The 190,148-nt window shown below is 44.9% G+C and carries 142 protein-coding genes, 1 tRNA gene and 2 rRNA genes (1 of these 145 cut by a window edge); 78 read left to right on the top strand and 67 right to left on the bottom strand.

Going from position 1 to position 190,148, the window contains the following annotated elements:
- A 23S ribosomal RNA gene (locus CS948_RS21415) occupies window positions 1-2,746 on the top strand; the annotation flags it as partial.
- Window positions 2,747-3,009: 263 nt separating this feature from the next.
- Window positions 3,010-3,120, top strand: a 5S ribosomal RNA gene (rrf, locus tag CS948_RS21410).
- Between the two features lie 236 nt (window positions 3,121-3,356).
- On the opposite strand, the gene CS948_RS21405 is transcribed toward rrf, so the two are convergent.
- From CS948_RS21405 to CS948_RS21380, 6 genes are all read right to left on the bottom strand, one after another.
- Window positions 3,357-4,526, bottom strand: a complete 1,170-nt coding sequence (locus CS948_RS21405) for a TlpA disulfide reductase family protein (protein WP_099294435.1) — start codon at window positions 4,524-4,526, stop codon at window positions 3,357-3,359.
- 19 nt (window positions 4,527-4,545) lie between these two features.
- Entirely contained in the window at window positions 4,546-5,982 is a 1,437-nt protein-coding gene (locus CS948_RS21400; protein WP_099294433.1) for a RagB/SusD family nutrient uptake outer membrane protein, read from the bottom strand.
- A gap of 18 nt (window positions 5,983-6,000) precedes the next feature.
- On the bottom strand, window positions 6,001-9,498 hold the full coding sequence (locus CS948_RS21395) for a SusC/RagA family TonB-linked outer membrane protein (protein ID WP_099294431.1): 3,498 nt from the start codon (window positions 9,496-9,498) through the stop codon (window positions 6,001-6,003).
- A gap of 41 nt (window positions 9,499-9,539) precedes the next feature.
- Window positions 9,540-10,742: a FecR domain-containing protein gene (locus tag CS948_RS21390; RefSeq protein ID WP_099294429.1), complete on the bottom strand. Its 1,203-nt coding sequence runs from the start codon at window positions 10,740-10,742 to the stop codon at window positions 9,540-9,542.
- A gap of 69 nt (window positions 10,743-10,811) precedes the next feature.
- Window positions 10,812-11,396, bottom strand: a complete 585-nt coding sequence (locus CS948_RS21385; RefSeq protein ID WP_141561007.1) for an RNA polymerase sigma factor — start codon at window positions 11,394-11,396, stop codon at window positions 10,812-10,814.
- Between the two features lie 114 nt (window positions 11,397-11,510).
- Window positions 11,511-11,583: transfer RNA gene (locus CS948_RS21380), tRNA-Arg, on the bottom strand.
- A gap of 164 nt (window positions 11,584-11,747) precedes the next feature.
- Between CS948_RS21380 and CS948_RS21375 the strand changes: the two genes are divergently transcribed.
- Together CS948_RS21375 and dapA are read left to right on the top strand one after the other, a co-directional pair.
- A complete protein-coding gene (locus tag CS948_RS21375) occupies window positions 11,748-12,266 on the top strand; it encodes a hypothetical protein (RefSeq protein ID WP_099294425.1) in 519 nt (172 codons plus the stop codon).
- A gap of 1 nt (window position 12,267) precedes the next feature.
- The gene (gene dapA / locus CS948_RS21370; protein ID WP_099294423.1) at window positions 12,268-13,140 is read left to right on the top strand and encodes a 4-hydroxy-tetrahydrodipicolinate synthase; all 873 of its coding nucleotides are present in this window, start codon (window positions 12,268-12,270) and stop codon (window positions 13,138-13,140) included.
- 15 nt (window positions 13,141-13,155) lie between these two features.
- Here the strand turns inward: dapA and CS948_RS21365 are convergent, their stop codons facing one another.
- The 7 genes from CS948_RS21365 to folE form a co-directional block, all read right to left on the bottom strand.
- On the bottom strand, window positions 13,156-14,652 hold the full coding sequence (locus CS948_RS21365; protein WP_099294421.1) for a GldG family protein: 1,497 nt from the start codon (window positions 14,650-14,652) through the stop codon (window positions 13,156-13,158).
- 13 nt (window positions 14,653-14,665) lie between these two features.
- Window positions 14,666-15,388 carry an ABC transporter permease gene (locus tag CS948_RS21360; RefSeq protein ID WP_099294419.1) on the bottom strand — a complete coding sequence of 241 codons (723 nt, stop codon included), beginning with the start codon at window positions 15,386-15,388 and terminating at the stop codon, window positions 14,666-14,668.
- Window positions 15,389-15,391: 3 nt separating this feature from the next.
- Entirely contained in the window at window positions 15,392-16,318 is a 927-nt protein-coding gene (locus CS948_RS21355; protein ID WP_099294417.1) for an ATP-binding cassette domain-containing protein, read from the bottom strand.
- 133 nt (window positions 16,319-16,451) lie between these two features.
- Complete coding sequence (locus CS948_RS21350) at window positions 16,452-17,483, bottom strand: LacI family DNA-binding transcriptional regulator (protein ID WP_099294415.1); 1,032 nt, start codon at window positions 17,481-17,483, stop codon at window positions 16,452-16,454.
- Window positions 17,484-17,501: 18 nt separating this feature from the next.
- Entirely contained in the window at window positions 17,502-19,562 is a 2,061-nt protein-coding gene (locus CS948_RS21345) for an HD family phosphohydrolase (RefSeq protein WP_255302104.1), read from the bottom strand.
- A gap of 203 nt (window positions 19,563-19,765) precedes the next feature.
- A complete protein-coding gene (gene fabD, locus CS948_RS21340; protein WP_099294411.1) occupies window positions 19,766-20,641 on the bottom strand; it encodes an ACP S-malonyltransferase in 876 nt (291 codons plus the stop codon).
- Between the two features lie 18 nt (window positions 20,642-20,659).
- Window positions 20,660-21,286, bottom strand: a complete 627-nt coding sequence (folE, locus tag CS948_RS21335) for a GTP cyclohydrolase I FolE (RefSeq protein ID WP_099294409.1) — start codon at window positions 21,284-21,286, stop codon at window positions 20,660-20,662.
- A gap of 492 nt (window positions 21,287-21,778) precedes the next feature.
- On the opposite strand from folE, the gene CS948_RS21330 reads away from it, so the two are divergent.
- The 4 genes from CS948_RS21330 (at window position 21,779) to CS948_RS21315 (ending at window position 27,337) form a co-directional block, all read left to right on the top strand.
- Window positions 21,779-22,246: an NfeD family protein gene (locus CS948_RS21330; protein ID WP_099294407.1), complete on the top strand. Its 468-nt coding sequence runs from the start codon at window positions 21,779-21,781 to the stop codon at window positions 22,244-22,246.
- Window positions 22,247-22,249: 3 nt separating this feature from the next.
- Window positions 22,250-23,239, top strand: a complete 990-nt coding sequence (floA, locus tag CS948_RS21325) for a flotillin-like protein FloA (protein ID WP_099294405.1) — start codon at window positions 22,250-22,252, stop codon at window positions 23,237-23,239.
- Between the two features lie 214 nt (window positions 23,240-23,453).
- On the top strand, window positions 23,454-23,870 hold the full coding sequence (locus tag CS948_RS21320) for a hypothetical protein (protein WP_099294403.1): 417 nt from the start codon (window positions 23,454-23,456) through the stop codon (window positions 23,868-23,870).
- Window positions 23,871-24,007: 137 nt separating this feature from the next.
- Complete coding sequence (locus CS948_RS21315; RefSeq protein ID WP_099294401.1) at window positions 24,008-27,337, top strand: hypothetical protein; 3,330 nt, start codon at window positions 24,008-24,010, stop codon at window positions 27,335-27,337.
- A 114-nt stretch (window positions 27,338-27,451) separates the two neighbouring features.
- On the opposite strand, the gene lysA is transcribed toward CS948_RS21315, so the two are convergent.
- From lysA to CS948_RS21295, 4 genes are all read right to left on the bottom strand, one after another.
- A complete protein-coding gene (gene lysA / locus CS948_RS21310) occupies window positions 27,452-28,597 on the bottom strand; it encodes a diaminopimelate decarboxylase (RefSeq protein WP_099294399.1) in 1,146 nt (381 codons plus the stop codon).
- Window positions 28,598-28,714: 117 nt separating this feature from the next.
- Window positions 28,715-30,028, bottom strand: coding sequence for an aspartate kinase (locus tag CS948_RS21305; protein ID WP_099294397.1), 1,314 nt, complete (start codon window positions 30,026-30,028; stop codon window positions 28,715-28,717).
- A gap of 304 nt (window positions 30,029-30,332) precedes the next feature.
- Window positions 30,333-31,184, bottom strand: coding sequence for a 50S ribosomal protein L11 methyltransferase (gene prmA, locus CS948_RS21300; RefSeq protein ID WP_099294395.1), 852 nt, complete (start codon window positions 31,182-31,184; stop codon window positions 30,333-30,335).
- Between the two features lie 196 nt (window positions 31,185-31,380).
- Window positions 31,381-32,742: a TrpB-like pyridoxal phosphate-dependent enzyme gene (locus CS948_RS21295; RefSeq protein WP_099294393.1), complete on the bottom strand. Its 1,362-nt coding sequence runs from the start codon at window positions 32,740-32,742 to the stop codon at window positions 31,381-31,383.
- A gap of 618 nt (window positions 32,743-33,360) precedes the next feature.
- Here CS948_RS21295 and CS948_RS21290 point away from each other — a divergent pair.
- Complete coding sequence (locus tag CS948_RS21290; protein ID WP_141561006.1) at window positions 33,361-33,573, top strand: hypothetical protein; 213 nt, start codon at window positions 33,361-33,363, stop codon at window positions 33,571-33,573.
- 186 nt (window positions 33,574-33,759) lie between these two features.
- Here the strand turns inward: CS948_RS21290 and CS948_RS21285 are convergent, their stop codons facing one another.
- Entirely contained in the window at window positions 33,760-34,950 is a 1,191-nt protein-coding gene (locus CS948_RS21285) for a 6-phosphofructokinase (RefSeq protein ID WP_099294389.1), read from the bottom strand.
- A gap of 130 nt (window positions 34,951-35,080) precedes the next feature.
- On the opposite strand from CS948_RS21285, the gene CS948_RS21280 reads away from it, so the two are divergent.
- The 8 genes from CS948_RS21280 (at window position 35,081) to CS948_RS21245 (ending at window position 41,390) form a co-directional block, all read left to right on the top strand.
- A complete protein-coding gene (locus CS948_RS21280; RefSeq protein ID WP_099294387.1) occupies window positions 35,081-36,211 on the top strand; it encodes a glycosyltransferase in 1,131 nt (376 codons plus the stop codon).
- Window positions 36,202-36,822, top strand: coding sequence for an RNA polymerase sigma factor (locus tag CS948_RS21275; protein ID WP_099294385.1), 621 nt, complete (start codon window positions 36,202-36,204; stop codon window positions 36,820-36,822). The genes CS948_RS21280 and CS948_RS21275 overlap by 10 nt, the downstream gene beginning before the upstream one ends.
- Complete coding sequence (locus CS948_RS21270) at window positions 36,809-37,483, top strand: hypothetical protein (protein WP_099294383.1); 675 nt, start codon at window positions 36,809-36,811, stop codon at window positions 37,481-37,483. The genes CS948_RS21275 and CS948_RS21270 overlap by 14 nt, the downstream gene beginning before the upstream one ends.
- Window positions 37,484-37,573: 90 nt before the next feature.
- Window positions 37,574-38,167: an OmpH family outer membrane protein gene (locus tag CS948_RS21265; protein ID WP_099294381.1), complete on the top strand. Its 594-nt coding sequence runs from the start codon at window positions 37,574-37,576 to the stop codon at window positions 38,165-38,167.
- 64 nt (window positions 38,168-38,231) lie between these two features.
- The gene (locus CS948_RS21260) at window positions 38,232-38,612 is read left to right on the top strand and encodes an SRPBCC domain-containing protein (RefSeq protein ID WP_099294379.1); all 381 of its coding nucleotides are present in this window, start codon (window positions 38,232-38,234) and stop codon (window positions 38,610-38,612) included.
- Between the two features lie 90 nt (window positions 38,613-38,702).
- Window positions 38,703-39,950, top strand: a complete 1,248-nt coding sequence (locus tag CS948_RS21255) for a YeiH family protein (protein WP_099294378.1) — start codon at window positions 38,703-38,705, stop codon at window positions 39,948-39,950.
- 164 nt (window positions 39,951-40,114) lie between these two features.
- Window positions 40,115-40,771 (top strand): fructose-6-phosphate aldolase, encoded by a 657-nt coding sequence (gene fsa, locus CS948_RS21250; RefSeq protein ID WP_027201604.1) that lies wholly within the window; start codon window positions 40,115-40,117, stop codon window positions 40,769-40,771.
- 10 nt (window positions 40,772-40,781) lie between these two features.
- Window positions 40,782-41,390: an L-threonylcarbamoyladenylate synthase gene (locus CS948_RS21245; RefSeq protein ID WP_099294377.1), complete on the top strand. Its 609-nt coding sequence runs from the start codon at window positions 40,782-40,784 to the stop codon at window positions 41,388-41,390.
- Between the two features lie 36 nt (window positions 41,391-41,426).
- Here CS948_RS21245 and CS948_RS21240 read toward each other — a convergent pair whose 3' ends face one another.
- The 6 genes from CS948_RS21240 to CS948_RS21215 form a co-directional block, all read right to left on the bottom strand.
- Window positions 41,427-42,875, bottom strand: coding sequence for a TrkH family potassium uptake protein (locus tag CS948_RS21240; RefSeq protein WP_099294375.1), 1,449 nt, complete (start codon window positions 42,873-42,875; stop codon window positions 41,427-41,429).
- Complete coding sequence (gene trkA / locus CS948_RS21235) at window positions 42,872-44,215, bottom strand: Trk system potassium transporter TrkA (RefSeq protein ID WP_099294373.1); 1,344 nt, start codon at window positions 44,213-44,215, stop codon at window positions 42,872-42,874. Before trkA ends, CS948_RS21240 begins: the two co-directional genes overlap by 4 nt.
- 72 nt (window positions 44,216-44,287) lie before the next feature.
- Window positions 44,288-46,231: a ComEC/Rec2 family competence protein gene (locus CS948_RS21230; RefSeq protein ID WP_099294371.1), complete on the bottom strand. Its 1,944-nt coding sequence runs from the start codon at window positions 46,229-46,231 to the stop codon at window positions 44,288-44,290.
- Window positions 46,232-46,245: 14 nt separating this feature from the next.
- A complete protein-coding gene (gene def, locus CS948_RS21225; protein ID WP_099294369.1) occupies window positions 46,246-46,800 on the bottom strand; it encodes a peptide deformylase in 555 nt (184 codons plus the stop codon).
- 1 nt (window position 46,801) lies between these two features.
- Window positions 46,802-47,227: a Holliday junction resolvase RuvX gene (gene ruvX, locus CS948_RS21220; protein WP_099294367.1), complete on the bottom strand. Its 426-nt coding sequence runs from the start codon at window positions 47,225-47,227 to the stop codon at window positions 46,802-46,804.
- Between the two features lie 4 nt (window positions 47,228-47,231).
- Complete coding sequence (locus tag CS948_RS21215; protein WP_227216794.1) at window positions 47,232-47,543, bottom strand: septum formation initiator family protein; 312 nt, start codon at window positions 47,541-47,543, stop codon at window positions 47,232-47,234.
- Between the two features lie 252 nt (window positions 47,544-47,795).
- Here CS948_RS21215 and CS948_RS21210 point away from each other — a divergent pair, with 252 nt between their 5' ends.
- The 13 genes from CS948_RS21210 to CS948_RS21150 all read left to right on the top strand — a co-directional run bounded on the left by CS948_RS21210 (window position 47,796) and on the right by CS948_RS21150 (window position 69,471).
- Complete coding sequence (locus CS948_RS21210) at window positions 47,796-48,764, top strand: carbamate kinase (RefSeq protein ID WP_099294363.1); 969 nt, start codon at window positions 47,796-47,798, stop codon at window positions 48,762-48,764.
- Between the two features lie 118 nt (window positions 48,765-48,882).
- Window positions 48,883-49,884, top strand: coding sequence for an ornithine carbamoyltransferase (locus CS948_RS21205; protein WP_099294361.1), 1,002 nt, complete (start codon window positions 48,883-48,885; stop codon window positions 49,882-49,884).
- Window positions 49,885-50,321: 437 nt separating this feature from the next.
- Entirely contained in the window at window positions 50,322-50,867 is a 546-nt protein-coding gene (locus CS948_RS21200) for an RNA polymerase sigma factor (RefSeq protein WP_099294359.1), read from the top strand.
- A gap of 58 nt (window positions 50,868-50,925) precedes the next feature.
- Complete coding sequence (locus CS948_RS21195) at window positions 50,926-52,113, top strand: FecR family protein (RefSeq protein ID WP_099294357.1); 1,188 nt, start codon at window positions 50,926-50,928, stop codon at window positions 52,111-52,113.
- A gap of 87 nt (window positions 52,114-52,200) precedes the next feature.
- Window positions 52,201-55,626, top strand: a complete 3,426-nt coding sequence (locus CS948_RS21190) for a SusC/RagA family TonB-linked outer membrane protein (protein ID WP_099294356.1) — start codon at window positions 52,201-52,203, stop codon at window positions 55,624-55,626.
- Between the two features lie 39 nt (window positions 55,627-55,665).
- Entirely contained in the window at window positions 55,666-57,141 is a 1,476-nt protein-coding gene (locus CS948_RS21185) for a RagB/SusD family nutrient uptake outer membrane protein (protein WP_099294354.1), read from the top strand.
- An 18-nt stretch (window positions 57,142-57,159) separates the two neighbouring features.
- Window positions 57,160-57,834, top strand: coding sequence for a DUF4843 domain-containing protein (locus tag CS948_RS21180; RefSeq protein ID WP_176555163.1), 675 nt, complete (start codon window positions 57,160-57,162; stop codon window positions 57,832-57,834).
- 19 nt (window positions 57,835-57,853) lie between these two features.
- Window positions 57,854-59,437, top strand: coding sequence for a PKD-like family lipoprotein (locus CS948_RS21175; protein WP_176555162.1), 1,584 nt, complete (start codon window positions 57,854-57,856; stop codon window positions 59,435-59,437).
- A gap of 169 nt (window positions 59,438-59,606) precedes the next feature.
- Complete coding sequence (locus tag CS948_RS21170) at window positions 59,607-62,294, top strand: zinc-dependent metalloprotease (RefSeq protein WP_255302103.1); 2,688 nt, start codon at window positions 59,607-59,609, stop codon at window positions 62,292-62,294.
- A gap of 20 nt (window positions 62,295-62,314) precedes the next feature.
- Complete coding sequence (locus CS948_RS21165) at window positions 62,315-64,888, top strand: zinc-dependent metalloprotease (protein ID WP_099294348.1); 2,574 nt, start codon at window positions 62,315-62,317, stop codon at window positions 64,886-64,888.
- 39 nt (window positions 64,889-64,927) lie between these two features.
- Window positions 64,928-67,543, top strand: a complete 2,616-nt coding sequence (locus tag CS948_RS21160) for a zinc-dependent metalloprotease (RefSeq protein WP_099294346.1) — start codon at window positions 64,928-64,930, stop codon at window positions 67,541-67,543.
- 490 nt (window positions 67,544-68,033) lie between these two features.
- Window positions 68,034-68,357 carry a helix-turn-helix domain-containing protein gene (locus CS948_RS21155; protein WP_099294344.1) on the top strand — a complete coding sequence of 108 codons (324 nt, stop codon included), beginning with the start codon at window positions 68,034-68,036 and terminating at the stop codon, window positions 68,355-68,357.
- Entirely contained in the window at window positions 68,344-69,471 is a 1,128-nt protein-coding gene (locus CS948_RS21150) for a type II toxin-antitoxin system HipA family toxin (RefSeq protein WP_099294342.1), read from the top strand. The genes CS948_RS21155 and CS948_RS21150 overlap by 14 nt, the downstream gene beginning before the upstream one ends.
- Window positions 69,472-69,533: 62 nt before the next feature.
- Here the strand turns inward: CS948_RS21150 and CS948_RS21145 are convergent, their stop codons facing one another.
- Window positions 69,534-69,881, bottom strand: coding sequence for an STAS domain-containing protein (locus CS948_RS21145; protein ID WP_099294340.1), 348 nt, complete (start codon window positions 69,879-69,881; stop codon window positions 69,534-69,536).
- 322 nt (window positions 69,882-70,203) lie between these two features.
- On the opposite strand from CS948_RS21145, the gene gcvT reads away from it, so the two are divergent.
- From gcvT to CS948_RS21125, 4 genes are all read left to right on the top strand, one after another.
- Window positions 70,204-71,301, top strand: a complete 1,098-nt coding sequence (gene gcvT / locus CS948_RS21140) for a glycine cleavage system aminomethyltransferase GcvT (protein ID WP_099294778.1) — start codon at window positions 70,204-70,206, stop codon at window positions 71,299-71,301.
- 225 nt (window positions 71,302-71,526) lie between these two features.
- Window positions 71,527-72,606, top strand: coding sequence for a 3-phosphoserine/phosphohydroxythreonine transaminase (serC, locus tag CS948_RS21135; RefSeq protein WP_099294338.1), 1,080 nt, complete (start codon window positions 71,527-71,529; stop codon window positions 72,604-72,606).
- Window positions 72,607-72,703: 97 nt separating this feature from the next.
- Window positions 72,704-73,621: an NAD(P)-dependent oxidoreductase gene (locus tag CS948_RS21130; protein ID WP_099294337.1), complete on the top strand. Its 918-nt coding sequence runs from the start codon at window positions 72,704-72,706 to the stop codon at window positions 73,619-73,621.
- A 91-nt stretch (window positions 73,622-73,712) separates the two neighbouring features.
- A complete protein-coding gene (locus tag CS948_RS21125; protein WP_099294335.1) occupies window positions 73,713-74,963 on the top strand; it encodes a DUF1015 domain-containing protein in 1,251 nt (416 codons plus the stop codon).
- Window positions 74,964-74,996: 33 nt separating this feature from the next.
- On the opposite strand, the gene CS948_RS21120 is transcribed toward CS948_RS21125, so the two are convergent.
- The 4 genes from CS948_RS21120 to CS948_RS21105 all read right to left on the bottom strand — a co-directional run bounded on the left by CS948_RS21120 (window position 74,997) and on the right by CS948_RS21105 (window position 79,259).
- Complete coding sequence (locus CS948_RS21120) at window positions 74,997-76,337, bottom strand: ABC transporter permease (protein ID WP_099294334.1); 1,341 nt, start codon at window positions 76,335-76,337, stop codon at window positions 74,997-74,999.
- Window positions 76,338-76,418: 81 nt separating this feature from the next.
- A complete protein-coding gene (locus tag CS948_RS21115; protein WP_099294332.1) occupies window positions 76,419-77,336 on the bottom strand; it encodes an ABC transporter ATP-binding protein in 918 nt (305 codons plus the stop codon).
- Between the two features lie 45 nt (window positions 77,337-77,381).
- Window positions 77,382-77,696: a biotin/lipoyl-containing protein gene (locus CS948_RS21110; RefSeq protein WP_099294330.1), complete on the bottom strand. Its 315-nt coding sequence runs from the start codon at window positions 77,694-77,696 to the stop codon at window positions 77,382-77,384.
- An 18-nt stretch (window positions 77,697-77,714) separates the two neighbouring features.
- Complete coding sequence (locus CS948_RS21105; RefSeq protein WP_099294328.1) at window positions 77,715-79,259, bottom strand: acyl-CoA carboxylase subunit beta; 1,545 nt, start codon at window positions 79,257-79,259, stop codon at window positions 77,715-77,717.
- A gap of 343 nt (window positions 79,260-79,602) precedes the next feature.
- On the opposite strand from CS948_RS21105, the gene CS948_RS21100 reads away from it, so the two are divergent.
- The gene (locus tag CS948_RS21100) at window positions 79,603-84,348 is read left to right on the top strand and encodes a translocation/assembly module TamB domain-containing protein (protein WP_176555161.1); all 4,746 of its coding nucleotides are present in this window, start codon (window positions 79,603-79,605) and stop codon (window positions 84,346-84,348) included.
- Complete coding sequence (locus tag CS948_RS21095; RefSeq protein WP_099294325.1) at window positions 84,329-86,656, top strand: BamA/TamA family outer membrane protein; 2,328 nt, start codon at window positions 84,329-84,331, stop codon at window positions 86,654-86,656. Before CS948_RS21100 ends, CS948_RS21095 begins: the two co-directional genes overlap by 20 nt.
- A gap of 436 nt (window positions 86,657-87,092) precedes the next feature.
- Here the strand turns inward: CS948_RS21095 and CS948_RS21090 are convergent, their stop codons facing one another.
- From CS948_RS21090 to glpA, 7 genes are all read right to left on the bottom strand, one after another.
- Window positions 87,093-88,061, bottom strand: a complete 969-nt coding sequence (locus tag CS948_RS21090) for a hypothetical protein (RefSeq protein WP_099294324.1) — start codon at window positions 88,059-88,061, stop codon at window positions 87,093-87,095.
- Between the two features lie 41 nt (window positions 88,062-88,102).
- Window positions 88,103-89,254, bottom strand: a complete 1,152-nt coding sequence (locus CS948_RS21085; RefSeq protein ID WP_099294322.1) for a porin — start codon at window positions 89,252-89,254, stop codon at window positions 88,103-88,105.
- A 44-nt stretch (window positions 89,255-89,298) separates the two neighbouring features.
- A complete protein-coding gene (locus tag CS948_RS21080; protein ID WP_099294320.1) occupies window positions 89,299-90,240 on the bottom strand; it encodes an HAD family phosphatase in 942 nt (313 codons plus the stop codon).
- An 8-nt stretch (window positions 90,241-90,248) separates the two neighbouring features.
- The gene (pgtP, locus tag CS948_RS21075; RefSeq protein WP_099294319.1) at window positions 90,249-91,649 is read right to left on the bottom strand and encodes a phosphoglycerate transporter protein PgtP; all 1,401 of its coding nucleotides are present in this window, start codon (window positions 91,647-91,649) and stop codon (window positions 90,249-90,251) included.
- A 333-nt stretch (window positions 91,650-91,982) separates the two neighbouring features.
- Entirely contained in the window at window positions 91,983-93,200 is a 1,218-nt protein-coding gene (gene glpC, locus CS948_RS21070; protein ID WP_099294317.1) for an anaerobic glycerol-3-phosphate dehydrogenase subunit GlpC, read from the bottom strand.
- The gene (gene glpB / locus CS948_RS21065; RefSeq protein ID WP_099294316.1) at window positions 93,197-94,465 is read right to left on the bottom strand and encodes a glycerol-3-phosphate dehydrogenase subunit GlpB; all 1,269 of its coding nucleotides are present in this window, start codon (window positions 94,463-94,465) and stop codon (window positions 93,197-93,199) included. The genes glpC and glpB overlap by 4 nt, the downstream gene beginning before the upstream one ends.
- Before the next feature lie 2 nt (window positions 94,466-94,467).
- Window positions 94,468-96,093, bottom strand: a complete 1,626-nt coding sequence (gene glpA / locus CS948_RS21060; RefSeq protein ID WP_099294315.1) for an anaerobic glycerol-3-phosphate dehydrogenase subunit A — start codon at window positions 96,091-96,093, stop codon at window positions 94,468-94,470.
- Window positions 96,094-96,827: 734 nt separating this feature from the next.
- Between glpA and CS948_RS21055 the strand changes: the two genes are divergently transcribed.
- Entirely contained in the window at window positions 96,828-97,247 is a 420-nt protein-coding gene (locus tag CS948_RS21055) for a helix-turn-helix domain-containing protein (RefSeq protein WP_099294313.1), read from the top strand.
- A gap of 156 nt (window positions 97,248-97,403) precedes the next feature.
- Here CS948_RS21055 and CS948_RS21050 read toward each other — a convergent pair whose 3' ends face one another.
- Window positions 97,404-98,372: a glycosyl transferase family 90 gene (locus tag CS948_RS21050; RefSeq protein WP_099294312.1), complete on the bottom strand. Its 969-nt coding sequence runs from the start codon at window positions 98,370-98,372 to the stop codon at window positions 97,404-97,406.
- A gap of 402 nt (window positions 98,373-98,774) precedes the next feature.
- Entirely contained in the window at window positions 98,775-100,628 is a 1,854-nt protein-coding gene (locus tag CS948_RS21045) for a hypothetical protein (RefSeq protein ID WP_099294310.1), read from the bottom strand.
- A gap of 237 nt (window positions 100,629-100,865) precedes the next feature.
- Here CS948_RS21045 and CS948_RS21040 point away from each other — a divergent pair, with 237 nt between their 5' ends.
- The 7 genes from CS948_RS21040 to CS948_RS21010 all read left to right on the top strand — a co-directional run bounded on the left by CS948_RS21040 (window position 100,866) and on the right by CS948_RS21010 (window position 112,318).
- Window positions 100,866-102,254 carry a Gfo/Idh/MocA family protein gene (locus CS948_RS21040; RefSeq protein WP_255302111.1) on the top strand — a complete coding sequence of 463 codons (1,389 nt, stop codon included), beginning with the start codon at window positions 100,866-100,868 and terminating at the stop codon, window positions 102,252-102,254.
- 210 nt (window positions 102,255-102,464) lie between these two features.
- Window positions 102,465-102,968 (top strand): RNA polymerase sigma factor, encoded by a 504-nt coding sequence (locus CS948_RS21035; RefSeq protein ID WP_176555160.1) that lies wholly within the window; start codon window positions 102,465-102,467, stop codon window positions 102,966-102,968.
- A 71-nt stretch (window positions 102,969-103,039) separates the two neighbouring features.
- Window positions 103,040-104,227 (top strand): FecR domain-containing protein, encoded by a 1,188-nt coding sequence (locus tag CS948_RS21030; protein ID WP_099294305.1) that lies wholly within the window; start codon window positions 103,040-103,042, stop codon window positions 104,225-104,227.
- Between the two features lie 48 nt (window positions 104,228-104,275).
- Window positions 104,276-107,854 (top strand): SusC/RagA family TonB-linked outer membrane protein, encoded by a 3,579-nt coding sequence (locus tag CS948_RS21025; protein WP_099294304.1) that lies wholly within the window; start codon window positions 104,276-104,278, stop codon window positions 107,852-107,854.
- Between the two features lie 13 nt (window positions 107,855-107,867).
- Complete coding sequence (locus tag CS948_RS21020) at window positions 107,868-109,400, top strand: RagB/SusD family nutrient uptake outer membrane protein (protein WP_099294302.1); 1,533 nt, start codon at window positions 107,868-107,870, stop codon at window positions 109,398-109,400.
- 29 nt (window positions 109,401-109,429) lie between these two features.
- A complete protein-coding gene (locus CS948_RS21015; RefSeq protein WP_141561003.1) occupies window positions 109,430-110,353 on the top strand; it encodes a hypothetical protein in 924 nt (307 codons plus the stop codon).
- A 39-nt stretch (window positions 110,354-110,392) separates the two neighbouring features.
- Entirely contained in the window at window positions 110,393-112,318 is a 1,926-nt protein-coding gene (locus CS948_RS21010) for a M64 family metallopeptidase (protein ID WP_176555159.1), read from the top strand.
- A 79-nt stretch (window positions 112,319-112,397) separates the two neighbouring features.
- Here the strand turns inward: CS948_RS21010 and CS948_RS21005 are convergent, their stop codons facing one another.
- The 10 genes from CS948_RS21005 to CS948_RS20955 form a co-directional block, all read right to left on the bottom strand.
- A complete protein-coding gene (locus tag CS948_RS21005; protein ID WP_099294297.1) occupies window positions 112,398-113,819 on the bottom strand; it encodes a monomeric [FeFe] hydrogenase in 1,422 nt (473 codons plus the stop codon).
- Entirely contained in the window at window positions 113,809-114,063 is a 255-nt protein-coding gene (locus CS948_RS21000) for a hypothetical protein (protein ID WP_099294295.1), read from the bottom strand. Before CS948_RS21000 ends, CS948_RS21005 begins: the two co-directional genes overlap by 11 nt.
- A gap of 28 nt (window positions 114,064-114,091) precedes the next feature.
- Window positions 114,092-115,276: a SpoIIE family protein phosphatase gene (locus tag CS948_RS20995; protein ID WP_099294293.1), complete on the bottom strand. Its 1,185-nt coding sequence runs from the start codon at window positions 115,274-115,276 to the stop codon at window positions 114,092-114,094.
- Window positions 115,277-115,287: 11 nt separating this feature from the next.
- A complete protein-coding gene (locus tag CS948_RS20990; protein WP_099294292.1) occupies window positions 115,288-117,003 on the bottom strand; it encodes a [Fe-Fe] hydrogenase large subunit C-terminal domain-containing protein in 1,716 nt (571 codons plus the stop codon).
- Window positions 116,994-117,242, bottom strand: coding sequence for a (2Fe-2S) ferredoxin domain-containing protein (locus CS948_RS20985; protein ID WP_018338306.1), 249 nt, complete (start codon window positions 117,240-117,242; stop codon window positions 116,994-116,996). Before CS948_RS20985 ends, CS948_RS20990 begins: the two co-directional genes overlap by 10 nt.
- A 194-nt stretch (window positions 117,243-117,436) precedes the next feature.
- Window positions 117,437-120,436 carry a protein translocase subunit SecDF gene (gene secDF, locus CS948_RS20980; RefSeq protein WP_099294291.1) on the bottom strand — a complete coding sequence of 1,000 codons (3,000 nt, stop codon included), beginning with the start codon at window positions 120,434-120,436 and terminating at the stop codon, window positions 117,437-117,439.
- 98 nt (window positions 120,437-120,534) lie between these two features.
- Window positions 120,535-120,960 (bottom strand): retropepsin-like aspartic protease, encoded by a 426-nt coding sequence (locus tag CS948_RS20975; RefSeq protein WP_099294289.1) that lies wholly within the window; start codon window positions 120,958-120,960, stop codon window positions 120,535-120,537.
- A gap of 588 nt (window positions 120,961-121,548) precedes the next feature.
- A complete protein-coding gene (creD, locus tag CS948_RS20965) occupies window positions 121,549-122,919 on the bottom strand; it encodes a cell envelope integrity protein CreD (RefSeq protein WP_099294285.1) in 1,371 nt (456 codons plus the stop codon).
- Between the two features lie 66 nt (window positions 122,920-122,985).
- Window positions 122,986-123,288 (bottom strand): transcriptional regulator, encoded by a 303-nt coding sequence (locus CS948_RS20960; protein WP_099294283.1) that lies wholly within the window; start codon window positions 123,286-123,288, stop codon window positions 122,986-122,988.
- Entirely contained in the window at window positions 123,285-123,923 is a 639-nt protein-coding gene (locus CS948_RS20955) for a hypothetical protein (protein WP_099294281.1), read from the bottom strand. The genes CS948_RS20960 and CS948_RS20955 overlap by 4 nt, the downstream gene beginning before the upstream one ends.
- A gap of 109 nt (window positions 123,924-124,032) precedes the next feature.
- On the opposite strand from CS948_RS20955, the gene CS948_RS20950 reads away from it, so the two are divergent.
- Window positions 124,033-124,623 (top strand): dual specificity protein phosphatase family protein, encoded by a 591-nt coding sequence (locus CS948_RS20950; protein WP_099294279.1) that lies wholly within the window; start codon window positions 124,033-124,035, stop codon window positions 124,621-124,623.
- Window positions 124,624-124,639: 16 nt separating this feature from the next.
- Here the strand turns inward: CS948_RS20950 and mdh are convergent, their stop codons facing one another.
- The gene (gene mdh, locus CS948_RS20945; protein ID WP_099294277.1) at window positions 124,640-125,578 is read right to left on the bottom strand and encodes a malate dehydrogenase; all 939 of its coding nucleotides are present in this window, start codon (window positions 125,576-125,578) and stop codon (window positions 124,640-124,642) included.
- A 249-nt stretch (window positions 125,579-125,827) separates the two neighbouring features.
- A complete protein-coding gene (locus tag CS948_RS20940) occupies window positions 125,828-127,243 on the bottom strand; it encodes an MATE family efflux transporter (protein ID WP_099294275.1) in 1,416 nt (471 codons plus the stop codon).
- Window positions 127,244-127,335: 92 nt separating this feature from the next.
- Here CS948_RS20940 and CS948_RS20935 point away from each other — a divergent pair, with 92 nt between their 5' ends.
- Window positions 127,336-128,310: a D-alanine--D-alanine ligase gene (locus CS948_RS20935; protein ID WP_099294273.1), complete on the top strand. Its 975-nt coding sequence runs from the start codon at window positions 127,336-127,338 to the stop codon at window positions 128,308-128,310.
- Between the two features lie 9 nt (window positions 128,311-128,319).
- On the opposite strand, the gene mnmA is transcribed toward CS948_RS20935, so the two are convergent.
- The 6 genes from mnmA to CS948_RS20905 form a co-directional block, all read right to left on the bottom strand.
- Window positions 128,320-129,393 carry a tRNA 2-thiouridine(34) synthase MnmA gene (gene mnmA, locus CS948_RS20930; protein WP_255302102.1) on the bottom strand — a complete coding sequence of 358 codons (1,074 nt, stop codon included), beginning with the start codon at window positions 129,391-129,393 and terminating at the stop codon, window positions 128,320-128,322.
- A gap of 109 nt (window positions 129,394-129,502) precedes the next feature.
- On the bottom strand, window positions 129,503-130,243 hold the full coding sequence (gene trmB / locus CS948_RS20925) for a tRNA (guanosine(46)-N7)-methyltransferase TrmB (RefSeq protein ID WP_099294269.1): 741 nt from the start codon (window positions 130,241-130,243) through the stop codon (window positions 129,503-129,505).
- 11 nt (window positions 130,244-130,254) lie between these two features.
- Window positions 130,255-130,722, bottom strand: coding sequence for a gliding motility lipoprotein GldH (locus CS948_RS20920; RefSeq protein ID WP_099294267.1), 468 nt, complete (start codon window positions 130,720-130,722; stop codon window positions 130,255-130,257).
- Window positions 130,722-131,354 (bottom strand): CoA pyrophosphatase, encoded by a 633-nt coding sequence (locus CS948_RS20915; RefSeq protein ID WP_099294265.1) that lies wholly within the window; start codon window positions 131,352-131,354, stop codon window positions 130,722-130,724. Before CS948_RS20915 ends, CS948_RS20920 begins: the two co-directional genes overlap by 1 nt.
- Window positions 131,355-131,381: 27 nt before the next feature.
- The gene (locus tag CS948_RS20910; RefSeq protein WP_099294263.1) at window positions 131,382-133,148 is read right to left on the bottom strand and encodes a gamma-glutamyl-gamma-aminobutyrate hydrolase family protein; all 1,767 of its coding nucleotides are present in this window, start codon (window positions 133,146-133,148) and stop codon (window positions 131,382-131,384) included.
- Between the two features lie 99 nt (window positions 133,149-133,247).
- Entirely contained in the window at window positions 133,248-134,138 is an 891-nt protein-coding gene (locus CS948_RS20905) for an LD-carboxypeptidase (protein WP_099294261.1), read from the bottom strand.
- A 390-nt stretch (window positions 134,139-134,528) separates the two neighbouring features.
- Between CS948_RS20905 and metG the strand changes: the two genes are divergently transcribed.
- The 12 genes from metG to CS948_RS20845 all read left to right on the top strand — a co-directional run bounded on the left by metG (window position 134,529) and on the right by CS948_RS20845 (window position 153,893).
- Window positions 134,529-136,559 (top strand): methionine--tRNA ligase, encoded by a 2,031-nt coding sequence (metG, locus tag CS948_RS20900; protein WP_099294259.1) that lies wholly within the window; start codon window positions 134,529-134,531, stop codon window positions 136,557-136,559.
- A 375-nt stretch (window positions 136,560-136,934) separates the two neighbouring features.
- The gene (locus CS948_RS20895; RefSeq protein ID WP_099294257.1) at window positions 136,935-137,159 is read left to right on the top strand and encodes a hypothetical protein; all 225 of its coding nucleotides are present in this window, start codon (window positions 136,935-136,937) and stop codon (window positions 137,157-137,159) included.
- A gap of 149 nt (window positions 137,160-137,308) precedes the next feature.
- The gene (locus tag CS948_RS20890; protein WP_176555158.1) at window positions 137,309-137,890 is read left to right on the top strand and encodes an RNA polymerase sigma-70 factor; all 582 of its coding nucleotides are present in this window, start codon (window positions 137,309-137,311) and stop codon (window positions 137,888-137,890) included.
- A gap of 68 nt (window positions 137,891-137,958) precedes the next feature.
- Window positions 137,959-139,119: a FecR domain-containing protein gene (locus CS948_RS20885; RefSeq protein WP_099294253.1), complete on the top strand. Its 1,161-nt coding sequence runs from the start codon at window positions 137,959-137,961 to the stop codon at window positions 139,117-139,119.
- A gap of 141 nt (window positions 139,120-139,260) precedes the next feature.
- Window positions 139,261-142,497 (top strand): SusC/RagA family TonB-linked outer membrane protein, encoded by a 3,237-nt coding sequence (locus CS948_RS20880; protein ID WP_099294252.1) that lies wholly within the window; start codon window positions 139,261-139,263, stop codon window positions 142,495-142,497.
- A 23-nt stretch (window positions 142,498-142,520) separates the two neighbouring features.
- Window positions 142,521-143,999: a RagB/SusD family nutrient uptake outer membrane protein gene (locus CS948_RS20875; RefSeq protein ID WP_099294251.1), complete on the top strand. Its 1,479-nt coding sequence runs from the start codon at window positions 142,521-142,523 to the stop codon at window positions 143,997-143,999.
- 11 nt (window positions 144,000-144,010) lie between these two features.
- Window positions 144,011-144,703 (top strand): DUF4843 domain-containing protein, encoded by a 693-nt coding sequence (locus tag CS948_RS20870; protein WP_099294250.1) that lies wholly within the window; start codon window positions 144,011-144,013, stop codon window positions 144,701-144,703.
- 31 nt (window positions 144,704-144,734) lie between these two features.
- A complete protein-coding gene (locus CS948_RS20865) occupies window positions 144,735-146,156 on the top strand; it encodes a hypothetical protein (RefSeq protein WP_099294249.1) in 1,422 nt (473 codons plus the stop codon).
- A 76-nt stretch (window positions 146,157-146,232) separates the two neighbouring features.
- The gene (locus CS948_RS20860) at window positions 146,233-147,162 is read left to right on the top strand and encodes an ABC transporter ATP-binding protein (protein ID WP_099294776.1); all 930 of its coding nucleotides are present in this window, start codon (window positions 146,233-146,235) and stop codon (window positions 147,160-147,162) included.
- 12 nt (window positions 147,163-147,174) lie between these two features.
- Window positions 147,175-149,475, top strand: coding sequence for a Gldg family protein (locus CS948_RS20855; protein ID WP_099294248.1), 2,301 nt, complete (start codon window positions 147,175-147,177; stop codon window positions 149,473-149,475).
- A gap of 253 nt (window positions 149,476-149,728) precedes the next feature.
- Complete coding sequence (locus CS948_RS20850) at window positions 149,729-152,404, top strand: TonB-dependent receptor (RefSeq protein WP_099294247.1); 2,676 nt, start codon at window positions 149,729-149,731, stop codon at window positions 152,402-152,404.
- A gap of 127 nt (window positions 152,405-152,531) precedes the next feature.
- The gene (locus CS948_RS20845) at window positions 152,532-153,893 is read left to right on the top strand and encodes a TIGR00341 family protein (protein ID WP_099294246.1); all 1,362 of its coding nucleotides are present in this window, start codon (window positions 152,532-152,534) and stop codon (window positions 153,891-153,893) included.
- On the opposite strand, the gene CS948_RS20840 is transcribed toward CS948_RS20845, so the two are convergent.
- The 4 genes from CS948_RS20840 to CS948_RS20825 form a co-directional block, all read right to left on the bottom strand.
- Window positions 153,883-155,160 carry an MFS transporter gene (locus tag CS948_RS20840; protein ID WP_099294245.1) on the bottom strand — a complete coding sequence of 426 codons (1,278 nt, stop codon included), beginning with the start codon at window positions 155,158-155,160 and terminating at the stop codon, window positions 153,883-153,885. The genes CS948_RS20845 and CS948_RS20840 overlap by 11 nt on opposite strands.
- Before the next feature lie 101 nt (window positions 155,161-155,261).
- Entirely contained in the window at window positions 155,262-156,671 is a 1,410-nt protein-coding gene (locus CS948_RS20835) for a SpoIID/LytB domain-containing protein (protein WP_099294244.1), read from the bottom strand.
- Between the two features lie 55 nt (window positions 156,672-156,726).
- A complete protein-coding gene (locus CS948_RS20830; RefSeq protein ID WP_099294243.1) occupies window positions 156,727-157,668 on the bottom strand; it encodes a DUF4922 domain-containing protein in 942 nt (313 codons plus the stop codon).
- Between the two features lie 42 nt (window positions 157,669-157,710).
- Window positions 157,711-159,075, bottom strand: coding sequence for a glycosyltransferase family A protein (locus CS948_RS20825; RefSeq protein WP_099294242.1), 1,365 nt, complete (start codon window positions 159,073-159,075; stop codon window positions 157,711-157,713).
- A gap of 111 nt (window positions 159,076-159,186) precedes the next feature.
- Here CS948_RS20825 and CS948_RS20820 point away from each other — a divergent pair, with 111 nt between their 5' ends.
- The 7 genes from CS948_RS20820 to CS948_RS20790 all read left to right on the top strand — a co-directional run bounded on the left by CS948_RS20820 (window position 159,187) and on the right by CS948_RS20790 (window position 171,683).
- Complete coding sequence (locus CS948_RS20820) at window positions 159,187-161,490, top strand: HAMP domain-containing sensor histidine kinase (protein WP_099294241.1); 2,304 nt, start codon at window positions 159,187-159,189, stop codon at window positions 161,488-161,490.
- Between the two features lie 667 nt (window positions 161,491-162,157).
- Window positions 162,158-162,715: an RNA polymerase sigma factor gene (locus CS948_RS20815; protein WP_099294239.1), complete on the top strand. Its 558-nt coding sequence runs from the start codon at window positions 162,158-162,160 to the stop codon at window positions 162,713-162,715.
- Between the two features lie 51 nt (window positions 162,716-162,766).
- Window positions 162,767-163,870 (top strand): FecR family protein, encoded by a 1,104-nt coding sequence (locus CS948_RS20810; protein WP_099294237.1) that lies wholly within the window; start codon window positions 162,767-162,769, stop codon window positions 163,868-163,870.
- A 146-nt stretch (window positions 163,871-164,016) separates the two neighbouring features.
- Window positions 164,017-167,520 (top strand): SusC/RagA family TonB-linked outer membrane protein, encoded by a 3,504-nt coding sequence (locus CS948_RS20805; RefSeq protein ID WP_176555157.1) that lies wholly within the window; start codon window positions 164,017-164,019, stop codon window positions 167,518-167,520.
- A 10-nt stretch (window positions 167,521-167,530) separates the two neighbouring features.
- On the top strand, window positions 167,531-169,027 hold the full coding sequence (locus tag CS948_RS20800; RefSeq protein ID WP_099294233.1) for a RagB/SusD family nutrient uptake outer membrane protein: 1,497 nt from the start codon (window positions 167,531-167,533) through the stop codon (window positions 169,025-169,027).
- Window positions 169,028-169,047: 20 nt separating this feature from the next.
- On the top strand, window positions 169,048-170,430 hold the full coding sequence (locus CS948_RS20795) for a hypothetical protein (RefSeq protein WP_099294231.1): 1,383 nt from the start codon (window positions 169,048-169,050) through the stop codon (window positions 170,428-170,430).
- Between the two features lie 158 nt (window positions 170,431-170,588).
- On the top strand, window positions 170,589-171,683 hold the full coding sequence (locus CS948_RS20790) for a TlpA disulfide reductase family protein (protein ID WP_099294229.1): 1,095 nt from the start codon (window positions 170,589-170,591) through the stop codon (window positions 171,681-171,683).
- 96 nt (window positions 171,684-171,779) lie between these two features.
- On the opposite strand, the gene CS948_RS20785 is transcribed toward CS948_RS20790, so the two are convergent.
- The 3 genes from CS948_RS20785 to cls form a co-directional block, all read right to left on the bottom strand.
- On the bottom strand, window positions 171,780-173,060 hold the full coding sequence (locus CS948_RS20785; protein ID WP_255302101.1) for a M64 family metallopeptidase: 1,281 nt from the start codon (window positions 173,058-173,060) through the stop codon (window positions 171,780-171,782).
- Window positions 173,061-173,094: 34 nt separating this feature from the next.
- On the bottom strand, window positions 173,095-175,527 hold the full coding sequence (locus CS948_RS20780; protein WP_099294772.1) for a bifunctional UDP-N-acetylmuramoyl-tripeptide:D-alanyl-D-alanine ligase/alanine racemase: 2,433 nt from the start codon (window positions 175,525-175,527) through the stop codon (window positions 173,095-173,097).
- 109 nt (window positions 175,528-175,636) lie between these two features.
- Window positions 175,637-177,094 carry a cardiolipin synthase gene (gene cls / locus CS948_RS20775; RefSeq protein ID WP_255302100.1) on the bottom strand — a complete coding sequence of 486 codons (1,458 nt, stop codon included), beginning with the start codon at window positions 177,092-177,094 and terminating at the stop codon, window positions 175,637-175,639.
- A gap of 53 nt (window positions 177,095-177,147) precedes the next feature.
- Here cls and prmC point away from each other — a divergent pair, with 53 nt between their 5' ends.
- Together prmC and CS948_RS20765 are read left to right on the top strand one after the other, a co-directional pair.
- Entirely contained in the window at window positions 177,148-178,002 is an 855-nt protein-coding gene (gene prmC / locus CS948_RS20770) for a peptide chain release factor N(5)-glutamine methyltransferase (protein ID WP_099294225.1), read from the top strand.
- Window positions 178,003-178,048: 46 nt separating this feature from the next.
- Window positions 178,049-178,510 (top strand): regulatory protein RecX, encoded by a 462-nt coding sequence (locus CS948_RS20765; RefSeq protein ID WP_099294223.1) that lies wholly within the window; start codon window positions 178,049-178,051, stop codon window positions 178,508-178,510.
- On the opposite strand, the gene CS948_RS20760 is transcribed toward CS948_RS20765, so the two are convergent.
- A complete protein-coding gene (locus CS948_RS20760) occupies window positions 178,484-179,203 on the bottom strand; it encodes a Crp/Fnr family transcriptional regulator (protein ID WP_099294221.1) in 720 nt (239 codons plus the stop codon). The two genes, CS948_RS20765 and CS948_RS20760, sit on opposite strands and share 27 nt — an antisense overlap.
- Before the next feature lie 21 nt (window positions 179,204-179,224).
- Window positions 179,225-180,805, bottom strand: coding sequence for an NAD+ synthase (locus CS948_RS20755; RefSeq protein WP_099294219.1), 1,581 nt, complete (start codon window positions 180,803-180,805; stop codon window positions 179,225-179,227).
- A gap of 141 nt (window positions 180,806-180,946) precedes the next feature.
- Between CS948_RS20755 and CS948_RS20750 the strand changes: the two genes are divergently transcribed.
- Complete coding sequence (locus CS948_RS20750) at window positions 180,947-181,480, top strand: 5-formyltetrahydrofolate cyclo-ligase (RefSeq protein WP_099294217.1); 534 nt, start codon at window positions 180,947-180,949, stop codon at window positions 181,478-181,480.
- A gap of 263 nt (window positions 181,481-181,743) precedes the next feature.
- Here the strand turns inward: CS948_RS20750 and CS948_RS20745 are convergent, their stop codons facing one another.
- Window positions 181,744-181,914 carry a DUF362 domain-containing protein gene (locus CS948_RS20745; protein ID WP_099294215.1) on the bottom strand — a complete coding sequence of 57 codons (171 nt, stop codon included), beginning with the start codon at window positions 181,912-181,914 and terminating at the stop codon, window positions 181,744-181,746.
- 423 nt (window positions 181,915-182,337) lie between these two features.
- Between CS948_RS20745 and CS948_RS20735 the strand changes: the two genes are divergently transcribed.
- The 10 genes from CS948_RS20735 to CS948_RS20690 all read left to right on the top strand — a co-directional run bounded on the left by CS948_RS20735 (window position 182,338) and on the right by CS948_RS20690 (window position 189,740).
- Window positions 182,338-182,907 (top strand): 50S ribosomal protein L25/general stress protein Ctc, encoded by a 570-nt coding sequence (locus tag CS948_RS20735; RefSeq protein ID WP_099294211.1) that lies wholly within the window; start codon window positions 182,338-182,340, stop codon window positions 182,905-182,907.
- Window positions 182,908-182,927: 20 nt separating this feature from the next.
- On the top strand, window positions 182,928-183,503 hold the full coding sequence (pth, locus tag CS948_RS20730; RefSeq protein WP_099294209.1) for an aminoacyl-tRNA hydrolase: 576 nt from the start codon (window positions 182,928-182,930) through the stop codon (window positions 183,501-183,503).
- Window positions 183,504-183,563: 60 nt separating this feature from the next.
- On the top strand, window positions 183,564-183,935 hold the full coding sequence (locus CS948_RS20725) for an RNA-binding S4 domain-containing protein (protein ID WP_099294207.1): 372 nt from the start codon (window positions 183,564-183,566) through the stop codon (window positions 183,933-183,935).
- Between the two features lie 84 nt (window positions 183,936-184,019).
- Entirely contained in the window at window positions 184,020-184,571 is a 552-nt protein-coding gene (locus tag CS948_RS20720) for a DUF4924 family protein (protein ID WP_099294205.1), read from the top strand.
- Between the two features lie 10 nt (window positions 184,572-184,581).
- Window positions 184,582-185,622, top strand: coding sequence for a hypothetical protein (locus CS948_RS20715; RefSeq protein ID WP_099294203.1), 1,041 nt, complete (start codon window positions 184,582-184,584; stop codon window positions 185,620-185,622).
- Window positions 185,623-185,653: 31 nt separating this feature from the next.
- Window positions 185,654-186,841, top strand: a complete 1,188-nt coding sequence (locus tag CS948_RS20710; RefSeq protein ID WP_255302099.1) for a pitrilysin family protein — start codon at window positions 185,654-185,656, stop codon at window positions 186,839-186,841.
- Window positions 186,842-186,850: 9 nt separating this feature from the next.
- On the top strand, window positions 186,851-187,498 hold the full coding sequence (locus CS948_RS20705; RefSeq protein ID WP_099294199.1) for an O-methyltransferase: 648 nt from the start codon (window positions 186,851-186,853) through the stop codon (window positions 187,496-187,498).
- Between the two features lie 97 nt (window positions 187,499-187,595).
- Complete coding sequence (locus CS948_RS20700; protein ID WP_099294197.1) at window positions 187,596-188,390, top strand: thymidylate synthase; 795 nt, start codon at window positions 187,596-187,598, stop codon at window positions 188,388-188,390.
- A 100-nt stretch (window positions 188,391-188,490) separates the two neighbouring features.
- On the top strand, window positions 188,491-188,979 hold the full coding sequence (locus tag CS948_RS20695; RefSeq protein ID WP_099294195.1) for a dihydrofolate reductase: 489 nt from the start codon (window positions 188,491-188,493) through the stop codon (window positions 188,977-188,979).
- Window positions 188,979-189,740, top strand: coding sequence for a Kdo domain containing protein (locus tag CS948_RS20690; RefSeq protein ID WP_099294193.1), 762 nt, complete (start codon window positions 188,979-188,981; stop codon window positions 189,738-189,740). Before CS948_RS20695 ends, CS948_RS20690 begins: the two co-directional genes overlap by 1 nt.
- 130 nt (window positions 189,741-189,870) lie before the next feature.
- Here the strand turns inward: CS948_RS20690 and CS948_RS20685 are convergent, their stop codons facing one another.
- Window positions 189,871-190,148, bottom strand: the 3' portion of a protein-coding gene (locus CS948_RS20685) for a CDP-glycerol glycerophosphotransferase family protein (protein WP_099294191.1). 775 nt of this gene lie beyond the right edge of the window; the window shows 278 of its 1,053 coding nt (coding positions 776-1,053); the start codon falls outside the window, past its right edge; its stop codon occupies window positions 189,871-189,873.

Below are 190,148 nucleotides of genomic sequence, written 5' to 3'. Positions count from 1 at the left end.
AGATTCCAGTCATCCTAAATGGAGGCGAACGCGGGGAACTGAAACATCTCATTACCCGCAGGAGAAGAAAACAACAGTGATTCCCCCAGTAGTGGCGAGCGAACGGGGAATAGCCCAAACCGTTGCCGTTTCGGCGACAACGGGGTCATGGGACCACGACACTCGATAAACGTTCAAGCGCAATTACCTGGAAAGGTAAGCCGTGGAGGGTGATAGCCCCGTGCGCGTAAAGACGTTTAAAGACAGTGGTATCCCGAGTAGGGCGGGACACGAGAAATCCTGCCTGAATTCACCAGGACCGCCTGGTAAGGCTAAATACTCCCGAGAGACCGATAGTGAACCAGTACCGCGAGGGAAAGGTGAAAAGCACCCCTAGCCGGGGAGTGAAATAGACCCTGAACCCGCGCGCCTACAAGCGGTCGGAGCCGAGAGATCCGGTGACGGCGTGCCTTTTGCATAATGAGCCTACGAGTTAGTCGTCACCAGCGAGGTTAAGTCCTTCAGGGACGTGAGCCGAAGTGAAAGCGAGCCTCTAAAGGGCGTAAAGTTGGTGGCGCTAGACGCGAAACCTTGTGATCTACCCTCGTGCAGGTTGAAGTCGCGGTAACACGTGATGGAGGACCGAACCGGTAAACGTTGAAAAGTTTTCGGATGACGCGAGGGTAGGGGTGAAAGGCCAATCAAACTGGGAAATAGCTCGTACTCTCCGAAATGCATTTCGGTGCAGCCTGTGGTGTTCTGTTCTAGAGGTAGAGCTACTGATTGGACGCGAGGGCTTCACCGCCTATCAAATCCGGATAAACTCCGAATGCTAGAACACTTGAACCATGGAGTGAGCCCGCGGGTGCTAAGGTCCGCGGACGAGAGGGGAAGAACCCAGACCACCCGCTAAGGTCCCCGATGGACGGTTAAGTTGATAAAACGAGGTGGGATCGCGAAGACAGCTAGGATGTTGGCTTGGAAGCAGCCATTCATTTAAAGAGTGCGTAACAGCTCACTAGTCGAGTGATCCCGCGTGGATAATACACGGGCATTAAACCGTCAACCGAAGCGGTGGGGTTCATAAACATGAACCGGTAGGAGAGCATTCCTGTCGGCGCGGAAGGTGTATCGCGAGGTACGCTGGAGCGTCAGGAAAAGCAAATGTAGGCATAAGTAACGATAATGGGGGCGAGAACCCCCCACGCCGAAAGACCAAGGATTCCCCGGCAATGCCAATCAGCCGGGGGTCAGCCGGCCTCTAAGGCTAACCCGAGTGGGGATGCCGACGAGAAACGGGTTAACATTCCCGTGCTTCTCGTCACCGTTACGCGGTGACGGGGTGACCAAGGAACCGCGCGCTGACGGAATAGCGCGTTGAAGGCCGTACCCGATGACGGTGGTAGTCAAGCACGCCACCGGAGGCGAAAGTCGATAGTACCGCGAGGCCTCGGCCGAGCGGATAGCGTTCCGGGCGTTAACCCCCGAGAAAACCCGCTAAACTTCAAGTGACGAGGAACCGTACTGTAAACGGACACACGTGGTCTGGTAGAGGATACCGAGGCGCTCGAGTGATTCATGGTCAAGGAACTAGGCAAAATAGTCCTGTAACCTCGGGATAAAGGACGCTCTAGTGATAGAGCCGCAGAGAAATGGCCCAGGCGACTGTTTACCAAAAACACATGGCTATGCCAAATCGAGAGATGACGTATATGGCCTGACACCTGCCCGGTGCCGGAAGGTTAAGAGGAGAGCTTAGACGAAAGTCGAGGGTTTGAATTGAAGCCCCGGTAAACGGCGGCCGTAACTATAACGGTCCTAAGGTAGCGAAATTCCTTGTCGGGTAAGTTCCGACCTGCACGAATGGTGTAACGATCTGGGCACTGTCTCGACCATGAGCTCGGTGAAATTGTAGTTCCGGTGAAGATGCCGGGTACCCGCGACGGGACGGAAAGACCCCGTGAACCTTTACTGCAGCTTCGCGTTGTTCCCGGGCACGGGACGTGTAGGATAGGTCGGAGGCAATGAAGCGGTTTCGCCAGGAATCGTGGAGCCATCGTTGAAATACGACCCTTCTCTTGTCTGGGATCTAACTCACGGTGTGAGGACACCGCGTGGTGGGTAGTTTGACTGGGGTGGTCGCCTCCAAAAGCGTAACGGAGGCTTCCAAAGGTACCCTCCGGTTGATTGGTAATCAACCTTCGAGTGCAATGGCACAAGGGTGCTTGACCGGGAGACACACAAGTCGATCGGGTGCGAAAGCAGGGCATAGTGATCCGGTGATCCCGCGTGGAAGGGTCATCGCTCAAAGGATAAAAGGTACTCCGGGGATAACAGGCTGATCGCTCCCAAGAGCTCATATCGACGGAGCGGTTTGGCACCTCGATGTCGGCTCGTCACATCCCGGGGCTGGAGAAGGTCCCAAGGGTTCGGCTGTTCGCCGATTAAAGTGGCACGCGAGCTGGGTTCAGAACGTCGTGAGACAGTTCGGTCCCTATCTGTCGTGGGCGTTGGAGATTCGCGAGGTCCTGACTCTAGTACGAGAGGACCGGGTTGGACGCGCCGCTAGTGAACCGGTTATGACGCCAGTCGTACGGCCGGGTAGCCACGCGCGGACGGGATAAGCGCTGAAAGCATCTAAGCGCGAAGCCTGCCTCAAGATGAGATCTCCTTTCAGGGTCGTTGTAGACGACGACGTTGATAGGCCACAGGTGTAAAGCCGGTGACGGCAAAGCCGAGTGGTACTAATCACCCGAGAGTTGACGTTCGGCGGGTTAGATGATACGTTTAACGTTCCGGGCCATTGTCAAGATGACAATGGCAATTGAAAATTGAAAGTTGAGAATTGAAAATGATGAAATGTAATCAGGATTGAAATTGACGACCGGTTTTCGATACATGTTGAGATGATGAACTTTAAAAAGATATTGTCACTGTGGCGGGAGCGCCACGATGGAGTGACGGAAGCTTGGAGACAGGGATGATTGGGAATAATTTTCAATTTTCCATTTTCAACTTTCAATTTTATTAAACGGTGTCTATAGCGACGGTGATCCACCTCTTCCCATCCCGAACAGAGAAGTTAAGCCCGTTAGCGCCGATGGTACTGCCGAGAGGTGGGAGAGTAGGTCGATGCCAGATTTAGAGAAGAGCGATTCTGAAAAGAGTCGCTCTTTTTTTATGATGTAAATGGTATTCTAGCTCATCCTCTGTTTTAGTCGCCTCCGGCGAGTTGCAAGTTGCAGGTTACATTTGCCTTCGGCAAGTTGCAGGTTGCTTTTCTTGCGTTGTAGACTGTATTTAATTTATTTGCTTTTAGATAATGAAAAAAAGAGTAGGAATACCTACTCTTTTCTGCTGTGTGAAATGATATATGCTTACTTGAGAAACTCTTTTATTTTTTCTTCCAATGCTTTGCCTCGTAGTTTGATGGATAAGACTTTTCCTGTTGAATCTACAAGGAAGATCGCGGGGATAAGTTTTACTTCGTATGCATCGGCGATATTTGATTTATCCAAGAAATTAGGCCAAGGAAATTGTTCTTCTTGAAGTGCTTTTTGCCATGCAGCATTGTCTTTGTCTATGGATATGCTGATTATTTCAAGACCTTTGGTTGCAAATTCTTTATACAAGGCTTTCAGGTTGGGAATTTCCCGACGGCATGGTCCACACCAAGATGCCCAAAAGTCGATGAGTGTGTATTTTTTGCCTTTTATTAGTTCTTGTAAAGTGAGTGTTTTACCTTGAGAGTCAGTTACGGTAAAGTCAGGGGCTTGTTTGCCTTCGAGGGTTTCCGGATATAGTTCTTCATAAACAATTTGACCGTAATAACTTTTCTGCGCTTCCGGTGAGAAGTTCGCGAACCATTCTTTTTGCTCTTCCTCGAACCAACTCATGGATTGCAACATAAGGAAAGGTCCCCACCAAGAATTCTTGTTATCCATGACGGCTTGTTTTGTCTTTTCCCCCGCAGCTTTGAAAAAAAGATTTTCGTCTGCAGCCATTTCCTGATATTCTTTTGTTTTGGCAAGAGAGTCCATGAGAATTTTGTTTTTATTCATTCTGGCTTCACCTATTTGGGCGCTGATTACCTTGTGTTTTTCATTTTTGCTCATAAACATCTGTTCTAATTCTTCTTTAAATGCCATTTTTTTGAGAAATTCCTCGTGGATGGGGGAGCCGGATACTTTTGTATCACTAAAAGAGGTCCATTCTTGACCATTGTTATCCCGGGTTTCTACCTTGCTTGTAACAGTGGCATTTACCCCGTTCTCTACCATTACTTGTATTACGCCCGAATTTTCTTTCAATTGTATGTAGAACATCCGGGGTGATTCAACTTGACCGGAAAAGGTAAATTTGCCGTTAGAAAGAGTTGTCGTTGCAATGGGTTTTTCTTGTTTGTGAGTAGAACCCGGCACGAGGCAAATTTCTGTTCCGTCGGTTAAGCCGGTGATTGTTCCATTGATTGTAAATGAATCTTTTGAAGCACAAGCAGTGGTGGCTAGCGTGATGATGGCTAGTATCATGATTATTATTGTTTTCATTATCGTGTCGTTTTAAAGCTTATCGTTCTACATTTTGTTTTATGGTTCCGTTCCCCGGATTGCTTGTAGCTCCCAACGGGAAGGGCATTATCCACAGGTGCGAAGTCGGGGATAGGGTGAGTGTACTTTCATTAAACTCTTTCGTGAGTGTCCGGGCGTACAGGGCATCTTGATTTAAGCGACGCATATCCCAAAAAGGGATGGCGGTTTGCACGTATTCGTTCGCTTTTTCCGAAATGATGTATTTCACGGCTTGCTCTGTCGTGGCGGCAGAGAGTGGAGCGTATTTATCCGCGAAGATACGGGTTACACGTACGGCGTTCAGAACGTTCATGGCTTCGTTGATATTGTCCTGTCCTCCTTTGCGTGCAAGACATTCGGCCTTTATGTAATACATTTCGGGCGTGGAGATTCCACCACCGTTAAATTTATCATTACGGATACCATAGAATATATCATCGGGTGCTTCGTATTTCGCTTTCCATTTAGAGGCAAAACGGGCATCGCCTTCTTCAAAAAGGGCGGCACGCGTGATGGTTAAAGCTCCGTTGACTCCGCTTTGTCCGAAGTTCTTTTGTGTGTTGGTCCCGTAGCGGAAAATATAGTTTTCCGGGTTATTCAAGCCGATAGCGGGATAACTGGTTGACCAATCGTCCGGTTTTTCTATTTGTTCTTTGTTTTGCTCGTAATAGGTACGCCAGTCATATAGTTCATCGTTTTGTTTCAAGGCTTCTTCCGCGTATGTTAAGGCATTCGTGTAATCGCCCATGGTGAGATATACCCGTGCCAACATGGCGTATGCGGTTCCCAGAGTCGGGTGCAGGACGGTAGTACCTTCTTCGGGGAGAGCCGGAAGAGCCTCGGTAAGGTCTTGTAAAATGAATCCATACATTTTTTCGATCGTGATCTGGGTAGAGGGAGCCCCCATATCCATACTGAGAATCTGGGGAACGGATAGCTTCGTGGCGGCAGTTGTGCTGTTGTAGGCTTCCGCATAATAGTTTGTCAGATAGAAATAATTCATTGCCCGGAGTACTTTTGCTTGAGCGATCAATTCATCCCGTTCTGCTTGGGTACATTCCGTGGCATCGGGTACGCTGCTGATAATAAGATTCCAATTCGCGATGGCGGAATAGGAATAGTAATAGAGGGCTTCATCGGAATTGTTTTGTTCGATGCGATCTTCGTTTTCCTGCCAGTTGTAGTTGATAGAATTTAGTGTTACAGAAGTGAGGGAACTCGGTTTCATGTACACGTCGTTCAATAGGTTTATGGCTTGTGTGGCATCGTTAAGATGATTTGATTCATTCCGGATAAAAGCGTCGAAGTCGGCGAGGGTTGTCGGGATTTTTTCTCCTTTGGGGAGAATGTCTAAAAAGTCGTTGCAGGAGGAAAAAAGAGCTCCTGTTATCAGAAGACTGATACTTACGAGTATATATTGTATTTTCTTTTTCATGGTCTTTCGATTTTAGAATTAAAAGTTCAGGTAGAGTCCACAAACGTAATTCGGTTTGTTCTTACTTCCCAGAAGAACTCCGGCTTTGCTGTTAAATGCAAGGGTGGCTAAATTTTCGATATTGAATTGTACACGGGCTGCACCAAGACCGATTTTCTTCACCCATTCAACCGGAACTCTGTACGAGAGCGAGAGATTGCTGATTTTAATATAGGATGCATCCAACACGTGAATGTCTGCTTTCCCGTATATGCTTTCCCGCGCGTAATTAAATTCCGGGGATGTGCTGAACAAGAGGCGGGGAACATTGGTTTTTTCCTCGTCACCTGCTTCTTGCCAGCGTTTACGGATGTCTTTGTTCGTCATACTGACCGTCCTGCCCATGCTGATCGTGGGAATATTGGTGTTGCGTATTTTATGACCGCCCGCGTAAAGCAGCATGAATGAAAATTCAAAGTTTTTGTAGTTCAATGTGTTCGTGAAGGAACCGCTGTAAACGGGAACACTTGTCCCGGCATAATGGATCGCTTCGAGATCCGTGTATTTCGTTGTCGTGATTTCTCCGTTCAAATCGTACATTTGAGGTTCTCCTTTTTCACTCAATCCTGCCCATTTGTAAGCGTAAATAGCGTTATAAGGTTTTCCTTCTCTGGGGTATGCCATAGGATAATCCATTTGGAGATAATACACGGGTGCAGTTACATTAATCTTGGTTACTTTGTTTTTGTTGTACCCGAAAAGGAATCCCGCATTCCATTTGACTTCGGTTTTGCGGAGGATGTCCCCTTGGAGTGTCAATTCAAATCCCCGGTTACGCATAGCCCCGTTGTTGAAGGAGAGGGTTCTGTACCCGAAACCTTCCGTGGGTACTCCCATTTGGTTGGCAAGCAGGTCTACACTTTTTTTGTTGTACACTTCAAACGTTCCGGACAAGCGTCCCGTGAGCGCTGAAAAGTCTATACCGACGTTTATGGTCGTTGTTTTTTCCCAACGCAGGTTTGGATTAGGAGGTGAAGAGATATTTCCGTACAAGCCTCCGACTAAGGTGCTCGCGTAGTAATTGGCCGTGAGATAGGGTGCGGCGTCTTTCGCGATATTACCGCCAATACCGTATGATGCCCGAAGTTTTAGTAAATCTATCCAGTTTACGTTAAAGAAGCTTTCCCGGTTGATATTCCAGTTTGCCCCGACAGACCATAACGGTTTGTTTTGGTATTTGGAGTTTGTACCCCATAGGTTGGAACGATCCCAACGGATACTGCCGGAGAGGGTGTAACGGTTGTCGAATGAATAGGCTATGTTGGAATAGAATGACACGAAACGGTTTACCAATTCCGATTGTGACCGGGGAGAGGTGAGCGATGCCCACGAGTTCATCAGACCGGAGAAACCTGCCGTCAGTTTGGTTTCATCGATATATTGTGATGACAATAATCCGCTGTCGTAGCCGTAGCGGGTAAGACTGTTATATTCCAGCTTGGTGTTTCTGATTTCCTGCCCGATGATCCATGTTACGTTGTGCAAGTCGTTGAATGTTTTGTCAACATTGATTTGCTGGCGGAAATTATACGCGTTGGAATGATGTTCCTGCGTGTAGAATATATCCCCCGCGGGCAGGTTATACAAGGCTTCTCCGTTATTGTTCGTGGCAAATTTGTTGACCGTTTGGCGGGTATTCAAAGATTCCATTTCTTCCAGACGTTTCAAGCGGCTTACCCCGTATTCGTATTGGAACATGGTATTGTAGGATAACCACGGAAGGATTTTGATATCCAGTTTCCCGTACAGGCGGTTGTTAAATTCTCTGGTTTTGTTCAAACGTCTGTCGAGTTCGTCAAGCGGTACGATATCCAGACTGTATAGTCCGTAATTGGCTATATTATCTCTCACGGTCTTTGTTTGCTGGGCGGCAATGGTGACGGGTGTGCCGTTTTCTTTTAACCGATCGTAGGGACTCGCGGTGAAGCCCGCACTGTAAGAACTGAATAAGTCGTATGTTTGTTCCGTTTTATTCTTGAAACTGATGTAAACGCCGACATCTGCTTTCAACCAAGAAGTCAGTTGAAGTGAATTTGTGATATTTACCCCGACTTGATCGTTTTTCGTGTATCGGTCTTCTTCTTTGTTGTTCCGGTAACTGACGGAGAGGTTGAAGTTATTCCGGTCTGTGGCTTTGCCCACGCTCAGGTTGTATTGCTGGTAGAAAGGATTGCGTTTGGCGTATTTCTCTACATCCTTGTAAAAGCCGAATCCCCGAGAGCTCAATTCTGCCAGTTTCGCGTCCGCTTCTGCTTGAGAAATCTTGTTCGTGTAAAGGTCGAGTAAGATATTGGTCCCCGCGCTGGGTAGGGTGGAATAGTTGTTCCGGAGGTTTTCAGCCTCGGCAATCGCCCGGTCTATGCCATTGTTTAATTCGGCGTTTTGTGTCGCCCAGTATTTTTCCAGTTCGATGATATCGGCCGAATTGGTCAAGTTACCCGTGTAGTAGGAATAAGGATGAATGGTAAACGAGCCGGAAAGTTGTACTTGAGTCTTGCCTTGTTTGGCTTTTTTGGTCACGATGACAACGACACCATTGGCAGCGCGTGCCCCGTAGATAGAGGTGGCGGCGGCATCTTTTAATATGGTGATGCTTTCGATGTCTTCCATGTTGAGATCGGGTATGTTTTCCGTGACATTGCCGTAGGCGTCGATAGTGGTGTTTTCCACGGGAAAGCCGTCAATCACGTAAAGCGGGGTTTGCATGGCATTCATGGTTGATACTCCCCGGATGATTCCGTCGGAATACCCGGCGACCTGTCCTTCCAGTACGGAGGACAAGTTGTCCAAACGACGGGTTTCGAGAGTGGTGGCGCTTACTTTGGCAAAAGCTCCGGTAGAGCGTTCCTTGGAAATGGTTTGGTATCCGGTTACCACCACTTCGTCTAAGGTTTCCTTGTCGGGTTCCAGTTTGAAGTTGATTACTTCCTGTTTACCCAAGGGCATTTCAATGGTTTTGTAACCGATGAAGGATACCATGACGGTGTTATATTTCTCGTCAAATGTAAGAACATAGTTTCCGTTGACGTCGGAAGGTACTCCGGTGGTGGTTCCTTTCAGCCAGATGTTGGCTCCGGCGATGGGCTGGTTGTTTTCGTCCAGTACCTGACCTTTGATCGTGCGTGTTTTTTTCTTTTCCGGGGTGTCGGTCGCCGGTTTCGGTTTCACGATGACAATGTCGTTTTCGATTTCATAGGTGTAAGGCTGGTTTTTGAAAATAAGATCCAATGCCGTTTTTAACGGTTGGTTCTCGAATTTCAAGGTGACGTTTGAGGCTTTCTGAATTTCGACTTCGCTGTAAATGAATTTTACTTCGGTCTGTTCTTTGATTTGTTTGAATACTTCGCGAAGAGGTATATTCTTCACGTCCAGAGTCACTTTTTTCACGGGAGTGTCAGCGTAACTCCCCATGCCGAATACGAATAGGAAAATGAGTAATAAACTCAAATGCTGTTTCTTAAATGGATTTTTTTTCATAACATTGTACTTTAATTGTTTTTTCCACCTAGAGAATGGAATTAATTGTTTAAACGGGAGATGTTTGCAGCATCTTCCGCTTTCTTTATAATAATATTTCTTTCGGATATTTCGAATTTGATATTTGTTGTCTTGCCGATAATCGTGAGGACTTCTTCCAAGGTTTGGTTTCGCTTCACGATGCCTGTAAAGGGGTGCTCCCGGAACTCCGCCGCTTCAAAGGTGAATTGCACGTCGTACCAGCGGGACAGTTGTCGGGCAATGTATGATAAGGGCATATTCTCGTACTCGAAGGCTCCGCTAATCCATGAGGTATAGATTGATACATCGACTTTTTGTTTTTCCAGTTTGTCGGTCGTGTGGTCCATGATGGATTGTTCTCCCGGCGAGAGGCGAATTTTCGAGTTATTGTGTTCGAACTCGACACTTCCGGTGACGAGTGTGGTAATTGTTTTTTGTTCTTCGGGATAGGCTGTTATGTTGAATTTCGTGCCTAGTACCCGAATCCGGTCGTTGCCCGAATGCACGATGAACGGGCGGGATTTATCCGGCGCCACTTCCAAGTATATTTCTCCTTTCATGTAAATCTCCCTTGTATTCCCGGAAAATTGACTGGGGAATTGTATTTCGGAGGACGAGTTTATCCATACACGTGTGCCGTCTGCCAGCGTGAAACGGTATTCACCACCCGGGGGAACGGTAATCATGTGAAGCGGGGCGGTTTGCCCTGTTTCCCGGTTATCCTTGTTATATTGTAATCCTTCCAGAGAGTCGTTTACAATAGTCGAACCGTCGGGAGCCACGATGCGGGAAGATGCCGAGGAGGTTAGGTTGACAGTTTCGCCGTTGGCGTAGCTGAGTACAGCTTTCACGCTGCCGGGTTCGATTTGAGTTTGAGCAACTTGTTGCTCCGGGGCATACGTCGATCGTGTATCCGGGAATATAAAGAGCAGGATTAAAGCGACAGAGGCTGCAATAGCAGTTCCGATAATCCGGTGCAGGCGTCTGTTCTTCCGGCGAGTGTGTGTTAATGTTTCGGAGAAGTTTTCCCAAGCTTCTCGCGGTGAAAGTTTTTCTTGTGCCTGTATTGTTTTTAGTAGTTTCTCTGTTTCCCGGATATCCCGAAATAGTTTCCGGGCTTCCCTGTCATTGTCTATGAGATGGCGGAGTTGCTCCCGCGCCGCCGGGGAGAGGGTGCCGTTGCTGTATTCCGCTATCAGTTCGTATATTGTTTTATGTTCCATGTGTCACTGTTTTATATGATATTCCCAAAAAATGAGAATGGGTGACACGAATAGAATAAAATTTTGAAATTATTTTTCAGAATGCAGGAAAGAGAGAAAGAGGAGGGAGAATGTTTTGGTGTCTATTGACTTGCGCAAAGCTTCTAGCGCACGGGCGTAGTAGGTTTTCACGGTATTAACGGATATCTGCATTTCTTCCGCCACGGTTTTATAAGGCGTGTTATTGAAAATAATGGCTTTTAATACTTTTTGAGGATTGGTGGGGAGATTTTCTATCGCGGCGTACAGTTGTTCTTTGATTTTTTCGAGTTCTGCCTCGTCGTCATGAAGCATTTCATCCAGAAAGTCATCAATATGCAGTTCAATGTCCACGAAATAGGTTTTGCCTTTGTTTCTCATGAATTGTAAAGAGGCTTTACTTGCAGCGCCGAATAAATAGGAACGGATAGAGCCTGAAAACGGATGTCCCTTTTTGTTGTTCCAGAAAGAGATGAAGACGGATTGAACGATGTCTTTAGCGTCCTCGACGGAAAGAAGGTAGCGCATGACATAAGTGCATAACGGTTGATAGTAGATGTCAAACATTATTTTCATGCACCGTTCATCTCCGGCTGCCAGCAGGCGAATAATCGTTGATTCGGTTTTATCTGTCACTGTCGGTATTCCTTTTCGTGGAGTGGTAAAGTTAGTATTAATCCGGTAAAATGCAAAGGGGATGACATTACCGGAAACAAAAATCCCCCGAAAGATGTCTTTCAGGGGATTTCGTGAACTCGGCGGGAGTCGAACCCACAACCTCTTGGGCCGTAACCAAGTGCTCTATCCATTAAGCTACGAGTCCTTGTTTATTTTGCGTGGCAAAGGTATGGAATGTTCTTTGTTTATGCAAGAGTTTCGTGTTTTTTTTCAGATACTTTTTTTTATGTTTGAAAAATAACAAAGCGGGGTGCGTATAGTTTTTATTACTACTTTTGCGTTAGGTTGTTCAAGTACAAATAGAAGAATATGCTTAAATTTATAGTCGAGAAATTCAAGAGATATCATTTAAAGGATGTGGCAGTCAAGGACGAGCGGGTTTTGGCATTTCAAAATTTAGAGGCGGCGAAGGAATGTGTGTTGTTCTGGGTGGCTGATGATATTTCTTGGACAGAGGTAGATAAAATCAGAAAATCTCTGGCAAAGTATATGGAAGTGCATTTGCTTTCTTTTATCCGGCAGTCCAAATCGGTATTTGAACGATCGGGAGACGCGTTGTACGCGGATGAGTCTTCTATTACGTATGGTGGGAAAATCCGGGATGCCAAGTTGCGGGAGGTGTTGGAGAAGACGGAAGGGGTGTTCATAGACATTTCTATGCAGCCCGATGTTTTGGGGGATTACATTGTACGATATGCCAAATCACCATGCAAGGTCGGTATATCCAGAGAGGGAGTGGAGCATGATATTATGTTTGCCAATGTCCGGAATACGGACGTTTTTGTAGATCGTTTGTTTAAGTTATTCACAAAGATTAATACGTATTGAGATGAAAAAGTTTTCGGGAGTAGGGGTTGCTTTGGTTACTCCGTTTGACGAAATGGGAAATATCGACGAAAGTTCTTTAAGAAACCTCGTGAATTACGTGATGGACGGTGGTGTCGATTATCTGGTGGCTTTGGGTACTACTTCGGAGGCCGCGACAATGACGGTAGAGGAGAGGGCTTACGTGGTGAATGTGATCACGGAGGAAAATGCCGGGCGGTTGCCGATTGTCTTGGGTGTTGGAGGAAATAACACGGCTCATGTCGTGGAGGAACTTGCCACGTTACCTTATTTAAGGCAGGGAGATGCAATATTGAGTGTTACACCTTATTATAATAAGCCTTCACAGCAGGGATTATATAATCATTTTAAAGCTATCGCGGAACATTCGCCTCTTCCGGTAATCTTGTACAATGTTCCGGGGCGTACTTCCGTGAATATGACGGCTGCAACCACGTTGCGACTGGCTCTTGATTTTGAAAATATTATCGCGATAAAAGAGGCTGCCGGTAATTTTGAACAGGCGACTTCCATTATTGCCGGGATGCCGGAGAATTTTATATTCCTTTCGGGTGACGACGGCATTGCCCTGCCCTTGATTTCTATTGGCGGGAGTGGGGTTATCTCTGTGATCGCGAACGTGTTGCCGTATGACTTTTCTACTATGGTGCATTTGGCTTTGGAAGGAGAATTTGGGGAAGCGAAAGATATTCACTTGCACTTGGGTGAGATGTTCAAGGCTCTTTTCGAGGAGGGAAATCCTGCCGGGGTGAAAGCAGCCTTGCATGCCAAAGGGGTTATTGCCAGTCAAAAACTACGTTCGCCCTTGTGCGAGGTGAGTGATGCTTTGTACCAGAAATTGAAACGAGGTGTGTAAAACACACCTTCCATTTTAATCTATATATCCGGACTGGGAACGTCTCAGTCTTTTTAATTTGTATTGCCTGTACTGGAACAAGCCGATTAATAGTATAATGACAATAGGCAAGAAAAAGTTGAAATATTTCAAGAATGTCCGGTATGAATTACTTACCGGTTCTAATGTCTGATTCACTATATATTTGTTCCTCAATTTTATCAACCCGGAATCGTCAGCCAACCATTCGATAGAGTTTATGGCAAACCTGATGTTGTCTAGGCGAAGGGCATCGTAGTCATTGTCTTCCATGAAGCTGGCATTCGAGATGACGATGATAGCACTTTTGTCGTCTTCATTATTCAATAAGGCAGCCACGACGTTGTTCGGGCGGTTGAAGTCATGGCGGGTCCACGTCTTCTGTATGTCGAAGAACACGGGAACTTCCTGTACTCCCGATGTCGGGGAAGTTTTTGCCAACGGGGTGAACGTGTAGGCGGAAGTGGTTTTCACGTTTGTCATACTACTCGCGAAGAGTAGTGATATGGCATTCAATCCGTTTGTGATAACATGAGAACTGAATTTCTGTATGGTTGGCATATACGGAAAACTGACCTCACTTTGATATAGGAAAAAAGGTCCTTGAGATACCCGGATTCGTCCGCAATAGCTATCGATCACGAAGTCATAGTTGATCTTCAGTCCGAAGTTTTCCAGCATATCTTCAAGACCGACACGATTGATAAAACCGTTATTTTGACTTGCTGTGATTTGTCCGACCGCGTGATTCAGCGCGATATACAGTCTTCCGCCTTGCTTCAAGTATTCTTGGAGTCGTTTAATCTCTTCCTTGCTGAAACTGTCTCTGGGACCCATGATACAAATCACTTTGTAACGGTTCAAGTCTGTGAATTGGTCGATGTATAATGATTCCAAACGTGCGTTTCGGAAAAGTTCATGCCTGATTTGGGTGATCTTGTCGCGGAGCATTTCGTTGTGTCCCAGCAAGAAGCCGATATTCGGTTTTGTCGTGTCGCACGCTTCTTTTAACATGCGAGTCACTTCGTATTCCAGCGGGGTATGCTGGCTGATAAGGGGAATGACCGATTTTTTGTTCCCGATTTGTATGACTGCCCCGAAGTAGATTTTTTGGATCTTCACCATATCTCTTTCCATGCTTTCTTGGGAGAAGGGATGTATGCCGGCTTCCAAGGCAAGTATTTCTCTCGAGTCGTTGTCCGGCGTGATGGTGGTGATCGTGAACGATTTGTTGCTAAGGGTTTTGTATTCTTTGAGCAAGTGTTTAAATTCCCGTCCCATTTTCATTTTGTCCTGCGAAAGTCCTTCAGACATGAAAAGGGTTACGGAAACGTCTTTATCGACTTTTTTAATCATATTTTTGCTCACGGGGCTCAACGAGTATTTCTTGTTGCTCGTGAGGTCTATTCTGGCAAAAACGAAATAGGAGACAATATTTACCGCTATCAGTGATAAAATCAGGAAGGTGGGGTTATATATGAATTTGTTTTTCATCACTAGGTATATATTAGGCTCTGGTTCGACTGATATAGTATCTCGCTAGCGCGAGGAACAAGGTTACAATACTGACGAAATATACAAAGTCTTTCGTGTCGATGACTCCGCGGGGAATGGCATCGAAATGTTCGCCCATGGATAAATAAGTAAATAGGGCAGCGATGAAACCGGAGCCGAACAGTCCCGCGATAAACTCGAACAGGAATTGGAACCATATCCCGATGGCAAAGGTGACGAAAAAAGCAACAATCGTGTTTGACGTCAATGACGACGCGAATATGCCCATGCTGATATAGCAACCGCTAACCAGTATTAGTCCGAGGTAGCCGCAAATCCCGGCCGCATAGTCCACATGCCCGAGTGATGTCAGCGTAATGTAATAGGGCAGAGTCAGTAACAGGCATAGAATGACTTGCAGGAGTATCGCGAAAAATTTACCGCAAAGGAATTGCCACGGTTTTATCGGTTTCGTGAACAGGAGTTCGAACGTGCCGTCCTTTCGTTCGTCCGATATGCTTTTCATCGTGAGCACGGGAACCATGAAAAAAAGCGTCCAGTAGAACACGTTGAACAAGTAATTCAAAGAGGCTTGTCCGGTGTAAAATACGTTTTTCCACGAGAACCAGCAGATGAATCCCGTTATGCAAAAGAAAACCGTGTAAATAATGTATATCGCGAGCGAGTTGAACGCGACTTTTAATTCTTTATCTATGATAACTTTTACTGCGCCCATGAATTATTCGTTTTGAGTGACTTTTCGAAATATATCTTCCAGTCTGGTCTGCACGGGAGTGAGTTCACTGATATACCAATCATGTTCCCGGCAGAGGTCAAATATGGTTCGTCCGATTTCCACGTCGGGTTTGCACTGGATCTCGAAGTTTTGCTCTTGGGTAATCTCCATGTGCAATATCTCCGGGAGCGTGCATAAAGCATCGTGGATGACCGGTATGTCGTCCCCTTTGATGCCCAGTTTGAAACTGTAACCCGCGTCGGATTTCCGACGGAGTTCGGATGTCGTCCCGTTTGCCACGATCTTGCCATTACTCATGATCATTACTTGATCACAAGTCGTTTCAATCTCGGATAAAATATGAGAGCTTAGAATCACCGTTTTGTCTTCCCCGATGGTCTTGATGATTTTGCGGATAGCAAAGATCTGGTTCGGGTCGAGTCCGGTAGTCGGTTCGTCCAAAATAACAACTTCCGGATCATGAATAAGGGCTTGAGCGATTCCGACACGTTGCCGATAACCTTTGGATAGCTCGTGAATCTTTTTATGTTTCTCGTTATCAAGTCCGCACAACCGGATCATATCGAGTACCCGTGCCGTGATTTTGTATTTCGGGATGTCTTGAAGTTTACCGATAAAAAACAGGAAGTCGATCACGTTCATTTCCGGGTACAGCGGGTTGTGTTCCGGGAGGTAGCCGATGACCTTTTTGATTTTTCCTGCCTGCTTCCAGATGGAGTAATCGCCGAAATTGATATTCCCGCGTTCGGGCAAGAGGTAGCCTGACAATATTTTCATCGTGGTTGTTTTCCCGGCTCCGTTTGGTCCCAATAACCCAAGAACTTCCCCTCTTTTGGCTTTAAAAGAGATGGAATCCACGGCTTTGTGTCCTTCGAAAGACTTCGTTAATTTATCCACAATGACATCCATGGGCAGCTGTTATTTGTTTTCTACAAAAATAGTCATTCAAATTGATGATTTACGGCTTTAATAATCTTTAACCGAGTAATTAACAAGGTTTTAATCAATAGTGTTAAGTTTTTACATTTCTAGCGACAATCGTTTACTTGTGTTTATCGGATGATTCACGCACGATTAACTCGCAATTGACGATCTCTTTTCTTATCCTCGCGTGCCTGCTGTTTATGATTTGTTCGAACAATAATTCAGCCGCGGTTTTTCCTATTTTTTCCGGGAATTGATTTATCGAACTAACCGTGGGATTCATGTACCGGGAGCGTTTCGTGTTGGAGAACCCTACCACGGCAATGTCCTGCGGGATATTGAGTTTTTTCTCTTTTATCGCCTCAATCGCACCGATAGCCAGATCATCCGTGATACCGAATATGGCATCCGGTCTTTCCCGCGTTTCGAGTAATTGTAGCGTGGCCTGCTTGCCGGATTCAACGGTTAAGTCCGAACAGTAACGGATATAATTTTCCTTTATAGGTATATGATTTGCTTCCAGCGCTTTCCGGTAACCTTCCATGCGTTTGCCGCCGATGGCTATTTGTTCCGGTCCGGTTAATATGGCGATCTTTTTGCATCCGACCGACACGAGATGTTGTATCGCTTGGAAGGCAGCGGTAACACCGTCAGTCACGACTCTCGATACTCCTTCCACGGAACCCGTTGTGCGGTCGAATAATACCACGGGGATTCCGGATTCTTGGATTTGTTTCACGTGGTCAAATTCTTTTGTCTCGTGCGATAGAGCCATGATGATTCCGTCCGCCCGGTTTGCCAATAGGACGTCCACGCTTTTTTTCTCTTTCTCGAAGTTTTCGTTTGAGGAGATAACCAACACGTTGTACCCGTGACCGTCAGCTACTTCCTCGATTGTTTTTACCACGGTAGCGTAAAACGTGCTCACGATCTGGGGTACGATAACCCCGATCGAGTGGCTCTTGTGCGTTTTCAGCGCGACGGCAAGGGGATTGGGCTTGTACCCGAGTTGCTTGGCCAAGTCTTGCACTTTTTTGCGGGTTTTAGCGCTGATTTCATGATTGTCTTTCAAAGCACGGGAAACCGTTGATACCGATATTTTCAGTTTCTCCGCGATGTCCTTGATTGTTACAGGCTTCTGTGTTGTCATATATTTAATATGTTTGGGTCACGACTTTTTTTCTAATTTCGGGTAGGCTATACGGGCGTGATACACGTTGATCAACATTTCCGTGAATACTCGCTTCACGGTGGAGATGTCCCTGAATGTCAAGTCCGCGTTGGCGAATCTTCCTTCTTGAAGCATACCGTCTATAATATTATTTACAAGATTTGTCAAGTTTTCCTCATCCTTTACTTCCAGAGCTCGGGAAGCGGCTTCCACGGCATCCGCCATCATGACCACCGCACATTCTTTTTTCACAGGATCGGGACCGGGATAGGTAAATAGCGCTTCGTCTATTTCTTTATCCGGGTATTTGTTCTTGAACGAGTAATAAAAATATTTCACCTTACTTTTGCCGTGGTGTGTGCGGATAAAGTTCTTGATGGCTTCCGGTAGTTTGTACTTGTTCGCCAGTTCAAGTCCTTGCGTGACGTGTGCGATGATAAGTTGGGCGCTCTCGTCAAAATCCAGGTTACTGTGCGGGTTCAACCCACCGGTCTGGTTCTCGATGAACATGATCGGATTGTAGGATTTACCGATGTCGTGGTATAATGCCCCGGTACGTGCCAGCAGGGGACTGCCGCCGATATGGTAAATCGCCTCTTCCGCGAGGTTGGCAACCATGAGGGAATGTTGAAAGGTTCCCGGTGCTTTCTTCGTGAGGTTACGCAATGCCGGGTGGTTCGGGTTCGAGAATTCCAGTAGACTGATTTCCGAGGTGTACCCGAAAAGTTTTTCCACGAGGTAGAGTGCCGGGTAAATCAAACTTAGTAATACCGTGTTGATAAGCAACAGAAGGATGGCAAACAAGTGTTTGGGGGCAAATGAACCTTCCTGTATAAGCGTGAAAGCCCCGTAAACAAGCACGTAAGTCAAGAATATCAAAGCCAGTGCGATGAATAATTGTGATCTGCGCTGCAAATGGGAGAGGCTGAACATGGCCACGATTCCCGCCGCTATCTGCATGAAGAAATACATGTAGTTGTTCGGGGCGTAGTACGAGATCAGCATGGTCGTGCCCAACAGCAGGTAAAGTGCCGGACGCGTGCCGAACAGTATGTTCACGATGAGCGGGAAGAACAGCACGGGTATCGCGAGAATATTTATATTCTGGAAATAACTGATACTGCCCACGGCAATGGTCAGCAGGAACATGCTATACAGGAAAAAGAAGTCTTTCGTGTTGTAGAAGAGCCTTTTTCTTGATATGTAAAGAAACATGGAAAAGCTGAGTATGGCAATCAGTGTCAGGATGGTTTGGGCGGCAGTGATTCTGATTCGGTCTACCGTCGAACCTAGACTTTGCTCGTGTTCTATACGGAAAGATTCCAGTACCTTGTATGTTTCGGGGGTGACCAGATCATTTCGGGAGATGATAATATCCCCTTTGTTTATCATGCCTTGTGTCGGTGTGATATTTTTCATGCTGGTTTCTACCGCCAGTCCTGTTTTGGTAAGGTCGTATTCCAGATTCGGGTTAATGTAGTTGTTCAAGCCCATGCTGAGGATCTTTTCCTCGGTTGTTTTCGCGAGATGCAGACTTTGTACGTATTCTACCAGTGTTTCGTATGCTTGTTTCAGCGTGTAGACATTGGAGAATTTTTCCTCTTGGGCAATACCGTCCTTAACGACCAGAATGTTTTTGATTTTGTCTGTATTGAACTTTTCCGGCATTAAAAGTATTCCGCGAGAGTATATCTCTCGTAACTTTGTCACGATCTTGTTGATGTCGTTCCCGTTGAACAAAGTTTTGTACTCTCCTAATTTTTCGGCGAATTTGTTGATCTGTACATCCGAACTTGCTTCCGTGTAATTGAAAATGGGAGGCTGTTCTTCCCGGATCTTTTCAATTTCGGCTGTAATTTCCTCGGAACTTTTGTGCAAGGGGAAATCAATCGGGGCGATTAACGTTTCGTATTTCCACGGCATTCCTTTCTGGTAAGAGTATTTGAATCCCTCTATCTTGGGGAGTAGCAAAACGATTATACCGCAGATAATAATGATCGTACTGATTTTGAACACGTGTTGAATCGTACGATGTTTTCTATTTTTATTACTTAGCATATTCGACTTTATAGAATTATCTTTGTTCAAAGATATAATAAAATTTTAAAGCCTCCTACGGGGAGGCTTTAAAATTGTTGCAAGTTACAAGTTGAGCCTTCGGCTCTGCAAGTTGCAAGTTTTTGAAAGAGTCCTTTTTAACCTGTAACTTGCAGAGCCAAAGGCTCAACCTGCAACCTGTAACGTTTGCCGTCGGCAAACACCTATTGCATTCCCGCGGTTTCCACTTCGGTGCTAACTTTCTTGATCAAGCCTTGGAGAACTGATCCGGGACCGATTTCAAGGAATGAGGAAGCTCCGTCAGTCAGCATATTTTGCACGGTTTGAGTCCAACGCACGGATGCTGTCAATTGGTCTATCAAGTTTTGTTTGATTTTTTCCGGATCCGACACGGGTTTTGCATTTACGTTCTGGTAAACCGGGCAGATCGGTTTGGAGAAGTGCGTGTTTTTAATCGCGTCCGCCAATTCTTGACGGGCAGGCTCCATCAATGGGGAGTGGAATGCGCCGCCTACTTTCAACGGGAGAGCCCGTTTTGCTCCTGCCGCTTTCAATTTCTCGCAAGCCGCGGTGACGCCTTCTATGGTTCCGGAGATCACGATTTGTCCCGGGCTGTTGTAATTGGCGGGTACCACCACGTCATCAATTTCCTCTAGTGCTTTTTCCACGGTTTCATCCGGCAAACCTAGGATTGCCGCCATTGTTGACGGGCGTGCCTCGCATGCCTTTTGCATGGCAAGTGCCCGGGCGTGTACCAGACGTAATCCGTCTTCAAACGAGAGGGCGCCGTTAGCCACAAGCGCGGAAAATTCTCCCAGCGAGTGACCTGCAACCATGTCCGGTTTCTCGGTCAACGATTTGGCCAGTATCACGGAGTGAAGGAATATTGCCGGCTGGGTTACTTTGGTTTGTTTCAGGTCTTCATCAGTTCCGTTGAACATCAGATCCGTGATGCGGAATCCCAGTATTTCGTTCGCTTTCTCGAATAATTCTTTCGCCTCGGGAGAGTTTTCATACAAGTCTTTACCCATTCCCACGAATTGAGCGCCTTGGCCCGGAAAAACAAATGCTTTTTTCATACTCGTTTTGTTTATTTCCTAATGAAATTTGTTACTAATTAATCGGATAAACTCCTCCCGCGTGGCAAGTTTCTCGAACGCGCCGCTAAAGTCGGAGGTTGTTGTTACCGAGTTTTGTTTTTGTACACCCCGCATCATCATACACATGTGCTGCGCCTCGATCACCACGGCAACGCCCAAGGGATTGAGGGTATTTTGAATACAATTTTTTATGTCGTTCGTCAGTCTTTCCTGTACCTGTAATCTTCTGGAGAAGGCTTCCACTACACGTGCTATTTTACTTAGTCCCGTGATGTACCCGTTCGGGATATATGCCACGTGCGCCCGCCCGATGAAGGGCAGCATGTGATGTTCGCAAAGGGAATATATCTCGATGTCTTTCACGATCACCATTTGGCGGTAGTCTTCTTTGAAGAGGGCGGAACGCAGGATTTCTTCCGGGTTTTCATGATATCCCCTTGTCATGAATTGCATGGCTTTCGCTACACGGTACGGGGTTTTTATCAATCCTTCCCTGTCGGCATCCTCACCCAGCAGTTTCAGTATTTCTTTATAATGGTAACTTAATTGTTCCGTTTTTGTTTTATTGTAATATTCTACCTTGCGGTAAAATTCTTCTTCGTCATCCAATTCCGTGTATTTCATTCAAACTCTCTTTTAGGTGCTTGATTCATCACTTGTGTCAGTGATGGAAAATTCGATGCAAAGTAAAATATAATAATCGAGAATTGAAAATCGAGGATGAAAAATGACAAGAAATGGGGAGGGAATGCTGTGCCGCTGCGAGAGGGATACGTAGCCGTAGCACGAGGGTTGACCTCTCGCGATGCATGAAGTTTGGGAGAGATTTGGTAGGGAAAGGTAACGGGAAGCGTGTTTTGCGCACACGTTAAAAAAGCATATTTCTTATTAAAACGTAGGCTATGAGTGGGCGAAGTGCAGGCGAATAGTAGGCGATGTCGCCTATTACCCACTCAAAACTCGCCTAAAACCCGTTTATCGGTATAGTTTATTCCTTGTTTTGGGATAGGGTAAGTGGGGGTATTCGTGTATTTACTTGAAGTCAATATAAAAATGAAGTAGATTTTTGTCATATATTAAAAATAAACTATCTTTAGCAGATTAAAAACATTGAATATGGAGTGGTTTGTGTTATTCATGCTCGTCGCGATAGGCTTTGTCCTGTTGATTCTTGAATTTCTAGTATTTCCGGGGGTGAATGTTGCCGGGATTCTTGGTTTTGCTTGTGTTGCCGGGGCTATTTGGCTGGCTTATTCTACCATGGGTACTACCGTGGGGCATTTCACGTTACTCGGGACGGCTGTTTGCGGGTTCGGGGTGACGTGGTACGCGCTTCGGGCGAAGACATGGCGGCGAATGCAATTGAACACGCAGATTGACAGTACAGTGGAAGGTGTCGATGAAACGATACGGGAAGGGGATGTCGGGATTACCCAAGGGCGTTTGGCTCCCATGGGCAAAGTGCGGGTTGGTGACAGCGTGGTAGAAGCGGAATCCCGTTCGGGATTTGTAGATGAAAACCGGGATGTTGTGGTATTGAAGGTGTATAAAAATAAGATAATTGTTAAACTAAAAACAGAATAAAGGATGGATAATAGCAGTTTGTTTTTTCTGGTAGCGGTCATCGCGGGTGGATTGTTCTTGCTTTGGATGATTCTCTACTTCATTCCGATCGGGTTGTGGTTTCAGGCGTTGGTGTCCGATGTAAAGGTGTCATTGTTGCAACTGGTGTTGATGCGTTGGAGAAAAGTGCCGCCTACTATCATCGTGCGTGCCATGATCGAGGGCAAGAAAGCCGGATTGGAACTTTACCGCGATCTTCTGGAAGCACATTATCTGGCAGGTGGGCACGTGGCTCAAGTGGTACACGCTTTGGTGTCGGCGTCCAAGGCGAATATCGATTTGACATTCCAGATTGCCACGGCGGTAGATTTGGCAGGGCGTGACGTGTTCGAGGCCGTTCAGATGAGTGTAAACCCGAAGGTGATTAATACTCCTCCCGTTGCCGCGGTGGCAAAGGATGGTATCCAGTTGATCGCCAAAGCGAGAGTTACCGTGCGGGCTAATATCCGTCAATTGGTCGGTGGTGCCGGGGAAGAAACTATTCTGGCACGTGTCGGCGAGGGTATCGTGTCGTCTATCGGTTCTGCCGGTTCGCACAAGGAAGTATTGGAGAACCCGGATTCTATATCGAAAGTGGTGTTGAGCAAGGGATTGGATTCCGGTACCGCTTTTGAAATCTTGTCTATTGATATCGCCGATATCGACATCGGTAAGAATATCGGTGCCGAGTTGCAGACAGACCAAGCAGAGGCAGATTTGAAGATTGCCCAAGCGAAGGCAGAGGAACGTCGCGCCATGGCAGTTGCCACCGAACACGAGATGAAGGCTCTGGCACAAGAGATGCGCGCCCGGGTGATCGAGGCGGAAGCCGAAGTGCCGCGCGCTATGGCAGAAGCTTTCCGTAACGGTAATCTCGGTATCATGGATTACTATAAAATGAAGAATATCGAGGCGGACACGAGTATGCGGGAGTCGATCGCTAAGCCGAACGATAAGAAGAATACGCAGAAATAGACGGAATAATCTGGAAAGTTTCTACGTGATTATGAATGCACAATCAAATTCAGGTTGTGCATTTTTTTATGAGTTTCATTAACAATCACATTTAACAATGTCGTTTCAAAAATGGTCTCTGCGACAATTATTAAATAAATTTTTAGTAAAAACGCCATGATTAGCAATTTAATTTCTTATATTTGTAAATATACTAACTTAAATATTTCAAATTATGAAAAGATTATTATTATTAATGTTGGCGTTTGTGTTCCTTACGGGATTTTATAGCGAAGAAGTAAAAGCACCAAGCATTCAAAAAAATGCAAAAGAGGTAGAAATTATTCCTTTTGCACCTAGGATGTATGATTATTCTCATTCGGGTAAGGTTACAGGTAAAGTTGGTCAAAATATAAGATTTGGTGTTAAATATTCGGGGTATCCAATGCCCACTTGTGAGGTTTATAAGGATGGTATACAAATTGTAAATTCTTTGATATATCGTATCAGGCATACGGGCGCTTTTGGTGCAGGCGAAGTGGTTGTTGAAATAGAGGAAGTAGAATTAGAGGATTCAGGTAAATATACTATAGTTTTGACAAATCCCCTTGGGAGTGTATCGGTGACCTACGTGGTGGAAATAACCGAATAGTATGATATTCTATGAGGTTAGTTCTGCTCTCAACGAGAGTATTCGAAGAGGGTTGTTTTAGTACTATATTTGAGGCAATCCTTTTTGATGTTTAAAACTGTTTTTTGCCATTTTTAGATTGGGGTAAATTAGATATAATGGATAAGAACAATATTGTTATTGAGGCTCTGTATGAGTTTAAACGTGTGCGAAGGAGTATTTTGTTCCAAGTGTTTGTCGTTTTGGCAATCGTAGGACTTGTTGTTTATCAGTATACTTTTTTGTCAAGAGAAGGTGGTACGGTCTCGATAAATAATTTGTTCCAGTTTTATATGGATTGGACTTCACAGGCTCTATCTTCATCCATTGCTTTTAAAAGTGCCTATTATTTTAATATTATTCAGTTACTTCTGATAGCGTGTTTTGCTGCTGGTGATTCGGTGGTGCTTGAAGAGGGAGCGAAGAGCGCGTTGTCCGCTCGCCCACAAGGGAATAGCGAAATAGTGTTCGGGAATTTTTTGGGAAAGTTGTTGACGGTAACGATATTGAATTGGATTTCTTTTGCAACGTCAATCCTTATAAATTTAGTCTTGTATTCCAATTCTTTCGATTTGTCCAATTATTTTTTTTATTGGCTCACGCTAACACTTCCCGTATCGGTTTATTTTCTTGGGATTTCTTGTTTCGTGATGCGGCTTGTTCGTAATCGGGGTATAATTATTCTTGTATTGCTCTTGTTTTTCGGTGGTGTGACTTTCTTTGGAGCCGGTTTTTGGAATGGTGCATTCGATCCTTGCGCCCGATATATACCAAATATGTTTTCGGATTTCACGGGACACGTGAATCTCGGGAACTATTTGTTACAAAGGGGAAGTGTTTTTTTGATTGGCGCAGGGTTCTTGGTTTTATCGATTATTCCTTATGCGAGAATCCCGAATCATGCGCTTGTGTTTCGTAAGTGTCTTGGTATTGCCTGCGTTTTATTCGTGTTTGCCGGAGGATTGGTGTTCGTTTATCATCTTCGACACGTGACGGTCAGTGATTGTCGGGAAACTTATAAGCGGGTGTACGATGATTATGACCAATATCCCGGAGCAAAGATTATCCGGCAAGATTTGCACCTGAAGGAGCTAGAGAATGGCGGTATTTCGGTGAATAGCCGGATGAAGATCATGAACGGCTCTTCAGACAGTATACCCTTGATCATGTACTTGAACCCGGGCTTAAAAATTACTTCATTTGAAGTCAACGGGGAATCGGTTGTTTTTCGGAGAGAGCACCAGATACTCGTGTCAAATAAAGAGTTGTTCCCCTCGGAAACTTATGATGTTTCGATTCATTACGAGGGGAATATTGAAAACGAGATATGTTTCCTGGATGTAGCTCCCGAAGAATATAATTCACCCGGCGTGAACGCTCTTGGTATATATTATTTTGGAAACACGCCGGCTTTTTGCGGGAAAGAGTACAAGTTGCTCACGCCGGAGTGTATATGGTATCCCGTGTGCGTGCCGCCGTATCATTTATCCGGCAGCAGAAATATAAGCTTTACCCGATACTCGTTAAAGGTTGAACATGATCCTCGGTTAACGGCAATTTCGCAAGGAAATATTATCGAGAAGGGCGAGGGAGAAGCATTATTCCGGTTCGGGCATGATGTTCCGGGTGTTAGCTTGTGTATAGGGAATTATGAAGAACATGAGATTATGGTGGATTCCACTCGCGTGACCTTGTACTTTCTTCCTGATCACGACTATCTTTTGGATGGGTACAATGTACCGAAAGATACTCTGGCGAAGAGATTGTTAACAATAAAAAAGGAATTAGAGCATGAATGTATAGCATATCCCGAGAATTTAACAAAAGAAGAATGGGCAGTTGTGAATGAAATGGATGATGGCACGCGGGAGTATTCGGAAATACTCGATATAGTCTACGCTAGAAGGCCTTTTGATCCCAGGCAACACTATCCATATCGTTGGCTCGTTCTTGTGGAGGTTCCTTGTAATTTTAGTTGTTTTCCAAGTTTGACGCAGTTGACAGGAGAGCGAGAGCAGGGAGGAATGGTGTTTATGCCGGAAAAATTGTATACCATAAAAGGTTATCGGCATAAGAGTTCCAACGATCGGGGTGAAGAGGAGGATTTGATGATTCGTCTGAGAGGGGATATTCACATGATATTAGGAGAAGGGAATTGTAATATACGACCTGCACTTATAGGAAGAACGACTTCCATTTTTTCTAGTGAATGTCCAATTATGAATGATATTTTTGCCTACATGGCACGTGATGGTTTTAATACATTTTATCATGGGGCAGTGGATTATCCGATAGTGGAATACTTGAACGGGAATAGTTTAAGAACCGCGTTAACTGACAGGTCATTATCGCCGGATGAGTTTAAAAATATTATGCGCAAAAAAAGCGAAGAGTTATACATGTATATCATGTTACATGTAAATGAGATACAGTATCGCCGGTTTTATCACGAATTTTTGGGGGATCATCTTTTTAAAGAGACTACTCTTGAAGAATTTTGTCAACAATTCTATAAGTCTTTTGGTGTTAGGTTGGATTCACTGGTGGAGAGTTGGTACAATACCGATAAATTGCCTTTGTTTGAGATTCGAGACGTGCGGGCAGTAGAATTAAAGAAAACATCGTATCTGCCGGATATGTTGTATAGCTTTAAGGTTTTTAATAGAGGTGATGTGCCGGGGGTTATTGTGACAAGTGATTATCAAGGATGGGTTATTCCTCCTCACGAGGGACGGGAGATCAAGGCTCGTAATCGTAAGGATGCCTATCATAATTATTATGCTCCTTTTTATGTGGGGATGCCTCTGGCTCAAAATCTTCCCGCGATGTTATCATTAGAGTTGGAGAGTTTGAATGATGTGTCAATGGATACTGTAGCAGGTGTTTTCAGAATAGATTCGTCTGCCTTTTTCCCGAGTAAGAATGAGATTGTTATTGATAATGAAGATGCTGGCTTCAGAGTAGTGCAAGCAAAGGGATTTAATATTTTATCTTTATTTCGGGGAGATGAAGAAAACCGTAAAAAATATTACAAACGATTTTCACAACGTGAGAAATGGTTGCCTTCTATGAATGAACATTTTTATGGTAATCCAATACGAAGTGCATACGGTAAAAGAGCCGGTTCCGGAGAACAAAAAGTGGAGTGGAGTACCGTGTTACCTCAGGAAGGTAAATATGAAGTGTTTTTTTATCACACGAAGCCTAATGATATAAGGAAAGATCCGAAACAAGAATTCCATTATGTCCTTTCCGACGAGAAAGGCGAGCATGAAGTTGTTGCTTTTGTAAACGCGGATGAGGTGGGTTGGATATCTTTAGGGGTATTTGATTTTACTAAAAAGGTGAAAGTGACCCTAAGTGACAAGGATAGAAAGAATGATAAAGGTGCATATAAATACCCACAAGAGATCGTTGCTGATGCCGTGAAATGGGTTAGTCAGGATTGAATGTATTGAATTTGTCGAAATCGGGTATGTGATATTTTTCTAGTGGCAGTAACTACCGAGAAATTCTCGGTAGTTTAATTTGTGTCTTTTCAACAATATCCTTTTTTGCTTGGTTTATTCCGGAAAGAAAGAGCCGGGTAAATCCCGTAAGTTGTACCGGGAGGCCATGACTTCGCCGTAGGCTCCGCAGGAGCGGATGGCGATGAGATCGCCTCGTCGGGTGGCGGGGAGTTCCCGGTCTTTGCCGAAGCAGTCGGAGGATTCGCATATCGGGCCCACGATATCGTATTTTTCGTACGGTTGTATGGAGGTGAGGTTTTCGATGCGGTGGAATGCTTGGTAAAGGGCGGGACGCAGGAGGTCGTTCATTCCGGCGTCGAGTATCACGAATTTTTTGTGCTTGCCTTCTTTCACGTAGAGTACGCGGGAAACGAGTGAGCCGCATTGTCCCACGAGAGAGCGTCCCAACTCGAAATGCAGTTGCTGTCCGGGTTGGGCTTCGAAGAAATCGGCGAATGTCTGGAAATAAGAAGCGAAGTCCGGGATTAACCCGCAGGAGGGGCAGTCGTAATTGATACCCAAGCCGCCTCCGAAATTGACGTGGGGGAGGATAATACCCTGTTCTTTCAGACGAGCCTGTATTTCGTTTACCCGCAGGCAAAGTCCTCGGAACACGGTGAGGTCGGTGATTTGGGAACCGATGTGGAAATGTAACCCGATAAGACGGATGTTTTCCAATTCCCGGCAGACGGCGATGGCGTGCTCCAAGTCATAAAGGTAGAAGCCGAATTTGTTTTCTTCTATTCCCGTGGTGATGTAATGGTGCGTGTGGGCGTCCACGTTCGGGTTGACGCGAAGGGCGATAGATGCTTTTTTGCCGAGTTCCCCGGCGAGCGTGTTGATTACCTCTATTTCCGGCAGTGATTCGCAGTTAAAGCAGAATATGTCTTTTTCCAGTGCGAGTCGGATTTCATCATCACTTTTGCCTACCCCGGCATACACGATCCGGTCGGGATGGAAGCCGTATTCAACGGCTCGGGCAACTTCGTTGCCGCTGACACAATCGGCTCCTATTCCATAATCTTGGATGATTTCAAGTATTCTAGGGTTGGCATTGGCTTTCACGGCATAGTGTAAATGGAAACCGTGGCGGTTGGCCTCTTGTGTCGCGGATTGGAGGGTTGCCCGCAAAAGTGCGGTGTCGTAATAATAGAATGGTGTTTTTAAAGATTGAAATGTTTTGACGGTTTCTATATTCATTTTCAATTAGGTTTATAAGGTTTGTAAAGTTTATAAGGTTTATAAGGTTTATAAGGTTTATTTTGTTGTCATATATTATACTTTATGAACCTTACGAACTTTATAAACTTTATGAACTCAATTAAATAATCTCTCGCTAAGGTCTTGTAAGGCACGTTGTTTGTCTTCCTGTTTAACGAGCAGGGAGATGCTGTGTTCGCTTGCCCCGTAGGAGATCATGTGTAACGGGATGTCTTGCAGAGCGGTGAGGGCTTGGGCGGCGAGGCCGTTGTTGTTGATGGAGCAGTCACCGACGATGCAGATGATGGACAGGTTTTCTTCTACCTCGATTGTCCCGTATTTGGTCAAATCTTTTTTGATATCTTCCAGATGGCAGGTGTTATCGATGGTTAGCGAGATGGCTACTTCGGAGGTAGCTATCATGTCAATCGGTGTTTTCCATGACTCGAATATCTCGAATACTTTGCGAACGAAGCCGTATGCCAGAAGCATGTTGCTGGATTTTACCTTGATAGCGGTAATCCCGTCTTTGGCGGCGACAGCCTTGAAGTTTCGTACCGGACTTTCTTTGGTGATCAGGGTTCCCTCGTCACCGGGGTTCATTGTGTTTTTCATGCGGACGGGGATGTTTGCCCTTTTTGCCGGTTGTATACTTGACGGGTGCAGGATTTTTGCCCCGAAGTACGCCAATTCCGCCGCTTCGTCGAAAGAGAGGCTCCGGAGTGGTTGGGTGTTTTTCACGTAACGGGGATCGTTGTTGTGTACACCGTCGATGTCTGTCCATATCTGTATCTCACTGGCATTGACGGCAGCCCCGATCAAGGCGGCGGAGTAGTCACTGCCTCCTCTTTTTAAATTATCGATTTCCCCGTAGGCGTTGCGACAGATGAATCCTTGGGTGATGATGATGCGTTCGGTGGTCGGGTTGGAAAGCAGGCGCTTCAAGTTTTGTTCGATGTAGAAATAATCCGGCTCGCAATCCTTGTCGATACGCATGAAGTCGAGGGCGGAGAGTAATGTCGAGGGGATGCCTTGTTCTTGCAGATAGTAGTGCATGAGGGTGGTGGAGATGATTTCTCCCTGTGCCACGACGGCTTTCTCTTGCAGGGGATAAAAGTCTTTATTAATAAAGGAACGGAGATAGGTGAAGATGGTTTGCACGAATTCCTGTCCCTTGTGCTTGTAATCCTCCGTGTCGTAGAGTTCGCTAATGGTCATCAGGTAATCGAGTTCCAGATTCTGTATCGCCGTCAGGGCTTCCTGACGATCGTTCCGGTAGAGGTTGTTCGTGATGTCAACCAGCGTGTTGGTGGTTCCCGACATGGCGGAGAGTACCACGATTTTGGGTTGCTCGTCCGAGATGAGTTGTGCCACTTCTTTGATTTGCGGAGCGCTACCGACAGAGGTGCCTCCAAATTTCAGTACATTCATAATGTTTTATTTTTGTTTTATCCGTTCATTTTTTCGCATGAAAAAAGCCCGTGTAATCACACAGGCTTCTTCGTCAGTTTTTTTCACAACAGTACGTTAGCCTGCAAAGAGCCTTTGCATGCACATCATCATATGTTTATATTTGTTTGTATTTTGAGTCATCATACTACTTTTGTGTTTTCACGATGCAAATATTGCATATAGAATTTGAAAAAACAAGACCTTGTTAAAATATTAACGATTGGGGAAACGGCATCCATTTTTTTAACGCCGTATCCTCAAGTGGTTTTGCCACGTTGCAGAGTTACAGGTTATGGAAGATAACAGCCGTCCAGTTGTCTTTTATCTTGTGGGATTGATATTTGAGTCCCAGACTTTCAGCTTTGTCCCGGATCATGGGGATATCTTCCGTGTAGAATCCGCTCATGATGAGGTAACCGTTCGGGTTCAATACATTCACGTAGGCGTGCATGTCGTTGAGCAGGATGTTGCGGTTGATGTTGGCAAGGATGATGTCGTAACGTTCTTTGCCGTCCAATAGAGCGGCGTCACCGATCAGTACACGGATGTTTTGCACGTTGTTGGTGGCGATGTTCTCCATGGCATTGTTATAAGCCCACTCGTCGATGTCGATTCCGGTGAGGGTGGTCGCCCCGGCTTGTGCTGCCATAATAGATAGGATTCCCGTGCCGCACCCCATGTCGAGTACTTTTTTCCCCTTGAATTCGGGTTTCATGTCAAGTATGTTTTCCAGCATCAGAGCCGTGGTGGCGTGGTGTCCGGTACCGAAACTCATTTTCGGGTCGATGATGATTTCGTGTTCGATGTTATCAATCGAGGGGTGGAAACCCGCCCGCACCAGAATACGATCTTGAACGAGTATGGGGGTGAAGTTTTCTTCCCATATTTTGTTCCAGTCTTGGTTCTCGATTTCGGCTTTCTCCCATGTAATGGTGTACAGAGAGCGGAAGAAAGAGAGGATTTCCATTTCTTCAACTTGTTCCGGCTTGAAATCTTTTGATGGGATGTAGGCTTTGAAACCGTCGTCCGTGTACGAGAAACTGTCGTAACCGAGGTTGCCTAATTCGGCGATGAGTGCATCGGCAATGTCCTCCACGTGGGGAGTGATATGGAAAGTAAGTTCTGTATAAAACATGCTATCTGATTTTTTTGCAAATGTAGCAAAAATAGTCAAAAGTCCGTAAGGTCCATAAAGTCTATAAGGTCTGCAAAGTCATGGTGCCCTCCGGACGATTTCACCGACAGCTCTGCTATCGTGAACAAAACGTCCCGTGGGGGCAATGGACTTTTGACCTTATGGACCTTATAGGCTTTACGGACTTATTTGCTCTTCACATGAGTTTCTCCAGTTTATTCAACGATTGAGCGATCTCCTGATCTGAAAGTTCGAAATTTTGCAAGTTACCTCCAAGGTATTGCTCGTAAGCGAATAAATCGATCATTCCGTGTCCGGATAGGTTGAAAAGGATTGTTTTAGCTTTCCCTTCTTCCTTGGCGATTTTTGCTTCGCGAATAGCTTGGGCGATGGCATGGGTGGATTCCGGTGCGGGAATGATGCCTTCGGTTTTAGCGAACAGGATTCCTGCCTCGAATGTTTCCAGTTGGGGTATCGCGACGGCTTCCATGAGTTGATCTTTCAATAATTGACTGACCAGAACTCCTGCGCCGTGATAACGCAGGCCACCCGCGTGAATACTTGCCGGTTGGAAGTCGTGTCCCAGCGTGTACATGGGGAGTAATGGCGTGAGACCGACGGTGTCGCCGAAGTCATACTGGAATTTTCCGCGAGTGAGTTTCGGGCAGGATTGAGGTTCCACGGCGATAACCCGGGTGTGTTTACCTTCTTTCAAGTTGCGACGGATAAAGGGGAAACTGATTCCGGCGAAGTTAGAACCGCCGCCAAAGCAACCGATCACGATATCCGGTTCATCTCCCGCTTTCTCCATTTGTAACAGTGCTTCCTCTCCGATGATTGTCTGGTGTAACAACACGTGGTTCAACACGCTTCCGAGGGAGTAATTCGTCAGCGGGTCTTGCGCGGCTAATTCAACGGCTTCGGAAATGGCTATTCCCAAGCTGCCGGGGGAATCGGGAAATTCACTCAATATCTTTCTTCCGGCTGCCGTCAGTTCGCTCGGGGAGGGGATCACGTCGGAACCCCACGTGTTCATCATGAGTTTGCGGTAGGGTTTCTGGTTGTAGCTGACCTTGACCATGAAGACTTTCAGGTCCAGACCGAAATGCTGGCAGGCAAAACTGAGTGCCGTACCCCATTGTCCGCCACCGGTTTCCGTGGTGATTCGTTTGATTCCCTGTTTATAATTGTAATAGGCTTGAGCGATTGCCGTGTTCGGTTTGTGTGAACCGGCAGGACTCGTTCCCTCGTTTTTGAAATAGATTTTTGCCGGGGTGTCGAGAGCTTTTTCCAACGCGTAAGCCCGCACGAGAGGGGTTGATCTCCAGATTTTGTACAAGTCTTGTACTTCGTCGGGGATCTCGATATACCGTTCCGTGGAAAATTCTTGTTTTGCCAGTTCTTCGGCAAACAGCGGGTAAAGGTCTTCTGGCTTCAACGGTTGTTTCGTGCCCGGGTGAAGCGGGGGGAGAGGCTTGTTCGGCATGTCGGCCGCGATGTTATACCATGTTGTCGGCATTTCTTGCTCCGTGAGCAGGATTTTCTTGATCTGTTTCATGTTTTCTGATTTTAATAGTGAATAAAAAAGAAGAGAGCCTATTGCTAGTAAACAATAGGCTCTCTCTATATCTTCAATTATGCAATACAATCACATAACCTCATTGTTTACTATGAAGTTTAAAGAGGTGCCACCACCAAGTAAGGGCTATGTGTTGATTGTATATCATAATCTTTCTTTCTCTTTGTTCGGTGCAAAACTAGGCATTGATTTTCTTTTTTCCAAATTCAAAGTAAAAAATAATGTTGTCAGGTATTAATTCTTTCACGAAAATAACGCTTCACTATTGCCGTTTATGGAATTAATTGCTTACATTTGCAGCATCCCACTCGAATTAAGATAAATGAACGTGTATTGCACAGAAGAGATTGCCTCCGGTGTGCTATGCACGTTTTATTAAATTCGGAGTGGGATCTTAGTTTAATAAGAAGCCGGAGGCATTTCTTTTGTTAGTTTAAACGATGCAAGTAAGATATTGTTATGTTTTCCGTAACAATTTTTGAAAATTCTAAATTTGTCAAGGTGGGGCCGTGATGGTTACCCACCTTATTTTTGTAACATATTGTCAATTATGCTCGTAGTATTTATTATTGTATTCTAGCTAAACTAAAATTAATTATGATGAGAACTTTTGGAAGAATTGGATGGATTTGCATGGTGACTATTGTTGCCGGATTGGCATTGGCTTCTTGCGGGAATAGCCAGAAGAGTAAGGTACAATCGGGTAATCAAGCCCAGCAACCGACGGGCACTGTCATCGAGGAGTCGGAGGTAGTCGTGGAGGTGGATAGTATTGCACCTGATTCTACCGCGGTGAAAGTGAAAAAGTAAAGGAGGGGGGCGAAACACCCCCTCTCGTCCATAAGGTCTGAAAGTCCATAATGTCGTAAGGTCAAATGTATCGAAAGAATTGATTTATATCATTATGTTATAAATCATGGACTTTACAGACTTTAGGAGCCGAAGGCTCGACTTTATGGACATTACAGACTGGAAGTGTGTCAAAACACACCTCCTTTATAGTATCATTTGTGGCATAAATTCGAAACTGTTGTATTTGGGACGTAGTCTGTCCGTGTTGTAGAATTTCTGGACATCCACGAGTTTCTTGCTGCTGGTCACGATTTCGATGGGAGCGTTGTCATAGCGTCCGTTACGCAGGATAACCAGTCGCCCGTGCAATCCTTTATTTATCAAGTCAAGTGCAAGGTTACCGTATGCCATGGGAACGATGGAATCAAGTGCGTCCGGATCTCCGCAGCGTACAAGATAACCCAGTTTTTGGGTTATCGTGTTGATCACTTGCCCGTGATTGAATTGCGGGGTAAGTTCCTTGAGTTGTTCGGAAATCATGTTCCCGATGCCTCCCAGCTTCTTGTGCCCGAACATGTCTGTTTCTTCGCTTTGGAATATCATGTTCCCGCCGCAGAAAGTTGCCCCTTCCGACACGAGGACTACCGAGTATTTGCTTGGGTTCGTGAAACGGTCTTCACAAAGTAATTCGGTTAGGCGCTCGATATTGAATTCGTATTCCGGGATCACGCAACGATTGGCCGCACCTGCCAGCGTGGGTAGCATGGCGGTGAAACCGGCATAACGCCCGAATACTTCCAGCACGAGAATACGTTCGTGTGATCCGGCAGAAGTGCGCAAGTCATGCGTGAGTGAAATCGTTCTGGTGATGCAAGTGCTGAAACCGATGCAATAATCGGTTCCCGGTACGTCATTGTCCATTGTCTTGGGAATGGCGACCACCTTGACACTTTCTTTGCTCAGACGGACGGCGTAACTCAGTGTGTCGTCACCCCCGATCGGTATCAGGTAATCTATCCCCATAAATTCGAGATTTTTCAGAACCTCCGGGGTTAAATCATTGATATCGTCCGAGTATTGTTCTTGCAGGTGTTTCGGCACGTTAGCCCTCGGAACGTGTGAAGCCCGCGTGCGTGACGTGTGAAGAAATGTACCTCCCGTGCGCCCTGCTTTGTTCACGATTTCTTCGGTTAACTCGAAGAAATTGTTGGAGTTATCGTATTCCGGGTCCCGCACGATGTCTATCAGACCACCCCAACCTCGTCGTATTCCGATTACTTTATATCCTTCGCGCAAGGCTCTGATGGTTACCGCCCGTATAGCGGGGTTCAAGCCGGGAACATCGCCTCCTCCGGTGAGTATTCCTATGATTCCTCTTGTTTTTTGTAGTACCATAATTGTAGTAGCTTTATGTTAGTAAAATCGAACTAATATACATGAATTAATTTAATTAATACGTTAATTTCCTTATTAAAGTCAGTATATTTGTCCGTTTTTTATCGAGAAAACATATATTATTTGAAAAATGGAGAGTTTGCTTGTTTTTTGGGAAGAGTCGGGTATATTGAAGTACGGGGCAATCGCATTGCTCGTGTTGTTATGTATATATATGTACTTGATTATTCGACGGGTGATAATTGTGTCCCGGAAGGATAAACCGTTTGGTAAGCCGGAAGGGGAGGGGGTATCCGTTATTATTACCGCTCATAATAACGCGGAGGCTTTAAGGAAAAATTTGCCTAGTTTCTTGATGCAAGCCTATGGTAAATACGAGGTTATTGTGGTGGATGAATGTTCGGAGGATGACACGCAGGATGTGTTGGCGGAGATTCAGAAAGATTATCCGGAGTTGCGGTGTACGCGTATTTTTCCCGACACGAAATTTCGTTTCACGAAAAAATTAGCCATAAATATAGGTGTACTCGCGGCAAAATATGATATTCTGTTGTTCTCCGAGATACACTGTCGCCCTGCCACGATGCATTGGGTGGAGACTATGCAATCTTATTTTGATGAAAACACGGCGGTAGTTGTCGGTTACGCAAATTACGCCCCGGGTGAGCATAATATCACTACATGGCGGGCTTTCCGCTTTCTCCGTTTTTTAGAAATGTTAGTCTTGGTAAAAAATAAAAAATATATTTTCGGTGATGGATGTAACATGGCTTACCGAAAATCGTATTACATTAAAAACCGCGGATTCGCGAAGAACTCACAATCGTATTTGGGATATGATAATGATATGGTTAATGAATTATCGAAGTTCGGAACGGTTAGAACAATAAAGTGTCCGGATACGTACGTGATAATTGATAAAAGTGACAAAAAAGGAGAGGTAAACGAAATATCGTATTATTATGCTAGTAAGATGAGATTGACAATGACGGAGAGATTAGGAATAGATAAAGGTATGATAGTGCGTTTAATTTTTTACACGCTCTCTATTTGTTTGATTTTCACGGGCGTGTATCCGGTATATTTGTTCGCGATAATGATTATGGCATTTTTAACAGATTTTGTTTTGCTAAATATTTGCGCTATTTGTCTGAAACAAAAAAAATTATTCCTAACTTCGTTTATTATTAGTACCGTCGGTTTTGTTTATCGATGGTACTGGAATGGATATTCATTTTTTAACAAAAAGAAATGGAGCTAAATAACAACTTGTCAGAGAAAGCTCTCTACGATTACAAAGTCGTGAAAAGAGCAATAACGGGAGATGAAAAAGCCTATGCCGAATTATTTAAGCGGTATAAGGACTCAGTGTACTTTATGATACTGAAGATGGTGAATAACAGAACGGATGCGGAGGACTTGATGTTCGAGGCATTCGAGAAGGCTTTTGCGAGTTTGAATTACTATTCGCCTCAGTTTGCATTCAGTACTTGGTTGTTTAAAATCGCTTCTAATAACACGATTGATTTTATTCGGAAGAAGAAAGCGAAAATTGTTTCCTTGGATAAGGATGATATTAATCCTGACGATCGCGGGTATATTAATAGTGTGCCGGCTGACGTACTGACCCCGGAAGAGGAAACGATACGCAAGCAACGGGCTGAGTTCATGCGGGAAAAAGTCGCTATGCTGAAAGGCCGTTACCGTCAATTGATAGAATTACGTTATTTTGAGGAGTATTCTTACGAAGAAATTGCACAGGAACTGGCAATCCCGCTAGGGACCGTGAAAGCTCAATTATTTCGGGCTAGGGAGTTGTTGCTGAATATTTTGCAGAACACGGAAATAGCCAGAGAAAATGAGAGGGCATAGCCTTTTTATCCTTCTGATTTTTTTATGCCTTGGTTTACGGGGGCAAGACACGAATGACCGGGATATATTTGTTACGGGGGTGATTTGTGACCGAGATAGCGTACAGCCTCTACCTGATGCGATTTATCGTTTTGGGCAGGTGGTTCGGGGCGTGGATAACCAAGGACGATTTTTCGTGCATGTAAAGGTCGGCGACACGTTGTATTTTTCGCACGTTGGTTTTGAACCCGTGCGAATTGTTGTTTCCGATACTTTGAAAAAGGATGATTATCTTTTAGGCATTTTTATGGTACGGGATACGATTCAATTGGCTGAAGTCGTTGTGTTGCCCCGTTTCTTCATGGAAGATTTCAAAATGAATTCCGATCTGATCACTGCCCATAATAATATGAAAGGTGCTGTTAACGCGGCATCCCGCCCCGTGAAAGAGATGGATCGGGAGATGAACCAGAAGATGGTTATCTCCGATTTAGCCCGAAAAGTGGAGATGAAAGGTATGGTTGATGTTAAGCTGGGGATAGGAACGCAGTCTTACACGGCGTTGAAAGGTTTAATGCGGTCACGGCGTATGGCGGATAAAGGGAAAGTGATAAGAGCACAGGAAATAGACTTGTTAAAGAAAATTTTTTATATAGAAAAAAGAGAAAAAACGGATAACTAAAGGAAGAAAGATTATCTTTGTATTTGAAACAAGCCACGTGTGGGCAGAGTTTCCAGTGAAGCAATTTATTAATATCAAAGTTACGTTTTTATGAAGAATTTGTCGATAGGATTAAATGTGTTATTGTTGATTGCCGTAATTGTTTTATACATATTACATTTCTCCGGGAGTAGTAAGAGTACGAGCAGTCAAGACGGGGTTGCAACTGTAAATGCGGATGCAAAAATAGTCTACATTAACATGGATACATTGCTTAATAAGTATACTCAATCAAGGGAGTTAAATGAGGCATTTTTGAAAAAGCTCGAAGCAAATCGCACGGAATTGAACGTGAAAGCAAAAAATCTTGATCGCGAAATTGCCGAGTTTCAACATAAAGCAGAGAATGGTGGATTCCTTACTCGCGAAAGAGCCGAACAGGCTCAAACGGAGTTGTTGATTAAACAGCAGAATCTGCAAAAACTGCAACAGGAAATGAGCGAGAACGCTCAACGGGAACAAATGGAAATCAATCGTAAGTTGTACGATGCCATTACAAATTTCTTGACGGATTATAATAAATCAAGAGGCTATCAGTTGATATTAAGTACTACTTTAGGCGGAAACGTGTTGTTTGCCCAAGATGGTTTTAATATTACCAACGAGGTGGTAAACTTGTTGAATGCCCAATATCAAAAGAAATAAGCGTTTAATAATATACGGGGGAAGGCTGAGAAATCAGCCTTTTCTTTTATCTAATAGAAAGAAAATGAATTTTGAATATACGGTTGATATTGCGGCAGACTCGGAAGAGGTGTTCACTGCGTTGACAAATCCTTTCCAGATAGAGATATGGAGTGGTTATCCTGCCGAGATGAAAGCGGAAGAAGGATTTGTGTTTTCCTTGTGGGAAGGTGATATATGCGGGGTAAATCTGGAAGTGAAACCGAATCGTCTGCTTGTACAAGAGTGGTTCTTCGGTGATACGGCAGAACGTTCCATTGTGACGTTGAAACTGAAGAAAGTCGGAGAACAGACTCAGGTAGAACTGGAACACACGAATATTCCTGATGACGTGTTCGAGGAAATCGTGGAGGGATGGAAAGAGTATTACTTGGGCTCTATAAAAGGTATGTTGGAAATGTACTAATCGTAAATCAGTAAAAATACGGATTATACATCCGAATCCGGATAGTAATTTTGTCTTGTAAATTATTCACTAACTAATAGATTATTTTGCATGAGCAAGTTAAAGATTTCGGAAGATTGGACTTCTACTATCGTCGGGTGGTTTATCATCCTTTTGATTGTATTTCAATTGAAACCGCATTGGCCTTCGTTCAGTTGGCCTGATGCCGATGCATTAATGAATAAGGTATTTACTCTGGATAATGTGGGGCATGCTTTGATTGTATTCTGCTTCATGTTTTTCATGGCGTTGCTGGCAGGAATGTTGGCAGGGAAAAAGTTTAAGATGATCGCGGCCAGTTTTCCCGTGGTATTCTTTCTGACTCTTCTGGCTATGGTTGTCGGGGGAAATAAGTTTCTGAAAGATTGGGGTTTCGAAACCGTGATATTCAGTCTTTTGATCGGGCTTTTTATTAGTAACGTGTTTTCTATTCCCAAGTGGTTGAAGGAATCACTTTCTTCAGAATTGTTCGTGAAAATCGGGTTGGTATTGTTGGGAACTTCCGTACTTTTCGGTGATTTGTTGAAAGCCGGTTCGTTAGGTTTGATACAGTCTTGCGTGGTTGTTTTCACCGTTTGGAACTTCTGTTTCTGGTTGTGTCGAAAGATGAAGATTGATAAAGAGATGTCATTGATGCTTTCCAGTGCCGTTTCTATTTGTGGTGTTTCGGCGGCTGTCGCGACAGCCGGTGCGATTAAAGGAGATAAGAAGAAATTGTCTTACGTGGTATCTCTGGTATTGGTGGTGGCTGTCCCGATGATTTTAATTATGCCGGGACTGGCGAAGCTGATGGGGTTGCCGGAAGATATGGCAGGTGCTTGGATCGGGGGGACAATCGACACGACAGGAGCCGTGGCAGCGACGGGAGCCATATACGGGGAGGTGGCGTTACAAACGAGTACTATCGTGAAGTTCTCGCAAAATGTGCTTTTGGGTGTTGCCGCTTTTCTGATTAGTATATATTGGTCGTACTCGAAGAAAGAGGTGGCGGAAGAGAAACCTACATTAAAGGTTATCTGGCTGCGGTTTCCCAAATTTGTATTGGGATTTGTTGCTGCTTCCGTTGTCTTTTCGTTCTTCGTGGCCCCGGAAATCGTGTCTGAAGCAAAGCCTATATTAAAAAATATTCAGGGAATGTGGTTTGCTCTTGCTTTCATGTCTATCGGTCTGGAAACCGATTTCAAGAGTCTGATCACGTCAGAAAATCGTCGTTCTACTTATGCTTTCTTGGGAGCGCAAGCCTTTAACGTGGTGTTCACGTTGTTAGTGGCTTGGATACTTTTCGGACTAATAGCATAGTTCGTAAAGTTCATAAGGTTTGTAAAGTTTATAAAGTTGAAGAGCAAAAACTTTATGAACTTTATGAACCTTATGAACTTTATAAACTAAATATGATTGTATTACCGATATTGTTTGTAATTTTGTCCGTAATTTTTGAAGTTAAACGCAAAAAATAATAGAAGATGAAATTTTTTATTGATACGGCAAATCTTGATCAGATTCGGGAAGCTAATGACTTGGGAGTATTGGATGGAGTGACTACCAACCCGTCATTAATGGCAAAAGAAGGTATTAAAGGTGACGAGAATTGTAGAAAACATTACGTTGAGATTTGCAATATCGTGGATGGTGATGTAAGTGCTGAAGTAATCGCCACGGATTACGAGGGAATGATTAAAGAAGGGGAGGAACTGGCCGCTTTGCATCCGAATATTGTTGTAAAAGTTCCTTGTATTGCTGACGGAATCAAGGCTATCAAGTATTTCACGAATAAAGGTATCCGTACGAATTGCACGTTGGTGTTCTCTCCGGGACAGGCATTGTTGGCTGCTAAGGCCGGTGCCACGTATGTTTCGCCTTTCGTGGGACGTTTGGATGATATCAGTAGCGACGGTATCGAGTTGGTGGAGAAGATCGTGGATATGTATGCTTACTACGGGTTTAATACGCAGGTTTTGGCTGCTTCTATCCGCCACACGCAACATATTATACAATGTATCGAGGCTGGTGCTGATGTGGCAACTTGTCCGTTGAGTGCAATCAAAGGATTGTTGAAACACCCGTTGACAGATTCCGGTTTGGCAACATTTCTGGCAGATCACAAGAAAGTAAATTCATAAATTTGCGATAATGCTTGTACGCTTATTCGAGGATAATCCTAATGATAGGGAAATTCGGAAGATCGTTGAGCTCTTACGTGATGGTGGTATTATCATCTACCCGACCGATACTATTTACGCGATAGGGTGTGATATTAATAGTGTGAAGGCTGTGCAGCGAGTATCGGCTATACGTAAAGTGAAGCCGGAGAAAGCTAATTTCTCGATGATATGCAAAGATTTGGGAAATATCGCGGCATACGCTAAGGTAACAAACGAGGAATTCCGGTTGATGAAGCAATGTTTGCCCGGACCTTTCACTTTCGTGTTGCCTGCCACGAGCAAATTGCCTAACGCGTTGATGAATAAACGTAAGACTATCGGTATCCGTATTCCGAAAAATTTTATCGTACAAGCTATCGTGGACGAGCTAGGTGGACCGTTGTTGACAACATCCGTGAAGGCGGAGGAGGGAGAAGTTGAAGAATATATCACTGATCCCGAGTTAATCCACGAGAAATACGGTCGCTTGGTCGATTTGGTTATCGACGGCGGTTATGGAAATAATATCCCTTCCACCGTTATCGACTGCACGGGCGATGAGATTGTTGTCACCCGACAGGGATTAGGTGAATTATAAAATAAAAAAGGACTTCGAGCGGAAGTCCTTTTTTATTTATTTCTTCCAGAAAGCTCTACTGAATAATACCAGTACGGTGAATACTTCCAAACGCCCAACCATCATCAGTATGGATAAGAATATTTTCGCGAAGTCATTCAAGTGTGCGAAATTGCTCATGGGGCCAATCTCGCCGAATCCGGGACCTACGTTACTCATACTTGTTATAACAGCACTACAAGCCGTGGCAATATCTTCCGTGAACAAGGACATGATAACACTGGATATCCCGAAGATGAAGATATAAAGGATAAAGAAACCCATGACTCCAGTCATTATATTGGGATGTATGCTCTTCCCGTTGTATTTCACGTTAATGATTGCGTTCGGGTGAATGATGCGTTTCATTTCAATAAATGAGTTCTTGAACAGCAGATTCAGTCGGATACATTTTAAACCGCCGGATGTAGAGCCCGCGCAGGCTCCTATAAATAGAAGTACGAAAATAATCACACCTAGTAAAGGAGGCCATAACAAATAGTCTGCCGTGGCAAATCCTGTCGTCGTGAGAATCGAAACAACTTGGAAGAGGGCTTCCCGAATGCTTAATTCCAAATCATCATACCCCTTGAAATATAGTACACATGCTATCATAGCACTTGCTATGAGAATGATGAAGAAGTAAAGTTTAAATTCTTCATCACGGAATAATTTTTTGATTTTCCCGTGAATGGCAACATACATCAGACCAAAGTTAGTTCCCGCGATAAACATGAAAATAATGACAATATACTGTATATAAGCCGAGTTCCAATAAGCAAGGCTATCTTGTTTCGTGGAATATCCCCCGGTAGCCATCGTCGTGAATGAATGGCAGATGGCATCAAACAAATCCATTTTACCGAGAAGTAACAACAAGGTCTGGGCTACCGTGAGTGATATGTAAAGATACCACATACGGCGGGCGGTGGAGGTGAATGTCGCGGTGAATTTGTCATGCGTGGGACCGGGAACTTCGGCGACAAACAGGTCGCGGCCTTCAATACCGAGTCCGGGTAGTATTGCCAGCAATAGCACGATAATACCCATACCTCCCATCCATTGGGTTAGCGAACGCCAGAATAACGTGGCATGTGGTAAAGCCTCGATGTCATTTACAACGCTCGAACCGGTAGTCGTGAATCCGGACATGGTTTCGAATATAGCATCCGGAATGGAAGGAATCGTACCTCCCAACAAAAAAGGCAAACAACCGAATATGGTGAACATTACCCAAGTGGTAGTGACAATAAAATACCCGTCTTTCTTGGCAAGAACCCGATCTTTTACCTTGACCGTGAAAGCCATAAGGCTTCCTGCGGCAAGAGTGATGGCGGTAGAATATGTAAATGCCATCATATCATTTTCCCCGTATATCAAGGCGACAATGATACAGATCATCAGAAAAGCACTTTCGACGAGCAAAAGTTTTCCTATAATGTTGGTTATAAACCTGAAGTTGATCATCGTTGAAATAATTTGATTACTTTCTTCACCGCACTGGGTAGAGCGAAGATGACAACTTTGTCGTCAGCCTCGATCTGCACGTCGCCTTTGGCAATGATGGCATCCCCGTTACGGATGACTCCCCCGACAGTAGCATTTTCCGGAAAATTCATATCGGCCAATGTTTTCCGGGTAATTTTGGAACCCGCTTCTGCCGTGACTTCAAATACCTCAGCTTCCGAGAACGTGAGGAATTTCAAGTGTTTCACGTCTACATTCATGGTGTAACGGTATATGTGTGAAGCGGCTATCAATTTAGTGTTTACCAGCGTTCCGATCCCGATGTTTTCGGCAAGGTCGATGTAGTCGATATTCTCAACTTCGGCAACACTTTTTTTAACTCCTAACTTTTTGGCTAATAGACAAGAGAGAATGTTTGTCTCTGACGAATGCGTGACGCTGATAAAAGCATCGGTATTTTTGATACCTTCTTCCCGGAGCAAGGCGAGGTCGCGACCGTCACCGTTGATTACCAGTGTCGATTTTAATTTATCGGCGATAAGGATACATTTCTCACGGTCTTTTTCTATAATCTTGACATTGTAGTTTTTTTCAAGCAAAGAGGCTGTCTTTATTCCGATTCGGGAACCTCCCACGATAACGACATTCTTAACCTCGTATTGTGATTTGCCGCAAAGGGCGAATACATTCGGTACATAGAAAGGTTTCGTCACGATGAAAACAAGATCGCCGTACCGGAAAGAATCATTTCCCCTCGGGATGATAGTGCGCTCGGCACGTTTGATGGCAACGACACGGAAATGTTGTGCCCCGTATCTTTCTGCCATTTTGATCAACGTGAGGTTGAGTACCGGGGCATTTTCCCATAATTTGATACCGAGTAATTGCAATCGACCGTCGGAAAATTCATGTAACTGGCGGGAACCGCTTTGCTTCAAGGAAGCAACGATTTCTTCCGCGGCCAGACGTTCCGGGTAGATTAAGGAATCGATACCGATCATCTTCAAGTATTCCGTATTTTCGCTCTCCAGATATTCGCTATTGTTAACCCGTGCGATAGTTTGTTTCGCTCCTAACTTTTTGGCTAAAATGGCAGAGTTGATATTTTGATCTTCCTGATGATTTACCGCGATGAACAGGTCACACTTGTGTACTCCGGCATCTTTAAGCGCACCGATAGAAGTACATGATCCCACGATAGACATGACATCGAGTTGGCTGCCAAGTAATTCCAGCTTTTCTTCGTCGTTGTCGATCAGCATGATATTATGTTCCTGCTTACTAAGCATCGTCGCGAGATGTGTCCCCACTTCTCCTGCTCCCGCTATTACTATGTCCATTTTCGTTAGGTGTTAATTAACTGGCAAAATAAAGAATTATAATCCGAATTACATAGAAAAATGAACCAATTTTTATTTTAAGGGAATCACGATAGAGCCTAGTTCATTTGTTTTAAATAGAGGGATTTGCTTTTGAATGCAAAATTCGTCCCATGCCCGGATACATCGGGGGGTATTGGAATGGTCTATAATGATTTGACTTGGAAATGACGATTGTGTCGTATCCGAGATAGGGAAAATATTTCCCGTGATAATGAGTATTCCTTGGTCGGGTATAGTGGGACATGTACCATCTGCAATTGTAATTGTTTGTTTACGAGTTTGCAGTTGCTTATTCGTGTAAATGATTTGGTCCCCGATGAATCCGTCATGCTCGGGAAGCGGTTGCAGGTCATTTGCTATCGTGTATGTCAACTGGCTTGGGATGGTATCCGTATTTTTCAGTAGAGAATAGTATCCCTTGTGATTCAAGAGTATCACGGAATGACGATATCTATTGTAAACAACGATTTCTTGTCGGTTTTGCTTGTGGAACGTGTAACCGTAGATGAAAATAACAAGCAAACATGTCGAGGCTAGAAACAAGTGGGCAATCCGGCGTTGTCGGCTGGTCACGTATAAGATAAATGATAAAGTTATAATATATATAAGGATGATATGGAAGGATGTCGGGTATAATTCTGTCAGATTTATGGCGATACCGGAAAATATTCGGAGGCAATAAAGCAGGATTTGAGTGATACCTGTTACAAGATACGCGAGATAACTGCCGATAAGAGAGGGTAACACGAGTAGGATTGCCCCGAGATAGAGTAATAGTGTGGCAACCGGTACGGCGACGAGATTGAATAGAATGCCATTTAAACTGATCGTGTGGAAATAGTATGCAGTAATCGGGAGAGTCAGAATTTGCGCGGAAAAGCTGACGGCGAGGAGGGGGTATATCTTCCGTGTGAGCCGGGGAAGCGCCTTACGCTTAATGGTTATTAACGGATAGACAAGTATAATTCCAGTGTAGGCGGCATACGACATTTGAAAACTCACGGAATACAGTAATGTCGGTTGGATAAGCAAAGTGAAGAATGCTGCTGCCGCGATAGCATTTAAAGGTACATAATCCAGACGGAATGCTTCTCCTATAATAATGAAACTCAATATAGTTGCTGCCCTGCAGGCGGAAGGTGATAAGCCGGTAATACCCGTGATCAACCATAACAATGGAATCAGTGCGAGGGTGAATCTGCGATCGCGTAGTTTGAAAAGACGTAACCCGTAAAGTAGTAAAAGATAAATAGCCCCGATATGTAATCCGGAAATGGCAAGCAGGTGAATGGTTCCCGTGTCTTGGAATAATTGTTTCGTGCCGGGAGTCAGATTTTGGCGATCTCCAAGACAGAGGGCTGCAAGCAGGTTATAGGTTGTGCTGTCCGGCACGACTGTTGACAATTTATGTAACAAATGCTGTTGCAGGGAATGACAAAAAGAGTACAAATCTTCCGAGTGTCCTATTCGTGTCGGAGTCGAAATCGGAATTGCTTGGGCTTGAATGTTTTGGTGACGGAGGTACGTGTTGTAATCAAATTCATGTGGATTGCCCGTGGCTGACAGCAAATAGACTCTGGCGTCAAACAGGAGCGAATCGCCGACAGAAAACCGGATAGAATCCCGGTATCGCGTGAAGATGCGAATCCCGTTTGAGGAGATAATTGCTTTGTCGGGTGGAGTGATCCGTTCACAGCGTCCTTGCAGCGTGTAGACATTACCCGGCACGAATGGCAGGTTTTGCGGGCGATGGCAATACACGCCTGTCAAGAAAATGAACAGAAACGAGAAAATAGAAAATAATTTTCCGTAACGTGTACGGGCAACTCCTGTCAATAGAAGGAGTGAGCCTATAATCGAGTAAAGGATAAATCGGGAGTGAATGTCAAACATCCATTCACTGGCAAGAATTCCCGCGATTAAAGGAATCACGAGGAAAAGGAATGGATACCGATGCCAGTGAATGGGACGCATAGGCGTAGCCTCGGCTATTTCGGCAAAACTACCCGGTAGTTTTGTTTGAATTTCCCGGCACTGATATTACTCAACTTTCCTTTTAATAAACGTTTTTTCAGAGCAGACAAGTGGTCCGTGAACATGATTCCGTCCAAGTGATCATATTCGTGTTGGATGATGCGTGCGCGGGTGCCCGTGAATTCTTCCACGTGTTCTACCCAGTTCTCGTCCCGATAGGCGATTTTTATATGATCTTTTCTCATCACGTCCTCGTGAATGCCGGGAATACTCAAGCAGCCTTCATTGAAAGGCACCTCTTCCCCGGAACGTTCCAGTATATGCGCGTTGATAAAAGCTTTCTTGAAATCTTTACAGTCCGGGTCAATTTCTTCAAATGGGCTTCCGTCAATCACGAAAATGCGTATGTTTTTCCCGACTTGCGGGGCAGCTAATCCCACCCCGTCTGACTCGTACATGGTTTGCCACATGTCATCGAGCAGTTTGCTTAACCCCTCGTATTCCGGGGTAATGTCCTCGGATACTTTCCGAAGTTTCGGATGTCCGTAAATGTAAATAGGTAACAGCATATTAAATATTCATGTTTCTTTGTGATTCCATGTAGGATTGCAATATGATCGTGGCACTGATGGCGTCGATAACTGCTTTATCCTGACGTTGTTTTTTCTTGGCTCCTCCTTCTAGCAACGCCTTGTGTGCCAAGACTGAGGTGAAGCGTTCGTCATACATGACGATGGGGATGTCCGGGAGTTTACGTTTGAGTGCGACGAGAAACGGCTTGATGTAAGTCATGCTTTCAGAGTCCGTGTTATTCATTTGTTTGGGGTGTCCCACGACAAAAAGGTCTACCTTTTCTTTCGAGCAGTAATCTTGTAGAAATTGTAAAACCTCGTGTGATTTGACTGTCGTTAGACTGTTGGCGATGATCTTGCATGGATCCGTGACCGCTATGCCAACCCTTTTTTTCCCGTAATCAATAGCAACAATCCTTCCCAATACCCTATTCCTTTACGATAATAAAAATATCCTCGTTCTCTTTTTTCATCAAGTACTGTTCTCTGGCGAACTTTTCGAGGTTATCCCGATTCCCTAACAATTCATCTTTTTTGCGTTTATCTTCTTCAACCTTTTTCCGGTAGTAATTTTTTTCTTTCTCCATCTGGCTGATTTTTGAGCGCAACTGTAACTGATCGATAAAACTGTATTTATCGAACAACGCGATCCATATAACAAATAGCAACCCCACGATAGTGTATTTGTTGGCAAATCGCTGAAACAAATTTCTCGATGATCGTTTGTTTTCGTCTTGCATTGTGCAAAGGTACAAAAAAAGAGGCGGTTAAGAACCATTATCCATTATTTTTTTTTCCGAGCAGGCAAAAACATGGTTTTCGCGCTGCATATTTATAAAAACGGGAAGAATATTTATACAGCGAATTGATATACAGTGATTTGTGATTTGATAAAAATGAAAATTGGCTATTTTTTGTGTAACTAATTTCGTTAGCTTTGTGCTTTCGGAATTTTTTTAGACAAAAAGAAGAATAACAATAAAATATCAGTAATGGAAAAGAAGTTAGCGGTTGTTGCGTTAGGTGGAAACGCTCTTTTGAGAGGAAACCAGAAAGGAACTATCGAGGAGCAAAATGCCAACACGGTAGATACGTTGGAAAATTTAATATACTTGATTAAGGAAGGGTATAATTTGATTATTTCGCACGGAAACGGTCCTCAGGTAGGAAACGTGCTTATGGATAATGCTGCCGGTGTAGAGATGTACGGTAACGCTGCCATGCCTTTGGACACTTGTGTGGCTTTCACGCAAGGACAGATCGGCTACATGATCGAACGTAACTTGAGAAATATTTTGAAAGAGCACGGTCTGCAACGTAACGTGATCTCGATGGTATCCCAAGTGATCGTGGACAAGAATGATCCGGCGATGCAGAATCCGACCAAGCGCGTGGGTAAGATATACACGAAAGAAGAGGCGGATAAACTGGCAGCCGAGAAAGGATGGGTTTTCAAGGAAGAGATCAAGGTTGAAGGCGGATGGCGTCGGGTGGTTCCTTCCCCGGACCCGAAAGATTTTATGAATGCCGATTTGGTGGAACGTTTGGCTCGCGAAGGTAATATCGTGATCACTACCGGAGGTGGCGGTATCCCCGTGTATATCGACGAGAAGGGTGACATCCAGCCGTTGGAAGGTGTTATCGACAAGGATTTGGCTTCCGCTATGGTAGGTACGAGAGTGAAAGCGGACGAGTTCTATATCTTGACGGATGTTCCTTATATTTATAAGGACTTCAAGAAACCGTCGCAACAGAAATTGGAATTCTTGGATTATGCCGATACGATGAAATACATGGAAGAAGGAGTGTTTGCAGAGGGAAGTATGGCACCGAAAATTCGTGCTTGTTTGCGTTTTGTTAAGAATGGTGGAAAAAAATCAGTGATTACCGAAGCCACAAAGTTGGAAGACAGACGTTACGGTTCCAAAATCACGATGGAATACGAGGACGATAGAAGATAATTGAAAATGGAGAGTTGAAAACTGGAAATGAGTTTTTAATTCTCGATGGGATATTGTACTTTTGTCCATAAATAATGAATCTGAAATTTAAAATTATAAATCTAAAATTAATAAAGTTATGGCTTTTAATTTGAGAAACAGAAATTTCTTGAAGTTGTTGGACTTCACTCCGAAAGAGATCAAATACATGTTGGATTTGGCTGCTGATTTGAAAAAAGCAAAATATGCCGGAACTGAACAACCTCGTTTGAAAGGTAAAAATATTGCTTTGATTTTCGAGAAAACTTCTACCCGTACCCGTTGCGCGTTCGAAGTAGCTGCTCATGATCAAGGTGCTCACGTGACCTATCTTGGTCCTTCCGGATCTCAGATTGGCGTGAAAGAATCCATGGCTGATACGGCTCGTGTATTGGGACGTATGTATGATGGTATCGAGTACCGCGGTTTCGGACAAGCTATTGTTGAGGAATTGGCTCAATATGCAGGTGTACCTGTATGGAACGGTTTGACCAACGAATTCCACCCGACTCAGATTCTGGCAGACTTCCTGACCATGATGGAACATACCGATAAGCCTTTAAACAAAGTGACTTTCGCTTATCTTGGTGATGCCCGTTTCAACATGGGTAACTCTTTGATGGTTGGTGGTGCTAAGATGGGTATGGATGTACGCATTGTTGCCCCGAAAGAATTGCAACCGGATGCCGAGTTGGTTGCTACTTGCAAGGCTATCGCTGAAGAAACCGGAGCTACAGTTACCATTACCGATAACGTGGAAGAAGGAGTGAAAGGTTGCGACTTCCTGTACACTGACGTATGGGTATCTATGGGTGAACCTGCTGAGGTATGGGCAGAACGTATCAAATTGTTGACCCCGTATCAAGTGAATGCTAAAGTTATGGAATTGACCGGAAACAAGAACTGCAAATTCATGCACTGCTTGCCGGCATATCATAACCTTGATACTCAAGTAGGTCGTGATGTTTACAAACAATTCGGCATGAACGGATTGGAAGTAACCGAAGACGTGTTCGAGTCTGCAAATTCTATCGTGTTCGATGAGGCAGAGAACCGTATGCACACGATCAAGGCTGTGATGGTTGCTACTTTGGGTGACTAAAGATTTGGTTCATGATCGGTAGAAATACCCGATTATATTGTATAAAGAAACCCGCTTGATTTTGTTATCAAGCGGGTTTCTTCCGTTATAACCATGGAGATTAATGGTAATTATTGGGAAATAATACCCCTCCCTCGAAGCTGTCCGGAAGATACCCCGTGGCTCGAATAGCTCCGTGTAGCGATGCTCTGGCGAAGCTTCGTGAGGGCTTCGAGCAAGGGGTATTATTTCAGTGAGATAACTTTTTGATAAAGAATACTAATCCAGTTGAGAATGATCGGAACGGCAATGATATTTTATAATGCTATTGTCCTTCGTTTCTAAATAGAAAAAAGTCGGTTTATAATTTAAAAATAAGATGTTCAATAAATGGACCGAAATTATTTTATATTTTTACGTGCGCAATTAGATGGTATTGTGCTTAAAAAACGAAGGTGATGTCTTCAGAATTAGTACATAAAGAAAAATTGTTTGTTGAACTGTTTAACAAAAACTACAAGGCTTTGTGCTTGTATGCGGTAAGGTTTTGCGGTGATTTTTCTGAGGCGGAGGATATCGTGCAGGACGTGTTCGTGAGATTTTGGGATATTTTTCAGGAGGGGACAGAGACTATGTCTGCTCGTTCTTATTTATACCGGATGGTGCGTAATGCATGTATTGATCTGTCGCGGGCTAAAAAGTACGATACGGTTGATATAAATTCATTAGCAGATCAATTGGAATATTTTTTCCATACGGAATCGGAGGAAGATTCTACAATGGATAAATTGTTGGAGGCGATAGAAGCTTTGCCGGAAAAATGTCGCTATGTGTTTGTCGCTATCTGCGTGGATAACAAAAAATACAAGGAAGTTGCAGACGAAATGCATGTTTCCTTGAACACGATCAAAACGCAGCTATCCAGAAGCTTAAAGCTTCTTCGGGAGAGCTTGAACAAAGAAGATTTCAAATTATTTCTTACTTTTTTCACGATTTTCGAGTAATTTCTTTCACCCGTTTCTGTTTTTTTTCGTCTTCTATGTAAAGAATTGATATTGGATTATGATGAAAGAAGAAATAGAAGATATAATATGGCGGGATTCTCGAGATGAATGTTCCGGGGAAGAAAAAGCCTGTTTGCGAGAATGGCTTGAGGCTTCCGACGAGAATAAACGTGCTTATAAGGATATCCGATCAATTATTCAATGCGGTGCTTTGCTAAAAGGATATGACCGTTTGGATAAACCACTGGCCTTGGGTAAAGTCATGAAACAAGTGAAGCCGTCGCCCGTTATGCGGAGATATTCGTGGTTAAAGTACGCGGCAGCGATAGTATTCCCCTTGTTAGCAGGACTCGTGGCTTATTATGTTTTTGATCGTACGACGGAAAATACAAATATCCCCGTGATTGCAAAGTACGATATTCAACCGGGGGAAGCGAAGGCTATTCTTTATTTGTCTGATGGGCGGGAGATTAATCTTAAGGATGTAAGTGATTCTACGATACGGGACGGTTATTTTGATCAGGAAATTCTATTCCGGGATAAGAGTAATACATTGAATTATTATGATTCTTTGCGCGAAACGGATAAAGTCGGTAAATTGGTATATAATAAGATTGTCGTACCTCGCGGGGGAGAGTATATGCTGATCTTGTCGGATGGAACGAAAGTATGGTTGAATTCTGAAACGAAGATGGAATACCCGTTGTGCTTCGGGCAAGATACCCGGGAAGTTAAGTTGACGGGAGAGGCGTATTTTGAAGTGAAAAAAGATGCAAAGCGACCTTTTAACGTGTTGATGGGGGATGCGAGAATTGAAGTGACGGGAACCTCGTTTAATGCTTCCTGTTATCCGGAAAAAGGGGATTGTAGTGCGACATTGACTTCTGGGAAAATAAATCTATGGGGTGATCATTCGATGAAGAGGGTGAATGTCGGGGAGCATGCCGTTTACGATAAAACGTCCAAGGAAATCACGGTAAAAGAGGTTGACTTGAAGTATTATACTTCTTGGCGTCACGGGACTTTTTATTTTTACGACACTCCTTTATCTGAGATTACCGAGGCATTGGGACGTTGGTATGATGTGAAGTTTTATTTTTCGGACGAGTCTTTACGGGATGTCTGTTTTTCCGGTGCAGCTTTGCGTAACAGACCGATAGATTTTATTCTTAAATTGTTGGAAAATACTCAATCATTAAAATTTTCAATACAAAAAGATGGAACGATATGGATAAGTAAAAAATAAAAAGAGGAAGATTGGCCTCTTCCCCTTTTTTTCTTTAATAACCCTCTCCTGCAAGAGAGAATTTTAAATAAATAGTTATACAAATCTATGAAAAAAAATTTAACGGATGAACTTTTCCGGGAGGGAAAAGTATGGTCTAAACTATGGAAAATTATGCGATTGCAATTATTGATCGTTTTTGTAACTCTGTTCCAGTTACATGCTGAAACAGGAGTTGCACAGGAAAGAGTTAGTATTTCCTTTAAGGATGCTCTGATTGAAGACATCATAAAGGAAGTGGAAGCGCAGTCCGGTTACGTGGTGGTGTATAATAACACCTTGTTGAAGAATATGTCACGCGTAACCGTTCGGCTGACGAATGTAAATGCCAAAGATGCTTTGAATGAGGCACTGAAAGGCAGCGGATTGGAGTGTAAAATGGTAGACGATTTTCTGGTTATTTCGAAGAAGGAAGGAGGTGATGACGAGAAAAAAGAAACTTTCAGGAAAATCAAAGGGAAGGTTATGGACGAGAAGGGGATAACTCTTCCGGGGGTTACCGTGCTTATCAAAGGTACTACTTTAGGTGTCGTGACTGATATCGATGGGAAATTCTCGATTGAGGTACCGAAGATGGATAGCACGATACTGGTATTCTCTTTCGTGGGAATGGTTACTAAAGAATATCGTTTGCCGAAAGATCCGAAAGATGATGCAAAGGAGATATCCATTCGCCTTCAAGAGGACGTGAAAGAGATGCAGGAAGTTGTCGTGACCGGGTACGCCAATATCAGAAAAGAGAGTTTCACGGGAAATTCCGTTACCGTGAAGAGAGAAGATTTGTTGAAGGTTTCCAAAACGAATGTAATTCAAGCGTTGCAGACTTTTGATCCTTCTTTTCGTATCCAGCAAAATAACCAGTGGGGTTCGGACCCGAACAACGTGCCCGAATTGTATATCCGCGGACGTTCCGGTATCGGGGTGAAAGATCTGGATAGAAAGAAGAATCTTTCCAAGTCAGAACTGGAAAACAACCCGAATTTGCCGACTTTTATCATGGACGGATTCCAAATTAGCGTGGAGAAATTGTATGATATGGACCCGAATCGCATTGAAAGTATAACGATACTGAAAGATGCGGCTGCTTCGGCTATGTACGGGTCCCGTGCGGCTAATGGTGTCGTGGTTATCACTACTGTTGCCCCTGTTCCGGGTAAAGTATCGGTATCTTATAGTATGACGGGAACCGTGACGGCACCGGATCTGACCGACTATAACCTGATGAACGCAAAGGAAAAGTTGGAAGCAGAGGTGGCGGCAGGCATTTATAAGGCTGCTAATTATTCTGATCAGAATAAATATGATGTAGAATATAATGGTAAGCTCAACAATGTTGCTCACGGTGTTGATACCTATTGGTTAGCCAAGCCGTTACAAACGGCATTTAATCATAAACACAGTTTGTATATAGAAGGGGGAACCAATGATATTCGTTTCGGGTTGGATATGCTCTATAATAATGAAGACGGTGTGATGAAAAAATCTTACCGGGATCGTATGGGGGTTGGTTTTTATATTGATTACCGGATTGGTTCTTTCCAAGTAAAGAATTATATATCTTATAATATTACACGATCGGAAGAATCTCCTTACGGTACTTTCTCGGACTATACTTCAAAGCAACCGTATGACGAGTATAAGGATGCGGACGGGAATTACTTGAAACAGACCTTTAATTGGCATGGGGGATCTTCGTCGGAGTTAAAGAATCCTTTGTACGAGGCCGGATTAAAGAGTTTTAATAAGTCACAAGTGGATGAGTTGATAAATAATTTGAGTGCCAACTGGTACGTGAATAATTATTTGCAAATAAAAGGACAATTCAGTTTAACCAAGAAAAACACGAAAAGTGACGATTTTATTGATCCGAAGTCAATGCGTAACGGTAAGGTGTTGAGTGCGGCCAATAGTAGTTCGGGAGAGCTTCGTACAAGTGCTGGTGACGGGTTCGATTGGGATTTGAATGCTTTTTTGGCTTACAACCGCACTATAAGCGGACACAATATCAATCTGAATATTGGTATTAACGCAACGTCTACGCATACTTCTACGACATCGGCATTTTACAGGGGATTTCCTTCCGGTTCGTTACATTCTCCCAATTACGCGCAGGAAATTGTGGAGAAACCGACGGTAAGTCAGAACAGTACCCGTTTGTTCGGTGTGTTGGGAAGTTTGAACTATACTTACAATAATATCTATTTGTTGGATCTTTCGGTGAGAACAGACGGTTCTTCCGAATTTGGTTCCGATAAACGGTTTGCTCCTTTCTGGTCGGGAGGTTTAGGTATTAATCTTCATAATTACGAGTTTATGAAGAAATACGGTTATATTGATGTGCTGAAAATCCGAGGATCTTACGGGGTGACCGGTAAAGTAAATTTCCCGCCTTACGCGGCACAGACTATATACCAGATACTGAGTGAAGAATGGTATAAAACAGGCTTTGGCGCTTCATTGATGGCGTTGGGAAATAAGGAGCTGGCTTGGGAGAAAACGAAGGAGTTGGATTTGGGTATAGATGTACAACTGTTTAATGGCGGGTTGCAGATGGAATTCTCCTATTACCGGAAAAAAACGATTGATCTGATCAATGATGTGACGATCGAGAGTGCAGCGGGTTTCACGACTTACATGGATAATTTGGGAGAAGTGATGAACAAAGGATACGAGATTCAATTGAAAAGCGATGTATTCCGCAATAACGATTGGTATGTTTCCGTATTCGGCAATTTGGCTCATAATAAGAATGAGATATTGAAAGTTTCCGAGAGTCTGAAGGCTTATAATGATGCGGTAGATAAAAACTTTGCAGAGTCAAACGCTTATGACGGTTCCACTTCCAAGCCTATCACGAAATACCAAGAGGGAGGTTCATTGACTTCGATTTACGCGATGAAATCTTTAGGAATAGATCCCGCTACCGGGCAGGAGATGCTGGTTAATCGTGATGGTTCCGTTACTTATACATGGAATAGTTCGGAACAGGTTGTCGTGGGAAATACGGAACCGAAAGCACAGGGAACGTTCGGTTTTAACGTGAACTATAAGAATTTTACGTTGTACACGACGTTTATGTACGAGTTCGGTGGGCAGCAATACAACCAGACTTTAGTTGACAAGGTTGAAAATGCCAATCTGTATACTTCAAACGTGGATAAGCGAGTATTTACCAACCGTTGGAAGAAACCGGGTGATAAAGCTAAATTTAAAGCTCTTGAAACCGGAAGAAACGGTATTGAAACGACAAATCCGACAGAACGTTTTGTACAGGATTATAACGTGGTAACATTGAATTCGATCACTTTGGGATATGATTTTAATTCGGAATTGATAAAGAAAGCCCATTTGGGTATGTTGCGTTTGGAAGTGGGGGCGAACGATCTTTTCAGAATTTCATCTGTTAAGGCGGAACGCGGGCTTAGTTATCCTTTTGCCAGATCGGTGAATTTTTCAATAAAAGCGACTTTCTAAATCGGAGTTAGTTATTTAGGAATTAGAAATCAAGAGAATATGAAGATAAATAAGATAATATTAGCTGTGCTGTTGCCGTTCGTGTTGGGTTCATGCGAGCAATGGTTGGATGTTGCACCTGATGATCAGGTAAACGAGGAAACTCTTTTCGCGACCGGGGATGGCTACCGGAATGCGTTGAATGGAGTTTATCGGGATATGGCGACTTCGCAAATGTATGGCAGGGAATTGACATGGGGTTTTGTTGATGTGATGGGGTGGGTGTATGATCCGTTGACGATTTACTATGATTGCAGTACCCATGATTATTATGACGTGTTGTTAGGAAAATACAACGCCACGGGGGTGAAGGCTATTACTGAGGCATTCTGGTCACAAGCTTACAATTCTATCGCAAATTGTAATAACATTATTGCCCGTATCGATGGAGAGGAGCCGTCGAAATTTGTCGGGGGAGAGTCCGAGCGGGATATGATTCACGGGGAAGCATTGGCATTGCGGGCTTATCTGCATTTTGACATGTTGCGTTTGTTTGCTCCGGCTCCCAAGGTGGCGGATGATAAAGGCTACATTCCGTATTACGAAAGATACGGGTCGACTTCGGAACCCAGAGGGAGCGTGAGTGTGATTCTGGAAAAAATAGAGCGTGATTTGTTGAAAGCCAAGAATCTTGTAGCTCCTTTTGATACGGTGGGTGATCATAGATCTTGGATGAAAACCAGCGCGAGAATAGAAGGCGGACGAGGAGATAAAAATTTGCCGGATGATTTATTCTATTTATACCGGGGATACCGGATGAATTACTATGCTATATGTGCAACTTTAGCCCGGGTATATTCTTATGGTGACAAACAGACGCAGGCAAGAGAGAATGCGCAGGAAGTTCTGGATGCGACTTATCAGAATGGGATGTATCTCAATAAATGTTTTACATTTACCGGGGGAGGGAGTTATAACAGTAACTATAAATTGTACGACGGAGTGATTTTCGCTCTTTCCAACCAGAAATTAATAGATGATTATAGCCATTATCTCGGTTCGGAAAATATTCAGTTACCTGTATATTATGACGCGATTATCTATAACGAGGATTACGACGAGATTGACACGGAAGACGCTCGTTTGGGTTTATTCTCGGTTGTGGATGATTATTATTATTACTCGAAAAAATATACCCCACAGGTCGGGAATTCTTATGGGGAGGATTTGATACCGATGGTACGTTTGAGCGAGATGTATTATATTATCAGTGAGGCTCTTTACACGGAAGGACAGACGCAGTTGGGAATTAATAAATTGGATGAGGTTAGAATGGCAAGAGGTATCCGGGGCGGTAAACTTCAGATCGGGAGTCTGGAGGAGATGCAGGAAGCTATATTGAGGGATGCCAGAAGAGATTTTATAGGGGAAGGACAGTTGTTTTATTATTATAAAAAGTATGATATGACCCCGAATGATTGGGGATACACGATCGGCAGAGTATTGCCTCTTCCTGACAATCAACTGATTCATTAATAAAATAGTAAGATGTATATGAAGAACTATATAACTATAATAGCGATAGTATTTGCTCTCTTTTCTTGTAGTGAAAAGGAAACAATGACCTATCAATCCGAAAGATATCTTTATTTCACGACAAGTCTGGATAGTGCCGATCTTTCCGTGTCTTTTTCGCATTATCCGACAAGTGATGAGTATAAAGCGGGATTTGAGGTCAATTTAATGGGTAATCTCCTCACGGAAAAAGCTAATTACCGTGTTTCCGTGGTTGATACCGGAACCACGGCACTTCCGGAAGAGTATGTTTTGGATTTGGAGCCTGAATTCGGTGCGAATCAGTTGAAAGATACTCTTTATGTGGTGTTGAAAAAGACCGAAAGATTGAGTGATGGTCCCGTGACGTTGATGATTAAACTGGAAGAGGGAAATGGCTTTATTCCGGGATTAAGTCGCAATCGTACGGTAAAAGTGCATTTTAACAACGTGGAAAGCAAACCGCTCTGGTGGGAAGGGGATATCATTTCCGTGTATCTGGGAGAATATTCTCCGGAGAAATACAAACATTTCTTGATTGCAACCCAAATAGATGCAACGGAAATTCCAGTGTTGTTAAAGGAAAATCCGACTAAATTACGGCTGTTGGCATTAGAGTTTAAAGATTACTTGACTTTGCATCCGGAGTTGAATTTAACGGTGCCTATTTATTAATGATTAAAAAATAATGGCAATGAAAATAAGATATATACTTTTTTTACTCGTCATGATTTTAGGGATGAGTTCTTGCTATGATGATAAGGGAAATTATTCATACGACCCCAAGAATGATATTACGGTTACTTTTGATGCAAGTTATTTTGAAGCGGTTTTGGGGGAAACGGTTAAATTGTCACCTAAGTTGACCTTTGCTATTGACAGTAATGATGTTGATTTGAGTTATGAATGGATTTTCCTCGGAAGGAAAATTTCTGATCAGCGGAATTTGGAATGGGTGGTCGATACCGTGGTCAATTACCAGAGTATTTATATGAACGTAATTGATAATCGTACCGGTGTCGCTTATTCCGGGGGAATATCAGCTCTTTTGACTTCTCCTTATGCCAAAGAAGCGTGGGTTGTTCTAGCGAAACAAAACGGGAAGTCCGTTCTTTCCTATATTCGGGAAAAAAATGAGGATGACGGGAGTGACTATGGAAAATTCACGTACGAAGACGTACCGGATATTTACCGGTTGGTAAATGACGAGGAATTAGGCTCGGAACCGGTTCGGGTGTTGGAACATTTTGCCGGTGGCGGAGATCTTGGAAATTTCTGGGTGTTGCAAAACGGCGGTCAAGGATGTGTTGATTTATCGGGACAGGATTTCACGAAAGACGTATTGTTAAATAATATCTTCTTGGACGGGAATCTGCCGACGGATTTTAAACCGATAGATATGATTGATATGAAGTGGTTGACCTGCGTGGTGAATCATGACGGGAAAGTGTATACTCGCAAGAAATTGACCGATCAGTTGTATAATTCCGGTTATTTTATCGATCGTCCGTTGATATTTGAGGGAGAAGAGGTAGATGGTTCACGTTTTGTGCTGGCTCCCTTTGCCGGATTGGGTTTTACCGTGATGTATGATAAAGTGAACAACCGATTCTTGGCAATTTCCGACCTGAGCAAAGAAGTGGCTGGAAAGGTGTTTAAATTTGCAGTGGATGAATCCGCGTATGCCCCGGACTTTGCGCGATTGAATGATTTGGGTACAATGGAGGTCTTGCATACCGGGTATTACGAGGTTAACGAAGGACGTGGTGATCAAGGATATTACTCTATTTTGCGGGATCGGACAACCGGGAATTATTACACGCATGATTTTCGGGTGAACGAGATGAAAGAATCTGCTAATCCTTCGGCATTTCCGGTGTTGCAACGGCAGATAGATTTGAGTCAAGTGATAAACGGAACTTCAAAGAACGTGTTTAACGTGTTGCGTTCGTGGGTGTTCGGGAAAGATTTCGGAACTCCCTATGTATTGATTTCTAAAGATAACGAGCTGTGGTTATATGATCGTGATGCTAAGTTACCGGTAGAAAAGTATTATGAATTTCCACAAGGACAGATTATTACGGCTATCGACTCGGAATGTGTAGGTAGTCGCAGGGTGGCAATCGGTATGCAATCCGGAGAGTTCTACGTGTTGGATTTGACGAGAAAAGCCGTGAATGGCCAGAAAGAAAAATTGCTTTATGCTTCCACTCATGATTTTGGTGAGATCGTGCACATCCGCTACAAGGTAGGTTACGGTAATAGTTGGAGTTTTTAATTTGTAACAGAAAACAAGGGAGTCCCGAAGGTCTTTTCGTTTGAAATTCTTTTCGGGCTTCCTCTAATCGGCTGGAACAGAGATTTATTTAAGTCTTGTTTGTTCCAGAACGGGAGAGCGTTGTATAAATATCGGGATGAAATAAATTGTATGTAAATTAGAAGTATTTATGAAAATCAGAGTTTTAGTTATTTTGATGACTCTTGTCTGTATTCCGTTGATTACAGATGCTAAAAAGAGGGAGAAAAAGAAAAAAGCGGGAAAAACGGAGGAGGTGCAAACTCCTAAGGAATCTGCTTATGACCAGCTTTTTAAAGGTAAAGAGTGTACCACGGTGAAAGGGATGATCACGCTTCATAAGGTGGATGGTAAATTGTATTTTGAGTTTCCGTTGAGCTTGTTGGGAAGGGATATGCTTCTCGGTTCGACTGTTTCCAGTATTAGTGATAACTCGAATGCATTGGTGGGACAAAAGAATCAGACACCGTTACATGTAGCTTTCACGATGACCGATAGTATGGTTTACCTGTGCGAAGTGACGAATCCTTCTCGGGCACAGATTTTCAGCCAGAGCAAGGATAAAAACATCGGAGAGGCCATGAAGAAGGGAACCCGTTTGCCTATTATGGAAGGATTTGCGGTGAAGGCTTACAATGCCGATAGTACGGCAGTTGTTTTTGAAACGACCAAATTCTTCGTGAGCGATGATTCCCGGATGGATCCTTTTGATCCTTACGGGAAAAAAGTTTATTACGGACAGGGTACACGGAGAAAGCGTTTCCAGTCGGAATTGTCTTATGTCGGGGACATAAAGGCGTTCTCGGATAATGTTTCCGTCACCTCTTCACTTTCTTATTTGCAGGATATTGCCCTTTACGGGATGTTCATGTTGGTTATGGATGAACCGGTAACCGTGGGGGTGAATCGTTCATTAGTTTTATTGCCGGAGGAACCGACTATGCGTCCCCGGCTGGCCGATCCCCGAATCGGTTATTTTGTTTCCGGCAAAGAAGTTATTACGGACGAACAGGATGGAGTGAAAGATGTGTATTATATCAATCGTTGGGATCTTCAGCCTAAGGATGTGGAAGCTTATAAGCGGGGCGAACTGGTAGAACCGATGAAGCCGATCGTGTATTATGTCGATGATGCATTCCCGAACGAGTGGAAAGCCGCGATTCATGCCGGAGTGAGAATTTGGAACAAGGCTTTTGAAAAGATCGGTTTTAAAAATGCCGTGCAGTCTTATGACTTCCCGAAAGATGATCCGAAATTCGATCCGGACAATATAAAATATTCCTGCGTGCGTTATTGTCCGGTCGGGATGGCTAACGCGCAGGGACCGTCTTGGGTTGATCCTCGTAATAGTGAAGTGGTGAATGCTTCCGTGTTGATCTACCATGACGTGATTAAATTAGTGAATAACATGCGTTTCGTGCAGACCGCTCAAGTGGATGAGCGGGTACGTACGACTAAATTGCCGGAGGATGTTTTGTTTGAGAGTATGCGATATATCGTGGCTCACGAGGTCGGGCATACCTTGGGATTGATGCACAACATGGCTTCGTCGGCTTCGATTCCGGTAGAATCTTACCGGGATGCGGAATTCATGAAAAAATACGGGACTACCCCTTCTATTATGGATTATGCCCGCTTTAATTATATCGCGCAGCCGGAAGATAAAGGGGTTGCGTTGACTCCACCCGAATTGGGCGTGTATGACTATTATGCTATCGAATGGGGATACAAGCCTCTGTTGGACGCTCGTACGTCGGAAGAAGAATTGCCGGTTCTGCGGAAAATGATTTCGGATAAAATCGGAGATCCGATGTATCGTTACGGGAAACAGCAAATCGGGTACGGGACTTTTGATCCGTCGTCGTTGACGGAGGATTTGGGTGATGATGCCGTGAAAGCGGGTGAATATGGTATCCGGAATTTGAAATATATTCTCAAAAATCTCAATAACTGGATGGATAGTCAGGATAAAGATTACACTTACAGGGATAATATTTACCGTGAAATCTGTAACCAGTATTCTCAATATATCTATACCGCTCTGGTGAATGTCGGAGGATTCTATATTAATGAACATTATGTCGGTGATCCTTATAAAACTTATCAAGTTGTTCCTAAAGAGGTGCAAAGACGGGCTTTACGTTTCGTTATTAACGAGTTGAAAGACATGGAGTGGCTGGATAGTCCCGACGTGGTGAAGAATTTGGAGTTTGACGGTTCGAACGCCCGTTTATTACTGAAAGCTTTTGCCGGTTCGTTGGTAACAACCAAACGTCTGGCGCTGGGTGTGTATCGGGACTCGAAAGCGTATTCCCCGAAAGAATACTTGGATGATCTTTACAATATGATATGGGCATCGACAATCAGGGGAAAGGACCCAACCGAATCGGAACGTATCCTACAAACTGAAATCGTGAATTCTTTGATTCGTGACGTGAATCCGGCATCGGGAAGGAAGACTATGGCAGATATGGTATTGGCTAAATCCCGTCCGGCATACAGTTGTTCTTGTGGCGGTCACGCCGGGTTGCCGGACTACCGGATTCGGGAAATGATCGAGGGGGTGTCAGAGAGGAAAGCAATGAGTATGAAAACTGCGAATTTTGATCGCTTCTCGAACGAGATGGAATTTCAACAAAACTTGAATGGCAGGTTCGGGTATGACTTTATCCAGTACGTGGCGAATGTATCGAATGATAATAATCAGCATCTTTTACATCAGATGTTATTGAAAATACAAAATCTGATGAAAGAGAACAAAAACAACGGGACTTATGAGACTCGGGGACATTATGCTTATTTGTTGTCACAGATCGAGGGATTTTTAAAGAATAAGTGATGCATTCTAAAACAAGATATATGAATAAGAATTTCCTTTTAGTTCTATTCTGTTTGTTTTCTTTTCTGTTGACGGATGTTGTGGAGGTACAAGCCGAAAGACGGAAAAAGAAAGGGAAGGATGAGTGTGTGGAGCAGAAGAAGGAGAGCAAATATGACCAGCTTTTTGAAGGGAAAAAGTACGTGACTCGCGAGGGAATGATCACGCTTCACAAATTTGAAGATAAGGTCTATTTTGAATTTCCTTTGACTCTGCTGAAAAGAGAATTTCTGTTGGGTTCGACCGTGGTGGAGATTAGTGACAACGGAAATGCCATTATCGGTCAGAAACCCACGGATCCTTTGCATATAGCGTTTCAAAAGAGGGATAAGAAGATTGAATTGGTACAGATAAGTCTGCCGTCCGTACTTCAAGTATATAGTGATACAGATCAGGAATCGTACAATCGGGCGATTCGGAACAGTAATATTCCACCTGTGCTTAAAGCGATGGAAATCATGGCTTACAATGCGGACAGTACGGCAGTCGTGTTTGATATGACTTGGTTATTTCTAGCTGATGATGCTCGTTTGACTCCTTTTGATCCGTATAGTCGCTCTACCGGTTACGGGAAGTTGAAGCGAAGGGCTACTTTTAACCGGGAAGTTTCTTATATTGATGACATCAAGGCTTTTGAGGATAATATTGCCGTGATATCTTCACTTTCTTATGATCAAAGCCTAATGTCACCGGTAACGGGGAAGAGTGTAAAAACTGCCGTAACGGTAAAAATGAACCGTTCGATGATCCTGCTCCCGGAGAAAGATCTTATGCGCGGGCGATTGGCCGATCCAAGGGTAGGGCTTTTCTATTCCGTGAAAGAAAATATGACAACGGAAACAGACGGTTCCAGATATACTTTTTTGATGAACCGTTGGCGAGTGGAGCCTGAAGATATGGAAGCCTACAAGCGGGGTGAATTGGTGGAGCCTGTAAAACCGATCGTGTTTTACGTGGACAACGGGTTTCCGGAAGATTGGAAAGCTGCCGTGCATGCCGGGATTCGGGAATGGAACAAGGCATTTGAAGAAATCGGTTTGAAAAACGTGATGGTTAGTCGTGATTTCCCGACAGACGACCCCGAATTTGACCCGGATAACTTGAAATACAGTTGTATCCGCTATGCCCCGATCAGTATCGCTAACGGGATGGGACCCTCGTGGACAGATCCGAGAACAGGTGAGATAATTAACGCTTCTGTTTATATTTATCATGATGTCATCCGGTTGATAAACGATATGCGTTTCGTGCAGACTGCACAGGTGGACGAACGGGTAAGAACCGTGAAACAGCCTGATGACGTGCTGTATGAAAGTATGCGTTACATCGTGGCTCATGAAGTGGGACATTGTTTGGGATTGATGCACAATATGGCATCTTCTTTTTCCATTCCGGTAGATTCGCTTCGTTCTGCTACTTTTACGGCAAAATACGGGACTACACCTTCTATCATGGATTATGCCCGGTATAATTATGTGGCGCAACCGGGGGATAAAGGAGTGCGTTTAACACCGCCGGAACTGGGCGTGTATGATTATTACGCGATTAAGGTTAATTACCAGCCGGTGCCCGACGCTACGACGATGAAAGAAGAAAATAAAGTTGTACAAGACTGGATTGCTGAAAAAGCGGGTGATCCGATGTATCGTTACGGGAAACAACAAATTCGCGGTGTCTATGATCCCAGTGCTTTGACGGAAGATCTGGGTGACGATGCCGTGAAAGCGGGTGATTATGGAATGGCTAATCTAAAATATATTCTGAATCATTTGAATGAGTGGATGCAGCCGCGGGATAAGGATTATTCTTACCGGATGCATATCTATGACGAGATAGTCTACCAATGTCGGGGATATTTGTACAACGCTTACATGAATGTCGGGGGTGTTTACCTGACGGAACGTTTCGTGGGTGATCCTATGCCGAGTTTTCAAGTTGTGCCGAAAGATATTCAGAAACGTAACTTTCTTTTTCTGTTGAAACATTTGAAGAACTTGGAGTGGTTGGATGATTTCTCGTATACTGGCAATCTGCACGTGGGAGCACCAAAATCACAGGATGTTATTAATTTTTTCGCGGGGGCATTATTAAATACCAAACGGGTATCTCTTTGTGCTTATCGGGAACCGGATGCCTATACCCCGAAAGAATATTTGGATGACCTTTATGCCGGGGTGTGGGAATCGACGTTAAAGGGAAGAAAGCCAAAACAATCCGAACGTTATCTGCAACAAGTTGTACTAAACGGGTTGTTTGCCCGATTGGCTCCTGCTTACAAGGCAGAGTCGGAGCGGCAGTCCCGAGAACCGATGTTTGCAGGCGAAAGGATATGTATGTCGGGCGAAAGATGCCGACATATGGAGGACGTTGCCGGATTCGGTCTGCATTATGGTGTGTATAACGTGGCTCATGATAATTCGCAACATCTCTATTACCTGTTGTTACAACGTGTTGAGAACCTGTTAAGGCAAAAAGTCGGGACAGCTGACAGGGAAACGAATCTTCATTATTCTTATCTGCTCGAGATGATTGAAGATTTTAGAAATGCCCGGTAATGAAGTTTTAATGAACGATATAATTTATAAATAGAAGATATGAATAAAGGTTTTATACTATCAATAATCCTATTGGCATTCTTTATTCAGGTGAATCCGGCGGATATAGTCGCGAAGAACCGGAAGAAGAAAGCGACGAAAGAGAACGTGCAACAAGAGCCGGAAACGAAGTACGAGAAATTGTTTAAAGGAAAGAAAATAAAAACGGTAAAAGGATTGATCACGCTTCATCAAGTCGGGGGGAAACTATATTTCGAGTATCCTTTATCCCTGTTGGGACGGGAATACTTGTTGGGAACGACTTTCGTCGAAACCAGTGACAATGGTAACGGGGCTGTCGGGCAGATGATCAACGATCCCTTGCATATCGCTTTCACGCTGCGAGATTCTACCCTGCAAATGCATGAGATTACGCGTAAGTGGGGAACGAATCCGATGCTTACCGATTCGCCCGAGGAAGGTATGCGGGAAGCTGTTCGTAAAAGTACTCAACCACCGATCCGGTATGCTTTTAAAGTAGAGGCTTATAGTCCGGACAGTACTGCCGTAGTGGTGGATATGACGGATTTTTTCTTGAAACAGAATAATGATTTGACTCCTTTTGCTGACGAGGGGAAACGTGTGGATGAACTGGGGGACGGTCAGAGAGATATGAAGTTGAAAGAAGAGTTGACTCGTTTGGATGATATCAAGGCTTTCGAGGATAATATTTCGATTATTTCAACTGAAACCTATACTCAGAATTTGTTGGTAAACGGTCAATATCTGGTCGTGCAGGATGAACCGGTGACGGTGAAGTTAAACCGGACATTACTTATTTTACCGGGAGAGGAACAGTTGATGAGACCCCGTTTAGGGGATCCTCGCGTAAACGTGACGACGACCGAACGGGAGAATATGACGACTAAAGTCGATGGTTCCCGGGTTACGCACTATATGACACGTTGGGATATACAACCGAAAGATGTGGCGAAATATAAAAGTGGAGAATTAGTGGAACCGGAGAAGCCGATTGTGTTCTACGTGGATAATAATTTCCCCGAAGGTTGGAGCGAATATATCAAAGCCGGAATTGAAGAATGGAATAAGGCTTTCGCGGCGATCGGTTTTAAAAATGTGCTTCAAGTGAAGGCTTTCCCGGTTAATGATACGACTTTTGATCCGGATAACATGAAATTCTTGTGTATTCGTTATGCCCCGATCGGGGTGGAAAGTTTCAAGACGGCTCCTCGTTGGGTAGATCCGCGGTCGGGGCAAGTGATGAACGCGTCTATCGAGATATTCCATGATATGTTGAGGCGGGTGAACTTAAAACGTTTTGTTCAGACAGCTTCATGTGATGAGGCCGTCCGCACGATGAAATTGCCGTTGGAGAAATATGGAGAAGGTTTGAAGGGGATGATTGTACATGAAGTAGGACATATTCTGGGTTTCGCTCATAACTTGCCGGCATCTCATGCTTACCCGACCGATTCCCTGCGTTCTGCTTCTTTTACCCGGAAATACGGTATAACCCCTTCTATCATGGATAACATGGGCTATAATTATGTGGCTCAACCGGGAGACAAAGATGTTGTCTTGATTCCAGAAAGACTGGGGGTGGCAGACTATCATGCCGTGAAAGTGGCATATCAACCCGTGTTTGACGTAAAGACACTTGAAGACGAACAAAAGGTGGTAGAAAAGTGGATCGCGGAAAAGGTGGGAGATCCGATGTATCGTTTTGACCCGGAACCTTACACGTTGACGATGTTCGATCCGACTTCCTTGCCTGAAGATTTGGGTGATGACGCCATTAAATCAAGTACTTACGGGATTCGGAATCTGAAATACCTGATGGAGAATATGAACCAATGGTTGGACAAAGAAGATATCGATTACACGTATCGTAATATGGTATATCGTTACGTGGGTTATTATTATAAGCGCTATATCTTTAACGTGTTCATGAATTTGGGAGGGTTTTATCTGAATCAGCATTATGTCGGTGATCCGGTTTCAACTTTTGTTGCTGTTCCGAAAGAGGTACAGAAGAATTCGTTGAAATTCGTGATCGGGCAATTGAAAGATATAGATTGGATAGATCGTCCGGAAGTGGTGGAGAATTTGGAATTCGACGGTTCCCGGGCTCGTCAGATACTGAAAGATTTCTTGAGTAAGGCGGATGAAGAAACAGATTTGTTCAGTACTCGCCGTATTTCACTGGTGGCTTACCGGGACAAGGGTAATTATACCCCGGAAGAGTATTTGGAAGATTTGTACAAGATGATTTGGGAGCCGACCATAAAGGGACGCAATTTGACAGAAACCGAAAGAATTTTGCAAGTGGCTTTCTTGACCAATGTGCGGAATACTGTTGATATCAATGGTAATCGTGAAAATGCTTCCCGTTATTATGCGAAGTCTCAGAACGTGTTGCATGAATCTGTCGAATCGTTGAATGGTAAACAAAGTAACCGGATGCCGGAAGTTGCCGGATTCGGAAGTCGCTGGTTGGTGGAGAATATGGCTGTCGATAATCCGAATCATTTGTGGTATAATCTTTATTTGAAAGTAATAGAACAGGTAAAAAAACGCCAAGGGTCCGGTAATGCGGATACGAAGGCTCATTACGATTATTTGATGTTTCTAATCAATCGTTCGTTGAAAGGTTGATAGTGTTAATTAGTTTGTGGTAGATTAATTCGTTTCGGGAAATTCCGGAATGGTTCTGAAGGCCGCCTAAAAAGTAAAATTTTTGGGCGGCAATCTTTTTATTTAATCATTGGATTTCTGAGCGTGTTTTGGGAAAATATTCGAGAACCCGTGGTAATCCTAACGTAATACTACCTCTACTTGCTTATAAGGCGGTTATTCTATCCTTGTGTCATCGTTAGACACCGGGGATATAAGAGTGGTGTAAGTTTTCTGTAAGTAGGTAGAGGTAGTATTACCTTGGGATTACAGTAGGTTTTAGGCGATTTGTGAGGAAACGACATGCTCTTGAAAAGTCTTTTCGGGTTTTTAATTGAAAATAGAGAATTGAAAGTTAAAAATGAAGGAATTTCAGGTAGTGAATGATTGAAGAATGAGTAATGTTTCCTATATTTGTAATAGATATAATAGTATATATTAAATATCAAATTGAGATATAAAAGTTATAATAATGAAAGTTATATATGATTTTGATTTGGTTTCGATAGAAGAACTTTTGCAAATTTTAGCGCGGAATATGAAGAAGAGGCGGTTAGAGAAGAATTATTCCCGCAAACTGCTTTCGGAGATGAGTGGGGTGCCATTAGCTACAATTGTGAAATTTGAGAATGTGCATAAAATTTCATTGGAATCTTATGTAGCACTTTGTAAAGCGCTTGGATACACGGAAGAGATTAAGGCTCTGCTTGGGGAACCGAAATACAGCACGATGCAGGAACTTGATACGATAAATCAGAATAGAAACAGAAAAAGGGGACGAGATGAAATTAGTTGACAAGCTCACGGTTATGTATCGCGACAGGAAAGTAGGCGAATTGACTTTGACTCCTGACAGGAGACGTTGTGCTTTTCAATATGATAAAAATTGGTTGGTATCCGGTTTCTCCATATCTCCTTTGGACTTGCCTTTAAAGCCGGATTTATTTATCGCGTCACCTGAGCCTTTTTATGGGAATTTCGGGATATTTGAAGATAGTTTGCCTGATGGTTATGGTCGATATTTGTTAAATCGTATTCTGAGAAAAGAAAAGATTGATGATTCAACTTTAACGCCATTACAAAGATTAAGTATTGTCGGACGTACGGGCATGGGAGCCTTGTCTTATGTTCCTGAATCTTATATTGGTGAGGATAAAACATTGCCGGAATTAGATGAGTTTCAAGAATTGGCGTTGGCTGTTTTAGGTGAAAAGACAGACGAGGGGGAAGAGGTTCTCTATTTTAATAGTGGTAATTCCGGGGGATGTAGACCTAAATGCTTGTATCGGGATGCGGATGGGGTTTGGCTTGTCAAATTCAGGCATATCTACGATCCCGCGGACATGGGGAAAACGGAATATAAATATAATTTGGCAGCAAGGCGATGTGGTATTGAAATACCTGATTTTAAACTTTTAGAGGGAAAGTATTTTGCATCCATGCGTTTTGATATTGAGAATGGGGAACGCCTGCACGTTGCTACGGCAGGTGCTTTATTGAATGAATCTATTTTGTTACCGAAATTGGATTACAAAATATTATTACATCTTACGGGGTATTTAACGCAAGACTCAAAAGCGGTTGATGAGATGTTTCGTCGTATGGTTTTTAATGTATTGACCTCAAATAAGGATGATCATGCGAAGAATTTTAGTTTTATATGTAGGGATGGGATTTGGACATTGGCTCCGGCATATGATTTAACTCTTTGCCGTGCAGGGTATAACGGGGAACATGCAACTTCCGTGAATAATAGCGGGAATCCGTCGTTGGAAGATATGATTGCCGTGGGAAAAAGTATCCGGATAAACGAGGAGAAGGGAATTCATATTATTCGTTCGGTCTACGAACATTGTCAAGATATTTTATCTCCTTGTTGGCAAGGTGTCATTCATGATGGAAATTGTTAACTTTTGGGAGTTTCTAAAAACTTAAAGACCGTCCTCGATAATTTAGACGGTCTTTAAGTTTCTTATTGAGCGTAGGAAGCTACGCAACTTTCTCGTGTTCCCGTGATGTCGAAAATGACTTGCAGGTGTAGAAGTTCGAATATCTTCAAAACATCCGGGGATAGGTTGCAAAGTTTCAAGTTGGAACCGACACTTTTAGCTGTTTTGAAAAGAGCGATGACCGTGCCGATACCGCTACTATCCACAAATTCAATGTGATTGAAATCGAATATCATCCGACAGTCGGGATTATTCAAATAAGGTCTTAGTTCAGACTTAACTTCTTCTGACAGCGCGAGAGTGAAACGAGTCACTTCTTCTGTAAATTCGGCGAAGGTGATACCGTTGTGTTCTGTTACTTTGATTATCATGGTTTTTCTAGTATCTAAATTAATGGGTTATTTAGCAAAAGTAATCATTTTTGCTGACAATGCAAATAAATCATCAAATGATTCGTTAAGGTATCTGTGGAAAAAAATAATATTAAATCGTTTGCAAAATTTGTTTACTTCGCTTGGATACGGGATATAAGTTTTTGGAAGAAAGGATAATATGTGTGGTTATGCATAACTTTTTTCATAAGAAGTAATATTTTTAAAGAAAGGGTGGGCGGGATGAATAAAAGTTATAACTTTGCGGAGCGTTATAGTTAATAGTATAATAATATAATGAATATTTAAGCGATAAATAATGATGAAGACTACTCCATTTACACATTTTCATGAGGCGTTGGGAGCAAGAATGGCTCCGTTTGCCGGTTACAATATGCCGATAGAATACACGGGTATCAAGGACGAGCATAATACCGTACGCGAGAAATTGGGCGTGTTCGATGTTTCTCACATGGGAGAATTTTGGGTAAAAGGTCCGAAGGCTTTCGAGTTGGTGCAGAAACTTACGTCCAATGATGTGGCAGCATTAACTGACGGTAAAGTGCAATACAGTTGCTTCCCGAACGAAACTGGTGGTATCGTGGACGATTTGCTGGTGTATCGTTTCAGTGCTGAAAAGTATTTGTTGGTGGTGAATGCTGCGAATATCGATAAGGATTGGGCATGGTGCACCAAATGGGCGAAAGAGTTAGGTATGAACTTGGATACGGATTTGGAGAACGCTTCCGAGAATATCTGTCAACTTGCCGTTCAAGGACCGTTAGCATTGAAAGCAATGCAAAAATTGACTTCCGCTGACGTGGTGGATATGGAATATTATACTTTCCAAGAAATTCCGTTTGCCGGGGTAGACAAAGTAATTTTTTCCACGACCGGATATACCGGAGCAGGCGGTTGCGAGATTTACGCTTACGTGAAAGACGCCGAGAAAATCTGGAATGCCGTATTCGAGGCAGGCGCAGAGTTCGGTATTAAGCCTTGTGGTTTAGGTTCTCGCGACACGTTGCGTTTGGAAGCCGGTTTCTGCTTGTACGGGCATGAAATTGATGACGAACACTCTCCGATTGAAGCCGGATTAGGTTGGATCACGAAGTTTGTACCGGGAAATGATTTCATCAACCGCGCGTACCATGAAAAAATGAAAAATGACAAGCCTGCCCGCTACATGAAACCGTTCGAGGTGCTGGATAAGGGTATCGCTCGTCAGGGATACGTGATCGAGGACGCAGAAGGAAACGAGATCGGGGTGGTTTGCTCGGGTACTGTTTCCCCGTTGACAGGCAAGTCAATCGGTACGGGATACGTGAAGAGCGGTTTCCACAAGCTGGATACCGAGATTTTCATCCGTGTAAGAAATAAAGCTTTAAAAGCGAAAATCGTCAAAACCCCGTTCTTTTAGTCGGGTGCTTTTGAGCTGAACGATAACAAAGCACCCGCAAACGGGTGCTTTTGTCTTTGAAGGTATAAAAACGTTTTCGAAAAGGCGGAAGTTGTTGATATCAAGCGAATAACGAACGCGAATAAAAATTACGGAAAAAAGTCTTTTATACCGACTTATTTTGCATCTTTGCAACGTGATTATAAACAAGATTTTAGTATTAATTATCTATTAAATATTTTAGAGATGAGAAAACACATTTTTAATGCCGGACCTTGTAAATTGCCGGATTCTACATTGGAAAATGTATCAAAAGCTGTGCTTGAGTTTGGTAACACGGGACAATCTATTTTGGAAGTGTCTCACCGTTCTTCTGATTTTCAAGCTGTGTATGACGAAGCTGTAGCTTTATTCAAAGAAGTATTGAGCATCCCGGAAGGATATTCCGTAATTTTCTTGGGTGGTGGCGCCAGCATGCAATTCTGCATGATCCCGTTCAACTTCTTCAAGAAGAAAGCTGCTTATGTGAACACCGGTACTTGGTCAACCGCTGCTATTAAGGAGGCTAAAATGTGGGGAGATGTAGAAATTGTTGCTTCTTCTGAGGCAGATGGATTTACTTATTATCCCGAATTCACGATCCCTTCAGACGTGGATTACATGCACATCACTTCCAACAACACGATCCGCGGTACGGAAATTTTCTATGATCCGACTTCTCCGGTGCCTTTAATCTGTGATATGTCATCAGACATCTGCAGCCGTCCGGTTGACGTGTCTAAATATGCTATGATCTATGGTGGTTGCCAAAAGAACCTCGGACCTGCCGGAGTTACTTTCGTGATCATCAACAATGATTTCTTGGCTAACAACGTTGTTGCAGACAGAATGATCCCGACCATGTTGAGATACAAAACTCACGTGGATAAAGAATCTATGTACAACACTCCTCCTTGTGTGAACATCTTTGGGGTAAAAGAAACCTTGAAGTGGGTTAAAGCAATGGGTGGCGTTGAAGCTATGGAGAAATTGGCTATCGAGAGAGCTGATATGATCTATAACGAATTGGAAAGAAGCAAGATGTTCCGTCCGGTTGTGAAAGAAGGTTCTCGTTCAAGAATGAACATTCCTTTCTTGTTGAGAGAAGGATACGAGTCATTGGAGAAAGAATTCTTGGATTTCACTAAATCAAAGAATATCGTGGGTATTAAGGGACACCGTTCAGTAGGCGGATTCCGTGCTTCTACTTACAACGCTTGTACTATCGAGGACGTGAAGGCTTTGGTTGCTGCAATGCAAGAATTTGAAGCTGCTCACATTAAATAATTTATTGATTTACGATTTCGGATTTACGAGCATTGCTTTCGCTGTGCTCGAAATCTAAAATCGTAAATCTTTTTTTTACATCAAAAATTGAAATATCATGACTAAAGTATTAATTGCAACAGATAAACCGTTTGCTCCGGTTGCTGTAAACGGGATTCGTGAGATCGTAGAGGCTCAGGGATACGAATTGGTATTATTAGAAAAATATACTTCTCAAGACGAGTTGATCGCTGCCGTGGCTGACGTTGACGCCATGATCATCCGTTCGGACAAAGCTACAAAAGAAGTTATCGAGGCTGCCAAGAAATTGAAAGTGATCGTTCGTGCAGGTGCCGGATTTGACAATATCGACTTGGCTGCTTGTACCGCTCATAACGTGGTAGCTATGAATACCCCGGGACAAAACTCAAACGCAGTGGCTGAGTTGGCTTTCGGTATGATGGTTTACATGGCTCGTAACTTCTTCAACGGTAAATCAGGTTCTGAGTTGAAGGGGAAGAAAATCGGTATCCACGCTTATGGAAACGTGGGACAGAATGTGGGTCGTATCGCTCGCGGTTTCGGTATGGAAGTGTACGCTTTCGACCCGTTCATGACGGACGAACAAATCAAGGCTGCCGGTGCTACCCCGTTACATTCAGCTGAAGAAATGTATGGTATGTGTCAATATATCTCTTTGCATATCCCGGCAACGGAACAAACCAAGAAATCTATCAACTATGATTTGTTAAAGAATATGCCGAAGGGTGCCGTGTTGGTAAACACCGCTCGTAAAGAGGTTATCGATGAGGAAGGTTTGGGTAAATTGATGGAAGAAAGAGCTGATTTCCACTATATCACCGATATCGCTCCGGATTGCGATTGCTTCAACAAGTTTGAAGGTCGTTTCTTCGCTACCCCGAAAAAGATGGGTGCTCAGACCGAAGAGGCTAATGTGAATGCCGGATTGGCTGCCGCTCGCCAAATCGTGAACTTCATCGAGAAAGGCGACGAGAAATTCAGAGTAAACAAATAAATTAATTTTAGATTTATGATTTGCGATTTTAGATTGAAATGTTTTTGTGTCTTGAATCGTAAATCATAAATCATAAATCTAAAATCAATATATGGCAATAGTAAAACCATTTAAAGGATTGCGTACTCCCTCTCAAGAAATTTGCGAGGAGTTGGCTTGTCTGCCTTATGACGTGATGAACTCGGAAGAAGCTGCACAAATGGCAGCCGGTAAACCTCGTTCATTATTACATGTGACCAGAGCCGAAATCGACTGTCCCGCTGGAACGGATATTCATTCCGAAACAGTTTATAACAAGAGTGTTGAGAACTTCAATATGTTCCAAGACAAGGGATGGTTAGTACAAGATGAGGACGCAAAATTCTATATCTACGCCCAAACCATGGACGGAAGAACACAATACGGTATCGTGGGATGTGCTGCTTGCGAGGATTACGTGAACGGTATTATCAAGAAACACGAGTTGACTCGTCCCGACAAGGAAGAGGATCGTATGATTCTGACCCGTTACGTGAAAGCTAATTTGGAGCCTGTGTTCTTCGCTTACAAGGCTGTACCGGAAATCGATGCTATCGTTGAGGATATCGTGAAGAGCCGGAAAGCTGACTACGATTTCGTGGCAGAAGACGGTTTCGGTCATCATTTCTGGGCTATCAACTGCCCGGATACGAACAAGCGTCTGGAAGAATTGTTCGCCACCAAAGTGCCTTACACTTATGTTGCGGACGGACACCACAGAACGGCTGCTGCCGCTCGTATCGGTGCCGAATTCAGCGCTAAGAACCCGAACCACAACGGAACAGAAGAGTATAACTTCTTCATGGCTGTTCATTTCCCGGATCATCAATTGAAAATTATCGATTACAACCGCGTGGTGAAAGATCTGAACGGTTTGACCGAGGAGCAATTGATGGCTAAATTGGGTGAACATTTCACGGTTGAAGATATGGGTACGGAGATTTACCACCCGGCTAAATTGCATGAATTCAGCATGTATTTGGATGGAAGATGGTATAAATTGACCGCTAAACCCGGAAGTTACGATGATAACGATCCGATCGGAGTATTGGACGTAACGATTCTTTCTAATCATGTGTTGGCTGACATCCTTGACATTCAGGATTTGCGTACTTCCAAACGGATTGATTTCGTTGGTGGTATCCGTGGGTTGGGTGAATTGAAGCGTCGTGTTGACAATGGAGAGATGAAAGTGGCTTTCGCTTTATATCCTGTGTCTATGGAGCAATTGATTAATATTGCCGATACCGGGAATATTATGCCCCCGAAGACAACTTGGTTTGAGCCGAAGTTGCGTTCAGGAATGGTAATTCATAAGATTTGATAAAATAAAAAAAGCGGCGGGAGCCGCTTTTTTTTATGCCTTGTATTTAAGCCATTTGTAAAGTTCTTTCCACGTGACCTTTTTCCCGTACATCAGGATACCTACCCGGTATATCTTGCCCGATAGCCATGTGAAGAACAGGAAGGAAGCAACCAGTAATCCCATGGAAGTAGCGATCTCCCATGCCGGGACCCCGAACGGGATGCGCACGAGCATCACTACCGGGGAAGTGAACGGGATAAGAGAACTCCAGAATACCATGGGCGATTCGGGGCTTTTCATGGCAGCGACACCGATATAAAGGGCTACTACCAATATGATAGAGAGCGGTGTCATGAATTGTTGGGAATCGGTTTCGTTATCCACTGCTGCACCGATCGCGGCGAAGAGTGACGCGTAGAGTAAGTATCCCCCGATAAAATAGAAAAGGAATGCTGCAAGGAATTTCATGATAAACGCGGGATCGATCGTCTTTGCCAGATTCTGAATCACGGCTAACTGTTCCGTGTTTATCTCGGAACTCTGTGCGAACATCGTGAGGTCACTTGCGTTTTTCAATGCTTCCAAGTCCAAGTTGGGCATAAACAACGCTTGAAACGCGATCATAATTATTCCGCCGAGAACAATCCAGATCAGAAATTGCACAAGTCCCACGGCGGCAACACCGATGATTTTTCCCAACAAGAATTGGAATGGTTTCACGGAAGAAACGAGAACTTCAATGATACGGTTCGTCTTTTCTTCAATGACGCCTTTCATGACTTGGGAAGCGTACATGAAGACAAAGAAATAGATAATCATTCCTGCCACTAACCCGATAATGGAAGTGATTTCCGAAGAACCCTCTTTCGTATCTCCTTTATCCGTGACTAACAAGGTTCTGACTAATACAGGTGTCTTTGCCGCGTCCAATTCTTGTTCAAGGTTAGGTACCTGACTTTTGGCTATGACTTCGGCTCGCTTGATACTCTCGATATTCTGTCGTAGCTGTGCGGCCAGTTCATTTTTTAATTCCATGGGTACCTGTGATGTCGAGAATACCGGAATTTCGGCATGAGTCATAACGTTTGCCGGCACTCTGGTAATGGCGTAATAGTCATTCTTTTTCAGAAACTCGGCATAATCGCTTTCCGGTATGTCATGGTCAATGTATTGGAAAGTCGTGTTATTAATCTTCTGGAATGGGGTTTCGAGACTCGATTCGTTGATCACGGCTATCGTTCTCTTTTGCGTGTCGTCACGCAATAGCATCCACATCAGGAATGCGTAAAACAACGCGAACAGGATCGGGACGAAAATGGTAACGACCAGAAATGTTTTTTTACGTACCCTTGTGGAGAACTCCCGGCTTATGATGATGAATATCTTGTTCATTTTAATTGAAAATTGAAAATTGAAAATTGAAAATGAAGAATCATTCACAAGCTTCAATTTGAATTATTATAGCTTAATATTCTATTGTTCTTTAACCAGTTTGATGAAAATATCGTTCATGCTGGGAATAATCTTCTGGTAAGAGATTATGTCCGCTTTCGGCAGCACTCTGGACAGGAGAGTATTTGCCGAACAATACGTGTTCTGTTGTAAGATAATATCTTGGCGTTCATCTTCGACACGCTGGGATACTACCTCGAATTCCGAGCCGACAACGAGTTCCGGGTTAAATTCCGGGTTGTAGCGACAACTTAATTGATAGGTATTGCTGGCATATTTTTCCCGAATCTGGTTAATCGGGCCTTCGATGATTTTCCGGGATTTGTTAATGAGAGCGATATGGCTGCAAATCTCTTCGACTGATCCCATGTTGTGAGTGGAAAAGATGATTGTCGTTCCTTTTTTGCGAAGTTCCAATATCTCCTTTTTCAATAATTCCACGTTGATCGGGTCAAACCCGCTGAAAGGCTCGTCGAATATCAGCAACTCCGGTTCATGTAACACGGTTGTGATAAACTGCACCTTCTGCGCCATTCCTTTGGAGAGTTCTTCTACCTTTTTGTCCCACCAAGCCTCTATGCCGAATTTCTCGAACCACATTTTCAATCGGGTAATGGAATCACTTTTGCTGATTCCTTTTAAACGAGCCAGATAGACGGCTTGTTCTCCGACTTTCATCTTCTTGTAGAGTCCTCGCTCTTCCGGAAGATAACCGATGCGATTGACGTCAGATGGTTTCAGATGTTCACCCCGGAAATAGATTTCGCCCGAATCAGGAGCGGTGATTTGATTGATGATACGGATTAATGAGGTTTTCCCGGCTCCGTTCGGACCTAGTAATCCGTAAATCGAGCCTTCCGGGATATTGATGGAAACATCATCCAGTGCCTTGTGATTGGCATACGTCTTGACGATGTTTATAGCTTTAAAGAAACTCATATTCGTTTAGTAAGCAAAGGCTGCCGAAGGGGCAGCCTTTGAAGGTTATTTTATTTCAAACATTAAAGCGTCTTTGGGAATTTTGTCGCCTTTATTTACATGGATTTTAACGACAGTTCCGCTTATAGGGGCCAGAATTTTGTTATGCATTTTCATGGCTTGCAGGAGGCATAATAAGTCTCCGGCTTTCACTTCCTGACCTTCTTTCACGTACATGTCGATAATAGAACCGGGTATGTACGTGAGGACGGCTCCCGGATCGGGTTTTTCCCATTTCTTGCGGTTGATAAATTTCTCCGTGAATTGGGTTTTGTATTGTAAGCCGTCAATTTCTAATAAGTCATATTTTGGTGTACTCATTCGTGGTATAATTTAAGATTAAAATGGAGGAATACCATGTTTTTTTGCCGGGGTTAGTACCGACTTGTTGCTGGATACCTCGATAGAGTGTTTCAAAATTTTCCGGGTTTCCTCGGGTTCGATGACAGAATCAATGTACCCTTTGGATGCAGCCACATAGGGGTTAGCGAATTTCTCGCGATATTCGGCAACTTTGATCTTGCGCATTTCGTCCGGATTCTCTGCTGACATGATCTCTTTCTTGAAGATAATGTTAGCGGCTCCTTCCGGTCCCATTACGGCAATCTCTGCTGTCGGCCAAGCGAACATGAAGTCTGCTTTCAAGTGACGCGAGTTCATGGCGATGTAACCTCCGCCGTACGCTTTCCGCAGGATCACGGTGATCTTGGGCACGGTCGCCTCGCTATACGCGTAAAGTACTTTTGCCCCATGACGGATAACACCCATGTGTTCTTGTTCCACGCCCGGTAAGTAACCCGGCATATCTTCGAAGGTCACGATCGGGATATTGAATGCGTCACAGAAGCGGATGAAACGTCCCGCTTTATCCGATGAATCGCAATCCAGCACTCCCGCTAACACGGAAGGTTGATTTGCCACGAAACCGATAGTTTCTCCGTCGATACGTCCGAATCCGACCACGATATTTTTGGCAAATTCCTGTTGTATTTCAAGGAAGTCCGAGTCATCGGCAACCGCCCGGATAATATCTCTCACGTCGTAAGGTTGAGTGGGATCGGCGGGAACAATCTTTTCGATTTTGTACTCCGGTTTCGGCGGTTTGGAGGGGAACGGTTTGGCTTTCGCCTCGTTACTCCACGGGATAAAGGTCAATAGTTTTTTGATCTGTTCGAAACATTCGTACTCCGAGTGTGCGAAGAAATGGGCGTTACCGCTGACTTCACTGTGCACTCTGGCACCCCCGAGTTCTTCCATCGTTACCACTTCACCGAGTACGGTTTTCACCACTTCCGGTCCCGTGATAAACATTTTCGAGATGTTGTCCACCACGAACACGAAGTCAGTCAAAGCGGGTGAATACACGGCACCTCCCGCGCAAGGACCGAGAATGACGGATAATTGAGGAATAACTCCGGATGCCTGCGTGTTACGGAAGAAGATTTCCCCGTATCCTGCCAGAGAGTCAACTCCTTCTTGAATACGAGCACCTCCCGAGTCGTTGATCCCGATCAAGGGTACTCTCATTTTCAGAGCGTGGTCCATGATTTTGGTGATCTTGCGGGCATGCATCAAGCCTAATGAACCACCGGCAACGGTGAAGTCTTGGGCATAGATACACACGGGTTCTCCATAAATAGTACCGGTTCCGATGATAACACCATCACCATGCAGAACCTTTTTATCCATATCAAAATCTTTTGACTGATGCTCAACGAACATGTCGTACTCGTGGAAAGAATCTTTGTCGAGTATTGCTTCAATACGCTCCCGGGCTGTCAACTTTCCCATTGCAGCTTGCTTCTTAATAGCCTCTTCGCCACCACCTTGAAGAACAATCTCTTTTCTCTTCCTTAAATCAAGAACATTTCTTTTAAGTGACATAAGTAATAATTTATGTTTGTAAATGATAGGTTTCAACTCAATACAAAATCCTACCTACCCAGTCTGCAAAATTACGAAAAAAAACGGAGAAAAAAACACCTGCTCGGGGGTGTTTGGGATAATGTATTGATACATTGTGCATTGGAGTGGTAAAATGTTTTTTTGCCCCCCATCGTGTTTTTGTTCTGTTTTCGTAACACGAAACAAGTTTCATGCGTAAAATTTACATTCTGTTTTGCGGGAGTGGTGGGGCATGTGGAAGGAGTTTTCCGTGTTACCCGTGGGATTTGAAGAAATAATTGTAGTTTTGCAATTGGTTTACAACCTTCGAAATGAAGATAGAATGAAGATTTTACGTAGGATATTAAAATATATATTCAGGGTTATACTGGGGCTTTTCACCTTGGTAGTGCTTGTTATGATTCTTTTATACATTCCCGGTATACAGAATTTCGTGACGGGAAAGGCGGAGCAATACGTGGAGCGTAACATGGGTATGAAACTTTCCGTGGGGCGTGTACTGTTGAAATTCCCGTTAGACTTGGCAGTGGAAAGAATTTATTTTGGAAAGACGGAGCGGGACACGATGCTGAGTGCTGACCTGATTCAAGTAAATGTCGCTTTATCGAAATTGTTGAAGAAGGAGATTGAAGTGCGACGGTTGGTGATAGAGAATGCGGCAGTGAACTTCGGGGATACGCTTTCGGGAATGAAAATGAAAGTGGCACTCCATGAACTGAATCTTCGTATGGACAGGTTGAATCTGGCGAAGCAAGAGGCTGACATTCCTACGGTTTCCTTGCATGGCGGAACGGTTTTCATGAACTTGGGTGAAAGTGAGCCGGACACTACACAGCCGGGAGAGCCGGCACGTTGGAAGTTCCGGGTGGGCGAATTGCTGTTGGATAGTGTCGACTGCGTGATGAGCGGGTTGCCCATGGGACAAATCCGTGCGGGGGTGGGCGAAGGACGCTTGAGGGAAGCGGAGATACATCTTGGGGAACAGACGGTAAATCTGGATTCCATACTATTGGTACGGGGATATTGTGAGGTGTTGACGCTAACGGATGCCACTTCGGGCGGGGAGGACGCGGTACAGGATTCCACGGGGAGTATGCCGTGGGTAGTACATGCCGGGAAGGTCGAGTTGGCGGATAGTCGTTTTTTAATGAAGCCTCGCGGAATGAGTGTGGCAGAGGAAAGATTTCCGGAGGCGATACGGGTATCGGCTCTTTCATTGCAAGTGGACAGCGTGTTTAACCGGGGAACGGAGATAGCGGCTATCGTGCAGCGATTGCAGTTGAAAGAAGGGAACGGGCTTGATTTGCGGAATTTATCCTGTCGGGTAAATGTCGGGAGCGATAAGTCTAACGTTTCCAATCTGTCATTGAAAACGGCTTATAGCCGGTTAGGGATGAACGTGCAAGCGGCTAGCGGGCTTACCGGATTCGGGATGAATACTCCTTTGCGCTTGTCGATAAACGGTACGATAGGGGGGAAGGATATACTTTTGTTTATGCCGGACACGAATAAATTAATGGAATCTTTTTTACAGGATAAAACGTTTTCGCTTGCCGGATTATTGAATGGGGAGATCGAGCGATTGAATATCGAACACCTGAACGTGGGTGTCGGAAATGATTTTTTGTTGGAAAGTAGCGGAAAAGTTTCTTCTATTACCGATATGGAACAGATGGTCGCGGATTACCGGGTATCGTTGACTGTTCGGAACGGGTGTTTTTTCGCGCCGTTCTTGGGCGACGGGGAGGAGGCAGGCGTGGTTGTGCCGGATAATTTGAAGTTGAACGCCGATTTACATATGGCGGATCAGACCGCGAGAGTCAAAGTGGGAGTTAGCCCCCGACAAGGAAGTCTGAATATGGTTGCCGGTTACGGGATGAAAGATAATTCCTATTACGCGGGAGTTCGTTTGCGGGAGTTCGCGTTGAATGAATTTATGCCGAAGGATTCATTGGGAATGGTTTCCGCCACGCTTTCCGCCTCGGGGAAAGGATTGGATTTGAAAACGGCGGCGGGCAAAGTGAATTTAGCTTTGGCATTATTGCAATACAATGGTTACGATTATAAAGATATCACGTTGAATGCCGTGTTGAAAGAGGGTGTGCTGAACGGGGCTTTGGCAAGTGGTAATAAAGAGTTGGATATGGATATGAAATTCCAGCTTACCGCCGGCGACAAGGGATACGAGGCAAAGATTGAAAGTGATATCCGGAACGCGGACTTGAAAGGATTGCATTTTATGCCGGAAGAACTGGCGTTCTCTCTGGGATTGACGTTGCAGGGAGAATTGAACGCGGACAGTACTTCCGCTCTAAAAGCCGATTTCACGGATATCGTTTTGAAAGATGTCGGAACCCGGCAGTTGGGGGATTTAAATATATCGTTCGCCGGGGAGGACAATCGTACCCGATTGAACGTGGACGCTGGAGATTTGAGCGTGAAGTTTAACGGGAAAGGGAACGGCTATCTGTTGGCTCGGCAATTTGCCAAAGCGGGAGAACTGCTTGCCGGACAACTGGAAATACACGATTTTAATATGGAACAATTGGGGGAGGTGTTGCCGGATTTCAGTTTGACGATCGATGCTGCCCAAAAGAACATATTAAACAGTTACCTGAAGAATAACGGGATGCGCTTCAAGCGTGTAGGTATAGAACTGGGGACGGATACCGAGTCCCACTTCAAGATGGATGCCGGGGTTTTCGGGTTGGACATCGAGGGTTTCGTGATCGATAGCGTGTTCATGAACGCTCACGGTCAAGGCGTGGCTTTGCGCTACGGGGTGAACGTGTTCGGGGCAAAAAATCAATTGGAAGCATTGTCGCAATTGACCGCGGAAGGCTCGGTGGAACACGATCAGGTAAACGTGAGATTGCGGGAACGGGAGAATAAAGACGGAGAGATCTTTAACATCGGGGCGAATATCGCTTTTCAGGACAGTGCTGTCAGCGTGAGTATATCCCCGGACCCGTTGGTGTTGGGATACGTGTCTTGGCAAGTGAACCGGGGAAACTTTGTTCGTCTGAAACAAGGCGAAATTCCGGCGGCAAACTTGCAGTTGTTGAACGGGGACAAGCGTATCCGGTTGGTGTCGGAGGAAGGAGCGAACCGGGAACCGGAATCATTGGTCGTGGATATAAAAGGTATTGATCTGGGGCATATCTCCGATGTGTTGAGTTTTATCCCGGATATGTCCGGTATGCTGGGCGTTGATTTACAGATGCACAGTAAAAACAAGGTGATCGACGTGGGTGGGAATATCACGATAAATGAATTTAATTATCAACAGGAGCGGATCGGGAACTTGGATATGGGTATAAAATACCGCTTGTCGCGACAGACCGAGCATGATGTCGATTTTACCCTTGCCGTGGACGGGCAACAGGCTCTATTGGCGCGGGGCAAGATGATGACCGGACCGGATGATCAGAACATGGATTTGAATATAGGGATACCGAAATTACCGCTACGGGTGGCAGGAGCCTTCACGCCGCCGGGGATGATTCGTCTGGGCGGGGATATGGTCGGAGCGTTCCGTATCAAGGGGAATATGAGCCAACCTTTGATTGACGGCAATTTGAGTTTCAGAGAGGGAGAAGTGGAAGCGCTTCCGGTGGGAACGACCTTCAAGATAGATACCTCTACCATCATGATTCGGAATAATTTATTGAAATTTAATCATTTCGGGCTGATTGCTCCGAATAAGCAACGACTGGAATTGCAGGGGGACGTGAACTTTGCTTCATTCTCCAGTATCGAGATGGATGCATCCGTCACGGCTCGTAATTTCCAAGCGATGAAGGTGCAGGAAAACGACGAAACAATGGTTTACGGGAAATTGTTTGTCGACGTGTCGGCAACCTTGAAAGGAATGTTAGACGCGTTGAAGATTCGGGGAAATATTAATCTGTTGGATAACAGCGAAGTGTACTACACGTTGAAGTCCGCTCCTTTGTCCGTGACCGACCGGAGTGTTGATCTCGTGCGTTTCGTGTCTTTCCGGGATAGTACGGAAGTGGCGGAGGATGACCAACTGAAGCAAATCCGCGCGGTCAGTCTGGACTTGTTGATGTCCGTGAATATCGCCCCGCTGGTAAGTTTGAACGTGTTGTTGTCCGCTAACGGGCAGAACCGGGTTTCCATCAACGGGGGAGGGAGTTTGACCTACACGCTGAGTCCGGTGGGAGAGAGTCGCCTCGTGGGGCGCTACGTGCTGTCGAGCGGAATCGTGTCTTACGGCTTGCCGGTGATCGGGCAGAAAGATTTCAAGATACAGGATGGCAATTACGTGGAATGGACAGGAGATATTGCCAACCCGACACTGAATATTATGGCGGCAGAAACGATCTCCGCGAGTGTCACGGATGATAGCCAGAAATCCCGTCTGGTGAATTTCAAGGCGATAATACGGATTACCAACACGTTGGAGAAGCCGGATATCACTTTCGACCTTGCCGCCGAGGGGGATATCACGATACAGAACCAGTTGGCGGCGATGACTCCCGAAGAAAGATCCAGAGAGGCGATGAATATGATGATATACGGGTCTTACTCGGGACCCGGTACGGTAGCCAAATCAAACGCTTCCGATAACGCGATCAATAATTTCGTGGAACGGGAGTTGAATCAATGGTCGAGAAAACATTTGAAGAACATGGATTTGACTTTCGGGATCAATACATACAATCAGGTATCGGAGGCGGGCGAGTCGAAGAAGACGGATTACTCCTACCAATTCTCGAAACGGCTGTTCAATAACCGGGTTCGGGTGAAAGTCGGGGGACGTATATCCACGGATAATGATCCGGCAGCCGGGGGCGTGGAGGAGAATCTGGTCGATGATATTGCGGTGGAATACCTGTTTGGGAAGAATCCCAATTTCTTCCTTAAAATATTCCGGCACACGGGTTACGAGAGCGTGTTGGAGGGCGAAGTCACCCAAACCGGTATCGGTGTGGTGTTACGGAAGAATTACCAGAAATTCCGGGATATATTCCGGCGAAAGAAGAAAACGAAAGTGGAAAAGAAAGAAACACGGCGAATAGAAAATGAAAAGTCTGATAAATAGAATATATATACCCGTGACGGTAGCTTTGCTACTGTTGGGCGCGTCTTGTTCGCAGACCAAAAAACTGACGGAAGGTGAAGTGTTGTACACCGGGGTGAAAAAAATGAAAATAGAAACGGCGGAAGGAGTCAAGTTGCAAGGGGCGCAGAGTTCCGCGATTTCCAACCCGATGTCCTATCCCCCCAACAACCCGTTGTTTGCCCCGTACGTGCGTTCGCCTTTCCCCATCGGTCTGTGGGTGTACAATTGGAACATCAAAAAAGAGAAAGGTCTGAAACACTGGTTGTACAAGAAGTTGGCGAAGAAACCGGTATTGATTAGCGACGTGCAACCGGAATTGCGCTTGAAAGCGGTGGAGAACGCTGCCCGGGATTACGGGTATTTCGGGGTGGAAACGAGTTACGAGATCATCCCCAACAAGCGCAATCCCAAGAAAGCGAAAATCAGCTATCACGTGCGTGTACCCGAACCGTATATGTTGGGCAATATCGAGTTCTGGGGATGGAAAGGACGCATGGATAGTTTGTTGCAGAGGAGGAAACAGCGTTGCCTTTTGACAAAAGGGGCTGAATACAGTGTTTACTCGATGGAAGACGAGCGGGAGCGTATCACCCAATTGTTGAGGAACAACGGTTATTATTATTTCCAATCGGACTATATCGAGTTTCTTGCCGACACGACACGGGAAAAGCGGGTGGCTGATGTTCGTATCGCCTTGAAACATGGTGTTCCGGCTGTTGCGTTGCAACCTTACAAGATCGGGAGTGTAGAACTGGTGCTGGAGGAACCCGATGAGTCGGAAACGACCGATTCGCTAGCTTACAAAGAGATAAATGTAAAATACACGAAACCGTTGGGAGTGAAGCCCAAAGTGTTGGCTCGTTCGATGTATTTATTGCCGGGAGATATTTACTCTTTCCGACGGCAGAATCGCACGCAGACAAGCCTTGCCCGTTTGGGGATTTTTAAATACACGAATCTGAACGTCACCCGTGCGGACACGGCAAGGACGGACGGATTCGGCAAATTGAATTTTGGAATTAACGCGGTGTACGATTTACCGATCGAAACCGAGGTAGAGGTGGACGTGTCCTCGAAATCCAACAACTTGCTGGGACCGGGACTGACTCTCGGTATCACCAACAAAAACCTGTTCCGGGGAGGAGAGAACCTGTCTTTCAAGTTGAACGGGGCATACGAGTGGGAGGTCGGTAACAAGCAAGGCAACTCGAAATCCGGATTAATCAATTCCTACGAGTTGGGCGTGAATGTCGGTTTGTCGGTACCTCGCTTGTTGGTTCCCAATTTCTTGAAAAGCACGAAAGATTTTCCCGAACGTACGCATTTCCAAATCGGAGTGGATTTCCTGAACCGTCATACATTTTTCCGGATGATTTCATTCACGGGATCATTCAGTTATGATTTCCAGTCTTCCTACCGGAAGTATCACACGATCACCCCGTTGAAGCTCAGTTATACCCATTTGTTGCGGACTTCAAAGGAATTTGACGAAACGATGGATAATAATCCGGCAATAGCGATGAGTTTCAAGAATCAGTTTATACCCTCGATGGCATACACCTACACGTATGACCGACAGGGGACTTCCCGTAACCCGAACCGGTTGTACTGGCAAAATATGATCATGTCGGCGGGAAACTTGTTGTCCGCGATACAGTACTTGTCGGGGAATCACAAGGGAGAGGGGAAAACGATATTCGGTAACACCTATTCCCAGTTTCTGAAAGGTACTTCCGAGATTATTGTTTACCGGAAACTGACCGAAAATTCGTTGATTGCCACTCGTTTCATGGGAGGGCTCGGGTACGCTTACGGCAATTCAAACGTGATGCCGTATAGCGAGCAATTTTATATCGGGGGAGCCAACAGCATCCGGGCTTTCACGATTCGTTCCATCGGGCCGGGTAGCTATCACCAGAAAAGTGATAACAAGACGGCATATCTCGACCAGACCGGGGATATAAAACTGGAAGGAAATATCGAGTTGCGCTTTAAAATAGCGGGAAGCCTGAACGGGGCAATTTTCTTGGATGCCGGTAACGTGTGGTTGTTGCGGAATGACCCCAAGCGTCCGGGGGGAGAATTCAAGCTGGCGGGTTTGCTGAACGAGATCGCGCTGGGAACAGGTTGCGGGTTGCGCTATGACATCGGTTTTATCGTTATCCGCGGGGATTTAGGTGTTGCTTTGCATACCCCTTACAAGAATCCCGATAAACCGGGATATTACAATATTTCCAAATTCAAGGACGGGTTGGCGTTCCATTTGGCTATCGGTTATCCGTTCTAGAATAACAGCAGGAATCATCTATGTATTTGTCGTATTCATTCCGGTATACGGTGTTTATATTTTTGTACCCTTGCTAAGTAGAGGCGGGTGAAATGTGTTGGAAGAAAAGTGGTTTTGCTGTTAATGAAAGTTATATGATTATAATATTATAATAATGTGATTTGTACTTTCTTTATATCATCTCCCATTCAACTCCTATTCAACTCCCATTCATCTCCTATTATAAAGGTATAGAAATAGAAAATTAATTGGAATTAAATAAAATTTGATAATACTGAACTATATGGTATGATTATAATTAATTCTTAGAAGATAACTGAACAGGGCAGAAATTGATCTCGAAAAAGAGAGGAAAACAGGACCGGCGTAAAAAAAAAGAAGACTGCCCGAGCGTGTCGGACAGTCTCCCGTTGTTTGAAATTATTGAACCCGAAAACTATTTTACTTTTTCGTAGATGTAAAGTTCGTGAATTTCTCCGGTGTAACCTTCATCTTTGAACGGACCTTGTGACATACCGAGAACGATCAGGGTACCACGGTTGTTCAATACCACGAGGTCGTCATTTACCGGGTCGATAGAAAGACCTTCGATCTCTCCGGCGCGGCGGAAATCACTCATCTCGCGGAATAATTCAACTCTTCCGGCTTTCGCTCCGCCGGCAATTTTGCCTGTACGCATTACGGGTTTCCCTTTTTTGTCAAGTTTCACGCTGAAAGGGGTGTCCTTAACAACTTCAGTTCCGTCCTGCAATCCGGTGAAGTGTACTTCGGAGATGTCGGCAATGTAAATGTTGTCAGGAATATTGTATAATGATTCACCGTCATCTGAGGTGAAAAGCATTTTACCGTCAGCGATGAAAATACCTTGACACCAGTACGGGGTCGGGCGGCATTGCATCTTGGTATAGTATTGTCCTGTTTCAAGGCTGTAGCAATACACGTAACGGCTATCCACCCAGTCAGACATCCAAACCATGTTTTTCTCGCGGTCAACGGCAAGACCTGATACCTCTACTTGTCCCGATTCCGGTGACCAAGGCAGGTCGCGTTTCCATTTCAACGTTTCCGCGTCATAGATAGATACGGCGATGTTGTAACCGCGTCCGTATTCGAATTTCTCGATACCGCAATAGATTTCCCCGTTATAAATGTCGATATCACCGAAGTGGTTGGCGATTTCGGGATTCTGGAACGGTTGATCGTTCTTCATGATAAGATTACCATGCTTATCGTATTTGTAAAGAACTTTAGTATCGGATACATAGTAATAGTTGCTGTCGATAGCAATTCCTTGACGTCCTGCCACGGGAATAACTTTTTTCAAGCGATACTCGGAGCCAAGATGTTGAGCGTTTACGGCCATACTTGCTAAAAGCAATGCCACAACAAATAATAACTTATTCATAATCAAAAATATTTAGGTTATTAATAAAGGTTTACTTTATATTAGAATTTAAGCAAACACATGATTTGCAAACTGTTGCCAGTGCCTTTGTCAACTTTGTCCGTGTAGTCGGACAAGATGTAATTCACTTGGAACTTAACATCCTTGATAGGCTCGTAAGTACAACCGATCAGGTAATTGTCCTTGTTGTTGGCAGAAGTCTTGTTCGTTTTGTCGCGATACATGTCAAAACGGGCTACCGGCAAGAATTTACCGATCTTGTAAGCGGCGAGGAAGTAGAAACCGTCTTCGTCAACATCGGCATCGTCACTCTTGATATGACCGTATTCTGCACGAAGGTCAAGACCGTTCGGATCATAATACCAAGCACCGGTGATAACGCGGTTCATGGCTTGATAATTTCCTACTACTTGTCCTGCATTGAGTTGTTTGTATTCACCCCAGTTGTAGCAACCGATGATACGCAATTTCTCGATGGGACGAACGGTGATACGACCAATGATATCTTTAGATTTGTTGTCGTCGTTCAACGTGGGAAGATAACCGTTGCTCAAAGATACTTGATAGCTCAAGTAGTTGAATTTCTTGTCTTTGCTCGGTAGGAAATCTCCATAAGCCATGATACCGAGGTCACGACCGTAGTCGATAAGGTTGGGAGTTGAAACAGCATTACGGCATACCATGCGGTAGCAAATATTAGAGAAATCTACTGTTTCCAATGTCGCGGGGGAAATGTCATAGTTCTCGAAGCCAAGCGGCAAATAGTATTGACCCGCGCGGAAGTGTAGTCCTTTCGTGATATGCGCGTTAATGAACGCATCCATAACCGTGATTACTTTCTTCGAGTAAGCGGTTCCGTCGGTAGAACCGGAGAAACATTCCAATTGTGCGCGGAAGTCAAATGTTTTTGACACTTGCTTGTCGATGATCAAACGCATACGTTTCAATTGGAAAGATGATCTGTTGTCGCCGTTTTTGTCACCCCAGTTGTAACCGGTTTGGATGTAACCGGAAAATTTCGGTAGTAGTGAAAGGAGTTTATTTACTTTTTGAGTAAGATCCCCGTCATTTGTTTGGGCAGTCCCTTCAGTTGTGGCAGGGGTTTGGTCGTTCTCGGCCTTAGCCCATGTAGATGTGCATACGAAAAGGGCACAACACAGCATTAACACGTTCAATAAATAACTTTTTTTCATAACAATGTTAAATTAAGTTCATACAAATTATATTCTTCTCGGAATTACTTTTTCGGATTAGCCACGTTCTCTCTTATTCCCCATTCTCCCGTGTGGAAGCGTACTTTCGGATCTCTGGTGTCGTTGCAGTTCACGATAAGCGCCCCCTCTTTTTCCCAGTATCCTTTCACCGTGTAACCGTGCATCGGACCGTCTTCCTCGCCGCGGACGGTTTTGTCGTCCGGGTTGATCACTATTTTTAAACCGCAGGATTGATTCAGCATGTCCATGTCCCCGCGGCTATTGCCACCCACTACCAGCGGGCGGGTTTTGATAAATGTCGGGATGACATTGGCTTTCCCGTCGTCTTGCGGGATCGGCAGCACGATTTCGTTTGTCAGCACCCCGTCGACAACGACAGACTTCATCCCGAGAATATTCACGTCAGGGATTCCCAATTCCTCTGATAAGAATTTTTGGTATAAAAACTCGGGAGAAGCTGTCAATATCCATACTTCAAATCCGTATTCTTTCAAATTCGCGATAAGCTGTTTCATTTCCGGGTAGAATTTTCCTTGGTATGATTCCACGTAACAATCGTAACCCAAGGTTGCCACGGCTTCGGGAGTCATTCCCGCGAGAAAATGGGCACGGTCTTCAACGTACACTTTACCCACGTTGTCGCCGTTTTTCACCATGCGGTTCAAAATGGCCATTTTTTCCTTTGACACTTTGTCATTCTTGCCCTTGTAATATTTGTCGGCGTAACGATACAGTGCTTCGTCTGCCAGATAATGAGGAACTTGCCCGAACACGGTGCCGTCCCCGTCGAACACGGCAACTTTGCGGGTATTCATGGTTAAGGTCGTGTTCAAGAATGTTTCAATGCGATCGTTAATCTCTTTTGACCATCCCTTGATCTCGCGATAGGTTTGCGCGGAGATATAAGGGGTGAAGAATAACATTACCAGAATGATAACGCTACTCGTTACGAGCTTCTTTTTCATGTTTGTTATTACTTTTTGTTGTTAACCAAATATTGTTCTTCCTTGTAAGTAAAGCTGACAAATACTATTGATAAAGCGCACGCTATCAGCAATAATATAAATGTTCCATCCCAACCGAACGAACTTTCAGAGACATAACCCATCACGACGTTTGCCAGAATCGCGGTTCCGAAGAAATACCCGAAGAAACCCGTTAGCCCGGCAGATGTTCCCGCCGCGTTCTTGGGAGCAAGGTCAAGAGCCTGCACCCCGATAAGCATCACCGGTCCGTAGATGAAGAACCCGATGGCAATCAGAGATAGCGTCACGATTGTATAGTTGTCGGAGAAATGCCAATAGAAGAAAATGAATACCGCTACAAGCGCCATGAAGATGATCGTTGTGATCGCCCGACGCCCCTTGAACACGTAGTCACTCAACCAACCACAAACAAGCGTGCCCGGTATAGCGGCAAACTCGTAAGCGAAATATGCCCATCCGGCTTCTTTGATATCGTAGCCTTGTGCCTCTTTCAAATAGGTGGGAGCCCAGTCAAGACAACCGTAGCGAACCATGTAAACGAAAGCGTTAGCGATGGCGATGAACCATAACATTTTGTTATTAAGCACGTATTTGAAGAAGATTTCTTTCGTGGTGAGGACTTCTTCCTGTTTCTCGCTATAATTTTTCGGGTAATCGTTACGCCATTTCTCGATGGTGGGCAACCCGCAGGATTGTGGCGTGTCGCGAATCATAACGTAAGCGATTAGAGCGATTAGCAAAGCTACTGCCGCGGGGAATATGTAAGTACCTATAATGAAGTATTTTGTGCTGTCAGCCCCGTAGAACCAAGAACCGAACCACATGGCTCCGTACACGGCCATCGGGCCGACAAGAGCGCCACCCACGTTATGGGCGCAATTCCAGATAGACATCTTCGTGCCCCGTTCCTTCACGGAAAACCAGTGTGTCATCACGCGTCCGCAAGGAGGCCATCCCATTCCGTTGAACCACCCCACGAGGAAGTTTAGTACCGCCATAATCACGATGGAGATGGTACCCGCCCCGAATAGTTCAATCGGGACTGCCATGAACATCATGGATAATGCGGCTAGAACCAATCCTAAAGGTAGGAATACGCGCGCGTTGCTTCGGTCGGAAACACTACCCATCAAGAACTTGGATAAGGCGTAAGCAACAGCGTTTAGAGCTAACACGATACTTAACGAGCCTTTCTCGAAGCCGTAAGGACCGTCAGGATCTGTCAAAAATGGCATCGCCATTGAAAAGTTCTTTCGCACAATGTAATAGCCGGCATATCCAACGAAAATACCGATGAATACCTGCCAACGCATGCGCTTGTACGTAGAATCAATCTCACCCTCGGGTAACTGGGTTTTGAATGGCGCTGGTTTCAAAAAGTTCCACATGTTATTAGATTTTATGTTATAATTATTAATTTAGACACACCTTTATACGTAATAAATCTTAAAAAGTTTCATCGCAACCCTAAATAGGGCATTTTAGTATGTTTTTTCTTTGATTCATTGCAATTGTATTTAATTCTCAATGTTTTTTTTATCGAATGTATTCGAAAACGTTTTCTTTCTATTTCGCAACTAATCTCTTTCAATTCACAACAAAATTAGGGATATTGATTTTTAAATCAAAATAATTTTCAATAAAATTACGTTTCTCTTTTGATTTTATTTTTATTTCTTTTTGAAAAAGATTAGTTTACCCCGCTGGTGATAATATTTATATCATTCTAAAGCATTGGCTAATATTGATATAGGATGTTCGCACCGCTTGGTCGTGGACATTTCGATTTGCCATTTGCAAGTTTCGCAATCGGTAGCAACGATATCGATACCGCAACTTTCGATTTGATTGAACAAGAAAGCACCGATATCTTGTGAGGTCTTGTAATTCTCTTTCTTGAAGCCGTAAGTTCCTGCTATCCCGCAACATTGTGAATCGAGAATGGTTAATTCAATGTTGGGGATAAGTTTTAACAGTTCTATCGAATAATAAGACCAACCCAGTTTCTCCATGTGGCAAGGAGTGTGGTAAGCTACTTTAAGTTTTGTTCCTTGCTTGAAATTCAATTTCAAATCTTTTTGGCCAAGTAACCGATAGATGTAGCGTGTGGCTAATTCTATCCGGTCTCTGACATCGTCGTTTTTGACGTCCAATAGATGGGGATACTCGTCCCTGATGGTGAACGTGCAGGTTGACGAGGTGGCTATCACCGGAATGTTTTTATCGATGACGGACTTTCGAATCGAAGCTATGTTTGTTTTGGCTTGTTTTTTTGCCTGATTGATAAAGCCGTTAGAAATTAACGCGACCCCGCAGCATTTTTCTTTCTCGAGCAATTGTACCCCGATGCCGAGAGCGTTCATTACTTTCACGAGGTCTTTTCCCAGTTGCGGGTTGTTGTAGTTCGCATAACAACCGTGGAAGTAGCTGACCTGCTTCGGGTAGGCGGCTTGCTTTTCAGCCTGTTTTTTGTACCACCCCTCGAATGTGCCGAACGAGTATTTCGGGAACGTGCGGCGGTGGTCGATCTTCATCACGCCGTCAAGGATGGCTTTCACGGGTTTTAATCCCAGCGTGGTGTTTACAATCGGGGCGAACGGGGTTGATAGCGTCCCCACCAGATCCGTGTTCGCTAGGATGAAGTTGCGTAGCGTGGGTTTCTTCTCGCTGTACTTGATGCGCGCGGACTGTATGATGTCGCCTATTCTCACGTTCGAAGGGCATGCCACCTCGCATCGCTTGCAATTAATGCAATATTTCAGAGATTCGTCATAGAAATTGAATTTCTTCAAACGCAGGCGTTCCCCGTCCGGTCCCGCTTGCTTGGGACCCGGGTAATCCGGGTTGACGGCTGCCACCGGGCAGTAAACGGTACACACGGTACATTTGATACATTGCTCGAAATTATTGTCGCTTATATTGTGTTGTTGTAGATTCATAACATCTCCTGTTTACTTGAAATTCTGTCTGCTACATACAATGCGCTTAAAATGGAGACTCCCGCCCCGCATCCTTCTTTTATTGCGTTGAAGCCTTCCAGTATGGCTCCGGACACGTAAAGGTTCTCTATCGGTTTGCCATTTTGCAACCCCCGGAAATCTTTGTCGGTTTTTACCCCGAAAGTTTGATAGGGTTGAGCCTCGAATGCATCCCGGTTGTACCATTGTTCACGATTTCGGGAGTAAGTGACGTCCAGATTGAAGATTGGTTCGTAAACCCGTTCCGGATCGGCAATCAATCCTTGGCTGAAATAACTTCCTGTCGCCAGAATCACGTTTTTGCCCGTGAACGGGATATCCCCGTGATTGTTCGTGTAAACCCGGGTGATCCGGTTACCCTCTTTCTCTGCCCGCAGGACAATGTCGCCCAGCATGAAAACGCCGCCGGCTTCTTGGAAGCGGGCGCGCAGCTGTTGTTGTACTTGGATGCCCGGCACGGAAGGAGGGAGGGTTGGCAGTAAATAAACCGGCTTCCCGATCTCTTTTTGAAGATAGGCTAAAGCGTCTTTCCGGCTTAATCCCACGATCGCGGGTAACGCGATGATTTCGCAATCTCCGCGTTCCGCCTTGATCTGGCGAACTAATTCGTTCAGGTTGTCTTGGTTGTCAAACACTCTGGCGATATTCACGGAACGCATTTCTGTCGGGTTTTTCCGTAAACGCTCCAAGGCGGGAAAATTAATCAAGTGGGTGGTACATGTCGTGCCTATTTTTGCCAGTTCGTCAACAATGAACTGGGTATAGAAATCAAGAAATCCCGTCACGTTGAAAATCCCGACTTTCTTCCATTGAATCCGGTTCGCGTTTTCGCCTTGCAAATGATCTTCCAAGGTTAGCCATGTCGGTTTTAACGTACCCATCGGGGTTATCCGGTAGTGATTCTGTTCTGCTTTTCCTTTTGTCGGGATGCCCGTGTCTTGCAGGAAGGTTTCCGCTTCTTCGGTCAATTGTGCGAACTTGCTCGTTCCCAGCTTCGCGTAAGGATGCGCGGGTGCTTGCTCGATCAATTCTCCGATTGCTTCCAGCGGTTTGTTCACGCTTTTCCCGTCCGGTAGCGCGTTTAGTAAATCAAAAGAACCGGAAGAGAAGTGCAAGGCGCTTTGCCCGGAAGAAATAATGACACAGCGTTGTCCTTGCTTGGACAATTGTATCCCGGAAATTAAGCCGGACAGACCGCCACCGATGATAATGGTATCGAATTTCATAATTATTCTTTTGAAGATGATGTTAGCCCGCATACGGCTTCGTATATCCACGCGGTGTATTCACTTTCACGTAATGTATCGCCCCACGCGATGGGTGTCATGCCTTTCCATCTCTCGTTCAAGAAAGAGGTGAGGTCTGATTTCGCTCTTTTCGTGCAGGCTTTTTTCATGTTGCTCATTAATCCGGCGGCTCGGCAGGCACAGAGCTCTCCTTGGCAAGTGCCCATTCCCACGCGGGTTCTTCTTCGCAAGTCAACCAGATTGTTTACATCCAACTCGTTCAAGGCGTACTTCGCTTCTCCCACGGATACTTCTTCGCATTCGCAGATCAAGCTGTTGTCCAAGGCGGTATTCCCTGAAAACTTGTCTGCCATCTCCCCGTGGCGGTTGATTGTAGCGTTGCGTTGCGCGAGCGGAACGGATATAATTTTTTTACTTGTTTCTTCGGCATTTCCTCTGGAGCCGGGTAATTTTTCGGTGGCGGTGGTGCAAGGGGTTGAAACGTTTAGTTTCTTGCAAACCAAGTCGGTCGTCCATTCGGACATCAACCGGTAGGTCATGAGCTTGCCGCCCGTGATGGTGACAAGGCCTTCCAGTCCGTCTCTCTTCGCGTGGTCCAGTAGCACGATACCCCGGCTTACGTTTCTTCCGCTGGGATCATCGTCTGATGCAACTAGCGGTCGGACTCCTGCGTACGCTCTCAGGATGCGGGTCTGTGCCAGTAGCGGGGATAATTTTTCTCCTTCCCGCAATAGTAAGTCCACTTCTTCCGGGGTGACGTACATGTTGTCCACTTCCTCGTAAGGTACTTTGCTGGAAGTTGTTCCGATAAGGCAGATGGTATCGCCCGGCACGAGAATATCGGCGTCGGCGGGCTTGCGGCATCTGTTCAGCACGATGTTGTTTACCCGGTGCCCGAAAATCAACAAGGCTCCCTTGGCGGGTAGCATGTTGATATTGATTCCGGCCAGTTTGGCTATATTGTGTCCCCATATACCCCCGGCGTTGACAACGACGGAGCCGTAATAGGATTTTGTTTCTTTCGTTTTGTGGTCAAGGACTTTGATGCCCGTGATGCGGTCTTGCTCGCGGATGAGTTCCGTGACCTCGTGATAAGTCAGCACGGTGGAACCGTGTAGTTTCGCATCCATGATATTGGATGCTGTCAGGCGGAACGGGTCGACCGCTCCGTCCGGAACTCTTACCGCTCCAATGATATCGGGATTGGCGGAAGGTTCCATCTTTAAAGCTTCTTTCGGATCGATCACGTCAGCCCGAATACCTGCTTGCCTACAGGCGTCAACAAATTTGGACTGGTAATTTATGTCATCTTCGGGAAGGGTGAGGAAGAGACCGTCGGTTTCTTCCACGCAGTGGCTGGCGATTTTACGAAGAATCATATTTTCTTTGATACATTCTTCCGCGGATTCTTTGTCGGTTACCGCGTAGCGAGCGCCGCTATGCAACAGCCCGTGATTGCGTCCCGTGGCTCCGGTGGAAATATCGAATCTTTCAACCAAAAGCACCCGCAGTCCCCTGCGGGAACAATCTCTGGCAGTACCGGCTCCTGTCGCGCCGCCGCCGATGATGATTACATCAAATGGTTTTGTTGTCTCGTGCTGTGTCATGTCCAAAAGATTTTATTATCGCAAAGGAAAGAATAAAACGAAAGAAAACAAAATAATATCGCAACAAAATCATCTAAAAACGAAAGTAAATGAAAGAACGACTTCCGTTTTGTGTTTTGAATAGCTTTCAAATACTCTTGAATGAGGAAAAATGAAATCTCTTTTACTATATATATAAGGTATGGGAAAAATAAATTATTGTTGGTAAATACTAGATGTGAATTAAAGGTGGTAGAAAACTGTGGTTAGATCAAGTAAAATTTATCTTGTATGATTTGTGTGGCAAGTGTTGAATAAGTGATGTGCTAGTAGTGACAAGAGTGTCGGTATTTAATCTACAATAGAGGTGTGTTCGAGAGGGGGTATTGATTTACTTATGTTGTTGAATTGATGTTGTGCCGTTTCGGAACGGTTGTAGAAAAAGAGAACAACGATTCAACAACGGTAGAACAAGCCGACTTGAAACTGACTTTATCTGATTGTTTGTGGGAGTCTGTGAGGAGCGGGCTTGATAAATAAAAGGAGAAGACAAAGAACATTAACGGGATAAATATCTTTGTCTTCTCACATCACCAACCGATTAACATACCCCAATTGCTTGGGGATTTCACCAATAATCGCTATATTTGTAACAAACGATACACAAAGGTAATACAAATTTGGAAGAATGCAAAATCAAATTGGATTATTTTTTGGTAATAGATAAAATTTAAATTAATTCTAAATAAAAGGGTATGTCATTTTCCGAGAGATTGCAAGAGGTGATGAACGAGAAAGGTTACACGAAATACCGTGTGGCGAAGGCATTAAACATGTCGGCTACTACCATTTCAAACTACCTGAATAACAAGACGAAGCCTGATACCACAAAATTGGAGGTGCTGAGTCACTTGCTGGGAGTAAACCGGAATTGGCTTGTAAGTGGCGAGGGCGAGAAATACCGTAAAGTTGTTGCGGTTGATGATGATTCTTTAGGGGTTGATTCAGTCGGCGAGGATGATAGTATAATGACACGTCATCTGGTGGCGATTGTTGATAAACAAGCTTCTTCTTTAAAGGCTAAGGATGAGCAGATGACTATGTTGCTTGCGACAAATGAACTGTTGTTAAGGAAACTTGCTTCTCTTCTGGAGAAGTTGCTCGAGAAATTTTGAGATAGTATAATATTGGAATAATACTTCACGAGTGCCACAAGGATTTGAAATCGTTTTTTGGGCATTCGTGAAGTATTTTTTTTGTCTTTTCTCGGGAAAATTCTCTTTGATATATATTTTTTTTGAAAAATATTTCAAATAGTAATCTCCCGTTTTTTAATTCGTTTTTTCAAAGTATTTTTCCATGACAAATAGAGAAATTAGTTTTTCTCTTTTTTTATTCTGGAATTGAGCCACGTACTCGTGAGCGTGTTTTATAATTTCGAGAGCCTCATTCTCGTGCTCGATGTAATAATTAACTTTCTCGATCAGGTCGGAATAATCTTCCTTGATTTCAATATAGTGATAATCGGGGATTAATTTACCTTCCATGAACCAAGTTTCACAAGTAGGTTTGGGCATTACAGCGATGGAGTTGGAATACATTACCCATTTCAAGTTGCTTGCCACGTCATTCCCCTCGAGTGCCATGATGAATTTGTACTTGAGATGCTCGCGTAGTGTTATTTTGGGTTTTCTCCATTCCGCGGGTATGTTGGGACTACTGCCAACTTCTCCGACATCGCACATGGGATGATCGATAAACTTTGAAATGAACTGTTGTCTGCGAGGTTTCGAGCCTGCCTTGCCTCTAAAAATGATTTTATTCATTTTTCCGGAGAAAGGTATCGTGTCTTTGAGAAAAATGAAATGGCGTATCTTGTCGAGATTCAATAGAACCGAATTTTTATTATCGGGATGAAGAGGACGGCTTTTCACGATGGCCGGATAGGCGGGAACGTGAACGATGTCACCGGGCAAATGTTGCCATTTTAGAGATTTCGAGAACCAGCGGGTGAATTCGTAGGTATCAAAGAAGTAAACGGATTGTTTTTCCCTTTTGGTGAACTTGTGATTTGCCAGACGGGGAGAAGTGTCCGGTAATTTCACGGGTTCTGACAGTTTGTTATAATACTCGACACGTTCTTGTATGTAAGGGAAATCCGGTCGTTTCATGGCTTTTTTCAATATTTTTTCACGACGGTTGCGGAGTATGATTTGCGGGATTGCATAACGAGTCATGTTTTGAATATAGTAAATCCATTTCGGATTCTTTCCACTACGAAGACGATAGATTAACTGCATGTCTGATATCATGTTTCTACCTCTATCTCCAAAAGGTAATTATAACCGTTAAAAGCGTGGAGATACTTGTTTTATCTATCTTTTATATCTCGCGGAATGTTCTGTTGCAAACAATTCATTCGCCTTTTAATGTATATTATACACGACATACAATATCATGTCCACCCAACAGAACATTGTAGTAATTAAGATTCTAAAGATAAGAATCCAAACAAACGCCTTTAAAATATCTTCTATCTGAAACGCTCAGATGACAATGTAAAAATAGATATTTTTTGGTATTTGACAAATAGTAGGCTAAATAAATCGGACTTCGGCGGAAAACCGGAGTTTACATCATGGTGTTTCTTAAATCTTTGCATATTGCAAAGATTTAAGAAGTGAATGACAGACTATCCGGTATTATTCTATATTGATTTCGATGTCAGTGTATATAGTGACGGATTTTTGTAGATGTTTTATTAAGGCAACCAGAGCATCGTGCGCTTCGAATGGCAAATGCGAGAACTTGTCCAGCCAAGAGAGAATGTAGTGTTGTTGGCGAGTAATTTCATAGATCGTGGCTTTCAGAAAATTTCGTTCCCAAAGAATTTTTTGTCGGGATACAAAATTTTTAAGATTTGTGGTTATGCAATATCCCGTGTCATCTTGTCGTATCGAGATAGCGGGATTGATTTTTATGATTTGAACGGAACGTCTTTGTTCATCTTTTTCATTGTAGACGTGAGGATGTCCCGCGAGAAGAATTATCTTGTCTTCTTTGGAAAGATTCGGGTAGGCTAATTCACAGTCCCAATCGGTCATGTCGGGGACGGAGCCTTCGAAGAGTCTTGGCGCAGCGATAGGCATGCCGGATGTCCATGTGATTCCATCCTTTGTTTTCTGTAGCTTGGGGACAATCATCCACTGTTGTTTGCCCCATGTGCGTATAAAGTACGCGATCCGGAATGTGTTTGTTCGTGTGACCAAGAGTTCTTTCGTCCTATCTTTTTGAATGATTGGTGTGAATGTCTGTTCCACGAGAGGGGCAAATGTTTTTTCCCATTTTCCCGTTAGTATGGTATTTTGTTTAAAAGATACTGAGTTTTTTCTCGATAAACATTTGTTTACTAAAGACGGAATGTCCCAACCTAGTTTAGCGGCTTGATGTTCGAGGAATGTCAATGAACCGTCGACGGCTAGTCCGAGGTATTGTTTCATGCTGTTCAGTAGATATTGGGACAAGGGGGGAAGAGTGCCTTCTGCCGGTAGTAAGCGAGTGATTTCTTCCGGGCTTTTGTTCATTTTGTTTGCCCATGCGAGCCGTTCGAAAATGTCGTCGGGAGGGAGAATGTTTAGCGGGGAATTGATATCGATAGATGTTTTAGAATCTAGCAGGTAAGCCATGGCTTTACCGAATAGGAATATGGGGTATTGGGTGGGGCGATAGTCGTCGAATATCGTTTTATTTGATTCCCCTTCCGAAAAATATCGAAGGGCACGCGAGTAATCACCTTGATAAAGGTAGTACATTCCCAATAAGGATGCTCCTTCTCTGGTGGCGGGATTTACGTTGTCGGGAATTTGATCTGATTTGCCGGGAAGCAAGAGTGTTAGGATTGCCCGTGTATCTTGCAAGGTGGCATGAAAGAGGGGAGAGTTTTTGTGTATAACGGTAAATCGGTCATACCAACAAGCGATGGACGGGTTAGGATGAATCTGTTCGATTTGTAACCGGACAATATCCCGGAAGTGGCGTATAAGGTATTTTTCGGGAAATGTTGTTTCGAGATGAAAGGATGATTTCATCTTTGAGGCTGTGTTGAGAAGTTGCTGTTTATAAAAATGCGGGATCGGGAAATGGTCGTGATCCGGTAATTTTACATCAAAGAATATAGCTAGTATCCTCTCTCTCGTGGGGCGTCCTGTTCGATTTACTTTTTCCCAGAATTGTGGAGTGCTGACTTCTTGCTCGATATCGCGCCCCTCTTTTACCTGTTGCAGGAATAATAGAATGGTTAATTCCAGAGCTAACATAGACGTGTAGTAATCATCAGTACTTCCGCCTTCCATGCAATACCAAACAATTTTAGCCTGTTGGAGCCTTTTGAAGGTCGCATGTAATTCGGAACGGGGGGAAGTGACGTCAGGGAATAAACTTTCCATATCCTTCCTGTTGATAGGGCAACAAGAGTGTGCCAACATGTCTACGATAAGTTTTGCCTGACCGGATAATGATCGATAGACTTCCAATTGAGATTCGAATGAGATATCCATAAGTAATAAATATAGGTTTTTACAAATTTAAGAAAAAAATCCGGAAATCTATCTATGTAGGTATAATGTGTATTGTTTTTGGTTATTTGATTACCTGCATTATTTTGTGATAGATTATATTATTATAAAGGATTATTATTACTTTTAGAGCGTGTTTGAAGAAGAAGGAATATAATCAGTGTTTAAATATTAAAGTGTTGTTGTATGAAAAGAGTAATGAAGACCTTATTATTTGCTATGGCAATTTTTTCGGGCGGACTATTTTGCTCGTGTTCTTGTAAAGTGGACAAGAAGGCGGCTCAAAAAGTGATGCCTATCGAGGTGCCCGTGCCGGAACGTCCGGCGGGACAGAAAGATGTGCTGGGGTTGGTGACTCCCAAGTTGGATACCGTGCGTGTCGGGTTTATTGGGTTGGGGATGCGGGGACCGGGAGCGGTAGAAAGATTCACGCATATACCGGGTACAAAAGTCGTGGCTCTCTGTGATATCGTTCCCGGACGGGTGGATAAGACGCAAGGGATATTGAGACGTGCCGGATTGCCGGAGGCGGCGGGTTATTCGGGAAGTGAAGATGCGTGGAAGCAACTTTGCGAACGGGATGACATTGACTTGGTGTATATCGCCACGGATTGGCTGCATCACGCGCCGATGGCTCTTTACGCGATGGAACACGGTAAACACGTGGCAATAGAGGTTCCTGCCGCCATGAATATGGAGGAGATTTGGGCGTTGATTAACATGGCGGAGAAAAAGCAATTGCATTGCATGATGTTGGAAAATTGCGTGTATGATTTCTTCGAGTTGACCACGTTGAACATGGCGCAACATGATGTCTTCGGGGAAATACTTTACGTCGAGGGTGCTTACATTCATAATCTTGACGAGTTCTGGGCTTATTACTGGAATAACTGGCGTATGGACTACAACCGGAAACACCGGGGGGATATTTACGCCACTCACGGCATGGGGCCCGCTTGTCAATTGCTGGATATTCACCGCGGCGATAAGATGAATTATCTTGTTTGCATGGACACGAAAGCTGTTTCTGCACCGGAGTATATCAAAAACAAGACGGGTGAAGAGGTGAAGGATTTCAAGAACGGGCAACACACGGTGACGTTAATTCACACGGAGAATGGTAAAACGATACAGATGCAGCATAACGTGACATCGCCCCGTCCGTACAGTCGGATGTACCAGTTGACAGGTACGAAAGGTTTTGCCAATAAATACCCGATACAAGGCTACGCCCTGCAACCCTCGCAGGTATCCTCGGACGTGATGCCGGATCACGAGAATCTAAACGCTCACGGTTTCGTGCCGCAAGAAGTGAAGAAAGCCTTGATGGAAAAATACAAACATCCCATTCAAAAGGAATTGGAAGAACAAGCCAAGAAGGTCGGCGGACACGGCGGCATGGATTTTATCATGGATTATCGCCTCGTGTATTGCTTGCAGAACGGTTTGCCGTTGGATATGGACGTGTATGACTTGGCAGAATGGTGTTGTCTCGGTGAATTGACTGCACTTTCACTGGAAAACAACAGTGCTCCCGTGGCAATTCCGGATTTCACCCGCGGCGGTTGGAATAAGATCAAGGGGTATCGTCACGCTTTCATGAAATGAAAGATGATGGAATAGCTTGGGATTAAGAGCTTATATATAAGAGGAGGTGTCAAAATAAGACATTTCCTCTTTTTTTATTATAAAATTAAATTGGAAATAGACGAGTAATTGTTTTTTTCTCTACTTTTGGAGAAACAAAGAGCGTGGAGTTGGTGTATGATATCTAAAAATAAGGGGTATACTATTGATAGATTGGTAAAAAAGGATCCAATGGCTTTTCGTGCTTTTCATCAGGAGCACGTGAAGTTGTTTTACCAGTTTTGTACACGGTTTGTCGACGATTCGGAAATCGTGAGGGATATTGTGCAGGAGGCGTTTATCGCCATGTGGGAGCGAATTACTACTTTTCGGGAAGAGGCTCACGTGAAGGCTTTCCTTTATGCCGCCGTACGAAACCGGGCGATAAATTATTTGCGGGATCGGCAAGTAGAGATTCGGGGGCGGGAGAAATTGTTTCAGTTACAGAACGAGACGGAGTTTCGGGATATTGTCGTTGAGGAAGAAATGTATGATTTCCTTTGTAAAAAGATAGAAATGCTGTCGGAAATGCAACGTGAGGTACTATGGATGCATGTCGACGGTTTGTCGAACGAGGAGATCGCGAGAAAATTGAATATTTCGGTGAATACGGTACTTACCCATAAACAACGGGCAAAGAGTATATTAAGGGAATATTTGAAGGACTTCTCTGTTTTTTTACTCATTTTTATGTGATTTTTTTTATTTGCTTGTAGTCGTTTTCACGAGGTTTCGTGTGTTAGTATAAAATACTTGAAAGAAATCGTATGAACGACGGGTTGGCATTTGAAAAAATAGATGAATATACTTCTTTATTAAAGAAATATTTCGACGGGCAGTTGAACAAGGAGGAACGGGTTCGATTGGCAAGGTGGTTGAGACAGGATAGGAAGAATCGTGAATTGTTCATGAATGTACGGTCGATAAGTCTGTTGAAAGAGCATTACGAGAGGAGGAGCGAAATAGATACACGGCAGGAGTTCGATTTATTGGTATGGCGGTATCCCCGTGTGCGAGGGGGACGGAGAGTATACGCATGGTGTTATGTCGCTGCTGCGGTAGTACTTTTGTTGATTATCGGCGGGGGGATATTTTTCAGTACCCGGACAGTCCCGGAGAATACCCCGGGGAAAACTGTATCCGCTGGAAAATTATATGCTTTATTAACAACGGCCGACGGTAAGGTCGTGCCGATTTGTCAAGGGAGCGAATCGGGCGATAATGCAGGCTTCCGTATCAAGGATTCGATAAAGCAATTAGTATGCGGGGGTGGGGAAATGCGCGGGGATACGGTTTGTTATCATCGATTGGATATTCCTCGGGGAGGAGAGTACAGTGTGGTATTGGAAGATGGAACTTTAGTCCGTTTGAATTCCGAATCGAGTATTCGTTTTCCCGAATTTTTCAGTGATTCGACTCGTGGAATAGAAGTGAGGGGCGAGGTCTATTTGGAAGTGGCTAAAGATGTATCAAGACCTTTTATCGTGGAATCGGGTAGGTTGAGGACAGAAGTGTTGGGTACGCGTTTCGGAATGTCGGTTTATCCTGCCGAGGATTTGTGGATGACGACATTGGCAGAAGGATGCGTGCGTGTGACGTTGGACGGGGAGGACAAGCTTGTATTGAATTCGGGACAACAAGCGTATGTCGTTGGCAGTCGGTTGGAAAAGAGAGAGGTGAATGTTGATAAGGAATTAGCGTGGGTACAGGGATTTTTCGTGTTTGAGCATGACGAGTTGGTACATGTCGTAAATCGTTTATCGCGTTGGTATGATGTCACTTTTGTGTTTGATGACGAAAATCTGAAAGCTTATCAGTTCACGGGGACGGTAAGTAGGGATTATGGTCTGGATAGAATACTGGATTTGATAGAGAGGATGAATATCGTAACTTTTGAGAAATCAGAAAGGAGTATTGTAATAAAAACAAACGGCAAAGCCGGAAAGTATAATTAAGGCCTATAATTACCGTCTTTGCCATTCTAAATTTAATAAAACAAAACTATGAAAAAAAATCGAGAATTTCGATCTTTAAGAGATCGTATTTTGCTCAAAAAGCGAGCGTGTTTGAGCTTGTTCCTTGGGGTGATTTTCTTCTTTCCCGTTTACGCTCAGGATAAACAGCCTTTGGTTTCAGTCTCGGTGGAACGGCAGACCGTGATCGAGATTTTTAAACTACTGGAACGACAGGTGGTTTATAAATTTATGTATCACGATGCGGATATATTGAAATTGGGGCGCAAGAGTTTGAATTTGAAAAAAGTGCCATTACGTGTCGCGTTGGATTCTTGTGTCAGGGGAAGCCAGATTGCTTATGAGTTCGTGGGGGATCAGATCGTGTTTAAACGGGAAGCCGAAAAAACGAGGTTGGTAAAGGGAACCATTAAAAGTGTCCAAGGTGATTTGTTACCGGGTGTGACTGTCTTGTTGAAAGGTACTTCCACGGGGGTAACGACTGATTCCAAGGGACAGTTTATCTTATCGGTTCCTCCTTCAAATTCTATTGTTTTGCAGTTCTCTTTCGTGGGAATGAAGGGAAAGGAAGTGAAGGTAACGAACAACCAACCGTTGTCGGTGGTCTTGGAAGAGGATAACGAGAAGTTGGATGAGGTTGTTGTAACCGGGTATCAGAATGTGCGTTCCCGTGATATGGTGGGGTCTTATTCGAAAGTTAACGCGGCGGATATCATGATGCCGGCTTACACGTCTATCGACCAGATGTTGCAGGGGAAAATAGCCGGATTGATGGTGATGAACACGAGTTCCCGCATGGGGACGAGTCCGGAGATACGCATTCGCGGGACTTCCACGATTTTGGGAAACAAGGCTCCGCTGTGGGTTGTTGACGGTGTGATTCAGCCTGACCCGATTCCTTTTGATCGGAATGATGCCATGACGGAAGATCTTAAGAATATTGTCGGCAGTCAGATTTCATGGTTGAACCCGGCGGATATAGAGACGATCACGGTATTGAAAGACGCTTCCGCCACGGCAATTTACGGCTCAAAAGCTTCCAACGGTGTGATCGTGATTACCACTAAACGAGGATTTAACGAGAGTAGGAGTATCAAGTACTCGATGAATCTTTCTTTCCGGAGACGTCCCACTTACGGACTGTTTAATTTGATGGATTCCAAAGAGAGAATCCAATTTACACGAGAGGTATTTGATGCCGGGGGAAGTTATGATGCGTCATATCCTCCTATCAAGCAACTGGATACCTACGAGGGGCTGTATCGTATGTATATGGATCAGGATATTTCCAAGGATGATTTCGTGACGGAACTGGCAAAATTGGAAACGACAAATACGGATTGGTTGGATCTTTTGACTAGAAATGCCGTGAGTCACAATCATAATTTGAGTATATCGGGTGGCTCGGAAAAGATCACGTATAGCGCCTCGGTTTCTTATGCCAACAATAAGGGCGTGGAGTTGAAGAATAGTCAGGAACAAATGAGCGGACGCTTGAATTTGGGGGTGAAATTGCACCCGAAATTACGGGTAGATTTGACCTTGATAGGATCGCTGGATAAGGTGAACGGGTACGGTCCCGGAGTAAATCCGATGAGTTACGCTACTTCTACGAGTCGGGCGATACGGGCTTATGACGATGAAGGAGACCGTTTGTTTTACCAATTACCCGCTAGTTACCAGTATCGTACGGGTATAACCCCACTGAAATATAATATTCTAAACGAGATTGACAACACGTATTCCCGTTCGAAGACAACACGGGTTAATGCTACGATAGACTTGAACTGGGATATTCTTTCTTGGTTGAAATATCAATTGGTTGCCGGAGTTTCCAAGGATGAGAAGAATGGAGAGTCATATGCGGGAGAGCGTTCATATTATGTCGCGGGTAAATATCGCGGTTATGACTACGGGGCAGCGATAAAGGGAGATCCAGATTATGCTGCTGCCGTGTTGCCCTTTGGTGGTGAATTTTTTACCTCGAACGCATCAACACATAATTATAACGTGCAAAATAAATTATTGGTCGATAAGACGTTTAAGGAAGAGCATCGCTTGAACGTCATGTTAGGATTTGAAGTCCGGTCGACCGCGAACAAAAGTCTGCAGAACAAGGTTTGGGGATACGTGCCCGACCGGGGGAAAAAAGTGATTAGTCCTACTTTGCCGAGCGAATTTGTTTCACAGAGTCCCTCTCGACTGGAAGAGTTCAGTGTCTACAAAGATTTGTATAGCGGGGCTTGGAGGCATACCACGGGTACGGATAATTTCTTGTCTTATTTTGCCACGTTGGTATATTCTTATAGAGATCGTTACGTGTTGAATGCCAGTATCCGGAATGACGAGTCGAATCGTTTCGGACAAGACGTGAACAAGCGTTTTGACCCGTCTTATTCTGTGGGATTGTCGTGGGATGTGTCAGAAGAAGAACTTGTCAGGAGGTGTCTTCCGTGGTTGGATCAGTTAAGATTTAGAGTGTCTTACGGTATACAGGGAAACGTGGTGGAAACTATTAGTCCGGATATTATCGTGGCACAACAGGGTGTTGTCGAGCCTTTTGCGACGTACGGAGTTTCTATCGCCAGTTTGCCGAATCCCGATCTGAGTTGGGAAAGTACGAAAACGTGGAACGTGGGAATGGATTTGCAATTCCTGAAATGGGTGACCATGTGTCTGGAATATTACAGGCGAGCTTCAGATGCGATTATATACCAGCCGATACCAAAGGAATACGGGGTGCCGGATATGGCGTTGAACGGGGGAAGAGTTTATAATCATGGGGTTGAGTTCACGATGAATATTACTCCCGTGCGCACGAAAGATTTTGGCTGGACGATCGGTTTGAATACATCCAAGAATTGGAATAAAGCGAAGCGAATTGATTCCGGGATGACATCAGTGGATGCTTTTCTGAACGGTGTCAGTGATCGGGTATTGAAGAAAGGATATCCGTTGTCTGCTTTCTGGTCTTTCTCTTTTAAGGGATTGGACCCGGAAAACGGCATGCCTCAGTTTAACTTGATGGATGTGGAGGCTGGAAATGATATTGATCCGACCTCGTTTTTGGTTTATTCCGGGGAAAGTGAACCGTATTTCACGGGAGGTTTGAACACCCGGTTGCGCTTTAAAGATTTTACGATAGGCGGAGATTTCTCTCTCTTGCTGGGAGCGAAGAGACGTTTGCCGAATTTGTACCCGAATCAGGAGCGTCTTCCAAGTCCTTACGCTAATATGGACAAGGATTTGCTTAAACGATGGAAACAACCGGGTGACGAGGAACGCACGGATATCCCGGCTTATTATTCCGGTGGAGTTAGTTCGTGGATGAATTTGCCTAACGGAAGGCAGTTTTCGCTATACGAGATGTGGAGGCAATCTGATATTCGAGTTGTGAACGCTTCCTTCTTGCGTTGTAATCAGCTTTCGTTGACGTGGAATATGAACGAGGATTGGTGTAAGAAACTTGGGATATTGAATTTGTCGGTTAATCTGGTAATGAATAACGCATTCGTGATCGCGAGCAAGCGTTTGAACGGTTTCGATCCTGAGTTAGATAATAGTATTATGCCCAAGACGTATTCTTTAGGTTTTAGCGTGGGATTTTAAATGAATTGAGATTATGAAAAGTAAATTGTTATATTTATCTCTGTTGATCTGGCTTTTATTTTCGTGTAGCGATTTTTTGGAGCCCAAATCAGAGAACGAGTTCGTGCCGACAAAAGTATCTTCACTGGAAGAATTACTGACGTTTGAAACTTACAGTGCCAGTTTTGGGTTGTATGGATTACTCCCGATGTTTGAAGACGATATTGCACAAAACCCTAAATTTAATTCAGACGAGGATTACTTGGGAATGGCTTCCGGGGCTATATTTGCCGCTTACACGTGGCAATCGAATATGTATGATGAATTTGATAAAGAGTACGTGGGTGATTACGATATATGGACGGTAGCGTATGAGGCGATTCTAGGAACGAATGCCGTGCTGGATTATATTGACGGGGTGGAAGGAACGGAGAAAGAGAAAAATAGTGTGATCGCCCAAGCATGTGCTTTGAGAGCTTACTATTATTTTTATCTCGTGAATTGTTTCGGGTTGCCTTATAATTATGACAAAAATGCACCCGGGGTTCCTTTGAAGTTGACAGCCGGTGTAAAGAATTCGAGTATGCCAAGGAATACGGTGGGAGAGGTATATGAACAGGTGTTGAAAGATTTGCTAAGAGCCGAGAAACTTTATTTGGCGATGTCAACGGAGGAACAATGGAAACCGGATTACAAAGTAAGTCTGCCTTTCGTACAATTGCTATTATCCCGGGTTTATTTGTACATGGAAGAATGGCAAAAGGCTTCGGACTATGCGGGAAAGGTGATTGGGAATCCCGTTTTTCGATTGGTCACGTTGGATGAATTTCCTCCCAATGCGGAAGAATATGAGATTCAAGAGTATTACGTGATGCATAATTATAAGTGTCCGGAAGCTATTTGGGTGTATTCAAGGTTAGGTGATATATGTAAGTTTATAAATACAATTCAATTTACCGAGTATTATGAACTGGTTGGGGTGATGCGTACTTCTCAAGATCTTTTTGATTCATACTCGATGATGGATAAGCGAGGTGCTCAATACTTGGTTCAAGAGTATTCCGGACCTTGGAAGAAACCTTATGGAAAATTCGCAATAGATGATGGTTATAATCCTACTTCCGGGTATGGAAATAGTGATTATAACGCCAGAAGTTTCCGGTTATCGGAAGCCTATCTGAATCAGGCGGAGGCAGAAGCCATGTTATATAAATTGGAAAATTCGGGCGAACATAAGACGAAAGCAATGGAACTGTTGAATACATTGCGACAGAATCGTTTGCCTGTCGGTGCCGAATTGGGAGAGCCGGCCACGTCTGATCGGTTGGTTCAGATGGCCCGGAATGAACGGCGTCGGGAATTGTGTTTCGAGGGACACCGTTGGTTCGATTTGCGTCGTTACGGGATGCCGGAGATTAAACACGTGTGGTACACGGATGCCACGAATAGCGTGACTTACACGCTCCGGGAAAAGGATCCCGCTTACGTGCTGCCGATACCCACGGACGTATTGTTACTTAATAAAGAATTGGTACAAAATCCGTTGGCCCCGGAGAGGAATGATTGATGTATGTTGTACTTTTTAAGAGAAAGATTATGAAACAAAGAAATTGTATATTGCAGATGTGGAAGTTAGCCATAGTGGGATGTCTCTTTTTCATGGTAGGTTGTGACGATGAGAAAGCCTTGGAAGCCACGCCTTACACGGAGGAAATGCCTTTCGAATTTCCACAAGGGAAAAACCAGTGGGATCGGGAGATTCAGAAAATTCAAGAGGATATGGGGGTTTATATCGTGTACAAGGATTTTCAGACAAAGGATTTGAACCGGGGATGGGTTATTCCCCGTCCTCAAGATATATTTGTCGGGGAAGGATTGACAGATGTTCAGGTACCTTTCTATTTTAATTTCGTGAGGGATAACTTGTTCCGTTTTCTCAATAAGGATTTTGTCCGTCCTATTTTACCTAAGTATTTTTACCTTGTGAATGATTTACACGTGGAGAGTAACAAGGAGAGAAAATATGACGTGTCGGATAAATTTGACGGCTTGGATTTCTGGGCAATTAGCTTCACGGACGAGAAGATTGAAAAACTAAAAGATGAGAATATTAAGCAGAGAAGAAATCGTATGGTATATGCCGTTATCCTGAAAGGATTGGAAGATGGTTTTGTTGCTGAACCGGCGGGTTTTACGGATGGAGTGGATTATCGTAAAGCGTTGAGTTATTACCCCACGAATGCCGATTATTTTTTGAACCGAGGGTTCGTGCATTACGTGAAAGAGGATTTTACCGTGGAGAGTCCGATTAATGATATCGGAGTACTCACGAATAAGAATGCTGATTTTTTGTGCTATGTGCGGCAGATTCTGTTCGAGACGCCGGAGAAATTCAAAGCAAAATATCCTCAAGCAGATTACGCATTAATCAATCGTCGCTATCAGATGGTGTTGAATCATTTTAAAAAGAATTACCATTTGGATTTGAGTGCTATCGCGTTGGGAGAACCCGTTGAATGATATGTTGTTTTTATGGTAGAGGAATATAAAAAAATGGTTATGAAAACGAGTATGTTTTTATGGGGAGTAGGGGTGCTGATTTTGTTCGTGTTCGGGTGCAGCAAAGACAATTCAGGCGATCCTGTCACTTCCCGGGAAGTCTTAAACGTTTCCGACACGGTGATTTATTTGAGTGCGGATGCGGGAGAAAAGGTGATATCCCTGACCTCTGACCAAGCATGGCAGATTACCGGGATAGGTGATTGGTGTAGTGTCAAGCCGGAACGAGGAGAGGTGGGGACAATGGAAGTACTCGTGAAATCGAAATTTTACGAGGAGTATGACGATCGTGAAATGGAGTTAATCGTGAAAGCGGGATTGGTCGAACAGAAAATAAAAGTAGTACAGAAAAGTAAGAAAGCGATTATTCTTAGTCCTAACCGGCAAAATATATCTGCCGGGGGGGGCAGGTTCTCCGTGGAATTAAAGAGTAGCGTGAAACACGAGGTATATATAGCCCCGGAATACTCGTGGATTACAGAAATACAATCTAGGGCTCTGGTTACCGCAACTTTGACATTCAATGTGGCAAAGAATACCGGTGGAGACCGGAAAGGAAACATTGTCATAAAAGATACGGAAAGTAGTTTGGCGGATACGATTGTTGTTTTTCAGGTCGGGATACCGGCTTTTCAAGATCGGAATATTTTGATCGCATTATATGAAGCGACCGGGGGAATGGAATGGACAAATCATACGAATTGGACAACGGATGCTCCCACGAGCGAGTGGTACGGGATAACGACCGATCGGGAAGGGCGGGTTATTGGGATCGAGTTGCCCGATAATGATTTGAAAGGTGCGTTACCTGCTGATTTGAATGGTTTATCTGAATTGCAGCGATTCGTGTTAAATGGTAATCAACTGTCCGGTAAATTTCCGGAAGAGTTGAGGTTACATGCTAATTGGCAGAATTGGGACGCTTTCATGAATATATACCCGCAACAGGAAGGATACGGTTTCACGGTAGAAGACGGAGAAGTGGAAACTTATCAGTTAGCGACACGAGGTCAGGGAATTAATTTGGTATTTATGGGGGATGGTTACGTGCAGTCTGATGTAGTCGTCGGTGGTAAATATGAACAGGATATAACGGAAGCGATTCGGTTGTTTTTTGCGATAGAACCTTATAAATCTTATCGTGATTATTTTAACGTGCATGTGGTGACGGCAGTATCAAACGAACGTGGAATAACAGTAGGGAGTAAGGTGAAAGATACGAAATTTGGTACGATGTTCGTGGGACTTGTGGGAGCCGATATGAGAACTAATAGTGACGATTGTTTTGCTTATGCCAAGAAAGCGCCTATTCCTAATTTAAGTTCGACAACGATTGTGTTGGTTGCCAATAGCGGACGCTACGGTGGAACTACGTTGAATTGGGATGACGGGTCATGTATTGCAATTTGTCCGGTATCGACCTTGCCTGCGCCTCAGGATTTTCGGGCGATCGTGCAACACGAGGCGGGAGGTCATGCTTTTGCCAAGTTGGATGAAGAATATGTCAATAATCCTGCTGCTATCTCTGGTTTGGCACTGGACAATTTTCAAAAGCAAGTAAGAAACGGTTTTTATGCTAACGTGGACCTCACGAATGATTTATCTAAAGTGAAGTGGGCTCATTTTATCGGGTTGGAAAAATATGCAGATGTGTCTGCTTTTGAGGGGGGAAGCTGTTTCCTGTATGGTGTTTGGCGTCCGGAAAATAATAGTTGTATGCGGGATGCTTCTGCTTACTATAACGCTCCTAGCCGGGAAGCCATTGTTAAAAGGATTATGACTTTGGCAGGGGAAACGTATAGTTTTGATGAGTTCGTGGAAAAAGATATTATCGAAAAACCGTATGCCCGTTCCCGGGTTTACGTGGAGCAAATTCAACCTTTTGAGCCATTGGGAAGAATGGTTTTATTGGAAGGAGCTCCGTAGTGATGATTCTCTTCTTTCTTGTGTTTGTGTAAAAAAAGAGTGCCCCTTTCGGGGCACTTGCTTTTGAATGAATATTTTCTTATTTATCCAACGCCTTCTTTATCTGCCGTTTTGCCAGCGTCAGCGGGGCTAGTGAACAAGGACCGTTCACGCAACCGCCGTCACAAGCCATGACTTCCACGAATTGGGCTTCGGGTTTCTTCGGCATCATTTTCAGCAAGGTTTGGTTCTTTTTATCTAATCCTTCGAGCGAGAGGGTGGTATAACCGTTACCTACCGCTTGAACGATAGCGTCACGAACACCTCCGGCTTGGGCGTATCCGCGGGAGTATTTCGTTACTTCCGGGTTCAGCGGCAATTCTTCGCATTTCTCTACATCAATGTCGTAAGCGACCATAAACGCACCGAGTTCCTCGAAACTCATCACGTAATCCACTTCCGGAACGTACATTTCTGCCTCGTAGCGTTTTGCCAGACAGGGACCAATGAATACAACGTCCGCGTCAGGATATTGTTCTTTCACGCGTCGGGCAGCGTATACCATGGGGCTACGGGTGTCCGAAACGAACGGTTTCACCATGGGAGCGTGTTTGTCTACCCAACCCACGTATGCCGGGCAGCATGAGGTGGTCATGAAAGGTTTGCCCTCGTGCATGCGTTCCATGAATTCGGCAGCCTCGTTGCGGGAAGTGTCTTCCGCACCAAGAGCTACTTCAACTACTTCGTCGAATCCGATAGCTTTAATGGCTGCAAGAATCTGTCCCGGGGTAGCGTTAAACTGCCCATAGATAGCTGGGGCAGGAATGGCAATAATCTTTTTATCCGGGTTCGTGATGCCTTTGTACACGTCGATGATTTTGGAGCGTTCCATGATGGCACCGTACGGGCAGGTTTGCATACACTTTCCGCAATAGATACATTTATCTTTGTCAATATGTTCCGTGCCGTCTTCTCCTTTGGAGATTGCTTTTACCGGACATACTTCCTCGCAAGGTACGGGAGTGTACACGATCGCGTGGTAGGGGCACACTTTGGCACAAAGTCCGCAACTCACGCAGTCTTCCTGTGTGATAGATGCTTTGCCGCCTTTGAAGGAGATGGCTGCTTTCGGGCAGTTCATCAGGCAGGGACGTCCCTCGCAACCCCGGCACATGTTGGTCACGAAATACTGCGATTGCATACACGCGCTACAAGCTTCGTGTACCACGGAAAGAATATTCTCTTTCGTGTTCTTGTTGTCCAAGGCTTTCTGCGCGAATTCAGCTAACGGGATTAAGTCGATTTCCTCGTCCGTGATCTCGAAACCCAAAATTGAAATAATCTTGTGTTTCAAGATATAACGATCCTTATGCACGCAGCATTTTATCGGTCGCTTATTTTTTGGACGCATTTCCACCGGGATGTACTTCACGCCGTCTACTAAATTCTTTTCTTTTAAAAGTTTTACAATTCTAATCAGTAGCTCACGTTTCGTGAGCATTGCAAAATTGTCATACAACATCTCTAAGTTCCTCTTTTATAATTCGTATTAAACTATTTTTACTAACGCCGGCGACTCGTTTGCCGTTTATCTCTATAAACGGGGGTGCTTCTTCGCCTTTACTGCACCCGAGGCATGGAGAATAGCTAACGTTCAGATGTTCGGTGATATTCTGGGGAAGAGATTCAATAACATCTCTCAATTCAGCGCCGCCCATAACATAACACATGGTGCCTACGCATATTTTTAAATTTACTTTTTCCATAATGTGAGCCAGTTTTTGAATTTTGCCCCTAAATATACATAATCTCTACATCTTTCAGATACTTTGTCTCCAATAAAAATTTTATTTTTTTGACCACGTTTCTCCGGATCTCTAATTCTACAGGTAGATTGGGATCTTGGTGCGCCGTGTTGATACGGGTTCCCACGAGTAGCGTGATCTTATCGCTATTCAACAACATTTTTACCACCATTTCGGCCGGTCCGGCTTCACGGCGTTTGTCTATATCCCCGGCGGTCAGGATGCGTTCCACTTTCCCGAGCGTGAGGATACCTTCCGTGACCAAATCAATTCCTTCCATTTTGGAAATGGGAGGGAGTTCCTTGTCCACGATATTCATATCTACTTCCATGCTTGCCCCTAGTTCCCGTGAAAGGATGGTAGCTGTCGTTCCCCCGCAGAGAATTTTCTTACCTTGAAATTCCCGTACCCGGTTGGCAAGGTATTTGTCATTTTTCTCGTCGTAGGGAGGACCTGTACATACAAGTAGGTTCCGGGGTTTCCGCATGTAGATGACACAACAACTCGTGTCGTCTTTCAGTGAATACCCGTCGTTTTTTTCTGCCTGACTCACGATTTTATGCGCGAGTTCCTTGGCTGATATATCATTATAGTGTTCTATTAAACCGGCAACATAATCTTTAACGCCGTCTTCCCACCCGAAAGGCATTTTGTGGGAACCCATTCCGGATTGCGAGACTCCGTCACTGAAGAAGATGATTCGATCCTCTTTTTCCAGTGTAAATTCGGAAATCCACAGGCATGTGTTTTCTAAATCTTCGCGTTCCACGGGGATCTTTTCCTTGTGTATGTTCACGAATGAGCCGTTACGGTAAAGGTAGTACGAGGGAGTCTCGTACTCGATGATCTTCACGCTTCCGAAACAGTCGATATCACAGATACAGAACGTGGAGTAACTGATCTTGCGCACCATATCCTTGGGTAAGGTGTTCATGATAGAAGTCGAAGTACGCAGGATGCTTTCGTTCATGGCGGTGAAATTCATGGCCATGGTAGCGGTCATCGTGGATAGCACGCAGGCTTTGATCCCGCTACCCAACCCGTCGGACAACACGCTGATTACGCGTCCTTCGCCTTTTAACTTCTGCGACATGAAACAATCCCCGCAAACAACATTGCCTGCTTTGTTCTTCTGGAAGAAGTCAACCTCGATGAAATTACCGTTATTTCTCAAAACAAATGAAATTAAAGTGGTTTCTTGTCATCCTTTTTGTAAGCATCCATAACGGTACGTAGCATGGCATCAGTAAATGCCGCGTTTTCTCCGAGTAAGCAAGCCACTTGTTGAACGGTCTCCATGTGTTTTTTGATTACTTCCTGAGTTTTTTCAAGCATCCATTCCTTGCGCACGTAAGGTTCCCGCAGGTCTTGCAGTAATCCGAATACCAGATGATGAGGTTGTATATTGTAAATTGAAATAATCCACGTGTGCTCTTCTTCACGCACTTGCCGCTCGATAATTTCTTTGCCGGTTGTCAACACGGCACGGAACAAGTCTTCGAAAGAACAGATGTTTTTCAACGGAACTCCGTTCAATCCGGGGGTAACCTCGTATATGGCGGCTATGTCTTCGCCCATGATCGTGGCACAGGATTGATTCATATCCATGATCTTCAACTCCGAGTTGACCAATACCACACCGGCGGGTATCTTTTGCAGGAGAACCGTCGCTTTATCGTGCGCGATTTTCCGCATATAGGATACGCACATGTTTTCCTCGGCTCTTCCTTCCAGCATGGCGATGGCGAAATCCCGGCAAGAGTCGTACCCGCAACCGCTGCAATTCAACTCGTCCTCCGGTCCGGTTTTCCCGACTACTGCCATGGCTTGTTTAATTTCCTCTTCCGTGTAGATATGGTCTTGGATATGCGGGTCCTTGCAGAATAGTATCTGAAGGTCTATATCTTTAAAATCATCCTTGGGATTGCCCAGTTCCGATTGATGTATAATTTCGTATCTTTTTAACGCCGGGGAAATATGGCTTAATTTCGCGGGACCGTTGATACAACCGCCTTTGCATGCCAATAGTTCCAGAAAAATGGAATCGTTTTTCCGGTGTGTATCCAGAGATTTCAGCACGTCTTTTACCGTCGATAATTCGGAAAAGGCCATGTTGTGTATTTGTTTTCCCCCTTCATGCAAGCCTTTCAACATTCCGCCCTCGATAGGATAGTACGCGCCCAATCCCGAACGATAAGGGATAAAATGCGCGTTCGGTTGTCCCGGTGCGATTTGATGAAGGTTTATTTCGGTCTGCTCGAACCATTTCTTTAAATCCTTGAACGTGATCACCACGTCGATCAAGTGATTGAACGTGTCTGCCTCCAGTTTCTTGCAGATGCAGGGGCCGGCGAACACGATCTTGACATCATCCCCGTATAATTGTTTCAATATTTTGGCATGAGCCAGCATCGGGGAAATGATCGGCGTAATGTTATGCACGTGTTCCGGCGAGTATTTCCGGATATATTCCACTACGACCGGGCAGGCTGAAGAGATATAAACTCCGTTTTCCGCTTCTTGCAGGAATTTGTCCGTCCGGTCTGAAACGATTTCCGCCCCGAGCGCGGTTTCCGACACGTCGGCAAATCCTAATCTTTTGATAGCGGCAATCAACACGCTGGAATGGATTCCCTCGAATTCGCTCACGTACGAGGGGGCGAGGGAGAGCAATACTTTCGGGTTTTGCGCCAATGTCAGTTTCGCCCGGGTCAGTCCGTCGCGAATCTTTTTAGCTCCGGTTGGGCATATCTGCGTGCAATGTCCGCAATAGATACAACGGTCTTCTATAATGGAGGCTTGGTTGTTTTCCATTCGGATTGCTTTCACGGGACATTCCCGTATGCACTTGTAACAATCCTGACAATTGTCCGATTCCGTGTAGATAGGTCTTAGTTGCATGGGAACTCTTCTTGTAAGATTTTATATAAACGAGAGAGATTCACTTCTTCGTACACTTTATCATCAATCCGAATAATCGGACCTTTGCTGCACAATTCTTCACACAAATGTCCACAAAAATCGATCTCTGCTTCCAAGTTGTTTTCACTCAGGTATTTCTTGATTGCCCCGAGGTTCGTGTTATTTCCCCGGGAGAAGCAGGAACTTCCTAAACAGATTCTGATTTGGCGCTTTGACATACTTGTACTTCTTCGATTTTCAGGTTGATACTTTCTGCGTTGCAAAAATAAGACATTTATCGCAATAAACCCAAGTAAATTGCAACTTTAATATTATTTGCCGTTTTTTGCTTTCAATTTGTAAGTGAAATAAAGATTTTGGTATAAAAAAACCGCCTCGACCGAGGCGGTTTCTTCTATATAGTAAAATAGTACTATTTTTTCTCTTCTGATTTCTTCCCGAATCTTCTGCTTAAGTCGAAAGAGATCGGAGTCGCGATAAACAGTGACGAGTATGTACCGACCACGATACCGACTAACAAGGCGAAAATGAATCCCTTGATAGATGCCCCACCGAAGATAAATATCGCTAACAACACGACGATTGTTGATAATGATGTACTGAACGTACGACGTAGCGTGGAGTTCAACGCGTCATTTACCACCTGCCCGTCATCTCGTTTCGGGTACAGTTTGCGATATTCACGGATACGGTCGAATACAACCACGGTGTCGTTGATTGAGTAACCCACAACAGTCAACACGGCAGCGATAAACGCTTGGTCTACTTCCAACGAGAACGGTAACAAGCCTGCAAACAGAGAGAAGGCTCCGATTACGATAATCGTGTTATGTGCCAAACCGACAACAGCTCCGGCTCCGTATTGCCATTTGGAGAATCTCACCATGATGTAGATGAAGATACCGAGTAACGCGAACAATACCGACCAGATAGCGGCTCTCGTCATGTCTTCAGCCACGGCGGGTCCGATCTTTTGGGTTTGTTGCAAGTTCACGGAACGGAATGTTTCATAATCAGTTCCGGCAGGGAGAATATTCTGTAATCCCACGTATAATAAGGAGTCTACATTAGCGTCAACATCAGCGCCGCTTTCTTCGATCCTGTATTTAGTCGTGATTTTAACATTATTCGCTGTTCCCACTGTTTTTACCTCGGGTGCGCTTCCGTAAACTTCAGCCAATTGTTCAGCGACGTCTCCAACTTGTACGTCTTGGGCGAAAGTCACGGTATAAGTTCTACCTCCGACGAAGTCGATACCTTTATCTAGACCTCTCGTGAACAGAGATACGAAACAAATGATGATAGCGATACCTGAAATAGTGTAACTGATCTTGCGTTTTTGCAAGAACGGGAATTTGGTATTTCTCAGCCAGTTCGCGGTCAACGGTGTAGTGAATGTCACGTTATCACTCTTCTTGGCTGCTCTCTCGAGGATCAAGCGGGTGATAAAGATTGCCGTGAACAGAGAAGACAAGATACCGATGATCAACGTGGTCGCGAATCCTTTGATAGGACCTTCTCCGAAATAGTACAGGATAAATCCGGTGATCAACGTGGTCAACTGACCGTCGATGATAGCGGAGTATGCGTTACTGTAACCCTCCTTGATAGCGAGTTTCAAGCCTTTGCCGGCTCTTAACTCTTCTTGGATACGTTCGTAAATCAACACGTTGGCATCAACCGCCATACCCATGGTCAACACGATACCGGCGATACCGGGCAGTGTCAACACGGCTCCGATGGATGCCAGAATACCGAACAAGAAGAACAAGTTGGCAAGCAACGCGATATCGGCAGCCAATCCGGCGCTCTTGCTATAGAAGAATAGCATGTAAGCCAATACCAGCACGAAGGCGATGATGAATGACCACATACCGGATTGAATAGCTTCTTGTCCCAAAGATGCTCCTACAACCTCGTCAGCGATGATGCGTGCGGGTGCGGGCAATTTACCGGATTTCAATATGTTGGCAAGGTCACCTGCTTCTTTCACGTCGAAACGACCGGAGATTTGAGAGCTACCGCCCTTGATTTCGTTCATCACGTTGGGTGAAGAGGCTACCACTCCGTCAATAACGATAGCGATGCTACGGTTTACATTATCTTTGGTCAAGCGAGCCCAAGTTTTGGCTCCCTCGCTGTTCATGCTCATGGAAACAACCGGTTTTCCCTGTTGGTCGTAATCTTGACGGGCGTCCACAACCGCGTCTCCTTCAAGAGGAGCCTTTCCGTTACGGGTCGTGATTTTAATCGCGTGCAACCCGATTAATCCCTCGGGAGTAGCTTTCATTTCCCACAACAAACGGGAGTTGCGCGGGAATAACGCTCTTACTTGCGGCATACGCAAATAAGCGTTGATTGTCCCGGTATCTTTCGCGAAAGCGTAACCGACACATGAACCGGTTCCTAAACCTTCGCGTGTCATGTTAGGTTGCAATAAAGCGAATAACGGGTGTTCTTTCGCGATATCGTTTCGGCTTAAATTTTTCAATGAATCGGCTTCACCCTTGATCGCGTCCAAGATGGCGGATTCTTTATTCTCTTCTTGTTTTACTCCCGCTTGACTCGCTGTGTCTGTCACAACCTCAGTTTTGGCTTGTGCTTGCAACACTTCAGCTAACTTCTGGTCTGCTTGGGCAAGGTAGTTGTAAAATGCTTGGTCGCCGGCATCGAATGCTCTGCTGTTATCGTATGTTTCGTAAAATTCCAATGCAGCCGTTCCTTGCAACAACTCTCTTACACGTTGCGGTTCTTTGATACCCGGCAACTCGATGATAATTCTTCCGGAAATATCTGCTTTACGGATGTTGGGTTGTGCCACACCGAAACGGTCGATACGAGTACGGAGAATATTAAACGTGTTGTCGATAGCTCCTTCCGCTTCTTTTCTAACCACGTCGAGAACTTCCTTGTTGGTCGCGCCCACTTTGATTTTTTCTCTCATCTCGTGAGTACCGAAGATTGCCGGAGAAGCTAACTGTGCTCCCGGGGCTATTTTTTCAAAAGCCTCACCGAAAAGGGTAACAAAGTCTTTCGGGCTGGAAACTCTCATTTTAACGGCTTCCTCTATCGCTTGGTTGAAAGCGGGGTCAGTACTGTGGTTGGCAAGGCTTTTTACCACGTCAACCACGTCAACTTCCATGGTTACGTTCATACCGCCTTTCAAGTCCAAACCGAGGTTCAACTCTAATTCCTTACATTCCTTGTAAGTGAATTTGGCCAATCCGAGGAAATTGTAAACCGTTTGATTTGCGATTGAATCCAAATATTGCTTTTCTTTAGCCGGATCGCCGTTCGCAAATGCGCTTGCTGCTCTCTCTACCTGGTTCGTTTTATAAGTAAAAAACAACTGATAAAGACTCACCAATGCTAGTGCAACAGCGAGTAGTGTAATCGCTCCTTTATTCTGCATCTGTTAAATAATTTATAATATACTATGTTTCAATTCTTCGCTTTAACACATATTTTAGTGCGCAAAAGTATAACATTTTTTTCAAAATAGCTATACAATTAGGCAGATACTTTTAATGTTAACTCCTTATTTCTATAATCAATGACGGCTTCGTGCTTCACGAGAAAATCACTTCCCAACAATCCGGCAACCCGACGACGCAGGTGTTTGTCGTATAAAGAGTTCACGTATTGCAAGTCTATGACTGCCGCGTGTACATTCTCTATCGTGTGTCCGCCGATATGTAAGGTTGTGATATTCACCAGCTCAACCTCATTGATTTCTCCGCACACACCCCCGGAGTTAATCTCGGAAACATCTTCCAGCGGTTCATAGGAAAACGGTGTCAGTTTGTCTATGACCGTCACGGATGCGCCCGTGTCTATAATAAAATCCCCCTCTATACTACCGATTTGCAGGGTGGCGATGATGTGGAAACTATTGTCTTCCAACTCAACGACCTCTATCGGAATCTTTATCTCCATACAATTTCGTTTGCACAAAACTAAACATTTTCGGTGAAATCCAAAAAACGGGGGTGTTAATTTCAAAAAGATTTTTTTCCGGTAAGGGGTGAAACCGGCATAGTCATGGCGGTGAGCTACCTTTTTCTAACCCCGTGGGGTGGTTGTAGAGAGGCTTTTAGGCGGTTGTCTAAAGGCATCGCCTACTGTTCGCCTGATGTTCGCCCACACTTAGCCCACGTTTTAGTGAAAAATATGTTCTTTTAACACGAGCGATAAATCCGTGCTGCCTGTTATCACTCGGGCAAGTGGTTTGCAAGGCATCGGTTTCGCGTGAGGTTATCCCTAGTTTTGGGGGTAGTTGTCCTTAAAAGAGGGTATGTCAAAAGTCATTAAACTCCTCCGTCTGCTTCGCATCCAAGTGAGCCCGGAAGCCGGTCTCGAACCGGCTCTCGCTCGGCAAACCGAGAGCAAGCTCTCTATCTGCCCTCGCTTCTTGATTGCCGAGCGTGAGTTGGTTCGAGTCCGCTTCGGACTCAATACCCCGAAGGGGGGGGGGGATGGAGTTTGAAAAATGACTTTTACCACATTCGTATAGTGAGTGCGAGATTAGTTATTATGCCAGTTTATTTTTTGCGAGAAATACATGACGATTGCCAAAATGACGAATAATCCGATGCTTCCGGCGAGTAGGGCATAGGTTTCCAGTTGGATCAGGAAGAATATGTAAGTGTACAGGCACACGAGCAATCCCCCGATCGTGAAGGCTGTTTTCTTGATTTTTAGGATTCCGACCATATAGAGCGTGATCAATGTCGTGGTCGCGAGTGCGGAAAGCAGGTATGCCCACGTGAAGTTGATGTGTTCCGAGGTGGAAACGAGTAGCGTGTAAAAAAGACAAAGCGCCAAGCCGACCAGCAGGTATTGAAGCGGATAGATGTTCTTTTTCTGCACGATTTCCACGAAGAAGCAAACGACGAATGTCAAAACAATGATAAGGAACGCGTATTTGGCGGAACGCGTGGATTTTTGGTAATGGTCGACGGGGAATAGTAAATCTACGCCAAAGATGGAAGAGGAAACAATGGAGATCTCCCCGGGACGGATTGGATTGGAGGGCGTGTAATTCGAGAGGTCGGGTTGGTAAGACCTTAGTACTTGAGAGAAATTCCGGTTTATTTCCAGTACTTTCCACTTGCTCGTGAAACCGTTCGGGGTTACTTCTCTCTCCGAGGGTAGGAAAGCTCCCGAGAAACTTGGTGTCGGGCAATTGGAGTTCAGTGCCACGTTTGTCGTTTTGCCTACCGGGGCGAAAAGTATGGATGCCGATCCTTTTGTTGTCAGTTTCACGGAGAACTCAATCGTCTTGTCCGGGGTGAGCAGGTCGCTGACGTTAAGATGAATGGATGTTCCCGTGTAAACGATACTGTTGGGGTTGACGCCCGGTTCCATGTTGTATTTTTGTCCGTTCCACGTGAGGGCAACTTGTTCGCAGATGCCTCGCAGGTCGCTTACTCCAAGATTGAGTGTCGCGTTTTCGTTCCACTTGATGTCTCGCGAGAGGTTTGTTTCCAAAAGATCTTTCGAGATGAATTTGCCTTTGAGTTCAAGCGAGGAATTGTAAACGATAATCTCATACAATCCTCGTTTGAGTTCTTGTGTTTCGATATCACCCGTGATGTCCAATTGATCCGGGAGATAGTTGATGTAGCCGGTTTTGTTTTTTCCCTTTTCGTCTTGATAAGTATAGCTTAGGGTAAGAACGGGACCGATGATTGTCTGCGGGCCGCTCCATTTTTGTTGCACCTCGGTTGTTGCTTCTTTCGCGGTGTTCTCTCGCTCGCTGATAAGGTTCTGGATCATAAACATGGGGATAATCAGGATAACGATGAGTACCCCGATAAGTAGGATTTTCAAGGTAATGGCGTCCCGGTTCTGTGTGTGTCTCTCTTTGTGTGGAAGGTTTGTTTGTTCGTTCATGGTGTTTTATTTTTAGTTATTACTTGAAAAGAACTTTGAATTTCAAAGTAGATGAGGTAAAAAAAATTATATGTTTTGACTCTTTAGAAAATCTTCCAAGGCATTCAAGTGTTTGGTGAATGCTTCCCGTCCCTTTTCCGTCACCGCGAAGGTCGTGTTGGGACGCCGCCCGATAAATTGTTTTCTGCATTCGATGTACCCGAGTTCTTCAAGACTGCGGGTATGGCTGGCAAGGTTCCCGTCCGTGAGGTCGAGCAGGTTTTTCAGCGTGACAAAATCTACCGATTCGTTCACGATCAACACGGACATGATTCCCAGTCGTGCCTTGCTTTCGAAGGCCTTGTTTATATTTTCGAGTACTTCTTTCATTCGTTGAAGTTTGCTCTTTGTGGTTGCGATGTCTGGTGGCGTTCTACTTTATAATAAAAGTATATGCCTGCCAAAATATGGAGTAACCCGAACCCGATAACCCAAAACACGAGGGCATTGTTCACGACAAAGCTGTCAACGAGTCCCAACAGGATTTCCGCGTAACCCAAGTAGCGGATATCCGAGTAAGTGTACTTGGAGCAGTTGACAAGAGCCAGACCGTAGAATATGAGCATGATGGAAGAGGTCAGCCCGTAATAGTGTTGCCATATCAGGGAGATGCAGAAAACGCCCCCGGCGAATAACGGGAGAAAGAAATTCCAAAGCAGGCGATGAACCGATTTGTCCGTGAGGATGTTTCGGTTGGCTTTTTTTGCCTTGCAATAGCTCATGCAAAACACGGTGACAAGGGAGGTCAGTAATACGGCGATTGCGATAAGGCAGAGCAGCGTGAGGCGTTGGGACGCGTTGATTTGCTCGTGTGTGGTCAGAACTGAGTATGCCAGTCCCGTTGCAGTGCAAGCGTATATACCCACGAGTATGGATGATAAACCACTTATGGAGAGGAATTTCGTGGATTTTTCCATGAGGTCCTTGATGTCGTGCAAGGTATCGAGTGCTTCGTTGTTCTTCATATTTTAAAAGTTCTTTGTAATGCAAAGTTAAAGATAAATTTTGAATATCGTGTATGAAATGCGTGTATTTTTTATAGATTTGTATTAACCGGATAATTTATATGAAGTTATGAGAAAGTATATCGCGTTGATTTTTTTAGTTTGTTGCTTTTTGGAAGGAGTGGGGCAGAAGGCTGAGAAAATAACTCTTCCGGGGAGCGGGTTGGATAATTTTTATCGGGTTGACACGGGTGTCTATCGGGCAAACCAGCCTTCGGCGACTGATTTTGTTTTACTCGAACGATACGGCATAAAGGAGATATTGAATTTGAGAAACTGGCACAGTGACGATGACGAGGCAAAAGGAACCGCTTTAAAGTTGCACCGCTTGAAGACACGTGCCTCGAAGATTGACGAGGAGGATATCGTGAAGGCGTTGCGAATTATAAAGAACCGGAAAGGGCCGATATTGATTCATTGCTGGCATGGTTCGGATCGGACGGGGGCCGTGATAGCGATGTACAGGCTTGTTTTTCAAGGTTGGTCGAAAGAGAATGCCATAAAGGAAATGACGGAGGAGGGATTCGGTTTTCACAGGCAATTCAGCCAAATCATAGATATGATAAATCGTGCTGATATCGCGGCAATAAAACGGAAACTAGAGGTGAAACCCAAAATAAAAACCGTTCCGGCGCCCCGGAACGGTTCTCTAACAGAATGATCGTGAAGTACTATTGTTAGTTAAATAATTTCATGTCGTCGAGTACGTTCATTACCGTTTTTACTGCTTTTGCAGATTGTGCCAGTAATTCTTGCTCGTCTTTGTCGAGTTTAACCTCGATAATTTTCTCGATACCGTTTTTGCCCAAGATTACGGGAACTCCAAGGTAAATGTTGTTCATCCCGTATTCTCCGTTCAATAAAGCGCATACCGGGAATACTCTTCTGTGGTTGCATACGATAGCCTCAACCATTTGAGCGGCAGCGGCTCCCGGTGCGTACCAAGCGGAAGTACCCATTAATTTCACCAATTCGCCGCCACCTACTTTCGTTCTCTCGATGATAGCGTGCAGCGTGTCATGATCCATTAATTCCGTTACAGGGATACCGCCAACGGTGGTATATCTCGGAAGTGGAACCATGGTATCCCCGTGACCGCCTAATAACAATGCTTGGATGTCTTTCGGGGAAACATTCAATGCCTCGGCCAAGAATGCTCTGTAACGTGCGGTATCGAGGATACCTGCCATACCGAATACGCGGCTGGAATCGATCTTTGCCGTCAAGTAAGCGCAATAGCACATTACGTCGAGCGGGTTGGACACGATGATAATTTTAGCGTTCGGTGAATGCTTGATAATATTTTCGGTTACTGATTTTACGATGCCGGCGTTAGTTGCAATTAAGTCGTCGCGGCTCATTCCCGGTTTGCGGGGTAGTCCGGAAGTAATTACTACTACTTCAGAATTGTTGGTCGCTTCGTAATCGTTGGTCACACCTTTGATACGGGTATCATAAAGATTGATCGGGGCTGTTTGCCACATATCCAATGATTTTCCTTCTGCAACGCCTTCTTTGATGTCCAAAAGAACAACTTCATTCACGATGTCCTTTTCAGCGATGCAGTTCGCGCATGTTGCACCAACGTTTCCTGCTCCTACAACTGTTACTTTCATTTCTGTAATTTTTTATTGTTATACGTTTCGTTTTTTGGCTATTTGTTTGCTTTTTGCGCTGTCAAATGTAAGCCTTATTTTTTATTTCAACAATCTTTATGCCGAAAAATTACAGAATTTTTTCTGCAATGAAAAGAGGGTTTATAAAGTTCATAAAGTTTGTAAGGTTTATAAGGTTTGTAAAGTAATAAAAAGGAGGGGTACTTCGTGAACCTTATGAACTTTATAAACTTTACAAACTTTATAAACTCAATGAAGTTGTTGCCATAGGCGGCTTGCAACAGCGTGCATTTGTCCTAAAATCCCGGTCGGTTTGTAACTTCCATTCTGTAATTTTTTCTGGAATGACAGGTACCAGAGGGTGAGTACGATTCCCTTGAGTACGCTGGAGATGGAGATGCTCCACCAGATACCGTTCAACCCCAGAATCGGGAAGGTCACGAGATAAAAGGCAAGCGGGATTCTTGCCCCGGTGAGCAGAATACCCACGATTGCCGGGGGTGTGGTACGCCCGCAACCATTGAAAGCTCCGGCCGTGACCTGTTCGATTGCCGAGAAAACTTGCGAAACGGCAAGAATTTTTAAATAGGCGCTTCCGGCAATTAGGGTTTGCGGTTCGTTGATGAAAATGCTGAAGATTTCTTTACTTAGAAAGAGAAAAGCCGCCGTGGCAACGAGAGCGATTCCCCCGGCAAGTTTCAGCGTGTAGTGATACCCTTGACGTATCCTGACAAAGTCGCGTGCCCCGAAGTTCTGTCCCGTGAAGGCTGCCAGTGCCGTCGAGAATCCCGCGGCAGTCATCCACGTGATGGCCTCTATTTGTGCCCCGACACTTTGCACGGCAACCCCGATATGTCCCCATTGTGCCGCCACGGTGGCAAGCGTCAGCGAGAACATGGCAAACAAGGCGCTTTGCATACTGACGGGGAAACCCAGAGAAAATATCCGCTTCACGAAACGGGCACGTAAGCGGGTGAGATAATGGAGTTTGCCGATAGAGGATTCGCGGAAATAAAGATTGCGTATAAAGATCGCGAACACGACCAGTTGCGAGAAGGTAGTGGCAACTGCCGCACCCGCCGAACCCATGGCGGGAATAAAGCCGAACCCGTATATGAGCAAGGGATCGAGTACAATATTAAACACCAAGCCCGTCGCGACGATTTTCAAGGGTGTTTTGCTATTGCCTTGCCCGTTGTACAGCCCGCTGTACGTGTTGTTGTTGAACGTGAAGAATAGTCCCGGGGTGATCAATCGCATGTAATTGACCGCGAGCGAGGAAATATTTTCTTCCAGATGAAATAATCCCACTAGGGCAGGAGCCGCGATGAATATGAAACAAGCGTAGAATAAAGCGATAATTGACGAGAGCATGGCTGCCTGATTGGCGTATACGCGGGCTCTTTTGCCTGTACGTGCGCCAAGAGATTGAGAGATGGTAACCTCGACGCCGACTTTGCTGATAAACGAAAGTGCATTGCACAACCACGTGAAGAATCCGGCAACACCCACGGCTGCCACGCTTTCGCTTCCCAATCGCCCCAACCAGATCATGTCTGTCATGCTGTAGGCCATTTGGACGAAAGAGGCTGTGATCAAGGGAATTGCCATACTCCATATCCCTTTGCTGATGCTTCCGTGTGTCAGGTCGTTTACTTTTGTCATGCTCTTGTTTTTTGGCTTGCAAAAATATAAACCTTTTGGCAATTTCCTCTCACTTTTTTATACTTTTGCGGAAAGATATAAAAATGATTAATATGAAAAATATCGCGGTTATTGCAGGAGGAAATTCTTCGGAGTACGGGGTGTCGCTCCAGTCGGGAAACAATATTTATAACGAGGTGGATGAAACCCGTTATAATAAATACCTTGTTATATTAAAGGGACGGGATTGGCACGTGAAGATTGGTGATGTGACTTACCCGGTGGACAAGAATGATTTTTCCTTCATGAAAGATGGGGAGAGGATTGCGTTTGATTTTGCCTATATCACGATTCATGGCAACCCCGGTGAAAACGGGTTGTTGCAGGGATACCTCGATATGATGGGCGTACCCTACGGGGGATGCAACGTGCTGGCTTCCGCGTTGACTTTTGATAAACACACGTGCAATGCTTATTTAAAGAGTTACGGGGTGAACGTGGCCAATTCCGTGATGCTGAAACGGGGGATGGCGTATGACGTGAACGAGATTATAGAGGAAGTAGGTCTACCTTGTTTCGTGAAGCCGAATGCCGAGGGGTCCAGCTTCGGGGTATCGAAGGTGAAAGAGGCGGGACAGTTGGAGAAGGCGTTGCGGGAAGCATTCGCTCTTTGCCGGGAAGTGCTGATTGAAACGTTTATTGACGGGAAAGAGTTGACATGTGGTGTCGTGAAAGCCGGGGAGCTGGATTTTGCAATGCCCATAGCGGAAGTGATCCCGAAGAAAGAGTTTTTTGATTTCGAGGCAAAATACGATCCCAAGATGTCCGACGAGATTATTCCGGCACGTATTTCTCCCGAGTTGACCCATCGCATCAAGACGTTGTCGTCGATGATTTACGATATACTAAGGTGTGACGGTATCATCCGGGTGGATTATATCGTGCGTGATGACGAGATATTCATGCTTGAAGTGAACACCACGCCGGGAATGACTTCCAATAGTTTTGTGCCTAAAATGGTGCGGGCTATGGGCGGAACGTTGCGGGATGTGTTGACGAAGATTATTGAAGCCAAATTGAGTAATTGAATTTCCGCCTTAAATGATAATGCCTCCGCCCACGACATCCGTGCCCTCGTAGAGTACGGCACTCTGACCGGGAGTGATGGAATCCATGCCTTCGTGGAACTCTACCCGTAGCCCGCTCTCCTCGTGGTAGACGGATGCTTGGGCGCCCCGGTTGCGGTAACGGATTTTGGCATTCACCTCGAAGCCGTCCGGTAGAGAAGCGTATTTCATGAGGTTGATATCTTTTGCCCGGAAACCTTTACCTGTCAGTTCTTCACGGGTGCCTAGCACGACTTCGTTTTTCCGCGGGTCAATGGCCACGACGAACATGGGATGTCCGAGGGCAATGCCCAGCCCTTTGCGTTGCCCGATGGTGTAGTTGGGGAAACCCCGGTGCTCACCCAAGCGCTTGCCGGATGTATCGACAAATAGCCCGGGACCGTATTTCTCCGTGAAGTTATCCACGTTCTCGGCAAGGAAAGCGCGGTAATCGTTATCCGGGATAAAGCATATCTCTTGGCTTTCAGTTTTCTTGGAAAGTTTTTCATGTCCTTTGGCGAGAGCGATTTGCCGGACTTCCGGTTTTGTCAGTTCACCTAAAGGAAACAGCGTCCGGGCAAGATTCTCTTGTGTCAGTGTCCACAGGAAATAGGTCTGGTCTTTAGTTTCATCCACTCCTTTGCGCAAGAAGTAACGTCCGTTCAGTTGCCCGATGCGGGCGTAATGTCCGGTAGCGATGTAGTCACACCCGAGTTCGTCGGCCATTTCGATCAATTTGCCCCATTTGATCGTGGAATTGCAAAGTACGCAAGGGTTGGGCGTGTGTCCTTGTAAATATTCGTCGATGAAATTCCGTATCACCAGATCTTTGAAATCCTGACGTATATCCAATATATGATGTTCAAAGCCCATTTGCTGTGCCATGTGTTTTGCCTCGAAGATCGCGTTCACGCTGCAACACCCTTTTTCCTTCTCCATGCAGGCTTGCGAGATTTGATCGTACACCCGGTAGGTAACCCCGACCAACTCGTATCCCTGATCTTGTAATAACATGGCGGCAACCGTGCTGTCAATCCCACCGCTCATGGCCATTAAAACCCTCATAATTTTAGATTTAATGATTTTAGATTTTAGATTTTAGATTGCTTCCCCTTGTTCGTGCGCTCAACTACCACTGTATAGGTGAATTGGAGGGGACATTTTCCATTTTCAATTATTTACTCATAAATCTTGCCTCGCTGTGGTAATTATCTTTCTCGATGTCGATATCGGGTTCGATGAGTTCGCCGGAGCCGGACAAGGTGAATTTCAAGTATTTGATCTGTTTCCCTCGGGATAACCATTGTTGTTCGTAGAATGTTTTGATACCTAGTATTTTATCATCCAGTTCGCTCGCGTAAAGGTCGTCCGTGTTGACAAAAGCGGTCAATCCGTTCAGGCGGATAAGTTCAGCCGTGTATTGATACAGGAAAGGACTATCCGTTTTGAGGTGGATGATTCCGTCTTCTTTCAGCATCTTTTTATAGAGCGAGAGGAAGCGGGTTCCCGTCAGGCGCTTGCGGGCCTTTGCCATTTGCGGGTCGGGGAACGTGATCCATATTTCGGAGATTTCCCCGGGGGCGAATACCGACTCAAGCATCTCGGCATGCGTGCGCAGGAATACCACGTTTTTCATGCCCTTTTCTTGGGCTATTTTAGCCCCGGTCCACATCCGGGCTCCTTTGATGTCTAACCCGATAAAATTCTTCTCCGGGTAGAGTTCTCCCAGTCCCACGGCGTACTCGCCTTTGCCGCATCCCACTTCCAGTACAATCGGGTGGGCGTTGCCGAACACTTGTTCTCCCCATTTCCCTTTTAGCTTGTAATCCGTGCGGAAAACCTCGTCATGTTTCGGTTGGAACACGTTATCCAGTGTTTCCATTTCCGCGAATTTTGCCAGCTTATTTTTCGCCATATCCCAATCGCTTAATTTTCTAATTTAGTTATCTTAACCCCTATATTTTTTATTCCTTTCAATTCCTTTTCTTTCATGCGGTGACCGATCTCTACCGTGTAGATACCCGCGGAATCCAAGTGAAGTATTTCTTCCGAGGTTTGGGTTACGGTTTTCAATCCTCCCAATCCTTGTCCCACCCATTCGCCGTCCTTATCCGCCAAAGTGATGTCCGAACTTAGGTTGATTGTTGTCAGGTGCGGGTGGGAGATGGTGAGCCAACAACTCAGACCATGTAGTTTATAATCCGTCGAGTGCCGTACGCATGTGCTTAACACGTAATCGCCCGGTCGCGTGATGTTGAATTCAAATTTGTAATTACTATCCCGGTTCCATGTCTCGCGGGCGATGGATTTGTAATTTCCCGCGTCGGGGGTAATGTTACAAGCCATGCAACACGATAAAATGAATAAAGTGTAAATACCAAGTTTCTTGCTCATCACGTTCGGTCGTTATTGCTCGTTTTTAATAGTGTTTCCAGTTCCGCGATCATCATTGCCGTGGCTCCCCAGATAAAATGATTATCAATCTTGTAGCCCGGTGCGACAATCTGTCGGTCGTTCCGGTAAAGCGAACGCGAAGTTTTATTCTTGTCGTCAAATAAATCATTTAACGGGATGACTATCACTTCCTCCACTTCATCTTCCGAGAGTACAAAATTAGGTATTTTCGGGATTGTTCCAACAATGGGTGTTATATTAAAGTTGCTTAACGGGATATACACGTCGCTCAAACTCCCGATAATCGTGACGTCTTCGGGGTTTACCCCGATCTCCTCGTGACACTCCCGCAAAGCGGTATCACGTGCATTCGTGTCTTCCGGCTCCGTCTTCCCACCCGGCAGGGCGATTTGTCCCCCGTGATATTTCCCCACCGAAGTACGTTGTATAAAAGGGATTGCCCAATCCTCCCGGTAAGGCATCAGCAGCATGAGCACGGCGCTATTCACGGGGGAATGCTGATGTATTTCTTCTATTCCCTTAACGTGATTAGGTTCGGGTGTCATGAGGGCGTGTGCCGCCGCTCCCGGTAATTCTCGTGCTAGAACTTTTTGAACTGTTTCAATTGTCACCGTTAATCTAAAATTTAAAATCTAAAATCAGTATGGTTTTTGTACCGCACTCAACACCCTTAAGATGTTATCTCCCCACAATTTGTGCAATTCTTCCGGCGTGTAGCCTTCGCGGAGGAGTTCCACGGTGAGGTTGATAAGTTCGTTGGCGGCACGGCAGCCGATAAGTTTTTCCGTGTCGTCGCCGTCGAAGTCCGTGCCGATGCCCACGTGGTCGATGCCCACGAGGCGGACGATGTGGTTGATATGAGCCACGGCGTCCAGAATGGTCGGGTTGGGTTGTGCGCTCAGGAACGAGTTGTACAGGCACACCTGTACAACGCCTCCCTTGTCGGCGATGGCTCGAATCTGGTCATCTGTCAAATTGCGGGGGTGATCGCGTAACGCTCTTGCGGACGAGTGGGAAGCGATAATCGGGGCTTCGCTGGTTTCCAGCACATCCTGCACGGTTTTGGCGTTGGCATGCGAGATGTCCACGATAATTCCCAAGCGGTTCATCTCTTTCACGACTTGCCGTCCGAAATCACTCAACCCGTTGTGTTCCGGTTCGCCTTTTGCCGAGTCGCAAATGTCATTGCTGCCGTTATGGCACAGGGTGATATAAGTGACTCCCATTTTCTTGAACATCTCGAGGTTTGCGATATCCTTCCCGATAGCGTACCCGTTTTCGATGGCAAGGAATATCGCTTTCTTTCCGGCATTCTTCAGGTAAAGCAGGTCGTCCTCGTTATAGGCAATTCCCACTCGCGACTGGTTCAGTTTCACTTGTTCCGATATCTGGTACAGGATGTCGACAGCCTTTCGGGTGGCGGCATGCGAGGCTTCCTCGTCCCGGCTGTCTTGATGCAGGTAAGCAACCATGAAAACGGCGTCCTCTCTTCCTTCCTGCATTTTGGGAAGGTCTACTTTCACGTCCTCGTGGCGTTGCCCGAAGTTGAAACCCGGGGTGAATTTCATCGGGGTATCGCAGTGTGAATCGACAATCAAGCTGTTCCGGTGGATTTCTTTTGCCTTCTTGAACAGGGTGGCCTCGCTGACGAAATAATAGAAAAGTTTCATCATCTGTTCGTCGGGGCGTACCGCCATTTTCTCCGGGTGCCATTGCACGCTGAAGATGCGGTGTCCCGACATACCTTCCATCGCCTCGATAATCCCGTCGGCAGAGGTCGCCGTCACGCGGAATCCGGGAGCGATGTCCTTGATGGCCTGATGATGGTAAGAATTAACCGTGATGGAGTCTTCTCCCATGATTGAGTGGAGTATCGAGTTATTGATGATATTCACTCGGTGCGAGCCGTATTCCCGGCTGATTGTCTGGCTGTGTTTTAAAGCCGGTTGCTCGTGTTGCGAGTAGATATCCTGATAGTTGGTACCCCCGAAAGCCATGTTGATAATCTGGTGCCCGCGGCATATCCCGAAGATGGGGATTTGTCGGTCGGATGCCAGTTTTACCAGCGTCAGGTCGAATTGATCTCTCGCGGCATCCACGTCCCGCAGGAGAGGGATGGGGTCTTCGTTCCCGTACAGCGGGTTGATATCGCCCCCGCCCGTGAGCATAAGCCCGTCGAGCGTGTCTATCGTTGCCCGCAAGCTCTCGATGTCATTATGCACGGGTATTAGCACGGGAATACCGCCCGCTTGCAGGATGGAAATCACGTATGAATGTTCTATACAGGAGTTCCCGTTCTCGAAATTTGCCGTGATACCGATAACCGGTGCGTGGGCTTGTGTCTGGCGATCGTCTATCGCCTTGTATAAGGTATCCAGATTTGCCGGATAAATAATGTTATTCATAGAAATGCAAGTTACAATTGAAAATTGAAAATGGAGAATTGAAAATGTAAGTATTCGCCATAAATCTGAAATCATAAATCATAAATTATAAATCGTCGGTCACGGGAATTTTAATTCGCCCCCGTTCGGTTGCACGATAAGTTCCGCGTTCGTTCCCAGTATCAACGGGTAATTGCCCCGGGTATGACCTGCCGGTAGCCCGAAGCAAACCGGGTACGCGTAATCTTTCACGGCATCGTGAATGATGTGGTACACCATTTCCTTAAATTCGGGGTCGTCATTCCGTCCGAATTCCCCGACTGCGAGTCCTGCCAGATGTTGGAACTTGCCCGCGTATTTCATGCATCGGATGCTTCGGTCAATCCGGTATATATCGTCTGTCGGGTCTTCAAGGAAAAGAATCGTGCCCCGCGTATTGTGCTCGATGCGCGTGTCGTGCAAGCTGTGAATCCACGTCAGCATTCCGCCGATGAGTTCCGCTTCCGCGAGTCCCGTGCGGTTCAGCGGGTGAGGTTTCGTGGCGTACGCCGAAATAATACCGAACAGGAAATTCCGGAGTTGTGTCAACGCTTCCGGTGTCGTTTCTTGGAGGTTCGAGGGCATGGAAGCGTGAAGGCTTTCGATGCCTAACGAGTGTAACTTCGAGTGCAGCACGGTAATGTCGTTCATGCCGATTACCCATTTCGGGTTTCCCTGAAACACGGAATAGTCGGCATCCTCGATGATGCGGAGTATCCCGTAATCTCCCGCCATGCACCAGATAGCCCTGACGTCCTCGGCGTCAAGTGCGGCTTGTAGGTCTGCCAAACGTTCTTCATCAGTCCCTGCCATTCGTCCGTCCTGCGCCAAGACGTGTTCCCCGGGAACGGGAATCAGTTCCCACGAGGCGAGTAATGCTACTGCAGCGTCCAGTTGTTCTTTTGTCGTGATGCCCGAGGGGGAAACAAGCGCCACCTTATCCCCCGGCTGCAGGTATATAGGTCGTAACATAATAACGATAGTTTTTATTGTACGAAGGTACGGTTTTAATTTGAAAACACATTATACTTTGTCAATAGAATTACTCGCCGCGGGCTGACGGGGGATTTCTCCCACTCGTCCAGAGGGATTCATTCATCGCTAGCTCTGAATAAAAGTATTGATAAAGTATTATTAAATGATTTATATCGTATTATAATCGAATAACAATCGAATAGCAATCGTATAACAGTTGAGGAAAACTCGGGGAATGTGCGGGGAAGGATACAGTGATTTAGCGTGTTGATTTTAACGTGATGTTAGCGATATTTTTATTAACTTTGCGACTTCATGGAGCACTAAAGTTTTTTCCTTTGGCTTTATGGATTTTATAAACTTTATAACTTTACAAACTCTAAATACATGAGCAAGTTCAAGAGAAATTTGGTTACCACGGCGTTGCCTTACGCTAACGGTCCTGTGCATATCGGGCATCTGGCAGGTGTTTACGTGCCCGCTGATATTTACGTGCGTTACTTGAGAAAGAAGGGTGAGGAGGTCGCGTTTATCGGCGGCTCGGACGAGCACGGGGTACCTATCACGATCAAGGCGCAGAAGGAAGGGGTAACCCCGCAGGATATTGTTGATCGTTATCACAAGATTATTAAGGATTCATTTGCCGAGTTGGGCATCTCTTTTGATATATATTCCCGCACGAGTTCGAAGACGCATCACGAGTTGTCGTCGGCGTTTTTCAAGAAACTTTATGACGAGGGGAAGTTTATAGAGAAGACTTCCATGCAGTTCTATGACGAGAAAGCGGGGCAGTTCCTTGCCGACCGTTATATTATAGGTACATGCCCCCATTGTGGGAACGAGCGGGCGTATGGCGACCAGTGCGAGGCATGCGGCACGAGCCTGAACGCTACTGATCTGATAAATCCGGTATCCGCTATCACGGGGAATAAACCGGAATTGAAGGAAACGAAACACTGGTATCTGCCTTTGGATCAATACGAGGGATGGTTGAAGGAGTGGATTCTGGAGGAGCATAAGGAATGGAAGCCGAACGTTTACGGGCAATGCAAATCGTGGTTGGATAGCGGTTTGCAGCCTCGCGCAGTGACCCGTGATTTGGATTGGGGTGTGCCTGTCCCGGTAGAGGGAGCCGAGGGGAAAGTGCTTTACGTGTGGTTTGACGCCCCTATCGGTTATATTTCCGCCACGAAAGATCTCACGCCGGAATGGGAAAAGTATTGGAAAGACCCGGAAACGCGCATGATTCATTTTATCGGTAAGGATAATATCGTGTTCCATTGTATTATTTTCCCGGCGATGTTGAAAGCCGAGGGAGCTTATATTTTGCCGGACAACGTGCCTGCCAACGAGTTCCTGAATCTGGAGGGAGATAAGATTTCCACGTCCCGCAACTGGGCGGTTTGGTTGCACGAGTATCTGGTGGATTTCCCCGGGAAACAGGACGTGTTGCGCTACGTGTTGACCGCCAATGCACCGGAAACGAAGGATAACGATTTCACGTGGAAGGATTTCCAAACCCGCAATAATAGCGAGCTGGTGGCTATCTACGGGAATTTCATCAACCGCACGCTGGTGCTGACGCAGAAGTATTTCGATAATATCGTGCCGGAACGGGGTGAATTGACGGATTACGACAGGGAGGTTCTTGCCGAGATACCGCGAATCATCGAACGCGTGGAGAAGAGTTTGGATACGTTCCATTTCCGCGACGCTTTGAAGGAAGCGATGAATCTTGCCCGTCTGGGTAATAAATATCTTGCCGATACCGAACCTTGGAAAGTGATCAAGACGGACGAGGCGCGGGTGAAAACCATTTTGAATATCTGTTTGCAGATTTCGGCTAATCTTTCCACTTTGATGGAACCGTTTATGCCGTTCTCTTCACGAAAGTTGCGCGAGTTCATGAATATCGATGCGATCGAGTGGAGCAAGATGGGCGACGGCGTGATCCAAGCGGGACACGAGTTGGGACAGGCAGGATTGTTGTTCGACAAGATCGAGGACGACGTGATTCAAGCGCAGGTTGATAAACTGCTTGCCACGAAAAAAGCGAACGAGATGGCGTCTGCCACGGCTGCTCCCGCGAAGGAGAACATCAATTATGATGATTTTATGAAGATGGATATTCGCGTGGGTAAGATTATTGCCGCCGAGAAAGTGGCTAAGACGAAGAAGTTGATGAAATTGACTGTCGATACGGGTATCGATCAGCGGACTATCGTGTCGGGCATTGCCGAGCATTATGCGCCGGAGGAGGTGATCGGGCGGCAGGTGAGCGTGCTGGTGAATCTGGAGCCGAAACCGTTGAAGGGGATTGTGTCACAAGGCATGATACTGATGGCGGAGAATGTCGACGGGACTCTTTCTTTTGTTACTCCCGATAAGGAGGTGAAACCGGGATCGGAGATACGATAACGGGGAAATGAACAATTTTTGAAGAATATACTTTGAGGCTGCCATTTTTTGGCAGTCTTTTTTTTGTTTTCTTGCTTGGATGATTTGTTATAAAATTTCAGAATAGGGAGGTGAATTAGGATTTTGTTAACTTCGGTTCACGAGGAGATGTGATGGTGTTATGTGCTGATTATCAGTTGTATTTGTATTGAAATGTAATTCTTAAAAAAATAGTTGTCATTTTTAAGACTAACAAATATTTAACCTTACCTCAACTAAAGTATAACAGTAATAATCTCATTTTCATGGAGTAATGCCTTACCTTTGTATCGTAAGAAATTACAAAAGCCAATATGGCAAGAATGAATAAGAATAATAATTTAAAAAAATAATGATATGAAAAAGTATATTGTATTAGTTTGCATCGGGATGTTAGCATTGTTTGTAGGTGGAATCAGTTTAGCAAAAACTCAGACCAACGGAATAGAGTGTGCTTACGCTAAGCAACAGAATCTTAACGCTACTTCCAAGGTCGTGAAAGTACAGAAAGTGGGAAAAGATGTGATTTACGGTCCCGTGAGCTTGCCCGAGGTGGTTGTAAGCACGAAGAGGAAAGCTTGAATCGGCTTTTGTAAAGAATAGGAAAACGAGGCTTTTGACAGGCCTCGTTTTTTATTGCCCGAATATTTGCCCCGCGTGTATCGTTGCATTTATTTTGGATTGACAAAATAATCCTTATTTTTGTATCTAATTACTAGATGACGAACCGGATGCAGGCTATAAACATTCATTCAGAGGGGTTTTTAGAAAGTTTGAAACAAGGAAGGCAAGAGGCTTTCCACGCTTTGTTCATGGCTTTTCATAAACCCTTGTGTTTTTTTGCCGCCCGTGTCGTGAGGGATGGCGAGGAGGCGGAGGATATCGTGCAGGAGGTGTTTCTCTCGTTCTGGAAAATGGAGCGGGAGAGTTTTCCCAATTTGAAAACGATTAAGACTTTTCTTTATAATAGCGTGCAGAATCGTTGTTTGAATTATTTACGTGATTTGGAGATTCGGGATCGGAATTACCGGAATTTGAACCGGGAGGAATTGGACGAGGATTATTTCCTGTGCCAGCAGATTCGTGCTGAGGTTGTTGCGGAGCTTTTCGGGGCAATAGACGAATTGCCGGAGAAGAGCAAGGAGATTTTCAAGAAATCGTATATTGACGGGCTGGAGGATAAGAAGATTGCCGAGGAGTTGGGAATTTCGTTGAACACGATTAAAACTCAAAAGCAACGGGCAAAGTCTTTTTTGAGGGTACGTTTGGGGGATTTATTCGTTTATGTAGGGATGTTCTTCCCGGGATTCTAAAATATTTTTTACTTCCGTGTCACCCATTTGCCGGACGAGTGTGTTTCTGGTGTAAATGAACGTGAAAGATGGGAATAGAAAAGGAAATACATGAATTGATTATTGCTTATTTGCGGGGAGATATTTCCACGGAGGAACAGGTTGTGTTGCGGGAATGGTTGGCGCGGGATCGTCGTCACGGGGAGTTGTTGGAGGAGTTGAAGAGTAAGGACGTGCTCCGGCGGGATGCGGTTATTTATGCCTCGTTCGATACGGCAGGACGATGGAAGAGGTTGCGGCAGGAGATGAATAAGGTGCCTCGCAAGAAATCCCGAGTGTTGCTTCGTTGGGTGGCGGTTGCTGCGGTGTTTGCTGTCGCGGTTTTGACCGGGGTGTTTTATTGGCAGGCGTATGACAGTCCGGGGGTGGAAGTGGCGGAGAGTGTACGGATTCTTCCCGGAAGTTCGCACGCCGTGTTGATCACGGAGAGCGGAAAACAAGTATCGCTTTTGGGAATGAAGGATACTACGCTTGTGTTTGCCGGAAATGAACGTGTGGAGCTCAGTGAAGGCGGTCGTTTGAAATATCATCAGACTACAGCTTCGACTATACCGGAATGGCATACATTGAAGATCCCGCGGGGTGGTGAGTTCCAGATTACGTTGGATGACGGGACGGAGGTTTGGTTGAATAGTGATACCGAGTTAAGATACCCGTCACATTTTGTCGGGACGGAAAGGCGCGTGCAATTGACAGGAGAGGCTTATTTTAAAGTAGCACCGAACGAGGAGGCTCCTTTTATAGTAGATACGAGGGGAATGGATGTAAAGGTGTTGGGGACTTCTTTCAATTTATCCGTGTATCCGGATGAAAAGGTATGTCACGCTACTCTTGAGAAGGGGCGGATACAGGTAAACGATAAGGAGAACGGGAAGCAGGTGGTGTTGAGCCCGGGAGAGCAGGCGGTGTTGTCGGGTGAGATGCTGGAGGTGCGAAAGGTGAACACGAGGTTGTACAGTTCATGGATAAAAGGACGTTTTTCGTTCGCGAGCGAGGATTTGGAAGGGGTTATGCGAACATTATCGCGTTGGTATAACGTGGAGTATGTTTTCTCGAATGTTTCGATGAAGGATAAACGTTTCACGGGAACTATACCGAAATACACGGAGATCACTCAAGCGTTGAAGATGATAGAGATGACTTCCGACGTGCAATTCAAAATACGGGGAACGACGATTATGATACAATAAAAAAAACAGGAAGTGCGGCTAACACGTCCTGTCTTAAGTGAGAAATTGATTTTACCACAAACAATTTAACATTACAAAGTTATGAAAAAAAAACCGAATGTAAGAGCGGGGGAACCTGCTTTTAGGAAAATTTGTACAGTTATGAAACTATGTCTTGTTCTATCTTTACTGGCGGTATTGTCCGTGTCCGCGCGTGGCGTTGCGCAGAACGTGAAACTGTCTATGGAGAAAAAGTCCGTGAGTTTATTGAATGTGTTGAATGAACTTGGGGAGAAGTCCGGTTATGAGTTTTTCTACAATGATGACGAAGTTACCGGGGTAAAGGTGTCCGTGTCCGCGAAGGACGCGACGGTGCAGGAGATTCTGGACCAAGTTTTGAAAGGAACGTCATTGACTTATCACATCGTGGATGACGTGTTTATTATTACCCCGAAGAAAGCCACGGATGAGAAAAAGAATGTATGGCGGATTTCCGGGGTGGTGAAGGATAATAAAGGTGAGCTTCTGCCCGGGGTGACGGTGGTGATAAAGGGTACGCAGACCGGAACGGCGACAGACGCGAACGGAAAGTTCAAAATAGAGTTTTTGGATGCTGAAAAGAAATCCGTTACGCTGGTATTCTCTTTTATCGGAATGGTCACTCAGGAACGGGAGATAAAAGAGTACGTGAAGGAGGGACTTGAAATAGTCATGCAACCGGACGAGGAAGAACTGGAGGAAGTTATTATTACCGGTATGGGGAATAAGGCTAAAAGCAGTTTCACGGGTTCGGCAACTGTCGTTAGCCGTAAGCAGTTGATGAGCGTGGGGACAAAGAGTTTGTTACAGAGCTTGGCGGCTTTTGTTCCGGGGCTGCAAATCGTGAAGAATAATGATATGGGGTCAGACCCGAACACGAGACCGGAGATTCTGATTCGCGGCCGGAGTAGTTTCGAGGGTTCTTCCAATGTACCGACCTTTATCGTGGATGGGGCTGAGGTCGATTTGGATTATGTTTTCGATATGGATATGAATGACGTGGAAACGGTGACCGTGTTGAAAGATGCTTCGGCTTCCGCGTTATACGGTTCTAAAGCGGCAAAAGGCGTGGTGGTTATCACGACAAGACCTTTGCGTGCCGGAAAGTTGAGGGTTTCTTACAGCGGAACTTTACGGACTTCGATACCGGATGTGCGGGATTATGATTTGTTGAACGCGGCGGAAAAATTGGAGTACGAGCGTTTGGCAAAGGTGTATGATGATAGTGGAAAATCGCAATACGAGAAAGATGCCGTGTATAATGAAAAATTCAAGCGGGTACGGGAAGGTGTGAATACGGACTGGTTGTCCAAACCGTTACGTAATTCTGTTTCACAGAATCATAATCTGAATATTGCCGGGGGAGATGAATATATCCGTTATACTCTGGGAGCCCGTTACGGTTCGGAACAAGGGGTGATGAAAGAATCAAAACGTGATCGTTATTCTTTGAACTTCAGGTTGTCGTATAATAAACAGGATAAGGTTTACGTGTCGAACACGACGACGATTACCTCGGTGAATAGCGAGGAATCACCTTACGGCACTTTTAATAAATATGTCGAGTTGAACCCGTATGATCGGGCTTATAATTTGGATGGAACGTTGAATAAGGTGTTGAGTTTTGGTGTTTCCAATCCGTTGTTCGAGGCGACGCTGGGTAGTTATGATCGAAGTGAACAATTTTATTTGAATAATGTGCTTGATTTGCGTGTAGAGGTGTTGCCGGGTTTTCGGGTGGAAGGTTTTTTCTCGCTGAATAAGTCAAAAGATGATACGGAGAAATTTACTTCTCCGGAGTCGTACGAGTTCAGGAATAAGGATGCTTCGGAATCCGGGAGAATAGAGGTGTCGAATAATAAAGCGATGACTTATGAAGGGCGTGTTACTCTGTCTTATAATAAGATGTTCGGGACGGGAACATTGTTGAACGCGATGGGGGGCGGGAATGTACAGTCCTCGGAAAGGAACGGTAATGGTTACGCGGGGGTGGGACTTTATTCGGATAAGCTGGGACATCCCGCTTTTGCCACAAGGTATCCGGAAGGTGCGACCCCGAGCGGAAGTCAGGATTTGGAACGTTCCATGGGATTGTTCCTGAACGCTAACGTGATTTATGATGACCGTTATTTTGCCGATGCTTCAATCCGGTATGAAGGGTCTTCCAAATTCGGCGAAGATCAGCGTTTTACGCCTTTCTGGAGTTTAGGGTTGGGGTGGAATATTCATAAAGAGAAATTTTTGAATATGTCTTCGACGGATAGGATTAAGTTGCGCGGGAGTTTGGGATACACGGGTAACGCTTCTTTTTCTCCCTATCAGGCAATGACAACGTATAAATATGATGCAGGTTTGGATTATGATAAGGGGATAGGGGCGATTCCCATGGCTATCGGCAATCCGGATTTGAAGTGGGAGAGGGCGTTGACTTATAATGTCGGGTTGGATGTCGTTTTGTTTAAGAACCGGTTGGATTTCACGTTGGAATATTATAGCAAGACAACGGATAATTTGCTGTTGGATGTGGCGAAAGCTCCTTCCGTGGGAACGACCACGGCAAAAGAGAATATGGGTAAATTGTTGAATACCGGTATCGAGTTCCAGACCCGGGTGGTTGCGGTTTCCAATAAAAGTTGGAATTGGTCGCTATCGTTGAATATGCAGCATAACGAGAATAAAATTAAAAAGATCAGTAATGCCTTGGAGAAGATGAACGAGGAGTTGAATACGGCGGAGGGGACGTTGTTGCCACCCCCTGTTTACGTGGAAGGAGAGTCATTGAGTGCCGTGAAGGCCGTGAAATCCGGGGGTATTGATCCGGCTACCGGGCAGGAGGTTTTTATTGATCGGTTTGGTGTCCCGACTTTTATTTATAATTATTGGGATAAGCGGACGTACGGGGATTCGGACCCAACGGTGTCCGGGACGTTGGGTACCTATTTGACGTTTAAAGGTTTCGCTTTGAATATGTTGTTTAATTACGAGTTGGGTGCGACGGTTTATAACCAGACGTTGGTGACTCGGGTTGAAGGTGCCAATCCGCGACGGAATGCAGATAAACGGGTATTCCAAAGTCGCTGGAAAGAGGTGGGGGACCGGGTGAAATATAAGAATATCGCGGATCAGACAACTCCCGATATTACCAGTCGTTTCGTGCGGGACGAGTATATGATTAATATGCAGAGTTTGAGTCTTTCATATGATTTTACCCCGGAGATTTGTCAAAAACTTTATTTAAGCCGTTTGAGGGTGGAGTTTTTGATGAATGATGTGTTCCGGGCTTCAACGATCAAGCAGGAACGAGGGTTCTCGTACCCTTTTGCCCGGAGTTTCGAATTTTCGCTTAGTGCAGCATTTTGATACGAACTACTAAAACGAATAATATGAAAAATAGAAGATATATTTGGATGGCAATGCTGGTACTGTTCTCTTTGGGCAGTTGTAACAGCTTTTTGGATATCAAGCCGGAGGGTGAGCTAGTGCAGGATGAACAATTTAAAGATGTGCAGGGATACCGGGACGCAATGTACGGGATCTACGCGTCTATGGCACAGGGGGAGTTGTACGGGATGATGATGAATTGGGGATTGGCGGATGTTCTCGGTCAGCAATTCGGGGATGAATACGGACAATTTGCTGATGCAAGTGACGGGTGGGCTGGAAGTAAATATGCTTATATTAAATATGCCTCGATTTATGATTATAAGGATCAGCGGATGGAAAAGCAAATTGAATCTGTCTGGACGAAGTTGTACGAGAGTATTTCTTACGTGAATAATGTGATTGTCAACATAGATAGAGAGGATTTGAATAAAGATCCTGATCTGAAGTTAATCAAGGGAGAGGCATACGCGGTGAGAGCTTTTTTACATTTCGAGGTGATGCGTCTGTTCTGTGATAATTACCGGATGAATCCCGACGCGGGTGGTGTTCCTTATGCCTATACTTTTGATTTAAGTAGTAAAAAAGTATACACGTTGGCGCAATGTTATGACAATGTATTGGCGGATTTGAGTGAGGCTGCCCGTAGTTTAGCCGGGGATGGCGATATTTATAATACGACAACAGTAGATTCGTATCGTAGAAAACGTTATTCACATTGTAATTTGTACGCGGCGTGGGCAATTAAGGCCAGAGTATTTTATACCAGAGGGGATTTGGATAGTGCCGCTTATTATGCTGAAAAGGTGATTGCTTCCCCGGGAGTGGGCTTGACGGAACGACAGAACTTTGAGCATGTAAAACGCTACGGTACGCACACGGAATTAATTTGGGGGTTATTTACCAACAAGATGTACACGGATTATAAAGAATTGTTCTTGCAGAGTGCCGTTACCTTGAATGCAACGTTGCGGGCGGATATAAAGGCTTTATATGAGGTGTCGCAATTCACGGCAGATAGTAAGGATTTGCGTTACACGAGTTTTTTTCAGGATAAAGGGTACGAGGGGCATTTCTTTATTCGATTATTAAGCCCGACGGAAGGGGCGAGTAATAAGCCGACACAGTATTTTAACGGAACTTGTCTGGTACGTTTGCCTGAAATGTACTATATTTTAGCTGAGGCTAATTATTCGAAAGATAAAGAGAAGGCTCTTGGTTATTTGAACGCGGTTCGCGGTAGCCGGGGATTGGCTGACATTGAAGCTTCGTTGGTGGATTCTCAAGATAAATTTCTGAAGGAGATGACGAGGGAACGCACGAGGGAATTTTACGGGGAAGGGCAGATGTTCAGTTTTTACAAGTGTCATAATTTGGGTTTTCGAGATTTTCTGGATAAAGTGGATGTGGTTCCGTCTAAAGATGTATTCGTTCTCCCGTGGCCCAAGTCCGAACAGGAGTATGGAGTTACTAACCAATAAAATGTAAAGAGATGAGAAAGTTATATATATTGTTGATTGTGTTTACAGTCTCTCTGTTTATAGGGTGTGATGAAAATGGAGAGAGCGGGTATTATGAGGATAAAGACCGGATTTATTTTGTGAAGGACAGTCTTGTTTGCCGGTTGGGGGAGATGCAGATGGATGTGGAAACTTACACGGTGAAGGTTCCGGTGAAGGTGTTGGGGCAACCTCTCGGGGAGAATCGAATGTTTAAAATAAACGTGAATCAAGAGTTGACAACAGCCCCGGGAGATTCTTATACTTCATTGTCGACAGAATTTGTGGTGGACAAGGATTCCGTGAACGCGTATATCCCGATAGAATTGTTGAGGAGTAGGATAGACCCGATGGTGGACACGGTGTACCGGATCGTGTTGGAGCTGGAGGCAAATGATATGTTTGGGTTAGGGGTACAGGAAAAATTACAAAGTAAGGTTGTGTTTAGTAATTATTTGCAGGAACCTGATTGGTGGTATGCTTTAGAGGCTATGTACTGGGGAGCTTATAGACCGGAGAAGTACCAGAAGATGATGGAGTTCTGGGGAGGAGCGATAAGTTTTGAAGATTACATGAATAGTATGATTAAAGTGATTCTGTGTGGGAAAAAGATGTATGATTACTTTAAGTTGCATCCCGAGTATGGCATGGAATTTCCCGAATCGGCACCATGGCCTTACGAGTAGTAGATTTTTAATGGATTAAAAAGCGAGATAGATGAAACAATTGATATTAATAGCAGGTGTGTTGTTTTCGTTGATAGGTTGTTTGGACGATCAGACGAAAATGGGTGAAAATGCCATTTCTTACTTGTCGTTTAAGACGGAGTTGGATACGTTGTATTACGCGGAAAGAAACGTGGAATTCGAAATTGAAGCCCCGGAAATGAAACAGGAAAGTCAGGATAAGGCTTTATCGTATGAATGGCAGATCAATTATGACGTGGTTTCCACGGAGAGAGTTTTGAAACATGCTTATGATAGTTGCGGACTTTTCCCTTGTCGATTGAAGGTGTATAATGAGGACGGGGCTATTTTCAAAGAATTTAAATTACGGGTACCTAATCCTTATGACGAGGGACTTTTACTGTTAAGTAAGTATGACGGGCGTTCCATGATTTCTTTCCGCAATGATAATTGGCCGGAAAGAGGGTTTGAAAAGGATGTGTACGCGTCGAATAATCCGGGAATACCTTTGGGTGCCGAGCCGGTTGCCGTTGCTTGCTCTCCAACGGAATATTATACTCCCTATATTTACGTCGTAACCGAAAATCCTTTTCGCTTTTTGAAATTGGATTATTATACGATGGAGGTGTTGGATGAGGTATCTTACCCGGAGGAGCGGGTGGACCGGATGTTAGAAAAGGATCATTGTTTGTATATTATGACTGATGGAAAAACGTTGGATTATGATTGTCGTAACGCGTATTTCCGAAATAATCTTCAACAGGGATTAACAGGAAAGTACGGGAATTTTCCGGATGCGGAGTTATCCGATAAAGCTGTCGTTTATGGAGGAAAGTGGAATTGGTACTTGCTGGTATTCGATATGAAGAATCAGCTTTTGTTCAGCGCGAGGGATATCGAACCTTATCAGATCAAAGTGGGGGATGAAGTTGTTGAAGCGAGTGAAATATATGATATGCTTCTTGGTGTGAGCGAGGAGGATATACTTATTTTGTTGAAAGATAAGAACGGGGAAAATAAGGTGGTGTACCTGAATATTTCCTTGCAATACGTGGGGTGGTCGAAAGTGTCAGTTTGGGATTTTAAATCGATTTATCCGGCTGCGGCAGAAATAAATAAGCAGAGTGTGTTCGCATCAAGCACGAAGGAGAATATCTTGTATTATTCGGTCAGGAATGAAATTTACCGGTATAATTATTTGTCCTCGGGAAATTTCCCGACGAAATCGGATTATACGGTCGGAGTTTCCGGTAGTTTGATTAAAAAGATTATACTGAATGATGATAAATCCGAGATGTATGTGGCGGTGGATGCTCCGAGTGGGGAATATCAAGGTGCTGTTTATTGTTATGATATTGAAACGAAAGAGTTGAAATGGAAAGAAGAGAACGTTGCCGGAGAGATCGTGGAAATGTTGTATAAACCTAGAAATCGTAACTATAACGAGGACTGATTGTTAATTCTGAATTATTGAAAGGATGTTGACGAATAAATCTATTCGTCCGGTAAACTGTTATATAAATCATAGTATGGAAGAACCAATTTTGAAAGTGGAAAACCTGTCGCACCGTTACAGTGTGCAGTGGGCGATACGGGACATTAATTTTGAAATTACGCGGAATGGTGTTTATGGTTTGCTCGGCTCCAATGGAGCCGGCAAATCCACCACGATGAACATTATCTGCGGGGTGTTGAAACAAACCGAGGGTAACGTGTTTATCAAAGGGGTGAATATGCGGGAGAATCCGGTGGAGGCCAAAAGGCATATCGGGTTCTTGCCGCAGAAACCGCCTTTGCACACGGATCTGACGGTGGAAGAGTACTTGTTGTATAGTGCCCGGTTGCGCCAGATATCCAGAGCGGAAGAGGATAAAGCGGTTACGGAGGCATTGGAACGATGCGGAATCGGTCATTTCAGGAAACGGGTGATTCGGAATTTGTCCGGAGGGTATCAACAACGCGTGGGAATTGCACAGGCGATTATTCATCGTCCGGATTTCGTGGTATTGGATGAACCGACGAACGGTCTGGATCCGAATCAGATTCTTGAAATTCGTCATTTAATTAGAGAAATCGCGGAAGATTGTACCGTGATTTTATCTACGCACATTCTATCGGAAATTCAGGCAACTTGTAGCTATATTCGTATGATCGGGCAGGGGACATTGGTATTTTCCGGGACAGTCGATGAATTTGATAATTATATCTCACCGAGTACGGTGTTCGTGACTTTGGTGGAAGCTCCGCCAATAGAGGAATTGCAACAGATTCCGGGAGTGGTGGGTGTGGAAGAGTTGGGTGGACCGAATTATCGGTTGCGATTTAGTGATTTGCCACAGGAGGTCATCGAGAAAGTGGTAAAAACGAGTGTGGTTAAAGATTGGCGTTTGACAGAGATTCGGATGGAAAAGACGTCTTTGGATGATGTGTTTGCCGAATTGTCAAAACAGAAGAATTAAAAATAGAATGTTATGAGAAATATATATGATATAGCGCGCGCTGAGTTGCAATCTTTATTCTATTCTCCCATCGCATGGTTGATATTGATTATTTTCACTTTTCAGAGTGCCGGGCTGTTTGGCGGGCATTTGGCAGGCGCGATTATGCCTAAAGAATTGGGGTATTCGATTTCCGATCTTACGTTTAAGCTTTTCGTGGACCAATGGAGTGGCGGGATTTTCCCCGTGATACAGGGATACTTGTACCTGTATATTCCATTGTTGACCATGGGGCTGATGAGCAGGGAATTAAGCAGTGGTTCTATCAAGCTGTTATATTCCTCTCCAGTGACGAATTGGCAGATTATTTTAGGGAAATATCTGTCCATGATGATTTACGGGTTGGTGATGATGTTTGTTTTGGTTGTCTTTATTCTGATTGCTTATTTTTCAATCAAGGACTTTGACCTGCCTATGGTGCTCTCGGGGTTGCTCGGGTTGTATTTTTTGCTTTGCGTGTACGCGGCGGTAGGGCTTTTCATGTCTAGTTTGACTTCCTATCAAGTGGTGGCTGCCGTGTTGACGCTGACCGTGTTGGGATTGTTGAATTACGTGAGGGGAATGTGGCAGGATGTAGAGTTCGTGAGAGAGATTACCTATTGGCTTTCCATTTCGGGACGTGCGGATGAATTTATCCGGGGATTGATTTGTAGTGAAGATTTTCTCTATTTTATCATCGTGACGATGATGTTTTTGACTTTGGCCACGATTCGTTTGCAAGCAGCCCGGCAGAAGCAGCGGTGGACAAAAACGGTAGGCAAATACGCTGGAGTTGTTTTAGTGGTGGTCGTGTTGGGGTATTTTACTTCCCGCCCCTCTTTGATGACTTATTATGATGCTTCCTCTACCAAAAGGAATACGTTGACGGAGCATAGTCAGGAAGTGATATCCAAGCTGGATGGGGGATTGACGATAACCACGTACGTGAATTTGTTGGATGGTAATAATCTTTATTACGGGGTTCCCGGGGCTGTCAAGTATGATCAACAGAATTTCCGTCATTATATTCGGTTTAAACCGGAGATCAAAATGAAGTATGTTTATTACTATGACACTCTTTTGGGGGTAGACCCGAGTCGGTACGCGGAAAGGAAAACATTGAAGGAGAGGGCGCATGAAACGATGAAGATTTACAATATAGATTCCACGAAAGTATTAACCCCGAAAGAGATTAGGGCTAAGATTGATTTGGTAAAAGAAGATAATTGGTTCGTACGGGAGTTGGAACGGGAGAGCGGGGAGAAGACTTTCTTGCGGATATTCCGGGGGATGGACAGGATGCCGAAAGAAGCGGAGATCACGGCTGCCATGAAACGAATCGCGATGAAACTGCCGACGGTCGGGGTGTTGACAGGACACGGAGAGCGGAATATACATCAGGCGGGAGATCGGAATTATACTTCTTTCGGGGAGGATAAACATTTCCGTTATGCCTTGATGAACCAAGGATTCGAGATGCAGGAGATTTCTTTGGAAAAAGAGATTCCGGAGGAAATTAATATTTTGATCGTGGCGGAGATGCGTAGTTCCTTTACCCCGGTAGAACGGGAGAATTGGGAAAAATATATCGCTCGCGGGGGGAATCTGATGATATTGAGTGAACCCGGACGAGGAAGTATCATGGGCGAGGTGTTGGCTGATTTTGGGGTGCGGTTGATACCGGGAACTTTGGTAAGACAGACGAAAGATTTTAGTCCGGATTTGATTGAAGCCCGTCCGACTCAAGCGGCTGCCGGGTTGGTTTATTATTTTGATGCCATGCGTGCGCAAGGTTACTCCGTGACGATGCCTTCGGTTTCAGCTTTGGCATATGATGGGAACATGGGATATAACGTGACACCGTTGTTTGAAACGGATTCTTTGGTATGGAACGAATTGCAGACGACGGATTTTATAGATGATTCCGTGACTTTCGATCCCGGAACCGGAGAGGCTCAACAGAAGTATGTAACTTCTGTCGCTTTAACCCGTCAGATATGGGGGCATGAGCAACGTATTATGATTTTCGGTGATGCCGATTGTATTAGTAACGCGGAGCTAAGCATGGGACGTCAGGGGATACGGTCCGCGAACTATACGGTAATCATGGGAGGATTCTATTGGTTGTCCGACGGGGAAGTCCCGATTGACGTGCGCCGGGAGTCCCCGCGTGATAATGATTATAAGGTGAGCGGGGCTGTTGTCCGTTTCTGGGATATTTTCTTATCTTGGATTCTACCGGGCCTGATGCTTGTTACGGCTCTCTTTATTTGGTTGCGTCGAAGAGGAAGGTAGAAATGATGTAGTGTGCTATGATGGGTGACCGGGACAGTTTTTCTTGTCCCGGTCATTTTATTGATAAAAGTATTTTAATTATTTTCTCGTTTTAGGGAGAGGGGGGATAATGGTTTAAAAAATAAAACTCTCGAAAAAAGCAATAAATGATATAAAATGCTTTTTTATCATTATCTTCGCCTTCAAATTAATGCTATGTAGTGAGGTATTAAAAGTGTTGTGATACAAGAGTAGTAATTCAAAAAAAGAATTTATGCGTAACGTATTATTGAAGGTGTTAGGTGTAGTCATTTGCCTGTTATGTATGTCGTGGGAAGTTGTGGCAGAGGGGATTGTCAAGGGAAAAATTGTTGATATGGAAACACGGCAGGCGCTTGTCGGTGCCACGGTTTACGTGGAGGGTGTTTCTGCCGGAACGGTGACGGACACGACCGGGTATTTTGAATTGAAGTTAAAAAAGACAGGGGAAGTCGTGTTGCGGTTCCGTAATGTGGGTTACACGGAATTGAAAAAGAAGGTCGTTGTCGGGGATAAAACAATCCATTTAGGTATTATCGAGATGGAGCCGGAAGTGATCGGCTTGTCCGACGTGGTGGTGACGGGCTCGTTGGCGATAGACCGGAAGACCCCGGTTGCCTTGTCCGTGATCACGGCTTCGGATATCGAGAACAAGTTGTCGACACAGGAGTTTCCGGAGATATTGAAAGCCACGCCGAGCGTGTATGCCACGAAGGAAGGTGGTGCTTTTGGTGACGGGCGTATTAATCTCCGGGGATTCGAGACGGAGAATATTGCCGTCATGGTGAATGGCGTACCGGTGAATGAAATGGAGTGGGGCGGGATTTATTGGTCCAACTGGTCAGGTTTGGCTGATGTAACCCGTATGATTCAAGTGCAACGGGGATTGGGGGCTTCCAAGGTATCCGTGCCGTCTGTAGGGGGATCTATTAATATCGTCACTAATTCAACCAATGCGAAGAGCGGGGCGTCTGTCGCGTATAGCGTGGGGAATGACGGGTACAATAAAGTAGCGTTCAGTGCTTCTACCGGGTTGAGCGAGAAGGGCTGGGCGATGTCTATACTGGGCTCAAGGACTTGGGGCGACGGTTATATACAAGGAACCGATTTCGTGGCTTATTCTTATTTCATTAATATTTCCAAGCGATTGGGGGATAATCACGAGTTGTCATTGACCGCACTGGGTGCTCCCCAATGGCATAACCAGCGGAATAGGAATGATAAGATGAGTGTCGAGGCTTGGAAAGAATTGAATGATACGAAATATAACCCGAGTTACGGTTTCTCAACTTGGATGGAAAAGAAGGTACGGAAGGTATCCGCTTATAACAAGTATCACAAACCGCAGATTTCTTTGAATCACCTTTGGCAGATAAACGAGAAGTCAAGCCTTTCGAACGTGTTTTACGTGTCTTTGGGTAGAGGCGGCGGATATGGAGGACGGGGTAATAAGGCTCATAAGAATGACTGGTATGGTACTTATGGCGGGAAGCCTACCACGAAGTTCCGGAACGCGGACGGCACGTTTAATTACACGGGTATCTATGAACTGAACGCGGCAAGTGTAACCGGTTCGGAGATGATTATGGCAATGAGTAAGAACGAGCATAATTGGTACGGTCTGATTTCTACCTATACGACAAAGTTAGGGCAGTATTTTGACGTGTATGGCGGTATAGATTTGCGCTATTACAAGGGGAAACACTATAATGAGATAGTGGATTTGTACGGCGGGAAATATTTTATTGACGATAGCCGTATGAATGTAAAATATAAGGCTGATGATTATTTGTGGCAAAACGAGGAGTTGAAGAAGGGGGATATCGTTTACCGGAATTATGACGGGTATATGATGCAGGAAGGATTTTTCGCGCAAGGGGAATATAACCGGGACGCGTTGAGCGTGTTTGTCGCGGGTTCTCTTTCAAATATTACCTATTGGCGGAAAGACCATTTTTATTACTCGAAAGCCGATGCTAAGTCGGATAAGGAGAACTTCTTGGGATATACTATAAAAGGAGGGGCAAATTATAATCTGACGGAGAATCACAACGTGTTCGCGAATATCGGGTATTTCTCCCGGGCTCCTTATATGCAAGGAGGTGTGTTCTTGCAACAGGACGTGAGCAACGAAACGAATCCGGACGCGGTGAACGAGAAAGTGTTTACTTTTGAATTGGGGTATGGGTTCCGTTCCGTTTGGTTGGATGCTAACGTGAATTTGTACCGTACCTCGTGGATGGATAAGACGTTGGCTAATTTCTTTGAAAAGAATGGAGAACGTGTACGGGTGAATCTGACGGGATTGGATGCGTTGCATCAAGGGATTGAGTTGGATTTCGAGTTGCGTCCGCTGAAAGATTTGAAGATTACCGGAATGTTTTCTATCGGGGATTGGTATTGGAACGGTGACGGTAAAGGATATGCTTATAATTCGTCCGGACAGCCGGTGGATAAGAATGGTCAGCCGGTGAGTGAAATCGGGGGAAAGGATCATGCTCAAAATATAGTTAAATTGGATGATGTTCGGGTGGGAAATTCAGCACAGACTACTTTTGCCTTGGGGGGACAATACCAGTTCTTGAAGGGATTGCATGTCGGAGTGAATTATTCTCATTTTGCTAGAAATTACGCGAAGTTTACACCTTCTTTAGCGTATGACCTAGGAGCGGAGAAGGCATTCGAGTCACCTTGGAGAATGCCGTCTTACGGGGTATTGGATGCGAATATCAGTTATCGTTTTCCCGTGGGAAAACTGTTCGGGGTGATGATTTCCGGTAACCTGAATAATGTCTTGGACAAAGAGTATATTGCCGATGCCGAGGATGGTAAAGATCATGATGAGGCATCTGCGAAGGTGTTCTACGGTTTCGGACGTACGTTCTCGTTAAGATTGAAAATTACATTTTAGTTCCAAAGTCCGTAAGGTCTTTAAAGTCCATAAAGTCATAAAATGTTGAATTATTTTATAATTTTGTGGGCTTTAAAGACCTTATGAACTTTATGGACTTTATGGACTTTATAAACTTTTGACTATTATGGCTTTCATGAGTATATTGCAGCGTTTTAGGGTGTATTTGCGTCAGATTCTTGATCCATCGGATGAGCAGGAGCGGGAGGAAGATACCGTCGAGTCGATACGAAAAGGGATCGTGTTCAGGGGAACGAATCTGTGGGTATTGATTTTCGCGACGTTTATAGCTTCGTTGGGATTGAACACTAATTCCACGGCCGTGATTATCGGAGCCATGCTGATTTCTCCGCTGATGGGACCGATCATGGGAATCGGGTTAGGAGTCGGTATCAATGATTTCGAGTTGATCAAAAAGGCGTTCCGTAATCTGATGATAGCGACGATTTTCAGCGTGTTGACCTCTACCTTGTATTTTTTGTTGTCGCCGTTGAACGAGGCTCGTTCGGAGTTATTGGCACGGACGACTCCCACGATATACGACGTGTTGATTGCCTTTTTCGGCGGTATGGCGGGCATTGTGGCTTCTGCCACGAAGTTGAAAGGGAACGTAATCCCGGGAGTGGCTATTGCCACGGCATTGATGCCGCCCTTGTGTACGGCGGGGTTCGGGTTGGCGAGTGGTAACCTGACCTATTTCTTCGGGGCTTTCTATTTGTTCACGATTAACTCGGTATTTATCGCGGTTGCCACGACCTTGGGCGTTCGTTTGATGCATTTCTCGAAAAAGAAGTTCATGGATAAGGAGCGGGAGAAGAAAGTACACCGTATCGTGTATTCGATTATCTTCCTTACGATGGTGCCGAGTTTGTATATTACTTACAACATGGTGAAAACGAATATCTTCGAGACGAATGCCAGTCGTTTTATAAAGAATGAATTTAATTTCCCGAATACTTTGGTTGTCGATAAGATAGTCAAAGCGGAGCAACCGGAACGGCGGATTGAAGTTTCGTTAATCGGGAAAGAGATTTCGGAAGACGTGATTGTTTCGCTGAAAGAAAAGATGTTGCAATACGGGTTGGGTGATATTCCCTTAATCATTCAACAGGGATTCGGGAAAGAGGATGCCGGGTTGCAGAATGACGTGAGCAATATGTTGTTGCAGGATTATTATATGCAGAATAAACAGCGGATTGCTTCGCAGGAACAGGAGATTGTACAATTGCGTTCCCGCTTGGAGTCTTATCTGTTATACGACACGATCGGGCGGCTGATTAGCCCGGAAATAAAAATCCTTTATCCTTCGGTAAAGAATATTGCCATTTCCAAAGTGATTCGCAGCAGTGTCGATTCTTCTTATACCGACACGTTGACCATTGCAATTGTCGCCTTGGAAAAGCCTTTGGCTGTGCCGGAGGAAGAACAGTTGACGGCTTGGCTATCCGCGCGGGTTGGCGTGAAAACGCTGAAATTGATTAAAGAGTAATCGCTCCCCGGATAACGTATCGTACGGCTAAAAAGCTGGGTATAGTACAAAACATGATCCAGAGGAAAAAGTTCTGGTATCCCGCGAGTTCCTGAATGTAGCCGGAAATCATGCCCGGAAGCATCATGCCGAGAGCCATGAAGCCGGTGCAGATGGCGTAGTGGGCGGTTTGTTGCTGTCCCTTGCTGAAGAGCATCATGAAGTAGGTGAGGGCGGTGAAGCCGAAACCGTAGCCGAACTGTTCGACAGCGACACAGGTAGAAATGAGCCACATGGCGGATGGATGGGCAAATGCCAGATAGACGTAGACGAGGTTGGGAAGGTTCATGGCGGCGGTCATCCACCAAATCCAGTGCTTTAAGCCGTTTTTTGCCATAACGATACCGCCGAGGATGCCGCCGACAGTTAAGGCGATTAACCCGACCACGCCGTAGATGGTGCCGACTTGAATGGTGTCCAGTCCCAGTCCGCCCACTTCCGGGTGATCCAGCAGGAAAGGAGAGGCTATTTTCACGAGTTGGGATTCTGCAAAACGGAATAACAGGATAAATGCCAATGCCGCCAGTATGCCTTTTTTTTGAAAGAATGTGACAAAGGTTTCAAGGAAGGCTTTGAGCGGACTGCCGTTTTTCACGGGGACGTCGTTCTCCGGTTTTGGAAGTATAAACTGATGATACAAGAAGAGTAGGACAAAGAGGGCTGCCAATAGATAGAAAGTGATTGACCAAGCCCGCGGGACGGCAATCTCTTCGGGAAGAGTGGCGGAATATGTTTTTTCAAGCCAGCCGGCAAGCATAACGATGAGTCCCTGTCCGGTGAGCATGGCAAGGCGGTACGCCGTGTTGCGGATGCCCACGAAGAAGGCTTGCTTTTTGGTATCCAGACCGAGCATGTAAAAGCCGTCGGCAGCGATGTCGTGAGTGGCGGAACTGAAAGCGAGCAACCACATGAAAGCTAAAGAGTAACGAAAAGCATGGGGACCGGGTAAGGTAAGTGCCACCCCGGCAAGACCGCCCCCGATAAGGAGTTGCATGGATATTACCCACCAGCGTTTTGTCTTTACAATGTCTACCAAAGGGCTCCACAGGGGTTTGATCACCCAAGGGAGATAGAGCCAACTCGTGTAGAGGGCAATGTCCGTGTTATTTACCCCCAGTCGTTTGAACATGATGACCGCGAGAGTCATGACGACGACATAGGGAAGACCTTGTGCGAAATATAGGGAGGGTATCCAAGACCAACCGGAAGTATTGATTTTTGATTTCATGATTTACGATTTAAGATTTTAAACTCTCTTCCGGCTTCGCCGTATTGAGCTCTCGCTTACTCGCCAGTTTCCCTCTATAAACAGAGGGAGAGCTGAATTACTCACCGTTTTTGGGATGAGTCCCCAGCTCCTCCTCTGTTTATAGAGGAGGTGGCAGCGAAGCTGACGGAGGAGTTTTCATTTTCAATTTTCAATTCTCCATTTTCAATTGTTTCGATTTTAGTTCCGGGGAAATAATGTGTCAGTATCTCTTTGTAATTGTATCCTTTGGCACTCATGACAGCAGCACCGATCTGACAAAGACCGACGCCGTGTCCCCAGCCGGCACCTTTGAGGGTGAAACGGGCGGGAGTTCCGGAAGAGTCTTTTTCTGTTTCGATAATAAAGGCAGAGCTGTATAAATGTGACGGCGAGAGGGCTTTTCGAATGATAAGTTCCTTGCCGATAACCATGCTTTTTTTCGAACCGGAGATGCGGAGGCGGATGATACGTCCCGATACGCCTCGTTGCAAGGGTTCGAGGGTGTGTATGATGCCGAAATCAATACCGAGTTTGGTCTTCACGAGGGCGGATAATTCCTCGGTTGTATAAGAAATCTGCCAGCGGAAGAAATCCTGTGTTTCTTGGTCGTAGTCGTTTAATACGTTGGAGAGTATTTGTTTGTCCCGCGTGTTGCAGAAGACATCCGGGGCAGAGGTAATCCATGCTTTGGCATGTTCCTCCCGTGAAAGATCCGGTACAGGGGTGAGGGAGGCACTGTCAATGACATTCGTGAGGTACGGGTGATTGACGGGTTCCCACGTGTTGTCGAAACGCTCGGATACTCCCCCGCAACATTTGGAGAAACGGGCGTCACAAATCTCTTCTCCATAAAGAAGTACTTCCCCCCGGGTAGCCTCTATCGCTTGTTGCACGGCAGGGGTATATGCTTTGCTGATTCCTTGGTAACGTTGGCAATGATCGTCGGCACATACGTCGAAATGGTCATGGTCTTCCCGGTCGAACCAGCGGATATATTGGTTTTCATCTCGAAGACAAGATTGATAATCTGCGGTGAGTCGTTCCTTTTTTACTTTTTGGGCGATCAACCAACTGCGAGAGATAACGGCATGGGCTTTTAATAATTCAAGCGAAGAGGTGGCACTCATCTCGGAAGAAATGACACTCAGTAAATAATCTTCGAGCGGGAGAATATTGACGGCAGTCAGGTATTGTTGTTCGTCTAATATTTGTAATGCACCTTTGAACTTCTGGTTTTCCGTGCGTTCCCAATGAAAATGGATACCGATAACGACATCGAGTAAATCGAAATCGGCTTGCTCGTGCTCATCGGGCGTGAGCGTGAAGCCGGAAGATATGGTTTGCTGTCCCGCGGAAGTTTGTAAGATTAATACCTCCTCGTTTTTTATAACGGAACATTCCCCCGTGTAAGTTTGCTTCTCGTTCCGGTAGATACCGTTTAGACGGAACTTGATGCAGGGGGCGAAGAGGATACCGACAGATAAATTCATGAATTTACGATTTTAGATTTATGATTTTAGATTTATGACACACGTGCTTGCGCTTTTAAGACATTCGTAAATCGTGAATCATAAATCGTAAATTATTAAATTGTTCATCAGTTAAGGTCAGTTGACCGAATAAGTCCCGCAGGAGGGGAGCGTCGAGGCGGTTGAAGTCGGCTTCGCGGGGGGAGATGATTAGTCCGGCGAAGTCCACGCAACCGGGACTGAACAATATGTTATCCGCACCCTCGGCAAAGAATTGCCATGGACGATGTTGACGGCGGGGGAATATGACGATTTGCCATTCCTCGTTCTCGTGCCAAGCGAAAAGATTAATCATGGGTTCCGGCTCATGGGGAGTGACCTTGCCGATCATGTTTAAAATCTCATGGAAATTTAGTTCAAGGAGTTCCTTGTCGGCGGAACGGATGATGATGTTTTTGCGGATATAGTCTTCTATGCTTTCTACGGTTAAGGTTTTGTCGGGAGTGGTAAATAAGATTTCTTTGCTACAATGGGTTATATCCGTTTCCAAAGGCATTTCATAACGAGGCGCCAGTTGGAAGTGAAAATGGTCGGGAGCGGAAGCTCCGCTTCGGGGACCATTGTAAAAAATGGTATATTCCGGATAGGTGCGGGCGATGTTCAGCATATCTCCGAAATGTCCGGCAATGAGTTGCGGGATATGCTGTTTTGCCGGAACCGTGTAATGCCGGGAGAATATGGGATAAGGGTTCACCCGTATATCAAATGTCGGGTTATAATCAAAACTCTGTTGTTCCGGTGGCATATTCTCTTTGCACAAGAAACAGGCTCTCGCTTTAAGAGAGGCCTCGTCTATTTTTGCCGCGGCAGACAGTATCCTGTCCGGGTTGTGTTGTACGCGTATTTGGAAATCTCCAAAGTCTACCGAGCGATAAAGCACCTGTTTTAAACGGTCGTAATTGTTGCTCGCTGTTGCCCAAACGGCTAATTGATTTTCTAAGAATTGGTCAAAAAACATGCTGATTTTAGATTTATGATTTTAGATTCTAGCCACACAAATTCAACTCTTGTTTTGTTCATTTTCAATTTTCAATTCTCCATTTTCAATTGTCTGTCTTGCGAATAATTCTATCGTTCTAATCTTGTCTTTATAGAAATTGTGTTGATTTACCCGTTGAATGTTGAGGTCTGCATCGGAATTACCTTCCCAGCGGCGGCACAGGTATAGCGGTTCGTATATACGCCCGATCCGGTACTCCCGTGAAATGGCCAAAGCGGTAGCGTAATCTTCCCCGTAGCTGACATTCGGGATTTTTATTTCCCGGAGTAAAGGGGTATAGAAAGCTCGCGGAGCTCCTAATCCATTTACGCGTAGGGCGTTGTTGCGTCCGTTGTCGGGAGTCCATTCCTTGTGGTCGATGATTCCCGGGGGAATTTCTTCCAGATTAAAATTGACCATACGGTAACTGCCGATGACCATAGCGCATTGTTGCTCGCGGAAAGTATCGACAATGGTTTGTAATACCTTCTCGTTGATATAGAGGTCGTCACTGTCCAGTTGCACGGCAAAACGTCCGCAAGCCGGATGCATGACGGCGTGCGTCCAACACCCGCCGATACCCAAATCCGTGCGTTCCGAGATGAGGTGAATCACTCGCCGTTCTTTTGAGGCGATGTCGGATATGATGCGGGTGGTGTTGTCCGTGGAATGGTTGTCTATGACAAGGATATTATACTTGAAACCGGTTTGTTGCGTGAGGACGGAGTGAATGGCGTCGGCAATGGTTTTCTCCCGGTTGCGCACGGGGATGATGACCGATGCTTCCGTCTCGAATGATTCGCATGTCAGGTCAATGGCCTTGAATCGCGGGGAAAGATAAGCTCCTACCATCTTCAGGTGAGCCGTGCATACCTGTTCCATTTCTACCTGTACTTCCCGGTTCCGGGGATTCACGTAATCAAATTGCTTCTCCCCGGAACGCCGGGTGTCCTGTTCTATCTCCGTGTACAGGAATTCGGGAATCCTGAAGATTTGCCCTTCCCGGGAGAGGCGCAGGCGCAGGTCGTAAAGTGCCGCGTACCGGTAATTCATGTCCATTTCTCCAACGACTTTTTTGAACGTTTCTGTTTTTACAAGAAGCACGGAACCGAAATCGAAATCGTCACGAAGGCTCCCCGCCTGATATTCTATGGTCGGGTGGGGTGTGGGGTGTCCCTCGCGTTCCGCGTAGTAATCGGAATAGAGCATGACGGCTCCGGTTGCCCGGGCGATTTGAACAAAACGTTCTTCGGCGTATGCCCCAAGCCGGGGAGAGGGGTGTTTCGTGTAAAGAAAGAAATAGGGACTATACACGGAATCAGCTATTTGCTTTAATGTTTCGGTGTTTTCAAAATATTTGCTGCTAACGCAAGAAATCTTTGACATAAAGAATACTATTTAGGTTGAACTCAAAGATATATTCTTTTTGCAGGAAATGAAATATTTTGTTCGATTTTGTATTAAAATTAATATCTTTGCGACGTTACTAAAAAGAAGATGTTGGAATTTCTCTGGAAAAAATATCAATATTTGAAGCATGGATGCTTGTTCTTTTTGTTGTTGTGCATAAGCTGGACGACGACAGGAAAGAATCTTGGTCCGGATTCATTGATATTGATAATCAGTTCTTATAACCCGGAAACCTCGCAGACATCCCGGAATATATCCGAATTTTTGGATGAATACAATGCTTCGAGCGGTAAATCCTCGGTGGCAATAGAGAACATGAACTGTAAGAGTTTTTCCGAGGCTTGCTCTTGGAAATCCCGGATGAAAGATATTTTGGCGAAATACACCGGCAAAAGTTTGCCCAAGACAATCATCTTGTTGGGGCAGGAGGCATGGACATCCTATCTTTCACAGGATTCACTGACCTTTTTTCATATTCCGATTATAGGGGGAATGGTGAGCCGGAATGCCGTGTTGCTGCCGGAGGATGGGACGGATCTCGAGAATTGGGAATCGGAGAGTGTGGATGTTGTCAATGATAGTTTAAAGAATTTCCGTATTTTAGGATTCGCTTACGAGTATGATGTCGAAAAAAATATTGAGTTGATTCTGGATTTCTATCCCGACACGAAGCATATTGCCTTTATTTCCGATAATACTTATGGCGGTGTTTCCTTGCAGGCTCTTGTAAAGAAGAAAATGCGGGAAAAATATCCCGATTTGGAGCTAATTTTATTGGACGGTCGGAAACATACCGTTTATTCGATTACCGAAAGAATCTCAACATTACCCGAGCATACCGCGATTTTATTGGGAACTTGGCGGGTGGACAAGAATGACGGGTATTTCATGCGGAATGCCACGTATTCGATGATGATGACGAATCCGGGTTTGCCGGCTTTTACCGTTACTTCTATCGGTATGGGGTATTGGGCTACCGGGGGATGCGTACCGGAATACAGGACTGTCGGTAAGGATATTGCCCGTTTGGTCATAGGGTTGGAAAATCAGTCCGATTCGGTATTGTCCGAACAGGGGTTACAGATTATTCCCAATCAATATTGTTTCGATTACGAGAAATTGAGGAAGGGTAACTTTTTGAATAAAGAGGTGGCAAAGGGTGCCCTCTTCTACAACAAGAAGTTATCTTATTTCGAGGAATACAAGTATCAAATCATAGGGGTTGCGCTGGCATTTATCCTGTTATTGCTGGGATTCGTGTTGGCGATGTATTTTTACCTTCGCACGAAGCGGTTTAAGGATGCTTTGGTTGAAGCGCAGAAGGATAATACCCTTATTCTGAATAACGTGAACACGGGAATTAAATTTATTAATCCCGATTTTACGATCAAGTGGCATAATGGGGTTGATTTTACGGCTCTTATGGAATGTGTATCCAATTCGAAAGGGGAGGTTTGCTATAAAGCGTTACGGAATTTGGATCAGCCTTGCCCGTACTGTCCGGCTGTTACGGCGATGAGAACGGGTAAGGTGGCGGACACGATTGTGAAACAGGGAAATTATTACATTTATATTCTGGCGAATCCGGTATTTGACGAGGAGAAGAATTTACTGGGAGTGGTGATGCGTCTGGAAGATATGACCAAGCAGAAACAGATAGAAATCGAATTACGTCAGGCGAAAGAGAGGGCGGAGGAATCGGATCGGTTGAAATCAGCGTTCTTGGCTAACATGAGCCACGAGATTCGTACCCCGTTGAATGCTATCGTCGGTTTCTCCGGTGTGCTGGTGGCGGATGACTATGATGTCGCTACCCGTCGTGAATTTGTAGAAATTATACAGAAAAATTCGGATCTCTTGCTTCGGTTGATTAATGATATTCTGGATATATCCCGGTTGGAAACAGGGCGTTTGAAATTCTCGTTCGAGGAAACAGAACTTGTTTCGTTGTGCCAGAGCGTGTTGGCAACGACGAGTTATGGTAAAAAAGATGGTGTCGAATACGTGTTCAAGGCTCCGTGTGAACAATATATGTTGCGGACAGACGTTCAGCGTTTGCAGCAGATATTGATAAACTTATTATCCAACGCCAATAAATTCACGCCGCGAGGAAGTATCACTTTAGCTTTCGAGGTCGACGAGAAAGAAGATTGTATTTATTTCAGCGTGACGGATACCGGTTGCGGTATCCCGGAAGAGAAGCAAAAGAAGGTATTCGAGCGTTTTGAGAAATTGGATGAATACGTGCAGGGTACAGGGCTCGGATTGGCAATTTGTAAATTGACAATCACCATGATGGGCGGTGATATCTGGATTGACAAGAACTACACGGAGGGAGCCCGTTTTGTCGTGCGGCATCCCTTGAATGTGAAATTGGTTTCGGAAGAATAAGTCTTTAACTATCTCTGAATAGGGGTGAAACTCTACTGTCATGCGGCTTTCTTATGACTATTGGGTGACTATTGGGCGGCATCGCCTACATATCGCCTACTGTTCGCCTACTGTTCGCCCACGTTTTAGCAAAGAATATGCTTTTTTAACACCCGCTTATGATTTGCCCCGTTTATGATTTGTCCGGCAGGTTGGAAGATCGTTTTATCTTTCGCTCAAGGTATACCCTAGTATAACGGTTGGTATACAACAAGTGAGGAGTGGAGGGTGAGTGGGCTAAATAGTGAAAAAGTGTTTTGTTTTTGTAGAAATGTTTGTATATTTGTAATGCGTAACATACTCAACGGCGGGGAAACCTGCCACAATGTGACAGGCATTTTTTGTGCCTGTTATCTCCATACGGCGGTTCCGTACCCCCGTGATGGAGTGTTAATGCATCCACAGCCGTTGAGGTGTTACGCAACGGGACAGGCGGAACCGTCTTTTTTTTCTGCCAATAAAAAAGAAAGCTAATGGGGAAAGCAAATGATCGGCGTACCCGTGTGAAAGGTCTTTCGGGATACAAGACAAATGTTCGGAAACTTGCGATTAAGGAAATTATTGCTAACTTTGTTTCAAAGGTCTGAGATAAAGGGTTATTTTCGAACATGTAATATACAGGGGTCTTATGCAATCGCGGAAGTCGGATATGGAGCTTATTCATGCGATTCGTGAAGGTAGCGCGGCTGCTTTTCATGAGTTGTATTCCCGTTATTCCAAAATGGTGTATCGTCATATTCTTGTTCGGGTAAATTCTTCTTTTGACGCGGATGATATTTTTCAAGAGTTTTTCGTCAAGTTTTGGGAGAAAAGGAGTTCTCTGGAAGTAACTTCTTCCGTGCAGGGGTATTTGATGGTTTCGTTGAAGAATCATATTCTAAACACGATAAAATTGGAACAAATCCGGGATAAACATCACGAGTTGGCGCAGGGTGAGAAGGAGGAAGCGGATGATTACACGTGGGTGAAAATTGTGGCGGAAGATTTGAATGACAAGTTAAAAGAGGTCGTCGAGGGATTGCCGCCTCGGTTGAAGTGTGTGTATATACTTAGTCGGGAACAAAATTTGTCAGTGAAAGAGATCGCTGGTAAACTTTCCGTGTCGGAGCAAACCGTTAAAAATCAATTGACAGAGGTGCTTCGGCGATTGCGAAATGAAATGATGCAGAATAATTTTTTATTTTAGAATAGTACTACCTGTCGCTCCGATTTGTCATATAATAAAGGACAAGAATTTATGAGCGTAAACGAAATATATGATTTGTTGAAAAAATACCGGGAGAATGAATGTACCCCGGAGGAGAAAGAACGTATTATTCGGTGGTATCAGCAGTTTGAGCAGGAAGCCGAGCTATTGCCTGAAATTCCGCAGAGAAAGTTGGATCAATTGTGGAGTTCTATTGAAGACCGGGTAAACGGCAAGAAAGAACGACGCATCGGGTGGATATACCGCTGTGCCGTTGCCGCGGTTATTTTATGCTTGGTCGCGGGGGGCATTGCTTACTACAATCAAGGAGCGAAGAAAAATGGAGTGGAATTGGTTCAACAGGAGATACTTCCGGCAAAGGGAGTTGTCGTTTTGCAATTGAGTGACGGGCGTCAAGTCCCGTTGACGGAGGCGGTGACGATTAGGGATCGGGAGGGGATGATTATCAAGAATGATTCGACGAAAGTGCTGGATTATACTTTGGCGGGGGACGGTGCGGTACAGCCGGTGTATAATACAATCACGGTTCCGGCGGGGGGAGAGTATCGGGTACTTTTGTCTGACGGTTCGAGTGTCCGGTTAAATTCGTGTTCGTCGTTGACATACCCGGTACCGTTTCACGGTGACGCACGGGAAGTGAAATTAAAGGGAGAGGCTTTTTTTGATGTCGTGAAAGGTGTGAAGCCGTTTATTGTCAAGACCTCGAGTATGGATGTGCGTGTGTTGGGAACTTCGTTCAACGTGTCGGACTACGAGGATGACTATCAAGCCCAAACGACTTTGCTGGAAGGGCGTGTAGCTGTAAAAGAATATGAAATTACGCCGGGAATGATGCTTGCCTATTCCAAGCGGGACGGGCAGGTACGGACGGAGGAAGTGGATACCGATCTTTACGTGTCATGGATGAAGGGAAAATTCCGGTTTGAGGATATGCGTCTGGAAGATATTATGACCAAATTGAATCGTTGGTATGATTGTGAAGTTGAATACGCGGACGCCTCTTTGCGCGGATTACGTTTTAGCGGTGCCGCGGAGAAAGACCGACCGGCGAGTTATTTATTAGGGATGATCGAAACCGTCACGGACGTGAAGTTCAAGGTTTCGGGCAAGAAGATTTTAGTTATGAATAAATGAAAAACAGGGAGTTCTCACCCTCCCCGTTTAAATAATCAATAAACAGCATTCGCGAAGCGTGTCGACCAAACTCTTTTCGTGAATGAGTTATAAACTATAATAACAAAGGTATGAAAAAAAAATGGATGTGTAAAATTTTGAGGTACATGCGGAATCTATTTTTATTATTATTGATTTCAGCCTCTAGTGTATGGGCTAGGGTAGGATACTCGCAGGGAAAACAGGAAACTTTTAACGTGAAGAGCGGTACGATAGAATCGATCTTCAAGCAGATCAAGAAACAGAGTCAGTACGAGTTTTTCTACAACACGTCGATTCTGGACGTGAAGAAAGACGTTGCTTTGACATCGACGAGCGGCACGTTGGAAGAGATTTTGGAACAGGTGTTGGGTGATAAATACGTCTATACGGTCAGGGATAATTATATCCTGATCTCGGAGAGAAAGACGGTATTACCGGACGAAGTAAAGAAAATCACGATAAAGGGTGTCGTGAAGGATAAAAAGGGTGAAACGCTACCGGGCGTGTCCGTTCTGTTGAAGGGTACGGCTATCGGGGTGGCAACAGATGTAAAGGGTGAGTTTACGTTGACCATTCCCGAGCAGGATACGATCGTCTTGCGGTTTTCTTTCATCGGGATGAAGATGAAAGACGTGGTTTACAAGAAGCAGGACAAACCGCTCACGGTGGTGTTGGAGGAGAGTTCGACGGAGATGGACGAGGTGGTCGTTACCGGTTATCAGGAGATTAAGAAAGAGCGGATGACGGGATCGGTAGAGGTGGTTACCTCGAAAGATATCGCCAATAAAGGGTACACCAGCGTGGAGGACGTGTTGAAGGGACAAATGGCGGGAGTCGCGGTAATGAATCTTTCCGGACGACCGGGAGCCCAAGCCCGTATACGGATTCGGGGTATCAATTCGCTGACCGGCGATACGAATCCTATCTGGATCGTGGACGGGATGCCGCTCACGGGAAATGTTCCCGAGGTGAGCATGGGTGGTACGGAGTTCGAGGAAACGGTGCTGACGAGCGGTATCGGTAATATCCCGCCGGATGATATCGAGAGTATCACCGTGTTGAAGGATGCTGCCGCCACTGCCATTTACGGTTCCCGTGCGGCGAACGGGGTTATCGTGGTGACGACGAAGCGGGGAACTGCCGGGCGGTCGTATATTAATATACAAGCCTCTTACGGTTTGAGCGAAGCCCCGGATAATCGCCTGAAGATGATGAACACGAGGGAGAAAATCGCTTTCGAGCGGGGTATATATGAAGATTTCCCGGGATTGAATATCGGGGGACGGGTATATCAGTTGTTGAAGAACGTGGATAACGGTTTGATTTCAAAATCGGATGCCGAGGCGGAAATTGAGAGGTTGAGTAAAATCAACACGAATTGGTTCGATAAGATTTTCCGGGTGGCGCAGACGCAGAATTACAGTATCTCGCTTTCCGGAGGTAACGAAACGACACAGTATTACGGTAGTCTTTCTTACCTGTCACAAGAGGGTGTGATGCCGAACAACAAGTACGAGAGCATGGGTGCTTCGATGAAATTGACTCATGATTTTAATAAATTCCTGAGGGTTCATTTCGATGTGCGAAGTAGTTTGCGTAATGACCGTAGTTCCGCCTCTCCCGTGAACCCGCTGGATTACGCGACTTATGCCAATCCTTACGAGCGTGTGTATGACGAGAACGGGGAGTACGAGTACGACCGTAGTTCTTATTCCACTTTGAGCGCCATAAAGGACGGGTACAAGTATGATTTCAATATCTTGAAGGATATGAACGAGAACACGACGAAATCAAGATATTTGAGCAATCAGGTCAGCTTGAAACTCGAGTTCAAGATTCTGGAAGGATTGATGCTTTCTTCCATGGGGACATTCTCGAGTTCGAACAATCACTCGAAGAAGGAATTGGTTCCCGGCTCGTATGCCTCGAAAGCCTCTTCATGGCTCGCGGGATTGTACTCGGAGGGGGAGGTGCCGGACGAGATGAATAACGGTATGATTCGGGAATCGACTTCCCGTTCTCAGCAATGGACGATTCGCAATCAGTTGGAATTTGCACGCGGATTCTCCGGTGAGGAGCATTATATCAATGCTTATTTCGGGCAGGAGGTTTCTTCTTCAAAAGGATACGGTTTCACGAGCATGATCCCGGAATGGAGTGATGTCTACGGGGTGGCTACTTATCCTGATTTGACAGGATGGACGTTGAAATCGGCTTTTAAAAATTCGTTATCGAGTCTGGGATCTCATTCCGAAACGCAGGATAGAAGTGTATCTTTGTTTATGACGGGATCTTACAGTTATAAAGATCGCTACGTGTTTCAAGGAAGTGCCCGTTTGGACGGGGTGGATATTATCGGGACGAAGAATCGTTTCTCTCCGCTTTGGAATGTGAGTGGTAAGTGGAACCTGCATAACGAGGCTTTCATGAGTCGATTCGGTTTTATCAATCAGTTGGCTTTCCGGGTTTCTTACGGTTTTGTCGGAAGTATCGACCGCAACGCTTTGCCTTTCTCTGTTTTGCGTAAGGTAGATAATTTCTCGTATAACGGAGAGAAGATTATGGATCGTTACGATCCTTCCAATCCGTCGATCAAGTGGCAACGTCAGGAGAACCGGAATATCGGGTTCGACGCGTCGTTGTTTAATAACAGGATAAATCTGGTCGTGAATTATTATAATAATGATACGCGAAATCTGTTGGACGATAAGAAGATAGCGGCATCCACGGGACGTCTTTCCGTGGCGGCGAACGTGGCATCGGTGAATAATAGGGGATGGGAGATTAGCTTGAGAACCCTGAACGTGCGGACGAATGATTTTAGTTGGGTTACTTCCGTGAACTTTACAAAGAATAAAGATAAGGTCACGGATACCTACTATCAAGAGTTGAGCGAGATTTCCGCCAGCACAAATTCTACTTTTGAATCTTTGTATAGTTTGTATATTCAAGGACAACCCGTGAAGGCGTATTATGGCTATAAATACGCGGGCGTAGACCCGTACACGGGAAATACGTTAGCTTACGTGGATGGGTTTGATGATGACGGTAACCGATTGGGTACATTGAACGCGGAAGGGAAGTACGTGTATAATATGGATAATGATTTGACTACGCAATTAGCTAACGCTTCCCGGGGGTATTTGGGACGGAGTGATCCGCCTGTTACCGGAGGTTTTACGACTCAATTCAATTACAAGAGGTTTAGTCTTTTCGCCCAATTCACTTACATGACGGGGCATCTGGCCCGCTCGTTCCAGTATTACTCCGGCGGGACGGCTTATGCCGCGGCGAAGAATGTGCTGAAGATTGAAGCGAACCGCTGGAGAAAGTTGGGAGATCAAACCGATATTCCCAAGTACGGCACGAGTAGGACGGAGTATTTATACCAGTTATTTGATTTCCGCTTCGAGAAGGGAGATTATTTGAAATGCAACAATATTTCTTTCGGGTATAATTTGGAACCGGAGTTATGCGCTAAATTGCGGATCACCCGGGCTCGCCTTAACTTTAATATGTCTAATGTTTTCACGTTGACGAAATTCAGGGGAATAGACCCGGAGACGAAAGGTGCTTTTACTTACCCGAGTGCTCGCTCGTATACTGTTTCGTTGTCAATAGGTATTTAATTTGAAGGTTATGAAAAGAAATATATTTTTATTGTTTGTCATGGTGTTTTTCTGCGGGGCGTGTGCTGACTTTTTGGATATGCCTCCTAAAAATACGAAAGTAGTTTATACTATCAGTGATGTCCGGGATGCTATGTCCACGTTGTTGTTTGCGACAACATCCTCGAGTTATTGCAAGGGATACGTGAGTAATGGTGTACGGTTTAATGATGAATACGTGCAGTACCCGTTCACGAGGCGTAATAATGTATCGTCCATTTTATACACGAACGATTTGGATATGGTTAATTTCCTTTTTGACGATTTTGCCAATCCTGCCCGCGGTGGTCAGAATTTTGTAAAGGAATACGGGGAGATTAAGAACTGGGAAGGATATTTATTTCCAAGTGAGCTATGGAAGGAGGTCTTTGTTTCTATCGGGTACATTAATATGGTGTTGAAAGATTTGGAGAATGTGCCGGATTATAATAAAACGGATGGCGAGAGGATATCGGGAGAAGCGAGGGTGATCAGAGCTTATTATTTACTTCGGTTGAATCAGTTGTTTGCTCCATATGACAAAAACGAGTACGGTATCCCCTTTAATTTTGATGCCGATGTGGTTCAAGGCGGGAAAAGATGGAAACAGACGGATTTGTACGCGAAGCTAATCGGGGAGCTCATGGATGTTCTCGCATATGAAACAGTGCCTGACGAAGCTTGGAATATATTTTTTAATAAAAGGATAATATACGCTATTCTCGCTCAAACATATCAATTTAAAGCAGAGTCTTGTGCGGCGGAAGATGATGATTGGAGTAAGGCGGAATATTACGCGAAGGAGGCTAGAAAAAATGAACGTGTAGAAAATACGGTAGACGAACAATTCGAGTTGACGACGGTTCCTTTCGGGAAAGGTACGACGAAACCGCATAAGTTCGCTTTATTGCGTTTCGCGATATACGCTTACGGGGGGAATGATTACGCTCCATGGGGAAGACCGGAACAGTTGTTGGTACAATGTCCTTCCGAGGAATTGTACGGCTTGTATGATGCGAATGATATCCGTCGCGAAGTTTATTTCAAGGAGATTGATGGTAAAATATACGTGACGAGGTGGCAGGCGACGGATGATCATAGCGCTAACGATGTGCATGTTTTATTCCGTTATTCCGATTTGATGTTGATTGAAGCGGAAGCTCTTGCCCGTCAAGGGAAAGATGGGGCGCTGGAATTACTGAACGAGTTCAAGCGTAGCAAAATTCCGGGATACACGGGGTATACAGGTAATGACGTGATCGGTGAGATTCTGAAAGAACGTCGTAAGGAGTTCGCTTACGAGGAGCAGATGAATTGGCTGGATATGAAACGGACAGGGGTAAAAGTTACGCGTCAGGCAAAAGACGAGGCGACGAATGAAGTGAAAACGTACACTTTGGAAAGTGACGATTACAGGTACACGTTCCCACTACCTGCCGATTACGAGTTGATGTACAATAATATACCCCAGAATCCGGGTTGGAAGTAATAAATGTAAATGAGAATATTATGAGATATATAATCGTTTTTTTAATCACGATGTTGTTTTTGACCTCGTGTGAAAAAGAAGAGAGTGTGATTTTTGATTTGAATATTTCACCGGATGAAATTTCAAGAATCGAGTTGCGCGGAGATCATAAGACGTTAGTGCCTAATGGAGTCAATAAGATGGGTTTCCGTACTTTCGTGTATGCCAAGAGAAAGGTGATGGCGTATGGTCGGGATGAAGACACGAAAGAATTTTACGGGAAAGAGATCGAGGAAGAGTTTTTGGTTCCTTCGGATCAGTTGCCGGCGGACTACGTGAAAGTGTATGACGGGAATGGTAAGGTGGTGGAAGGTAATTATTATTCCACGACGACGGATGTCCCGGGGACGGTGTTGCAATTTTACGCGAAAGGGGGAAATCTTGAAAGTAATCGGTTGGATATCACGATTCGGGAGTTGCCGGACGAGAGTTACGAGGAGATCGTGATTCCGGTTGTTTTCCATATACTCGTGCCTCCTGCCACGGCTGCTCCCGGTTATGATTTGAGCGTGGAATTTTTGGAAGGGCAACTTCAGCGGGTGTCCGATGCTTTTAACCGGAAGATCACGACAGACCCGAATGCCGGAAACGCGAAGGTCGTGTTTAAATTGGCGACCTATGATTACAACGGGTTGAAAATGCAGGAGCCCGGAAAGAATATCGTGGATATTTCGGCAGCCGATTTCACGGCAATGGGAACTTCCTCCACGAAGACTACCCAGTATTTGGCCTATATTTTGAATAAGAAGAAAACGCTTATCTGGGACCCGAATAAGTATATGAATATCTGGGTTGCGAGATTCACGACTTCGACTTCAACGACGGGTGCTTCGACATCGTACAGGATGTTGGCTCCTTCGGTGATACATTCCGACTATGATTTGGAATCTATCCCGGGATTGACCATGAAACATATGGATCGTTTCACGGTAAATGATGTAACGGATTGTCGTGATGTCGGATTTATGGTGAATTTGGCGGCTTTGTTGTCCCCGTCAACAGTGCAAGGGAAGAATGAATTTAGTCTGGCAACTCCGGTGGCGGAGTATTTCGGGATACTTCAAACGAGGTGTGACAAGTATAGTTATTTGAACCCGGATGGGGATAGCGACTATTGTCCGGATACTTATAGTTTTGACTATGGTTATTATCCCACTGTTTATAAAGGAAATAATCTGGATGGTCAACCGGAGAATGATCCGACTCGTCCCATGGAGTATTTCACGTCCTTTAATGTGCTGGATATGTATAGTTACAAGAATTCTCTCTCTGTCGATCAAGTGAGAAGGTTGAGAATGGTACTGGAGCGATGTCCTTCCCGTTGGGCTTACAAGTCCGATTGGGCATTTACCGGGGGAGATTGATGTATTTTTAGGAGGTATTGATAGTTGAGATTTGAACTCTCTCCGTCGGCTTAGCTGACGGAGAGAGTTTTTAGGAATAATTTGTTGCCGGAATAGTACTTTCGGGTGTTTACAACTGTCTTTTATTTGATGTGATTACCGTGTATTAAAACAGATGTATGATGAGAAGAATATCTTTTATTGTTTTTTGTTTGAGTTTATTGTTCGGGTGTGTAGAACAACAGAAGTTTATCGTTTTTGGAGAGGTTGATGGAATGGAGGGGGATACACTTTTTCTTACGGCTCGAAATATTGAAGGTCGATGGGATACGTTAGGAGTGGCGGTTGTCGAGTCTGGGATATTTAGATTTGAAGGGAGTGTCCCGCGGCCTTTAATTGCACAAGTACAAGGGAAATCAAGACGTCAGGTGTTGCCTTTGTTTTTGGAGAATCAATCTTTTCATATTTATTTGAATAAGGGGCAATTCGAGCAATCGGAAGTGAACGGGGGCGGGCTTCAGAAGAGTTATAATGAATTTATGATGCAAAAGGCGGATATATATAAAGAGATGCCCGAGTTGGAAAAGGCTTTTGCAGAGGCACGAAAAGCGGGGGAGCGGGAGACTTGTCGTCGGTTGATAGAAAGAAATGATGCGTTGGATTCTATTTACAGGGAAAGTGAATTCCGTTTTTTGAAGGAACAAGGGAATAGCTTACCCGGGTTGTATGTCGTGTTCAAACAGAACCCGAGAATGAGATTCGAGCGATTGAAGCCGATGTATGATTTATTGAGTGACGAGATGAAGGATACTCCTTACGGGAAGATTATCACTCAGCGTTATTTGGAGGCGAAAATAACAGCGAAGGGGGAAATAGCTCCCGATTTTACATTACTGACACCGGAAGGGGATTCGTTATCTCTTTATTCGGTGAAAGCGAAGGTGAAAATACTGGATTTCTGGGCATCGTGGTGTGGACCTTGCCGTGCGGAGAATCCTAACATGGTGGCAATATATCACGAGTTCAAGGATCGGGGATTGGAAATTATCAGCGTGTCATTGGATTCAAACCGGGAGGCTTGGTTGAAAGCGATCAAGGAAGACGGCTTGACGTGGAGGCACGTGTCGGACTTGAAAGGTTGGCAATCGTCTGCCGCACAGTTGTATAAGATTAGTGCGGTACCTTCTGTTTTCGTGTTGGATGCTACCAATAGGATCGTGGGGAGTTACGTGAGAGGGGAAAATATAAGGACTTGTGTACAAGGTTTATTATGAGGTGTTTGAGGGAGGGAATGTAAAACGTACCTTCAAAAGAACAATTTATGCCTAAAAACGTTCCTTTGAAGGTACAGTTTTAATGTGATAACGGTGTTATCGAGTATAAAAATCTATTTGTTTCTTAATCGCACGAGTGCAAACCGGACAGAAGTCGTTGCCGGATAGGGTGTTCATCAGACAGTCGGGAACGGGGCGGTAGACTCCTTTTTCAACGTAACCGCCGCCTTCATAGACACCGAGTTTTTTCAGGTTTTGGCGATCGATAGGAGTCGGGACCGGGGTATCCTTGTCGAGCATGTCTTTCCATTTCTTGTTGAAATTGACAAGGGTGGTTAAGTTGGGTTCCCAAGGTTCGACGCCTTTGGGGTACATGTCGTTGTAAGAACTGCCGATTTCGACATATTCGTCGCCCAGACCGGCAAAAAGATGTCCGAACTCGTGGACGTAAACTTTGGCGGCGTGCAGGTTGCCGTTAATGCTGATGCCGTAGTGGTTGTAAATAGCGCCTCCGCCGTATTTCTGAGTATTGGCGATGATATAAATAAAGTCGTAAGGCACATTGGCGGCAAGGTCCCGTAGGCTTTTGTGGTCGTAAGTCATGATATACCGTTCGGAATCGAAGGTATAGAATGACGAATTCAATATCGTGTTTTTCCAGATGTATTCACCGGGGATGTCAACACCGGATTCCTGTGAAGGAGCGAGTACGGCACGGACATTAAAGCGGTTACGATTCTCTTTATAAGGGGAGAAACTGAATAACCCTTCCACGAAGCGTTGGCAATCTGCTTTGAATTGCTCCATTTCTTCCGCTGTGTATCCTTCGGGAAGAAGTACGATGTCTACTTTATGGGCGGGGTTACCGGTGTAGAGAACGTCGAACGTGGGGTATTGTAAGCGACGGTCTTTTTTGATAAAATAGCTGTCAACATCCACGGCGTATTCGAATTTCTTCACGAGTTTGCCTTTCTTGTTCCGGCTGCATATCTCGATGCGAACGTCATTTTTCGGGAAGGGCATCACGACGGTTTCCAAGCAGCAACGGCGTGTTGTCTTCGCCTCGTCAGTGGTTTGCCATTCGCCGAAAAGGGTACAGTACCCGCGGGAATAAATGAGTTGGTTGGTGGCTACGTCGTACACGTTCACGTAGTAATTCCCGTAGAACATGGTGTCAATTAAATTAACCTTAGAACCACCCCAGTAGGGTTCTTCGAGAAGTTCCTCGAAATAAATTTCTTCATTCTGACTGTCGCCACAATGGGCATAATCCATGCGTAATGTTTTGTTGTGGAAATACTTGTCGAATTGAGCCCACGAGGAGTTCGCTTGTAAGAGCAATACCATGCAGGCGATAAGAGTTATTCCTTGTTTCATAGACTTGTTATTTTATGGTGATTGTTTTACTGCTTTATTCCTTGTAATATACCCGTTTCACGCGGTGGGAAATACCCGTGAGAATTTCATAAGGGATGGTACCCAGTTGTTCCGCCAGTTCGGTAACGGGGATGTGTTTCCCGAATATTTCCACTTCATCACCGATGGTGGCATCCGTGTCGGTGACGTCAATCATGCAGGTATCCATGCAGATATTCCCGATGATGGGTACCCGTTTCCCTTTCACGAAGACGTGTCCGACACGATTGCTCAAGTGGCGGTTCAGACCGTCGGCGTATCCCACGGTAATGACCGCGATACGGGAGGGACGGGTGGTAAAACTTTTACGACCGTACCCGATGGATTGTCCTTCTGCTACTTCCCGGATAGAGGAGATGTATGTCTTGAAACTGCTCACGGGTTGGAGGGGGGCATTGGTGGCACTGATGCCGTGTAGTCCTATGCCGAGGCGCACCATGTCAAAATGATATTGCGGAAAACGTTCGATTCCCGCGGAGTTCAAGATATGGCGCCATATCTTGTAATCGAATCGGGCTTGTATACGTTCCGTCATGCGCTCGAATAATTGGATTTGCCCCAGCGTGAATTCATCGTGTGCCGTTTCGTCACTTCCGGCGAGGTGCGAGAAGATTGACCGGATATAGACGGAGCGTTCCGAGCGGAAGAAGTCCAACAACCGGGGTAAATCTCTCTCGTCAAAACCAGAGCGGTTCATGCCCGTGTTCAGTTTGATATGCACGGGAAAACGTTTGATGCCGTGTTTTGCCAGTGAACGATTGAAGTCTTCAAGAATATCCAAGGCATATATTTCCGGTTCGAGGTTGAACATGACCATATTATCGAACGCCTCCCGTTCGGGATTCATCACGGCGATAGGAATGGTGATTCCCGCGGCACGTAATTCAATGCCCTCGTCCGCGAATGCCACCATGAGATAGTCCACCCGATGGTATTGCAAGAGAGAGGCAATTTCCCGGGAGCCGCTTCCGTACGAGAACGCTTTCACCATGACGGCGATGTGTGCGTCGGTCAGGGAACGGAAATGATTCAGGTTGTGAACCATGGCGTCCAAATCGACTTCCAGTATCGTACCGTGGGATTGTTTTTGCAGGAATCCGGCGATAAATTCGAATTGGAATACCCGTGCCCCTTTTATCAGAATGACTTGCTCTTTGAAATTCTCCCGTTCTTCTTGGCGCAGGAAATGTTCCGTGTCCTCGTAAAAGCGGGAATTGGGGGCGAAGTCATGGCGGTGGTCACTTAAATGTTTACCGATACCGATAAATAGCGAAACATTGGCTTGTCGTAGCGTTTCGGCAATGGAAGGATATAAATCGTCGGCTTCTTTGCCGGAATCCATGAAATCGGAAAGGATGACTACCCGTTCTCTCGAGGCGTCTTGTGTAGCCAGAATGTTTAAGGCTAACTGAAACGAAGAAGGGTCCGAGTTATAGTAGTCGTTCACGAGCGTGCAATTGTTGATGCCTTCCTTGATTTCAAGGCGCATGGCTATTGCCGAGAGTTGTGCTACCCGGGAAGCGATGACTTCGGGAGCGTATTTTTTCAGCAGTAAGACGCAGACCGCGTTCATGCAGTTCTCGAGTGAAGCGATGTCGGCGAACGGGATGTCAAGAATGAACGACTGTTGCCCGTGTGTAACTTTCACTTTCCGGTGGTCGAGAGCCATATTCACGGTTTGCACTTGTACGTCGGCTTCTATTTCTTCGCTCCACGTGAAGAGTGAAGTGGTGGAAGGTACTTGTGTGCGGATGAATTGCATGGCATCTCCCGCTTGTCCGATTATCCAGCGGCACGTGGCGAACAAGCGGGCTTTTTCCGCCAGTTTCTCTTCCCGGGAAGAGAAATTCTCGTCGTGGGCATCACCCAGATGCGTGAATATCCCGATATCCGGACGAATCATATGTTGGAGTCGTTGCATTTCTCCCTTTTGGGATATACCTGCCTCGATAATGGCGATGTCTGCTTTCGTGTCGATTCCTAGCAAAGAGAGCGGTACGCCGACTTGCGAGTTGTAACTCCGGGGGCTGCGATACACGGTGTGGTCGTTAGCCAATAATTGATACAACCACTCTTTCACGACCGTTTTGCCGTTGCTTCCCGTGATACCGATTACTTCCGCCCGTGATTGTTTGCGATGATAGGCGGCCAGTTGTTGTAGGGCTGTTAGGACATCTTTGACTAGGATGAAATTCGCTTCCGGAAGATGGTCGAATTCCGCCCGGTATTCACTGATGACGAAAGCCCTTATTCCGTCAGAGTAAAGTGTTTGTATATAGTCGTGACCGTTGTGGTTATTCCCTTTTAATGCAAAGAACAGCGTGTGTTCCGGGGTGATGATAGAACGGCTGTCAATGCTGTATTCCGTGATTTCGACCGGAATACCTTGTCGTAATTCTCCCTGTATGATGTCGGCAATCTCTTTCATAATTGAAAATTGAAAATACGCCAACAAAGCTACTTATTTTAGATTTTAGATTTCAGATTTTATAGGGGAAAATTTATAGCGTGCGTGTAGGCGCATGAATGGGCTTCAATTAGAGTAATGGGGCGAAAAGACGGGCGAGGGATTCGCGGATTTTATCTCTTTTCGGACGGAATTTCCATTGATGGAGGCTGACTTCGTGGCTTCCTTTCAAGTCGTTGAGGAAGTCGGACCCGAGTTGGCGGCTGACATTGCGGTCGTAGAGGATGAGGTTGACCTCGAAGTTTTGCTCGAAGCTGCGGATGTCCATGTTGGCGGTACCGACGGAAGACACGAGCCCGTCCATGACGATTACTTTGCTATGGTTGAATCCTTTGCGATACTGGAATACCCGGACCCCGGCTTCCAACAGTTCTTCGATATAGGAACGGGTGCACCAGTAGGTCAGTAGGGAATCCGATTTATACGGTATCATGATACGGACATCTACTCCACTCATGGCGGCAGTTTTCAGCGAGTTGATGGTAGTTTCCCCCGGCATGAAATAAGGCGTGGAGATAAAAACGTATTTTTTCGCCATGTTGATAAGCGTGAAGTAAGCCTGTTGGATGGAAGTCCAGTCGCTGTCGGGTCCGGAAGCCACGGTTTGAATCACCACGTTGCCGTCCGCCTTTTTGTTCGGGAGGTATTCCGCCTTGTTCAGTAGAAGTTCCTGCCGCACGAAATACCAGTCGAAAAGGAACACGACTTGAAGTGAGGTAACGACTTCTCCCTTGACTTTCAGGTGGGTGTCGCGCCAGATACCGATGCCGGGCAACCCGTGTCGGTAACGGTCCGCGAAGTTCAGACCGCCGATGAATCCGGTGTCACCGTCAATGACGATGATTTTGCGGTGATTGCGGTAGTTGACCTTGTTGGTGAACAAGGGAAAACGCACGGGGAGGAACGGGTAAATCTGTATGCCCGCTTCCCGCATTTCACGGATATAGCTTTTGGGTAATTGCCATGAACCCACGTCGTCGAAAATCACTCTGACCTCGACGCCTTCTTTCGCTTTTTGGATTAAGAGGCTCTTCAATTTGTCGCCGAGCTCTCCTTTCTCGATGATATAATATTCAAGGTGGATGTATTTTTTAGCTTTGGCTATGGCTTTGAAAATAGAACCGAAAGTTTCTTCCCCGTTGTTCAGAATCTCTGCCGTGTTGTTGCGGGAGAGAAGTGCTTTGCTGTTATTGAGGAGCAAGGTCATCAAGGGCTTCACGGCTTCCATGTCGGCCTTTTTTAGTAGTTCGGCTTTCTGGATGCGTTGTTTCTGGTCTTCGCTCATGTACTGCAACCACTTGAAGTCGCCTAATCCTTTCCGGGAGAACATCTTGACCTTGCGATAGTTCATGCCGAAATAGATATAGAAAAGTAATCCGAGTCCGGGCGCAAGCACGAGCACGAGTATCCACGCCAAGGTGCGTACCGGATTCCTGTTTTCCAGTATAATCGTGTAAATTATCGCCAGTATCGCGAATGCGTATAGCACGATGCCCAAATTAATCACTATGTTTGCCCAATTTCCCAAATTATTTTCAATTTTAAATATTCAATTTTCAATTAAACCGTATCTTTGTTTGCATGAACACAATATTTAATTTACAGCAATACGCATTAACAGCATTAAAAGATACATACAACGAACGCGAAATAAAATACTTGTGCTCGTATCTTTTGTGTAAAATATTGCATTGTACAAATATAGAAATACATCTTAATAAACACGAATTATTGGAAAAAAGGTTTGTAGATAATTTTGTGGCGATGGTGGAGGAGTTGAAAACGAACAAACCGGTGCAGTACGTGTTGGGTGAAACCGAGTTTCTGGGTGTTGATATCCGGTTGAATAACGAAACATTGATTCCGCGTCCGGAAACGGAGGAGTTGGTGATGTGGGTTGCTGAAAGCGGTTTGCCCGAGGGATCGCGAGTACTCGACGTGGGCACGGGAAGCGGGTGTATTATTATAACTTTGGGTAAAATGCTGCGGGGTTTGGAATTGCATGGAGTGGATATTTCTGCGGAAGCAATTCGTCAGGCGGGAGAGAATGCCCGGGCAAACGGGGTAGAGGTGCATTTCTATGAAAGGGATATTTTGCGGCATGAAATGTGGGATTGGTCGGATTTTGACGCCATCGTGAGCAATCCCCCTTACGTGCGGGTTTCGGAGAAAACTTTGATGCACGAGCGGGTGTTGGGATATGAGCCGCATCGGGCGCTTTTCGTGGCGGATGAGGACCCGTTGCTATTTTATCGGGTGATAGCGGAATTCGGGTGTTCGCGTTTGAAAGCGGGGGGACTCCTGTTTTTCGAGATTAATGAGGCTTTCGGCAAAGAGATGGTTGATTTACTCTCGGGTATGGGATACCGTGAAGTGGAGTTGCGGAAAGATATTCATGACAAGGACAGGATGGTGAAAGCGAGATGGACGAAGTGATTCAATGATTTACGATTTCTTGATTTTAGATTTTAAATTTGATTAAGTGGATGCGAAGAAGGCTTTAAATATAGTGGCGGGGCAATGCAGTAAGAAAGAATATTGCAGTGCCGACGTGTTGGCTAAATTGCGGCGTTGGGAGTTACCGGAGAAAGATATCGCGGAGATTATGGCATTTCTGGTGAAGAATAGATTTTTGGATGATGCCCGTTTTGCCGAGGCCTATGCCCGGGATAAGTTTCGTTTTAATCGCTGGGGGAAATTGAAGATAGCGCAAATGCTGCGCCGGAAACAGGTTGCGGATAGTGTAATAGGGCAAGCGCTTGCCGCGTTACCGGAGGAAGATACGGATGCCACTTGTATGGAGTTGTTGCGTCAGAAGAACAAGAGTATAAAGGACGAGGACCCTTATAAGCGAAAAGCTAAACTCATTCGTTTTGCCCTGAGCCGGGGCTTCGAGTACGAAACGGTGAGCCGGTGTTTATCCCATCTCGCTCACTTTCTCTAGGGCGTCCAAGTTTGTGATTTTGATTTGCTTGCCGGAGAGTTCCACGATACCTTCCGAGGCAAAGTTGGATAGCGTGCGGATGGCATTGGAGGTGGTCATGTTCGACAAGTTGGCGATATCTTCCCGCGAGAGGCAGATTTTCAACGTGCTGTTGTCATCCTCGAACCCGTAAGTATCTTTCAGCACGAGCAGAGCTTCTGCCAGACGTCCGCGGATGTGCTTTTGGGTGAGGGTTACCGTGCGACGGTTGGAGAATCCCAAGTCCGTGGCAAGTGCCCGGATAACGTTCATGGCAACATCCGAGTTGCTGCGCACGATACCGAATACCAGTTCGGTTTTCATGATACAGACGATAGAATCTTCAAGGGCTTCAGCCGAGGCGATATGGTTTTCCTCGGCGAAGAAAGCCCGATAGCCGATGAAACCCACGGGCTTTGCCATGCGAACGATTTGTTCCCTGCCGGCAATTCCTTTTTTCATAATCTTGGCTTTCCCGGTGATAAGACAAAGTAACCCGAAAGGTTTATTGCCTTCCTCGTATATCAGGTCGCCTTTCCGGTACATTTTGCAAATGGTGGTCTGGCGAATGATACTTTTGCTGCTTTCGTCAAGATTGGCAAAAAGTGAGTTGGGACTGTCAATGCAAATGTTGCAATATTTTTTATGTAGTTCTTTGTCTTTAATCGTTCTCATGGCTTGTTCTTTGTCGGTCGTTTACAATTTAGCGGTGAGTGGCATCCGACGCCCGCTTCCGAAGGATTTCTTGCTTACCTTGAGAATCGGGGGACACTGCGCCCGCTTGTATTCGTTGCGATTTACCAGCGTAAGAGTCTTCTCCACGAGTGCGGGTGCGAATCCTTGTTTGATGATATCTTGCTTGGATTGATTGTCTTCGATGTATAACTTTAGAATTGCGTCCAGAATATCGTACTCGGGGAGCGAGTCTTGGTCTTTTTGCTCGGGACGGAGTTCCGCCGAGGGGGCTTTCGTGATGGTGTTTTCGGGTATGAGTTCCCGTTCCCGGTTGATATACCGGGATAGTTTGTACACGTCGGTTTTATACACGTCGCCTAACACGGAAAGAGAACCGCACATGTCCCCGTATAGGGTGCCGTAGCCGACAGCAGCCTCGCTTTTATTTGAGGTGTTGAGCAAAATATGCCCGAATTTATTGGAGATTGCCATCACGAGTGTTCCCCGGATACGGGCTTGCAGGTTTTCTTCCGCCACGTTGAACGGTGCGTCTTTAAAGACGGGTTGCAAGGTGGAAAGGAACGTGTCGTATATCTCTTTTATCGCGAGAGTTTCATGTGCTATTCCCAGATTCCTTGCCAAATCGACGGCATCCTTCACGGAATGGTCGGTCGAGAAGCGGGAAGGCATCAGTATGCCTAACACGTTTTCTTTCCCGAGTGCCTCGACGGCTAATGCGGCAACGAGTGCGGAATCAATTCCGCCGGAAAGACCTAAGACGGCTTTGCTGAACCCGTTCTTTCGGAAGAAATCCTTGATGCCCGCCACGAGAGCGTCGTGAATCAGCGCGATAGAATCCCGTGCAGCCTCTTTTACCGGGGCGAGGTTTTCCAAAGCGTTGGTGTCGATGAGTATGAAATCTTCATCAAAGGCGGTTCCTTTGGCTACAAGTACTCCTTTCTTGTTGAAAACAAGAGTGTTTCCGTCGAATATGATAGAGCTGTTGGCTCCCGTGTGATTTAACGCTATCACGGGACATTTGTGTTCCCGGGCGATGGAAGAGAATACTTCTTTGCGATAAGCGTAACTTTCCGTGGTGAACGGTGTGGGGCCCACGTGAATGATTAGCGTGTCGGTCTTTTCGATAACGTTTGATTCATATTCATCGAAAAGGACACGGATGTTTTGATTCATGTACCGCAAGGGAGAATTCGATTCGTCCGCGATAAAATAGCGGCTCTCGTCAAAAATATCGTAGTCGCTTAGCACGGTTTTGTTGACTCCGCCCCGCACTTCACGGTCATACATGAAGAACATGGCGTTGTAAAGAACCCCGTCTTCCAAGTCGAGATTGGGGCAACCCACGAGAGCGGCGATATTTGTACATTGTCCGGCAATTTTTTCGATACTGATGCGACATTCATTCACGAAATATTCTTTCTCGAACAGGTCTTGCGGGTATGCACCGCATATCGCGTGTTCGGGAAACACGACCAGGTCTGCTTTTTTTGATTTTGCTTTTTGTATGGCGGCAATGATAAGGTCCCTGTTTTTGGAGATGTCGCCGATATGATAGTTTATTTGAGGTATTGCTATTTTCATTGTATCCTGCACGTTATATCCCTTGCGGGGATGGTTGATAAATTAAAATGATAACTCTTTGGCAGCTCACTTTGTTATTTGTCACAAAAGTACGAATTTTGCACAAGATAATAAATAAGTTATTCATGAAGTTTGTTGATAATGGATAAAAAAGAGTTGCGTAAGCAGATAAAGGTTTTAAAAAATCAATATTCCCCGGAACAGAAGGTCGAGATGTCCCGTCCGATTTGGGATGAACTGGAACAAAATGTTTTTTTCAAGGAGGCTCGTACCCTTTTGGCGTATTGGTCGATGGATGACGAGGTGTTCACCCATGATTACGTGGTCAAATGGGCGGGCGAGAAAAGAATTTTGCTTCCTTGCGTGAAAGGGGATGTGCTTGAATTGCGGGTATTCGAGGGTATGGAATCTTTGAAAGCGGGAGAGTCCTTCGGGATACTGGAACCCGTGGGAGAATTGTACACGGATTACGATTCCATTGATATGATTGTCGTGCCGGGTGTCGCTTTTGACCGTCAAGGGAACCGTTTGGGACGGGGACGAGGATACTATGACAAGATATTGAAAGAAACCCGCGCGGCAAAGAAGGTCGGCATTTGTTTCGATTTCCAGTTCGTGGAGGAAGTGCCTGTCGATGAGTTGGACGTGCGCATGGACTTGGTTGTACACGGGTAAAAGAATATTTCACTATTTATGTGTTCTATTACCATTAACCTCTGGTATTCCTAGGGTTATACTATCTTATCCGGCTTGCAGGCCTCTTGCGTGATTGTTGCATCACCCTTGGGCGGCGATGGTGCGAGAGGGATGCAAGGGTGGGGTAAGGGGCAAGAGGTGGTAAAACCTTAGGAATACTGTGGGTTCTCTTTAGGTTATGATACAAAAAAAATGGCTGCATCGATTCCGACACAGCCATTGATGTTCCTTTTTTATGATGATTAAGCTTCTTTCGGAGCTCCTACAGGACAAACACCAGCGCAAGCCCCGCATGAGATACAAGTATCAGCATTGATTTGGTAGTGGTCATCACCCATAGAGATTGCTCCTACCGGGCATTCTGATTCACATGCTCCACAAGAAATACAATCATCAGATATAACGTAAGCCATTTCTAAAAAATTTTGTTGTTAATAATGGCGCAAAAGTAAAACCTATAATTGAAACAAAAAAATTTTTCGGGGTTAATAAGATTTATTTGCCCTTATTTATACCCATTGTAAAATGGAATAGTTTATAAAGTTCATAAGGTTCATAAGGTTTATAAGGTTTATAAAGTAACGGGCGTCCTTCGGACAAGGTTTACCGGCAGCTTTGCTGCCATGGACAGAGTGCCCGCTAGGGTCCATAAACCTTATGAACTTTATAAACCGGGCGAACGCGTTCGCCCTGATTTGTGGTTTCGAGAAATAATTTATACCTTTGCGGCGCATTTAAAGTACGGGGGAAATTTTAAACGTGTGATGGGAACGCGGATATGGCTTAGAACCCCGGGGCAACAATCCGTGTTTGAGTAGCACAACAATTTAAATGATATGCAAGTATTTGAATTAAAAGGAGAAGTAAGAAACGATTTAGGTAAGAAAGCTACTAAAGCAGTAAGAAACGAAGAAAAAGTTCCGTGTGTTCTTTACGGTGGTGAGGCTAACGTTCATTTCGCTGTAAGAGACCGGGATTTAAAGAAACTTCTCTATACTCCTAACGTGTATTTGGTAAAGCTCGTTCTTGAGGGTAAAACCTATGACGCCGTGATGAGAGATATCCAATTTCACCCGGTGACGGATAAAGTGTTACATATTGATTTTTACCAGACGTTTGAGGATAAACCGGTGGTGATTGAAGTACCTGTTAAGACCACGGGACACGCTGCCGGAGTTCAAGCCGGAGGTAAGTTGGTATTGATTACCCGTAAATTGAAGGTGAAAGCTCTTCCGAAGGATATGCCGGATGAAATTACGCTTGACGTGACTTCTTTGGGTGTTGGTAAATCTATCAAGGTTCAGGATATTAACATCGAAGGTATCGATATCGTGAACGCGAAGAGTGTGGTTGTGGCTCAAGTGAAGTTGACAAGAGCTGCAAGGGCTGCACAAAACGCTCAATAATTGTTTGAAAGAATAGAAAGATGAAATATCTTATTGTGGGATTAGGGAACATTGGTCCCGAATACCAGAATACACGACATAACATCGGATTTAGAGTGTTGGACGCCTTTGCCAAGGCGTCCAATGCTGTTTTTGAAGATATGCGTTACGGGGCAGTAGCCACTGTGAAGTTGAAAGGGAGGACCCTGATACTGTTGAAACCGAACACGTATATGAATCTTAGCGGGAAAGCCGTGAGTTACTGGATGCAGAAGGAGAAGATTGATTTATCGAATCTTTTTGTAGTTGTCGATGATTTGGCCTTGCCTTTCGGAACAATACGCTTGAGAAGTAAAGGTAGTGACGGGGGGCATAACGGGTTGAAGAGTATCAACCAATTGTTGGGAACACAGGCGTATACCCGTTTGCGGTTTGGTATCGGTGATAATTTTCCCAAGGGAAGACAGGTGGATTACGTGTTGGGGGAATGGAGCGGTGAAGAGGAAGAGCGCCTGCCCGCCATGTTAAAACATTGTGGCGAGGTGATTGAAAATTTCGTTTTTATCGGGGTGGATAAAACGATGAGTCTGTTTAATAATTTACGATTTGAGATTTAAGATTTACGATTTTAAATCGTAAGTTTACAACTTGAGTATTGTAATTTAAAGGTATAGACTGTGGAGAAGGTCAGAATAGATAAATGGTTATGGGCAGTCCGGATTTTCAAGACCCGTTCATTGGCTGCCGAGGCTTGTGGAAAGGGACACGTGTCTATCGGGGATGCGCACGTGAAGGCTTCTCGTGAAGTGAAAGTCGGGGACACGGTTAAGGTGCGGGTTCCCCCGATTGAAAGGGAATATTTGGTGAAGCAAGTAACGGATAAACGGATGTCTGCACAATTGGCGGTCGATTTCGTGGAAGAAACCACTCCACAGGAAAGGTTGGATATCCTGCGAGGTACTCACATGCAATTTGAATCCCGTGATAGAGGAACGGGACGCCCGACAAAACGGGACCGCAGGTTGATTGATAAACTTAAAGAACTTTAAAATTTTAGATTTATGATTTTGGATTGAAGATTAATGTCTTTGAATCATAAATCATAAATCATAAATCATAAATCCCAAATTAGTATGTTGATTGCGCGGGAAAAAAGAAAAAGTAATGTGGCTGAATATATTTTGTATATGTGGCAGGTGGAGGATATGCTGAGAGCGATGCAGATGGATATTCGGCAAGTGGACAGGAATGTGGTCAGCCAGTTTCAAGTAGATGAGGACACCCGGAAGGAGATTAGGGAGTGGTATGATAACTTGATTGAGATGATGAAGAGGGAAGAGGTGGTAAAAGGAGGGCATCTACAAGTGGTCAAAAATATGGTGAATGAATTGACGGAGTTGCATTACTACCTGTTGCATGAATCGCAAGATATGAAATACAAGCAGTTGTTCATGATGACTGCGAACAATTTGTTGGATTACCGCCGGAAAACGAATTTGCCGGAAGAGGTGTCCGATGTGGAATTGGCACTTCATGCTCTTTATGGACATTTGATGTTGCGTTTACAAAAAAAAGAGATAAATTCGCAGACAGCCATGGCTATGGAATCGTTTAGCCGGATGATTGCTTATCTGGCGGCGAAATACAAGGCGATAGAAGAGAATGAAGAAAAGATGTTTGATTAATCACAATAGAATGAAGAGAATATTATTTATCACGATAGCTGTTTTGTTTGTCTTGAACGCACGGGCGGAAGAGGGAACCAAGGAATTTAAACAGAGTTTCCCGGCGGCTTCTTTTAATGAGTTGATTGTGTCCAATCGTTACGGGAATATCGATGTACGTCAGGAAGGAGAGGAGTTTGCTATTACCGCAAGCGTGTGGGTGGAGGCAAAGAATAAAGCCAAGGTGGATGAAATCCTCGAGTATATCGCGATAACAGCCAAGGAACGGGGTGCGGCGTTGAACGTGGAAACCGTGTTTAGAAAAGACATGAGTTTGAAACAGACGTTCTCTGGCGTTACGGTTAGCGTGGATTACCATATTAAAGTCCCGAAAGGAAAGAAGGTGCGTTTGTTGAGCACGGACGGCGGTATCTCTATGACCGATTTCACGGGAGATTTGAGCGTGGAGATTGTGTCGGGAAATTTTAAGGCAAACACGGTGTTGGGTGGCGAGTTTTCTGTGAAGCAATCCAAGGGGGAATTTGAAGTGGAGAAAGTAGCTGTGTTTAATGGTGAGTTCAAATCCTGTAAGGTGAAGATTGGCGAGGGGACGAATATGAAATTGGACTGTAATTCCACTGGGTTGCAGTTGATGGAAGCAGATAATCTCACGCTGAAGACTTCCGGGGGCACTTGTTACTTGGGGATGGTCGAGAATTTGAGCGGGAATTCTTTTTACACGAAATACGAGGTGCAGGATATCGGCGGTAGCCTATGGATGGATACGCGTTGGGGAGAATTGAACGTGAGGAATATTAATCTTTCATTCTCTTCGGTAGAGGTAAAGAGTTCTTCAACAAAGGTGGGTTTGACTTTCATGGAGGGGTGCGGGTACACGCTTGAAATCAACAGGAACAAGAATTTGAAAGTTGAGTTACCGCAAGGCGTTGTTTTGGAAACCAAACCGACGACGAATAAAAATGCTGTTTTGGAAACAGGTTTTGTCGGTGATAAAAAGTTTTCGGGAAGAGTGAATTTGAATATGTCGGGGGGAAGTCTTTTTATTCAGTAAAATGTATCAAACACATATATTTCCAAATGGATTGCGCTTAATCCATAATTATATCCCGAATAAAGCCGCTTATTGCGGGTTGATTATTAACGTGGGAAGCCGGGACGAGTGGGCGGGGGAGTTCGGGATGGCTCATTTTATCGAGCACGTTATTTTCAAGGGAACAGAGAAGCGAAAGGCCTATCATATATTGAGTCGTCTGGAAGACGTGGGGGGGGAGTTGAACGCGTACACGACCAAGGAGGATACATGCGTGTATGCCACGTTTATGGCGAAAGATTACGAGCGGGCATTGGAGTTGTTTGCGGATATCGTGTTTCATTCCGTTTTCCCGGAGAAGGAGATAGAGAAGGAGAAAGATGTTGTGCTGGAGGAGATTAACTCGTACAAGGATAATCCCGGGGAATTGATTTTCGATGATTTCGAGGAGCTGGTTTATTCCGGTTACCCGATTGGGCGGAATATCTTGGGCGACGAGGCTTCCGTGGAACAAATGTCCCGTGAAATGGTACTTGATTTCGTGCGACGGAATTATTTCCCGAATCGCATGGTGATTAGTTCGGTGGGAGATATTGCCTTTGACAAGTTGGTACGTCTGGTGGAGAAGTATTTTGCCGGTTACGAGAGCGGTCCTTCCTTGCAGACACGGGTGAAGCCTGAAATTTACACACCCCGGTTCGTGGAGCTGGACAAGGATACGCATCAGTGCCATTGTATTATCGGGAATATCGCTTATGATTACACGCAGGATAACCGGTTGGCATTGTCTTTACTGATTAATCTGTTGGGTGGGGCGGGAATGAACACTCGTCTTAATTTGAATATACGGGAACGTCACGGGCTTGCCTATAATATCGAGGCTTCCTACACGCCTTATTCGGACACGGGGATTGCCATGATTTATTTCGGGTGCGACCCGGAGCACGCGGAATGGTGCTTGAGTTTGTGCAAGAAGGAGATGCGCTCTTTGTACGAGGAGAAGTTGGGACCCGTGCAATTGAAGCGCGCGAAGGCGCAAATGGTTGGGCAGTTGGCTATTTCTTCCGAGAATTACGAGAATCTGATGTTGTCTATCGGGAAGAGTTTCCTGATTTACGATAAGGTGGACAGTCTGGAAGATATTTATACCCAAGTGGATGAGATTACCCCGGAGGTGTTGTTGAAAGTGGCGAAAGATGTATTTGATATAGAAAAGCAATCGATTTTATTGTATAAGTAGGAGGTCGGTATGTTGGAACTGAACGCGGAATTGGAGCAATATATTTTGGCACACAGCGAACCGGAGAGCGACGTGTTGGCTGAGTTGTCCCGTGCGACTCATCTGCAAGTGTTGCGCCCGAGGATGTTGTCGGGAAACCTGCAAGGGCAATTCTTGAAGATGATGTGCAAGATGCTTGCTGCCCGAAGGGTGTTGGAGATTGGGACTTACACGGGGTACGCGGCGATTTCTATGGCATACGGTTTGGCGGAAGGGGGCGTGGTGCACACGATTGACGTGAATGACGAATTGGAGGATTTCACGCGAGGGTTTATCGAGAAAAGCGGCTTGCAGGAACGTGTCGTTTTTCACGTGGGAGATGCTTGCGAAATTATTCCCCGTTTGAATGAAACTTTTGATTTGGTGTTTATTGACGCGGATAAAAGGGAATACTCGGAATATTATCGTCTGGTATTTGATAAAGTCCGGGAGGGAGGGCTAATCATTGCCGATGACGTGTTGTGGGATGGTAAAGTCACCGCTCCCGGGGTGAAGCCGGACGCCCAAACGAAAGGTATTCTGGATTTTAACGATATGATACAAGCCGACCCCCGGGTAGAAAATCTATTACTTCCAATTCGGCATGGGTTGATGGTGATAAGAAAATCTGAAATCTGAAATCTAAAATCTAAAATTAAAAGCTATCTTTGTTCAATCATCCGATTGGAAGTTGGAATGTGCATTTTCAATTTTCAATTTTCAATTTTCAATTATTATGAAGCAGTACTTAGATTTGTTGGATAGAATTTTGAAAGAGGGGACTGTAAAAGAAGACCGCACGGGTACGGGTACTATCAACGTGTTCGGACACCAGATGCGTTTCAACTTGGAAGAGGGTTTCCCCTTGTTGACCACGAAGAAATTGCACTTGAAATCTATCATATACGAATTGCTGTGGTTCCTGCAAGGCGACACGAACGTGAAGTATTTGCAAGAACATGGCGTGAAGATTTGGAATGAATGGGCTGACGAGAACGGAGATTTGGGACATATCTACGGTTATCAATGGCGTTCATGGCCTAAAGCTGACGGAACTTTCTTGGACCAGATTACGCAAGTCGTGGAAGGAATAAAGAATACGCCTGATTCGCGGCGGCTGATTGTTAGTGCATGGAATGCCGGAGATATCGAGAATATGGCATTGCCGCCTTGTCATGCTTTGTTCCAATTTTTTGTGGCGAATGGTAAGCTTTCCTGTCAACTCTATCAACGGAGCGCAGATACATTTTTGGGGGTACCTTTTAATATCGCTTCTTATGCCTTGCTGACCATGATGATTGCGCAGGTTTGCGGTTTGAAGCCCGGTGAGTTCGTGCATACGTTGGGAGATACTCATATTTATTTGAATCATATTGAACAGGTAAAATTGCAATTATCGCGTGAACCTCGTCGTTTGCCCCGTATGGTAATCAACCCGGAGGTGAAAAGCATCTTTGACTTTCAATACGAGGATTTCGAGTTGCAAGACTATGATCCGCATCCGCATATAAAGGGGGCGATATCTGTTTAATTGAAAATTGAAAGTGGAAAATTGAAAATGAAATCATTTACGATTAGAAAAGAGTGTCGGTTAGAGGGAGGAAATCGTAAATTTTAAATCTAAAATTAGAATGGTTTTATCAATTATAGTAGCTACGGCAGAGAATAATGTTATCGGTAGGAATAATGGATTGGTGTGGAGGTTGTCGGCTGATTTGAAACGTTTTAAAGCGTTGACAACGGGACACACGATTTTGATGGGACGCAAGACTTATGAGTCCGTGGGGAAGGCATTGCCTAACCGGAGAAATATCGTGATTTCACGGAACCCGGATTATAAAGCGGAAGGTTGTGAGGTCGTTCGGAGTGTGGAGGAGGCTTTGGAATTGACAAAGGGGGAAGATGAGGTTTTCGTGACCGGAGGAGGTACTATTTACAAGGAATTGTGGGGTAAGGCGGATCGATTGTATCTTACTGTAGTGCATCAGGAGTGCGAGGGGGATACGTTAATTCCTTCTGTGGATCCGAATCAATGGAAAGAAGTATTCCGGGAAGCTCACGAGGCGGACGAGAAGAACGAGTTTGATTACACCTTTATTAATTACGAGCGGATAAAGTAATGGATTACCGGATCAACCCGAAATACAAATCACTGGAGAAAGCCATTCTTGATATTCCCCGTCGATTCGAGGTGGAGGGGGAGGTGATCGAGGATAACCGGAATGTAATCAAAATACTGGATGTAGAAGGGGTGCGTGTGAATGTGAAATCATTCAAGGTGCCGAATGTAATCAACCAATTTGCTTACGCGTATATCCGGAAAGGAAAGGCTCAACGTTCTTATGAATATGCCAATTTGTTCCGGGAAAAAGGTATCGGGACGCCCGAACCGGTGGCGTATATCGTGAAACGGAACGCGTGGGGTGTTACCCGGAGTTATTATATTTCTTTGCAGGTGGACTATGATTATTTGTTTCGGGATTTGCGGGAGAAACGTCCGACTGATCTGGAATTTATATTGAGAGAGTTTACCCGATTTACACATTATTTTCATTCACAATCAGTCTATTTCGTGGATCATTCCCCGGGCAACACGTTAATAAAGCGCACGAGTAATGGTATGGAATTTAGCTTGGTTGATTTGAATCGGGTGAAATTCATGCATATATCTCCATTCGTGGGGTTAAAGAATTTCTATCGGTTGAATGCTACGGATGATATGATAGAGATTATCGCGGATGAATATGCCCGTTTGACTCATTCGGATTCCAAGGAGATGATTCGGTTGCTCAAGGAATGGACTCATGCTCATGATGAACGGGTGCGTAAGCGGAAAGAGAAAAGAAATAAGGTGCGTTCTAACGCACCCTCTAGTCTGTAAGGTCCGTAAAGTCCATAAGGTCGAACCTCCAGTTCCTAAAGTCGAAAAAAAATGATTTGGATTGTTCCCGGGTATATTTTTGACCTTCTGACTTTATAGACTTTACGGACTTTATGGACTAGAGTGCGTTTTATGCCCTCTTAATTTTCCCGAATTTCTTGATACTCGTGTATTTTCGCCAAAGATTTAATTTCCGTTTTGCTGGCACCCCGTGGCGAGCGATATAATCCCGTGCGGCTTCAAGCATCCGATGTCCGACTTTGCCGTCGAGATAGGGATCGTAATTTTCAATGATCCATTTGCGTTTGGCGATATATTCTTCGTCGTGTAATACTTTTTCCAAAGCCTCGGGGAGTTCTTCCGGGTTTTGTATGTCTAGCCAATAGATGTCTTTCGCTATGGTCTTGT

Source organism: Butyricimonas sp. Marseille-P3923, from assembly GCF_900184685.1.
GTDB classification, from domain to species: Bacteria; Bacteroidota; Bacteroidia; order Bacteroidales; family Marinifilaceae; genus Butyricimonas; species Butyricimonas muris.
The sequence above is the reverse complement of the archived record's forward strand: the minus strand, read 5'-3'. Positions and strand labels throughout refer to the sequence as shown.

Coding starts and splice junctions, on each gene's coding strand:
- CS948_RS21025 (WP_099294304.1), top strand. CDS start 104,276: ATGAAAAAAAATCGAGAATTTCGATCTTTAAGAGATCGTATTTTGCTC.
- CS948_RS21150 (WP_099294342.1), top strand. CDS start 68,344: ATGAAATTAGTTGACAAGCTCACGGTTATGTATCGCGACAGGAAAGTA.
- CS948_RS21035 (WP_176555160.1), top strand. CDS start 102,465: ATGGCTTTTCGTGCTTTTCATCAGGAGCACGTGAAGTTGTTTTACCAG.
- glpB (WP_099294316.1), bottom strand. CDS start 94,465: ATGAAATTCGATACCATTATCATCGGTGGCGGTCTGTCCGGCTTAATT.
- CS948_RS21145 (WP_099294340.1), bottom strand. CDS start 69,881: ATGATAATCAAAGTAACAGAACACAACGGTATCACCTTCGCCGAATTT.
- CS948_RS21170 (WP_255302103.1), top strand. CDS start 59,607: ATGAAAATCAGAGTTTTAGTTATTTTGATGACTCTTGTCTGTATTCCG.
- CS948_RS21295 (WP_099294393.1), bottom strand. CDS start 32,742: ATGAAACAGATCAAGAAAATCCTGCTCACGGAGCAAGAAATGCCGACA.
- CS948_RS21180 (WP_176555163.1), top strand. CDS start 57,160: ATGAAGAACTATATAACTATAATAGCGATAGTATTTGCTCTCTTTTCT.
- CS948_RS20905 (WP_099294261.1), bottom strand. CDS start 134,138: ATGTTACGACCTATATACCTGCAGCCGGGGGATAAGGTGGCGCTTGTT.
- def (WP_099294369.1), bottom strand. CDS start 46,800: ATGCTGTTACCTATTTACATTTACGGACATCCGAAACTTCGGAAAGTA.
- CS948_RS21130 (WP_099294337.1), top strand. CDS start 72,704: ATGACTAAAGTATTAATTGCAACAGATAAACCGTTTGCTCCGGTTGCT.
- CS948_RS21355 (WP_099294417.1), bottom strand. CDS start 16,318: ATGGATGTCATTGTGGATAAATTAACGAAGTCTTTCGAAGGACACAAA.
- CS948_RS20850 (WP_099294247.1), top strand. CDS start 149,729: ATGCGTAACGTATTATTGAAGGTGTTAGGTGTAGTCATTTGCCTGTTA.
- CS948_RS21345 (WP_255302104.1), bottom strand. CDS start 19,562: ATGCTAAGTAATAAAAATAGAAAACATCGTACGATTCAACACGTGTTC.
- CS948_RS21255 (WP_099294378.1), top strand. CDS start 38,703: ATGAGCAAGTTAAAGATTTCGGAAGATTGGACTTCTACTATCGTCGGG.
- CS948_RS21050 (WP_099294312.1), bottom strand. CDS start 98,372: ATGCAGTTAATCTATCGTCTTCGTAGTGGAAAGAATCCGAAATGGATT.
- CS948_RS20830 (WP_099294243.1), bottom strand. CDS start 157,668: ATGTTTTTTGACCAATTCTTAGAAAATCAATTAGCCGTTTGGGCAACA.
- CS948_RS21115 (WP_099294332.1), bottom strand. CDS start 77,336: ATGAGTTTCTTTAAAGCTATAAACATCGTCAAGACGTATGCCAATCAC.
- fabD (WP_099294411.1), bottom strand. CDS start 20,641: ATGAAAAAAGCATTTGTTTTTCCGGGCCAAGGCGCTCAATTCGTGGGA.
- CS948_RS20760 (WP_099294221.1), bottom strand. CDS start 179,203: ATGAGAACGATTAAAGACAAAGAACTACATAAAAAATATTGCAACATT.
- CS948_RS21390 (WP_099294429.1), bottom strand. CDS start 10,742: ATGGAACATAAAACAATATACGAACTGATAGCGGAATACAGCAACGGC.
- CS948_RS21205 (WP_099294361.1), top strand. CDS start 48,883: ATGGCTTTTAATTTGAGAAACAGAAATTTCTTGAAGTTGTTGGACTTC.
- CS948_RS21360 (WP_099294419.1), bottom strand. CDS start 15,388: ATGGGCGCAGTAAAAGTTATCATAGATAAAGAATTAAAAGTCGCGTTC.
- CS948_RS20800 (WP_099294233.1), top strand. CDS start 167,531: ATGAAAAGAAATATATTTTTATTGTTTGTCATGGTGTTTTTCTGCGGG.
- CS948_RS21275 (WP_099294385.1), top strand. CDS start 36,202: ATGGAGCTAAATAACAACTTGTCAGAGAAAGCTCTCTACGATTACAAA.
- CS948_RS20890 (WP_176555158.1), top strand. CDS start 137,309: ATGCAGGCTATAAACATTCATTCAGAGGGGTTTTTAGAAAGTTTGAAA.
- CS948_RS21120 (WP_099294334.1), bottom strand. CDS start 76,337: ATGAACAAGATATTCATCATCATAAGCCGGGAGTTCTCCACAAGGGTA.
- CS948_RS20855 (WP_099294248.1), top strand. CDS start 147,175: ATGAGAAATATATATGATATAGCGCGCGCTGAGTTGCAATCTTTATTC.
- CS948_RS21245 (WP_099294377.1), top strand. CDS start 40,782: ATGCTTGTACGCTTATTCGAGGATAATCCTAATGATAGGGAAATTCGG.
- CS948_RS20875 (WP_099294251.1), top strand. CDS start 142,521: ATGAAAAATAGAAGATATATTTGGATGGCAATGCTGGTACTGTTCTCT.
- CS948_RS20735 (WP_099294211.1), top strand. CDS start 182,338: ATGCAAGTATTTGAATTAAAAGGAGAAGTAAGAAACGATTTAGGTAAG.
- CS948_RS21020 (WP_099294302.1), top strand. CDS start 107,868: ATGAAAAGTAAATTGTTATATTTATCTCTGTTGATCTGGCTTTTATTT.
- CS948_RS21395 (WP_099294431.1), bottom strand. CDS start 9,498: ATGAAAAAAAATCCATTTAAGAAACAGCATTTGAGTTTATTACTCATT.
- serC (WP_099294338.1), top strand. CDS start 71,527: ATGAGAAAACACATTTTTAATGCCGGACCTTGTAAATTGCCGGATTCT.
- CS948_RS21210 (WP_099294363.1), top strand. CDS start 47,796: ATGGAAAAGAAGTTAGCGGTTGTTGCGTTAGGTGGAAACGCTCTTTTG.
- CS948_RS20985 (WP_018338306.1), bottom strand. CDS start 117,242: ATGTCAAAGCGCCAAATCAGAATCTGTTTAGGAAGTTCCTGCTTCTCC.
- CS948_RS20815 (WP_099294239.1), top strand. CDS start 162,158: ATGCAATCGCGGAAGTCGGATATGGAGCTTATTCATGCGATTCGTGAA.
- CS948_RS21315 (WP_099294401.1), top strand. CDS start 24,008: ATGGATAAGAACAATATTGTTATTGAGGCTCTGTATGAGTTTAAACGT.
- CS948_RS20820 (WP_099294241.1), top strand. CDS start 159,187: ATGTTGGAATTTCTCTGGAAAAAATATCAATATTTGAAGCATGGATGC.
- CS948_RS20690 (WP_099294193.1), top strand. CDS start 188,979: ATGGATTACCGGATCAACCCGAAATACAAATCACTGGAGAAAGCCATT.
- CS948_RS21165 (WP_099294348.1), top strand. CDS start 62,315: ATGAATAAGAATTTCCTTTTAGTTCTATTCTGTTTGTTTTCTTTTCTG.
- CS948_RS20955 (WP_099294281.1), bottom strand. CDS start 123,923: ATGAAGAACAACGAAGCACTCGATACCTTGCACGACATCAAGGACCTC.
- CS948_RS21000 (WP_099294295.1), bottom strand. CDS start 114,063: ATGGAAAAAGTAAATTTAAAAATATGCGTAGGCACCATGTGTTATGTT.
- CS948_RS20755 (WP_099294219.1), bottom strand. CDS start 180,805: ATGAAAATAGCAATACCTCAAATAAACTATCATATCGGCGACATCTCC.
- CS948_RS21195 (WP_099294357.1), top strand. CDS start 50,926: ATGATGAAAGAAGAAATAGAAGATATAATATGGCGGGATTCTCGAGAT.
- CS948_RS20950 (WP_099294279.1), top strand. CDS start 124,033: ATGAGAAAGTATATCGCGTTGATTTTTTTAGTTTGTTGCTTTTTGGAA.
- CS948_RS21015 (WP_141561003.1), top strand. CDS start 109,430: ATGAAACAAAGAAATTGTATATTGCAGATGTGGAAGTTAGCCATAGTG.
- CS948_RS21375 (WP_099294425.1), top strand. CDS start 11,748: ATGCTTAAATTTATAGTCGAGAAATTCAAGAGATATCATTTAAAGGAT.
- CS948_RS21400 (WP_099294433.1), bottom strand. CDS start 5,982: ATGAAAAAGAAAATACAATATATACTCGTAAGTATCAGTCTTCTGATA.
- floA (WP_099294405.1), top strand. CDS start 22,250: ATGGATAATAGCAGTTTGTTTTTTCTGGTAGCGGTCATCGCGGGTGGA.
- CS948_RS21260 (WP_099294379.1), top strand. CDS start 38,232: ATGAATTTTGAATATACGGTTGATATTGCGGCAGACTCGGAAGAGGTG.
- CS948_RS20705 (WP_099294199.1), top strand. CDS start 186,851: ATGTTGGAACTGAACGCGGAATTGGAGCAATATATTTTGGCACACAGC.
- CS948_RS20880 (WP_099294252.1), top strand. CDS start 139,261: ATGAAACTATGTCTTGTTCTATCTTTACTGGCGGTATTGTCCGTGTCC.
- CS948_RS20790 (WP_099294229.1), top strand. CDS start 170,589: ATGATGAGAAGAATATCTTTTATTGTTTTTTGTTTGAGTTTATTGTTC.
- CS948_RS21100 (WP_176555161.1), top strand. CDS start 79,603: ATGAAGATTTTACGTAGGATATTAAAATATATATTCAGGGTTATACTG.
- creD (WP_099294285.1), bottom strand. CDS start 122,919: ATGAACGAACAAACAAACCTTCCACACAAAGAGAGACACACACAGAAC.
- CS948_RS21055 (WP_099294313.1), top strand. CDS start 96,828: ATGTCATTTTCCGAGAGATTGCAAGAGGTGATGAACGAGAAAGGTTAC.
- CS948_RS20935 (WP_099294273.1), top strand. CDS start 127,336: ATGAAAAATATCGCGGTTATTGCAGGAGGAAATTCTTCGGAGTACGGG.
- CS948_RS21105 (WP_099294328.1), bottom strand. CDS start 79,259: ATGTCACTTAAAAGAAATGTTCTTGATTTAAGGAAGAGAAAAGAGATT.
- CS948_RS21090 (WP_099294324.1), bottom strand. CDS start 88,061: ATGAATAAGTTATTATTTGTTGTGGCATTGCTTTTAGCAAGTATGGCC.
- CS948_RS21350 (WP_099294415.1), bottom strand. CDS start 17,483: ATGACAACACAGAAGCCTGTAACAATCAAGGACATCGCGGAGAAACTG.
- CS948_RS20700 (WP_099294197.1), top strand. CDS start 187,596: ATGAAGCAGTACTTAGATTTGTTGGATAGAATTTTGAAAGAGGGGACT.
- fsa (WP_027201604.1), top strand. CDS start 40,115: ATGAAATTTTTTATTGATACGGCAAATCTTGATCAGATTCGGGAAGCT.
- CS948_RS20895 (WP_099294257.1), top strand. CDS start 136,935: ATGAAAAAGTATATTGTATTAGTTTGCATCGGGATGTTAGCATTGTTT.
- CS948_RS21285 (WP_099294389.1), bottom strand. CDS start 34,950: ATGGTACTACAAAAAACAAGAGGAATCATAGGAATACTCACCGGAGGA.
- CS948_RS20865 (WP_099294249.1), top strand. CDS start 144,735: ATGAAACAATTGATATTAATAGCAGGTGTGTTGTTTTCGTTGATAGGT.
- CS948_RS21290 (WP_141561006.1), top strand. CDS start 33,361: ATGATGAGAACTTTTGGAAGAATTGGATGGATTTGCATGGTGACTATT.
- CS948_RS21190 (WP_099294356.1), top strand. CDS start 52,201: ATGAAAAAAAATTTAACGGATGAACTTTTCCGGGAGGGAAAAGTATGG.
- CS948_RS21200 (WP_099294359.1), top strand. CDS start 50,322: ATGTCTTCAGAATTAGTACATAAAGAAAAATTGTTTGTTGAACTGTTT.
- CS948_RS21155 (WP_099294344.1), top strand. CDS start 68,034: ATGAAAGTTATATATGATTTTGATTTGGTTTCGATAGAAGAACTTTTG.
- CS948_RS20885 (WP_099294253.1), top strand. CDS start 137,959: ATGGGAATAGAAAAGGAAATACATGAATTGATTATTGCTTATTTGCGG.
- CS948_RS20835 (WP_099294244.1), bottom strand. CDS start 156,671: ATGAATTTATCTGTCGGTATCCTCTTCGCCCCCTGCATCAAGTTCCGT.
- CS948_RS20870 (WP_099294250.1), top strand. CDS start 144,011: ATGAGAAAGTTATATATATTGTTGATTGTGTTTACAGTCTCTCTGTTT.
- CS948_RS20745 (WP_099294215.1), bottom strand. CDS start 181,914: ATGGCTTACGTTATATCTGATGATTGTATTTCTTGTGGAGCATGTGAA.
- CS948_RS21005 (WP_099294297.1), bottom strand. CDS start 113,819: ATGTTGTATGACAATTTTGCAATGCTCACGAAACGTGAGCTACTGATT.
- CS948_RS20975 (WP_099294289.1), bottom strand. CDS start 120,960: ATGGAGATAAAGATTCCGATAGAGGTCGTTGAGTTGGAAGACAATAGT.
- CS948_RS21185 (WP_099294354.1), top strand. CDS start 55,666: ATGAAGATAAATAAGATAATATTAGCTGTGCTGTTGCCGTTCGTGTTG.
- CS948_RS21045 (WP_099294310.1), bottom strand. CDS start 100,628: ATGGATATCTCATTCGAATCTCAATTGGAAGTCTATCGATCATTATCC.
- CS948_RS20960 (WP_099294283.1), bottom strand. CDS start 123,288: ATGAAAGAAGTACTCGAAAATATAAACAAGGCCTTCGAAAGCAAGGCA.
- CS948_RS21175 (WP_176555162.1), top strand. CDS start 57,854: ATGAAAATAAGATATATACTTTTTTTACTCGTCATGATTTTAGGGATG.
- CS948_RS20825 (WP_099294242.1), bottom strand. CDS start 159,075: ATGTCAAAGATTTCTTGCGTTAGCAGCAAATATTTTGAAAACACCGAA.
- secDF (WP_099294291.1), bottom strand. CDS start 120,436: ATGCAGAATAAAGGAGCGATTACACTACTCGCTGTTGCACTAGCATTG.
- CS948_RS20780 (WP_099294772.1), bottom strand. CDS start 175,527: ATGAAAGAGATTGCCGACATCATACAGGGAGAATTACGACAAGGTATT.
- glpA (WP_099294315.1), bottom strand. CDS start 96,093: ATGACACAGCACGAGACAACAAAACCATTTGATGTAATCATCATCGGC.
- CS948_RS20845 (WP_099294246.1), top strand. CDS start 152,532: ATGGCTTTCATGAGTATATTGCAGCGTTTTAGGGTGTATTTGCGTCAG.
- CS948_RS20860 (WP_099294776.1), top strand. CDS start 146,233: ATGGAAGAACCAATTTTGAAAGTGGAAAACCTGTCGCACCGTTACAGT.
- gcvT (WP_099294778.1), top strand. CDS start 70,204: ATGAAGACTACTCCATTTACACATTTTCATGAGGCGTTGGGAGCAAGA.
- CS948_RS21080 (WP_099294320.1), bottom strand. CDS start 90,240: ATGAAAAAGAAGCTCGTAACGAGTAGCGTTATCATTCTGGTAATGTTA.
- mnmA (WP_255302102.1), bottom strand. CDS start 129,393: ATGAGGGTTTTAATGGCCATGAGCGGTGGGATTGACAGCACGGTTGCC.
- CS948_RS21280 (WP_099294387.1), top strand. CDS start 35,081: ATGGAGAGTTTGCTTGTTTTTTGGGAAGAGTCGGGTATATTGAAGTAC.
- CS948_RS21095 (WP_099294325.1), top strand. CDS start 84,329: ATGAAAAGTCTGATAAATAGAATATATATACCCGTGACGGTAGCTTTG.
- glpC (WP_099294317.1), bottom strand. CDS start 93,200: ATGAATCTACAACAACACAATATAAGCGACAATAATTTCGAGCAATGT.
- CS948_RS21320 (WP_099294403.1), top strand. CDS start 23,454: ATGAAAAGATTATTATTATTAATGTTGGCGTTTGTGTTCCTTACGGGA.
- CS948_RS20805 (WP_176555157.1), top strand. CDS start 164,017: ATGCGGAATCTATTTTTATTATTATTGATTTCAGCCTCTAGTGTATGG.
- CS948_RS20810 (WP_099294237.1), top strand. CDS start 162,767: ATGAGCGTAAACGAAATATATGATTTGTTGAAAAAATACCGGGAGAAT.
- CS948_RS21010 (WP_176555159.1), top strand. CDS start 110,393: ATGAAAACGAGTATGTTTTTATGGGGAGTAGGGGTGCTGATTTTGTTC.
- pgtP (WP_099294319.1), bottom strand. CDS start 91,649: ATGTGGAACTTTTTGAAACCAGCGCCATTCAAAACCCAGTTACCCGAG.
- CS948_RS21265 (WP_099294381.1), top strand. CDS start 37,574: ATGAAGAATTTGTCGATAGGATTAAATGTGTTATTGTTGATTGCCGTA.
- CS948_RS20695 (WP_099294195.1), top strand. CDS start 188,491: ATGGTTTTATCAATTATAGTAGCTACGGCAGAGAATAATGTTATCGGT.
- lysA (WP_099294399.1), bottom strand. CDS start 28,597: ATGAATATAGAAACCGTCAAAACATTTCAATCTTTAAAAACACCATTC.
- pth (WP_099294209.1), top strand. CDS start 182,928: ATGAAATATCTTATTGTGGGATTAGGGAACATTGGTCCCGAATACCAG.
- CS948_RS20840 (WP_099294245.1), bottom strand. CDS start 155,160: ATGAAATCAAAAATCAATACTTCCGGTTGGTCTTGGATACCCTCCCTA.
- trmB (WP_099294269.1), bottom strand. CDS start 130,243: ATGGCGAAAAATAAGCTGGCAAAATTCGCGGAAATGGAAACACTGGAT.
- CS948_RS20720 (WP_099294205.1), top strand. CDS start 184,020: ATGTTGATTGCGCGGGAAAAAAGAAAAAGTAATGTGGCTGAATATATT.
- CS948_RS21305 (WP_099294397.1), bottom strand. CDS start 30,028: ATGAATGTACTGAAATTTGGAGGCACCTCTGTCGGTAGCGCTCCGCAA.
- CS948_RS21085 (WP_099294322.1), bottom strand. CDS start 89,254: ATGAAAAAAAGTTATTTATTGAACGTGTTAATGCTGTGTTGTGCCCTT.
- mdh (WP_099294277.1), bottom strand. CDS start 125,578: ATGAAAGTAACAGTTGTAGGAGCAGGAAACGTTGGTGCAACATGCGCG.
- CS948_RS20750 (WP_099294217.1), top strand. CDS start 180,947: ATGGATAAAAAAGAGTTGCGTAAGCAGATAAAGGTTTTAAAAAATCAA.
- CS948_RS21030 (WP_099294305.1), top strand. CDS start 103,040: ATGAACGACGGGTTGGCATTTGAAAAAATAGATGAATATACTTCTTTA.
- prmA (WP_099294395.1), bottom strand. CDS start 31,184: ATGTTTTATACAGAACTTACTTTCCATATCACTCCCCACGTGGAGGAC.
- folE (WP_099294409.1), bottom strand. CDS start 21,286: ATGAAATACACGGAATTGGATGACGAAGAAGAATTTTACCGCAAGGTA.
- dapA (WP_099294423.1), top strand. CDS start 12,268: ATGAAAAAGTTTTCGGGAGTAGGGGTTGCTTTGGTTACTCCGTTTGAC.
- metG (WP_099294259.1), top strand. CDS start 134,529: ATGAGCAAGTTCAAGAGAAATTTGGTTACCACGGCGTTGCCTTACGCT.
- CS948_RS21110 (WP_099294330.1), bottom strand. CDS start 77,696: ATGAGTACACCAAAATATGACTTATTAGAAATTGACGGCTTACAATAC.
- CS948_RS21160 (WP_099294346.1), top strand. CDS start 64,928: ATGAATAAAGGTTTTATACTATCAATAATCCTATTGGCATTCTTTATT.
- CS948_RS21125 (WP_099294335.1), top strand. CDS start 73,713: ATGGCAATAGTAAAACCATTTAAAGGATTGCGTACTCCCTCTCAAGAA.
- CS948_RS21240 (WP_099294375.1), bottom strand. CDS start 42,875: ATGATCAACTTCAGGTTTATAACCAACATTATAGGAAAACTTTTGCTC.
- prmC (WP_099294225.1), top strand. CDS start 177,148: ATGAACACAATATTTAATTTACAGCAATACGCATTAACAGCATTAAAA.
- CS948_RS21040 (WP_255302111.1), top strand. CDS start 100,866: ATGGCAATTTTTTCGGGCGGACTATTTTGCTCGTGTTCTTGTAAAGTG.
- CS948_RS21405 (WP_099294435.1), bottom strand. CDS start 4,526: ATGAAAACAATAATAATCATGATACTAGCCATCATCACGCTAGCCACC.
- CS948_RS20940 (WP_099294275.1), bottom strand. CDS start 127,243: ATGACAAAAGTAAACGACCTGACACACGGAAGCATCAGCAAAGGGATA.
- CS948_RS21230 (WP_099294371.1), bottom strand. CDS start 46,231: ATGCGTCCCATTCACTGGCATCGGTATCCATTCCTTTTCCTCGTGATT.
- CS948_RS20920 (WP_099294267.1), bottom strand. CDS start 130,722: ATGAGCAAGAAACTTGGTATTTACACTTTATTCATTTTATCGTGTTGC.
- CS948_RS21270 (WP_099294383.1), top strand. CDS start 36,809: ATGAGAGGGCATAGCCTTTTTATCCTTCTGATTTTTTTATGCCTTGGT.
- CS948_RS20910 (WP_099294263.1), bottom strand. CDS start 133,148: ATGAATAACATTATTTATCCGGCAAATCTGGATACCTTATACAAGGCG.
- CS948_RS21330 (WP_099294407.1), top strand. CDS start 21,779: ATGGAGTGGTTTGTGTTATTCATGCTCGTCGCGATAGGCTTTGTCCTG.
- CS948_RS20785 (WP_255302101.1), bottom strand. CDS start 173,060: ATGAAACAAGGAATAACTCTTATCGCCTGCATGGTATTGCTCTTACAA.
- CS948_RS20795 (WP_099294231.1), top strand. CDS start 169,048: ATGAGATATATAATCGTTTTTTTAATCACGATGTTGTTTTTGACCTCG.
- CS948_RS20990 (WP_099294292.1), bottom strand. CDS start 117,003: ATGCAACTAAGACCTATCTACACGGAATCGGACAATTGTCAGGATTGT.
- CS948_RS21365 (WP_099294421.1), bottom strand. CDS start 14,652: ATGAAAAACAAATTCATATATAACCCCACCTTCCTGATTTTATCACTG.
- CS948_RS21215 (WP_227216794.1), bottom strand. CDS start 47,543: ATGCAAGACGAAAACAAACGATCATCGAGAAATTTGTTTCAGCGATTT.
- trkA (WP_099294373.1), bottom strand. CDS start 44,215: ATGGACATAGTAATAGCGGGAGCAGGAGAAGTGGGGACACATCTCGCG.
- CS948_RS20715 (WP_099294203.1), top strand. CDS start 184,582: ATGAAGAGAATATTATTTATCACGATAGCTGTTTTGTTTGTCTTGAAC.